Raw genomic sequence first — 163799 nt, 5'->3', positions numbered from 1 at the left:
ATTCTATCAAGCCACTTATTCAACGTCGATGGATGTGGGAGATCGTCGGGCTCAAGTCCAATAATCTCCAGAATTGGTCGCATCACCTCCAGCCGGTCGATGGTCATCTTGTAGGTCTCATCGAGGAAAATCCGTAGCCCGTGGAGGGAAATCATCGCGTACTCTGCGAAGCTGCCGCCGCCTTCCGGGGCGGCAGCTTCATCGGGATTGTCGCAATAACTTTTTGCCAGCGACACCATCTCCTCGGTGAAGCGGGTGGTGATGTTCATCCAAACTACCACTCACCCGCTTCAACTCCTTTGATTTACCGACCTACACCGACGCTGTCTAGTGATTCAATAGAGCCGACGATTCACAAAACCCCCGCCAGAACTGATACCAGCACGTCATGGACTGGCGAATTCTCGGTGCTGGCTCGGTTGTGTGCGTCGGATTCGGTCTCGGGTGGCTGAGGACCGACACTCTCGGCGGTGCGGTCGTCGGTGCCGGCCTCGTTCTCGGATGTCTCGCTGTCAGTCTCCTGATCGACAGCTACGCCGACGACCTGTGACTTCCTACCACAGTCGTCGCCCACGGGTTGTTCGAAACCGTGCTCACGACTCGCATAACTCACCGTTCGCTACCCGAGGCGCTCACGGTTGTTCGCGCCTCACAATGCGGCGACCGGGATTTGAACCCGATGGCGAACGCTCGCTATCGCTCGCGTTCGCGTGATTCAACTCCCTTTGGGATTCCTGTGACTCACGAGTCGTTCGTCACAGGAATGCGGCGACCGGGATTTGAACCGGAGGAAGACATTCCTGCTCGCCTCGCTACGCTCGGCTGTGCGGGCTGTGACTTCCAGGGTTTAAATCGCCTTCTGCCCCAGATGTCTCTCACGGATTGTTCGAGACATCATGCGGCGACCGGGATTTGAACCCGGGCCATGAGCTTGGAAGGCTCAGGTCCTACCACTAGACCATCGCCGCATATACCATCAACCGCTCGAACGTCGCCCCGACCGGGCGCGCCAGTGATCCAGGCTGGACCGCCGCGGCGCGAGGTGACACCTGAGTGTTCCGCGTGCCAATTTATGTGGCTTTCCCTTCGCCGTCGGCGACCACCGCGTAACAGTTCCCGCTGGAGACGAACACCTCGACCGCTTCCAGCCCGCTGTCGTCCAGATCAGTCCGGAACTCCGCGGGGCTGTAGATGTGATAGAACCGCGGGACGCGCTCGCCGCCGGGGAGCGTCCAGTCCACATTTGTATCGAACCCCTCCTCTGCGTCGAACCGGTCGTGGGCCGTACTCCAGGCGCTGACCAGCGCCCGTCCCCCGGGCGCGAGCACGCGAGCCACCTCGTCCAGACTCGCCACACGTAACTCCCGACTGGGGAGGTGGTGCAACGTGGCGACGTAGACAGCCAGATCGACGAGCCCAGTCGAGACTGGGAGGCAAGAAGCGTCGCCCTGCACCGGCCGGACCGCCGTCTTCGCCTCGGTGCCGGCGACGCGCTCGCGGGCTTCGTCGAGCAGGCCACGACTCACGTCGAGGGCACAGACGCGATCCGTCGCGTCGGCCAGGAGTTGGGCGTGGCGGCCGTTGCCACAGCCGACGTCGAGGCCAACACTGCCGGCGCGGTCGGCGAGGAAGGATTCGACTTCCGGCCAGGCGTACTCGCGGGTGGCCGAGAAGTGATCGGCGATCCGGTCGTAGGTGTCCCGGACACCCGCACGGGCCGGCTCGTCGTCCATAGCGGACGTTCCTGCCCGTGGTCCAAGACGGTTGCGTTAGTCGAAGGTGTACTCGACCTGATTGGCGTCGACGCCGGGCGGATAGACGGTGTCGGTTTCGTTACCCTCGTCGTACGTCCGGTCCTCGTCGGTGTCCCTGTGTGGTATCAGGACGATCGTCTCGTCGCCGTCGACTTCTCGACTGAGTTGGATCGTGATGTCTTCGGAGGTCCCAGCGGGGAGATACTCGCTCACGCCCAGGACTTTGCCGTCGGCGGTGGTCTGGTGGACGACGATGAACCCGCCATCCGAGAGGGACGCGGAGTCGACGTTCACTTCGGCTTTCCCGCCGAATTGACTCTCCATGTTCATCGACGCGACGGGTGAGGACAGCAACACGAAGACGACGTAGGCCACGGTCAGCAGGATGGCGGCGTGTTTCACGCCGTCACGGATCGATCCCTCACCGAGCTGGCCGCCGACGAGCCCCGAGAAGAAGGCCTGGACCATGCCGACGTGGAAGAAGACGAGCGTGTAGGCGGCCTTGTTGACGCTGCCAAAGCGGGTGAACTGGCTCGGGTCGACGCCCAGCCGGTTGTTCGATGACGGCGTCGGCACGTTGTTGGGCAGGCTCGGGACCAGTACCTCCTCGACGGCGACGATGATGACCAGGAAGACGAGGAAGGCGACGTAGATGACGACGAGATAGGTGAGCATCTGCCGGCGGCGCTGGCGTTTCATCCGCAGGTCCGCGCGGGCCTGTGTGGCCGCGATCCGCAGGACAGCGCCGATGTTCCCGCTGGCCCGCATCGCGTTGGTCAACAGTGTCACGGCGCGGGTGACGGGGACGGTGCGGACGCGGGTCCCGAACCGGACGAGCGCTTCCTCGACGTTCGCGCCCAGCCTGATGTCCGCCCAGATGCGTTCGATCTCGTCGGTCAGTGCGCCGAGATCGCTCCCGCGGACGCGATTGAAACTCTCGACGACGGACATCCCGGCCTCGTTGAGGCTGGCCAGTCGTTCGAGCATCTCCGGGGACGCGCCCTCGACCCGCTTGAGGCGGCGCTGTTGGACGTAGCGCACGACGGCGTAGGTTCCGAGCACGAACAGGAGCCCCTGAATCACCAGATCGTCGAGGACGCGGACGTTGACGCCGACACCGGTGAGCGCGGCGGGCAGACGCAACGCGGTGACGAGGATCGCGAGCGGGATCGTCACGTACAGCAGTGCCGTCGGATTTCGCAGGACCGTCTCGACTGGGGCGTTGAAGACACGTTTGTACCGCTGGAGGCGGTCGTAGATGGCCAGTCGCTCGAAGTTGTGTGCCAGCGCGTTCGTGTGCCCCCCGTCGGCGGCGGGGACGTTGCCCTCGAACGAGGTCCCGCCGCTACCGACGAGCGAGGACTCGTCGGGGACCGCCGTCCCGCTGGTCCCGATCCCCAGAAGTTCGAGCCGCTGGTTCAGAAACACCATGAACCCGACGTTGGCGAGCGGGATCGCCAGGTAGCCCAACAACCGGAGGATGCCAAGCGTGTCGGTCGTCGTGAGGCCAAACACGAGCAGGATGGTGATCAGAAAGAGGGTCCCCGCGACGAGGACGGTGACGTACGCCTCGGCGATGGTGGCCAGCAGTTCGAGCAGTTCCTCCTGCCGTTCTTCGGCTTCCTCCTGGTACCGTTCGTACTGGTCGTGGAGGAACTGCGGGAGACTCTGTCCGCTCTGGAGGACCGAGGAGAGGTTCTCGCTGAATGTCTTGTACTCCTCGCTGGGGGTCCGTTTGGACATCCGGCGGATGGCGTTTATCATGTCGGTGCCGAACAGCTCCATCTGCCGGACGGCGACGGACATCTCGCGGGCGCTCTCCCCGTAGATCCCCTTGTTGTCCGAAAGCGTTCGCATGATGACCGGGAACGGCATCCCGCCGCGGGAAAGCGCATAGAGGAAGGCGACGGTCCGGGCGAGACTCTCGTTGATCCGGCGGCGGCGTGCCTCGGCGCGACTGGCCAGCAGTTGCCAGCGCATCGTGTACGCCAGCGCGCCCGAGACCAGCGCCGAGACGACACCGCCGACAACGGCGACCGCGAGGAACACGTCCGGCGGGAGTTCGAGCGACCACGTCGACGGGCGTCCCAGCACCGCCGTCATGGTGTTGGGGAGCCCCGAGAGCAGGCCGCCGATCAGCGGAACGGCGAGGACGAATCCAGCGACGACGTAGCCCCCGACGATTCCGCCCAGCACGGCGAACACGACCGAGTAAAAGTACGTCTTGGCCGCGTAGGCGCGGTAGGTCTCGGGGACGTAGGCGGACTGCAACAGCTCCTTTCGCTCGATGCGGTCGTCGTCGACGAACCGGCCGAACACGCCGCGTGAGATGCGGACCACTCGCTTGCCGATGCCGTCGCTGGACGCGGCCGCGATCAGGAAGGCACCCAGGCCCAGCGCGATCAGGGCCGGGACGAGCGAGAGTAGCGAGACCATGTCAGGACTCCACTTCGACGCCGGCGTCCGCGATCCGGTCGAGGACTTCGGCGCTGTCGGCGTAGTACTTGTTCACCATCGCCGTGAACCGCCGGTAGTCGTTGACACCCTCCTCGTGGAGGTACTTCAGGAACCGCTTGCGGTTCTGGATCTCGCGGAGCAACTCGGACTGGCTCCACCCTCGCTCCTCGCGAATGTCGTCGAGCAGGTCGCTCCCGCTGTCGGTGAAGGTGTCCTCGGTCGCCCGCCAGGAGTAGGTGTTCGAGTAGTCAAGTTCACCGGTCCGCTGGTCGATCCCCTCGATCTCGGCGAGGGTCCGCATCCGGCGGACACGCTCGCCCTGACTCCGCGTCAGGACCTGCACGGCGAGTACGTCCAGACTCTGGACCATCGGCCGCGGCACGTTGATCGGCTCGTTCTCCAGCCGGTTGATGACGGTCTGGACGGAGTCGGCGTGCATCGTCGAAAACGTGGTGTGTCCGGTGTTCATCGCCTGGAAGAGTGTGATCGCCTCCTCACCCCGGACCTCGCCGACGATGATGTACTCGGGTCGGTGCCTGAGCGCGGAGCGTAACAGGTCGTACATCGTGATATCGTCGTCGTCCAGCCGTTCGCGAGTCACCGACGAGAGCCAGTTGTCGTGGTACAGCGAGAGTTCGCGGGTGTCCTCGATGGTCAGCACTTTCGCCCGCGGCGGGATGAACATGGAGACGGCGTTCATCGAGGTGGTCTTGCCCGCCGCCGTCCCGCCCGCAAAGAGGAGTGAACGGTTGTTCTCGATGCACAGCCAGAGGAAGGCGAGCATATCGAGGTCGGCGGTGCCGTACTCCAGCAGGTCGATGGGCGTGAACGGTTCGTCGGCGTACTTCCGGATGGTGAACGCCGACCCGCGGGGCGTCACTTCCTCACCGAGGGCCAACTCGATCCGCGAGCCGTCGGGCAGGGTCGCCGAGACGACGGGATCGGAGACGCTGACGTGCCGGCCCGACCGCTGGGCCAACTGGATGACGAAGTTCGAGAGTTCCTGACTCGCGAACGTGACGTTGGTCTCCACGTCGGTGTAGTCGTCGTGGTAGACGAAGATGGGGAGATTTGGCCCGTCACAGGAGATGTCCTCGACGTGGGGGTCGTGCATGATCGGGTCGATCTGGCCGTACCCGTGGAACCGCCGGTGCAGGTAGTAGAACAGCCGGTAGTACGATTCGAGGCCGATGTCGACGCCGTACTCTTCGAGGCGTTCTTGTAGTTCCTCGCGTAGTGCCGCCTCGGGGTCGTCGGCCACGTTCTCGCGGTACAACAGCGGTTCGCGGATGTCCTCGGCCAGTCGGTCGAGCAGGTCGGCCTCCAGTTCGTCCAGTTGTGGTTCGACGACGTGATAGAGGTGTTTGTCCTCCTCGTGATCGTAGTTGATCGAGACGAACGAGAAGGGGACGTTCAGCCAGTAGCGGTCGGTCTCCTCGTAGCCTGGGAGGCCGGGAAAGGAGATGAGCTGGTCGTGTTTGTCCGGGTCGTAGTTCTGCACCGGGAGCGTGGTCCCCCGAAGCAGATCTGCGGTGTAGGAGAGCCAGCGGCGTACCTCCTCGACTCTCGACTCACCGACCTCATCACCGACGCTCGCGTCCTGTCCTGCCATAGATCGACCTCGCCGTCCGGCGAATGCGTTACTGGCGCTTACGGACCCACTTACTTAAATTCGCATCTCGTTTCCGTTCGTTTCATCGCGGAAACTGACAGGTTCGGGCGAAAGCGTGCGGTCACTCCTCGCCGGTCCCGTCGGTCTCGGTTGATTCCGGTTCCGCGTCGGGACCGGACGCCTCGACGTCGGGGTCGTCGACGCGTTCGACCCGGAGCAGAGTGTACGCGAAGGCGAACTGGAAGACGACGCCGATAGGCAACAGGATGCCCGGGAACGCGTCGGTCGCGACGCCGGCGATGGGGAGCGCGCCGAACTGAAGGAGACCGCTGGCGACGGTGTGGAGGACGGCCGCGACCAGCAGGAGGCCACCCATGATGCGAACAGGGTCCCGTCGGGCCGTCCGGAAGCGGTCCTCGAAGACGTACATCGCCAGACTCAACAAGACGGCGAGGCCGACGACGACCGCACCGACGGTCCAGACGGCGAACGGGAGCGGACCGGGCGCTTTGTCGTAGAACTCGATGGCCTCCCAGGGGAAGAGGATGAGGGGGTTCGGGGCGTCGACGTCGATGCCCAGCAGTACGCGTATCAACAGGAACGGGAAGTGAAACTCTATCAGCGATCCCCCCTGAATCTCGCCGATCGAGACAGAGATCGACCACGGGATGAGCGCGCTCAGCCAGGCCGACACGACGGCGAGTTCCTCGGCGTACTCCGACTTCACCCAGACCATACCTCCCCTGGCGAACGCGGCCGTCAAAAATCCCCACGCCGTCGCCGTCCGGCCGCGACCGCCGTCACCGCCTCGGAATCCTGTGGACCAGCCGCCGTCGCTCAGAGCAGGAGCGACCCACCCAGTCCGATCGGGACGACGTGCCAGACGACTGCGGCCGCGGCGACCTCGGGGTCCGAAGCCGGGGTGGGCGGGTTCCGGAACAGGGCCAGATAGAGGATGCCCGTGGCCAGGAGACTCCCGGCGAAGATACCGGTCGTGACCGCCACTGGTGACAGCAGGCCAGCGATTCCGCCGCCGAGAAGACTCAGCGCGATGCCGGCGAGTACCTCGTCGTAGTACTCGAGAGCGGTGATTCGGCCCATATTCGGACTACACTCGTGAGGCGGAAAAGCGCTGGCGGCGTGTTCAGTTCGTGGGAAGTGTCGGATCGTCCGGCCGAATACGCGGTAGTGTCCGGGGTCGGCCGTCGATGTCGAACCGAGACAGGCGTTACGTTCATTGGTTCGGACGACGTACATGGTGACACTGAATGAGGCGCGATTACTTCACGCTCGAGTTGCGCGACGTCGGGGACGATCCGGTCGAGCAGCCGACGGTACACATCGAGTACGACGGCCCGTCGGACGAACTCGAGACGCGCCTGACACCCGGGACCGATCTCGACCTGGCCTTCCGCTTCCAGACGCCGGTCGACGACTCCGACGCCGACGGCGTGCTCGCCATCACCGAACGCCTGACCGGCGACTTCGTGCTCGAAGTCAACGCCGACGCCGACGACATCCTCGCCCTCGTCGACACCGCGAAAGCGTACGGGCAAGAAGAGAGCGACGCGCCCGGCTGTTACAGCCTCGAGATCGACGTGACCGACGGCGACCGCTACACGACGGACAAGCAGACGTTGCTGGTCTACGACGACGAGGGCGACCTCATGCGGAACCACTCGCTGATCCCCTCGGGCGTCGAGCTCTGACCGGTCCGAGCACACCCGGACCGCCTGCCTCTAAGTGTCTGTCGTCGCTCTCGGTAGCTATGGAACTGTTCGGAACGGCCGGCATCCGCGGCCCGGTCGACGGGCGAGTGACGCCCGAACTGGCGCTGTCGGTCGGTCGTGCGGCGGCGGCCGACGGCGACGAGTTCGTCCTCGGACGCGACGGGCGAGAGACGAGTCAAGCGCTCGCGGCGGCGATCGCGGCCGGCATCGAGAGCGGCGGCGCGACCGTCCGCCAGGTCGGCGAAGTGCCGACGCCGGCGCTGGCCTACGCTTCACAGGGCCGACGCGGCGTGATGATCACCGCCAGCCACAACCCGCCGACCGACAACGGACTCAAACTGTTCGTCGACGGGCGGGAGTACGGCGACGAGGCCGAGGCCCGGATCGAAGAGCGGGTCGCCGCCGACCTCGATCCGGTAGCCTGGGACGCGTGGGGCGGGGCGACGGACCTCGACGTGCTGGAGCGGTACCGCGAGGCCGTCGTCACCTATGCCGGGGGGTTCGGAGCCGCCCCAGACGACCTGACCGTCGCCGTCGACTGTGGCAACGGGATGGCCAGCGTGGCGACGCCGCAGGTCCTCCGGGCACTCGGGGCGGACGTGCGTGCGCTGAACGCGACCGTCGACGGCCACTTCCCTGGTCGTGAGAGCAAGCCGACGCCGGCGAGCCTGGCCGACCTCCGGGCATTCGTGGCCGACGGGAACGCCGACATCGGCATCGGGCACGACGGCGACGCCGACCGGATCGTCCTCGTCGACGAAGCTGGCGAGGTCGTCCACGAGGACACGGTGCTGGCGATTCTCGCAGAGCGCTACGTCCGCGAGAGCGCCGCGGGTGATCCGGTGGTGGTGACGACGCCGAACGCCTCGGGTCGGATCGACGAACGGGTCGAGGCCGCGGGTGGTCGCGTCGAGCGGACGGCGCTGGGCGTCCTCCACGAAGGACTGGCCACGGCCCGTGACGACGGCGGCGCGGAGACCGAGGTCGTGTTCGCGGCGGAACCGTGGAAACATATGCACACCGGCATGGGCGACTGGATCGACGGCGTCGTCAGCGCGGCCGTGCTGACACGACTCGTGGCGGCGTCGGGGCTCGACAGCCTGACCGAACCGGTGACCGAACGCCCCTACCGGAAGGAAAACGTCGACTGCCCCGACGAGGCGAAGGCCGAGGCCATGGCGACCCTGGAGACGCAGCTTCCGGCGCAGTTCCCGGAAGCCAGTGTCGAGACCGAGTACGGCGTGCGACTCTCCTTTCCCGACGCGTCGTGGGTACTCGTCCGACCCAGCGGGACCGAACCCTATATCAGAATCTACGCGGAGAGCGACGAAGTCGACGCGCTGATCGAACAGGCGGTCGCGACCGTCGAACGCGCCGTGGCCTAGCGGCCGGCGTGGGCCTCGAACGTCGACTGCAACTGGTCGGGATCGGGGCCCGAGGAGAGGTCCAGTCGATACACGTCGGTGAACCAGCCGCGCGGCCGGACGACCAGCGAGTCCTCGCCGACGGTGAACGAGTCCACGTCGTCCCAGCCGGTGAACTCCCCGTCGACAGCCACCCCGGCGTCGGTGACGACGACGGTCCGGTCGTCCGACCGGAGTACGGCCAGTGCGAGCGGGACGACGACGAGCATCCCGAGGACGACCGCGATGGACACCTGTCCCGACAGCACCAGCACGCCGAGCAAGCCGGCGACAGCGCCCAGTCCGACGGCCAGCGCGCCGTAGGTGATCCGGCGTTCCCGCCGGTCGGGACGCGTCTGAAAACTGTACAAGACCGTCGCGGCCTCGATCCGTGAGACCGCCACCGAGCGCGTCCCGAGTTCGACCAGCGCGACGGCCGGTCCGACGGCTAGCACGCCGAGGGTCGCCGGTCGCCCGAGGAGGGTCAGTGGGCTGATCCCGGGATTGTGTGCGAGCAAAGCGATGAGCCACACGAGGTAGCCGAGCGGCAGGACGACGGGCGGCACAGCCAGGCCCAACGACGTGGCCAGGCGCTCCACGTCGAGGCGATCCCCCACCAGGTACCCGAGGCCGCCGGCGACGAGCCCGGCGACCGCCAGGCTGATCCAGGGGTCGACGAGGCCGGACACCCCCGCCAGCGTGGCGGCGAACGGCCCCACGACCAGTGCGAAATAGGTCCCCACCAGTGACCGATAGAGCGAGCGCGTGTACCGCATACCCGTTCCATTGTCAATAGTCCCTGATAAATCGCCCGTCAGTTCTTCACGTGGAGTCGGGCTAGGTATTTGTCCGGTCGCCCCGTCGGCATCGGCCATGGAAGAGCTGGTCGAGCGTGCGCGGTCATCCCAGGACGACGCACACGTCCCCTACTCGGAGTACCGGGTCGGAGCCGCACTCAGGACCGCGGACGGCACCGTCTTCACCGGGTGTAACATCGAGAACGCCAACTACAGCAACAGCCTCCACGCCGAGGAACTGGCCGTCGGGAAAGCGGTCGAAGCCGGCCACCGTGAGTTCGACCGGCTCGCAGTCTCGTCGAGCGAACGCGACGGCGTGACCCCCTGCGGGATGTGCCGGCAGACCCTCGTGGAGTTCTGCGACGACGACCTCGTCGTGGTCTGTGACGAGGGCGAGGCGACGCCCGAGTACCGGCTTGGCGACCTGTTGCCCGACGCGATCAGCGCCGAGACGCTGGGAAAATGAGCGGCGATAGCGAGGAGCACGAGCGCATGGACAGCGAAGACCCCAACGACGGCGAGCAGTACCACCTCGAAGTCGGTCCCGCGGACGTGGCCGACACCGTCTTGCTCCCGGGAAATCCCGAACGCGTCCCGAAGGTCACCGACGCGTGGGACGACAGCGAGGAGATAGCCGAACATCGCGAATACCGCACGGCGACCGGTTCCTACGACGGCACGCCGATCTCGGTCACCTCGACGGGTATCGGGAGTCCCTCGGCGGCTATCGCGGTCGAGGAACTCGCCCGCGTCGGCGCGGACACGCTGATCCGCGTCGGCTCCTGCGGTGCGATCCGGGCGGAAGCGTCCGTCGGCGACCTCGTCATCACTCGCGGCGCGGTCCGGCAGGAGGGGACCAGCGACGAGTACGTCCGCGAGGACTACCCCGCCGTGGCGGATCACGCCGTCGTCGCCGCCCTCGTCGCCGCCGCCGAGCGGCTCGACTACGACTATCACGTCGGCCTGACCTGCTCGACGGATTCGTTCTACGCCGGGCAGGGCCGCCCCGGCTTCGAGGACTTCGAGGCCCGCGGGAGCGAGGAGTTGGTCAAGGAGTTGCGCGCGGCGAACGTCATCAACTTCGAGATGGAGGCCAGCGCCATCCTGACGCTCGCGAACGTCTACGGCCTGCGGGCGGGTGCGGTCTGTTCGGTCTACGCCAACCGCGTCACCGGCGAGTTCCGGACCGAAGGCGAGCGGCGGGCCGCCGAGACCGCGAGTCTCGCGACCCACCTGCTGGCGAAGATGGACGAGCGGGTCGCCGAATCGGACGCGAGCGCGTGGCACGCGGGACTTGGGCTGGAGTGAATCACCACGACAGCACGAGCCGGTCGTCGCTCGCGTGGCCGACGATCACGAACGCGGCCTCACACATTCCGCCGAAACAGAACGCCAGCAAATGCCCGAAATGGGCGACCCAGGCCCCGTGAAGCGCGACGGCCACGACGAACAGCACCAGGAAGAATGGCAGAAACAGGCCGATCATGATGGCCAATAGCCACTCCATCGACGCGTTCTGCATGGCGTCGCCGACGGTCCTGACGAGCAACACGCCGACAATGGCGAACGCGATTCCGCTGGACCCGACCACGGGACCGGACCCGATGTGGTAGACGAAACTCGCCAGCGCGTCGGCACCGACGACGACAGCGAGAACGTGCTTGTCGCTGGTCAACAGCGTCAGGACGATTCCGAAGGGGACGAGGACGAGCATATTCCCCCGGTAGTGGTCGAGGCTCGCGTGGAAGAACTGGTTCGAGAGGTGAACGAGCGGGTTGAACGGACTCGGCGACGGCCCGAACACGTCCTCGATCCGGACCCCGTTGGTGACGAGGACCCACCCGACGCCCGCGATCACGAGGATCGTGAACGGGAACTTGCGTTTGAAGAGGCGCAGGAACGGAATATCCGGCAACGTCCCGGACAGATTCGGTCGGCGAGGCACGAACGAGGTAGACTTCACGGACGGATGACAAAAAGGTAGCGTCACCGGCGGCGGCTCAGGCCGCCTTCCGTTCGTAGTGCCAGCGGGCGAGGTGGACGAAGGCGAATCCGACGGCGAGTCCGGTTGCGGTCGGGAGGCCCCGGCGGACCGCTTCGAGGACGGTCGTCGTCGAATCGAAGACCAGGAGCTCCAGCGGGACGATGGTGGCCAGTGAGAGAAAGAAAACGAGCGGTGCGTTCCGGGTAGCCTCGCGAGGGGTCCACGATTCCATGGGAGCGCGTCGTCTCCCGATCCGCTTAGTGATTCTGGGTCAACAGAAGTTTACATATCGGGCCAGGCCTTCATGGCGCGGCCCGGGCCGGTGATCGAGGAGATCCAGCGTGCGGCGATGGCTTTCTTCAGGTTGCGCGCGAGGAACCCGCCGAAGGTCTCCATCGGCATGAACATCACGTCGTGAGCGACGGCGTCCTCGCCCACCGAGATGGCGGTCCCCTTGCTCTTGAACGTCCAGTCCTCCAGTGGCTGGCCCCGCATCGCGCGGGCCATGTTCTCGCCCACGTGGTCGGCGGCCTCCCAGGCGGCCTCGGCCGTCGGCGGCGCGGGGTTCTCACCGGGCTGGTCGATGAGGGCGCAGTCGCCGATGGCGAAGACGCGCTCGTCCTCGGTCTGGAAGTTCATGCCCGTGTTGATGCGGTGGTTGCGCTCGTCCTGTTCGAGGTCCACGTCTCCGACGGCGTCCTGGCCCGTGATCCCGCCGGTCCAGAGCAGTACGTCGTAGTCGAGTTCGGTCTCGTCGCCGATGTAGACGGTCTCCTCGTCGACTTCGCCGATGAACTCGCCGGTCATGATGTTCACGTCCAGCGCTTCCAGGCGCTTGCGCAGGGCTCCCTGCACTTCGGGGTCGTTGCCCGGGAAGATCTCGTCCAGCCCTTCGACGAGGTGGATGTCGATGGGCGCACGGTGATCGTCACGGAACTCGGCGATCTCGCCGGCGCTCTGGATGCCCGACAGGCCGGCACCGCCGACGACGACCTGTGCAGGATCGGACTGGGACGCCTCGCGGGCGGCCTCCTTGATGTCCTCGTGGATGCCGAGCGCGTCGTCGAGGCCCTTGAGCGTGTGGGCGTGCTCTTCGAGGCCGTCGATGCCGAAGAAGGCGGTCTGAGAGCCCAGCGCGACGAGGAGATAGTCGTAGTCGACCTCGGAGTCGTCGGCCAGCTCGACGGTACGCTCGTCCGTGTGGATGTCGACGACTTCGCTCTGGACGAAGCGCGTGCTCGGGGACTTGATGTCCTCGATGGGGATCGAGATCTTGTCCTGAATACTCGGGTCCCGGATACAGCGGTGGGATTCGTGGAGCACGAGGTGATAGTCGACGTCGGAGATCCAGGTAATGTCCGCGTCGTTGCCAACTTCCGATTCGAGACTCTTGATCGCGCCCGCACCGGCGTAACCGGAGCCGAGCACGACGACGTCGTCGGTCATACCCGGACCTCGGGAGTCACCCGATACAAAGGCTTTGAAATCGCCGTCTCCATGTCGTCAGTTTTTATACGAGTGCCCGTTTGAGTGACTGGGGTTTGGACGAATAGCGGCGACGACTGCCGGGATTTCGACGGGTGACCGACCGGTCCCGACGGGCGAGATCGAAGAAATCGCAGCGATTACTGGACGAACGAGACGTTACTTCTCCACGTCGCCGACGGGAGCCTTCATGTCGTCGATGGTGAGGATGAGGATGTTGCTGGTGTCGTCTTTCCCTTCGATGGTACCGATGATGCGGAGCTTCGACAGCGGTGTCGGGCCGACCGTGATGGTGTCGCCCTCGTGGAACTCCGAGATCGACCCCTGGAGTTTGATCTCGGCGCGACACTCCTCGGGGTGGTGGACGCTCGTGAGGTCGATCTCCTCGACGTTGGCGCTCGGCACCGCTTCGCCGTTGTGTTTCAGCGGCACGTCCGCCGCCTCGTCCATGTTCTGGACCTGGAGTGCCTCGTAGGCGTTCGAAGTCGGCTTGTAGCCACCTTTCGGCCCGGGTACACCCTCGACCAGCTGGAGGGCTTTGAGACTCTGCATCTGGTTCCGTATGGTGCCGGGATTACGGTCGACCTGTTCGGCGATATCTTCCCCTTTGACCGCGCTCTCGGACTGCCGGTGGAGATTGACCAGCTCCTGAAGGATATTTTTCTGGCTCGGCGTGAGTTCGATTGATGACATGAGAAGACGTTCGTCGTAGCTTTCCATAAACCCGGCGGATAAACGAGTGCTTGCGGACGTGTCCGGGAACCGAGGGACGACGGGTCCGTCGCGGGCAGTCCACGTCAGATGTTCCGGGAAACGACACGCATTTGATGGACGACTAAGATGTCGATATATGAACGGTAAACGCGTACTCGTAACGGGGGGCGCGGGGTTTATCGGTTCGAATCTCGCGAACTACCTGGCCGCCGACAACGAAGTCATCGCGCTCGACGACGGCTATCTCGGAACGCCCGATAACCTCGACGATTCCGTCGAGTTCGTCGAGGCCAGCGTCCTCGACGACGACCTGCCCGTCGACGTCGACGTGGTCTTTCACCTGGCCGCGCTCTCGTCGCTCCAGATGCACGAGGACGACCCACAGCGGGGCGCTCGCGTCAACGTCGAAGGGTTCGTCAACACCGTCGAACAGGCCCGCCAGGAGGGGTGTGAGACCGTCGTCTACGCGACGACCTCCTCGATCTACGGCAGTCGGACCGAGCCCTCGCCCGAAGATATGCCCGTGGCAGTGAACACCGGCTACGAGGCCTCGAAACTCGCCCGCGAGCGCTACGGCGAGTACTTCGCCAACTACCACGATATGAACGTGGCGGGCCTGCGCTTTTTCTCGGTCTATCAGGGCTACGGGGGCGCGGAGGAACACAAAGGCGAGTACGCCAACGTGATCGCCCAGTTCGCCGACGACATGGCAAACGGCGAACCGCCGGTGCTGTACGGCGACGGCGAACAGACCCGTGACTTCACGCACGTCGACGACATCGTGCGCGGCATCGAACTGGCCGCCGACCACGAACTCACCGGCATCTACAACCTCGGCACCGGCGACGCCTACTCGTTCAACACCGTCGTCGAGATGCTCAACGACGAACTGGGGACCGACATCGACCCCGAGTACGTCGAGAACCCTATCCCCGAGGACGTGTACGTCCACGACACCTGCGCGGACTACTCGAAGATCAACGACGCGACGGGCTGGGAACCCCAGATCACCTTCGAGGAGGGTATCGAGCAGGTCTGTGCGCAGTACAAGTAGTTTTGTAGATCCGCGAGAGTGGTCGAGGTGATGGATCGGAACGTGCGGCTCGTCGGCGTCCCGATGGACCTCGGGGCGGACCGACGTGGCGTCGACATGGGACCCTCGGCCATCCGCTACGCGGGTCTCGCCGGAGAGATCGAGGGGCTGGACGTTGCCTGTACCGACGGGGGTGACGTACACGTCCCGCGACCCGAGGGAACCGACCCCGACGCCGGCGCTCCTGTGTCGGGCGACGCCAAGTTCCTCGCCGAGTCCGAAACCGTCTGTACCCGTCTCGCCCACGAGGTCGCCGACGCCGTCGCTGACGGGGACTTTCCCCTCGTCCTCGGCGGCGACCACTCCATCGCCATCGGGACCGTCAACGGCCTGTCCCGCGAGGCCGAGACCGGCATCGTCTGGTTCGACGCCCACGGCGACTGCAACACGCCCGCGACGACGCCCAGCGGGAACGTCCACGGGATGAGCCTCGCCGCCATCCTCGGCAAGGGATCCTTCGCCGACACCGACTGGGCCCCGGCACCGAACGTCGCCGAGGAGAACGTGGCGCTGGTGGGCCTCCGAAGCATCGACGAGGAAGAGCGCTCGAACATCCGTGACAGCGACGTGACCGCCTACACCATGACCGACATCGACGCCCGCGGCGTCACCGAGGTCGTCGCCGAGGCGCTCGATATCGCCACCGACGGCACCGACGGCGTCCACGTCAGTCTCGACCTGGACTGGCTCGACCCCACCGAAGCCCCGGGCGTCGGGACTCCCGAACGCGGCGGCGTCTCGTACCGCGAGGCCCACGCCGCGATGGAGATTATCGCCGAACGCGCCGCCGAACCCGGCCGGCTGGCGAGCATGGAACTGGTCGAGGTCAACCCGATCCTCGACCAGCACAACACGACCGCCGAACTGGCCGTCGAACTGGCCACGAGCGCGCTCGGGAAGAGCATCCTCTAGACGGGGAGAATCCGACCGACCACCCCTTGCAACTGCAAGCCGTCCCGGTATCCGGACCGATATCGTAGACCGAACACATGGTCGACGTGATGGGGCACGTGGCGATGGGGTTGCTGTGGGCGGCCCCGGCGTGGTTCTGCTGGCATCGGCGTGTGACCCTCGTGTTCCTCGGGATCGCGGCCGGCGCGGCACTGCTGCCCGACGTGGATCTCTGGATCGAGAAACTGGCACCGGCGGTGATCCACCACCACGGCGTAACCCACACCGTCGTCTTCGTCGCCGCACTGAGCCTCGCGGTCGGCGCGGTCGTCGCGACCCAACGGCGACCGCTGGACCGCTGGCTGTGGCGCGAGTCGGTCACGGCCCGGGCGTCGTTCGGATTCGTCGCCGTGGCGGTCCTGGTCGGTGGCCTCAGCCACCTGTTCGCCGACGTACTCTCCTCGCCGGACATCTCCCAGCCGCTCGAACCCTTCTGGCCGGTCTATCCCGAACCCGTGATCGTGGACCTGATCTGGTACAACGCCCCGCTCTGGAACGTCGGCCTGTTGGTCGCCACCCTTTTGGGTCACCTGCTACTGGCTCTGCTCGTGCAACCGTTCGATCACCCCTACCGGATCACCGATGGATAACCACCTCTCGCGTCTCGGCGAGGACGGCGTCGCCGCGTCACGCATAGTGTGAACGTATTCGCACTCGCACGCGGGATCGGCGTCACGGACCTCCTGCACGGCCAGGCCGGAACCGTCGGCGTCGCGCTGTTCGCCCTGCTCACGCAACTGGGTGACGTGTGGTTCCTCTTCGTCCTCGGCGGCGGGCTCTACGTCGCCGGGAGTGCGGTCCCGCGTCTGGCGGTCGACCGCCGCCAGGGACTGTTCGTCTTCGCGCTCGTGGTGACCTACGTGACACTGGTCAGCACGCTCAAACCGCTGTTCGGGCTCCCGCGACCGCCAGGGGCCAGCGAGGCCCCAGCAGTGGGCTGGCTCCCGCCGATCCTGACTGCGGTGTTCGAGAACATCACCACCGCGTCCAGTTCCGGGTTCCCGAGCGGGCACGCACTCGGGACGACGATGGTCTGGGGCGGGGTCGCGCTCGTCCTCGACGGTGTGCGCGAGCGCGTGCGGTTCGGCCTCGCCGGGGTCGTCGTCGCGGTCGTCGCGACCTCACGACTCGTCCTCGGCGTCCACTACCTGGTGGACGTGATCGCCGGCGTCGGACTCGGGCTGGTGATCCTCGGCGCGTGCTACTGGCTCGCCGACGGCGGGACCGATCCCGGCCGCGTCCTCGGCGTCGCGGTCGCCGTCGGCGTCGTCGCGCTGTTCGTCGACGGATCGGCCATCAGTGGCGCTGCAGCCGGTGCGGCCTTCGGGTCGTGGCTCGTGTGGCGTCGCGTCGCCGACATCGTCCCGATCCGCGCGACGAGCCGCGGGGACGTGGTCGCCGGGGTCGCCGTGCTGGCGGTCGTCGGGACGCTCGCGGGAGTCCTGTACGTCCTCGCACCGTCCGCACCGGTCGCGTTCGCCGGCGGCGCGGTCGTGGGCGGGAGTGCCGTCGGCGCGCCGCTGGCCGGCACTCGGCTGGCCTGACGCCGGGAAAACTCCTTGTCGCCGGTGGCCGACGTGGGTCGCATGGACTTCGAAAGCAAGCGGCTGATCGACCTGAGCGTCGGCCTCGAACCCGGCGTCGAAAGCGAACCGTTCCCGCCCGAGATCGAGTACATGGACCACGAGGCGGGCGCGGCCCAGCTGGCCGGCAACCTGCAGGCGCTGGGCCACGACGTGGCGGGCGCGGAGTTCCCCGACGGCCAGGGGCTCGCGTGGGAGGAGATCACGGCGATCCCCCACGCCGGCACCCACCTCGACGCGCCGTGGCACTACGGGCCCGAGTGTGACGGGGAACCAGCGAAGACCGTCGACGAGATTCCGCTGGAGTGGTGCTGTGGCAACGCCGTGATCCTCGATTTCAGGGAGCTGGAGGCGGGAGCCGAAATCACACCCGAGATGATCGACGAGCGACTGGCCGACCTCGATCACGAACTCTCGGCGGGCGAACTCGTCTTCGTCGAGACCGGCGCTGACGAGCTGTGGGGTGAGCCGGAATACCTCACGGAGTTCCCCGGGATGGGTGCGGCCGCGACGAGACACCTCGTCGAGCAGGGCGTGAAGGTGATCGGCACGGACGCCTACGGCTTCGACAAGCCCTTCGACGAGATGGGGCGGCGCTACGTCGAGACCGGCGACGAGTCGGAACTCTGGCCCGCCCACTTCGCCGGCCGCGAGGTCGAGTACTGCCAGATCGAGAAGATGGCCAACCTCGACGAACTCCCCCGCCGGACCGACGTGCCCGTCGTCACCTTCCCCGTGAAGATCGAGGACGCGAGCGCCGGGTGGGTCCGTCCCGTGGCGATGGTCGAGGCGTGAGGCGACGGCGGGTCAGGCGTCCTCGACTTCTTCGCCGGCGGCCCCGTCGCCGTCGTCGCTCGGTTCGGTCCAGTACGCGAGGACGGTCATCGTGCCGATTTGCGGGACGCCGACCAGCACCGTCGCGAGGCCGCCACCGAAGAAGCCGAACTGCCGCGACAGGCCGAACACGCCCAGCAAGAGGAGGAAAAAGGCCAGCGAGATGCCGTAGCCGCCCATGCGTCGCCAGCTCTGCCGGACCGCGCCCGTGACCGACGCGCCGCGTACGGCCAGCGGGAACGCGACGAACAGGCGGACAGCGACGAACAGGAACAGGACGAACGCCGGGGCGACGAGGATGGGGACCACCAGAACGAGCGCCACGACGGAAAAGAGCGCCAGCCCGAACCCGACCACGTAGCCGACCGCGCGTGCAGCGGCCGCCCTATCGAGCGCCCGGAGGCCCGGACGGAGGCCGCCCTCGTACATCCCGGCGACGGCGACCGCGCCGGCCAGCGCGGTGGTCCCGGTCGTGAGGGCGGCCAACAGCGCCCGTTCGGCGAGCCAGCGGAGCTTGAGTCCCCAGAGGGCGGGAAGCGGCGTCGTCACGCGGCGCTGTTCGACCGGCAGGAACGGAAGTTGGAGATCGACGCCGGTCCCGGTGAGTGATTCCGTCGTCGTGACCGGGACCGGGTCGACGAGCATCGCCTGTTCGACGCCGACGATCACGAAGCCGGCGAGGAGGAAGGGGACGAACAGCGCTGGATGGCTCAGAAAGACACTCGTCGCGTGGCTGAAGGCTCTCGTGACGCCACCTCCACCGGCTTCGTCACGCGAGGCGAGGCCGGGAACGCGATAGGGCACGGTCAGGCACCTCCGAAGGCGGTGAGACCGTCTCCATCGGCGAGGTAGAATCGGCCATCACCGGGAGCGGGCTGGGAGATGATCGCGTCGCGTTCGATCCACCACAGCCGTTCGCCGGTCGTGGCGTCGAATGCGGCGAGTACGTCGTTGTCCGGCTGGAGAACGACACCACCGGCGACGATTGGGCCGTCCGTGTCCTGACTCACTGTCGAGAGCGGGGCGTCCCAGAGTCGCTCGCCGGTCTCGGGGTCCAGCGCGACGAGGGCGTCGCCGTCGTCGTCGAGGACGCCGGTTCCGGCGGCGTAGACGGCAGCCGGCGTGACGGCAGGTGGTGTGAAGAACTGGCCGTGTTCGCCCGACGGTGGTCCGCTCGTCCAGAGTCTGTCACCGCCGTCGGCGTCCATCGCGACCAGCCCGGTCTCGTGACCGACGTACACCCGCCCGTCGGCGACGACAGGACGAACGTCTGGCCTAATGTCGGGGACGGACTCGCTCCAGCGCTGGGTCCCGTCCGCGACCGCCAGTTCCAGAACCCCGTCGAAAGTGACGGCGTAGACGCCGTCGCCGGCGACCGACGGCCCGCTCGCGTACTGTCGGTGCTCCGACCAGCGGATCGATCCGGAACTGGCGTCGATGGCGACGATACCGTCGTCGGCGACCAATACCGTCTCGTCGGCGACGACCGGCGGCTCTCGCCAATCGCCGCCGAGGTTCAGCGACGCGACGGCTGGGTTGTCGGGCTGTTGCCCCGTGGACCAGCGCCGTGCCAGCCCACGCCCGTCGACAACCGGCAGGTCGGGGCTCCCGTCGACTCCGACCGCTCGGAGTCCGTATTCGGACGCCGCGACGAGACTCGGCGTCACGTAGGCCCGCGCGGATGCGACCGCCGGGGTCGAGAGAAACGGTTTCGCTCCGTCGTCGGCCGCGATCCGAAACAGTCTGTCGCCGGACCCGGCGTCGAACGCGGTCAGTGACCGGCGGGCCACGAAGACGCGTCCATCGTAGAGGATCGGTCCCGGCGTCCTGAGACCCACGTCGTCGAACTCGTAGCGCCACCGCTCGGTCGGTTTCGACCGTGGCACGCTCGCGTCCGGGGCGTGTGCGGTTCCGGCGGGATCGTGGCGGTGCATCGGCCAGTCGGGACCGTCGGTGCCGTCGTCGCCGGTGGCGGCGAGGGTTCCAGCACCGAGTCCGAGGGCACCGATACCCGACAGCAGGGCGCGTCTGGTGAGGGGAGGGCGGCGTGTCACGCGGGCCCCTTCCCACGCCACCGAGTACTACCTTGTGGTTCAGTGACCAGTCAGTCGTCAGCCGGCGCCACCGGCTCCCCGTGTTCGATCTCGGTGCCGAGTATGTCGAGGAACTCAGAGAGCCACTCGACGTGGTCGCTCCAGTCCTGTCCCGTCACGAGGTTGCGGTCGCGGGTCACCTCGTCGACCCACGAACAGCCCGCCGCCTCGACCTCGGCCCGCACGGCGGGATAGGTCGTCATCTCGTAGCCGTCCAGCACGTCCGCGGCCGCGAGGATCTGTGGCCCGTGACAGAGCGACGCCACCGGTTTGCCGGCCTCGAAGAAGTGCTGGACCGTCTCGATCACCTCGTCGTGTGTCCGCAGGTACTCCGGCGCACGTCCGCCGGGGACGACCAGCGCGTCGTAGTCGGCCGGGTCGATGGCGGCCATCGTCTCGGTCACCGCGAAGTTGTGCCCCCGGGCTTCCATGTAGGTCTGGTCGCCACGGAAGTCGTGGATCGCCGTCTTGCAGGTGTCGCCCGCCTCCTTGTCCGGACAGACCGCGTCGACCTCGTGGCCGACGGCCTGGAGGGTCTGAAACGGCACCATCGTCTCGTAGTCCTCCCCGAAGTCGCCGACGATCATCAGGATCTGCTTGCCAGTCATGGTGAATCCGTGTTCGGCTGGAACACGGTGTGAGATAACGGGTGGCACAAGCATAAAGCTAGCCGGGGCGGGAACGGGGGCGGGCCGGGGCCTCACAGTTCGAATCGCATCGCCAGGAACCCACCGAGTCCGACCGCCGTGCCGGTGAGCAGACCGACGGCAGGGTAGCGGGAACCGGGCAGGAGGCCGGCGGCGGCCGCCAGCGGCACGAGGAGACAGAGGGCGAGGACGACACCGATCACGGCGTCGGTGTCGACACGGATGCTGAACCGATCCGTGTCTCCCCAGAAGTACAGGAGCGAGCCGCACGTCCCGAGCGCCAGGGCGATAGCCGCGGAGCCGACGACGCCGCGGGCCGACCCCGCCTGCTCGGCGAAGGTGATCTGTGCGAGCAGCGGGACGTAGGCCGCCCCCAGGACGAACACGGCCGTGTGTCTCGATCCAGCGTACCGTTCGAGTCCGCCGCCGAAGACGGCGACGACCGGTACCGTCAGGACGAGTTTGAACAGGCCCGTCGTAGTGAACGGGGCGACGACCCAGCCCGGGGACGACGGGCGAATCGACTCCATGACGAACCAGTGTATCGGGTCGGCGACGATCGCCAGCGAGACCGTCCAGCACAGGAACGCCACTGGAAGCGACACAGACAGGGCGGTCGTCACCGGAACGGCTCCGTATCGTGCCCCCACGAATCGTCCCACCGTCTGTCGATTCCGGCCGTCGGCGATATACGTGTTACGGATCCGAACGTTCCGGCGCGCCGATCACCCGAGCAGGCCGGGCACGTCGCCGATGCTATCGAGGACGTGATCGGGCGTCACGTCGGCGTCGGCCACGTCGTCGCGGTCGGCGGCTCCGGTCAGGACGAGGGCGGTCGTCATCCCGGCGCGTTCGCCCATCGCGATGTCGGTGTCGAGGCGGTCACCGACGAGCAGGCACTCGCCTGGCGGGACGGCGAGTGCGTCCCCGACGGCGTCGATGGCTTCCGGCGAGGGTTTGCCCATCACGCGATCCGGTTCGCGGTCGGCGACGGCCGCGACGGCACCGATGATCGCCCCCGAACCCGGGACCGACCGGCCGCCCGAGGCCGGAACCGTCCGGTCGGGGTCCGAGCCGACGAACGCGGTTGTGGGGTCCTCGAGCGCGCGGAGCGCGTCGGTCATGTCGTCGTAGTCGAACTCCCGGTCCCAGGATGCGACGACCACGTCCGCGGCGGCCGGGTCGTCGATCAAGGAGACACCGGCGGCGGCCAGCTGGTCGTGTAGGCCCGGCGATCCGATCAGGAAGCAGTCGTCGCCGGCGTGTTCCGCGACGAGGTAGTCGGTGGTGACGGTCCCGGCCGAGAGGACCTCGTGTTCGTCGATCGCCAGACCCATGCCGGCGAGCCGGTCGACGTACTCGGCGCGCGTCTTGGTGGGGTTGTTCGAGCAACAGCACAGCGAGAGATCGCGATCCCGGATCGCGTCGACCGCCTCGGCCGCGCCGGGCAGGAGTTCGTTGCCACGGTAGACCGTCCCGTCGAGATCGAGCACCACGCCGCGGTATGTCATCGTCCCGAATCACGGACGGAATCGGCATAACGACCGCGGTCCCCGCGCGAGCGTCGAACCCGAGGCGAGTGGTGACGGTCAGGCCGGATCGACGCCCGTCACGTCGAACCGTGCCCCGCCAGCCGCGCTCTCGCCCACGTCGACCGTCCACCCGTGGGCGTCGCCGATCTGCTCGACGATAGCCAGGCCGAAGCCGGTCCCGTCCCCGGCCGTCGAGAAGCCCGTCTCGAACACCGTGTCGTAATCCTCCTCGGGGATGCCCGACCCGTCGTCGGCGACGTAGAAGGCGAGGGTGTCCTCGTCGTCGCCGGACCCGTCCGCGAACGTGCCGACCCGCACCGTGTCGGCACCACCGTGCGTGATCGCGTTCCGGAAGAGGTTGCTCAACAGTTCCTGTAGACGGCCCTCGTCGGCCAGGATCTCGGCGTCGCTCTCCACCACGAGGTCGGTGTCGTCGGCGTCGACGTAGGGCCAGACCTTCCTGGCGGCCTCGCCGACGCTCGTCGGCACGGGGTCGTCGACGGTGTCACCCTGCCGGGCCAGCGTCAGCACGTCCTCGATGAGCCGTTCCATCCGGTCGTGCGAGCGCTGGATCGCATCGAGTTCGTCCGGCGTCTCCTCGAACTCCTCGGCCAGCAGTTTCGCGTTCATCGTCGCGATGTCCAGCGGGCTCTGCAGGTCGTGTGAGACCATGCTCGCGAAGCGGTCGAGTCGTTCGTTCTTCCGTTTGAGTTCCCGGGCGCGTTCGGTCCGCTCGGTCACGTCGCGAGCGATCAACTGGAAGGTGTCGCGTTCGGTCCGGATGTCGACGGGGACGACGATGTTGTGGAAGTGCCGACCGTCGAGTTCGCTCTCGAAGGTGCGGGACTCGCCGGTTTCGAGTACCGCCTGCCCGGCCGTGAGCCACGACTCCCCCGTCTCGGGGAACTGCTCGGTGAGCGATGCGCCCCGCAACTGCTCGCGGTCTTCCCCGGCGAGGTCGGCCATCGCGGGGTTGGCCGCGACGATGGTTCCGTCGCGTTCGACCTGTGCCACCACGTCGGGCGTGTTGTCGACGAGCAGTTCGTAGCGTTGCTGGGTCCGCTGTTGATCGACCGCACTCGTGATCCGGTTGGCCAGTTGCTGGTACTGCTGGTCCTCGACGACTTCGAGTTTGAGGATGTAGTCGTCGACGCCGGCGGAGATTGCCTCGCTGGCGATTTCCTCGGTCCCGCGGCCGGTCAGCAGGATGAAAGGCACGTCGCCGTGTTCGGCCCGAACCATCTCCATCAGTTCCAGCCCGTCCGGCCCCGGCATCTCGTAGTCGCTGACGATACAGTCGATCTCGGCGTCGGCCAGCACGTCCATCGCCTCGTCGGCACCGGTCGCCCAGTGGGACTCCATCCCGTGATCCTCCGAGAGCGTCCCGGCAGTCATCTCGGCGAAGAACTCGCTGTCGTCGACCACCAGCACGCGAATGTCGTCAGTCATGGCTCGGCTCCTCCGTGAGAGAACGACACACACAGCGTGGGACGACTGACGGGCTGGCCATACGTACTACTCACATCGAATCGGGCCACTGTGAAATATCCTCGGGCGATTTTAGCGGTAGTGTTCAGATTAGCTGATTCCATGCGAAGGCGAACGATTGGAGCCAGTCGTCGGCTGTTTCTCGCTCGGCGTTGCTGAAACAGTTTGAGAACGAAGAGGTGCGGCGTTTTACCTCACGAAAGACACGTTCGACACTGTTCCGATTTCCATGGGGCTCGTATCTGAAATCGAGGCCGTGTCGTTGGCAGGCGTCTTTCAGTGGTGCTGCACCATCGACGAGAAACACAGCGTCGTCCACGTCGTGTTTCTCGCGGAGTTCGGCAAAGAATGCGTGAGCGAGAGCGTTCGTTCTCACCGGTTCAAGCTTTGTATGGAGTAATTCGTTCGTGTCGGGATCGACGGCGGCGTACAGCCAGTAGCGCTCGTTGTCGAGTTGGATCACGGTCTCGTCAACTGCAACGTGATCCGGCTGGCGTCCGTCTTGGGGCTGTAGATCGGCCTTGTGAACCCAGTTGTGAACGGTGGATCGTGCGCGTTGGACACCGAATACCTCAAGAAACGATACAGTATTCGAAAGCGAGAGTCCAGCCAGGTGTAGCTGAATACTGAGCTTCATCAGCAGTCGCGGTGTCGCTTCTCGCTCCACAAACTCTAACTCGATCTGGTCTAAACAGCCGTTGAGGCGGTCGGTTTTTGGCATAGAGCACTAAAAACCGCTCCCGCCTCACTTTTCAATCTTATCTGAACACCGCCATTTTAGCCCCGAAGCCGTCGCTCCCACCGCGGCCCGGCCCGTCGCTGGAGGAGGAGGCCGACGACAGCGGCGACCGCCGCGAGCGCGACCGCGGCGACGGTCGTCCCCGGGCCGAACGCGGGTTCGACCAGCGCGGCCACCAGCAAGGGCATGGCGACCACTGACAGCGCCGCCCCGAAGGCGAGAAAGCGCGGCGTGTCGAACAGGAGTTCCGTCGGTGAGAGTCCGGCGACGAACGCCGTCACGCCGAAGACGTACACCGAGAGCAGGGGGAGGACGGCGAGTCCGGACGCCAGCGCTACCGGGTCGTACCAGACCGCCGCGATGGCGAGATAGACCAGTCCCGCCGGCACCGAGAGCAGGAGGTACGCCCGGCGTTTCGCCGCGAGGACGGTCGCGACCGACACCGGATACCGGAGGTACTCGTCGGCGCTGTCGAACTGCGTCACCCAGCTGTAGGTGGTGAACGACCCCAGCCCGAGCAAGGTCCCGAAGGCCACGCCGGGTGATGGCTGGAGTCCCGTGGCGGCCGTGATCTGTCCCAGGAGGAGGGCCGTCACCGCGAACAGGACGCCCATCGAGAACAGGACTTTCCAGACGGAGCCACTGGACCGGCTCACTTCCAGAATGGCCCGCGTCGTCAGGCCGTCGTCGTCGCGGAGCCAGGATCCGAGCGTCGTGAACCGCTCGCTTGCCGTCCGGTAGGCCCCGCTGTCGGCCGGCCGGAAGAGGACGGGACCGAGGACGCCGAAGACCGCCACAGGGGCGAACCCGCGAACCCCGGCGAGGATCGACGGGTCCCGGTAGGGCGCGTACGGCGTGTACGCCAGCGCGTCGAACCCTGGCCAGACCACGGCGGCGACGACCAGCGCGACCGGGACCACCACCAGCCACCGGCTCCGGGTCGCCGCGCCCGCCAGCGTCAGCGAGAGCGTCACACCGAGTGCGAACGCACCGATCAGCGTCAGCCACAGCAGGGCGATCCGACCGGGCGCGAGGCCCGACTCCAGCGCCGTCGGGACCGCGGCGATGCCGATGGGTGCGATGAAGAAGCCGGTGTAGTAGAGCAGGTCCTTCCAGAGGAAGACGGCGAGCAGGCGGTTCCACGACACCGGGAGCGTCCGGGCCGAGAACACCAGCAGGGTCACGTCACCGAGCGCGTCGCGCAGTGCGTCCCGGCCGACGAGGCCGATGGTGCCGACCTGGAGTCCGAAGAAGAAAAGCAGGCCGTGCAGGCCGGCGACGATTGCGCCGAAGTCCGTGCCAGTATAGGAGAGGAGCGCGAACCCACCCGCCGAGAGGAGGGCGACGGCGACGGGGAAGGCGGCGAACCGCCGGCCGCCAAAGAGGTGTTCGTGGAGTCGCCACTCCTCGCGGAGCATCCGCCGGAACAGGTCGGTGGTGAGCGACATCGTCAGTGCTGGGCCGGACTGGCCGGCGTGTCGGCTTCAGCAGCGTTCACTTCCGTCCGGAACACGTCGAGCAGGCGCTCGCCCGCGGCCAGTTCGCGGGGGTCGCGCTCGGCGACGAGCCGGCCGTCGCTGACGATGGCGACCTGCGTGCAGAGTTCTTCGGCCACCTCGATGAAGTGCGTCGAGAGAAAGACCGTGTTTCCGCGCTCGACGTACTCGCGGAAGTGGCCCTTGATCTGTTCCTGCATGAGGGGGTCGAGGTTCACGAGCGGTTCGTCGATGAACACGAGGTCGGGTTCGTGGACGAACGCGGCCGCGAGCATCACGCGCTGGCGTTCCCCCTCCGAGAGGTCCGTCGACAGCGTGTCGAGCAGGCCGGCGAACTCGAAGCGCTCGGCCCACTCGTCGATGCGAGCGGTCACGTCGTCCAGGTCGCGGACGCTCCCGACGAACTGGAGGTACTCCCGCGGGGTCAGAAAGCTCGGCGGGTCCTCACGCTCCGGGAGGATGCCGACCGACTGCCGGACGGCGAGCGGATCGGCGACGGGATCGTGACCCAGCACGGCGGCCGTGCCCGAGGTGGGTTCGAGCTGGCCGGTCAGGATCTCGATGGTAGTGGTCTTGCCGGAGCCGTTCGGGCCGAGCAGGGCGAACAGTTCGCCGTCGGGGACGGTCAGTGAGAGGTCGACCAGCGCGTCCACGTCGCCGTAGCGCTTGGTCAGGCCGTCCGTCTCGATGGCGGTCATCCCTCGATGTATGTCGGGCCAGTGAGAAAAGCGTTGCCGGGGTTTCGTCCGGCGATGTGTTCCCCGGTCACACCTCGCGGCTCGCGGTTCCCGCTGGTCACCGCTCGCCCGTTCCGAGGCCCTCACTTCGTTCGGGCCGCGTGGTTTGAACGGCCCCACATCCGACGCCGAAGGGTTAGGCCAGTCCTGGGCGCATCACTGCCCAGAGTGGACCACGCGGTCCACGGGGGATCACCAATGACTGCCATCGACACCGACTTCGAGACGATTCGCATCGAGACACCCGGGAACTACGTCGGCCACCTCGTGCTGGACCGTCCCGAGGACATGAACACCGTCAGCGCACAGATGCTCGAAGAACTCGACGAGGCCGTCGACGTACTCGAGGACCACGAGGAAGTCCGGGCCATCTACATCACCGGTGAGGGCGAGAAGGCCTTCTCCGCCGGCGCGGACGTGTCCTCCAACGGCGCGATGGACAACCGCGAGGGCGTCGAACACTCCCGGTACGGCCAGCAGGTCTTCGGCAAATTCCGCGAGAGCGACCTGCCCGTGATCGCCGGCATCGACGGCTACGCGCTGGGCGGCGGCCTCGAACTCTCGATGTGTGCCGACCTCCGGGTCGCCAGCGAGTCCTCGGAGATGGGTCTGCCCGAACACAACCTCGGCCTCCTGCCCGGCTGGGGCGGCACCCAGCGCCTCCAGCGGCTCATCGGCGAGAGCGCCGCCAAGTACGTCGTCTTCACCGCCGAACGCATCCCCGCCGACCGAATGCACGAGCTCGGGTTCGTCCACGAGGTCTACGACGACGACGAGTTCGAGGAGCGAGCCCTCGAATTCGCCGAGAACGTCGCCGGCGGTCCGCCCATCGCCCAGAAGTACACCAAACGCGCGATGCGTGAGGGCTGGGACAACATGGAAGCGGGCCTCGAACTGGAGGCCAGCGCCTTCGGCCACCTGCTGGACACCGAGGACCTGAGCGAGGGCATCACCGCCTTCGTCACCGATCAGGAACCCGAGTTCGAGGGGAAATAATCGGCCACTCGGACTATTCCGAGTCGGTAAACACCATCTCCGCGATCTCGTGGCGCGTGTTCTCGTCGTCGTCGCCCTCGTACTTGTACAGTCTCCCGTCGTCCTCGTCGGCGGTCGCCTGGTGAGAGCCGTCACAGAACGGGTAGTCACCCGACAGCCCACACATACAGATCGCGATGTTCCCTTTCTCCTCGATGTCGCCCTCGTCGACGATCTTCGGCCCGGTCGCCTCGTGGGTAATCTCTCGTGTCACACGTTGACATAGCTCCAAGAGTCCAAAAAGCCGTGGGGTGATTCGGGACGGTACAGGGTCAGAAAGCGTAAGGGATGGCTGTTCGTTTGGGCCGGTAGCGATGGACACGTGGCAGCGCCGGACGGGATACTACGTTCTCGGACTCATCGGAGTCATGTTGGTGTATACCTTGCTCTATCGCTGGGCGAGCGCAACCTTCGAAGGGGATTTCTATACACTCTTCGAGTCGCTTCAGTTCGTCGTCGAGACGTTCACCTCGACCGGATACGGGTCCCACTCGCCGTGGACGTCCTGGCAGACCAACCTGCTCGTCATCGTGATGGATCTGAGTGGGGTCACCATGATCTTTCTCGCCCTGCCGGTCCTGCTCTTACCGCTGTTCGAGGAGATGATTTCGACGACGCCGCCGACGAGCGTCGAGGACATCGAGGACCACGTGGTCATCTGTTCGTACTCCCCGCGGATCGATATGCTCATCGACGAACTGGACGTGTTCGACGTGCCCTACGTCGTCCTCGAACCGGATCGTGACCGGGCGGCGGAGTTGATCGAGGATGGCGTCGACGCTGTCCACGGCGACCCCGAATCGACGGAGACGCTCGAATCCGTACAGCTAGAATCCGCCCGGGCGCTGGTCGCCGACGTGGACGACTCGACCAACGCCAGTATCGTCCTGACGGCCAAGGCTACCGACCCCGACGTGCGGTGTATCACCTTCGTCGAAGACCCAGAAATCGCCAGCTACCACCGTTACGCCGGGGCCGATCACGTGTTCTCGCCCCGGCGGCTCATCGGAGAGAGTCTGGCGAGCAAAGTGACGACCGGCATCACCGCCGAGGTGGGCGACGCCGTCGAGATCGGCGAGGACTTCGAGATCGTCGAATTGCCGATCCTGGCCGGCAGCGAACTGGTCGGCGAAACGATCGCCGAGAGCGGCATCCGCGAGCGAACGGGCGCGAACGTCGTCGGCGCGTGGTTCCGCGGCGAGTTCGTCAGTCCACCGTCAACGGACGCCCGGATCGACGAGCAGACAATCCTGCTGGTCGCCGGTCACGAGCGGCAACTCGAGCCGCTCAAAGAGATGACCCTCTCGGACGAGCGACGCCACCGCCGGGACCACGTCGTCATCTGTGGCCACGGGGAAGTCGGATCGACGGTCAGGGAACGCGTCACCGCCGACGGTGTGTCCTGTACCACGGTCGACAAGGAAGCCAACGGCGGCGTCGACATCGTCGGGGACGTGACCGAAAAGGAGGTCCTCCGCGAGGCCGGCGTCGACGAGGCGAGTACGGTGATTCTGGCACTGGCTTCGGACAGAGTGACCATCTTCGCGACGCTCGTGGTGCGGGAACTCAACCCCGAAGTCGAGATTATCGCCCGCGCCGACCAGACAGAGAGCGTCCGCAAACTCTACCAGGCCGGTGCGGACTACGTCCTCGCGCTGGCGACCGTCAGCGGCCGGATGCTCGCCTCGACGATCTTCGAGGAAGACATCATCTCCTACGACAAGCAAGTCGAAGTCGTGCGGTTCAAACCGGGAACACTCGTCGGCGAGACGCTCGCCGGAGCCGATATCCGCGCCGAGACCGGCTGTACCGTGATCGCGATCGAGCGCAACGGCAAGGTGATCACCGATCTCGCACCGGACTTCGAGATCCGGGACGGGGACGACGTGATCGTCGCCGGCCCCGACCAGAACATCACCGAGTTCGCCGCCCGCTACGAATAGACCTCGCCGAGCCAGTCCGGTTCCTCGACCGTCGTCGAACCGATCTCGGAGAAAGTCGCGCTGGCCTCGTACCCGAACGAGAAGCCCTCGTCCGAGCCGGAGGTCGCGCTGAAGGTGGCCTCGTGGATGACGCCGTCCGAGTCGACGAACACCGTGCCCTCGACCTCCGTGTCACTCCCGATGTTCAGTTTCGCGTCGGGCGTCGAGACGACGGTTTCGAGGTCGTAGCGGACGAGTTCGGTTCCGTTGCGGTCGACCACGTCGGTGGCGTTGTACTCGCCCGACCCGAGGATGGTCCGCAACAGCGCTCGGCCGGTGAAGCTGTCCGGCGCGGTGTCTGCGTAGGGCGCGTCGACCGCGGTCGAGGCGGCCCCGTACTCGACGCCGGCGGACCCGTTGACGCGATAGGCCGCCGTTCCGTCCGTGAGGTAGGACGTGAACGTGTCACCGGAGTCGCCGCCGACGATCCGCGTCAGCGTCTCGTTACTGTCCGCCTCGTGTTCGATCGTGTACTCGATGCCCGCGCTGGCGGAGTTCTGGCTCCCGCCCGCGGAGAATCCCTTCGTGCCCGAGAGCGTCACGCTCGATCCCGAGAGCGCGGCCTCGTGTGCGTCGAGCAGGGTGGTGACGTTCTCGATCCCGGAGGGCGTCGCCCCGGCCGGGTAGGCGAAGGAAGTCACCGTCGCCGTATTCGAGTCGAGTGCCGCCTCACCCGAGTCGGTTCCTGCGTCCGTGGTCGTTCCCTCCCCACCGGAGAGCCCCCCCGTACAGCCCGCGAGAGCGACGAGGAGCGTCACCGCCAGCGTCGCGAGAACTCGCTTTCGCATATCATCCTATCGGCAATCGCCTTTTGTAAACGTATCGCTCACGTTATCTTTGCTGAGAGACGAGCGAAAGGAGGTTACGACCGATGTCCGAGCCGGCGCCGGACCCACAGCGCCGTCGCGACGGTCCAGCCGGCCAGCGCCGCCGCCCCGACGACCTCCGGCAGGGCCAGCCCCGGTCGGCTAAACTCACCGGTGGCCGCCCAGACGGCCCACGCCCCAGAGTTCAGGACGCCGAGTCCGACCGTCGCGACGCCGCGAGTCCGATCACCGGCCAGGAGATTGCCGGCCCCGTACACCCACAGCGCCAGCGAGAGGAGAACGTAGAAGGAGATGGCGACGAGAAAGTGCGTGTCCTGTGGAAGCGGGAACACGCCGATCAGGGCCATCGAGAGCGACGTGAGCCCGAACAGGCCGATGCCGGCGAGTTCGACGAGGTTGCGCGCGGCCAGAAACAGGGCGTACCCGAGCCCGAGCGCGACGAGGCCACCCGCGATCAGGCCACCGTTGAACAGGAGTCGCGTCAGGTCCGTCGCGACGGGGCCAGTCGGTCCGCCCAGATCGGAGAGTGCGTTCCCGGTCCAGGCGAACGACGGCGAGACCAGTGTCGCGAGCAGGACACCCACGAACGAGAGGACCGGGGCGATCAGCCCGGCCCAGACGCTCGCCCGCTCGACAGTGTCGGTCATGGGCCTGCTGTCCGGACGGCGCGTAATCAACGGTTCGGTCTCCAGAGCGCCCGTTCGGTCGCGCTGACGGTCGTGCATCCACCGCTCACGATGACGCGCCTTTTTTCTACGCCCGGCCCCGAGGCCGGAGTATGCGCGGGTACGATCGTCGGACGTTTCTGGCCGCGACTGGAGCCGCCGTGACGGCGCTGAGCGGGTGCACACAGTTGCCCGGGACGCGCGACGCGCCGGGCGCGAGCGAGGGTGACGGCACTGGAACCCAGAACGGCCCGCAAACACTCGACACGCTCGACGTGGGCGGCTCCCCGGGTGAGACGATGCCCGTCGTGCCCGACGGGACCGTGACGCTACTGGATTTCTTCGCCACGTACTGTGCGCCCTGCAAGCCACAGATGGCGGAGTTGCGCGAAGTCCGGTCGGCGTTCCCGGACGTGCATATGCTGTCGGTCACCTGGGAGCGCGACGCGGCCACCGTGCGTTCGTTCTGGCAGGAGTACGACGGGACCTGGCCCGTCGCGATGGATCCCGAGGTCGAGACGGGACCAACCTACGACGTGCAGGCACTGCCGACGATGCTGATCGTCGACGCCGAGGGGACCGAGACCTGGCGGCACAAGGGGCTCGCCGAGGCGGCGACCATCGAGTCGGAACTGGAGGCGGCCCGGCAGTGACGGAACTCGGGGTGGCCCGGCTGACCTACGCGTTCACCCTCGGGACCGCCACCTTCTTCGCCCCCTGTGCGTTCCCGCTCCTGCCCGGCTACGTGGCGTACTATCTCGGGACGTCGGAGGGGGGGACACCCGAACGCTCGCGGACGGCCCGCATCGGTCGCGCGGTGGGCGTGGGTCTGCTGGTGAGTCTCGGGTTCGCGCTGGTGTACGGCGTGCTCGGCCTCTTGCTGGCCGCGGTCGGGCCGCGGATCCGCGAGCAAATCGCCGCGCTGGAGCTCGTCGTGGGACTGACGCTGATCGTCGTCGGGGGCGTGATGGCGACGGGACGGTTCCAGGCGACGACGTTCCACGTCCCCCTGCCCGAGCGCCGGCGTTCGGCGGCGGGGTACGTCCTGTTCGGCGTGGTCTACGCCGCGGCGGCCGCGGGGTGTACCGCCCCGCTCTTTTTCGGCGTGGCCTTCGCCGCGGTGACGACCGGCCCCGCCGCCACCGTCGGAACACTGGGCGCGTACGCCGCCGGGATGAGCGTCCTGATGATCGGCGTCACGACCGCGACCGCACTGGGACGAGACACCGTGGTACGACGGCTGTCGGCGGCGACCGGCCGCATCTCACAGGTCGCCGGCCTCGTCGTCGTGCTGGCCGGGCTGGTTCAGTTGTACTACTTCCTGGTCGTCTTCGACGGGCTGTCCACGCTCGGATTGGCCTGAGCCGTCACTCGCCGGTGGGATAGATATCGAGCGAAAAATCGGCCGACGACAGCGGATCAGTGCTGGTCGCTCTCGGCGTCGAACAGCCCCGTGATCGGCACCTCGTTGTCCGTCGCGAAGGTCAGCGGTGCGCCGCCGGTCTGGTCGTCGGTTGTCGTGGTCGTGGGTCGAGCCGTCGGGGTTGGTGTGCGTGTACTCATTGTGGATGTCTGCGAGCCGCGTGATTTCGGGACCGATACGGATACGGATCAGGGAAGAAGCGTACAGCGCCCGCGTACTATCGGTCTCATCGTGACACGTAGGTGTAGCTCGTAGTCTGTAATAAATGTTCCTGCTAGATCCACAGTCCGGGAAGCGGAGCGTAGAGGGCGGGACGCCGACGGTGTCAGTCGTGTCGGTCCAGTTCGGCGAGCGCGGCCTCGAAGTGGTCGGTCCCGATCAGCACTTCGTCGGCGCGCGCGGTGGCCTCGTCGGGCCCGTGTTCGCGGGCGAACGCGCGGATGGCCCGCATCGAGGCGTCCCGAACCAGGGCGTCGAGTTCCGCCCCAGAGAACCCCTCGGTCTCGGCGGCCAGATCGACCAGCGACACGTCGTCGGCGATGGGTTTCTCGCGTGTGTGGACGGCAAGAATCTCCCGGCGGGCGTCGGCGTCGGGGTCCGGCACCTCGATGTGTTCCTCCAGCCGTCCCGGACGGAGGAGGGCTGGATCGAGCGCGTCCCGGCGGTTCGTCGCCGCCAGCACCACGAGATTCGGGTTCTCCGCCAGCCCGTCCAGTTCCGTCAACAGCTGTGAGACGACCCGTTCGGTCGCTTCGCCCGTCTCGCCGCGCCGGCCGGCGATGGCGTCGATCTCGTCGAAGAAGACGATCGAGGGGGCGGCCTGTCGGGCGCGCTCGAACACCTCGCGGACGGCCTTCTCGGACTCGCCGACGTACTTGTCGAGCAGTTCCGGGCCGGCGACGTGGATGAAGTTCACGTCACTCTCGCCGGCCAGCGCCCGCGCGAGCAGGGTCTTCCCCGTGCCCGGCGGGCCGTACAGCAGGACGCCCGAGGGCGGGTCGGTCTTCGTGGCCTCGAACAGTTCCGTGTAGGCGAGCGGCCACTCGACGGCTTCCGTGAGTCGGTCCTTGGCCTCCGCCAGCCCGCCCACGTCGTCGAAGGCGACGCCCGGCGACTCGGCGACGTACTCCCGCATCGCGGAGGGATCGACCGCCGCCAGCGCCGCCTCGAAGTCTTCGCGGGCGACGACCGGTTCCTCGCGAGTGCGCCGCAGCGCCGACATCGCCGCCTCGGTGACGAGTGACTGAAGGTCGGCACCGACGAACCCGTGGGTCCGGGCGGCCAGTCGGTCGAGGCCGACGTCGTCCCCGAGCGGCATCCCGCGGGTGTGGACTTCCAGGATCTCGTGGCGGCCCGTCTCGTCGGGGACGCCGATCTCGATCTCGCGGTCGAACCGGCCACCACGCCGGAGCGCGGGGTCGATGCTGTCGACCCGGTTGGTCGCGCCGATGACGACCACGCGGCCCCGGTCTTCCAGCCCGTCGAGCAGAGTCAGCAACTGGGCGACCACGCGGTTCTCCATGTCGGCGTCCTCGTCGCGCTGGCCGGCGATGGAGTCGATCTCGTCGAGAAAGAGGATCGCCGGGGCGTTTTCCTCGGCCGCCTCGAAGGCCTCGCGGAGGCGTTCCTCGCTCTCGCCTTTGTACTTCGAGACGACTTCCGGACCCGAGATGGTCCGAAAGTGGGCGTCGACCTCGTTGGCCACGGCGCGGGCGATCAGCGTCTTCCCGGTGCCGGGCGGGCCGTACAGCAGGACTCCCTTCGGTGGGTCGATCCCGAGCCGGCGGAACAGGTCCGGTTCCGAGAGCGGGAGTTCGATCATCTCCCGTACCATGTCGAGTTCGCCGTCGAGGCCGCCGATGTCCTCGTAGGTCGCACCGAGGTCTTCGGCCTGCTCGCCTGCCTCGGCGTCGGGTGCGTCGTCCGGGATCGCGTCCTCCGGGGCGGAGCCGTCGCCCAGGTCGAGGTCGATGCCCGGCAGGACGGTGACTTCGGTGTCTTCGACGACCCGGACGGGGCCGTCGGGGTCGGTCAGGGAGACGACCACGACCCCGAGGCCGTCGACGTGGACGCGCTCGCCTTCCCGAATCGGGCGGTCGAGGAGGGCGTCCGCGACGAGCGCGTCGGTGTCGCTATCGTCCGGCGGCGACTCGGTGGGTCGGACCGAGACGATGCCGGCTTCCTCGACGGAGGTGGTCGCGACGGTGACGGTGTCGCCGACGTTGACGCCGGCGTTTGCTCGCGTGTCGGCGTCGATGCGGACCACGTCGTCGCCGTCGTCGGTGGGCCAGACTTTCGCGACGGTCTCGCGCTCGCCGCGGACGACGACGGGGTCGCCACTGAGGACGCCCAGTCGACGGCGTGCGGGTTCGGGGAGGCGTGCCACGCCGCGACCGGCGTCGCGCTTGTCAGCGCCGGCGACGGTCAGCTCGACGCCGTGCTCGTCGCTCATGCGCGGTCGTAGTCGCCCCACCGTCAAGAGGTTTCCCCGGAGAAACGCATATACCGCCGGGCGTACCACTTTCCCGCATGGTCGTGCAAACGCAGCGCGACGACGTGACCTGGTACAAATGCGAGGAGTGCGGACTCATGTTCGACGACAAAGAAGACGCCCGCGCCCACGAGAGCGACTGCGACGGGGAGGAACCCTCCTACATCCAGTGAGTCCCCGCTCAGCACCGCGTGTTTTCTCAGCGTTCGCGGGACGTAAGCCGTTTGTCCGTCCGTAGCCAACCGGCCAACAGTGACCGACAGCGACGACACCGGCGGCACGGATGCCGAACGCGAGAGTGACCAGCACGGCGACTCGTCAGCGGTCGACGAGAACGGCGACGAGGCGGCTCTCCTCGACGCCGAGACCTTCGCCGACGTAATCCAGGATATCGGGCGGCCCGTCGTCACCGCCAGCCACGTCGCGCAGGCCCTGGACTGGACCCAGGAGGAGGCCAGCACCGAACTGGATCGGCTGGCCGACGAGCGCGCGGTCGACCGCCTCGACGTATCAGCCGATCCCGTCGTCTGGTATCCCACGGACTGGGCGGACCTCGTCGACCGCGAACGGGTGATCCTCTTTCCGGGCCGCCGCGAGATCGTCATCGACCACCCGACGCAGTTCACGCGGGCACAGCTCTCGCAGTTCGCCCACCTCGTCGACACGACCCACCGCGGCGGGTACCTCTACGAACTCCGTCGGGAGGACATCTGGGGCGCGCCCTACGACGACTTCGAGGATTTGCTCGGCACCGTCAGGGACGTACTGCCCGAACGGTCGCCCGAACTGGAGGCGTGGATCGAAGACCAGTGGAAACGCGCTCATCGGTTCACACTCCGCACGCACGAGGACGGCTACGTCGTCCTCGAGGCGGCGACGGACTCGCTGATGGGCAACGTCGCCCGCGAGAAACTCGACGAGGGACAGCTCCGGGCGGCCATCTCCGACACGGAGAGCTGGGTCGCCGAGGAGGCCGTCGCCGAGGTCAAGCGCACCCTCTACGAGGCCGGCTACCCGGTGCAGGACGAGCGCGACCTCGACACCGGCGACGATCTGGCCCTCGACCTGACCCTCGATCTCCGGGACTACCAGCACGAGTGGGTGAGCGAGTTCCTGGAGACAAAATCCGGTGTGCTGGTGGGTCCGCCCGGCGCGGGCAAGACCGTCGCGGCACTTGCCATTTTGGCCCGCGTCGGCGGGGAGTCGTTGATCCTCGTCCCCAGCCGCGAACTCGCCGGCCAGTGGCGCGAGGAGATCCTCGCGCGGACGACGCTGACCGAAGAGCAGGTCGGCGAGTACCACGGCGGCGAGAAGACCGTCGCACCGGTGACCATCGCCACGTACCAGACCGCCGGGATGGACCGGCACCGGCAACTGTTCGACAGCCGCGAGTGGGGGCTGGTCATATACGACGAGGTGCACCACATTCCCGCCGCGGTAGCGCGACGGAGTGCGGACCTCCAGACAAAACACCGCCTCGGGCTGTCCTCCTCGCCCGTCCGTGAGGACGACAGGGAAGAAGAGATCTACACGCTGATCGGACCGCCCATCGGGACCGACTGGGACGCCCTGTTCGAGGCCGGCTTCGTCGCCGAACCGGAGGTCGAGATCCGGTACGTCCCCTGGGACGACGAGGACGCGCGCAACCAGTACGTCAGCTCCGACGGCCACGAGCGCCGGCAGCTAGCGGCGTCGAACCCGGCCAAGATGGCGGAAGCCCGCTACATCCTCTCCCGGCATCCCGACAAGAAGGCGATCGTCTTCTGTGACTACCTCGATCAGGGCCGGGCGCTGTCGGCCGCCCTCGACGTGCCGTTCGTCAGCGGCGAGATGCCACACAGCCGGCGCGAGCGACTGCTGGGCGAGTTCCGGCGTGGCGATCGCGACACGCTCATCGTCTCACGGGTCGGCGACGAGGGGATCGACCTGCCAGACGCGGAGTTGGCCGTCGTCGCCTCCGGACTGGGCGGGTCGCGCCGACAGGGTGCCCAGCGAGCCGGCCGGACCATGCGCCCGGAAGGTAGATCCCTGGTCTACGTGCTGGCGACGCGGGGAAGCCGCGAGGAAGATTTCGCACAGCGTCGGATGCGCCACCTCTCCTCGAAAGGCGTCCGCGTCTCCGAGGCCGAAGCGGAGGCGGTCACCGACGCGGATGCGGATGCCGACGGCGTGAGTAAAGGAGACGCTGCCGACGGAACCGAAGGCACCGGCGACAGCGATACCGACAGCGACAGCTAACGGCTTCGGGAGAGCGCGAAGGACAGGATAGTCACTGCGTCGGGCGGATCGGCGGGTTGACGAACAGCGCATCCAGCAGTGCGATCGCACCGACCGCCGACGCGCCGACGAGCGTCGTCCGGAACGGGACCGATAGCAGGTGGCCGAGGACGACGCTCAGGACGAACACCACCGGAATGAACGCGAGTACGAGATCGTACCGCGACAGTGAGTTCAGTGTCGGGAATCCGATACGATCCGAGCGATCGTTGTCACTCCGGGGCATAGCTGTCACCTCCTCCATCAGTAACTACCACACTATTCCACTAAAATCTTACTCCAATACAGTTCAGTGAACACACTTCGAATACTGCTGGTGGTTCAGAAAATAATCGGAAAATAATATCGATAAGCGATGCAGCTCGTCGAGTCGATTCCGTCGCCGGCGGACGGACCGACAGCGAGATGTGTTCGAGTCGTCCCAGTCCACAAGACACAGGATGGTTCGCTCGTAACCCCGGATATGGACCAACCCGGGAGTCGACCGGCGGAGGGCCAACGGGTGCGCACCACGCTCGGCGGGGAGGCCGTGCAGGGCACCGTCGACTCGGTCACGTACACGCCGAAGAAGGGGAACCTGATCGCGAAAGTTGCACTCGACGAGCCGGGGCCGGACGGGCAGTCGGCGCTGGCCGTCGCCGTCGAGGACCTCGACGAAATCGACTAGTTCTGTGACCACTTGGCGTCGGCCAGCGTCCGCTGGACCGCCTCCTGGCCGACCGCAGTGGCCAGGGTCTCGAACCCGGCGCGCTCCTTGCGGTCGTCGGCGTTGGCCACGAGTCGCGAGACGATGAACTCCGGCGTGGACTTCCCCACAGTGCCAAAGCGGGGCTGGTAGTCCACCGAGAGGTCCAGTTCGGTGGTCAGCCCCTCGGCGAAGATGCCGTCGGTCCGGGCCGCGTCGGGGAGCGGTTCGAGGTCGTCTGCGAGGTGGGTGACGAACACGCCCAGCGCGTCCTCGTCGACGGTCAGCGTGACCAGCCCGTGCAACAGGTCGGCGGCGCTGCCCGGTTCCGTGATGGCCTCGAACTCGTCGACCAGCATCAGCGTCCGACCCGCGTCGGTCAGCGGCGGCACGACCGTCTGGAGCGTCGACTCCAGCACGCCCGCGTTGAAACTGGCGTGCCGGCGGTGGAACACGATCACGTCCACGATGCCGACCTCGGCGGCGTCGGCCGGAACCGGCAACCCCATCTGAGCGAGCAGTTGTACCTGACAGAGCGTCTCCAGCAGCGTCGTCTTCCCCCCGCTGTTGGCCCCGGTGAGGACGGTCACCCGGTCTCCGGCCGGCGGCGCGGACTCGCTCGGGAAGTCGATCTCGTGGTCGCCGACGGCGTAGTCGACGGGCTGGACAGTCACGTCGGCCGCCTGCAGGTCGAGATTCCGCGCGCCACGGACGGCGACGGTCTCGCGGTCGTCGACGAACGTCGGTCGGGTCAGATCGTAGGCGTCGGCAAAGCGGGCCAGTGAGACGTACAGCGCCGCGTCGTCGACGGCCGCGACGGCGGTGTCGATCTCCTCGCGGGCGTCCTCGATGGCCCCCTCCAGATCGGCGACGATCTCGGCTTCGCGCTCATCGACGGCGGTCCGGCGGTCGTCGGCCAGGGTCCTGAGACTCTCGCCGACGAAGCCGGCCGCGTCGGTGGCGTCGCCGGGCATCGCCTCCCTGATCGCGGCCGCGGGGACGCCGGTCTCGTCGGTGACGTGGCGGCGGAAGGCCTCGCGGAACTCCTCGGCACCGCGGGCGCTCTCCTGGACGGCCTCCACGACCTCGCTCTGGTTCGCGGCGAGTTCGTCGACGGCGGCGTACTGGTCGCGCAACTCGTCGAGGCGGTCGTCGACGCCGCGGTCGACGCCACCCTCACCCAGCGCCGCGAGCGCGTCGGCGGCGTCGGCCAGCACGTCGCGGTCCAACTCGGACACGCGGTCGAAGACGCCGCCACTGACGCCGAGATCCAGCAGTTCGACCGCCGTCTCGACCGCGGAGCGCTCGCCGCCGCTGACGCTGTCGTGGCTCTCGAAGGCCTCGACGACGGCCTCGCGGTCGGACTCGGTGAGTGCCGTCCAGGCGTCGACGGCCGCGAGGACGGAATCGAGGCGATCCGTCATTGCCCCGCGGTCGCGCAACGGTGTCAGCACGCGGATGCGGTCCTCGGCGTGGCGCGTGACCGCGAACTGGCTCGTCAGATCGAGGATCGACTTGTACACGTCCCGCGTGTCCCGGGTCGCGAGGACAGCCATCCCCTCGCCGCCGTTGGCGCGCCGGAGAATCCGGGTGGCTCGCCCTCGACTCAGTCCGGCCTCCATCAGCGCACGGCTGTCGGCGTCCTCGATGGCCTGGATCGCCGCCGCCTCGCCGATACTGTCGGCCAGCAACGCCTTCGTCTTGGGCCCGACGCCCCAGTACTCCTCCAGTCGCATACCCCCGGCCAGACACGGCGCGGTCTTAGTGGTTCGGAAACCCGGCTACTCGAGCAGTTTCCTCGTCTGCCGGTGGCGGTACCGAAACATCGGCTCCATGCCGACGACCGCCAGCGGCGACACTGCACGGCCGAGCCCCCCGAGGGGGAGTTCGTACTCCACGCGGTCGTGGATGATAGTCCCGTCGCCGTCGGCGAAGAAAGAGTGCGTGTGTTCCCACTCGGCGAAGGGACCGCCGTCCATCGTGTCGCGGAACATCGCCGAGCCGTCGCTCTCTTCGCGTTCGACGATGACGGAGATCCACTCCTGGCGCGGGCCGACGCCGAACGGCCGGACCGACGACTCGATCCGTGCGCCCGTCTCGAGGATTCCGGGATCGGGGTCGCCGTCCGGCCCCGTGACCGACTCGATCTCCAGATTCATCCAGCCCGGCGTCAACGCTTCGAGACCCGTCACCCGCGAGTGAAAGTCCCACACCTCGTCGAACTGCGCATCGATCCGGACTGTTCGCTGGTACTGAGACACAGTATCGCTATGGCCAGCGCGGGTAAAACCCCAGCGTTCGAGGTGATTTCGTGGGTGCCGATCCAGCATCGCCAGCGACCGATCAAATACCCAACCACTCGGGGCGAGCCCTGAGAACAGCCACTGCCGGACGCTCGTCGGCTGTCCCGAGTGCCGAAATTTTAACTGTAAGACATATTTTGTGTCCGGCATGGATCGACGACAATTCGTCAGAGCGACTGGCACGGCAGGGGCACTGGCGACCACGTCGCTGGCGGGGTGTCTCGGCGGCGTCTTGAACGGTGTCACCGGCGGCGGCAGTAGCGTCAGTGAGGGCGAATCCGCGGCGTACAACGCGTGGATCGGAACCAGCACGACGGACGGGGGCGGTGGCATAGACGTCTCCTCGGCCGCCGGTGCGACACTGCGAAACGACGCCGGGGATGGTCAGGAGAACCAGCGCATCCAGGACGACGCGCTCGCGATGTCCGTCACGGAATGGGCCGTCCCCATCGGGTGGCTCTCCCAGGCCCTGAATCCCAAAGGGATCGCCAAACCGACCGCCGACGGGTCGAACACGGACCGGTTCACCCTCGTCAACGGGACGCGCGTATTCGAGGGTGACTACGACACGGACGCTATCCGCCAGACACAGGAGCGCAACGCGAGTCGGAGCGAGGAGTACGAGGGATACACACTCTACATCGACGGCAACGCGACGACCGCGGTCTCACAGGACGCCGTGCTGTACGTGAGCGACGAAGCGGCCGGTGTCGAGGACGCGACGGCACGAATCGAGGCGACCATCGACGCGGCCACGAACGAGCGTACCCGGTTCGCGGGCGAATACGAAGCGTACGACGAACTCCAGTCCGCGCTCCCAGTCCGTGGGTACAGTGGTGTCGAATTCGATCCGGATGGCGGCGTCCTCGAGGGCGACTCCGAGCGCGACTTCACGACGTTGCAGGACACCGACATCGATCCGGACGTGCTCGGGTTCGCCGGCAGTGCGAGCATCGAAGAAGACGACTTGACGGTCGCCGTGGCTCTGCGCTACCCCAGCGCCGACGCGGTCGACGACCGCGGGACCATCGAGTCCGAGTTAGGACAGGAGGCCGACGAGCGCGCCATCGAGATCGACGGACCGCTCGTGATCGTCGAAGGCGAGTACAACGCTCTCTCGGAAGACTAGGGGAACACGCCCGCCTCGTCGGCGGCGTTGGCGACCCGTTCGATAGCGGTGACGTAGGCCGCGGTCTGGTAGTTGGGAACGTCGTTTTCGTCGTATGTATCGGTGAGCGTATCGAAGGCGTTGGTGACGACCCGTTCGAGTTCCTCGTTGACGCGCTCTTCGGTCCAGTAGAACCGCTGGCGGTTCTGCACCCACTCGAAATACGAGACCGTGACACCGCCCGCGTTGGCGAGGATGTCGGGGAAAACCGTCACGTCGCGGTCGGTCAACACGTCGTCGGCGTCGGGCGTCAACGGCCCGTTCGCGGCCTCGACGATGATGTCTGCGCTGACCCGATCGGCGATTTCCTGATCGATGGCGTTCTCCAGCGCCGCGGGGATCAGCAGGTCCACGTCCATCGTCAGCAGTTCCTCGTTGGTCAGTTCCTCGCTGGCGTCTTGGTAGCCCGAGAGCTGTCCAGTCTCCGTCTTGTGGGTTTTGACTGCGGCCACGTCGAGGCCCTCCGGATCGTGGATCGCACCGCTGGAGTCGGAGACGGCGACGACGTTCGCGTCGAGTTCCTCGTCGATCAGCCCGGCGGCCACCGAACCGGCGTTGCCGAAGCCCTGGACAGCGACGGTCGCCTCGGCGACGTTCTGTCCGAGGTATTCGAACGCTTCGCGGGCGGTGAGCATCACCGAGCGGCCGGTCGCTTCGACGCGGCCCGCACTCCCGCCGCTGGTCGGTGCCTTGCCCGTTACCGTCCCCGGGGCCGTGGTATTTTCGAGCGTCTCGTAGGTGTCTTTGATCCAGTTCATCTCCCGCTGGCCGGTGTTGACGTCCGGAGCGGGAATGTCACGGTCGGGGCCGATCAGCGGCCGGAGCTCTTTCGCGTAGGACCGTGTGACGCGTTCGAGTTCCGACAGCGAGTACTCACGCGGGTCGATCACGATGCCGCCTTTCCCGCCGCCGTAGGGGATGTCGACGGTCGCGCACTTGTACACCATCCACCCCGAAAGCGCCTTGACCTCGTCCCGACTCACGTTGGGGTGGTACCGGATACCCCCCTTGTAGGGGCCACGGTCGCCGTTGAACTGCGACCGGAACGCGGTGAACACCTCGATCGACCCGTCGTCCATCTCGACCGAGAGTGTGGTCTCGAGAACTCGTTCGGGCCGTTTCAACCGTTCGAGCACGTCGGAGTCCACGTCGACGTACGTGGCCGCGTCGTCGATCTGCTCTTGCAGACTCTCGAACGGGTTTACGTCACCGGACATGGCACAGTCGTCGACCGTTTCGATAGTAAGCGTTGTGGTGTTATTATCATATCAAAGAGTTAATATTATATAAGGCCTGCTACCGTTTCCCAGCGGCGCGTGCGCGGTCGAGTACCTGTTGGGCCTGGGCGATCAGTGGGGCGTCGATCATCTCGTCGTCGACGCGGAACACGCCCCGCCCCTCGGCGTCGGCCTCGGCTTTGGCCGCCAGCACGCGTTCGGCCCAGTCGATGCGGTCCTCGCTCGGTGTGAACGCGTCGTTGATGACCGGCACCTGAGCCGGGTGGATCGCCATCTTCCCGTCGAAGCCGAGCTGGACCGTGGTCTCGGCGGCCGACGCAAGCCCCTCGGTGTCGTCCACGTCGACGTGGATCGTGTCGAGCGCGTCGATGCCGGCGGCCGCGGCGGCGAGGACGACCTGTTCGCGGGCGTGGAGGACCTCGAACCCCTCTTCGGTCCGGGTCGCGCCGATGTCGGCTGCCAGGTCCTCGGCCCCGATAGCGACGGCGTCGACGCGGTCTGCCGTCGCGATTTCCTCGGCGTGGAGGACACCCGCCGCCGACTCGATCAGGGCGATCACGGGCGCGTCGACGCCGTGCTCGTCGAGGAGATCGACGATCCGTTCGAGACCCGTCGCGTCCCCGACCTTCGGCACCATCACGGCGTCGACTGCCGACGAGTCCGCAAGCGCGGTCGCCACGTCGGCCTCGGCAACCGTCCCCGGCGGATTGACGCGCACCCAGACCGAGCAGTCGGGATCGAATGCGGGGTCAGTGAGAACCTCGTGGATGGCCTCCCGGGCGGCGGGTTTGCGATCGGGGACCACCGCGTCCTCCAGATCGAACACGACGGCGTCGGCTCCGGAGTCGGGTGCCTTCCGCACGAGTTCCGGCTGGTCGCCGGGGGAAAACAGGACGCTTCTGCGAGCCATACGCGGCCGTGTGCGCCCAGCCACAAGTCCGTTCCCCTCCGGTGGACGCCAGCGTTTATCACCCGGGCGGGCGAGGAAGCGGGCATGACTGGCCTGTACTACGAGGAGTTCGAGGTGGGGGAGACGATCCGACACGAGAAACGCCGAACCATCTCCGAGAGCGACAACCAGCGGTTCTGTGACATGACGATGAACCAGCAACCGCTCCACCTCGATTCGGCGTTCGCCGCCGACACGGACTTCGGCGAACGGATCGTCAACGGGCTCTTGACGATGAGTCTCGCCGTCGGGTTGACCATACCCGACACGACCGACGGGACCATCGTCGCGAACCTGTCCTACGACAACGTGGAACATCCGGCACCAGTCTACCACGGCGACACGATCCGGGCCCAGTCGACGGTCACGGACAAACGCGAGACCAGCGACGGCGACCGCGGCGTCGTCACCATGCACGTCGAGGCGTTCGTCGTCGGCGAGGACGAACGGCTGGTCTGTGAGTTCGACCGGACGGCACTGTCGCTGAAGCGACCGACGTGACCGGCGGCAAAGCGCGGGAGCGGACAGGGAATTCGGAGTCGAACCGGCGGAAATCAGCCGGTGTAACGATCGGTTACGAGAGTTACGACGCCACCAAAAGTTGATTTACTAGGTCGGTAATTGGACACATAGTATGGTAAACAAGGCGGCGTTGTCGGTGCTTGGCGTCATCGTTCTCGTTTCGATGGGGGTGGGTGTCCTCATCGGGATGCAGATCGGTGGTGGCGGTGCCGGCACGACGAGTATGTCGACTCCGACACCGGGCCCGAGCACGGCAACGGGACCGAGCGATGGTGAATCGAACCCGGCCGCGCGAACGACGATCCCCGGCGGCGAGGTGGAGACCGTCCAGCCTCCAGAGGAGGAACAGACGATCCCGGCTCGACGGTTCGAGGCCAAAGAGATCCGCAGGAGCGTCAAGCGTCAGATCAACCAGCGTCGGACGGACCGGGGTCTCTCCGAGTTGCTCACGAACGGACAGGTCGCGAAGAAGCTCGATACGATGGCACACAACCACAGCGTGGCGATGGCCGACGAGGGACGCGTCAGTCACGCTATCGACGGCGTGTTCAGTAAGGAGCGGTACAGGAGGGCTGGCCTCTACTCGTCCTGTCAGTTCAATTCTAATCCCGGGACCTACGTCGTCAACGCGGAAGGCAACCGGCTCGAAGTGATCGGGCACGCCGTCGCCGGCCGAACCCACGATGGCGAGTTCCTGTCGACTGAGAAGGAGGTCGCGCGAGCGATCGTCGACGACTGGTTCTCGGGGATCAATCGGAACCGCCTGCTCTACGAGAACGCGAACCAGATCGGCATCGGTATCGAGGTCACGCAGGACGGCGACGTCTACGCGACCGGGAACGTCTGCTGACCGGCTTTTCGCCGGGTCTTCTGTCCGGTCTGTCTCTCACGCCATGCCCCCGGCAAGACTTGCGATAGTGTTATGTGGGACCAACCCACATACTACGAGCGAGAACGATGTCCGGACCCAACTGGATGCGATCGGCAGACGAGCGGATTCTCCGACAGCTTCACGAAGAACGACCGGATTACCTCGCGCTGGTCGCGAACCGGCTCGGGATGCATCTGCGATACGTCGAACGGCGGTGTGCCGTCCTCGTCGAACACGGCCTGGTAGAGCCGGTCAGTGGTGAAGTCGTCTACCGGACGACGGAACGCGGGGAACGGTTCCTGGCAGACGACACGGAGGTCGAGACCGAGACGGCGGACGCGGCGACGAGCGACTAGTCGGTCAGGTGGGTCCGATACCGAGCGGAATCGAAAAGAAACGGACGGTGCGTCTATCCCTGGGCGCTGAACCAGGACTGGGCCAGCCAGGAGTCGTAGTCCGACTGTGACTGGACGTCGACGCTCCCGAGCATACCCGAGTGACCGACGCCGCAGTACTCGGCGCAGTAGAGCTGGTACTCACCAGTCTGGGTGGCCTTGGTGACGATGTAGTTGGACTGTCCCGGCAGCGCGTCCTGCTTCAGCCCCAGCGCGGGGACGTGGAACGCGTGCAGCCAGTCGTTTGCGGTGATGTTCAGCCGAATGTTCCGATCCACTGGCATGACCATCGTGTTCGTACTCTCGACGGTGGCACCCGAGATGCTCGCGCCTTCGACGGCCGCCCCACTGAGACTCACGTCGTCGACGGAGACCTGCTCGCCGGTCTCGTACTGGGAGGCGTTGCCGGCACCGGCGGTCACCGTTCCGTTGACGAGGGCGGCGCTCTCGAGCGCGCCGTCATCGGCGCTGGAGACGGATCCGCCCGATATCACGACTCCCTCGTCGGTGACGTTCTCGACTGTCGTCCCCTCGATCGAGACGTTCGTCATCGATACGCCGGTGGCGCTGGCGTCGTCGACGCTGACGTTCCGGTAGACGAAGTTCCAGTTGTACTTCTGTCCGTACACTTCGATCTCGTCGGCGGGATCGCCCTGGAGCGTGTTCTCCGACGACGCGGCGACGTAGGGGTTCCCGAGTACCTGATAGGAGGCGACGCCGACGAAAAGGAGGATGACGGCCGTCGCGACGGTCCAGGTGATCTCCAGCCGGCGGTTCTCCTGGGTCGGCTTGGCCTCGTCGGTCTTCTGGTACTTCCAGACGGTGTAGATCAGGATCCCTTCGACGAGGATCGTGATCGGGACCGCCACGTAGATCAGGTTACTGTTCAGTCCCCAGATCGCTCCTTCGGTGGTCGACGCGTACCCTGACTGGGCGGCCGCGGGTTCGACCGCCATCAGCAGCAACGCAGCACCGAAAAGCGCCAATGCCCCGACGCGCTTGCGGTTCATCATTACGCGGGGCTTAGGAATTGGGCCATAAATAGCTGCTGTCTTCCGGCGAGTGCGGCCCCCCTGCGACGGTTTCCCGCGGCCTCGGGATGGAGCGACTGACCGAAAGCGCGGGTCATAAGTACGGCCACACCAAGGACCAGATAGTGAGAGGTACAGCCGTGATCGAACGCTATTCTCGTCCCCGTTTCGCGACGCTACTGGCCGGATCGGCAGTCGGTGTATACCTGCTCGTCGTCGCCGGTGCGACGGCAGCCATCGCGGACGCCGCGAGCGCCTGCTCGTCCTGGCCGGTCTGTTCCCGCCCACCGTCGCTGTCCGAACCCACCCTGCTCGTGGCCTGGGGACACCGGGTAGCCGCCGTCATCGTGGGCCTGCTGGTTCTCGCCACAGCGGTGATCGGCTTGCGCCGAGAGACCGTCTCACGGCGCGTGAAGGCCGCGCTCGCGTTCGCTCTCGTCCTCTTTCCCGTACAGGTTGCACTGGGCGCACAGGTCGCGACGACCGGCGCTGCGACCCCCTTCCCGGCCGCCCACCTGCTCACCGGGATGGGCATCTTCGCCGGGCTGACACTCGCGCTCGCGTGGGATCTCGAACCCCGTGACGCCGACACGTCGACCACCGACCCCGAGCCGGATCCGACCCCGGCCCCGGCGTCGGCGACCGAACCCAGCGAACAACCACCCCTGCCAGACGGTTCGTTCGCGCGTGCAATCCACGTCGTCGAGGCGTATTTCAGGCTGATGAAGCCACGTCTGATGTGGCTGCTCTGTCTCGTGGCGTCGGCCGGGATGGCGCTGGCCGCCGGGGCCGCTGGAACGGAGTTGACCGTCCGGACCATCGTGTTGACACTCGGTGGCGGTGTCCTCGCCATCGGCGCGAGCGGGACCTTCAATCACGTCCTCGAACGCGACCGGGACAAGAAGATGGACCGGACGAGCGATCGGCCGGTCGCGACCCACCAGCTCCCCGTCCGCAACGCCGTCGCGTTCGGGCTGGCGCTCGCGGCCGCCTCCGTGGCGGTCTTCCTGCAGGTGAATCCCCTCGCCGCCGCGCTCGGCCTGTCGGCGATCCTGTTCTACAGCGTCGTCTACACGCTCGTCCTCAAGCCACACACCGTCCAGAACACGGTCATCGGCGGTGCGGCCGGTGCCCTGCCCGCGCTGATCGGCTCGGCCGCCGTGACGGGGACTATCGGCCTGCCGGGGCTCATGCTCGCGGGCGTCATCTTCGTCTGGACGCCGGCACACTTCTACAACCTCGCGCTCGCGTACAAGGACGACTACGAACGCGGCGGGTTCCCGATGATGCCGGTCGTCCACGGTGAAGCGACGACCCGCAAACACATCCTGCTGTGGCTGGCCACGACGTTGCTGGCCGCGGCTGGGCTGGCAGCCCTGACGAACCTCGGCTGGGTGTACGCCGTCACGACCACCGCGCTCGGCGCAGTGTTCCTGTGGGCCGTCGTTCGGCTCCATCGCGAACGGGACGAGTCCGCGGCGTTCCGGGCCTTCCACGCCTCGAACGCCTACCTCGGCGCACTGCTCCTGGCCATCGTCGTCGACGCACTCGTGGTATGACGACGGACGCGACGATCACCGACCGATTCGGGGAGTTCGTCCCGGACAGGGAGACGCTACTGATCGGGCTGTTGATCGTCAATTCAGAGTTGCTCCTGCTGGGCGTCTACTGGCTCGTCAGTTCGAGCGAGCTGACCGGCCTGCTCTCGATCCGGTACTGGCTCTACCCGTTCGTCTGGATCAACGTCGGGCTGTTGGCCATCTTCAAGACGACGCCAGCGCCGGCCCCCAGTCGGGACCGCTGGGTCGCCGGGAGTATCGCGGTCGGCTACTTCCTGGTACTGGCGTACGTCGGTGGTCTCGTCGGCCCCGCGATCGGCATGGCCGAGCGAAACCTCAGCCTCACGGTGCTGGGACTGCCGCCGGGCTGGGCTCCGACGGTCCTGTACAACGGGACCTATCTCGCGATGTCGCTGTTCCCGTTCAAGCTGGTGGGCTACGCCGCGCTGGCGTACCTGGTCTACGCGACGGTACTCGACGCCGCGGGCTCGGCGGTGACGGGCCTGCTCGGCCTGCTCTCCTGTGTCAGCTGTACCTGGCCCGTGCTGGCCTCGCTGGCGACGGGGATTCTGGGGAGCGGGAGCGCGATCGCCGGTGCGGTGTACAGCCAATCGTACGGCCTCTCGACGGTCGTGTTCGTCGTGACTATCGGCCTGCTGTACTGGCGACCGTTCGGGCGGTGAGGGACGGCCTTTTGCCGAGCAGGCCCGAACGACGGCTATGCCAGAAGTCGAGATCGAATACTGCGTCCCCTGTGGCTTCCTCGACCGCGCCGAAGACCTCCAGCACGTCCTGTTGACCACCTTCGGCGAGCGACTGGACGCGGTGACGCTCCGAACCGGCGCGAACGGCGTGTTTCGCGTCACCGTGGACGGTGAACGGGTGTACGACAAACAGGACGACGCCTTCGACGTGGACGAGATCGTCCGCCGGGTGCGCGAGTACGTCTGATCGGTATCGACGGGCTTAGGGCGATACCGGACCGCGATCCGACAATGACAGCAGCCGTCGTCGCCGAGGACGTTCGTCGGGTCTACGGCGACACGACCGCACTCGACGGCGTCTCACTCGCCGTCGAGGAGGGGGACGTGTTCGCGCTGATCGGACCCAACGGCGCGGGAAAGACCACGCTCGTCCGGGCGTTGCTCGGCACGACCGACGCCGAGGGTGACGTGACAGTGTTCGGGACGGCCCCCCAGCAGGTCGAACGGGCGCGACTGGGGTCGCTCCCCCAGTCGTTCGATCCGCCCGCGCGGTTGACCGCCCGAGAACTGCTCGATTACTACGGTGGACTCTACGACGAGGCCCGGTCGGTCGAGGCCGTCCTCGACGATGTCGGACTGACCGACGATGCGGACACCTGGTACGAGAAGCTCTCTGGCGGCCAACAACGCCGGGTCTGTGTCGGGACGGCGCTGGTCAACGGCCCCGACCTGCTCGTGCTGGACGAACCCACCACTGGAATCGACCCCGCGGGCCGGCGGGCGCTCTGGCGGCTGATCGAGGACCTCGCGGCCGGCGGAACGACCGTCTTCCTGACGACCCACTACATGGCCGAGGCCGAACGTCTGGCCGACGAGGTGGGTCTGCTGGCCGACGGGAAACTCGTCGCCCGGGACTCGCCCGACGCGTTGATCGCCGACCACGGCGGAGAGAGTCGGCTGGTGATCGACACCGACGCCGAGCCCGCCATTACCGGCGACCTCGACTACCCCGCCGAACTCGCGGACGGTCAGTTGACCGTCTACGACGTGCCCCCCGAGGAGATCGGCGAGATCGTCGCCGCGCTCGACGTTGCGGGGGCGACCTACGAGTCTATCAACTGGACTGAACCCGACCTCGAAGACGTGTACCTCGACCTGACCGGGCAGGCCGTGACCGCGAGCGGGGAGACGGTCAGCCGGGGCGAGACGCCGCTGGCCGACGGCGGACAGCGAACCGACTGGGACGGGAGCAAGACTGGAGGTGCAGACCGATGACTACGGTGGGTCGGATCGGTGCGGCCACCGTCGCCGCCGGGAAATCCTTCCTGCGCCGGCGGACGGCGGTCTTCTTTACGTTCTTCTTCCCGGTCATCATCATCCTGATCTTCGGGGTGCTGGTCCAGACCGGCGGCAGTGGGACAGGGCTGTTCACCGAGCCCACCGCGTACTACGTGCCGGGCTATCTCGCGGTCGTCGTCCTGTTCACCCCGCTGTCCCGAGTCGGGAGCGAGGTCGCCCGCCACCGCGAGGGGAGCCAGTTCGAGAAACTGGCGACGACGCCGCTCTCGCGGTCGGAGTGGCTGCTGGCCCAGACGCTGGTCAACGTCGTCATCATCGGCCTCGCGGGACTACTCTTGCTCGGGTTGATCGTTGTCGTCACCGGTGCCGAGATCGCGGTCTCGCCGCTGTTGATCCCCTTCGTCTTCCTCGGCGTCGCGCTGTTCTGTGGCGGGGGCGCACTGATCGGCAGTTTCGCCGGATCACAGGACGGCGTCATCGCCGCGAGTAACGGGATCGCCCTGCCGCTGCTCTTCCTCTCGGAGACGTTCGTGCCGCCGTCGATGCTGCCGGAGTGGTTCCGACCAGCCATCTTGCTCTCGCCGCTGACCTACTTCTCGCGCGGCGTGCGGGCGGCGACGTACGCCCCCGGAATCGAACCGCTTGCCGGGTTGCCGACGGACTGGCCGTTCTACCTCGGGGTGCTGGCGGTGCTGACGGTGGTCTTCTTCGTGGGCGGTGCGGCCGCGCTACCTCGGACGGACTGACCCTGTCGGCGCTCCCGCCGGTCGAGCGAGTGGCCTCGTCACCGGGTAGCGTTCGCCACCCCGTCACGATGGGGGCGACGCCGTCGTGATCTCGAATCGTGCGCCGCCAGCGTCGCCTTCAGTGACCGTGATCTCCCAGCCGTGGCCCTCGACGATGTCGGTCACGATGGACAAGCCGAGTCCGGTGCCGTCGTCGCCAGTCGTGTACCCACGGTCGAACACGTCGTCGCGCTCGTCTTCGGGGATCCCACTGCCGTCGTCTTCGACGTAGAACCCGTTCGGATGCGTGCCGACCTGGACGGTCAGCGGGGTGGTGTTGTGATCGACGGCGTTGCGAAACAGGTTCTCGAAGACGTTCCGGAGCCGTGACGGGTCGGCCTCGACGCTCGCTGTCTCGGACAACTGACACTCCAGGGTCGCTCCGTCGGCCTCTACGGTGTCCCACGCGTCGGCGACGAGGGTCGGCAGATCGACCGGTTCGGTCTCCTCGACCTCGCTCCCGGATCTGGCCACGGTCAGCATATCGTCGATCATCCGCTCCATCCGGTCGAGATTTCGCTCGACGGCCGCGGCGTGTTCCTCGGTGGCCTCCTCGCGGACGAGACCGAGCCGGAGCTGGGCGGCGTTCAGCGGGTTCCGCAGGTCGTGTGAGATCATCGACGCGAACTGGTCGAGGCGCTCGTTCTGTCGCCTGAGCTGTTGCTCGCGTTCTTTGAGCTGTGTGACCTCCCGGAGAACCACGAGCCGTCCCCGCTCTGTCCCACTGGCGTCGGTGAGCTGTGACACGGTCGGAACGAAATGGCGGTCCTGTTCGTCCCGGGTGATCGTAACGTCCGACTCGCCGGACTCAGTTGCGTCGACCACGCGCTGCCAGGCCCGGTCCGGGAAGAACTCCGCGGCCGGCACACCGGTGTAATCTGGCCCGACCGTCGAGAGCTCCAGGGCGGCCGCGTTGCCGTCGATAACCTGATCGTGCTCGTCCAGGGTGACCACTGGATCCTCGATGTTGTCGACGAGTTCCTGCCGGGCGATCGGGACGATATCCAGAAAGTCCCCACGAAAGAGCGCCCAGGTGACGACGAACACCATCCCGACGAAGCTGAACGGGGAGAGGCTGACGTCCGGAACCAGAAAGACGCTGATCGATCCGATCAGGATGACCGGGGTCGTACTCAGCAGTAACGCGAAACTCTGCTGCCGACGAACGCCCCGCGAGGTCAGAACCTCGCTGAGGAAGATGAGAAAGCCGACGAAAAAGAACGTGTAGCCGACGACGATGAACACCCAGAACGCGGGGCCGACCGCCGCGGACGCACTGGTCAGCGACGCCGATGGCGATAGCGACCGATAGTAGAGGTGGTGGGACGGGTTCGTCCAGGCGACGACCTGCTGTGGGATCATTCCGACGCCGAGCAACGCGCCGACCGTCCCGCGCGACGGAACGACGAAGCCGGCGTACTCGGCCGCGACGAGCACCCACCCCGTCGCGAGGATGCCCGCGCCCAGCGACGTGAGGTTCTCCCCGGCGAACGCGAGCCCCATCGTCGTCGCGAGGGTGACGACCGCGGTGCCGAGACTCCAGACGCTGGCACCGAGGAGCAACAGGACCAGCCCGACTGCGCCGGGTTTGTCGCGGTTGTCGAGAACCCGCGGAAAGAGAACGAGCGGGAGGAGTCCGGCGACGACGTAGAGCCCGGTCAGCAGGACCCGATCCGAGACCATGTTCTCGAAAGGTCCCGTTCTCGTATGTTTATATTTTCATATGTTCGGCCGTGGGCCACCGAACCGCCGTCACGAGTCCGACGTAGTGCGGTCGATTCCTGGCAGCCCGTTTACTACTCCGATTAACTGATCAGAAAGAATACGTTTCGTCCACCTCAGTCACTGTCGAACGGCGGCCGCGTCGAGAGCAGTAACAGGAGCAACCCGGCGCTGTGCCCGCGCGGTGTCCAGCCGTAGACGTGATTCAGGAGGACGTAGGTCACGATCCCGAGCGCGAGCGAGAGCCCCCACGCGGCGACCGCGACCCGCCCGACCCTGGCGTGAATGGTGTCCCGCAGTTCCTCGGGCGAGTGGGTCAGTCCGAGGACGACGGCGTGGAGGACGACCGGCACCGCCAGCGCCGACAGCAGGATGTGGATCGCGAGCATGATGAGGTAGGCAACCCGGACCGCACCCTCGGCCAGGATGGCCTTCTCGAACCCGCCACCGACTTTCAGGAGATAGAGGACGAGAAAGACCATGATGAGGGTGAAGGCAGTTAGCATGGCCGCGCGGTGTTTGCGGATCTGGCCGTTCCGGATGAAGTAGACGCCGGCGACGATGGCGGTGAGCGCGAGCGTGTTGACGACGGCGATGGCGTCACCCAGGAAGATGACCGTCTCACGGCTGAGGTCGGGCAGCGGGAGGAACCCGCCGAACGCACCGATCACGAGGGCGTACCCGATGATCGAGAGGACGGTCGTGACGGCGCGGGGGTGAGCCTTCGGCCAGCTTTGGTCGTCGGCGACTGCCATAGGCGGTCGTGAGGTCGCCTCGGGCATCAGTCCGTCGCATCCGGGCGAGCAGTGGCGGTCACGGTGGCCGGACCGGCGGTCGGGGCCGTCTCCAACGGCAAGAGTGAAAGTCACCAACGTGTTACGAGATGGCATGAGCGAAGCGCAGGAACAGCGGACGATCCGGTGTCTGGTCGGAAAGGTCGGGCTGGACGGTCACGACCGCGGCGCACACGTCATCGCGCGGGCGTTCCGCGACGCCGGCTTCGAGGTCATCTACTCGGGACTGCACAAGGCCCCCGACGAGATCGTTCAGGCGACGGTTCAGGAGGACGTGGACGTGCTGGGCATCTCCATCCTCTCGGGCGCACACAGCACGCTCGTCCCGAAGATCATGGACGGCCTCGAAGAGTACGGCGCGAAAGAGGACACGCTGATCCTCGTCGGCGGGATCATCCCAGAGGAAGACCGGGACGAACTGCTCGATCTCGGCGTCGCGCACATCTTCGGTCCCGGGGCCTCGATGGACGAGATCGTCGATTTCGTCCGCGAGAACGCGCCCGAGCGACGATGAGTCGACTCATCGACGATCTGCTCGACGGCGACCACCGCGCACTGGCCCGCACGATCACCAAGATCGAGGACCGTGCGCCGGGCTACCGCGATCTGGTCTCGCAACTCCACGACCACACCGGCGACGCCGACGTGATCGGCATCACGGGCAGTCCCGGCGCGGGCAAGTCCACGCTCGTGGACAAGATGGCCGAGGAGTACCGCAACCGCGGGCTCACCGTCGGCGTCATCGCCATCGATCCGTCCTCGCCGTTCACCGGCGGCGCGGTGCTGGGCGACCGCATCCGGATGGCCTCGAACACGGGCGACATGGACGTGTTCTTCCGTTCGATGTCGGCTCGTGGCACGCTCGGCGGCCTCTCGACGGCGACGACGGACGCCGTGAAAGCGCTGGACGCCTTCGGCAAGGACAAGATCATCATCGAGACCGTCGGGGCGGGACAGAACGAGGTCGACATCGTCAGGACCGCCGACACCGTGGCCGTGCTGGTCCCGCCGGCCAGCGGCGACGACGTGCAGATGCTCAAGGCCGGCATCCTCGAGATCGCCGACCTGTTCGTCGTGAACAAGGCCGATCTCGACGGGGCCAACCGCACGGTGCAGGAACTCCGCGAGATGATCGAGATGCGCCGGGACGAACTCGCCGTCGCCACGGGCCACCACGGCACGGTCGAGAAGACCGGCGACGAGAGCGGGACGAACGACGCGACCGACGACGACACACTCTCCTGGTCGCCCCCCATCGTCGAGACGGTGGCCAAGCGCGGCGACGGACTGGACGAACTACTCTCGGTGCTCGCCGACCACCGCGAGTATCTGGTCGAATCGGGGCGACTGGAGACCAAGGCCCGCGACCGCTACGCCGCCGAGATCAGGACGCTGCTACGGGAAGACACGGCCGATCTACTGGCCGCGGAGATCGAGGAACGCGGTGGGCTCGATCAGTTCGTCGATCGCGTGCTCGACCGCGAGACCGACCCCTACGCGGTCGCCGACGAACTGCTCGGCCCCATCGAGGAGTGCATCGAGGAGCACAGTGGATGACCGCGTTCCCACGTTCCGAGAACCGGCGGCGAACTTTAGGCCAAGTCGCTTGTAGACGCATTACAAGACCATCCCGACCATCGGACGGCGAAATCGGCAACGAGATCGCCCTCCGTCGGGAGCAGGTGATACCATATGTGTGACAATCACGCACACTCCAGGCGATCGAACCGGCAGAATCGCTACCGCCGACGGACGGTCCTCGGCGGACTGGGTGCGGTCGGTGTGGCGGCGCTCGCGGGCTGTTCGCAGAACGGGGGCACCGGTACCGACGGGACGGGTGACGTGCCCGCTGCGATAACGCTGACCGAGGGTGACACCTGCGAGGTGTGTGGAATGAACATCGTGAACCATCCGGGACCCTCCACGGAGATCTTCTACCCAGGCCACCAGCCGTCGGGCCACGAGAACCCGGCGCGGTTCGACAGTACCTGGGAGGCGTTCCAGTACGATTTCGAGCGGGATGAGCGCGGCTGGGAGCGGTCGGTGATGTACGTCACCGACTACTCGGCGGTGGAGTACGAACTGTTCGAGTTCAGAGACACCACGGGCATCTCGACACACCCCGAGGCGTCGGCGTTCGCGCCGGCCAGCGACGTGACCTTCGTCGCCAACTCCGAGGTCGTCGGTGCGATGGGCAGGGACCTGATCGGGTTCGGTGACGAGGGCGATGCCTCGTCGTTCCGGGACGAGTACGGGGGCGAGCTCGTCACGGTCGACGAGGTGACGCCACAGCTCATCTCCCAGCTCGGCCGATAATGGACGTCAAGTACGTCCTCGCCGGTCTCGTGTTCGTCGTCCTCCTGACGGCGACGGGGTTCACCGTCGATCCCCACGGGGAGCGCGACGTGGAGTCCGTGTCGTTCGACTCCACGCTCACTATGGGGATGACCGGCGTCGACGTCGAGGAAGCCGAGGAGCGCAATCTCTCGATCCCGAAGGCCGAAGTGTTTTTCTCCCAGTACGAGTACGTCGTCGGCTACTACGGGATCGAGGCCGTCGCGACCCACCTCCGTGGACCGCGCACGACCGAACAGTTCGGCGAACCCGTCGGCGTCCTCGTCACCGACTACGCCGGGACCGACCCGGCGCTGAACGAGAACGGCTTTCTGATCGAACGCAACACCCTCGGCGGCGGGTGGGTGTCGGCGCGAAACGCGGCCTTCGTCGTCGACAGCCGCGCCCGGACGCCGGGCGGACCCGCGATCGTCCCGTTCGGCGAGCGAACGGCCGCACAGTCGTTCGCGGACAGGTACGGCGGACGGGTCGTCGACTGGGCGACGGTCCAGTCACGGTCCGCCGAGCGGACCCCGCCCGAGACCCAGGTGACCCGGATCACGGCGAACCGGAGCGAGTGGGCCGACCGACAGGTCGACACGACATCCCGGCTCCGGGACCGGCCCGTGTCGGTCGTCGTGGGCGAGGACGCGCCGACGCTGGCCGCAGCCATCGAGCGCGCGCCGGCCAACACCACGGTCCGACTCCCGACGGGTAGCTACGAGGGCAACGTCACGGTCGACAAGCCACTGACGCTGTCCGGTGGGGGAGCGGACACGCACGTCCGGGGTGACCGCGAGGGGACCGTGATCTCGGTCACGGCCGAGCGAGTGGCCGTCACCGACCTGCGGATCAGCGGCGTCGGGTCGACCGGCGCGCGGTCGTTCAGCGACGCCGAGGGCGGCGACTGGGACCAGTTCGTCCGCCTCGCGTACGGCCGCGGCGACTCCGCCATCCGCTTCATCAACGGCACCGGGTCGCTCGTGGCGGGCGTCGACATCGATACCCGGGCCAACGGCGTCCTCGTGCGCGGCGGACGGGGACTGGTCGTCCGGGACTCCCGGATCGAGGGGCCGCCCGAGTGGCAAGACGGCTTCATGGGCGTGCTGGCGATGTTCGATCCCGTCGTCGTCCAGAACGTCACGTTCGAGGGGGGCCGCGACGGCGTGTACACCCACCGGGCCAACGGGATCGTCGTCCGTGACTCCCGGATGTCCGGCCTCCGGTTCGGGGTCCACGAGATGTACACTTCGGGGGCGCTGATCCGGAACAACACGGTCCGCCGAGCTTCGACGGGCGTGATCGTGATGACCCGACCCCGGGGGAACGTCCTCCGAGGCAACGACGTGCGCGACAGTGAGGCGGGGCTGATCGTCGCCGGGAGCGCCTCCTTCGTCGCCGAGAACGTCGTCGCGGACAACGAGGTCGGGCTCGGCATGGCGGCCGCGCGGTCCTACGTTGCCCACAACGTCGTCGTCGACAACGGGATCGGGATCAGGGCGGACCTCCTCCTGCCCTCGCTGACGGTCACCGAAAACGACATCGTGGCCAACGACGAGCAGGCCGAGGCCGAGATGGGCCCGGTCCGCATCTGGACGGCCGACGGTCGCGGGAACTACTGGGGGCGGCTCCCGGGCGTCGATGCGGACGGTGACGGAAGCATCGACGACTCCTACCGGCCCACTGGTGCCGTCGACGCCGCGCTCCTCACGTCCGAGGGGAGCCTCACACTCCGGGAGTCGCCCGCGGTGACGCTGCTGCGGTCCGTCCGGGACCGCCTGCCGGGTCTCCGGTCCAGTGGCGTCGTCGACACCGCACCGCTGACCGAACCGACGCGACCGGACGTGCTCGCGCGAGTGAACGGAAGTCGACCATGACCGACGAATCAGCCGACACCACGACCGACGGTACAGCCGAGACGGGGACAGCCGATGCCGAAACGACCGAGACAGCCGACGAGCCGGCGACGGGCGGGACAGGGGCCGCCGATCCGGCGCTCGTCGTCGAGGACCTGACGGTCGCGTTCGGTGATCTGGTCGCGGTCGACGAGGTGTCCTTCGCCGTCGAGCCGGGAACCGTGACCTGCCTCGTCGGCCCGAACGGGAGCGGCAAGACCACGCTGATCCGCGCCATCGCTGACCTCGTCGGGGCCGACCACGGCAGCGTCGAGCGTCCCGAGAGCGCCACCCGTCCCGTCGGCTACCTCCCGCAGGCACCGGCGTTCCGACCGCAGTTCACGGTCGCCGAGACACTGCAGTTCTACGCCGACCTGACCGGCGAGGATGTCGACGTGGACGCGACCGTCGAACGGGTTGGGCTAGGTGGCGTCCCGGACCGCCGAGCCCACGCGCTGTCGGGCGGGATGACGCGACTGCTGGGCATCGCACAGGCGACGGTCGGGGACCCGCCACTGGTCCTGCTCGACGAACCCTCGAGCGGGCTCGACCCGATGATGACGCGTCACGTGTCGGACGTGATCACCGACCTCGCCGCGGACGCGGCGGTGCTGGTGACGAGTCACGACCTAACCGCCGTCCAGCGGATCGCGGACCAGGTCCTCGTGCTGGATCGAGGGCGAATCGTCGCGGCCGACAGCCCGGCAGCGCTGATGGCGTCGACCGACACCGACGATCTGGAGTCGGCGATGAGCGAACTCGTCGCGAGCGAGTCCGGACAGGTCGCCACCCGCGGCGGGGAGGTGGACGAATGAGCCGTGCACGGACCGCGCTGATCGTCGCCCAGCGGGAGTTCACCACGTTGCTCCGGACGCCGACGATCCTCGTCCTCGCGCTGGGGTTCGTGGTCGTCGTCGCCGGGTTCGTCGTCGCCGCGGGGACCGGTGGCTACCTCCCGTTGATCCTCGATCTCGTCGCGCCGATGGAGATCCTGGTGCCACTGCTCGCCTTCGCCTTCGGCTATCGGGCGATCCAGTCGGACGCCGATCGGGGCGAACTGGAGACGATCCAGACCTATCCGGTGAGCCGTCTCTCGTTCGTCGGCGGTGTCTTCCTCGGCCGGCTGGCCGGGCTGTTACCCGTCGTGCTGGTCTCGCTGGGGCTATCGGCCGCCGCGGTCGTGTTCGCGCCCGGTGACGCCGTCTCGGTCGTCGTCAGGCACGGCACGGTCGACGCGCCCGTCCTCTTCCTGCGGTTCGTGGCGCTCACCGTTCTGTTCACGGCGGTCGCACTGGCCGTGGCAGTGGCCGTCTCGGCAGCGGCCCGGTCGGCCCGCGAAGCGCTGGCCATCGCTGTCGTCCTCGTGATCGCGCTCGTGCTCGGCTTCGACGCCACCATCGTCGCGGCGCTGTCGGGCGGGCTGATCGGCCCCGACGCGCTCGGGACGCTGACGGCGCTCAGCCCGAACAGCGCCTACCGCGGGCTCGTCTACACCCTCGCGGTCGGCGACGTGTACACCCGGAGCGCCCCGACGCCCTCGCTGGTCGCGGGCGTGGCCGGATTGACCCTCTGGTTCGTCGGCGCGCTGGGCGTGGCCGTCGCCCGCGTCTGGCGCGGGTAACTCGCGGCGGTCGCCGCCTGCCCCATCACGTATAAACGCCTGACGCCCCTTGATTCTCGCATGAAGCTCCGCAACGTCGCACTGGGGGCGCTGGGTACCGCCGGAGTGATCGGCGCGGCCAACCGACTGCTGGGCCGACGCGCGGACGGCCTCGACTCGCCGCTCGACGGCGAAACCGGGACGTACCGCTGGCGCGGGTTCGACGTGGCCTACGTCGAGGCCGGCGACCCGGACGCTCCCGATCTGTGCCTGTTCCACGGGATCAACGCCTCCGGTTCCAGCCACGAGTTCCGCGGCATCTTCGACGCCCTCGCCGAGGACTACCACGTGATCGCGCCCGACCTGCCCGGCTTCGGGCGCTCGGACCGGCCGCCACTGCTGTACTCCGGGTCGCTGTACACCACGTTCGTCGGGGACTTCCTCGACGACATGACCGAGGACGCGACCGTGATCGCCACCTCGCTGGCCGGGGCCTACACCGCCGTCGCGGCCGCAGACACGGACGTCGAGGAACTGATCCTGGTCTGTCCGGACGCGACCACCTTCGAGGGGCAGCGGCCGCTGGTCCGGTCGCTCGTCCGCACGCCACTGCTGGGGACTGCCCTCTACAACCTCGCGACGTGCAAGCCCGCGATCCGCTATTTCAACACGGATCACGGCTACTACGACGAGGCAAACGTCACGGACGACCTGGTCGACTACCAGTGGGCGACGGCCCACCAGCCAGGCGCGCGCTTCGCCCCCGCCTCCTTCTTCGGCGGCTTCCTCGACCTCGACGCCGACCTCGGGGAGGTGCTGGCGGACCGCGACGTGCCCGTGACGCTGGTATGGGGCCGGCAGGCCACCGTCTCACCGCTCGACGACGGCGAGGCACTCGCGAAGCGTGCGAATGCCCGACTGCTCGTGTTCGGCGAGTCCGACGTACAGCCCCACGTCGAACACGCCGACCAGTTCGTCCGCCGGGTCGTCCGCGGCGAGGAACCCGGCGACGCGACCAGCATCGAGATCGAACGACCCGGTGACACCGCCGAGACCGAGGAATAGGGCGGGGGTCGGTCCCCGTGCCATTCCGACCGCCGTCGGCCCCCTCGCCGGCAGTGGTGGCTCCTGGCTCGCGGGTGAAACCCTCGTTGCCGTCCAGTTTCCGGCCGTTTACGCGATCGCCCGAACCGGACTACCGTCGGACGAGTGCCCCGGCGAGGACGAGTGCGCCCAGAAACCAGCCACAGAGCGCGAGTGAACTGATCACCGTTGGCGGGCCGCCGGGGACGGTCACGCCACCGGGGGCGAAGACGAACGCGAACGCCAGCCCCCTGTAGGCGCTGGTGGGACTGAACGCGAGGAGCGAGGCGGTCAGGTCGGGTGCGGGAAGGGTCGCAGTGATCGCGCCGACGAGCGCCCCGTCGATGCCGACGACCAGGGCCAGCACCGCGCCGGTGGCGAGCGCGAGCCCGTTCCACGTCGAGCGGACCGCGGCCGAGACCAACAGGGCCAGCGCCAGCGCCACCAGCGCGAAGGCGGCCGTCAGGACGACGAACCGGAGGAAAAGCGTCGGCGAATCGGCGGTCCCGAAGGTCGCCACGGCCGTCAGGGACTCCGTCCCGGTGAGCGGGACGACCAGCGCCGCCACCGCCAGGCCGACCAGAACGACGCCGAGGAGCGCGACCGCGCGGCCCACGTAGACCCCGAGGACGTACAGCCGGTAATCGACCGGATACGTCCGCAGACGCGCCAGTTCACCCCGCTCCCGATCGCCCAGCAACGACCGGTAGCCGAAGGCGAAGGCCAGGACGGGCACCAGCGTTTCGAGGGGCGTCAGGAGATCGAACGAGAGGGCCAGATACGCCGGGGGCGGGTCGAGCCAGGCGACGCCCGCGACCAGCCCGACGAAGCCCACGCTCAACAGGACCAGGAGGCGGGTCCGGAAGACGGTCTCGAACTCCCGCTGGGCGATCGCCAGCACGTGCTCGCGGATCACCGGGAGACACCTCCGTCGAGGCCGGCGGAGACCGCGACGCCGTCACTGTTCCCGTCACGCGTCAGGGCGGCGATCGCACCGTCCAGCGTGTCGGCACCGGCCGTGGCGCGCAGGTCGGCCGGCGATCCGGTCGCGCGGAGTTCCCCACGGTCGAGGACGAGCACCCGGTCGGCGAACCGATCGACGAGGTGCAGGTCGTGAGTCGACACCAGGATCGTCTGCCCCGACGCGGCGAGGTCGGTGACGACGGCGGCGACGTGGCGCGTCATCTCCGGGTCCAGCCCGCTGGATGGCTCGTCGAGTACCAGCACCGGCGGATCGCCGACGACTGCCTGCGCGATGCCCAGCAGTCGCACCATCCCGCCCGACAGCGCGCCGACCCGCCGGTCCGCGACCGGGGTCAGGCCCACCCGGTCGAGGACCGCGTCCACGTCGTGACTCCCCGCGACCAGCGAGCAGTAGAACGCGACGGTTCGACGGACGGTGAACTGGGGGCGAAACTCGGGGCGCTGGGCGAGATAGCCGACCGTACGGTCGCCGGCCCCGGCGACCGTAACCGTCCCCGCGTCGGGTTCGAGGACGTTCGCGACGAGCGCCAGCAGGGTACTCTTCCCCGAGCCGTTCGGGCCGACGACGCAGGTGACGGAGCCAGCGTCGACGCCGACGGAGAGGTCGGCGAACACGGACACGTCGCCGTGGGCGTAGTCGAGCCCCTCGACGGTGACGGCTGTGGATCGCGCCGGTTGCTCGGTCGATGCGTCGGTTGGGTCGGTGGTGGATCGTTCGGACATCATTCCTCCGTGGAGACGTTCAGTCGGTCGAGTCGGCCGGGGTGGGTCGGGTCCGACAGTGGCGCGGGATCGACGACGGCCGCTGGACGCAGTCCGGGGACGGCCTGCTGGAACGCCCGGCGGAGGTCGACGGCGGTCGAGTGGGCGAGGACGAACTCGCCGCGCCGTTCGCGTGCGCGGCCGTCGAGGGTGTCCGTCGGGCGGAACGCGCGGTCGACGACCCCGTCGCCGTCGCGGTCGGTCCCCGGGATCGACCCCCAGTAGTTGCCGCGGCCGTCGACGGCCCAGACGGTCAGCCGGCCGAGGTCGACCGCGACGGGCCGGTCGTTGCCGACGACGTCGTTGCCGGTCACGTCGTTGGTCGGGAACAGCGTCGTCGACCGGAGTCCGACGCCGTTCGCGGCGACGGTGTTGTTCGCGACGATGGACCGGCTCGTGCCGATGGAGATCCCGACCTCGTTGTCGACCGCGACGTTGTCGACGGCGTAGGAGGCCGTCCCCGCGGTCTCGACGCCGACGCCGTTGTCCCGGAGCCGGTTCCCGACGATGGCGTTGCCCGTCGGCCGGGTCATGACGTAGATCCCGATGTCGGTGTCCACGATCGTGTTGTTCGCCAGCAACGTGTCGCTGGTGTACATCTCGTGGACCCCGAACCGCATCCCACTCATCCGGGAGTCCCGGACGACCAGCCCGTCGGCGTAGTGGGTGTAAACGCCGTCGGCACCGCCGTCGACCGTCGTGTCCTCGATCACCATCCGGGAGTACATCGCCAGTACGCCCATCCCGCCAGTGTCGGTGTCCTCGCGCCCGTCGACCCGGACGCGACGAACGACCGCCCTCGAACTGTCGAAGGCGACGACGCCGTTCGCGTCCGTCTCGATCGTGACGTTCTCGACCAGCGAGCCGGGAGCCGTCGAGAGCCGGATACCCGCGTCACCGCGCCCGTAGACGAGCCTGATGCGGCTATCCCAGGCGGGATCGGCCGCCACTTCGCTCTCGTCGACGCTCACCAGTTCCCGATCCCCGACCCCGGTCACCCGGAGGTCGGTGACGCCGACGCGGGCGCTCGCGGCGGTCAGCACCGTCCCGTTCCCGCCGCCGTCGAGGACCGTCGCCCCGCCCGCGCCGTCGATCGTGATCGGCTTCCCGACGGTGAGGTTCACGTCGTATCGCCCCGGTGGAATGCGGACTGTCGTGTTCGGTGGGGCGTGCTCGACGGCCGCCGCGACCGTCGGCGCATCCTCGCCGACCGTGACCGAGACCGGTCGCTCGCCGAGCACGCTTGCGTTCCGGACCTGTCGGTCGGCCCATCGCAGTCGCTCGTCCGTCGGCGGCGCGGGCGGGCCGGTCGCCGCTCCCGACCCGTGTCGGTCGGTCAGCGTCTCCCAGTCGAGCACCTCGCCGTCGTACTCGTTCGCGAAGGCCGACGCCGCGTCGCGGTCGCCGAACGGGACGGGCGTGGGACCGGCGGGCGTCCGGGCCCCCGTCCCGACGACGTACCACGCGTCCGTGGCGCGCGTCCAGCCCGTCGGCCTGTCCCGCGATCGGTTCAGGTATCCGTCCGTGGTGAGCGTCGGATCGGTCCCGGCGAAGTCGGTGACGTGGGCCGCGAGCGGCCGGCCGAACTGTTCGGTGTACCGCCCCGTCGTCCCCGCGAGGAGCGCGTCGATCCCGTGGAAGCCGACGACGTACTCGTACTGGGAGTAGAACACCTGCCCGCGTGGGATCGCGTGCCCGTCGGCCTCGGCCTGCTGGACGTCGACGCCAGTCAGCCCCGTCTGGAGCGTCCGGTCGAACGGAACCGGCGAGAGGTCGGCCTCGGTCGCTGGGTTCGCGACGAACCCCGTCGTCGCGACCAGCAGCGCCAGTCCGACGACCGCGCCCGCGACGACGACTCCCCTCATGGCTCGCTCGGTCCGGTCGCGGTGGTGTTCCGTCTCCGGTCGTGTGTCGTACTGGTCCCTACCACGGCTGGAAGTGTGGCAGCGGGACGGCCGGGAGCGCGATACCGAGGGCCGCGAGCCCGTGCTGGAGCGGGATGTACCCCAGCGCGAGGAAGGCGACACCCAGTCCCCGGTGGAGGACCCGGCTGCCGCCGACGTCGAGCGAGGCGAACACCGTCCCCGTCAGGAAGACGGCGGGGACGGTGCCGAGCCCGAGCGCGGCCAGGGCCGTCGCGCCGCCCAGCGCCGAGCCCTGCGCGAACGCGTACAGGTAGGCAGGGTACAACAGTGGACAGGGGAGCAACCCGTGGACGGCACCGAGGCCGACGATCCGTGGGCCGTTCACCAGATCCTCGACTCTGGGGAGGACGCGTGACTGGACCGCTGCGCCGAGTCGGGCCAGGCCCGGTAAGCGCACGTCGCCACCGACTCCTCCCGTCACGTACCCGATGCCGGCGACGCCGACGGCGAGGCCGACCGCGATCCCCGAGACGGCGTGGATATCCGTCGCCAGCCGCGTCAGATCCCAGAGGCCGACGAAGAGGAGTTCGCCAGCGAGCCCGAACAGCCCGCCGAGGAGCGTGTAGCTCGCCGTCCGGCCGACGTTGAACAGCGCGTGCTGGCGAACCTCGCCGAGCGTGAGCGTCCCCGCTCGCCCGCCGTCCATCCGGTCGGCGTAGGTGACGACGAGCGGGCCGCACATCCCGATACAGTGGGCGCCACCGAGCAGGCCGACGAGCGCCAACAGGCTCAGGCTGAGCGTCTGCGTTCCGAACAGTGGATTCGCTGGTGTGCATGTCGTGAACATCAGTACGCGTCGACGACCGCGGACACGTCCGAGCGGAGGCGCTCGGGGTCGGGAGTGTCCGTCCGATACGCGCGTTCGACGACCCCGTCCGGGTTCCGGAGGAAGGTCACCGAGAGGTGGATGAAGTCGTACTCGGTCAGCCGACTGGACTCGCCAGCACCGACGCGGTCGAAGGTGATCCCGAGTTTCTCGTCGACGACCGCCTCGGCGCGGTCGACCGACTCGGGACGCAGGAAGTGCCAGTTGCCCGCCTCGAAGTCGACGTTCAGCCGCTCGCCGTAGGCCCGGAGCGCCTCGGCGTCGTCGCGCTCGGGATCGAACGTGATCGCGAGGAACCGAGTGGCGTCGGTGAGGCCATCCTCGACGATCCCCGCCTGGACGTTGGTGAGTCGGGAGATCAGGCTGATACACTCGGCGGGACACGTCGCGAAGAACCCCGTCACCAGCAGCGTCTCGTCGAGGTCGGCCGTGTCGACGGTCCGCCCTCTGAGAGGGTCCGGCAACGTGAAGTCGGGCAGTCGCTCCCCGTAGGCCGGATACGGGATGTCCTCGCTGTCGAACTGCTGATCCTTCGGTGGGTCGAGGACCGGCTCCGGAGCCGCCGAGTCGCCGCTCACCAGCGTCTCGAGACACCCGGCCGTCGCCACGCCAGCACCGCAACAGATCGACTGGAGGTAACGCCGCCTGTTCATCGTATGCCGGTCCGGACCGCCCGACGGTAAGGCGTCTGGTGCGTTCCTCGAAACCTTTCGAGCAACGCACCACACGCGTTTTCTTCCTCGGTCCGGTACCGTCGACCATGACGAACGACACGGGCCCAATGGTAGATCGACGCACCGCGATCACGCTGCTGGCGGCCGGCGCGACGGTCTCGCTGGCGGGCTGTAGCGGCGGCGACGGGAACGGCACCGACGACACGCCGACCGAGGCGAGTCCCAGCGACGGGACGACGACCGACGACGGGACGGCCGAGCCCAGCGGGGAGTCACTGGAGCCCGTCGACGTCCCGGCGGACGCGTCGTGTGCGGTCTGTGGGATGCCAGCCGGGAAATCGAAGTTCTCGGACTGGAACGCACAGGCCGTCCACGAGGACGAGACCCGGGCGTACTTCTGCACCTCGGGCTGTGCGACCACCTACTACGCCGTCCCCGAGGCGTTCGCCGAGACGGATGCGGCCGTCGCCGGGCTCTGGGTGACGGACTTCGAGACCCACGAGTTCGTCGACGGAACCGAGGCGTTCTTCGCGCTCGAAACCGACTCCGACCGACTCGAGGACCCGATGGGACTGAACCCCGCCCCGTTCGCCGACCGCGCGGACGCGGTCGCGTACGTCGACGCGGTGGCGTACCTCACCGAGGACGACATCGTCGACCTGTCCGCGTTCGACCGCGACCTGGCAGAACAGTACCGCGGCACCCATCTGGAGTAGGCGGTCGCGACCTGCGTTTTTGCCCCGAGCTAGCCGTGGAAACTCGCGTCGACCAGCCGCGTGAACCGGTCGACGAGCCGATCCGACAGCGACGGCGTGACCGCTTCGAGGAGACTTCTGGTCTCCGCGGGCCGGGTCAGGCGCAGGTGGGCCCGGCCCTTCGAGTCGAAGTATTTCTCCGCGACACCGGCCTCGACCAGCGTCGAGACGTGAAAGGAAACGGTACTCCGCGCGAGGTCGAGTTCGTCCGCGAGTTCCATCGCCGACACGCCGTCCGAGTCGAGTGCGTACACGATGACGTGTCGGGTCGTCTCCCGGCGCAAGAGCGCGATCGTCCGCCGCTCCCACCCGTCGTACCCGTCGGTGAAGTAGTGTGTCCGCCCCTGGATCTTCTCGACGTCGAGTTCCCGCGCGTCGAGCAGTCGGCGGAGGTGGTACTGCGCCTGGCCCGCCGCGATGTCGAGCTCCCGGACGAGCCCCTTGTAGTGGACGCCGGGATGGGCGTCGACGTGTTCGAGGACCTGCTGTCGCACCTCGGTCATGTGCAACGAGGTTGGGCACTGACGGGTAAAGCCGGGACGTGCGTTCTCGGTTCCTGGGAACGGGCAAATTCGAGGTGCCGAACCGCGATCACTCCAGGGACGGCGGCCCCAACTGCAAGAGCGCGTAGAGCACGAGCGCGGCGACCGCCAGGTCGGAACTGTGTTCGATCAGGTGATGCACGGGCATCGGGACCGCGCCGAGAACGGTCCCGATACCGACGACCGACCGGACGACGAGCAGGCCCAGCACGACGGTCATCAGCAGGTACGTCCGCGTCCGTCGCCGCCGGTATCCCGCGAGGCCGATCAGAAACAGCGTCGCGGTCCCCAGTGTCGCCAGTACGAGGATCACGAGCAGGACAGCAGCTTCGGTTCCCGTCAGCCACTCTCCGACAGCCCCGACCATCTCTCTTCCCGGTTCACACTGCACCGGTGTGTGTATTACGACTCGGCGGCGCGGTGTCGACGGCCCAGCCGTTGCTGATCCGATCGGCGGTCACGGCAGCAGATCCGTCCGCCGCGGGACCCGGCGAACCCAGTTACCGCGGCTCGAAGACGATCAGTCGCTCGTCACGCGTGACGGTCTCGCCCACGTCGATGCCGACGACCTGGCCGGTCTCGACGTCCTCGGGGTCGACGCCCTGGACCTGGCCAGTGATCGACACCGGACCGAAGTCGACGACGGCGGTGACGTACGGAGCGTCCTCCTCGAACTGCGGCGTCGGCACGGTGACGACCGTGTACGTGCGAATCTCGCCGGAGTCGGGGAGAAGTTCCTCCGAGAGGTCCTGTGACCCACACTGCGGACAGGCGAGTCGCGGCGGGAGCGACCCGTGGCCGTTCGCACACTCGACGTAGTACCCGTCGCCGTCGGCGATGGCGTCGAGCAGGTCGTCGAAGCCGTCGTCGCGAACTTGCTCGCTCATTGCTCCACCTCCAGAGCTTCGCTCTGGCGTACTCGAATGAACGTGTCGTTCATTCGACCACCTCCTGGAGCACGTGGACGGTGGCACTCGCGACGGTTCCACCCGCGTTGTGAGCGAGGGCGGTCGTCGCACCCTCGACGTCCTCGGCACGGGGGTGGCGACCCTCCAGCAGTTTCGTAAGGGAGATCAGCTGGGCGACGCCCGTCGCCCCGACGGGGTGGCCCTTGGCTTTCAGCCCACCCGAGAGATTGACGGGGAGCTCGCCCTCGCGGGTGGTCTCGCCCCGGGTCGCGGCCCCGATGGCCTCGCCGGGTTCGTACAGCCCCAGCCCTTCCAGGGCGAGGACTTCGGCGATAGTGAAACAGTCGTGGACTTCCAGGAAGTCGACCGCGTCGGGACCGATGCCGGCGTCGTCGTAGGCCTCGTCGGCGGCGTCCTCGGTCGCTGGCGTGCGTGCGAAGTACTGCCGGTCGTGCAGGGCCATCTTGTCGCCGCCCTGGCCAGTGCCGGTGACCGCGACGCTAGTATCGAGGTCGTTCTCGGCGGCGTACTCCTCGCTCACGAGGACGGCGGCGGTCGCACCGTCGGTGATCGGACAGGAGTCGTACAGCCCGAGCGGGTCGGCGATGGTCGGCGCGTCCAGCGCGTCCTCGGCAGTGATCGCCTGTTGCATCTGGGCGTACTCGTTGGGGAGGGCGTGTTCGTGGTTCTTGACCGCGATCTCGGCGAGGTCTTCCTTCGACCCACCGTACTTCTCGAAGTAGGCCCGGGCCATCAGGGCGTACGCGCCGGGGAAGGTCATGCCGGCGCGGACCTCGTAGAGGTCGTCGGCGGCGATAGAGAGCGCGTCGGTGGCGGCGGCCGTCCCGATGTTGGTCATTCGCTCGGAGCCACCGACCAGCACCACGTCGGCCTCGCCCGACCGGAGGCGGAACACGGCGTCCCGGATCGCCGCCCCGCTCGACGCGCAGGCGGATTCGTACCGCGTCGCCGGCGCGTCGAGTCCGACGGCTTCGGCCATCAGCGGTGCCTGGTGGCCCTGGTGTTCGGCCAGTTCGCCCATGAAGTTGCCGTAGAAGAGCGCCTCGACGTCGTCCGGGTCGATCCCGGCGTCGTCGAGCGCGGCCAGCCCCGCCTCGGCGAACATCGCACGCCCGGTTCGCTCGGGGTGCTTGCCGAAGTGGGTGAGGCCGACGCCGGCTACGCGTGGGTCAGTCATCACAACGGCTTACGAGTCGTTCGGCATTTATGCCTGCCGGTGTGGCCAGTTTTCGCACAGGACCGTCGACAGGAATCGGCCCAAAACGGCCGCGAGACGGGACGGAACTGGTCCGAAACCTGTCAGTCGAACAGGCCACCGAACAGCCCGTCGTCCGGGTCGGTGACGTCCTCGCCGGTCCCGAGAGCGGCCTCGGGCACGTCGGCGACCTGTGTGACCATCGGGAAGTCACCGGTCGGGATCGTCGCGACCTCCTCGGCGGTCTCGTACTCGATCACCGAGATCTTCGCCTCGTTTTTGACCGAGACGAAGGCGTGCTCCCCGTCCGGCGCGTTCGAGACCCAGTAGGGGTACTTCCCCACGTCGGTGATGCCGACGGTCTCGAAGGTCTCGCGGTCGACGACGGCCACGTAGTTGCCCGTGGTACCCGCGGCACAGACGTACTGCTCGTCGGGCGAGACCTCGATCCCGTGGTGGGCCGACTGGAGCGGGTAGTCCTCCTTCGACTCGGGGACGTTCTCGTTGACCGGCAGGTCCTTCGTCCGCTGGATCTCGCCGGCGGATACGTCGACCTCGTGGAAGCCGTGCAGGTAGGAGATCTGTACGTACACCGTCTCGTCGTCGTCGGCGAACGCGAACGGGCGGACGCCCTCGTCGAACTCGATGGTCTTGGTCACCTCCAGGGTGTCGCGGTCGGCGAAGGTCAGCCGGTGGTTGCCGTCGATCTCGTCGGGCAGGAGAATACTGCCCAGCGAGCCGTTGATGATCCGATCCTCGTGGACGTGGGTCCCGTGGGGCCAGTCCTCGGCCTCGAAGCAGTCGACTTTCTCGCCCGTGTCCGTGTCGATCTGCCAGACCTTGTCGGCCAGGATGTCGGCCTGGTAGAGGTAGTCCCCGTCGGGCGTGAGCTTGGCGTGATCGGAGCGAAAGCCCAGCATCTCCGTCCGCCACTCGATCTCGCGCGTCGCCATGTCGATAGCCACAGTGTCGCCGAGGTTCGCGCGGGAGACGTACAGCGTCTCGCCGTCCGGGCTCACGTTGACGTGTTCACAGACGTTCGCCCGGCCGGCCACGCTGTCGATGATCGGCTTGGCGATTTTCTTGATCGGATCCGTCAGCGGTGGACTGTCCTCGCCGGGACTGGAATCGAAGTCCTCGATGTGCTCGTACGTCTTGGCGTCGGCCAGAGTGATCGTCCCCGTGCCCTGACAGCCGACGACGAGCACCTGGCGGGTATCGCCCGACTGGGCGGCCGCCGTCGGAACGCCGCCGAGTGCCGCCGTGGCCAGCGCCGCGCCGGAACCCGCCATCACGCGCCGGCGCGACGTGTGGCCTGCCGGTGACGCCTCGCGTTCGGTTCGTTCCCGGTCCGTCCGGTTGGCTGTGCCCCCTCGTTCTGTCGTCTCGTCGGTCTCGTCCATGGTGTTCCCCCTCGTGCACCCACCGACCCCACGTCAGTGCGTGCGGAGTGCTGGCGACTCGCCAGCACCTATCCGTACCGGAAGCTACCGATTGGTATTTTCCACGAACATAGAGCGGTATTTTTAACAAATTATAATTCGGAAGGGAGGTCCACGGGTAGAGCCCCCCGATTTTTGTCGCTGGCCGGTAGAGGGTCGCACGATGACGCGAACCGGCGTGCGAACGGGGGTACAGGAACCGGCGATGGGACGGAGGGAGCACGGCGAAGTATGAAAGTCACGGAGGTCACGCTCGATCCACCTGGCGGCGCGTTCCCAGGCGTCGACAGCACGCTCGCGGAGACCGAGGGCGTCACCCGCGACGCGGTGTTGAACCTGGAGTGGATGGACGACGGGAGTCTCTCGGCGCTGTATCGTATCGTGGCCGACGACGCGGCGACCGTGGAGACGGCCCTCTCCGGCGACGAGACGGTCCGGAAGTACGAACTCGTCGAGATGGACGGGGAGTGGCTCTACGTGTTCGTCCACGCCGATCGCAGCGATCTCATGGGGACCCTGCTCGACATCGCCGACGAGTACACGCTACTCGTCGACGGGCCCTACGAGTGGACCGGATCAGGCGTCACCATCACCATCGCGGGCCGGACCGAGGATATCCAGCAGGCTCACGCCCGCATCAGCGACCAGTTCGACCTGACCATCGACTGGCTGGGCGAGTACGAACCCGGCCACAGCGGACCGCTGGCACAGCTCACCGACCGCCAGCGCGAGGCGCTACGGACCGCCTTCGAACTCGGCTTCTACCAGTCGCCACGGGCGACCAGCTACGAGGAGATCGCGGCGGAACTCGACTGCGTGCCAAGCGCCGCCAACGACCTCCTCCGACGGGCCGAAGCGGCACTGGTCGCCGCCGTCCTCGATACCTGAGTCACATCCCCATGTCCGCCGCGGCGTCGGGGATGGGGAGCGTCGAGGGGGCGACACCCAGCAACTCCGCGGCGTGATCCAGCGCCATGTCGAACCCGTAGTAGCGTTCCAGTTCGTCGCCGTCGGCCGTCGGCCGCACCTTCAGCATGGCGTACCCCTCGACGTTCTGTGCGACCGCAGCGCTCGCGCCGTCGCGCTCGAAGGCGAGCACGCGCTCGGTCTCGGTCTCGTAGTAGCGCGCGGTGATTCCCTCCGCCGTCACCTCACTCTCTGCGTCTGGCATTACCTCGGATTGGGCCGTGGGACAGTCGAACCTGTCGGTCGCGGAGAGACGAGCGGTCGGCGACGCCAGCCCGAACCACTCGCCAAAATCAGCATTTAAAAACCGCCGCCGCCCATCCTGCGAGTATGCGCTGGCTCCAGAGCGGCACCCGCCGTGATCTCTGTGTCCTCCTCGGCGGGGCCGAGGACGGCGAGTTGCCCGCCCAGACACTCAAGACGCGACTCGAAGACCACTACGACGACCGGATCGAGCCCCGGCAGTTCTACGGCTCGCTCGAAGACCTCGAACGCAAGGGGTTCGTCGAGTCCCGCACCGAGGGACTGAGCGACGTGTACGCCCTGACCGACGCTGGCGAGAAGCGACTCCAGAATCACTACGAGTGGCTGTCCGACCAGTTAGAGTAGTTCACTGCTCGCGAGCCATACTGTCCGGGTCCCGAGGCAACCGGGTCCGCTCGACGGTCCCGGCAGTCATCACCCAGCGGTACACGTGGGTCTCGGAGTAGACGACGAGTTCCGTTCGCACTGGCGTGGTGTCGAACGCCTCGTCGGGGAGCCGATCGATCGCGTCGAACCGCTCCCGGTTGACCGCCGGATTCGACGGCGATCCTTCCGTTCGGCGGCGGAAGGCGGCGACGAACCGCTCGTCGGACAGCGCCGACGCCACTCGCTCGCGGATCGTCGACCCCGACGTTGTGCCGGGGCGTGTCGACTCCTGGGGCTCCCCCTCGGTCGTCGCGGTGGCTGGTTCCTGCATCGTTGTCAGGGGTTGGCACTGCACGGCCCCAAACTGTCGGCTTCGATATGCCACGTTTTAAATACCGGTGGCTGGTCACCCCGGTCTCAGGCTCGGCGCCCCACCTGTTCGTCGACGGAGAGCGCCCTCTCGATCAGCGCGGCGACGGCGCGGCGAACACGCTGGGAGACCGCCGAGTCGGAGACGCCCAGTTCCGCGGCGAGTTCGGCCTGGCTGATCGATCGGGGCACGTCGAAGTAGCCCTCCCGAGCGGCCGTCAGCAGCGTCCGCCGCTGCTGGTCGGTCAGGCCGTGGTCGTCACTCCGGGTGGGTTCGGTGCGGTAGAGGCGTTCGAGCCGGTACTCGATGCCGCTGTCGACGCAGAACTCGCGGAAGGCGGCCAGCGCGTCCCGGTCGGGGACCTGGAGTTTGACGAACCAGACGCCGCCGGTGCTGTGCATCTCCAACACCATCCCGCCGAGTTCGGTGACCGTCGGCGTCACCGCGATGACGTCCTCCGACAGCCCGAGGCGGTACATCCGGACGCCGTCCTGTTCGGCCACGACGGTCGGTTCGGCGACGGTGTAGTCGTCGCCCAGCGCGTCGTCGAACGCGTCGAAGTCCTCGGCCTCGACCAGGACGAAAAACCGCCGGCGCTCCGGGTCCATCGCGGGCTGGAACTGGATGCGGACCCGCGCCGACGGGTTGGCCTCGATCGTCGGCGTCAGCACCAGTGTCGGCGAGGAGAGCGCGAGTTCGGCGATGACGAACACTACACGCTCTAGCAGGTTCGGACGTTTGACCGTTCCGGCTCACGTATCGGTTCGGTCCCCTGGCCCTTCCCGTCCGATGCCGAACGCCTGGTTACGCTCCGTCCGGCAGCGACTCGGGGTCGCGGGGCATCCGTTCGGGCCCCTGCGCGAATCCGCCGGCGACCCAGTGATAGACGTGGGTCTCCGTGTACACGTACAGTTCGTCCCATCCGTCGAAAGCCCGGTCGGGCAGTTCCGCCACCGTCTCGTAGCGGTGCCACTGCTCTTCGGGCGCGTCGAGCGTCCCGACGTTCTCGCGGTAGGCGATCTGTACCGGCGCTGTGTCCACTGCCTCCCCAACCACTTCGCGCACTGTCGGTTCACCGTCGGACTCGGCTAGCTCCCGTCCGTCGGCGACGTTGTCAGCTGCTGCCGTCATGTGTACTCATCACAAGTGACTCGATAGCACAAAGCCTGTGCCTTCGATTATCCGCGATTTAAATGGGGGAGCGGAAGATTCGACTGGTGCCGGGCCTGGCTGGTCACGTCCGAGTTCCGGGGTCTGAGAGAACGGTTGTCACACCAGCGTTCCAGCATTCAGTCGCTCAGATAATTCCTACATGGCCGAAGACCGCTGATACCGCAGATAGGCTCCGCTAACGATACAGATCGTGGCGATGAGCAACAGTCCACCGCCGATAACATCCTCGAGTGTGCCTGTAACGCCGGGATTTTCGACGATATCGAACGCTCGCTGAAACACGATCAGTTGAAATACCAATAGCAGGCTACCCCCGGATACCAACAGCCGACCCTTCGAGATTTCGCTCATGCGTCGGCTAACGCCCGTCGGTTATAATAGGATTCACCCAGGTTCTCTGGTTCGGAAACGGGTGGAACGTATGTTCTGTATGCACCGGAACGAGAGAGTCATAGAATCGTTCTATGACACCCTATCGAGTCCGGCAAAAAAGAGTCCGGTCGGTTACTCCAGAATCTGCTGGCCGATGGTATTGCGCAGGACTTCGCTGGTGCCCTCGTAGATCTCGTTGAGCTTGGCGTCGCGGTAGAACCGCTCCATCGGGAAGTCCTTGGTGTAGCCGTAGCCACCGTGGATCTGGATGCCCTCGTTTGCGACCTCACGGGAGACCTCGGAGGCGTAGAGCTTGGCCTGGGCGGCCTCCTTGATGAAGTTCTCGCCGCGGATCTTCTTGTCGGCGGCGTCGTGCATCAGCAGGCGCGCCGCGCGGGTCTTGGTGTCCATGTCCGCGAGTTTGTGCTGGATGGCCTGGAAGTCGCCGATGGCCTGGCCGAACTGCTCGCGGTCGCCGGCGTACTCGGCGGCCTCGTCGAGGGCGGCCTGTGCGATCCCGACCGAGCGCGCGGCGATGGTGATGCGCCCGCCGTTGAGCGTCTTCAGTGCGTGGACGAAGCCCGCGCCCTCCTCCTGCAAGAGGCGGTCCTCCGGAATGTGCATCTCGTCGAAGCGCAGTTCGGCGGTCGGACAGCCCTTGTCGCCGAGTTTGTCCTCCGTCCCCTCGACGATGAAGCCGCCGTCTTCCTCGGGACGGACGATGAACGAGGAGATGCCCTTGTTGCCGGCGTCGGGGTCGGTCTTGGCGAACACCGTCACGGTGTCGGCGACGGAGCCGTTGGAGATCCAGAGCTTGTTGCCGTTGATCACGTACTCGTCGCCGTCTTTCTCGGCGGTCGTCTCCATGGCGGGCACGTCCGAGCCAGCGCCGGGTTCCGAGAGGGCGAACGCGCCGATGTCACGCCCCTCGGCCAGCGGCGTCAGGTACTCCTCCTTTTGCTCGTCCGACCCGAACTCGTAGATCATGTTGCCCGCCAGCGAGATGTGGGCCGCGACGATGGTGCCCAGACCGCCCGAGCCCCGTGAGATTTCCTCGAGGGCCATCGGGTAGGCGTGGTAGTCGAGGCCGGCTCCGCCGTACTCCTCGGGGAACGGCATCCCCATCAGCCCGAGTTCGGCGAGTTCGTCGACCAGATCCCAGGGGAACTCGTCTTCCTTGTCGATCTCGGCGGCTCGCGGCACGACCTCCTCGTCCACGAACTCCGAGACCATCTCCTTGATCTGGCGCTGTTCCTGCGTGAGACTCAGATCCATACCGAAACCCTAGGCCAGTCAATCCTTTACTTTTCCCATCTCCCCTTCAGTCTCGAAGGGTCCGGTCGAAGAAGGCCCGTTCACGCGCGACGATCCGCTCGAAGTCCGCGCCCGTGTACGCGTCGAAGTGGCCGATATCGTAGCGCACCCGCTCCACGTCGTCCAGTTCGTCGACCAGCGCGTCGACGGAACTGGACGGGATGATCGAGTCCGCGGTCGCCTCGGCCACGAAGGCCGGGCAGTCCACGTCGGGGGCCGCCGTCACGGGACGGTAGAAACCCACGGTCCCGAGGATCCGGGCAGCACACTCGTTGTCCCAGTCCTCGTCGTCCGGGATCAGCGACTCGTATCCCGGCTTCGCGTCGGGCGTGTTCAACACCCCGAACTCGTCGGGATCCGCGGCGATGGGCACGTAGTAGGGGTCCCGGAACGTGGCCATCCGGCCGAGGTCGCGCGCGATTGCTTTCGCCGTCTCGGTGAGGTAGCCCAGCCCACCCTGCCGGACGAGGTGGACCGCGTTCCGCAGGCCGTCGGTGAACGGCACCTGTGAGACGATGGCCCCGACGTCGCCGTCCCGGGCGGCGGTCTCGACGACGTGCCCGCCGCTGAAGGAGGTGCCCCACAGCCCCACGCGATCACCGTCCACCGCGTCGAGCGCCCGGGTATGCTCCAACGCCGCCAGCCAGTCCTCGACGTGGGCCGGGCCGTCGATGACGTGCCCTGGCTCGCCGTCGCTGTCGCCGAACCCCCGGTAGTCGAACAGGAAGACGGCGTACCCGGCTTCCGCGAACCGCTCCGCGAAGGCCGGCAGGCGAGCCACCCGCTCGCCGCCGAAGCCGTGGGCCATGACGATCGCGGGCGATTCCTCGTCGGTGTCTTCGGGTTCGTACAGCCACCCTGCACAGCGTACCCCCTGACTCTCGAAGTCCGAATCGGTCCGTTCGACCATACACGAAACTGCCGTCTCTGGTATATAATTCCAGTCGCGCCATTGGTAGGCTGTTTATGTACGGCCGGTCACGCTCGGCAGGTCGCCACGCGCTCGGGGGGGAAGCCGAGCGAGACGGTGGTTCCCGGGGCGGGCGGGTCGACGCTGAAGACGGTGATCGGCTCCGGAACGCCCTCGACCGCAACGGTCACGCGGCTGGTCGCGTCCTCGCGGGTCACGCGCTCGACGGTCCCAGTGAGGTCCGGGTCGTGCGCGCCCAGTTCCACGGCCTCCGGTCTGACGGTGAGATGGGTCGCGTCACGGTCGCCGTCAAGTAGACTCGCCCGGTCGCTCAGCGCCGAGATCGGGACGACGTTGCTCCCCGTGAACCGCGCGACGAGCGGGGACGCGGGTCGCTCGAACACGTCCTCGGGCGTCCCGGTCTGGACCACCTGCCCGTCGTTCATCACGACGATCCGGTCGGCCAGCGCCCGCGCCGTCGTCCGATCGTGGGTGACGTAGATCGACGTGACGCCGGCCAGCACGTCCTGCAGGTCCGCACGGAGCGACTGGCGAGTGGGCACGTCGAGCGACGAGAGCGGTTCGTCCAGCAACAGTACTGTGGGCTCGACGGCCAGTGCCCGCGCAAGCGCCACGCGCTGGGCCTCACCGCCCGAGAGCGTCGGCGGGTATCGGTCGGTGAGGTCCGCGACGCCGAGGTCCGCGAGCAACGCCTCGGGGTTCGCGTCGGCCTCGCGATACCGCTGGCCGAATTCTACGTTCTCGGTGACGGTCATATGTGGGAAGAGCGCGTAGTCCTGAAACACGAACGCGAAGTCCCGGCCCTCGGGCGGACGATCCGAGAGGACGAGCCCGTCGTGTTCCACCGTGCCCTCGTGGTCGTGGAAGCCGGCGACGGTCTCCAGCAGGAGTGTCTTCCCGCTGCCGCTCGGGCCGAGGATCACGACCGTCTCGCCGGGGTCGACCTCGAAGTCCGCGGCGACGTGGAAGGCGTCGGCTCCGTCGGCAGTGAACGTCGCTTCGATATCGACCGCGAGTGTCATGCCACACCCTGCGTGGTCGTCGCGTCGGTCGTGAGCCAGCGCACCAGCAGGAAGATGGCGGCGGAGACACCCAACAGGAGAGCCGCGACCGCGCCGCTCTCGTCTAGCCCGCCCTGCAGGTAGGTGTTGTAGACGAAGACGGGGGCGTGCTGGGCGACCACCCGCTCGCCAGCCGGGGGATAGAAGAACTCGACGCTGTAGGCGACGACGGCGACGGCTCCGAACTCCGAGACCGCACGCGCCCACGCGAGCACGCCGCCAGTGACCATGCCCCGCATCGCGAGCGGGCCAGTCACCCGCCGGAAGGCCTGCCAGGGACTCGCGCCGTGAACCCGCGCGGCGTACTCCAGCCGGTCCTCGACCGACTCGAAGGCCTCGCGGGCCGCGTTGACCGCGTAGGGCGCGCTGACGAACGTGAGCGCCAGCACCATCCCGGGGAGCGTCCCCAGCACCGAGAGCCCGGGGAAGGCCCCGCCCTGGCCGAACCCGAAGAGGATGATGATACCGGCGACGCTGTGAGGCACGACGAGCGGGAGGTCCACCAGACTCTCGACCAGAGGCTGGCCCGCAAAGCCCCGCGAGAGGTGGTAGGCCAGCGGGACGCCGAAGGCGAGACTCGCGACAGCGGCCAAAAGCGGCGCGTAGACACCCAGATACAGCACGCGGTGAACGCCCGGATCCGTGGCTTTCTCGGCGATCAGCGAGGGGGACTGGCGGGCGGCGAAAAGCAGGAGGGGGAGCCCGAGCGCGACGAGCAGGACGCTCCCGAGGGCCGCCATCGCGACGCCGAACAGGCCGCGACGGGAGGCGAAGCCCAGGGCCGCGGCGCTCAGGACGACGAAGCCGGCGTAGAGGGTGGGCCGGCCCAGCGAGTAGGCGGCGGCGAAGGCGACCGCCTGGACGGCCACGACGGCCAGAGCGACGGAGCCGCGGCCGAGCGCGTCCAGCGGGAGCGGTGTCGTGCGTGTAGCCATCTGGATGGGGGTCCTGGTGGGAGACTACTGAGCCTTCCGCTCGGTCGTCACGCGTCCAGCTGGAGCGGGCCGAGCGTCTCCTTCGCCTCGGCGTGTTGCATCACTCGGTCGGGGACGCTGCCTTCCCCACTGGCGTTGACGGCGGGCGTCTCGACCGGCTGAAGGCCCTTGTCCCGCAGGACCTGCTTGCCGGGTTCGGTGATCATGTACTCCACCCAGCGCGCGCCGTTCTCGGGGTTCCGGGCGACGCTGGGCACCGTCATGCCGTAGGCGATGGGCGCGCCGACGTAGGTCGTGTCCTCGGTCTCGACTTCGGCTTTCGCGTAGTGTTCGGCGTACTTCGCGGTGGCCTTCGAGAGGTCGACCTGTGGCTGGAGGTCGACGTAGGGCAGGTCAGAGGACGTACTGATCGACTGGTAGTAGAACACGTAGTCGAGTTCGCCGCTCTTGAGCTGGCCTTCCAGGTTGGTCTCGGTCCCCGTCGGCACCGTCGAGTTGTCTCGCATCGCCTGGTAGGTCGACTCACCGTAGAGTCGGTTCCCCTCGAACTCCTCTGTCCCGAGTTGCTGGGCCATCACTGCCCGATAGCCACCGGGGTCGACGGCGGGGTCGCTGTGGCCGATGGTCACGTCGTCACGCGAGAGGACTTCCCACCAGTTGTCCGTCCCGATCTCGTCGGCCCCGGGCGAGTCCTCCCGGTACTGGATCGACATGGCGTTGGTCGTGAACACGATGAGCCACTCGCCGTACTCGCCCAGCACCATGTCCCGGATGAGCCGGAAGTCCGAAACCCCAAGCACGTCCGGACGCCGGCCCTGTTCGGTGATCTTCTTCGTCGAGCCGACCGAGCCCTTCGCCTCCCGGGTCACGTCGATCCCGGTCTCCTCTTCGAACTGTGGTTCGGCCGAACTGAACGGCGGCGCGAGGCTCCCGGCGTGGAACGCCAGCATCGACCCCGGGGAACTACCGTTGCCGTCGCCACCGCCGATACATCCGGCCAGCGCCGCCGCACCCGTCGCGCCCGCCGCCGCGAGGAATCCCCGTCGTGTCCGATCCGTCGCTCCCGTCTCACCCTGCGATCCGTTGCGTTGTGCCATAGACGATACAACGCCGTTGTGCGGCCCCTGACATAACAGTTTTGTCAATGCTTGGCAACCATCGGCTATGGACGTGTCCCCGGATTTCGACGTGCAACTCGGTCGCGACGGCGTCGCGCTGACGGTCAGAGACCGGGAGTTACTGGCGGCCATCGACGAGGACGGATCGTTGAACGCGGCGGCGGAATCGCTGGGCCGGTCGTACGCACACGCCCAGCGTCGCGTGGTCGAACTCGAAGACGCGTTCGGCTCGCTGGTCGACCGGAGTCGCGGCGGCGGGGGCGGCGGCGGGAGCGAACTCACCGACCGCGCCCGCGAGTTGCTGGCGACGTTCGACCGGGTTCGCGCGGAGTTCGCGGGCGTCGCCGAGACCGACGAGACCGTCCTCTCCGGCCGCGTGATCGACCGCGACGGCGAACTCGCCACCGTCGAGACCGCGGCCGGCAGAATCCGAGCCGTGACGCCGCCGGACTGTACCGAGGTCGGCGTCACTATCAGAGCGGACGCGGTGACGCTGAACCGACCGGCCGAGGCCCCCGAACCCGGTGGAACGAGCGCGCGCAACCGCTTCGAGGGCGAAGTGGTCGGCGTCGACCACGGGGAGACGCTGGCCCGCGTGACGGTCGCAGTCGAGCCGGGTTTGCACCTGACCGCGCTCGTGACCGTCGAGAGCATCGAGCGACTAGGGTTGACTCCCGGCACAGCGGTCGTCGCGACGTTCAAGGCGACGGCGACACGGGCCGTCGCGCGAGCGGAGTCTTAAGGCTTACCCGGGCGGCCTCCGTCGGCCCGTGTATGCCGACGATTTCTGAACTCTCGGACGTCCTCGACTGGGAGGCGGTCACGGTGTTGCACGCCATCGACGACCACGAGGGTGCCGGCGTCGACACGCTTGTCGAGACGACCGGCCTCGAACGAGCGCAGGTCGAGACCCGCTGTCAGCAACTCTCGACGCTCGGACTGGCCACCGAGACCGAGACCGACGACGGCGTGATCCACGAGTTGACTGGTTCCGGGCACGGCGCTGTCGGCTCCGGGCTCTACGACGAGTACGATATGATCGTCGAGGCCGATCTCGACGAACTCGCCGAGAAAGTCGCCGAGCTACTGGATCGGCGGGACGAACTGCAGGCGAAGGTCCAGGAGCTCGGTGACGACGCGACGGAACTCAGAACACGGGCGGAGCGCCAGTTCGGCGACCGCGAGGACGTGAGCGAAGAGTTCGAGTCGCTGCTGGCGGACGTGGAGGCACTCGAAGAGTCGCTGGACGGGGAGCCCTAGAACCCGACTTGCGTCTCTTTTCCGGCCCGATGGGTGCGGATCATGTACGCGGCGTGCAGGATGGCGGACGCACCCAGCAGGCCGACGATGGCACCGACGACAGGGCGCTCGATGTACAGCACGGCACTGAGACAGACGGCACCGACCAGCGCGACGTGGCCCGCGCCCCAGTAGGTTAGATCCATATCGACGCGTTCGAATCAACCAGTCAAGAGTTTTGGGTCGACGTGGGGGCGAACGGATCCGTGCTACTCCTCGTATTCGTAGAACCCTCGCCCGGACTTCTTCCCGAGGTCGCCGGCTTCGACCTTCCGCTTGAGCAGGTACGGCGGCTTGTAGCGGTCACCCAGTTCCTCGTGGAGCGTCTGCATCGCGTCGAGACAGATGTCGAGCCCGATGTGATCGGCCAGTTCTAGCGGCCCCATCGGGACGTTCGTGCCGAGTTTCATCCCGCGGTCCATGTCGGCCTTGGTGGCCACGCCCTCGTCGAACGCCCGGATGCCCTCGGCGATCCAGGGCATCAGCACGCGGTTGGTGACGAACCCGGGCTTGTCGTCGGACTCCCAGGTGGTCTTGCCCACGTCCTCGGCGAGGTCGTGGGCGAGCTGGGCGACCGCGTCGCTCGTCCGTTCGCCGACGACCACTTCGACACCTTCCATCAGCGGGACGGGGTTCATGAAGTGCAGGCCGACCACCTGTTCGGCGCGGTCGGTCGCGCTCGCGATGGCGGTGATCGAGAGCGTGCTGGTGTTCGTGGCGAGTACCACGTCCTCCTCGACCGTCTCGTCCAACTCCGCGAACACGTCCTGTTTGATCTCCATGTTCTCGACGATTGCCTCGACGACGAAATCACAGTCCGCGAGGTCGGCGAGGTCGGTGGTGCCGGTGACCCGCTCGCGGGCCGCGGTAGCTTCCTCGCTGGTGAGTTCGTCTTTCTCTTCGAACCGGGAGAGACTCGACTCGATGCCCTGCAGTCCCTCTTCGACCAGTTCTTCCTCGACATCGCGCAACACCACGTCGTAGCCGCTGGTTGCCGCGGCCTGTGCGATACCGTGGCCTATCGTGCCCGCGCCGACGACGCCCCAGGTCTCGATTTCGTCGAGTTCGCGCATACCGGAGGCCACCACGGCGACCCGCCTAAGTGTATCGACGGTTCCTGTTCCGAGAGAACTGGCCACCGCTCCGAAAATTCACTCGTACACAGAGAAGTATTTCGCTGCCCGTCTCCAACAAGTTAATTAGCGAACGTGGGGCAGAGAAAAGTGAGATGATCCCTATCGACGACAGCCCCCTGACCCGGGACGGGAAGGTGCTGATCCTCGCGTACGACCACGGTCTGGAACACGGCCCGGTCGACTTCGAGGACGTACCGGAGAGTGCTGACCCCGCCCACGTCTTCGACGTGGCGACCCACGACGCCGTGACCTCGCTGGCGGTCCAGAAGGGCGTCGCCGAAGCGTACTATCCCTCCTACGAGGACGACGTGGACCTGCTGGCCAAGCTCAACGGCACGTCGAACCTGTGGCGGGGCGAACCCAACTCGGCGGTCAACTGGACGGTCGACTACGCCCACGAGATCGGCGCGTCTTCGATCGGGTTTACCGTGTACGGCGGCTCCAACCACGAGATCGAGATGGTCGAGGAGTTCCGCGACGCACAGGAGCGCGCCCACCGTGAGTACGATATGCCGACTGTCATGTGGTCGTACCCGCGCGGTCAGGGCCTGCGCAACGCCAAGACCCCCGAGAGCATCGCCTACTCGGCCCGGCTGGGTCTGGAACTCGGCGCGGACGTGGCCAAGGTGAAATACCCCGGCAGTCAGGACGCCATGGAGGAGACCGTCCGGATGGCCGGCAAGACGAAGGTCGTCATGTCCGGCGGCTCGAAGCGCTCAGACGAGGAGTTCCTCAGCAACGTCAAGTCCGTGATCGACGCGGGCGGTGCCGGCCTCGCGGTCGGCCGGAACGTCTTCCAGCGCGAGAACCCCGAACGCATCCTCGACGCCCTGGAGAAGGTGATCTTCGAGGAGTCCTCCGTCGAAGAGGCACTCGCCGCCGCCGAGGGCGCGGCCCCCGAAGCCGAATAGATGAGCGAGGTCGTATCGGAGATCGTCGACGTGGTCACCGAGACCGCGCCCGACGTGCGAGCCGGCCTGACCGGCCGTCGCGAGTACGAGACCAGCGAGAACCCCTCTGGCGAGCAGATGCTGGCGGCCGACCGCCACGCCGACGAGTTGCTCGAAGACCGCCTGCTCGCCATCGACGGGGTGGCCAGCTACGCCAGCGAGGAACGCGAAGAGGTCGTCGAGTCCGGCGACGGCGATCTCCACGTCGCCTGTGACCCGCTGGACGGCTCGTCGAACCTCAAGTCCAACAACGTCATGGGGACGATCCTGGCGGTGTACGACGAGCCGCTTCCGGCCCCCGGCCGAGCGCTCGTCGCCGCGGGCTACGTCCTCTACGGCCCGATCACGACGCTCGTGCTCGCCCGGGACGACTCGGTGACCGAGTACGTGATCGACGACACCGACGACGGCGTCGAGCGCCGCGTGGTCGAGGACGACGTGACGATTCCCGCCGACCCCGTGGTCTACGGCTTCGGCGGCCGCGTCCCGGACTGGCACGACGACTTCGAGGCGTTCGTCCGCGAGATCGAGGACGAACTGAAGCTCCGTTACGGCGGCGCGATGATCGGCGACGTAAGCCAGGTCATGGAGTACGGCGGCATCTTCGCCTATCCTGCCCTCCAGTCGGCCGAGAACGGCAAACTCCGCCTCCAGTTCGAGGGCAACCCCATCGGCTACATCGTCGAGTCGGCCGGCGGTCGCTCCTCCGACGGTGTGCAGTCGCTGCTGGCGGTCGAACCGGACGAACTCCACCAGCGCGTCCCGGTCCACGTCGGCAACGCCGAGTTGATCGAACGGCTGGAAGGCGCACTGAATTGACCGACGACTGATTTTAGAACCGTCCGCTGGGCACCGAGCGCTCGCTCGTCGAGGCACCCATATGTCGCCGGACGGCACCGCCCATGCCGAGCGAGACGATCAGGAACAGCGGGACGACGCCGAACGGGACGATCTGAAACGCCACCACCAGGACGGCCCCGACGAGGAGGCCGAGCCAGGGACCACCACTGGCGACCCGGTTCACGACGAACCGGCCGACCGAGATCACACCGAGGATGCCCCAGGCGACGTAGAACACGAGCAACGCGATCCAGACCGGGAGCGTGACCAGCCCCATCAGCGGGAGCACCGACACGAACCCGACGCCGAACGCGATAATCAGGAAGACGAGTTGCACGCCGATCCCGATGGCCAGCGAGACGGGTGCGTTCGCCCGAATCGCGTCCAGCGACTCGTGCGTGTAGGTCTGAAACAGCGCCAGCATACAGATGCCGACGAAGACCGTGAGGGCGAGACCCACAGCCACCCTGATCTCCAGCGGGACCACCGGAGCCGTTCCTCCCACCGGTACCGGCTGTGCCGCCCCGACGCTGCTGGTGCCGAGCGACACGCCCAGCGCGACCAGCACCGATCTGATTCCCGCCCGCTGCATCGACCGCCCACCGTCCCGCACCCGTGTCACCATCGTGTATTCACGCCTCTATTCGGGCCCCCTTGATTAATTGTTGGGGTTCGAACATTACTGGGAGCGTCGGGGACCAGTCCCGAGATCCGAGGCTCACTCGTGCCAGGAGAGGGCCGCATCGAGGTCGTGCGGTTCGTGACCGTCGCTATCGAACGCGCGGTCGAGATACTCTTGCAATTGCTCGCGGTAGTCGGGGTGGGCACAGCGGTCGACGAGCAGGCGAGCGCGCTCCCGGGGGGCGGTGCCGCGCAGGTCGGCGACACCGTGTTCGGTGACGACGGCGTCCACGTCGTGTTCGGTGTGGTCGACGTGTGGCACCATCGGGACGATCCGGGAGCGGTCACTGCCGACCGTCGAGGGGAGCGCGAGTATCGACAGCGCGGCGTTGCGCGTGAAGTCGGCGCTCCCACCGATACCGTTCAGCATTCTGGACCCGTCGACGTGCGTGGAGTTGGCGTGACCGTAGAGGTCGACTTCGAGGGCGCTGTTGACCGCGACGACGCCGAATCGGTCGATCAGTGCAGGGCGGTTGGACACGTCGGCGGGACGCAACACCACGTCCTCGGCGTAGCGCTCGGCGTCGGCGAACAGGCGATCCTGTCCCGCCGCCGAGAGGGCCAGCGAGGTCGCACTGGCCGAGTCCAGCTGTCCGGCATCGAGCAGGTCGAGCAGGCCGTCCTGGATGACTTCGCCGAAGTAGATCAGCTCCCGGTCGCCGAAGTCGGCGTCGGCGAGCGCGCCCATCAGGGCGTTGCCGAGGCTCCCGACCCCGAACTGGAGGCGCACGGAATCGGCAAAGAGCGGCGAGCGCTCGACCTCGTCGGTCAGGAACGAGCGCAGGTTCGCGGCGATGGCCCGATCCGTCTCGGTCGGGTCGCGGAACTCGTAGGGCTCGTCGCGGCAGTCGGTCTCGACCACGGCAGTAAGTTTGGCGGGATCGAACTCGATCCGCGGGCCGCCGATGCGCTCGCCCGGCGCGGACAGCGGCACGGGATCGCGCTCGGGGGGCAGGTCAGGACGGTAGATGTCGTGGAATCCGGCAAGCGATCGGGGCTGTGCGCGGTTCACCTCGACGACCAGGCTGTCGACGCTGTCGACGTAGGCCGGGGTGTGGCCGACCGACCCCGAGGGAACCAGCCAGTCCTCGCCGACGGCGACGGCTTCGACGACGGCCACGTCCGGGTCGACCAGGCCGCCGAACTGCACGTCGTCGCCGAGCGCCGAGATGTGGCGGTCGGCGAAGGCCATCCGGCCGTCGTTGGCCGCCTCGCGGGCCGGCGCGCGGGCCTGGTAGGGGTAGCGGCGCGCGATTGCGTCGGCCTCGACGAGTTCCACGTCGATCTCCGCGCCGACGCTCCCGCCGCTGACGACCGTGAGCGAGAGGTCCCGGTCCGACTCGGCCAGCGCGAGCGGGACGGCCTTCGGGTAGCCGACGCTCCCGAACCCGCTGACCAGTAGCGTCGCGTCCGCGGGAACGTCGGCGGCCGCGCTGGCGGCGTCTGTGACCGGAAGGTCGCCTTCGATCCGCTGGTCGGTCACGACAGGTCCTCCGGCTGAGTGCCCACGCCCTCCGGCCAGCCGGTGGGGGCTGCGGCCGAGGGTTCCGCGACCTCGCGTTTCAGCACCATCGGCGTCCGTTCGAGCGTGAGGACGAGTTCGTCGTCCTGGTTGTACGTCCGGAGTTCGGTGGTGACGATGCCGACGTGGTCCCGGGAGTCCGATTCGCGCTTGTCCAGCACTTCGCTCTCGGCGAACAGCGTGTCGCCGTGGAACACGGGTGCGTGGTGACGGATATCGTCGTAGCCGAGATTCGCCGTGGCGTTGGCCGAGACGTCGACGACGCTCATCCCGACTGCGAGGGCGATGACGAAGGTGCCGTCGACCAGACGCTCGCCGAACTCGGTCTCGGCGGCGTAGGCCTCGTTGAAATGCATCGGATTGGCGTTCATCGTCAGGTTGGTGAACCAGACGTTGTCGGTCTCCGTGACGGTCCGACCGTAGGGATGCTTGTACACGTCGCCGACGGTGAAGTCCTCGAAGAAGCGGCCCTGCCAGCCCTCGACGAGGCGGCGGTCCCGATCGTCCACGTCCTCTGTTGTCATGGCCACTGGCTCGCACGCCGGGATTGTGTCACTGTCGGTCCTGCTCGTCCGCCCCACAATCTTCTTGACCGAGAGCCGTGTATTCGAATACACGGATGAAGACCGTCAGGGTCGACGAGTGGTTTCACGACTATCTCAAGACGGAGAAACGAGACGACGAGACGATGGGCGAGGCACTGGTCCGGCTCACGGGCGCGCCAGCGCCAGACCCCGACCTCGTCGCAGGCATCATCTCCGAATCACAGGGCGAGCGGATGAAAGAACGCATCGCCGAGATGGATCGGTCGAGCGCGGCGGCAGTCCGGGACCGCATGGCAGATGATTCTTGATACGAATTATCTCGTCGACCTGTTCAGCGGGGATCGAAACGCCCACCGGAAGGCGAGGAAACTGAAGCGGAACCACGAAATCCAGCGAATCCCGACGCCAGTGCTGGCGGAACTCGAATACGGTGCCGAGTTCACGCTCAGCGACGCCGAGAGGCAGCGCATAGAGAACCTAAGCCGGATGTATTCGATTGCCAAACTCGATGCGGAGATGGCAAAACGCGCGGGCCGCTTATTCGCGCAGGCCGACAGAGCCAGCGACGGTGACTCCGGGGCTGATATGGTCGACGCGATGGTCGCCGCACTCGCCGACGTTACCGGTGAGGCCGTCGTGACGGACAATCGGAGCGATTTCGAGGAACTCGGTGTCTCGGTCGAGACGTTCTGAGAGGGTTGCCCCCACCCGAACCGGTGTCGACCACGCAGATCGAGACAGGGGAAAACGGTTTCACGCTCGTGGGCACAGACGAGTGCGATGAAAGTCCGCGTTCCCGAGGGGGCAGACGAGGAGGAACTGGCCGCCATCGCCGAGGCGATGGCCCAGCACGTCGCAGATACCGTCGAGGTGTACGTCGGCGACGCCACCGAACCCGCCGCCACGCATACCGCACCGTCGAACACCGCATCGGAACCGGACGACGACCTCGGCCCGACCGAGCGCGAACAGCGCCTGCGCGAGGAGATCGAAGACATCGAGGCGGGCGGCCCCGAAAAGTACCGCGACCGCCTCGAAGAGCAGGGGAAACTGTTCGTCCGCGACCGACTCGACCTCTGGTTCGGGGAAGATGGAGTCGCGTTCGAGGACGGGAAGTTCGCCAATTTCGATGCCTGGCACGAGAACGCTGTCGATGACGAAGGGGAAGAGAACGACGGCGACCGCCTCCCCGCCGACGGCCTGCTGACCGGCGCGGCCGAGTTCGAGGGCCGAGACGTACACTTCATGGCCAACGACTTCACCGTGAAAGCGGGAAGCATGGCCGAGAAGGGCGTCGAGAAGTTCCTCCGGATGCAACAGCGGGCGCTCAAGACCGGCAAGCCCGTCCTCTACCTGATGGACTCCTCGGGCGGCCGGATCGACCAGCAGACCGGGTTTTTCGCCAACCGCGAGGGGATCGGGAAGTACTACTACAACCACTCGCGGCTCTCGGGGCGGGTGCCACAGATCTGCGTCCTCTATGGCCCCTGCATCGCCGGGGCGGCCTACACGCCCATCTTCGCGGACTTCACCGTCATGGTCCGGGACGTGAGCGCGATGGCCATCGCCAGCCCCCGGATGGTCGAGATGGTCACCGGCGAGGAGATCGACCTGCAGGATCTCGGGGGTGCTGAGGTTCACGCCCGCCACACCGGGAGCGCGGACCTGATCGCGGAAGACGAGGACCACGCCCGCGCGCTGGTGGCCCAACTGCTCTCCTATCTCCCGGACAACAGCGACGAGAAGCCGCCAAAGACCGCGGGGACCGCACCCGCGAGGTCGCCCGACGGGATCGACTCGATCGTCCCTGCGGAACCGAACAAGGGGTACGACATGACCGACGTGATCGAGCGCGTCGTCGACGCCGAGTCCTTTTTCGAGTTGCGCCCGCAGTACGGCTCGGAGATCCTGACCGGGTTCGCCCGGATCGACGGTCGGCCGGTCGGGATCGTGGCCAACCAGCCGGCCCAGCGCGCCGGGGCGATCTTCCCGGACGCCGCCGAGAAGGCCGCCCAGTTCGTCTGGACCTGCGACGCCTACGACGTGCCCCTCCTCTATCTCTGTGACACGCCGGGCTTCATGGCCGGGTCGGGCGTCGAGAAGGAGGGCATCCTCGAACAGGGCAAGAAGATGATCTACGCGACCTCGGCGGCCACGGTTCCCAAGCAGTGCGTCGTGGTCAGGAAGGCCTACGGCGCGGGGATCTACGCGATGTCGGGGCCGGCCTACGATCCCGAATCGACCATCGCGCTCCCATCGGGAGAGATCGCGATCATGGGCCCGGAGGCGGCGATCAACGCCGTCTACGCCCGGAAGCTCGCGGAGATCGAGGACGACGACGAGCGACAGCGCAGAGAGCGGGAACTCCGCGAGGAGTATCGGGAGGACATCGACGTCCACCGGATGGCAAGCGAGGTCGTCATCGACGAGATCATCCCGCCCAGCGACCTCCGGACGGAACTTGCCGCCCGCTTTGCCTTCTACGAGGACGTGGAGAAAGACCGCCCGAGCAAGAAACACGGAACCGTCATCTGAGCGCGGTCAGTGGCGACCCGGGTCGGGGCGACTCAGAGATTCCTGATCGAGTAGAGCCCGCCCAGCGCCAGCAGGATGCCGATCCCGATCACGAAGAACGGTTTGTTGCTCCGCTCGCGGACGAGGAAGGCGTTCTCGGGCGCGTCCGGCGGCACGTAGGCGGTCACCGTGTCGCCGGTCTCGTATCCGTCCAACTGTTCCCTGGCGGCCTCTCGGGTCCCGAAATCCCGGGTGAGCGGGCCGGGATACACGTTCGAGGCCGTGTAGGACTGCCCCTCGTACGTGTAGTTGAACGTCGCCCGCGGCGCGTAGGCGACGCCGCGACGCTGGTCGACCTCCTCGACGCCGGTCGACGTGACGGTCGCGTTCACGTCGACCGCGGAGTCGATCGCCGAAGACTGTGTGACGTAACTGTACCCGCCGTACCCGACCAGCGCGAGGCCGCCGAGCAACAACAGGACGACCCCAATCGTACTCGACGGACCGTTGATCTCGAATCCCATACCCCAACTATCGCCACGGTGGAGGTATAGGACGAGGCAGTGTTTCTCGCTCTGCAACCGCCGTCGCGACGCGAGACCGAAAGGCGTGTGTACACCGCGGGGTGACGTTCACGTATGTACGACGACATTCTGGTCCCGACCGACGGCGGCGAGGGATTCGACGCCGTCCTCGACCGCACGACCGAGATCGCGCCCGACGACGGCGCGACCGTCCACGTCCTCTACGTCGTCGACGACCGGGCGTTTCTGACCCTCGACAACGAGATGAAATCGGAGGTCCTCGAAGACTTACAGGCAGAGGGAACCGACGCCGTGAGGACCGTCGCGGCGGAACTCGAAGCCGCCGGACTAGAGGCCGTCACGGCGATCCGGCGGGGGACGCCGGCCGACGAGATCGTCGCCTACGCCGAAGCGGAAGACATCGACGTGGTGACCATGGGGACACAGGGTGACGACTACACGCAGAACATCCTCGGAAGCACGGCGGAGAAGGTCGTCGCCGACGCGTCGGTTCCGGTGTTGACCGTCGATCTGTCCTGATCAGGTCGACCGCTCTGAGAACTCGACGCCGAGGTACCCACCGAGCGCAGAGAGTCCGACGACGGTCAGCACGGTCACCGCGAGCGCGACCAGGAGTATCAGGGCGACGGCGGCGGCCCCGAGACCGACGCCGATCTCGACACCGACGACCGCGGCCCCGCCGATCAGGAACGCGAAGAGCACGATCACGGGGATCGACGTGACCAGTCCCGAGTACGCCCCGACGCGGACGCCGTTGCGCCCGTCACCGCGGCCGAGGTAGCCCGCGACCGCCCCGCCCAGCACGGGCGAGATCGGAACGAACGAGGTGACGACGGTGACGACCGCACCGATCACGGCGTTGGTGGTCGTGTCCGGGCCGGTCTCGCCGGTCTCGGCCCGGCGGCGGTGCCAGCGGGTGCGGTAGGCCATGAACGCGACGCCGGCAATCACGAACAGCAGGCCGGTGACCGCGAGGCCGATACCGCCCCACCACGCGAGTCCGTGGAGCGCGTCGACGAGTTGCGCGTCGGTCAGGCCGTCCGAGTGAACGGTGCCCTCCGCGACCGCCGCGGCGATCCAACTGCGGTCGGCCGAACTGTAAAGTACGGCTCCGCCCGCCGCGAACAGCAGACCCGCGAGGATCGTCACGAGCGTAACCGCCCAGTCGACGGTGCGGCTGACCGTCCCCGAGCCGATGCCCTGTGAGTTGGATACTGAAGACATACCCGAACGTACGCTCGGTGTGGACATAAGCTCCCAGTGACGATTGCTGACACAGAAACGGCGACGAGCGGTGCTATCGGGTCAGTCGTCTGCGGGGAGTTCCCGCTCTGGCGCGACGGTGACGACGGCCTCCAGTACGTGCGCCGGCGACGCGACCCGCGTCGTCGTCTCGGGTCGAGCTGACGCAGTCTGTCTCTGCGCTCCGGCGTCCGGTCCCCCCGCGCCGTCGACCGTGACGACCGGGATGTGCGCGTCGAGGAGGCCTGCGATCCCGTCGGCCCGTGGCGGATCGGCCGCGACGAGGACAGCCGCTTCCTCCCGGAGTCGGGCCACGCGGTCCCGGACCCCACGGTCGAGCGAGCCGAACGCCGGGGCCGTCACGGTCTCCAGACCGCGAGCGCGTGCCGTCTCGGCGGCGAGGTCGCCCTCCGGGAGCGGGCCCGCGGTGACGGTCGCGCCGGCGTCGTGGAGGCGGGCGATCACGCGCGCGGCGGTTCGACCGGTCCCGACGACGTGGACCGTCAGGTCGCGGTCGCGACGCTCACCGAGGGCCGTCACCGACGGCGTCCCCGTGGTCGGATGGGTCGTCACGGCGGCGTCGGCGTCGAAGGCCGCGCCGAGCGACGTGGCGTCCAGCACCGCCGCCGGCGAGCCGTTCGCCAGCACTCGGCCGTCCGCGAGCAGGACGATGCGATCGCAGAATCGCGCGGCCAGATCGAGGTCGTGGATCGCCGCGAGCGCGGCTTTTCCGGAAGCCGCCAGGTCCGACACGAGCGACAGCGTCTCGACCTGATGGTTCACGTCGAGGCTCGCAGTGGGTTCGTCGAGCAGGAGTGCGGGGGTGTCCTGTGCGAGTGCTCGGGCCAGCAGGACGCGCTGGCGCTCGCCGCCGCTCACTTCGTCGACCGGGCGGTCGGCGAATCGGGCGGTATCGGTGCGTTCGAGGGCGCGCCGAACCGCCCGATTGTCGGCCTCGCGGTCGGTCCGCCCGAATCGGGTGTGGTAGGGCGTCCGACCCATCGCCACGATGTCCTCGACGGAGAAGTCGAAGCCGACGTGAGTGTCCTGGGGTACGGTCGCGACCAGCCGCCCCCGATCCCGGGCCGAACAGTCGCCAATGGGGCGGCCGTCGACCCTGACGATTCCGGATCCGGGCGTCAGGACGCCGTTGATCGCCTGCAGGAGCGTCGTCTTGCCCGCGCCGTTGGGGCCGACGAGGGCGACGAACTCACCTTCTTCGACCGTGAGGGACACGTCCTCGAAGACGGTGACGCCACCGCGGGCGACCGTGAGGCCGTCCACGTCGATCACAGCGCGTGCACCTCCCGGTTCCGGAGCAGGTAGAGGAAGAAGGGCGCGCCAAGTGCAGCGGTGACGATACCGACGGGGACCTCCGCAGGGCCGGCACGAGCGAACGTATCGGCCGCCACGAGGAAGGCCGCGCCGGCGAGCGCGCTCGTCGGGAGCAGGATGCGGTGGTCCGGGCCGACCAGCAGTCGCATGACGTGCGGGACGATCAGGCCGACGAAGCCGATGACGCCCGCGACCGACACCGCCGCGGCCGTGATGATGCTCGCGACCGCGAGCAGGATTCGCTTGGTCCGTTCGACCTCGATGCCGAGCGTGTGGGCGTCGGCCTCGCCGAGCAGGAGGACGTTCAGGTCGCGGGCGTAGGCGTAGAGGACCGCGAACGCGAGCACGGCGAGGGGCAGGGTCACCTCCACCTCGGCCCACGACGAGCCCGAGAGCTGTCCCATCAGCCAGTAGACGGCCTCCCGGAGACTTTGCCCGGACTGCAACAGCATATAGGAGACGGCCGCGCCGAGCAACGTCTGGACGGCGACGCCCGCCAGCAGCAGGGTGGCGACCGGCGTTCGATTGCCCTCGCTGGCGATGGCGTAGACGCCGAAGGCGGCCGCCAGGGCCCCGGCGAAAGCCGCGGCCTGGAGGCCGAAGGGGATCGCGAGCGGGAAGGCGATGGTCGCGACCGCGCCGACGGCCGCCCCCGAGGAGACGCCGATGATCGAGGGATCGGCCATCGGATTGCGGAAGAAGCCCTGCATGACCGCACCGGCCGAGGAGAGCGAGAAGCCGACGACAGCTGCCAGCGCGATCCGGGGGAGCCGCACCCGCCGGACGATGACCTCGGCGGTCGTCGGGACCGACAGCGAGAACGGGTAGTAGTAGGACACGTCGGGCACCGGGACGGGAACAGACGCGCCGAACACGCCGGCGGACTCGACGGCCACCGAGACGCCGACGGGGACAGCCACCGCGTTGAGCGTGGCCCTCGCGACGGTGAGGGCGTCGATGGCGACCGGGCCGATGGTCGCGCTCGCGAGGACGACCGCCACGAGGATGACGGACAGCCCGACCGACCACCAGAGGGTCCGGACGCCCGTGTGCATACTCTTCAAGCTGGATTGGAGTAGGCAAATACTTATTGGATACCGACTGAGGCTGACCCAGATGAACACACGAACACTCGTTCTCGCGGTGGTGGTGCTGGTCGTCGGCGGATTCGCGGTGACCGGCGTGGTGGCTGGCGGATCAGCGTCGGCCGGCAATCCGGTAGGCGCCGAGTCGGCCGTCGACGGGACCTCCGTTTCGGCGGCGGTGACACAGCAAAGTTGCACCGGTGAGGTGACGATGACGGACGTGACCGGAACCGAGGTCACCGTCGAACGATCCGAAGACATGGATGTCGTCGCGCTCCAGCCCAGCGACGCCCAGATCCTCTGGGAGATCGGCGCGCAGGATCGGGTCGTCGGGCTGCCGGTGAACCAGTACACGTCGTATCTTGACGACCGAGGCGACAAGACGGACGTGAGCGGCGAGGGCGTCGTCGAGAAGGTCGTCGGGGCCCAGCCCGATCTCGTGCTGGCGGCGAACGTCTCCGACCCCGAGACCGTCGAATCGCTCCGCGACGCCGGGCTGACGGTGTATCACTTCGCCGGCGTGGAGTCGCTGGACGGAATCGCGCGGAACGTCGAGACTACCGGCCGGCTGGTCGGGTCCTGTGAATCGGCACGCGAGGCGGCCAACGAGTTCCGGCTCACGGTCGAACGCACACGGGCGGCCCACGCCAACGCGACCGACCGACCGTCCGTGCTCTACACCTTCTTCGGCTTCACGACCGGCACGGGAACACACATTCACGACGCCATCGAGACCGCCGGCGGGGAAAACGTCGCCGCCGAGGCCGGACTGGAGGGGTACAAGGAACTCAACGACGAGATCGTGATCGACCGGAACCCCGAGTGGATCGTCTACCCGGACGACTACAGCCTTCCCGAGGGCACGCCGTACAACGACACGACCGCGGTCCAGCAAAATCAGACCATCGCGCTCGATTACAGCTACATCAACCAGCCCGGGCCCCGCGTGGCGATTCCGCTGACACAACTCGCCAAGACCTGGTACCCCGAGGAACTGGCCGAGGCCAACCGCACGGTGAACGCGTCTGACGTGTCGACCCCGAACCAAACGACAGTCGGAACGACCTCCGCGAACGGACCGGGCTTCGGCGCGGCGGTCGCCGTTCTCGCAGTGATCGCGGCGGCGCTGGTCGCCGTGTGTCGGTCGTGAAAGCTGGACGGAAAAGTCCTTACCGACGGCCCGGCCAGAGGCGAGTATGGTCGAAAACGTCATCTGGCCCGCGTACCTCGACGCGGAGCTGACGCGCGCCGAGGGTCGACGGGTCAATCTGGAGCAGGCGGTCCCCGAGCCGACCGTCGACGAGATTGCACAGGCGGTCCAACAGGTGGGTTACGACGCCGTCATCGAGCGGGACAAACAGTACTCCCGGGAGTTCGAACCGCGCGGTCGCGTCCTCGTCAAGGACGCCGACGACGCGACCAAGAGCGACCTGCTGGGCGCGGTCGCGGCCTACCTCGACGTGATCCGCTCGTGAGTATGCAACGCATCGGCGAGGTCGTCCGCACAGCCCAGGGACTCGCGGTCGTTCGCTCGCCCGACGACGGCCACCCGGACTTCGGGACGACCGTCGTCGACGAGAACTTAGACGAAATCGGCCGGGTCGTGGACGTGTTCGGCCCCGTCGACCAGCCGTACGTGGCCGTCTCGACCGACGAAGCGGTTCGCCTGCCGACGCTACTGGGGACGGCGCTGTACGCACGGTGAATTGCGTCGTTGCGCTATTGGTGCGGTAACGCACGTCACACTCGATCACTGCGGATCAGCAACCGCGTTCTAGATACAGGAGGAGGATCCAGAATGTATAACCCGATATAGTATAATTTGAACTAGCATATTGCTTGCGCACGGATCACACCCATCGACGGTCGTGGTCGGAGAAAAATCAGTCGTCTCGTCGAACCAGTCGAAATTTGCTGGTCGAGGGATGCGAGATTCGGGTTTATGACCAATCAGTTGTCAGTATGGCAGTTATCAAAGGTTGAAAAACGAGAGAAGGGATATGAGTAACCAAAACCTGACTCACCATGTGATGTCAGATGATATCCATAGTCAGGAACGGATTTCGACGGGGGTTCCGGGTATGGATGATGTTCTCGGTGGCGGTTACCTACCTGAAACTGCCACCCTCGTGCGCGGTCCACCCGGGTCAGGCAAGTCGATCTTTTCGTTGCACTTCCTTGCCGCTGGCCTCGATGCTGGTGAGACTGGGCTGTACATCAATCTCGGTGAGCCTGAAGCCTACATTCGAGACACCGGCCGACGTTTCGGCTTCGATATCGACGGGCTCAGCTTCCTCAATCTCTCGGCCTCCGGCGACCAGTTTCAGGGCGAGGAGACGTACACCCTGTTCGAGTCCGGTGACGTAGAGACACCGTCGCTCGTCGAAAACATCCGTACAGAGATCGAGGAGATCGGCCCGGATCGTGTGGTCGTCGATCCCGTCACCGAGTTCCGGTATCTCGCGCCCGACCAGCACCAGTTCCGCTCGCAGATCCTCGGTCTCGTGAATTTCCTCAAAGCCGAGGGTGCGACGGTCATACTCACATCGCAGGCCGCTGAATCGATGCCCGACGACGACCTCCAGTTTTTGGTCGATGCCGTCGTCAGCATGGAGGACGATTCGGGTCGCCGGACGATCCACGTCTCGAAGTTCCGTGGTTCATCCGTCAGGTCTGGCCACCACACGCTCCGGATCACCGACGATGGGATGCGAGTGTGGACACGTCTCGATCCAAACCGCCACGAACGCGAAGACACGTCGGCGAAACTGTCTTCCGGCGTCCCCGAACTGGACTCGCTTCTGTCGGGTGGTCTCACCACTGGGACGATTACATTTCTGAGCGGCCCGACGGGCGTCGGAAAGACCACGACTGGACTCCAGTTCATGAAAGAGGCCGCTGGACGGGGGCAACGGTCGGTCCTGTACAGCTTCGAGGAGGATACACAGACCCTCTTCGAGCGTGCAGAAGCCGTCAACATCCCCATCACCGACATGATCGATCAGGGAACGCTCAAAGTGGAGGTGATCGGGCCGGAGGAACTCACGATCGACGAGTTTACCCACCACATCCGAACGGAAGTCGAGGACAACGACGCGGAGATCGTGATGATCGACGGGACCAGCGGCTTCGAACAGTCGCTTCGCGGCGTCGGTGCCGAGCCCATGCGACACCTCGTCAAGATCGGACGGTATCTCCGAAACATGGGTGTGACCGGTCTCGTCACGAACGAGGTCCATGAGATCACCGGTGAGTTCCGCGCGACGGATCAGGGGATGAGCTATCTTGCCGATAGTATCGTCGTCCTGCGTCACGTCGAATACAAGGGCACACTCCGGAAGGTGATCGGGGTCCTCAAGATGCGCACCAGCGACTACGAGAACCAGCTCCGAGAGCTAGAGATTACTGGGCATGGACTGCGCGTCGGTGAATCGCTCCCGGAACTCCGAGGAATTCTCACCGGCACACCGGGGTGGGACGACGATGAGACGTGAGTCGCGGGACTCCCCTCCCGCCAACAGACCCGAAATAGAGTTGTCACCAGTCCGGATTTTGTCGACACTCTCGCATACCGGCAATCAGCGTGTGCTCGCCGACTGGCTACGAAAACAGGAGCGGTACGAAGTGATATCGGGGGACAACGCTGGACTCGCAGATACTGATTTCGATGTTGGCATCCTCGACGAGCGCTCGCTTCGTGAGTACGAAACGGTGATTCGAGAACGAAAGAATGACGCGAGCGCCTTCCTGCCGGTCCTTCTCGTGAGTACTGGCACCGACGACGCACCACTCGATACTCTGGGCCGGCCCGAGATGGGGTCGAAGGTCTGGCAATTCGTCGATGAAGTACTGCCAACACCGATCGACACTGCGGAGTTACGGAGGCGACTCGAAACGCTCACCCGCATTAGAGCCCAGTCGGTGGCACTAGAACGCAAGACAGAGCAGCTCCTGTTGTTGAACCGAATCACTCGACACGATATCCGTAACGAGATGAACGTCGTCAGCGGCTGGACCGAACACCTCGCAGAGAACACTGACGAGGAGGGTAACCAGATACGCCAACGGATTCGAGACAGCAGTCAACACGTCGTGGATCTCACGAAGGCCGTACGGGAGTTCGTCGAGACACTCCAGACGGCTGGTGATCCGGACTTACAGGCGGTGGATCTCGAGAGTGTCGTGACCAACGAACTCACCAAACGCCGCACGACCTTCGAGGATGCCGATTTCGTGATCACTCGTGAGATCCCACGAGTATACGTCCGTGCAAACGACCTGCTCGCGTCGGTGTTCAGAAACCTACTGAACAACGCAGTGCAACACAACGACAGCGACACACCCCGAGTAGAAGTTACTGTCCTGGAGTACGCTGAGACGGTTACGGTTACGGTCGCCGACAATGGGCCAGGCATCCCACAGCGTCATCGGGACGCCGTCTTGGGCCGAACGGAGCAGGGGCTCGACCATCCGGGTGCGGGACTCGGTCTGTACCTCGTCGATACACTGCTCACGCAGTATGGCGGCGCAGTCAGGATCGGTGATGCTGAGTTGGGCGGGGCTAGCATCGAAGTCGAACTCCCGAAAGAGTCAGTAACCGAGGTGAATATCGCCGACGATGGCTCCTAGAGACGTCCCCGACTCACAGAGCCGTGTTCTCCCGCTCGTTTCGGAGACAGGGAATCGCCAGTTGCTCGTCGAGTGGCTCGAGGAACACCCCGCCTACGAGATCGCGGCGTTAGCGGAGAGTATCGACGAAACCGAGTTCGACGTGTGCATCATGGACAACGGGGCTTTTCGGGAGAATCTCGACGCGTTGCGGGTGAAGAAAACGGCGGCAGCCCCGGTCTTGCTCCCGTATCTCCTGTTGGTTCCGGAGTCAGGGGCCGACGTCATCGACACGGACGCCGGCAAGCTAGCGGACAGCGTCGTTACGGAAGCGATCGACGAAATCGTCTCCTTGCCGATTCAGCAGGCAGAACTCCACTGGCGGCTGTCGGCGTTACTTCGCCTCCGAGAGCAATCACTCACGTTGTGGGAGCGAGAGCAAGAACTCGAACGGCAGGTCGATCTGTTCGAGAAGGCTCAAGACATCGCAAACGTGGGTGCCTGGGAGTACGATGTCGACGCTGGAGAGCTGTTGTGGACCGACGAAGTGTATCGCATCCACGCGCTCCCGGACGACGTGACGCTATCTCCGGAACTGAGCTTCGAGTATTACCACCCCGAGGACCGACCGATCATCGAAGAAGCATTCGAGAGGGCCATCGAGGCGGAGGAGCCTTACGATGTCGAAGTTCGGCTCATCGATGCGGAAGACAACTACCGGTGGGTTCGGACACGTGGAGAGCCACAGTACGAGGAGGGGGAGCTGACTCGCGTTCGAGGGACGATCCAGGAGATCACCGAGCGCAAAGAACGCGAACGCGAGCTCCAGCGAATCGAGCAGGCGGTCGAATCCGCCGGTCACGCGATCTTCATTACCGATCCGGACGGAACGATCGAATACGTCAACCCGGCGTTCGAGGAGCTAACCGGATACACCCAGGCGGAGGTCGTCGGTGAGACGCCACACGTGTTGAACTCCGGCGAAATGCCGGACGCGTACTTCGAGGAGCTCTGGGAGACCCTCAAGTCGGGCGACGTGTGGGAAGCGGAGATCGTCGACCGCCGACAGAACGGCGAGAAGTACACGGCGATGCAGACGATCGCACCGGTGTCCGACGGTGACGACATCCACGCCTACGTGGCGATCCAGGACGACATTACGGAGCGCAAAGAGCGAGAGGAGACACTCAAACGGCGACGGTATGCGATCGACGAAGCGCCAGTCGGTATCAGTATCTCCGATCCCGAGCGAGCGGACAACCCGCTGATCTACGTGAACGAGGCGTTCGTGGCGATGACGGGCTACACACGGGAGGAGGTCCTCGGGGAGAACTGTCGGTTCCTCCAGGGCGAGAACACTGACCCGGAGAAGATTGCCAGCATCCGGACGGCGGTCGACGCCGAAGAGCCGATCTCGATGGATCTGCGGTACTATCGGAAGGACGGCACGGAGTTTTGGAACCATCTCGAAATCGCGCCGGTGAAAAACGATGCTGGTGACGTCGTGAACTTCATTCAATTCCATCAGGACGTAACCGACCGAAAGCACCGTCAAGAGCAGTTAGCGGTCCTCGATCGGGTGTTACGGCACAATCTGCGGAACGATATGAACGTAATACGAGGGCAGGCCGAGGCGATTCAGTACGAGGCGTCGGATGAGGTTGGCGCCTCCGCCGGCAAGATCATCGATACGAGCGACCAACTGGTCGAACTGGCTGAAAAGGAACGGAAGATAACGGAGCTGTTGCGTGAGGAACCAACGCTGGAGGAGATTCAGATCCGTGATCATCTCCAGTCCGTCGTTTCGACTGTTACATCGGGCTATCCGGACGCGGAGATCGCTGTCGACTGTTCCGAAACGGTGACCGTGCAGGCAACGAAACAGTTCGACCAGGCGATCGGAGAACTCGTTACGAACGCAATCGTCCACAACGACTCGCCGTCACCCGAGGTCACGGTCACTGTGACCCACACCGACGAGACTGTTCACATCGACATCGCCGACAACGGGCCACCGATCCCGGAGGTAGAGCGGAACGTACTGGTAGATGAGACGGAGCAAACGCCGCTGTATCATGGGAGCGGGCTCGGGTTGTGGCTCGTCAACTTGATCGTCACTCGGTCGGGTGGGGCCATCACCGTCGAGGAAGGTTCGCCAGCCGGTAACGTCGTCAGAATAGAACTATCACGGTGACTGCTCGACCGTGGACACCGCTTTTCCTGTGGAGCCTCTGGACACCGCCTTCGCAATCCTGAAACGGGAGACGGGCGTGGGGCCGGTATGGAGCAGCGAACGCGGGCGCTCGTCGCGAGCGCATTCATCGGACTGATCTTTCTGCTCGTGCAGTTGGGGGCGCTGGCGCTGGTCCAGCCGTTCGAGGCGGCCGGCTACCAGGCCGTCGAGGACCCGAGCGACCCGACGAACACCGTCGTCTACGTGGCGGCGATCCTGATCGCCACCGGCCTCATGTTGCTGGCGATCAAACTGAACGTGGACCAGCTCATCCGGGCGTTCGTCGTCTTCGCCGGGGTCTATCTCTCGTGGTACGTGTTCAGCGTCGTCGTCCCGAACGTCCGCTCCGTCGCGGGATTCAATGTCCTGGCCGTGGCGGCCGCCCTCGCGCTCGGGGCTGCCCTCCTGCTGTATCCCGAGTGGTACGTCATCGACGCGTCCGGCGTCGTCATGGGGGCCGGTGCGGCCGGCCTGTTCGGGATCAGTTTCGGGCTGCTGCCCGCCATACTCTTGCTGGCCGTACTGGCCATCTACGACGCCATCAGCGTCTACGGCACCGAACATATGCTGACGCTGGCCTCCGGCGTGATGGACCTCAAGGTCCCGGTCGTGCTGGTCGTTCCCCTCACGCTCTCGTACTCGTTCCTGAACGCAGAGACGCCCGATCCCACGGGCGAGGTCGAGGGCGAGGCAGCGGCCAACGGAGGAACCGAATCGGGTGCGGCCGACGCAGACGGGCCGGACGACGACGAGACCGACGACGCCGTCGACGCGGACCCCATGGACCGAGACGCGCTGTTCATCGGGCTCGGCGACGCGGTGATTCCAACGGTGCTGGTCGCCAGCGCAGCCTTCTTCGCGCCGGCGTCGGTTCCGACCGTCGGCGCGCTGGGACTGGTGATTCCGGTCACGGCGCTGGGTGCGATGGTCGGGACCTTCCTCGGCCTGGCGGTGCTGTTGCGAATGGTGCTGCAGGGGCGCGCTCACGCAGGACTGCCACTGCTCAACGGGGGCGTGATCGGGGGATATCTCGTCGGCGCGCTCGCGAGCGGCCTCCCGCTGGTGGAGGCGCTCGGAGTCGCCGGCTTCCTCTAGTGGCCGCCAGCGTCGTCGAAACACCGACCGCACTTGCTGACCGTCGCCGGACCGAGCTCGGACTCGATAGTTCCGAGAACCGGGAGGTCGTCCTCGGAGAGATTGTACGTGACGCCATACTCCGACTGGAACGCCGACTTACCCGTCTCGTGTTTGTGCACCGTGTTCGTGACTTCGTTCAACACCTCACTCGTGAGGTGAGGTATATCACACCACGGTATCGGCCTGTTGCATAGCATACCATGTCAGACGACGATCCGTCAGTCGCCTGGGGACGCTACGGTCCGGCGAGAGTAAGGGGTCGGACCTCGGGCGGCGCGTCCGGGCTCGGCCGTGCCCTGACGGTATCTTTTTTGACGCGGCGAGGGCACCGGCTGCTATGTCCGATGGGTTCCCGAGTTCGTGGACCGACCCGACATACGTCTCCACGGTCGTGATGGTGCTGGCGGCCGGCGCGCTCTTTTTCTACGCGGCGCTGACGCCCGGTGAGCCCGCTCCCGAGACGGTCGGGTTCGTCCTGCTCTGGGTGTCGCTCCCGGCGACAGTCGCGTACGAACTGGCCCGGCGGTTCGGGTAGTTACTTCCCGGTGAGTGCCTGACTGGCCGGGGCGAACTCCAGTGGCGTCCCGAGGTCGCGCTCGACGGCGCGCTCGTAGAGCATATGGGCGGCGGCGACGGTCTCGATGGCCGTCCCGCCGCTGTCGAACACCGTGATCTCGTCGTCACTCGTGCGGCCGGGTTCGACGCCCGCGACGACTTCGCCCAGTTCCGCGTGGACGTGGCCCTCGGCGATCACGCCCTCTTCGACGGCCTGGATGAACGCGCCCGCGTCGGTCTCGGTGCGGGCGCGCAGGTCGGGGACGTAGGTGGCACGCTCGACGGTCTCGGCGTCGATCTCGCGCACGTCGGCGTCGTACTGCCCCATTGCGGTGACGTGGGTCCCCTCCTCCAGCAGGTCGCCGTCGAAGACGGGTTCGGAAGCGTTGGTCGCGGTGATCACCACGTCGGCGCCTTCGACGGCGGCCGCGCTGGAGGCGACCGCGGCGACGGTCGCGTCGAGCGCGTCGTTCATCTCCGCCGCGAAGCTCTCGCGGTGTTCTTTGGTCGGGGAGTACACGTCGATCCGGTCGAAGTCGCGCACGGTCGTCGCGGCGCGGAGCTGGCCACGGGCCTGTGCGCCACTCCCGATGATCGAGAGCGTGGCGGCATCTTCGCGGGCTAGCGCGTCGATGCCGACCGCGCCCGCCGCCCCGGTCTTGAACGGGTTCATGTTCGCGCCGTCCATGAGCGCCAGCGGCTCGCCGCTCTCGGCATCGAACAAAGAGAGCATGAAGTGAGCGTCCTGGGCCCCGAAGCCAGCACCGTAGGTGTAGGTCCCCATCGCGCCCGTATCGGGCAAGATGGCGAGATAGCCAGTGAAGAACCCCGGTGGGTCGGCGTTGGGCAATTTGGTCCGGGGTTCGGCCGGTGCGCCCTCGCCGCGCTGACGGTAGCCCTCCCGCACAGCGTCGACGTACTCCGCCGGGTCGGCGAGCCCGGCGAGTTCGTCGCTCCGCAGGAACAGCGCTTCCTTGTGTGTCGTCATGCCCGCCCGTTCGGGCGACCCACTCATAGGTGTGCTGGAAGGGGCGGTGGCGGAATCGAGGGGACGGCGAGACAGAACGCAGAATCGGGAACGGAAAGCGAGCGGATTCAGTCGGCGGAGTACTGTGGGGTATCCTGTGAGGCCGTGGGTGAGGTCGGCGTCCCGTCCTCGACCGGGGCGTTGACGAACATCGCGTAGCCGATCAGACCGACAGCGAAGACCAGAGCGAGCGGAACGGCGACCGTGCGTGACACTCCCGCACCGAGAAGCGCAGCGCTGATTCCTGCAGCGGACACCGGAACGAGGCAGAGAACGTCGTCGTAGTATCACGTAATACCGTGTACTAGTATGGGTTGCTGTAGTGGGTGTTCCCTTCCAGACGGCTGTACGTCGAACCCGACAATCGCGGAGTAACCCAGATCGTTTCACAGTGTCACCGGCGGAACACGTGGCTCGGCGGGAGCGACTGTTACACCGACGAGTCGAGGTCTGATTTTTATTGCTGAGAATATTTGCATTTATCGATGGGAGTCTGGTATATAGCATTATATTGTGTGATAATCTGGAGCAAGCCCTTATGGGGACGTGCGGGAAATTTCGGTCACGAGGCGGACGGAAGCGGAACAGCCGCCGAGGTCACACATGAGCATCCACAACACGGACACCGACGACGAAGCAGGCGACTCCCAGCAGCCACAGTACGCCGAACTCGACATCGGCGAAGACGAGTTCGTCATCTACGACCGGGAGAACCACCAGGCCTGGATCCAGTCCAGCGTGTCGATTCCGGTCGACGAGGAGTGCTGAGGCCGACCGCAGGGGGGAAGGCCCAGACACACGTTTCTCTCGATACCACCAGTGGTAGTCGCGCGTTACCAGTTGCCAAACTGCGCGTAACCGACGCGTTGAAGCGGGTCAACGTCGAAGCCGTGTGGCGTGAACAGTAACGACCGCTCGATCGTCGGTCTCGTGACGGTCGCACACGCGATGGTCCACACCTACGAGCTGTCGATCCCTGTTTTGATCCCCATCTGGCTCACCGAATTCTCCGTCATCGACGTTGGACTGGCGCAGGTCCCGGTCAACGAGGCGACGATCGGCGCGCTTGTGACCGTCGGGTTCGCGCTGTTCGGGCTCGGCGCGCTCCCGAGCGGCGTTCTCGTCGACCGGATCGACGCCCGCGTGCTCATCACGGCCTGTCTGGTCGGCATGGGTGCGTCGTTCCTCCTGCTGGCCGTCTCGCCGACCCCTGCGGTGATCGGCCTCGCGATGGCCGTCTGGGGCGTCGCCGCAAGTGTCTATCACCCCTCCGGGCTCTCGCTGATCAGTCGCGGCGTCGAACAGCGCGGGAGCGCCTTCGCCTACCACGGGATGGCCGGCAACGTCGGTATCGCCGTCGGCCCCCTCCTGACGATCCTCCTCCTGCTGGCGTTCGACTGGCGGGTCGTGGTGGCAATCCTCGCTCTGCCGGCCGCCCTCGCCGCCCTCTACGCCTTCAGGGCCGACATCGACGAGCGCGCGGCCGTGGCGGCCACGGACGGGAGTGGCGAGAGCGGCGACGACGGGGACAGCCGCGCCGGCGGCGGTGTCGACTCGCTCGGCGACTTCCTCAGCCAGTCGCGACACCTGTTTGCCGGCGCGTTCGTCGTCGTCTTCGCGGTGACGCTCTGTTCGGGTCTGTACTACCGGGGCGTCCTCACTTTCCTGCCCGAACTGCTCGACAACCTGGCGATCGCCGCGCTGGCTCCGGTCGAGTTCGGCGGGCGCACCCTCCAGCCGAGCCGGTACATCTACGTCGGTCTGCTGATGGTCGGCGTCGGCGGGCAGTTCGTCGCCGGCAAACTCACGGATCGGGGCCGCCCGGAGGTCGGGATCCTCGCCGGCTTCGGTGCGCTGGCCGTCATCGCACTGCTGTTCCTGCCGGCGGCCGCACTCGGACTGTCGGCCCTGCTGGTCGTCTCGGCACTGCTCGGCTTCTTCCTGTTTTTCGTCCAGCCGTTCTACCAGGCCAGCGTCGCCGAGTACACGCCGGCCGGCACCCGGGGGTTGTCCTACGGATTCACCTACCTCGGCGTGTTCGGCGTCGGCGCGCTTGGCGCGACGCTTGCGGGCACGATGTTGACCTTCTTCGCCCCCCAGCAGTTGTTCGTCGTCCTCGCGGGACTGGCGGCGGTGGCCGCCGGGCTCGGGATCTATCTCGTCACGCGGGCACCGTCGACTGCCGTCGGGACGTGACGACGGCGAACGTCAGCCGCCACGCGACCAGCAGGACGCCACCGACGAGGAAGGCGACGATTCCAAACGTCAGCGCCGCGTTACCCGGGAAAACCGCCGTCGAGCGCAACCCCTGGGCCACCACGTCGGCACCGAGCCACGCGCCCAGTACCAGTACCGTCGAGCGCGTCAGGTCACGTCGGTAGTCCGCCGCGTACACGCCCGCGGGAATCGCCACGACCAGCCAGCCGAGCAAGAACTGGGCGTACGTTCCGAGGACCCGCATGGAGAGTAGCGGGTAGTCGTGGCTGATCTCACCCATCACGACGAACACCGCGATGGCCAGCAGATCACCGACGAGAAAGAGCCCCGTCGCGGTGGACGGATCGACGCGACTCCGAACCCAGTCGAGCGCAGTCATAGCCGGGCGTTCGGACCGCGTGGACTTGGGTGTCCCGACTCCCCGCTCAGAACCGCTTGACGCCCGCGACGGTGTACTCGAAGCCAGTCCGGGGAATCGACGCCGAGAGGCCCGCCGCCCGAACCACCGCGGCCAGATCGCCCGCGGTGAAAAACCGGGAGTCGAACCCGAACAGGTGTTCGCCAGCGACGAGTGCCCGGCCCAGAACCGTCGTCGGGTCGAACTCCAGACAGACCAGTACGCCCCCGGGTCTGAGGACGCGCGCGGCCTCCTCGACGACCGCTTCGGGCCGGGCCATGTGGTGCAAGGCGTCGAGGATCAACACGGCGTCGACGGACTCGTCCGCGACGGGGAGCCGCGTCGCGTCCCCGCGAACCCCGGCGACGCCGTGGTCCCGTGCCTTCGCGAGCATCCCCAGTGCGGCGTCGACGACGACGCCCTCGGGCACGTCCAGCGCCCGGACGCCCTGTCCGGTCCCGCCCCCAACGTCGAGGACGCGCTGAACATCGCGATCGGCCAGTTCGAGCGCGGGCGCGAGTTTCGCCCGGCGCGTAGCCGGTTTCAGATCGTACAGTCGGGCGAAACGATCGAAGATCCCCACGTCGCCGGTCCGGGTGTCGGATGCCATACCACGCTCATCGGGCCCGACCCCCTCAGTCGTTCCCCCGAAGTAAAGCGGGTCCCGCCCGTTGGATCGACCATGGAGTACGCGTTGCTGGGGTGGCCCCCGGACGGACCGACCTTCCGGCTGGACTACCGGCGGTTCAGTTACGCCGGGAAGTTCGTCATGTCGGCGACCGGCAAGGCAGTCGTCCGCGGGAGCGAAGCCGACGAGATCCTCGCCGCCGTCGCGTTCAACGAGGACCGCACCGACGCCGACACCCTCTGGCTGCGCTACGTCACCGTCCGGGAGGACCACCGCGGCGACGGGATCGGCCCGCGCCTCTGCCGGTTCGCCGCCGAACACGCTCGCGAGCGCGGCTACGGGCAAGTTCGGATCGCCGTCAACAACCCCTTCGCCTTCGAGGCCCTCTCGAAGGCCGGCTTCGCCTTCACCGGCGAGGAGACCGGCATCGCCGAACTGGTGATGATCTGGCCCGGCGAGCGGACCCGGGAGTCTTACCAGGCCGGTCTCGACGTGTACCGCCAGCGGGACCTCTCGGAGGCCGAACGCGAGTTCCTGCGCGAGCGCCGGGATAGCGATCCACCGACGACGATTCGGTCGGTTCCCGCCGACGACGCCTGACCGGGGTCGGGTCGGGAGATTCAAGCGGCGGCCGCCGCTAGCAGGAGGTAATGGGAAACGCAGATCTGCGCGATCTCGCGGTCATCGAGGAGGTGGCCTACGACGATCTCGCGGGATCGGTCGTGGCCGTCGACGCCCACAACTGGCTGTACCGGTATCTGACGACGACGGTCAAGTTCACCCGCGACGCGGCGTACACGACCGCGGACGGCGAGGAGGTCGCCAACCTGATCGGCGTCGTGCAGGGCCTTCCGAAGTTCCTCGAACACGACGTGACGCCGGTGTTCGTCTTCGACGGCGGCGTGACGGATCTCAAAGAAGCGGAAGTCGAGCAACGCCGCGAACAGCGCGAGAAGTACGAGGAGCAGTTGGAGCAAGCCCGCGAGGCGGGTGATTCCGTCGAGGTCGCCAAACTCGACTCACGGACCCAGCGGCTCACCGACACCATCGTCGACACCACGCGCGAACTGCTCGCCCTGCTCGACGTGCCAGTCGTCGACGCCCCCGCCGAGGGGGAGGCTCAGGCCGCACGGATGGCCCGCGCCGGAACCGTGGACTACGCCGGCACCGAGGACTACGACGCCCTGCTCTTTGGCTCGCCGCTGACGCTGCGACAGCTCACCTCGAAGGGCGACCCCGAGTGCATGGATCTGGACGCGACGCTTTCCGAACACGACCTCACGTGGGAGCAACTGGTCGACGTGGGGATCCTCTGTGGGACCGACTTCAACGAGGGCGTCACCGGGATCGGCCCCAAGACGGCGGTAAAGACGGTCCGCGAGCACGGCGACATCTGGGGCGTCTTCGAGGCCCGCGACGTGTCCGTCGAGAACGTCGACCGCATCCGGAACCTCTTCCTCGATCCGCCGGTCGCCGACGACGTGGCCTTCGACACGGAGCTCGAACCGGACGTGGACGCGGCGAAAGCGTTCGTCGTCGACGAGTGGGGCGTCGCGGCCGACGAGGTCGAACGCGGGTTCGAGCGGATCGCGGACGCGACGGTCCAGACCGGGCTGGATCGGTGGACGTGACGGGATCACGGCCGGGACACGGGCCACGAACTCGTGTCAGCGACGGGCATCTATTTACGGGTCGGGGACGCCGTCACAGTAGATGCCGATCGACTCGAACCTGCTCGACGACGGGCGGTCGAGCCGGCACGCCGCCCTCGTCGTCGTCGGTGCGCTCCTCGTCCTGTTTCTGGTACTCGGCTTCGCCGTGGCCGTCTCCGACTTCTCCGCCGGTGAAGGGGAAGGGTCCGTGGCGAACGTAACGAACATCGAAACGAGCGACGCGGCCTGCGGGACCCACCAGCGCCAGTCCGGGTCGGAGGCCCAGCGGACGGCAGGGGGGACCACGTACCTCAGTCTGAACGGGACGATCCCGGTCGCGGCCGCCGACAGCGAGGTGACCGCGCAGGTCGACGAGATCGGGGAGAACCGCTATCGGCTGAACCTCCAGCGCTCGCCGGGCAACCGGACCGCGGACTGTTATCTGGAGGTCCGGTACAACGTTACTGTCGCCATTCCCCGGGCTCAGGAGTACACCGTCCTGGTGACCCACGACGGCTTCCTCAAGGAGATGACCTACAGGACCCGCCGGGGCGGTGGCGGGTGGATGACCGGCGAGGTAACCAGACCGCCGTCGATGAACGAGAGCACGTGGGAGCACGCACTGAACGCCAGTGAAGCCTACAACCGGAACCTGTCCAGTTGAACGTGATCGGCCGTGGCGAGAATGGCCCCGACCGAGGACCTTCCGGAACGCTTTCGGATCCGCCGCCGAACTGACGGGTATGAACGCCCTCCAGTCGCGCGTTCGGGTTCGGTGGGTACTCGTCGCCCTGGTCGTCGCAGCGATTCTCGGGGCAATCGTCTACGCCATCGACCGGTTCGTCCTCGGCTTCTCGCCGTTGCTCGGGCCGGGCTTCGCCGCGGTCCTGTTCGTACTCGCTATCGTCTACGTCCAGTTGCTCTACCGGAGCTGGGGCTATCGGCTCGACGACGATGCGCTGGAACTGCAACGCGGCGTCATCACGAACGTCGAGACCGCGGTCCCCTACGTCCGGGTCCAGCACGTCGACACCCAACGGGGGCCGCTGGATCGCCTGCTCGGCCTCGGGCAGGTCGTCGTCTACACCGCCGGCTCGCGGGGTGCCGACGTGACGATTCCCGGTCTGAAACCAGATCAGGCCCGCGAGCTTCGCAACCGGCTCCGTGACCTGGCCATCGAGAGCGAACCGGAGGACGCGGTATGAAACTCCACCCGCTGAGTGCCGTCACGCGGAGCCTCCAGCGGGGACTGGTCGCGGCGTCGTTCGCGTTCTTCCTGACCGCGATCGGGCAGTTTGCCGCTCCGGAACTGCTCGGGTCGTTCGCCCTCATCGCTGGACTGTTCGTCCTCCTGTTCGTCGTGGGCGTCGCGTACGGCGTCGCCTACTACTACCGCTTCGAGTACGCGCTCACGCCGGACACGTTCGACGTGTACTCGGGCGTGATCGGCCGGCAGGAACGGGAGATCCCCTATCGGCGCATCCAGAACGTCGACGTGACCGAGAGTATCTTCCACCGGATCGTCGGCGTCGCCATCGTCCAGATCGAGACCGCCGGCGGCTCGGAGACCGAGGCGACGCTGAACTTCGTCGCCGCCGACGAGGCCCGTCGCCTCCAGCGCGAGATCCGCGACCGCAGAGCCCGTGCTCGCGACGAGGGCACGGCCGACGGAGAGGCCGCGGCCGCCGAGACAGCGGACGAGGCGACGGCCGAGGGGGTCACCGGCCCGTCCGAGACCCGCCACGCCGACCCCGAAGCGGTCGCCGACCGGCTCTCCCGGGAGGGGGACCTCCAGCCCGAGACGACCCTGTTCGAGCTCGGGTCGACCGAGCTGCTCGTGCTCGCGCTCACCTCCTTCCAGCTCGCCTCCGTCGCCTTCCTCCTCTTTGGCTTTCCGATCGTCGGGGATCTGATCGTCGGCGTGTTCGCGAGCCTCACCGGGATCGAGGCCCCGGTCGACGCGCTGACCAGCACGCCGGACCTGGCGATCCTGGTCGGTCTGCTCGCCGTGGCCTTCGCCGCCGTGACGATGTGGGCGGTCAGCAGCGTCGTCACGTTCCTGCAGTACTACGGGTTCACGCTCGGCCGGCAGGGCGAGGATCTCGTCTACGAACGTGGCCTGCTCCAGCGCTACAGCGGGTCGATCCCGACCGACAAGATCCAGACGCTGACGATTCAGGAGAACGTCCTGATGCGCGCGCTGGGCTACGCCGGCTTCACGGTCGAGACGGCCGGCTACAGTCCCGGGCAGAGCGACCAGGGGCCCCAGTCGGCGATTCCGCTGGCCGGCCGGGAACACACGCTGGCGCTGGCACGGGAACTCGAACCGTTCGACGAGTTGTCCTTCACCCGCTCGCCCAAGCGGGCCCGCCGCCGCTACGGGGTCCGGTACGGACTGGTCGTCCTCGGCCTGTCGGCACTGACGGTCGGCCTCTCGGTCGCCGTCCCCGCGTTCGACCTCTGGTATCTGCCGCTGCTCTTGTTGGTCGGCGTGCCACCGGCCGCCCACCTGAAGTGGAAACACCGCGGCTACTGCGTGGGCGAGGATCACTTCGTCGTGCGGGACGGGTTCTGGAACCGAAAGACCCGGATCGTCCCCTACTACCGACTCCAGACGGTGATCCGACAGCGGACCGTCTTCCAGCGCCGGCTCGAATTGGCCCACCTGACCGCCGACACCGCAACTGCCTCACTGCTGGGCCGTCAGGACGCCACCGCCTACGACATCGAGGCCGACGTGGCCGGAGACCTCTACGAGTTGAACCGCGACCGATTACAGGCGAGTCTGCGCGGCGGGAACTGACGGGCCGTTCCCGGTCCGGATCGTATGCTTTTAGGACCGTTCCGGACGGAGATTCGGACGATCATGACTGACGAGGACTACCGTACGGAGCAGGACAGTCTCGGCGAGATGCAGGTGCCGGCGGACGCCTACTGGGGCGCACAGACCCAGCGCGCCGTGGAGAACTTCCCGATCTCGGACGTGACCTTCGGTCGCCGGTTCGTCCGCGCACTCGGAATCGTCAAGAAGGCCGCGGCACAGGCGAACAGGGACCTCGGGACCGTCCCCGAGGACAAGGCCGACTGTATCATCGAGGCCGCCGACGAGGTCATCGCCGGCGAGCACGATGACCAGTTCCCCGTCGACGTGTTCCAGACCGGTTCGGGCACGTCCTCGAACATGAACGCGAACGAGGTCATCTCGAATCGCGCGACCGAGATCTACGGCGGCGAGATCGGCACCCGCGAGATCCACCCCAACGACCACGTCAACTTCGGCCAGTCCAGCAACGACGTGATCCCCACCGCGATGCACGTCGCGTCGATGGAAGCCGTCCAGAAAGATCTCATCCCCGCACTGGAGATTCTGCGTGACGAACTCGAAGCCAAAGAGGAGGCGTTCGCCGACGTGGTCAAGACCGGCCGGACCCACCTGCAGGACGCCACGCCCGTCACGCTGGGTCAGGAGTTCGGCGGCTACCGCGCCCAGGTCGAGAAGGGCATCACCCGCGCCGAGGACACCCGACACCACCTGGGCGAACTCGCGCTCGGCGGGACCGCCACCGGGACGGGACTGAACACCCACCCCGAGTTCCCCGAACTCGCCGCCGAGTACATGAGCGAGGAGACCGGACTGGAGTTCCGCGAGGCCGACAACCACTTCGAGGCCCAGGCCGCCCACGACGCGATGAACGAGGCCCACGGCGCGCTCCGGACTATCGCGGGCTCGCTCAACAAGATCGCCAACGACCTGCGCCTGCTCGCGTCGGGTCCCCGGAACGGCCTCGGCGAGATCGACCAGCCCGAGAACCAGCCCGGCTCCTCGATCATGCCCGGGAAGATCAACCCGGTCGTCGCCGAGGCGGTCAATCAGGTCCACAAGCAGGTCGTCGGCAACGACGCCGCCGTGTCTGCGGGGGCGGCCGAGGGGCAGATCGACCTCAACCTCTACAAGCCAGTGCTGGCGCACAACTTCCTGCAGTCGGCGAAACTGCTCGCGAACGCCAGCGAGACCTTCGGCGAGAAGTTCGTCCACAAACTGGAGGCCGACGCCGAGCACTGCGAGGAGCGCGTCCAGCAGAGCATGGCGCTGGCGACGGCCCTGAACCCCGCCATCGGCTACGACAAGGCCAGCAAGGTCGCGAAGAAGGCGTTGGCCGACGGCAAAACCATTCGGGAGGTCGTCCTCGAAGAGGGCTATCTCGACGAGGACGAGGTCGACGACGTGCTCGACCCGATGAAGATGACCGAGACCGGCATCCTGTCGGCGGACGACTGACGGGCGGACAGGCGTAGCGAGAAGCGCCGAACGTTCGAACGGGGTGACCCGTGAGTCGCGCGACGCGACCGTCAGGGAGCGTCCCCGCTTTAGCCCAGCACCGTCGCGCCGATGCCGAGTGCGTAGAGCAGTGACGACAGCGAGAGCGCTACCGATGCGACCCGGTCGACCGTCGCGAGGGGTCCCGCGGGGTCGCTCCGGTTCAGGAATCGCCGGGCGGTCAGATACCCGCTCGCGGCCAGACTCACGAGGGCGAAGAGGAACCCCTCGTAGAAGACGAAGACACCGGCGGCGTGCAGTGGGCCGGCGGCCAGTGACGTACCGTCCGGGGCAAAAACCAGTGCGCTCACGCCCGAGGCGCGGAGCAACACGATCCCCAGATAGCCGAAAAACGCCGAGGTCGCCAGCTCCCCTGCCGACCCCGCAGTCGGCGGTTCGCCGTCGGAATCGTGCGGTTCGGATTCGACCGCATCGGCGTCCGGTGTGGGGTCGGCGCGCGGGTCCGGGTCCGTTCCGCTCGTCGCCGCGTCCTCGTCCCCAGTTCCGGCGTTGGCCTCCGAATCCGTCGGTCGGGCGCTCGCCCCGTCGTGAAGCTTCGCACCGCACGCCGTACAGTAGGACTGGTACGCCTCGGCTTCGGTGCCACACTCCTGACAGTACATCGGAATCAGCCTCCGTATTTCGTGGCTGCGAGCCAGATCAGCCCGTAGGACGCCAGCAGACTGACGACGCCGCCGATCGGGCTGTAGCCGGTGATCGTATAGCTCGTCGAACTGCCGAGGACCGTCGTTCCAGTGACTTCCCAGATCGAAACCAGTCCGACCAGCACGCTCCCGAGATCGGGGGCGACGAACCACAGCACCCAGTTGTAAAACAGAAAGACGAGCAGTGTGAGCGATATCCGCGGGAGATCGAAACTGACGAGGTCGTCGTTGGCGGCCCGGAGCGGGTTCCGCGGCACCCACGACTTGCCGGTCCGGTTCGAGCGACGGCTTGCATACACCGCGACGACGACGTAGTTCACTGCCCCGACGAACGCGCCGATGGTCCAGAACCAGCGTCTCGGCGACCAGTCGCTGTGTCGGGCGACGTGTGTCGTATCCTTGTAGACCGACACCAGGAGGACGCCGATTCCGGTGTAGGTGACCACCACCGCGACTGCACCGCCCCGACTCGTCTCCGTCGGCGCGGCCGCCGCTGTGGCTGTGTAGAAAAACAGCCCGACGGTCAGCGTGACGATGCCGACGAAGATATACGGATACCAATCCGAGTCCGGCATCGACGTTGCGGTCCCGTTCCGCTCCGGCGGCCCGGCGCGATCGTCGTCGGACGGCCCAGACAGGTCCGCGCCACAGTTCGGACAGAACGCCGCTTCGCGGCCGATCGGTTCCCCGCAATCCCAGCAGTACGACGTCCCCGCATCGCCACCGGATACCGCATCCGGATCGGACATACTGGAACGTGTCCGTCAGATCCTAAAATATCGAGGTCTGTTTCACGCACCAAAACCGACGCTGGAATTCACACCATCACAGCAGGGCGGAGAAGTTCGTGCCCACCGCTGGCGACTGTTCGACCGTGCTACGTTTCCGGTTCCGTGAGGTGACGAAACTCTCCCGAGTCGAATTTGCGCCGTGGAATCATACACACGACGACTCCGCTGCCCGAACCCCACCCGCATGGGACAATAAATGAATAAATTAGAGTGACAAGTATCATCCGGGTAATACTTTTCTGGCCGGGCGTTAAAGAGTCTCACAGACCGACATGGTCTGGTGGTTCAGTCCGCACGCGGTGTTGACGGCGCTGTCGACGGTCCTGGGCATCGGCGTGGCGGTGTTCTCGCTCCGAAACCGGCGCGTCGCCGGTGCGGTGCCGCTGGCGGCGCTGATGGGGACCGCGAGCCTGTGGTCGGCGCTCGACTTGGCCGCGGTCGCGGTCGCCGGGATCGAGGGCAAGTTACTGTTGAGCCGCCTGCAGATGTCGCTCGCACCGCTGGCAGTCCTGTGCTGGCTCTGGTTCGCGGTGGTCTATACGGGCCACGAGGAGTGGGTCAATCGGTGGAGTGTCCCGGCGTTGTTGGCCGAGCCGGTCGCGTTCACAGCCGTAATCTGGGCCGTCGATCCGGACCCGTTGCTCCGGTCGGGGGTCACGCTCGAACCAGCCGGTGGGATGCAGGTCCTCCGGTACGACCCGGGTCCGCTCTTCGAGGCCCACATCGCGTACACCTATCTGCTCTTTCTCGCAGGGGCGGTCCTGCTTACCCGACTGGTCGTCAACACGGACCAACTCTACCGGGATCAGAGCGTCGCGCTCCTGCTCGCAGTGTGTGGCCCGCTCGCGGCGAACGCGCTCTGGTTGCTCGGCCTCCTGCCCCCGGGCGTCGAGACGAACGTCGGGTTCGTGTTCACCGGCGTCGTCCTGGCAATCGCGATCTTCCGCCAGCGGTTGCTGGAGATCGTCCCCGTGGCCAAGGAGATCGCCCGGGAAGAACTCATCACGGAGATGGAAGACCGGGTGTTCGTCCTCGACGACGACGACCGGATCGTCGACGCCAACCCCTCGGCGCGACGGCTCGTCGGCCGGGACTCCATCGTGGGTGAACCCCTGTCGTCGGTCCTCCCGGAGCTCCACGCCGAGTTGCGCGAGGGAGCCACCGACGCACCGGGGTCGGTCCGGATCGCCGTCGACGGCATCGACCGGGATTTCGACGTCCGCGTCGCCAGACTCCACCGGGCGCACGGCCTGGTCGCCGGCCGTCTGGTGAGTCTCCGGGACGTGACCACCCAGCGGCGGCGCGAGCAGCGACTGAACGTCCTCATGCGTGTCCTCCGGCACAACCTCCGCAACGGGACGGCCAGCGTCATCGGGTACGCGCAGGTCATCAGCCAGCGAGCCGACGACACGGAAATCGAGACGGCCGCCGACCGGATCCTCGCCAAGTCCTGGGAGTTGGCCGACCTGAGTGACCAGGCACGGGAGATCGCGACCGTCCTCGAAACGGGCGACGAAACTCGAACCGTCCACGACTTATCAACGGTCGTTACCGAGACCGTCGACGAGGTGACCGAGGAGTTCCCGGCCGTCGACGTCGAGACCGCCGTCCCGGACGAAGCGAACGTACTGGCCGTCGAGTCACTCCCGACGGCGGTCACTCAACTGGTCGAGAACGCCTGCAAGCACAACGACGACGAGAGTCCCTGGATCAGAGTCACCGTCGACACGCACGAACGCGACGGCCAGACGTGGGCCCGACTGCTCGTCGTCGACAACGGCCCGGGGATTCCGGACGCCGACGTGGCCGCGCTGGAACAGGGCTACGAAACGTCGCTGGAACACGGCAGCGGGCTGGGGCTGTGGATCGTCAAGTGGATCACCGATTTGTCGGGCGGCACCGTCTCCTTCCCGGAGACGAACCACGGCGGTGCCGTCGCCGTGTCACTCCCCCACACCGAACGGACCCAGGCGGACGACGTGGCCGCCAGTGTCGGCCCGGGAACGAACCACTAGTTGCCGGGGAAAAATTAAGTCGCCTGGACTTGGTGAAGGAATCGTACGTAGGTGGGCACGAGTGACGGATCAAACGCAGACCTCGACGCACGGGCCGGCTGTCGAACAGATCGTCGAACTCAGCGACGCGGAACTCCTGAAGGGGATGTGGACCGCCGACGACCTCCGTCGGCAGGTCGACCTCGCCGACCGACACCTCTGGGTCGCTATCGCCGACGGAGACGACGTGGTGTACCGAGAACTCGAAACACAAGACGACGCGGAGATCGGGCGGGAGGTTCTGGGCTTCACGTTGACCTGCGTTCACACCTACGAGGAACTCGACGCCGAGTTGCAGGTCCCGGTCGGGGAGTTGTTCGACCGCGAGGACTGCCCCGTCGGGATGTTCAAATCGCTGGTCGTGAAACCGAGTGCGCGCGACCGGCGGATCGGGACGGAACTGGGCCTGCGCGCCATCGGCGAGACGTTCGTCGAGGACGACCGCGTCGACGAGGCCATCGCCGTCGCGTGGGTCCGGGAGCACAACTCGGCGAACCTCGCGCTGGTCGAGACCTACGGCGAGCTGGTCGCCGAGTACGACGAGTACTACGGCGAGGGCCGTGACTGCCCGGAGTGTCCCGGCGAGAACTACTGTGGCTGTACGTTCCGGATCTACCGCGCGCCGTTCTAGTTGTCGGGCAGTTTCTCCGCGAGTTTCCCCATCGTCGTCGCCAGCTGGTCGCCGGTGGCTTCGGAGCCGTCCATCTCGAACTGGCCGTCCTCGTAGCCCGAAACCGGATCGAGCTGGCCGGTCGTCAGCGCCGTCAGCGTGTTGGCCGGCCCGCGGATCTCCAGATCGGGCTCGTCGGCCAGACCCGCGCCGCCCGAGACCGACCCCGCGCCGGCGTCGAGTTCGAGGTGGCTTGCCATCGGGGCGTCGGTCGCCTCGAAGTTCACCGTGGTATCTTCCTCGATGGACTGTTGCACGTCGGGGCTGAACTGGGCCAGCAGTTCGACGCCCTGCCACTGGAGTTCCTGGAACTGGTCGACCGTCTCGGGGTTGTCGGCGGCAAACTCGGCAACGTCGACGTCGCCGACGCGGTCGATCACGTCGGACAGCAACAGCGGGTTCTCCAGGGCCAGCAGTTCGACCTCGCCTTCGAGGTCGTCCAGAACGGCGGGCAGTTCCTCTGTGAGTTCGTCGGTCGGCAGTTCGAGCACGCGCTCGACCTCCGCGGCGAGTTCCTCGGTGTCGGTCATGGTTCCCGTTCACGACCGACCCGAAAGTGGTTGTCTCGTCGGTTCCGAGGCGATTTATGCGTGTGCCCTCCACGCGGTCGACGGTCGGGTACGGACTGACCGGAAGGGTGCGTTTTTTGACCGCCGGCCTCGCAGGTTCGGGCAATGACTGACGCGGACGCCTTCGACTACGAGGAACTGGGGCTGGTGGCCGGCCTGGAGATCCACCAGCAACTCGACACCGAGACGAAGCTGTTCTGTGCCTGTCCGACAGAGCTCCGCGAGCCCGAGGAGTCCACCCGTCGGTTCACCCGCTATCTCCACCCCACCAAGTCCGAACTCGGCGAGATCGACGAGGCCGCCCTCGAAGAGAGCCAGGTCGAACGCGAGTTCGAGTATCTGGCCTACGACACGACCTGTCTGGTCGAGGAAGACGACGAACCGCCCCACCGCGTCGACGAGGAAGCGCTGGCGACGAGTCTGGAGATCGCTCAGCTCCTGGATATGCACGTCGTCGATCAGGTCAACGTCATGCGCAAGATCGTCGTCGACGGTTCGAACACGACGGGCTTCCAGCGGTCGATGATGGTGGCAAACGACGGGCAGATCGAGACCTCCGAGGGGCCGGTCGGGATCGAGGATATGCTGCTGGAGGAGGAGTCCTGCCAGCGCGTCGCAGAGACCGATTCGGGGGTGCGGTTCAGCCTCGACCGGCTCGGGATTCCGCTCGTCGAGATCGGCACGAAACCCGACATCCGCTCGCCCGAACAGGCCAAGGAGGCGGCCAAACGGATCGGGATGCTCCTGCGCTCGACGGGCCAGGTCAAGCGCGGCCTGGGCACCATCCGCCAGGACGTGAACGTCTCCATCGCCGAGGGCGCACGCATCGAGATGAAGGGCGTCCAGAGCCTCGACGACATCGACGACCTGGTGCGCAACGAGGTCCGCCGGCAGGTCGAACTCGTCGAGATCGCCGACGAACTCGCGGAGCGGGACGCCGCGGTCGGCGACCCGCAGGACGTGACCGAGGTGTTCGAGGGGACGGACTCGGGCGTCATCGGCGGCGCGCTCGACTCCGGCGGCGTCGTGCAGGCCGTTCGACTGGACGGCTTCGACGGCCTCGTCGGCCGGGAGATCCAGCCCGACCGCCGACTCGGGACGGAGTTCTCGGACCACGCCAAGCGCCACGGCGCGGGCGGCATCTTCCACACCGACGAACTCCCGGCCTACGGCGTCACCGAGAAAGAGGTCGAAGCCCTCCGAGAAGCCGTCGACGCCGGCCCGGAGGACGCGGTGGCCATCGTCGCGGACGATCCCGAGACCGCCGAGCTGGCCATCGAGGCCGTCGCCGAGCGGGCCGAAACGGCGATGGCGGGCGTGCCCGAGGAGACTCGCGACGCGAACGAGGACGGGACCTCTCGCTACCTCCGTCCGCTCCCGGGTGCGGCGCGGATGTACCCCGAGACGGACGTGCCGCCGGTCGAACCCGACCCGACCGAGGTCGAGACGCCCGAGTTGCTTACCGAGAAGGTCGAGCGCTATACCGAGGCGTTCGACCTCGGCGAGGGCGTCGCCGAGCAGGTGGCCTACGGCCGGCGCTGGGCGCTGTTCGAGGCGGCCGTCGAGACCGGCGTCGACCCGAACCTCGCGGCCCGCACGGTCGAATCCGACGTGACCGAACTCCGGCGGGACGACGTGCCCGTCGAGCACCTGACCGACGACCACTTCCGGGGCGTGTTCGACCTGCTCGCCGAGGGCGAACTCGCCAAGGAGGGTGTCCCCGACCTGCTGACCGCGCTGGCGGAGAGCCCCGAGTTGACCGCGGCCGAGGCCGCCGAGCAGGAAGACCTGGGTAGCGCCGACGAGGACGAAGTGCGGGAGGCCGTCGTCGAGGTCGTGGAGCGCAACGCAGATCAGGTCGAACAGGAGGGGATGGGCGCGTTCTCCGGCCTAATGGGCGAGTGTATGGGCGCGCTCCGCGGACAGGCAGACGGCGACCTCGTGAGTGAGGTTCTGCGGGAGGAGATCCAGAAACGGGCCTAAGCTACTCGGTATCGTCGTTTTCCGCCCGCTCGATCCGCTGTCCCGCTCGCCGGAAGATTCCCCGCAGGGTGCGAGCTTCCCGGCCCGTGGGATGTGCGCGGCCGACGAACCGCCGCCAGAGCCGCTTTGCCTTCGGCCGTTTCTCTTCCGGATGGCCGATGTCCTCCAGAAACTCCCCGAACTGCTCGTTGAGTCCCTCGACGGCCTGCTGGTCGGCGCGCTCGTGGCGCTCGTCGGGATGCTGGGTTTCCTCGACGGTCAGGTCACGGAGTTCGTAGCAGACGATGTTCGCGGCCTGTCCCAGATTCAGCACGGGGTAGTCGGCGCTGGCAGGGATCGAACACACCTGATCCATTCGGGCCAGTTCGTCGTTGGTGAGGCCGACGCGCTCGCGGCCGAAGACGACGGCCGTCTCGGCCTCGATTCCGGCGAGGTCCTCGGCCAGTTCGGCGGGCGTCTGGAACGGATAGCGAACGTGTTTGGTCGCGTCCTCGTTGGTCACCGCGGTCGTGCCAACAGTGTGGTACTCGGCGACGAGTTCGTCGAACGTGAGTTCGCGAGCCTCGGGAAGCACGTCCTCGCGTGCCTGGCCGGCGAAGCCGTAGGCCTCGCCCTCGGGGTCGAGTTCGGGCGGATTCACGAGGAGGAGGTCCGAGAGCCCGAAGTTCTTCATCGAACGGGCGATGGTGCCGACGTTCCCGGGTTCGGTCGCGTCGACGACGGCGACGGCAACCATCAGAGATCGAGGTCGCTGAGGTCGACACCCAGATCGTCGAGTTTCTCGTCGTCCAGTTTCTCCAGTTCCTCTTCGAGCGTGGGGAGTTCCTCGGTCGGGTCCGGAGCCGGGATGTCGTCGGCGTCGGTGTCGACGTGGTCGATGCCGCCGTAGCCCTCGGGGGCGCGCCCGCCGTCGTCGAACCAGGCGTGGAACGCGTCCTCCAGCTCGGTGTCGCCAGCGTAGCGTTTGCCCCCTTCCTCGCGGAACCAGTAGAGGAAGTCCGCCTCGTGTTCGGGACAGAGCAACACTTCCCCGAGTGGTTCGCCGTAGACGATGCGGGCGACGTTGCACTGCTGGATGTTCTCGTCGCCGTGGATCAGATAGCAGGCGTCACACGGCTCGCCCATCATCGTCGAGAGGCGAACGATCCGGTCGCGCGTCTCGGGTTCGAGGGTGCCAAGCGGCATGAGATCGCCGTCCTCGTCGAAGACTTCCTCCTCGTCGAACCGCCAGCCGCGCAGCCCGATGTTGACCTTGCCCATGGACGTGCCTACTCGTTTGCCGACCAAAAAGCGCGCGACTCGGGCCGGCTGGGGGCCAGTCCAGTTCTCGAATCTGAGAGAGAGACCGAGTGGTATTTGAAAGGATGGACCAAACGTGAGACAACTGACTTGAGATTTATGCCCGGAGCATCGAGTTTCAGCGTCCTCTACGTCGGGAGCGACGAGCGGCTCGTACCGGAACTCGTCGGGCATCTCAGTTCTGAAGCTCTCGACATCGCCGGGGAACGGACGAGAGAGGACGCCCTCGACAGACTGTCGGCTGAGCCGTTCGACTGTGTCGTCTGTGACGCTGAGTTACCGGACGGCGACGCACGGAGCCTCCGCGACGCCACTCGTGAGCGGGCACCGACGCTCCCGTTCGTGGCGCTGGTCAGCGACGACGAGACAGCGGTGATGGCGGAGTTGCGCGACGACAGCGCGACCGAGTACGTGCTCGTGGATGCCGACCCGGAACCGTACGCGACGGCGGCAAAGCGCGTCCGCGAGAGTATCACGAGGAACGGGGAACGGGCGGCGGCCGAGCGGGACGAGTTGGCAGCGGCCCTCCTCTCCGAGACGACGGACGCGATCTGGGTCGTCGGCGAGTCGCGGACGATCACCTACGCCAACGAGTCCACGAGGCGGGTATTCGGCTGTGAACCGTCGGACGTCGTCGGTGACGACGCGTTGCGAGCGGTCGCTCCCGCCGATACCGACCCGGTTCGTGACCTGTTCGAGGCCGCGCTCGCCAACCCGGACCGGACGGTGACCGGCGAGTTCCGGGTTCGGCCGGACGACAGCGACCAACGGTGGGTCGAGTGCCGGTGTCGCAATCGGGTGGCCGACTCCGTGATCCAGGGCCTCGTCGTGACCCTGACCGACGTGACCGAGCGAAAGCGGAAAGAACGGCAACTCCGGCGGTTCCGGCAGGCCGTGGAGCAGGCCGGCCACTCGATCTACATCACCGACACGGACGGGGCCATCGAGTACGTCAACCCCGCGTTCGAGGAATCGACGGGCTACGATCGGGCTGACGCAGTCGGTCAGAATCCCAACATCCTCAGCTCCGGCGAACACAGACCGGAGTTCTACGCCGGGCTCTGGAACACGATCCTCTCGGGGAACGTCTGGAAGGGGGAGGTCATAAACGAGCGCCGCGACGGCGAGCGGTACGTGGTCGAGCAGACCGTCGCACCAGTCGAAGACGAGACGGGAACCATCGATCGGTTCGTCGCGATCAACACGGACGTGACCCAGCGGAAGGCGTACGAGCGGCGGCTCCAGCGCTACGAGAACATCATCGAGAACCTGCCGGTCGGCGTCTACCGGACCACGGCCGATTCGGGCGGCGAGTTCGTCGAAGTGAACTCGACGCTCGTGTCGCTCTACGACGCCTACTCGAAGTCGGAACTGCTGGAGAAAAGCGTCGCCAGCTTCTACGCCGACACCGACGACCGCGTCGAGTTCAGAGAACGGCTCCAGGAGGAGAGACGGGTCACCGGGTTCGAGGTCGAACAGCGGACGCTCTCGGGCGAGCGCATCGACGTAACGCTCACGGCGATACTGACCGAAGAGGACGACGACGTCTATATCGACGGGATCCTCCAGGACGTGACGGACCGCCGCCAGCGCGAACGCGAACTGGAGCGAAAGAACGAGCAACTCGAACAGTTCGCGAGCATCGTCACGCACGATCTACGCAACCCGCTCAACGCGGCCCAGTCCCGGCTGGAACTCGCCCGCCAGGCCGACGACTGTGACCACCTCGCCGTCATCGACGAGCAACTCGTCCGCATGGAGGAACTGATCGAGGACGTCCTCGCCATCGCTCGACACGGCAAGCAGGTCGAGGACAGGGAGCCGGTCGATTTGGCACCGCTCGCCGAGAGCTGTTGGGGGAGCGTCGAGACGGGTAACGCCGAACTGATCGTCGACACCGACCGGACCATCTCGGTCGATACCAGCCGCATCCAGCAGCTGTTCGAGAACCTCTTCCGGAACGCCGTGGAACACGGTTCCACGAGCAATCGGACTTCGTCCGATGACGCGATCGAACACGGCGGCCGCGACGTGACGGTCCGGGTCGGCACGCTCTCTGACGGGTTCTACGTCGAAGACGACGGCCCGGGCATCCCGGCCGAGGAACGCGAGGACGTCTTCGAACACGGCTACACGACCGACGACCAGGGGACCGGGTTCGGGCTCAACATCGTCCAGGAGATCGTCAACGCTCACGGATGGGAGATCAGGGCCACGGCGGGCACAGAGGGGGGTGCGCGGTTCGAGATCACGGACGTCGAACGATGGGAGCAGGACTGACGGCGGGGTCACCCGACGCGAATCACGTCGTTTTACCGGCTGGATTCCCTGGGAGCGGTATGCGCAACGTCGACGCGGCCGGGCTGGGCATCGGTGACGACCATCCGCCCCGCATCATGGGCGTGCTGAACGTCTCCAGCGAGTCGCCGTACGACCCGAGCGTCTACGACGACCCCGGAGACGCCGCCGAGTACGTCGACGAGGAACTCATCGACGAAGGGGCAGACATCGTCGACGTGGGCCTCGAATCGGCCAACAAGAAGTTCGACGTGCTCTCCGCCGAGCAGGAACTCGACCGGCTCGATACGGCCGTCGAGACCATCGAGAGCGTCTCCGGCGACGCCGTCTTCTCTATCGAGACCCGCTACCACGAGGTCGCCGAGGCCGCCCTGGATCGGGGTTTCGACATGGTCAACGACATCTGCGGGTTCGCCGACCCGGAGCTACCCGAGGTCTGTGCCGACTACGACGTGGCCGTCGCGAAGATGGCCAGCCCGCCGGATCTGGAACGGCCGGGCGCTATCGAAGCGGTCGACGACATCTACGACGCCCTCGAACTCAACGGGTTCACCGACAAGACGATCCTCGACCCCGCCTTCGGCGGCTGGAGCGAGGACAAGACCACCGACGACGACCGAGAGACCTTCGACCGGCTCCGTGAGTTCCGGGGCTACGGCTACCCGCTGCTGGTCTCGATCAACCGGAAGAACTTCCTCCGGGAGATCGCCGGCCGGACGACCGAGGAGGCCCTCCCCGTGAGCCTCGCGGCCACGGCGATGGCCGTCGAGCGCGGCGCGCACGTGATCCGGACCCACGACGTGAAAGAGACCCGCGACGCCGCGCTGGTGGGTGACGCCTTCACTCGCGAACGGGTCCGAACGCCCGAGGTCGAGGAACTGGACGTGACCACGACCGGCGAGGCCCGCCGGCATCTCGACCGGCTCGGCGTCGATGGTACCTACGCAGACGACGCCGTCGTTCGGGTGTTCGAGGTATCGGGGCTCGACCGGACGGCCGCAACACTGCTCCGCAACGAGGCCGGTACCTACGGCGTCACGGCCGTCGAGAACGGTGGGGACTGTGACGGCAACGGGCCGCTCCTGCTGTTCGGGACGGTCAGCGCCCTCCGGCGGTTGGCCGCGGGTGTCGACAGAGATTCGCTCGCACCCGTTCTGTCGGCGATTACGAACGGACTACCGGCGGCGTAAGCCCTGCTTACTCGTCAGACGCCAGCCGCCGGACGACGGCCGACCGGGGTGTCTGACGAAGAGAAAACTTATGCCAGATGCGCCAAAACAGGGGGGTGAAGGCCGAAAGGGCACCCGGGTAGGGGTACCAGGTTGTGCCACTTCGGCTCACCTCGATTTATATAGGACCAAGTCGGTGAGCGCTTAGCATGGAATTTTGCACCTGGGAACCCGTCTACGAGGCCATCCTCGCGGATTTCGGCTACGACCGTCGCGGCGACGAGCGTGCTCGGGACGTACTCGCCGACCTCGTCGGGTCCTTCGACATGGCAGAGCTGGATTTCACCGACCAGCGCGTCGCGATCGCGGGTGCGGGACCGTCACTGGCGGCCGAGGCCGACCGCGCAGCCGCGGCCGACGCCGTGATCGCCGCGTCGACGGCCGTGGATACCCTGCGTGAGGAGGGGGTCGCTGTCGACTGCATGGTCACCGACCTCGACAAGAATCCCGGGACGGCCCTGGACCTCACCGATCAGGGCATCCCGGTCGCGACACACGCCCACGGCGACAACGTCGCGGCCGTCAGAGAGTGGGTACCCCGGTTTACGGACGAACAGGTGCTCCCGACGACACAGGCCGAGCCGGGGGGACCGGTGGAGAACTTCGGCGGGTTCACCGACGGCGACCGGGCGGCCTTTCTGGCCGGCCACGTCGGTGCGGCCGAACTGACCTTCGTGGGCTGGGACTTCGACGATCCCGGCGTGAGCGAGGCGAAAGGGCGGAAGCTGACGTGGGCCGAACGATTGCTCTACTGGCTCGAACAGCGCCGAGATGAACGGTTCGACGTACTGGACGGCCGACGGGACGGTATCGACGTGTCGATGCTGCCGATATAGCGAGCGAACTGTTTTTCACCTGATCGGTTCCAGGGGTCGATGTGCCCTCCAGATACGTTCGAGGAGTGTTACTGGTGGTCGGGGTCGTGCTGGTCGCCAATCCGATTCTGGTCTTCCCGCACGCCACGGATCCGGCGTTCGAGTATCGCGCGGTCGAGTTGCCGAGCGACGGGGATCGCCTCCCGCGAGCAGCCAGGGGAACGGACATCGCGGGGATCGGATGCGAATACAGTCAGCAGGACTGGGGATGCGTCTTCGACGAGGCGATCGAAGCCAACGGTTCCGTGCGGTTCGTGCAGAACTACCCCACGGGCGTCGGACGCGCCGCGAGTGCGGGAGAACGGTTCGTCGGTATCGAGGGTCAGCTTCACAGACGGGTCGTCGAAACGGACGACGAGACGGTCACCGCGCTCCTCGTTCCGGTCTCCTGGGGAGACGTGCTCGAGAACGTCTCCGTCGAGCGTGACGACCTCTCGCCGCGGGAACGGCGACTCCTGGACGAGCGGAACCTGACCACTCATCGACCCATCGACTGGACAGACCACCGGAACCCCCGGGGTGGGATCGTCGTGCGGTCCGGCGGTGAGTATCACTTGCTCTGGGAGGTGTCGGGTGATCGTTCGCCGCCGGATGCGGAGGCCGAAGCGGCGGCCATGGTGATCCTCACTGCCCGTGCACTCGGCGTCGTACTCGGACTCACCGTCTTCGGCGTCGCTATCATGCTGGGAGACCCTCGGGAGTGAGTGGGGGTTCGGATTCGGGATTTTCAGGCGTCGAACCGCCGGTCCAGTTCGGAGAGCGCCCGCTCGACCACGGTGGCCTCGGCCCGTTCGAGCACCCGGATCACCTCGTCGGTGTACTCGACGGTCACCGAGGGGAGCCGACCGGCCAGCGGGCCACCGACCACGTCACCCGGGTCGATCTCGGTCTCGAAGAGAAAGGCGTCGGGGTACTCCCGGAGCGGATCGGTGAACGTGAAGTGTGTCTGGACGAGGTCGCGGGCGTGGTCCCGGTCGAGCGCGTCGACGGCGGCGGCCCAGAAGTCGGATTCGGGTGACTCGACCAGCGGCCGGGCGGCCTCGGCCAGCCGGCGCTGTCTGTCGAGTTGGGCCTGTTCGATGGCCTGCCGGCGGTCGCCACGGACGGACGGCCGGAGATGGGCGAGGTACACGTCAGCCTCGCGGACCCGATTCCGGTAGTCCTCGAAATCACCGTCACCATCGGCGGCGTAGGCCAGGACCGGCTCGAACTGGTCGAGGACCCGACGGCGGTACTCGCGCAACTCCGGGCGAACGACGCGCTGGTCGAGGCGGCGACTGTTCTTGAGGAGTTTGTTGAGCAGGCGGCCGCTGGTTCCCGACCCACCACGCAACACGGCGACCACGTCGAACTCGTCGTACGCTGTGTCGACGATGTCACCGACGAACTCTGCGAACCCGGCTTGGACGGCCTCACGGGTCATCACCCCGGCTAGGGACTGCCGGTTCCTAATGGTACTGGTCGCTTCGAACTCGACAGTGGCGGCTCAGGGTTTCAGGACGACCTTGCCGCTGGACTTGCGGTCCTCGATGTACTGGTGGGCCTCGGCAGCGTCGTCGAGGTCGAAACTCGTCCCGACGATCACTTCGAGATCGCCAGACCCCAGCTGTTCGGTCAGCTTCGGGACGGCCTGGAACACACGACCGGGGTCGCGGTACATGGCCTGCCCAAGGTGGTAGCCGATGATCGTGTGGTTGTTGAACAGGAGGTCGGCGGTGTTGGGCTGGCCCGGTTCGCCCGAGGCCGCGCCGAAGGAAACCATCCGGCCGAAGTGGGTCAGCGCCTTCAGGCTCTCGGTGGTCGTCTCGCCGCCGATGCCGTCGAGCACGAGGTCGACACCGTCGCCGTCAGTGAGGTCGTTCACCTGTTCGACGAAGTCCTCCTCGGTGTACTGAATCGGGTGGTCACAGCCGAGTTCTTCGGCCAGCGAGAGCTTCTCGTCGGTGCTCGCCGTGCCAAACACGTCCGCGCCGGCGTTGCTGGCCAGCTGGACGGCGGCAGTCCCGACCCCGCCCGCGGCGGCGTGGATCAACACCGACTCGTCCTCGGTCATGTCGCCCCACTCGAACAGGCAGTTGTGGGCGGTGAGGAACTGGACAGAGAAGCCCGCGCCCTCCTCGTAGGACATATTCTCGGGGAGGTCGAACAGCCCCGCCGCGTTGGCGATGGCGTACTCCGCGTAGCCGCCCTCCTCGACGAAGCCCATCACTTCGTCACCGACCTCGCGGCCGACGCCATCGCCGACGGCGTCCACGACGCCCGCGACTTCCATCCCGGGGACGTACGGCGGTTCGGGACCGCCCTGGTAGTGCCCGCGGCGCTGCATGATGTCCGCAAAGTTGATCCCCGCGGCCTTCACCTCGATCCGGACCTCGCCCGACCCGGGCTCCGGTTTCTCCCGCTCGTTGACCTCGATGTTCTCTTTTCCGCCGAACTCTGTTACCTCAGCTACCTTCATGACCTAACAATGGAAACCCTCCTATGTAAAGTCTCCCGGTATGAGGGAACTTTGCCGTTGTGGAGAGTTGTCTGAGTGGGGACTACCGGTCACGATTTCGGGCTATCAGGATCGGGACCGGTGACGATCTGACGAGTTTCGCCGTGACACCGCCCCAGAGGAAATGGCCGAAATCGGACTCCTCGCCGGTGCCCAGAACGACCTGATCGATGTCCTCGTCCTCGATGTACGAACGGATCTCCCGGTACGGTTGTCCCTGCTGGACGGCGGTTACGAGCGATTCGACCCCGGCCGCTTCGGCACGAGTACGGGCGTCATCAAGCGTTTCTTCGGCCGCCTCGGAGAGTCGCTCCGTCGTGCTAGTCGATCGCACGTCGGGACCGAGCGACGCCGTCTCGGCGACGGTGAGTAGGTGCAGCGTCGCGCCGGTCGCGGCGGCGGCGTCGATCCCCGCCGACAGCGCCCGGTCGGCCGCGTCGCTCCTGTCGGTCGGGACCAGTACGCGCTCGGGTGGGTACGCGAACGCGAACTCCGAGCCAGGGTTACAGACGAGAACCGGAACCGGCGCAGACGAGATCACCCGTTCGGTGACGCTTCCAAGGAGGACCCGTTCCAGCCCGCGTCGCCCCTGGGTCGGCATGACGACGAGGTCGATATCGGACTCCGACGCGTAATCGACGATCGTCGGTGACGGGTCACCCTGCAAGACCTCCGTCCACACGGTTACGCCCCGGTCTCGGCCCCGTTCCTCGACGTCGTCGACGATCCGTTCACCCTCCTCCACGAGGGCGTCGACGACCTGACCGCGAATGTTCGTCACGCTGTCCCGGGTCGTGTCCGCGACGTTGAGGACGTGGACCGCCGCGTCGTGAGCCGCCGCGATATCGAAGGCTACGTCGGCGACCGCCGTCGCCTCCTCGCTCCCGTCCGTCGGCAGCAGGATCCGGTCGTACATACCGACGGATCTCACGGACGAGTAATAAAAGAGCAGGTCGCCATCGCCGATCGGGCCCCCAGCGTACCCCCGTGGCGTCGAGGGCGGATCGACCGGGACGGTCCTCTCGATCGCGGAACCGGCCGCGTACGGCATGGATTTAAGCCGGCCCGGGCGTGGGTGTAATACAATGCCACACGACTGTTCGTTTCTGACGGACGTGCTGCCCGACGAGCAGGTGTCGTTCGGGGACTCCGACCGGGACAACCACGCGGGCGACTGGGCCTCCGACGGTGCCGGGACGGGCGTCAAGCCCGACGCCGTCGTCTGGCCCGAATCGACGGCGGACGTGTCCGCTGTCCTGGCCGCGGCCAACGAACGTGGCGTCCCGGTGACACCCTACGCTGCGGGCACCAGCCTGGAAGGCAACCCGGTTCCCGAGTACGAGGGCGTCAGCATGGACATGACACGGATGAACGACGTGCTGGCGGTCCGCCCCGACGACTTCCAGATCGACGTGCAACCGGGTGTGATGGGCGACGTGATCGACGAGGAAGTCGCCAAGCACGGCCTCTTTTTCCCGCCGCTGCCGTCTTCGGGTGACATCTCCACCATCGGCGGCATGATCGCCAACGACGCCAGCGGGATGCAGACCGTCAAGTACGGCGAGATCGCCGACTGGGTGCTGGAACTGGAAGCCGTCCTCGCCGACGGCTCCGTGATCAAGACCGGTTCGAAGGCAGTCAAGACCTCCAGCGGGTACAACCTGAAGGAGCTCCTGATCGGGAGCGAGGGGACCCTCGGCGTCGTGACGCGAGCGACGCTTGAGCTGGAGGGACGACCCCAGCAGATCAGGGGCGGACGGGCCATCTTCCCGACGCTCGACGACGCCGCCGAGGCCGTCATGGACGCGATCCAGTCCGGTGTGGACGTGGCCAAGATCGAACTCGTCGACGACGTGAGCGCCGAGATCGCTGCCGACTACGCCGACGACGACACCGACCTGCCGGCCGACCCGATGGTCTTCCTCGAATTCCACGCCAACCACGGGATCGACGAGGAGATCGACTTCTGCCGGTCGATCTTCGAGGGCCACGATGTCGAGCGGTTCGAGATGGCCGAGGAGGAGGCGATGGACCAGCTCTGGAAGGCCCGCGCGGAACTCGCCTTCGCGATCCAGATGTGGAAGCCCGACCTCCAGCCGCTCCACCCCGGCGACATCACCGTCCCGATCAGCAAGCTCCCCGAGATCATCCGCTACGCCAAGGATCGGGGCGCGGAAGACGACATCGTCGTCCCCTGCTTCGGCCACGCCGGCGACGGCAACGTCCACTACTCCGTGCTGGTGAACCTGGACGACCCCGAGACAATCGCGACGGGGGAAGAAGTCTACACCGACATCGTCGAGCGCGCCATCGAGATGGGCGGGACCTGTACCGGCGAGCACGGCGTCGGCCGCGGGAAACGGAAGTACCTCGTGTCCGAACACGGCGAGGAGAGCGTCGAGGCGATGCGGGCGCTCAAACGCGCCCTGGACCCAAAGGACACGCTGAATCCGGGGAAGATCTTCCCCGAAACGGCACAGGGTGAACGGGTGCGGGCCGAGAGCGACGACTGAGCGACCGGTTTTTTCGCCCACGTTTTTGCACGAGGGGTTCGCGACCGGAGGGGAGCGAACCCGAGGAGAAAAAGGTGGGACTGCACAGGGCGAGCGGGGGCGGGCGGAGCGCGACGACTGAGATTAGATGCCGAATTCGAGGACCAGCGCGAGCCCGACGACGGCGAGCGCGAGCAGTCCCGCGACGGTGTGACTGCCGACGGTCTTGTAGCTCCGGTAGTTCGAGATCATCAGCGGAGCGGTCAGCAGGACCGTCGCGGCCGCCAGCCACCCGTTCCACTGGTCGACGAAGGTGGCGAGGAAGTAGTTGCCGACCATCAGGACGTTGAGGTGGACGACGGTGAGCCCCCGGTAGTAGCTCGTCCCGTCGTCGTCTTCGAGCCCCTCACTGGCGAACCGAACCAGTCGGAGGAGGCCGAACGCGAGGACGGTGAAGCCGACGAGGACGCTGAGGACCGTGGCGGGAGAGAGAACGACGTGATAGAGCGCGACCGCCGGAACCAGGTACGTGAACACGTCGATGAACGCGTCGATGTGTCGCCCCATCGTCGTCGGTTCGCCGAACTCGCGGGCGTAGAACCCGTCGAGTTTGTCGAAGCCGAACGCGACCAGCATGGAGACCAGCGCCCAGTTGGGCTCGCCGGTCAACACCAGCAGCGTCGCCGTCCAGCCGAAAAACAGCGCCACGAGACTGATGTAGTCGGCGACCCCGAGACTGAACAGCAGATACTCCTCGTCTGCCGGTGGTTTTCGGCGGTCGACCCGTCGTCTGACGTTCCGCACCGCTGTCCGAACGTGTGTTTTGACGTCGGTCATGGGCCCCTTCCCTACTTTTATCGATATCTAACACTCTGTATAAAGGTGACTAAAAGTGCTATATAGGACCGCATTCCGCCCCGTTAGGGTCCCTTCGGCACTACAGTGGTTTCGTACTGCGATGCTCGAACCCCAGCAGGTGGTAGTAGCTGACGCGTTTTTCCGGTTCGAACCCGTTGGCGGCAAAGAGGCGTTTGGAGGGGACGTTGTCGACGGCGACGAGGGCAGTAGCACGGTCGGCCCCCCGACTCGCCGCTTCACGGAGCGCCCGGCGGACCAGGGCCGTGGCGATGCCCCGGTTTCGGTGGGCGGGATCGACGAACACTCGCCAGAGGTACGCGCCGTCGAACAGGCGCTCCGAATCCAGTGCCTCGACGTAGACCGGCCGATTGTGGCTCAGAAACAGGTACCCCACGAGGTCACCGCCGATCCGGGCGGTGACGACCCGGTCGATGGGGGCCGGTTCGACGAACGCGTCGGCTTCCGAGCGGTCGAGTTCGCCGGCGCGGTGACAGTCGATGGTGACACCGCCAGGCGCTGTGGCGTCGGGCACGGTCGTCAGATCGGACACGTACTGGTCGAGTTTGGCGACTTTGATCCCGAGGTCGGCGAGCGTCTCGTAGATCTGCCGCCCGTACGCGTTGCGGCTCAGCCGCCACAGCGGGTTCTGCACGTTCGCCGGGTAGCCACCGCGGCGAAAAAATACCTGTCGACCGGACAGCGAATCGTGCTTGCCGCCGCTCAGTCGTGGACCAGCACGTCCAGCACGTCCGTCCCCTCCCGGTCCAGCGCGTCGGCGAAGGTCTCGGCGATCTCGTCTGCGGTCTCGACGCGGTGGCCCCGCGCCCCGTGGCTCTCGGCGTTTTTGACCAGGTCGACCGGTGGTTCGAAGTCCATGCCGACGTAGTCGTGGTCCTCGTCGTCGCCGCCGAAGATCTCGATGGTGTTGTCCTTCAGGATGCGGTAGTTGCGGTTGTCCGGGATCACGACGGTGAGATCGAGGTCGTGCCGGGCCGCAGTGTAGATCGAGTGCGGGTAGTAGAGGTACGAGCCGTCACCGATGTAGCCCACCACGTCGCGGGGGTCGTCCTGCATCGACTCGGCCACGGCCGCCCCGACGGAGGCGGGGAGGCCGTAGCCGAGGCCACCGCCCTTGTTCGAGATCATCTGCTCGGCTTCCATCTCCCAGCGGATCAGGAGGGGGTATTTGGACGTGACGCCCTCGTCGACGATGTAGGCGTCCGGCGCGGTCTCTTTGAGCGCGTCGACGAGGTCGGCCTTCGAAGCGCGGGTCTCGCCCTCGGGCGTCTCGTCCTCGCTCATCGACTGGATGGTGCTGGAAAGGGCCTGCTTGGTCGTCTCGACGCTGTCGATCCGGCGCTTTCGTTCCGCGTCGTCGATCCGGTCGTCGAGGCGCTCGGCCAGCTGTTCCATCACGAGGCCCGGGTCGCCGACGACAGCGGCCTGTGCGGGCTGGTTCTTCCCGACCTCCCAGGCGTCGTCGGAGATGTGGATGCAAGTGGTGTCGCTGTCGACGAGCGCGTTCTCGTGGTTCAGCAGGGTCGTGTGGGTGGAGGTGCCGACGAACACGAGCGTATCGGTGTCCATGAGCATACTCGCGACGCCCTCGTTGGGTGGGACGTGGGAGATCCACTGGGGATGCTCGCCGGGGAAGTTCACCTCACAGGAGAGGATCTCGGCGTGGACTCGTGCGCCCGACGCCTCAGCGAAGTCGACGGCCGCGTCGACGGCGTCGGCCCCAGAGCGAGCGACGTGGTCGCCCAGGATCAACACGGGATCGTCGGCCTCTGCGAGCAGGTCGGCGGCGCGTTCGATCTGGCCGGTATCGCCCGGCCCGGCGTTCGGGATCGGACCCAACGGCTCGATGGCCTCGGGGTCGGTCTCGGACAGCATCACGTCCTGTGGGAGACCGAGGAAGACCGGGCCCGTCGGCGGTGTCAGCGCGACGCGGAACGCCCGCCGGAGCATCGTCGGTAGGGCCGTCACGTCGAGTACCTCGTCGGACCACTTCGTGAACTGGTCGACCATCGCTTCGAGGTCGCCGTGGAGCAGGGGTTCCTCGTGGCGGAAGTCCCGTTCGTGATTGCCGGCGGTGATGACCAGCGGCGTGCCCGCGAACTGGGCGGCGTAGGTGTTGCCGACGCCGTGGGCCAGGCCGGGCGTGATGTGCAGGTTGACGACGCCGGCCGGCATCACGCTCTCGTCGTGGTGGGCGTGGTAGCGGCGGGTACTGGCGTAGCCCGAGGCCATCCCGACCGCGATGTCCTCGTGCAGTCCGAGGACGTATTCGAGGTCGCTCCGACTGATCGCGTCGAGGACTGGCAACTCCGTCGTGCCGGGGTTGCCGAAGACGTGTTCGACGCCATACTGCTCCAGCGCGTCGACGAACAGATCCGAACCCGTATAGCCTGTCATGGAGTTACTGTCTCTCCGGCGGGCACCCCTAAAATAGTTAACCTCCGGGTGTCAGGGATTGCCAACGGCTTCCAGCGACGACTCCTGGGAAAAAACTGTTAAGCCAACTCGTCTGGGTCCTCGCCGCCCCGTACCGAATCACGCGATGTGTTTCGGGAGTCGCACCCTGAACACGGCTCCGCTGTCGTCCGCTGTGGACTCGGGTGGAACGTCCGTGTCCACGCGGTCGTCGACCCAGACGCGGCCGCCGTAGGCCTCCGCGAGGCGGTTGACGAGGTAGAGTCCGATTCCGGTGCCCGGACTCTCTGTGCCCATCTCGCCTTTCCCGAAGATCTCGTCTTTCTGGTCGTCCGGAATGCCGGGGCCGTCGTCGGCGACGCTGACGATCACGTCCTCGTCTTCCTCCTCGACTGTAACCCAGACGGTCGGGTCGTCGCTGTCGTTGTGACGCACGGCGTTGCTCAGGAGGTTCCCGACGACCGATCGAAGTAACTCGTTGGCACAGACCTCGACCGACGGCACGTCGCCGACGATGGAGATAGTCGCGTCGTCGGCGGTCCGCCGCTTCTCGATCTCGGTGGTGACGACTGGCTCCAGCGGGATGGCTTCCAGATCGAACGACTCGCCGTGGGCGATCGAGTCGACGACGTCGCCGACGACGGAGGTTAGTTCGGCGATGTGTTCCGAGGCGTTCTCGATGCGGTCGAGGTACTCCCGGGGCTCGCCCTCGGCCTGCTGTTTGGCGATCTCGGCCCAGCTGAGCAGGAGCTGGAGGTCGTTGTTGATGTCGTGTCGCACGAGACGGTTGATGACGGCGAGTTCCTCGTTGGTGGTGGCCAGTTCCCGCTCACGGCGTTTCTGCTGGGTGATGTCCCGCGAGATGAGCTGGAAGGACTCGTCGCCGCTGCCCTCCGTGATCGGCACGGCGATGTTGTGGAAGTGCCGGACGCCGATGCTGTCCTGGAACGTGACCGCGCTCCCAGCGGTGATAGCCCGCTTGCCCTCCTCGATACGGCCCTGGGCCACGTCGCCCGGCACCACGTGTCCGAGTTGCTGGCCGATCAGGTCTTGCTCGTCGGTCCCGAAGGAGGTAGCCATCGCGCTATTTGCCGCCACGATGGTGCCGTCGGTGTCGACGTGGACGATCTCGTCGGGCGCGTTGTCGACGAGCAACTCGTATCGGTTGCGGGCCCGCTGTTGTGCCACGACGTTTTTGATCCGGTTGGCGAGCAGTTCCAGTCGGTCCTGGGCCGCGATCTCGTCTTTCTTGAAGTACTCGTCGACGCCCGCGCTCATCGCGTGGCTTGCCACCATCTCGTCGCCCTCGCCGGTCACCATGACGAAGGGGATGCCGTACTGGTCATCGATCCGACGATACAGTTCGAGCCCGTTCATCTCGGGCATCTGGTAGTCACTGACCACGCAGTCGACGGCTTCGTCTTCGAGGATTGACAGCGCCTCTGCACCGCTGTTGGCGGTTCGCGTCGCGATCCCGTGTTCGTCGCTGAGTTTGTCGGCAGTGATGCTCACGAAAAAATCACTGTCGTCGACGACCAGCACATCGAGGGTATCCGACGCGAGCATAGCCACTGTAGCAGGGGAGGGTGCAAAGAATCCATCGTCTCCGTATTCAGGACTGATACTGTACGCCGTCGCCGCTGGACAGTTCGGTGATGGGGCCGACACGGAGTGCCGACCAAACGAACGGCGCGGTCAGCGGTCCCGGGCGCGGGGTGCGGGCGTGACGGCCGGCGGCAGCCGATCGAGTTGCACCAGTGCGAGGCCGACCAGCGCGACGGCGGCCGCGGTGACCTGCAACAGCACTGTCACACTACCGCCGACGAACCCGCCCAGTGCCGGCGCGTACATCGCGAGCATGGCCAGGGCGAGATAGGCCGCCCGGTGGGGGATACCGAGGACGTGGCGGCCGTCGAAGCCGATCGTGACCGCCGTCAGCGCGACGACGCCGACGAACACGCAGAACACGGCCACGGGCGTCCCGGTCAGCGTCCAGTTCACGAGGCTGTCGTTGACGACCAGGGCGTACGGGATCAGAAAGCCCGCCGCACCGATCTTCATCGCCTGTTTCGCGGCGGTCATGAACCCGCTGTTGGCGATCCGGGAGCCGACGGCCACGCCGACCGCGACCGGCGGCGTGATCGCCGACAGCATCGCGAAGTAGAAGACGAACAGGTGGGCCGTGATCTCGGTCACGCCCAGATCCGTCAGTGGACTCACGAGCAGGGTCGCCACGAGAATGTAGGCGGCCGGCGTCGGCATCCCGAGGCCGAAGAGGATGCTGGTGATCATCGCCAGGATCAGGACGACCAGCAGGACACCACCGCCGAGCGCGACCATCCGAACACTGATCTCGGAGGTCAGTCCCGTCTGGGTCAGCATACTGATGATGACGCCCATCGCGGCGAGGACGCCCACCAGCGGGGCCATGTCGATCGCACCGCGCCGGAAGCCCTTCAGCGTCCGGTACCCCGTTCCGACGAACGTGTACAGCGCTTGTTCGATCGCCGCCACGAGAGAAACGTTCGAGGGCGAGCCGCTGGCGTCACTCTCGTCGGCGAGACCGCCGAGTTCGCGGGCCAGCGTCGCGATGGGGTTGCCCAGAACCATCGTCCCGATCAGCGTCAGCGTCGTGTACAGCCCCGCCGCCATCGGCGAGAGCTGCATGACGACGAGCGTGTAGATCAACACCGACATCGGGATCGCGAAGTGCGTGCCGTCGAAAAAGCGCGCGACACCACTGGCGAAATCCGCGGCCGTACTGCGCTGGTTCTGGACCACGGCCCGGAGCAGGCGGGCGACCACCAGCGACGCCAGAGCGGCCGCGGCCGCCGCGAAGAGACTGAAGCCAAGAATGACTCGGGCCTGGTAGAACGCGCCCACGACGACCAGCGCGTACAGCGATTTCAGCAGCGCGCTCCGGCTAAAGAGCGAGGCCAGAATGCCGGGGCCGTCCGTGTTCTCGGTGGTCCAGCCGTACCGGAGGACCGCGAACTGGACGGCGACGCCGACCGAGAAGTAAAACAGCAGTGCCGGGATGATCGCCGCCTGGATGACCCGGACGTAGGCCACACCCAGGATGTCGGCCATCAGGAACGCGGCCACACCCATGACCGGGGGCATGATCTGCCCGCCGGAGGAAGCGACGCTCTCGATGGCGGCCGCGAAGTCCTTCCGGACGCCCTGCTCTTTCATCATCGGGATCGTGAACGAACCGGTGGTGGCGGCGTTGGCCGCCGCACTCCCGGTGATCGACCCCATGGCCATGCTGGAGATGACGGCGACGTGGACGACGCCGCTCCGCAGGTTCTCGCCGAGTTTCTGGCCCAGGCCCAAGATTACGTCGAGCGCGCCGAACTCGCGAGCGAGCCCGGCGAACATGATGAAGATGGCGACCCAGGTCGCACCGATCTCCATGATAAAGCCGAAGGCTCCAGTGAGCCGGACCGCGCCGTACGTCGCGACACCCTCGAGCGAGAAGCCGGGATGCTGGAGGAAGCCCGGCATCAGGTCGCCGAAGTAGGCGTACAGCACAGAGCCCACCGCGACGAGCGCGATGGACCAACCGTAGGCTCGCCGGGTGGCGTCGATAGCCAGGAAGACGATGACCAGCCCGACGTACAGGTCGACGTTCTGGAACCCGCTGATGAGGGCCGGGCCGTCGAGGCGGGCGTAGCTGGTGAAGACGTGGTAGCTGGCGACGGCGGCAGCCCCTGCGATCGCGACACAGACGACGCCATCGACGATCCTGACGAGCCGATAGGCGCGGTCGGGAAGCCAGTCGGTCACCAGCGTCGCGTCGCTCCGGTCGGTCGGGTCCTCCGCGACCGCCAGTGCCTGTGTGAGGTAGTACAGGGCAGTGCCGGCACCGAAAAAGCCGACGGCAAACTTGGCCCGGACGATCGGTCTGCCCCAGGCGAAGTACAGCGTCACCGCAGTCAGGCCGACGCCGATGAAAGTGATCAACACGAGCAGTACTTGTTCGACGATCCCCCGCTCGCGGAAGGCATCGAGGTCCTCGCGCGGCGACCAGATCTCGGTTTCGGATGTAGTATCGGTCATCGTAGTATCGAAGGAATGAGGTGTGGCGGCAACCAGTCCCGGTCGCTACTGTTCGGCGACGTCGTAGTCGTCGTTCCAGACGCCCTGTTCCTTGTAGAAGTCAGCAGCAGCAGGGTGGAACGGGAGGGTGTCGTAACCGTTCTCGACCCAGAATTCGCCCTCTTCCATCCGGGCGAGCAGGGCGTTCTCATCGCCGAGGCCGTCGCGGTTGGCCCACAGCGTCTCGAGGAACGTATAGAGCGTGTCGTAGTCGAAGTCGTCCCGGGTGACGAAGTTGTACGCGAGCGCCGGCGTGTTGAGCGTGTCAGGCGCGTAGGCGTAGCCGTCGAACTCTGTCGTGTCGACCTCGCTCATGATGATGGCCGGGTCCTCCTCCAGTTCCGAGGTCACGCTATCGGGGAACTGGAGCAGGCGCAGGTCGACCGTACTCTTCATCTGCTGGACCCAGCTCGGTTCGACCGAGAGGTTGATGAACGTCCCCGCTCCGGCGTCGAGGCGGCCTTCGCTCATCGCACTCCCCTGTGAGCCGTACCCGATACTGATGCGCTCGTACTCGTCCGTGGCGAACCCGAGCGCGTATTCGAGCATCTCCGCAGTCCCCGAGCCGCTCGGGGTCGGCGAGACCCGGTCGCCCGAGCCGATGTCGGAGATGGTGGTCCAGTCGTCGTTGGCCGAACAGAGGAACCACGCCAGATCGTACAGGTGGAACGTCTGAACCGGGGTGTAATCGAGGTTTCCGAAGGGCTCTTCCTCGTTTGCGATCTTGCTCGCCGTCCAGTTCTGGATGTAGACGATGTCGGAATTGTCCTGGCTGAGCCGACCGATGTTGGCGTTGGTCCCCTCGCTGGGCTGGGCCTGGACGCTCACCTCGTCGCTGTTCTGGCTCACGACGTTCGCGATGACCGTACTCATGGTATACGCCGACGTGTCCTGCGTCGAGGTCGTCATGACCATCTCGCCGTCGGCACCAGGGGCCTCGCCGCTACCGGTCCCCTCGTCACCGAAACAACCCGCGAGGCCAGCGGCCCCGACGAGTCCTGCTGTCCCGACCGAACGCTTCATGAACGCCCGTCTATCGACGGCATCTAATGTGGATTTCCCACGCATAAGAACCGAATTAACGTTTACTGCATATATACCCTTTCATAATAGAAGTGTAAAACTGAATAGGTTCTGTGTTAACAGTTGGGTGTGTTAAACAGCCCCTAGCATATAATAGTTTCCCGCAACTCGCTCTGGAATGTGAAAGCGATGACTCGGGTGGCCGATTCGACTCCGGACGAGTCTGTTCATCGAGCCGAGACGTTCGTGTCAGTTTTCCGGTGCGAGCGTCTCGATGGTTCGCTGGATGTCGGCCTGTTCGGCCGCCCGGGGGAAAGAGACAGAGGCGGAAGTCACGCCGTCGATGGCCTCGAACTCGTCGATGCGGTCGCGGCACTCTTCGGGCGTTCCAGCCACGGCGAGTTCGTCGAGTAGGTCCTCCGGGAACTCCGCGACGATTTCTTCGCGGTCGCCGTCGTCCCAGTTGTCCGCGATGTCGTGGGCCAGATCTTCGTAGCCCTGCCTGGCCAGCGCATCCCGGTAGAATGTGCCCATGCCCCCGATGTAGAAGCAGATATGTTGCTTGACGAGTTGGCGGGCACGCTCCCGATCCTCGTCGACACAGCAGGTCAGCGAGACCGTGACTTCCTGGTCGCTCCGGTCGCGGTCGCCCAGATCGGCACCGTGGTCGAAGTCGTCCAGTCGGTCACGGAGGCCGTCTTTCGTGAGCATCAGGGCGTGCCAGCCGTCGGCGAAGCGGCCGGCGAGTTCGACGGACTTTGGTCCCATCCCGGCGGCGTCGATCCCCGGTGGCTGTTCGGGCGGCTCACAGCGCAGGCGGAACCCGTCGAGGTCGTAGTACTCGCCGTCGTAACTGACCCGTTCGCCCGAGAGGACCTGCTTGACCACGTCGACGGTCTCGCGGGTGTACTTCAGCGGGTTGGCGAAATCCTTGCCGTGCCAGTTCTCGATGACGATGGGGCCCGACGGGCCGAGGCCGAGGCGGAACCGGCCGTCCGAGACCTCCTGCAGGGTGGCGGCGGTCTGGCCGATGAGGGCAGCCGACCTGGAGTAGATCGGCATGATGGAGGTGCCGATACCGATCTCCTCGGTCCCGTGGGCGATGCTCGTGAGTGTCGTCACCGCGTCCCGACCCCAGGTTTCCGGGAGCCACGCGCGGTCGTATCCCAGTTCCTCCGCAGTCTGTGCCTGTTCGACGAGGGTGTCAACGCTGGGCTGTGCCGCGACCGGCAGGAATACGTCACGTGCCATACCCCCTCACCGACCGGGACCGGGAAATAAGTTACCGCCTCGGTGAGGTCGTTCGACCGCCACGCGGGGCTCCGGGTGGGACGCCGCGGCCACGCCAAAAGATCGAATGGGATTTCGCGGACCTAGATGTCCGGGTCTTCCATGATGTCCGGAACGCCCTTCGCCGTGATGGTCTCGCCCGTGATGTACGAGGACGCGTCGCTGGCGAGGAACTGGGCCAGGTCGGCGATCTCTTCCTCGACGCCGATCTGGCGGTCGACCTCCGAGCGTTCGATGTCGTCGGCGCTGACGCCCATCTGGCTCTCGACGCCGGGCGTGGCGACGAACCCAGGCGCGATGCAGTTCACCCGGACGTCGTCCTCGGCCCACTCGAAGGCCAGCGTCGACGTGAGGTTCGAGACGGCGGCTTTCGCGGCGGCGTAGTGGCTCATGAACGGCGCGCCGCGGTTGCCCGCCACGCTGGAGAAGTTGACGATCACGCCGCCGTCACCCTCGCGCATGACTTCGCCCGCGGCCTGCGTGCAGTGATACGTACCGTGGAGGTTGATGTCCACGATCGTCTTCCAGCCGTTCTCGCTGATGCCCTCGAAGTTGGCCATGAACGAGGCCCCGGCGTTGTTGACGAGGATGTCGACGCCGCCGAACTCCTCGACGGTCGCCTCGACCAGCGCGTCGACCGCGTCGCGGTCGGTCACGTCACACTCGATGGCGAGACACTCGCCACCGTCCTCGGCGTTGATGCCCTCGGCGACTTCGTCGACTTTCTCCTGCTCGCGCGAGCAGATGACCACGTCGGCCCCGTCGTCGGCGAACCGCTCGGCGATGGAGCGACCGATACCCTGTGACGCGCCCGTGATAAGCGCCGTCTGACCCTCGACTGCGAACTGTTCTCTCATCGTGCTGCCTCCGTTTTAGTTACCATTGTTAATCAACAATGGCGCGTTCTACCTCACTGTTAATAAATCTGCACATGCCGGGAGCGTTCCGGATCGAGAATTCGCGTGTCGAATCTCTCGCTAACGATGTCAAGTAAAAAAATTCTAATGGGTAGAAGTGGGAGACCAACGCATAGGACGATGGTCCCCAACTTCCCTTCCCCTCCGAGGTTGCAGCCATGAGTCCCGCCCTCCATCGATCGCTGTCGGCGGTGACGACGGCGGCGCTCGCGGTGTTGTTGGTCGCGTCCGCGGCCGGCGCACCGCTCGCGGCTGCGAACACGGTGAACAGTGCGAACAACACCCAGTCATCGGGCCCGCAGATCTCGCTCGGGAGCGTAAACGTCACGCCCTCACAGCCTGCTCCCGGAGATCTAGTCGAGATCAGCGCCGAGATCTCGAACGCGGCGGCCAGTGCCGAGGCTGCCGAGGTCCGGACGGTCCGGCTGGAGAGCCGCAGCGGGTACGAGCGGTACGGACAGGTCCGGAACATCGGGACGGTGACTCCGGGTGGATCGGTGACCGCACCGCTGACGGTGACGTTCGAGGAGGCCGGCGTCAAGAACCTCCGGCTAACCGTCTCGGTGGTGACGAACGACGACGAACTGATCAAGTTCAACTATCCGGTGACGGTCGTCGTCACCGAGAGCGGGCCGAAGATGCGCATCGACGTGGCGGGCTCGGTCGGCACCAACCGCGAGATCGCGGTCAACGTCTCGAACGGCCAGTCGGATCCGATCCGGAACCTCAACCTTTCCGTCGACGGCCGGAACATCCGGTTCGACGATCCGGAGCGGCTCGACGCCAAACTCGAATCCGGCACCAAGCGGACGTTCACGTACTCTGGGTCGGTCACGAGCGGCGACACGGGCTCGATCACGGCGACGCTGGAATACACGAACTCGATGGGACAGACCCAGACGCTCAAGCGGACGAAGCGGCTCGGTGCAGCGACCGGCACGGAGGCCGTCGACGGGCCGCAACTGGCGCTCTCGGTGGCCGACGGACTGCCCGGCACGACCCAGCCGGTCAACGTCACCGTCGCGAACGGCCTCGAAGGCGACCTGAGTCAGGTGGAAGTGTCCGTCGACTCGCCGGTGGCGACGTTCACCGCGAGCGAGCGGGTCACCTCCCGACTGCAGGCCGGCGAGACGACCGACTTCCGGTTCCCGGGCCAGGTCGAGGAGAGCGGCACCTACCCGGTGACGGTGACGCTGAACTACACCGACGACGGCACCCGCAAGCAGGTGACCGATCGGTTCCAGGCCGCGTTCGACACGCCACCCAACCCCGGAGCGGTCGAACTCACCGGCGTCGAAGCGGTCGCGCGCGGCGGAACGGTCGAGATCACCGCCACCGCGAGCAACGTCGGGTCCGACGAGGTGAAGTCGGTGATCGTCTCGACGGGCGAGGCCGAGAACGTCGGGCGCAAGAAGTACTTCGTGGGCTCGGTCGACGCGAGCGACTTCTCGTCGTTCACGCTCACGCCGTCGATCCGAGGCAACGTCTCGACGGTCCCCGTGGAAGTGAGCTACGTCGTCGACGGCGTCCGGCGCAACTACACGACCGACCTGCCAGTCACGCAGGCCGCGACGCCGGATCGGTCGACACAGCAGGGTGGCCTCCCTATCGTCCCGATCCTCGTGCTCGTGGCCCTGATCGCGGCGGTCGTGATCTACCGACGTCGGGGGTGACCGCTGTGGGACCCGACCCGGACGAGGACGGATTCGGTACCGGCACGACGGGTGAGACGATCCCGACGGACGCGATCATCCGCGGGACCGACGTGGTCAAAGAGTACGAGACGGGCGGGCAGGTCGTCCGGGCGCTGAAAGGCGTCGACTTCGAGATCGCACCCTCGGACTTCGTGGCGGTCGTCGGTCCCTCCGGGAGCGGGAAGTCCACGCTCCTGAACCTGCTCGGCCTGCTGGACGTGGCCACGAGCGGGGACGTGCGCCTGCGCGGCGAGGACGTGTCGACGTTCACCGATCGGGAGCAGACGCGGAAACGCAAGGAGACGATCGGGTTCGTCTTCCAGAGTTTCTACCTCATCCCGACGCTCACGGCACTCGAGAACGTCGAGATGCCCCGAATGCTCGATCGGACACCCACGAAGACCCGCGAGCGGGCCACGCAGTTACTCGAACGCGTCGGACTGGGCGACCGGCTCGACCACTACCCCGACGAACTGTCGGGCGGGCAGAAACAGCGCGTCGCCATCGCGCGGTCGCTGATCAACGATCCCGACATCCTGCTGGCCGACGAGCCGACTGGGAACCTGGACCGGGACACCGGCGACCAGATCCTCGATCTGTTCGACGAACTCCGCCGCGACGAGAACGTCGCCGTCGTCACGGTGACCCACGACGACTACGTGGCCGAGGCCGCCGACCGCGTCGTGACGCTCATCGACGGCCGGATCCGGGAGACGGAGAGCCGACGAGCGAACTTCGAGGAGGACGCCGAGCCGTGAACCCGACCCGCTGGCTCGTCGGCCGGTTTCCGACGCTGGCGCTGGCCCGGCGGAACCTCTCGCGGGCGACGCTGCGCTCGGCGCTCGCGATCACGGCCGTGGTCATCGGCGTCGTGGCCATCGGTGCCATCGGCACGGGTGGCGAGGCGTTCAAGCAGGACCAACTGGAGGCCTACGAGGGCTTCGGCGGGACGGCGACGGTCGAACCCGACCCGGTGTTCGAGGACGGCAACCTCTCCAACACGGAACTCTCCGACGGAGACATCGACCGCATCGGGCAAGCCGCGAGCGGCGCGACGGTGTTGCCGGTCCACGAGCCGATCGGGGCCACCGTCCAGACCCAGACCGGCTCGCTCCTGTTCATGGCCCAGGTGAAGGGGCTAGAGAACCCGGGGGAATTCTACGAGGCGCGAAACGGGACGATCCCGGACAACTGGCGACGGACGATCGTGATCGGGTCCCGCGTCGCGGATCAGAACGACCTCGAACCCGGTGATCGACTGCGGATCAACGTGACCGACGAGTTCGACCGGAGTTTCGAGATCGCGGCGGTCCTGGAGCCGCAGGGCTTCACCGCGCCCCTCGGGGCGGACCAGACGGTGTTCGTCCCGGCCTCGCAGTTCGAGAGCGACGGCTACGAACAGGCCATCGTCCGTGTCGACACGACGACCGGCTCCGTCGACGCCGCGACCCAGGCCATCGAACGGGAGTTCAACGCTCGCGAGGAGGTCGTCCGGGTCGAACAGGTCCAGGAGCAACGCGAGCAGTTCACGGCGTTTTTCGGCACGATCAACCAGTTTCTGATCGGCGTCGGCGCGATCTCGCTTTTGGTCGCGGCGGTCACCATCGCCAACACGATGCTGATGGCGGCCATCGAGCGCGAGAGCGAGATCGGCGTCCTCCGGGCCTACGGCTACCCAAAACGTGCCGTGATCAGCCTGCTGGTCGCCGAATCGACGATCCTCGGCGTCGTCGGGGCGGCCATCGGCGTTCCCCTCACGCTCGGCATCGGGATGGTGATCAACCAGTTACTGCTCGGGGACCCGCTGGCGTTCACCGCTGCGGGGCTCCGGTACGTCGGAGTCGGCGTCGCGTTCGGTATCGTGACCGCGCTGGTCGCGGGGCTGTATCCGGCGTGGAAGGCGGCCAACAAACGACCCGTGGAGGCGCTTGACTGATGGCGGGGAACACGGAGGTCCTGCGATGAGCTGGCTGCGTCGGATCACGGGGCGGTTCCCGTCCATCGTCATCGCCCGGCGGAACATCTCTCGGGCACGCACGCGGTCGCTGCTGGCGGCCGCGGCGATCACGATCGGCGTCGTGGCGATCGCGGCCATCGGCGGGGGCGGCGCGGCGTTCAAGGAGAGCCAGCTCGACCGAATCCAGGAGCAGGGCGCGACGAACGTCTACGTCTCGCCGGGGTTCGACAAGGAAGAGCGGCACTTCGACCGGACCGACCTGATGCGGATCGAGGAGACGGTCGGCGGTGCCGGAATCGTCGCCACGGAGTCCCGATCGATGGAGTATCGGCTTCGAGCCGACCACAGGCGCACCATCTCGGCGACGTATCTGGAGGACCCACGACTGCTCTACGAGGTGGCGGCCGGGGAGATTCCGAAAAGCTGGCGACGGAGCGCCGTCGTCTCACACGAGTTCGCGGCGGACCAGGGCCTCGAACCCGGTGACCGCATCGTGCTGGCTCCCGAGGCCGACGAAGGGGAACAGACGGAGGGTCGAGCCTACCGCGTGACCGCCGTGTTGGCCGAGAGCGCGGCGTTCGGCGTCGACGATGTGTTCCTCCCCATCGAGGAAACGGGCGATCGTACCTACAGTCAGGTCCGGATCACGACCCAGTCGGTCGACGAGGCCGAGGCGGCCGCCACGTCGCTACGGGCGGAGTTCAACGGCCGCAAAGACAAACTGCTCGTCTTCGAGCTCACGTCGCTCGTGCGGTTGTTCCGCTCGATCGTCAACGGGATCAACCTGTTCCTGGCGGGGCTGGGGTCGCTGTCGCTTTTGGTCGCCGGCGTCTCCATCGCCAACACGATGTTGATGTCGGTGACCAAACGACGCGAGGAGATCGGTGTGCTTCGGGCAGTCGGCTACTCGAAGAGCGACATCCTGCGGATCCTGCTGGTCGAGGCCGCGATGCTCGGGGCCATCGGCGCGGGCATCGGCATCGCACTGGCACTGCTGGTCGTGTTGGCGGCCAACGCCATCTTCCTCGGGAGCCCCTTCGCGTTCACGACCGAGACACTGCTCTATCTGGGCGGCGCGGTCGTGTTCGGGATCGCCACGAGCCTGATCGCGGGCGCGTACCCGGCCTGGCGGGCCGCCAGCGAACGCCCCGTGGAAGCCCTCCGGGGCTGACCCGCGACCGACCACGTTCCTACCAGCTCACGTACCTGAACGACGGTAGTTATTAATAATGCTAAATGGTATCGGGTGGCATGGACTTTCAGGACCTCGGCGACGATCCCCTGGCGGGCAACGCCGCCGCACTGCACGATCGGACGGCGGAGGCGAACGGCGACCTGACTGCCGTCGAGATGGACGGCGAGTCGCTGACACACGCGGAGTTGCGAAATCGGTCGGCGGCGTTCGCCGGCGGGCTCCACGATCTGGGGCTGGACCCGGACGACCGCATCGTCCTCTATCTGCCCAACGGGCCGACCTACGTGATCGCCGCCCTGGGCGGACTGAAGGCCGGAACGCCGGTCTCGTTCATGAATCCTCAGTACAAGCCCCGAGAGATGGTCCACCAGCTCGAAGACACGGAGGCAGAAGCCATCGTCACCCACTGGTGGCTCCGGAGTACGGTGGACGACGCGCTCGAAGAGACCGACGTGGATCCGGTGGTCATCACGGCGGGCGACCGCGAGCAGGTCCCCGACGATGACCACCACGTCGACGACGTTGCGGGCGAGCCGACTCACGTCGAACGCGACAGCGACGACGTGGCTCTCCAGCCATACACCAGCGGGACGACGGGCCAGCCCAAGGGCGTGCAGTTGACCCACCGGAACGTCCGCGCGCAGGGCATCGATATGCTGGTCGACGACGACGAGAACGCGCCGCTGACCCCCGCCGAACTGAAGAGCCTGATCTGGCTGCCGATGTACCACATCACGGGCTTTATCCACTGTGGGTGGCAGCCGCTGCTGTACGGCGGGTCGCTCCACCTCCGGAGCGCGATGGAGTGGGACGCCGCGGAGGCGATGGCGACCATCGAGGACCTGGGGATCACCCACTTCGTCGGCGTCACGACGATGTACGTCGACATGGTCAACGACGAGGCCTTCGGCGACCACGACCTGTCGAGTCTCGAAGTCGCGGCGGAGGGGGGTGCGAAGATGGCCGTCGCCGTCCAGCGCGAGTTCGAAGAGACCGCCGGGGTCGACATCACGGAGGGGTACGGCCTCACCGAGACCTGCGGTGCGACCCACACGGAGAACCAGACCGCGTTCGGCCACCGCGAGGGGACCGTCGGCCAGCCCCTCCAGATGACCGACTCGAAGATCGTCGACGCCGAGGGCGAAGAAGTCATGCCCGGCGAGGAGGGGGAACTGCTGGTCCGGGGCCCACAGGTGATGAACGGCTACCACGAGATGCCCGAGGCCACCGAGGAGGCGTTCACCGAGCGGGGCTATCTCCGGACCGGCGACGTAGCCCGTCGCGACCGCGACAACTACTACGAGATCGTCGACCGGAAGAAACACGTCATCGTCACCGCCGGATACAACGTCTATCCGAGCGAGGTCGAGGAACTGCTCACCGAACACGACGCGGTAGCCGAGGCCGCCGTCGTCGGGGTCGACGACGAGCGCCGCAACGAGATTCCCGTCGCCTACATCGTCACACGGCCCGAAATCAAACCCGGCGAGGACGTGACTACCGAAGCCATCAAACAGTTCGCCCTCGACGAACTGGCCGAGTACAAACACCCCCGCGAGGTCGAGTTCGTCGACAGCCTCCCCCGGACGACCAGCGGGAAGATCCAAAAGTACAAACTGCGGGACGACGAGTAATCCAGTACCCGGGTTCGGGACCGCACACCCGACGGAAAGGGCACAACGTTAAATAAACTGCCCCAAATAACTGGTTCTGTTGCTGTTTCATCAGAGATTAGTTTCCATTGTTGTATTCTAGGGGAACGTTTATCTGTCGGAAGACTCTCCTATTCTGAAAATGAACGAGCGAGCAGAGCAAATGCAGGAGTCGACGACGGTCCATCGGTTAGAATGCAGCGTGGACTGGCCGCCGGAGAACGTCGCCGCGTACTTCGTGGACTGTGCCGAACCGATCCTGTTCGACGCCGGGATGGCAGGCGAGACGGCCCGCGAGGAACTGACCGACGACATCGCCGCTCACGGCTACGAACTCGCGGACATCGAACACCTGGTCGTTACGCACCCACACACCGACCACATCGGGCAGGTGCAGGCGGTCATCGACGCCGCCGACCCCGAGGTGTACGCGCCCGCAACGGTTCAGGAGCGATTCCAGCGCGATCCCGAGGACCTGGAAGCGACAGTCCGGGCGAACGCACAGGCCGCGGGCGTGCAGGGCGAATACCTCGACGACGCGGTCGAGATGTCCGTCGAGTCGCTGAAACGCGACAGCAGTCTCCTCCCCAGCGAGGCCGTCGATCACTGGCTCGGCCGGGGCGAGACCGTCGACATCGGTCCGCTCACCGTCGAGACGGTGCACACGCCGGGCCACCAGGCCGACCATCTCTGCTATCTGGCCGATCTGGACGGCGAACGCGTCCTCTTCTCCGGCGACATGGCGCTCGGCACGTTCCGCCCCGTCGCGATGCACACCGGCTTCGACGACGGCTACGAGGACGCGATCGGCGAGTTCTACGCCGCGCTCGACACGCTAGCGGAACTCGACGTGGACCGCGTGTTCACCGGGCACGACGACCCACACACCGACTTCGACGCGCGGGTCCAGCACGACCGCGAGAGTCTGGACCGCCTGCTCGACCGGACACGGGAGGCACTGGCGAACGGCAGTGGCTCGACAGCCGTCGAGATCGCCTTCCAGCGTTCGGGTGACCGCAACATGGAGTACCTCGTCATCGAGACCGCCAGCGCGCTGGCCCACCTCGAGGGCGAGGGCGTCCTGACCAGCGAGACGGACGAGCACGGCGTCCGTCGCTACGAGGTCGCATGACCGAGTACGAGGCCGTCTTCTTCGACATCGGTGGCGTCATCGTCTCGCTCCCCTCGATCCGACAGGGCTACGTCGATTTCCTGCAGGAGTTCGCGGCGGAGCGCAACCTCGATCCAGAGCCGGCACTGGAGACCTGGCGGGAGCGACTGGGCGAACACTTCAAATCGGCCGAGGGGACCGAGTATATGTCCGCGGCAGAGGGGTACCACAAGGCCTTCCAGGCCATCGTGGACGGCGACGTGGACCGCGATGACTGGGAACCGGGCTTCGAGGCGGCGACGAAAGCCGCCATGGAGACCGAACCGAACGTCGTCGAGACGATCCGGGCGCTGGACGACGCCGGCGTCTACCTGGGTATCGTCTCGGACATCGACACGCGCGAGGCCCACCGGATGCTCGACCAGTTCGGCATCGACGACGCCGTCGACGGCGTGACCACATCCGAGGCCGTCGGCTACAAGAAACCCGACCAGCGGATGTTCGAGGACGCCCTCGGGAAGGCCGGTATCGACCCCACGAGGGGTCTGATGGTCGGCGATCGCTACGACCACGATATGCAGGGCGGCACCGAGGCCGGCCTCGACACAGTTGCCTACAACGGGACCGCCTTCGAGCGCGCCGAGGAGATCGGCCGTGAGGGCCACCGCGTCGTCGGTGACGACGCCATCGATTACGCCATCGAAAACCACCGATCGCTGCTTTCGATCGTCGACGTGGCGTAAATTCGGGCGCACACGAGCGGCCCGCTACGGCTGTTTTTCGACGGACTGAGAAGCGAATTGATAAACCCCCCTCCCTTCTGAGGAGGAACTGTTAACAAAGTGTGTTCGGTACAGGACAGGTGCAATGGATTTCGGACTCGACGACAAGACGGCCCTCGTGACGGGGGGTGCGGGCCGCATCGGTGAAGAAGACTGCAAGACACTCGCTCAGGAAGGGGCGGAAGTCGTCGTTCTCGACGTGGACGAGGACGGCGCTCAGGACGTGGCAGACGACATCAACGACGCGGACCACGACGGCGAGGCCATCGCCATCGAGTGTGACCTGACCGACCGCGAGGAGGTCAGCGAGGTCGTCGACGACCTGCAGGACGCGACCGGCGGCGTCGACATCCTCGTGAACAACGCTGGCCTCGTGGACGCCGTGGGGACCGTCGGCGGGCTCGACCCCGACATCTGGGACCGTGACCTGTCGGTCAACCTGACGGGCACCTACAACATCACGAAGGAGATCTTCCCCAATATGTGTGACCGCGGTTGGGGTCGCATCATCACGATGTCTTCCCTCGCCGGCTGGGAAGGCGGCTACGGCCAGATCTCCTACTCCACCACGAAGGCCGGCCTCATCGGCTTCGGCAAGACGCTGGCGCTGGAGGGCGCACCCGAGGGCGTCACCTCCAACATCCTCGCGCCGACCATCGTCGTCGGCGACCTCGCCGAACTGCCCCACGACCAGCTGGAGAACGTCAACGAACACTGGGCCGACATCGCCCGCGCCACGCCGATGGACAAGCTCGGCAGCGAAGAGGACGTCTCCAACCTCGTCGCCTATCTGTCCTCGGAACAGGCCGAGTACATCACCGGCCAGGTCATGGGCGTCACCGGCGGCGTCGACCTGTTCACCTACTAAATTTTTACTTCGGAGGGTGCCCTGCGGGCACCCCCGCTCGCAAAAATTTAGTATAAAAACCATCCGGACGCTCGGCTTCGCCTCGCGTCCGGTGTCTTCGTGAGTGACCGCTGGGAACGAACGAAGGCTCGTCAGAGTTTTGCTCTGACGGTGAACCGCCTCGCGCGCACGGCGCGCTCGGCGGATGCTGGACCGCACGCGACCGTTTTTCGTTTCCAGTGATCGAGAACTGGATCACCGGTTAAGTGGTCGGCCGATCATCCTCCTCGTATGACCGATACCAGTTCGGACGGCGTGGACGCGCTGGCACTCGGCAAGGCGATGGGATCGCTCTGGGCGGGAGCCGTCGTCGTTCTGGGCGTGGCCGCACGCCTCGGCTGGGGCGACGAGTGGCGCGATCTGCTCGCCGACGTGTATCTCGGCTACGACTCGACGGCGAAAGGGCTGACAGTCGGTGCGGCCTGGGCCTTCGCGGACGGCTTCGTCGGCGCGTACCTGCTCGCCCGTCTGTACGACCTGTTCCGGCAGTCCAGCGACTGACACGGGTCCGTAGATATGGGCTTTCTCAGGTCTCTGTTTCGGCGGTCACGCCAGGGAACACTCGGCCTGCCGGAAGTCGTCGCGATGGGTATCGGCGGGATGGTGTCGGGTGGGATCTACGCAGTGCTCGGTGTGGCGATGTCCCAGGCCGGCAACGCGGTGCCGATATCGTACCTCGTCGCGGGCCTCATCACGCTGGTGACCGCGTACTCGTATCTGCAGCTCACCCTGCACTTCGGCGAGCGCGGCGGCGTGTTCTCGTTCGTCGAACACGTGACCGACAGCCCCAGCGTCGCGGCGTACGTCGGGTGGGTCCTCGTCGTCGGCTACGTCGGCGTCATGGCGATGTACGCGTTCGCGTTCGGTGCGTACACGCTCACCGCCGCACGCGCCATCGCCGGCGTCGCCCTCCCACAGCTGTTACGGCCCGTAATCTCGGTGTTGATCGTCGCTGCCTTCGTCGGACTCAACCTCCAGGGTGTCGAGGAGACGGGACTGTTCGAGGACATCGCCGTCTACATCAAGATCGTCATTCTACTCTCGCTGGCGACGCTGGGAATCGTCTTCTACGACGGGAATCCCGTCGCGATCGACTTCTTCGACGCGGGCATCGTGAGTCCGATCACCGGGTTCGCGATCATTTTCGTCTCCTACGAGGGGTTCCAGTTGCTGGTCTACGACTACGAAGAGATCGAGGACGTGGAGCGAGTCCTGCCGCTCGGGATGTACGTCTCCATCTGCATCGCGATCTTGATCTACGTCTCGGTGTCGTTCATGGCGACGCTCCACCTGACGCCGGAACAGCTCGTCGCCCACGAGGAGGTCGCGCTCGCCGAAGCTGTCGCCGGGATTCCGGTACTCGGTGCCGCCGGATTCGTCCTGGTCGTCCTGTCCGCGATGAAGAGCACGTCGTCGGGCATCAACGCCACGCTGTTCGGAACGTCACGGCTGGTCCACGAGATCGCGACCGAGGGCGCACTGCCCCGCCTGTTCTCGTTTCGCAACCGCGAGGGCATACCGGTCTACTCGCTCGTGATCATGGGCGGGTTGACCGCGGCGTTCGCGGCTCTGGGTTCGCTCAAGCAGATCACCGAGTTCGGCTCGGTCGCGTTCCTCGCGTCGTTCGCCATCACCAACTACACCAACCTCCGGCTGGCCGACGAGACGGGCTCGAACCGCGTCTTCCCCGCGCTCGGTCTCCTCGGGACGACAGTCGCGATCCCCATCGTCCTCTATCACCTCTATCGCACCGACGTGGAGATCCTCCTGTGGATCGTCGGGATCTTCGTCGCGCTGTTCCTGCTCGAATTCCTCTATTTGGAACGCAGTTCCTTCGAACCGGAGGTCGGCGGATGAGTCTCGTCGTCCGCTCTTCCGGACGAGGGAGGACTATCCATCCGGCGCGAGCGCCTGAATCGTCGACATCGCCATCTCGCCCGCGGCCTGCCGCGGGACCGTGACGATGGGCAGATCGACGAATCCATCCTGTAGCTCGGCCAGACGCTCCCGGGCCTGCTCGGTCGTTCCGGCGACGCCCAGCGCGTGGACCATCTCGTCGGTCACCGCGGCCTTCGCCGCGTCGCGGTCGCCCGCCTGCCACCGGTCCGCGACCGTCCCGGCCTCCTCGGGGAACCGCTGGGCGACGGCCTTCCGGTAGCCCTCGCCGTTTCCGACGTAGTAGGCGACGTGGCCCCGGATCGCGTCGCGGGCGGCGTCCGGGTCGTCGTCGCTGACGGCCGAGGGAACGTAGGGCGCGACCGTGATCTCGCTGGCGTCCCGCCCCGCCTCTGCTGCCGTCTCCTCGATATCCTCGAAGGCCGCGGGCAGATCCGGGAACGGCACGTTGTGCGGAATCCAGCCGTCGGCCAGCCGTGCGACGACCCGTCGGTTCGCCGGCCCGAGGGCGGCGTGGTAGACCGGCACGTCCCGCCCCAGCGGCTCGAAGTCCTCGACCTGGAATATCTTGCCGTCGTAGGAAACGGTTCCGTCCTCGGTCGAGAGGTAGCGCTGGGCGATGGCGATCGTCTCGTGGGCGCGCCGGACCGGGTTCTCGTAGTCGATCCCGTGGAGGTCCTCGATGGCCTTGGCGGTGCTGACGCCCGTTCCCAGCACCATCCGGCCGGCGGCGTAGCGGTCGACGGTCGCGGCGGCCATCGCGAGGACGGCCGGCGAGCGGGAGAACACGTTGGCGATGGCGGTCCCCAATCGCACGTCTTCGGTGGCGTCGGCGACCGCAGAGAGCTGGACGAACGCGTCGCTCCCCCAGAGTTCGGGCATCCAGACGGAGCCGTAGCCCAGTTGCTCGGCGGTGGTCGCGACGCCGGTCGGATCCATCACGTCGGCAGGCGGCAAGAGCAGGCCCGGTTGCATGGTCTTCGCAATCGCCGCCCCGGCACAAAAAGCTCCCTCCGGTGACGGCGGCCCGCCGACGCGACCGCCCGATCACTCGATCACGCCGTCCTCGCGGAGCGTGGCGATCCGGTCGGCGTCGTATCCCGCGGCTTCGAGTACGTCGTCCGTGTGTTCGCCGTGGCCGGGTGGAGAGCCGGCGGCACCGTCCGGTTCCGCGGTCGACTGGGCGGGGAAGGCAACCCGCGGTACCGTTCCAGAGTGGTCGATCAGGTCGCGAGCGTCCGCGGCCTCGCTGTCGAGTGCTTCGGCGGGCGTCCGGACGGGTGCGACCATCGCCTCGGTCTCCCCCAGTTCTTGCTCCCACTCCTCGCGGGTGCGTTCGGCGAACAGGGATTCGAGTTCCTCGCGCACGGCCTCGCGCTCGGCGGGATCACCGGTCATGTGCGCGTCGGTGAGATCCTCGCGGCCGACTGCCGCACAGAAGGTCTCCCAGAACTTGGGTTCGAGCGCCGCGAGCGTGACGTAGTTGCCGTCCGCGGTCTCGTAGGTGTCGTACCACGGCAGGGAGCCGGAGAGTTCCGTCTCGCCAGGGCGCGGGTTCTCGCCGGTGAGTGCGTCGTGGGCGACGGCCTGGGAGAAGGAGGCCACCACGTCGGTCATGGCCACGTCGACGTACTCGCCGCCGGTGTTACCCAGCTCGCGGGAGAGCAGGGCACCGACGACGGAGAAGGCGGCGAAGAGGCCACCGGCCATGTCGCCGACGGGATAGCCAGCCATCTGTGGCTTGCTGTCTTCGTCCTCGCGGGTCATATCCAGCAAGCCGGCCATACCGACGTAATTGAGGTCGTGGCCCACCCGGTCGGCGTGGGGGCCGTCCTGGCCGAACCCGGAGAGCGAGCAGTAGATCACGTCGTCGTTGACCGCGCGAACGGCCTCGTAGTCGACGCCCAGGCGCTCGACGACGCCGGGCCGGAACTGCTCGAACACGACGTCGGCTTCGGCGGCCAGATCGAGGAAGGCCTCGCGACCGCGGTCCGTCTTGAGATCGATGGCGACGCTTCGTTTCCCGCGGTTGACCGCGTCGAAGATCGCTCCGACGCCCGCGTCGGTGTACGGCGGGAGGATTCGCGCGTAGTCGCCAGCGTCCGTGTCTTCGATCTTGACCACGTCCGCGCCGGCGTCGGCGAGCAACTGCGTCGCGTAGGGGCCGGGCAACAGTCGCGAGAGGTCCAGCACGCGTACTCCGTCGAGTCGCATACCCCTCCTCCCGAGGCCACGACCATAAGCCCCCGTCCCGAACTCGCGACCGCCACGCCACCAGCTCGACCCCGCTTTCTGGCACGGCGTCCCGTACGAACCGCCGGGAACAATCCGTTCACCCGGCTTACGAGTCTCGCCCGGCCACCCCTGTGCTCGAGCGGTGGTTTCATAGCAATAGCGCGCGTTCACTCTTGCCATGGCAACAGAAAACAAGAAACAGTCGGTCAGTTTCGACACGGGCGAGGAGACGAGGCTGATCCTCGACAGCCTCGACGAGTTCATCGAACAGGAGGTGAAACCGATCAGGGACGAACTGGGCGAGACGTGGGAGAATCCGCGACTGCGCCACGAGGACGACGGGCGACTGGTCCCGGAAGTCGTCGACGCCATCGAGACCATCCGGAAAAAGAGCGCGGACGCGGGCTACTACGCGATGAACCTGCCCGAGGAGGTCGGCGGCGAGGGGGTCTCGAACGTCACCTGGTACCGGGCGAAAAAACACGTCGCGAGCCACGGCGTCGGCCTGACCGAGTACGTCCTCGCGGGTCCCGAGGGCCCCAAGCCGCTCCTGATGCAGGCCGAGGGCGAACAGGTCGAGACGTACCTGAAACCGGCCGTCGCCGGCGAGGTGTCGACGGCGTTCGCCCAGACCGAGCCGGGTCAGGGATCGGACTCGCCGAACATGGACACCCACGCCGAGAAGGACGGCGACGAGTGGGTCCTCAACGGCCAGAAACAGTGGATCACGAACGCCCCCTACGCCGACTTCGTGCAGGTATTCGCGCGGACGACGCCCCAGGAGGAGGCCGGCCGCTACGGTGGGATCACCTGTTTCATCGTCGAGCCCGACGAGTTCGAACTCGGGTCGATGAACAACGCCGTCGGGCTGGAGGGGATGCAGGCCGAGTTGCTGTTCGACGACGTACGCCTCGGCGAGGACCGCGTCCTCGGACAGCCAGACACGGCCTTCTACAACGCCATGGACTTCCTCTCGCTGGGCCGGCTGGAACTCGGTGCGGAGGCGGTCGGCTACGCCGAACACCTGATCGAGAAGGGCGTCGAGTACGCCAACGACCGGGAGGCCTTCGGGCGTCCCATCGGGAAGTTCCAGGGCATCTCCCACAAGCTCGCGGAAGGACGGGCGCGCAACTACGCCGCCGACGCCGCCGGCCTCAAACTCGCCTGGGAGATGGACCGGGGCGAGCAGGCCATCGAGGAGTCGTCGATCTTCAAGTACCTCGCGACGAACGTCTACTTCGACATCGCCGACGACGTGGTGCAGGTCCACGGCGGCAACGGACTCTCCGAGGACAACCCGTTCATGGATCACCTCCACGTCGCCCGCATCCTGCGGGTGGTCGAAGGCACCGACGAGATTCAACTCAACACCATCGCGAAGCAACTGGGCGTGTCGTAGGTCGACGGCCGGAGGTTACTCCGACGCCCAGTCGACTGCGTCGTCGAGGTCACTGAAACTGCGGACCGCGGCACCGGGCACCTCGACGTTCGATTTCACTGCCATCGCGGTCGTTCCCTCGGAGACGAATCCGATCCTGTCGACGCCCGTGTATTCCCCGTTCTCCGACCAGGCCTCACCCATGTACTCCTGGGTCTCTTTCGGGAGGTTCGTGCCGTCGCCGAAGACGGCGAGCGTCGCTTCGATGTCGTCGCGTTTGCCGCGCTCTCGGTAGTGATCACTCGCGGCGTCGAGGTCGTCGTCGGCGAACCCCTGCCAGCCCTGCATGAACCAGATACCGACCGGGCCGCGCTTCTCGAACCGCCACTCGTACTCGTCCGGGTCCGGCAACGTGCCTGTCGATTCTGACATCAACTTTACCAGGGTTTGGAGTGGGATAACTCCGTCCCGCATATCGAGGAATGATTCGCCCGTTTCAATGCCTGAACATCAGGATCCGGTTGGGTTCGTGCCGGATGCAAAAGGGCGTCACCGACGACGGCGTGAACGTGTTGTCGGTCTTCTCGGAGACGAACAGTTGTTCGAAGGGCTTCCCGCAGGCGGGACAGGCGTATCCCTTCTTGTTCGCCCAGTGGCTGGTGTCGCGCGTCTCTTTCAGAAGTTTGAGCCCGTGCCGGTAGTCGTGGACGTCGATGGGGCCGTCGTCGTCGCCCAGCGTTTCCATGCGGGAGGGCAGGTCACGGAGCGGTATCAATGTCCGGAGCGGTTCGGGAGGCGTTGCCGCCTCCCCCGGCGTTAAGACGCGGGCTGGAGAACGGAACCGCATGACGCTTCTGGTCCCGTTCGACGGATCGGCGCTGTCCCGGACGGCGCTCGAACGCGCGAGCGAGTTCGCCGAGTACCGCGACGAGGAGGTCGTGGCGCTGACGATCATCCCCGACGACGAGGAGTTCGCCCGCGAGCGCGGCTGGATCGACGAGGACGGCACCTACGATCAGGCCGCCGTCTGTGAGGAGTTCGAACGCACCGTACAGGAGGTCGCGTCGAACGCCACCTATCGGTGTGAACACCCCGAGACCAGCGACTCGATGACCGCGACCGTCATCGACGACATCACGCGGACGATCAGACACGTCGCCGACGACGTAGACGCATCCATCGTGTTCATCGGCAGCGAGAACGCCGGCCGCGTCTCGACCCCTGTCACCAGCGTCGGCAGCCCCGTGTCGGAAGACCCCCGCTACGACGTGCACATCGTCCGCCACGCTAACTGATCACGCTCGGGTCACGAACCCGCACACACCGGCCCGTAATCTCGGACACTTATAACTGACCGATGATGTCGTGAAGAAAACTAAACCACAACCGGTTCGTTGAATCAGGTGCGGTTCGCTCCCAATCCCGAACCGGTTTTCCCCTCCCTCTTTCCGCTCCCCCCTCTTCGAACGCTCCCGAGTGAGGACACCTTCCGGCAGACCTGTCCGTGACCGAAACCACTAGCCCGTGGCTACCCTACGACGGAGCATGACTGCTGTCCTCGACCGATTGGCCGAGCAGGACGGGTGGCGCGTCGAGAACGCCGCAGCCCGGGTTCACTACGACGGGGGAAGCGACCGCTACAGCATCGAGTACTACGAACCGAGCGAGTGCGTGGTCTACTGGAAGGTCTCACCGGACGGCGACATCGCCGTCCCGGTCGGCCGTGACACTGTCCCGACACCGCTGCGCGAGCGGATTCGCCAGGATCTGGCCACGGCCGACATCGACCCCGACGTCGAACGGCGCTCCCTGTAACTCAGATGGACAGGTGGTCGTCCTCGTCGATGTCGCGGTCCCCGGCAGTGCCGTCCGTTTCGGCGTCCGCGACCGCCGCCTCGACAGCCGACTGGCTCGCACCGGTCGGCGGTTCGGCCACCGCGTCGATCACCGCCGTCGGCGTCTCGGTCTCGGCGGCCTCTTGCTCGGTGTCGCTCTCCGTCCCGGTCTCGTCGACCATATCGTCCCAGAGCCGGTCGATTTCGGCCGCCAGCCCAGCCGCCAGTGGTTTGGAATCCGAATCCTCCCGGTCGCGGTCGTCGGCCGGTTCGGCTGGCATGGGTGTGTTACTTCCACCCACACGCAGATAAAATCAGTGCCAAATTACCGAATCGGTCGGACACGGTGGCAGAATCGAGCGAACCGGCGAGCAGAGATTTTAATTCCGCAGGCGGCCAGCTAGTGGTATGAGCGTCGACGAGTCGGACGTACGGGCGGTAGCCGGGGCGATCCGAGACGCGGAGTCGGTCGTCGCGTTGACCGGGGCCGGCGTCAGCACCGCGTCGGGCATCCCGGATTTCCGCGGCGAGGGCGGCATCTGGGAGCGGCACGACCCGATGGACTTCCACATCGACCGGTTCCGGGCCGATCCCGGCGGGTTCTGGGCTGACCGCGTGAAACTCCAGGCGGCGGCGTTCGACGACGGCAACGTCGCGCCAAACGCCGCCCACGAGTCGCTGGCGGACCTCGAATCGGCGGGCCACCTCGACACCGTCGTCACCCAGAACATCGACGGCCTCCACCAGGACGCCGGCTCCGACGACGTGATCGAGATTCACGGCTCGGCCGCGCGAGTCGTCTGTCGGGACTGTCGCCGGCGATTCGACGCCGAACCGGCCATGGATCGGGCCCGGGAGGGTGACCTCCCGCCGACCTGTGACGACTGCGACGGGACGCTCAAGCCCGATACCGTCCTGTTCGGGGAGCAGTTGCCCGAACACGCGCTGATGCAGTCCCAGGCGAAAGCCGAGACCGCGGACGTGTTCCTCGCAGTGGGCTCGTCGCTGACCGTCGAGCCAGCCGCTTCGCTCCCCCGAGTCGCCGCCGAGCGCGGGGCGACGCTGGTACTCGTCAACCTCGAATCCACGCCGCTCTCGGAGCGAGCGGCCTACGACTTCCGGGCTGACGTGACCGAAGCGCTCCCGCGACTGCGGCGGGCGGTGGTGGAGTGAGGGCGACCCGTGGCCGGCACCGACCGGCGGACACGCCCCCTACGCTTTTGGTGTGACGGGGCGTGGGTTCCGCCGCTATGGAGTACGAGGTACTCGACACCGAGGACGTACCGGTCACCGACCTGTCGGAGGTCGAAGGTGTACCGCCGGACCTGGACATCCGCCCCGTCGGGCAGACGATGGGCCTGGAGAACCTCCACCTGACGCTGTGGTACTTCGAGCCCGGCGAGGAGATCCAGTATCACGCCCACAGCGAACAGGAAGAACTCTACTACGTGATCGAAGGCGAGTTCTCGCTGAAACTCGGCCGCTCGGGCGAGGCGGAGACGATGGAGGTCGGCCCAGGCGCGTTCTGGGCCGCCGGCCCGGAGATCGGTCACGGCCACCGCTACGTCGGCGACGACGAGGGCGTCGTCCTCGCGGTCGGCGCACCGGCGGTCGAGGACCCCGGCCTCGACCCGCACAGTCTGGACTGAGGCCGGTCAGGCGTAGCTTTGATCCAGATATTCGAGGATGCGGTCGGACTCGGCCATCGTGATGCCGCGGTCCTCGTCGACGACGACGGGAACCTGGCGCTGGCCAGAGATCCGCTTGACCTCGTTGCGCCGGGAGTGCAGCCCCTCGACCCAGACCGACTCGTAGTCGATGTCCAGTTCGTCGAGGCGGTCGACGACGAGTTCGCAGTACGGACAGCCCTCCAGCCGATAGAGTGTCATCGTCATACCTCCGGGTAGGGAGGGAGGCGGCAAAAAACTGCGGCTCAGCGGAGTCTGTGCGGGCCCCGGCCCCACGCGTACGCCGGGGTTTTTGAGGGAGGCACTCCATGCCCGGGTATGCCACCCACCGACGGCGACGAACTCCCGGATTTCGAGGCACTGTGCTGTGACGGCGAGACGTTCCGCTCGACCCACCTCTCGGGAGCCGTGGGCGACCGCGGCGCGGTCCTCGTCTCGACCGGCTTCGTCTACAGCGCCATCGCACAGAACTGGTGGAAACGCTTCCAGAAGTACGGCTGGGACGACTTCGAGGACGTGCCCGTCCTGGGAATCAGCCGCGACGGCCCCTACGCACAGAACGACTTCCTCCGCTGGCTGGGCCGTCCGCCGTTCCGGATGTTCGCCGACGTGAACGGCGAGGTCTCCGAGACACTGGACCTGCTCACCGACCGCGACCACATGGCCAACGTCGCGACGCCGTGGCGTTCGGTGTTCGTCGTCGACCCCGATCTCGAAGTGCAGTTCGCCTACGTCGCCGACGAGTGGATCGGCCCGCTCCCCCACGAGGACGTGGAAGCGGCCGTGGCGGAGCTCTGAGTCCACCACAGTCGAACGGGAACGGTGCGAGACGCCGCCAGCGCGACCGGCCCAGGACGGAGGCCCGTTCGGCCGGGCGTGTCGAGGCAGGGGTTTAGGTCTTCGACCCCTGTTTTCGATCACATGGATTCCGGAAGCGAGATCGTGATCCACGTCACGAGCGGCGAGAGCAGCGACTGGCGGATGGCACTGCGCAACCTCGTGAATCTCGTGCAGGACGAGACTGTGTCGACGCCACCGGGGCTAATCAAGGTCGTCGTCAACGGCCCGGCGGTCCGGTTCCTGCTGGCGACGGCCGCCGAAGCGGACAAGATAGACCGGATGGCGGCGGCCGGCGTTGAGATTGCCGCCTGCACGAACTCCCTCGAGCGGTTCGACCACACGGTCGACGAACTCGCCGATGGCGTCACGACCGTTCCCTCCGGCGTCGCGGAAGTCACCCGTGCACAGAAACGCGGCGCGACGTATCTGAAACTGCCGTAGCGAACCGATTCTGGCCCCGTCTCCCCACGATGGCTGGATCGACGGCCAGTTGGCCGACCGCTAGTTGGCGCTTGCGTCCTCGCCGTAGATCGCTTCGACCTTGTGGAAGAAGTGGTCGCGAATGTTCCGGCGTTTGAGCTTCATCGAGGAGGTGAGCATATCGTTTTCGGGCGTCCACTCGACGTGGACCAGTTCGAACTGCTTGATCGTCTCGTGTTTCTCGAACTGCTCGTTGACCTCGTCGACGGCCTCCTGGACCCACTCGTGGACGCGCTCGTCGTCACACACGTCGTCGCGGTCCTCGGGCAAGTCGATGCCTTCCTCCTCGGCCCACCGCTCGACGGCCTCGAAGTTCGGGACGATCAGCGCGCTGATGAACTTCTGGTTGTCGCCCATCACCATCACCTGATCGACGCGCTCGCTGGTCGCGAAGGCGTCCTCGATGGGACCGGGCGCGACGTTCTTCCCGGTCGAGAGGACCAGGAGTTGCTTGAGCCGGTCGTGGTAGACCAGATAGCCGTCCTCGGTTTGCTCGATGATGTCGCCGGTCCGGAACCAGGGCTCGTCGTCCTCGTCGTCGCCGGGTAGCGTGGTGAACGCATCTTCGGTCTCCTCGGGCCGGTTCCAGTAGCCCTGGGTGACGTTTGGTCCCCGCACGAGGAGTTCGCCGACCTCGCCGTCGGCCTTCTCCTTCCGGTCCGGGCCGATCACGGCGTCGTCGAGATGAATCTCCATCCCGGCCATCGGCGGGCCGAGCGTTCCGGGACGTGGGTCCTCTGCGGGGTTGGTCGAGACGACCGGCGAGGTCTCGGTGAGGCCGTACCCCTCGAAGATCTCCAGCCCCATCCCGCGGAACAGTTCCGCGAGATCCTTGTTGAGGCTACCGCCACCGCTGACGAAGTATTCGATGTTGCCGCCCAGTTGATCCTTGACCTGCTGAAAGACGAGTTTGTTCGCGACGTAGTACTCCAGCTTGAGCCGCCGACCCGGGTTCTCGGTCCGGCCGTACTCCTTGCCGATCTCCAGTGCGCGCTCGAAGATCTTCTCTTTGAGGTCCGAGGTGGCGGCCTGTTCGCGCATGGCGTCGAAGACACGCTCGTAGACCCGCGGGACGCTCGTGGCCGTCGACGGCTCGACTGCCTGCATATCCTCCTGAACCGTATCGGGACTCTCGGCGTACGCGACGGTCGCACCGGCACCGAACATCGAGAAGTGACCCGCGGTCCGCTCGAAGACGTGCGCCAGCGGGAGAAAGGAGAGCGTCTTCACGTCCGAGTCCAGCACCGGCGTGTCCTCGTCTTTGTCCGGGCGCGGCCCGTAGCGCTTGCGGATCTGGGTGACGTTGGCCCGGAAGTTGGCGTGGGTCAACTGGACGCCCTTCGGTTTGCCCGTCGTCCCGGAGGTGTAGATCAGGCTGGCGAGGTCGTCGGGCGACTGCTCGTCGATCCAGGACCGGTACGCCGACTCGTCGAACGCCTCACGCCCGAGTTCGTAGACCTCCGCGAGCGTGTAGATGTCGTCGTTCTCGTCGTAGATGTCGACGCCGTCGACGAGGACCACGAACTCCACGTCGGTGTCGTCTTTCACGTCGAGTACCCGGGCGAGCAGTTCCTCGTTCTCGACGACGACACCCGTGGCACCCGGATCGTTCAGGAGATAGCGGACCTGGCGGGGCGAGGATTCGGTGTAGATGGTCGTGACGACGCCACCGGCGGCCAGCAGGGCGAAGTCGGCCTGGGCCCACTCCATCCGCGTGTTCGAGAACAGCCCCACCCGTTCGCCGTGATCCACGCCGAGTTCCCGGAAGCCGGCCGCCAGATACCGGACGATTTCGGCCATCCGGTCGTAGGTCAACAGCCCCCACTCACCTTCGGCGGGTTCGGGGATCACGTCGTCGGTCAGCGACCGGTCGTAGACGCCACCCTTGTACTGCTGTGCGGGCAGTTCGGCGTGTCGTTCGGCACTGGCCTCGAACAACTCGGGCACCGTCCCCGAACCTGTCACTTCGTCGGTGTACTCACGCTCCAGTTGCAACAACTCCTCCGTTGTGGTCATTGGCGTGACTCACGAAGTCCCACACAATAATACGTTCGGGAATAACTCGCCCACCTCTCATAAAAGGTTACTCATGCGAACATTACGGTGAGGGGTCGATCGCCCCCTCGGTGAACGCACGGCCGCAGTCGCCACAGCGGTAGGTTCCGATGGCGACTTTCCGAAGCGTCCGTGTCCGACCGCAGGTCGGACACGCGATGTCGACGACCAGTGTCACGGTGGACGGTCGTTCCGGGGGTCCTTCAGTGTGGTGTGGGAACCGGGGTCTCCGACGGCGGACGGACCCCGGACCGCGACCGCTGGATGGTCTCTCGTTCGGGCGCGTCGGGCGTCTGTGCCGTCTTCCAGTTCCGCGCCGCCCGGTCTAGCCGTGCTGGCGCGGCGTGGCTACCGACGCCGGCTCACTCCCTGGTCGCCGCCTCCAGACCGCCGGGGACCCACGCCAGCGAGTCGAAATCGACGGCACCGGGTTCACAGTGTTCGACGGCCAGTCCCCCGTCGTCGCTGGCGACGACCAGCACGTCTGCCTCGTCGTCCACCCCCGCAGGGGCGGGGCCGACCGTGGGGCCGGCCGGCCCCGGACCGTTCGCCGGTCGTGCGAGGACGACCTGGTCGTCGTCCCGGAAGACGACGGCGTCGTCCAGTGACCAGGGGAGGACGGCGGCCAGACGCCCGAGCCGCGTCGCCAGCGCGTCGAAGCCGTCCTCGACAGCCGACCGCTCGGCGGTCGCGTCGCGCTCGCCGTCGTCTCCGGGTGTCAGTACCATACCCGCTCTAGGCAGTCCCGGGTTGTAAGCACCGTGCCGAATTCGAGCGCCGAACCGCGGACGCCAGACCGGACCCGCGGACGCGTCGGGACCCGAACAGGTTGCGGCCGGGTTTTACGGATATAGAGCGCGTCCGTGTTCCCGTATGCCAGACGTTGGCGATCAGGCACCGGACTTCACCGTCCCGCTCGCCCACGACGGCGACCCCGAACCGTTCACGCTCTCGGACCACCTCGACGAGGCCCCAATCGTGCTGGCGTTCTTCCCCGGCGCGTTCACCCCGCCCTGCAAGGAAGAGATGAGCCAGTTCCAGAGCGACATCGACAACTACCGCAGCATGGGCGCGACGCTGTACGGCGTCAGCGTCGACTCACCGTTCGCCCAGAAGGCCTTCCGCGAAGAGAACGGCTTCGAGTTCCACATGCTCAGCGACTCGAACAAGGAGGTCATCGAGGACTACGGCGTCGAAATCGACTTCGCGGACATGGGCTACTACGGCCTCGCCCAGCGCGCCGTCTTCGTCGTGAACGCCGACGGCGAAATCACGTACAAGTGGGTCGCCGACGATCCCCACACCCAGCCGGACTTCGACGCAGTCCAGGAGGCCGTCGAGGCCGCTGGGTAAGTCGGAATCCGGATCTAATTTTTGCGGTGTGTCTACAGTGTCGGTGATTGACGCAGATGATTCGCTGAATAGAGAGTTTATGTTTAGCAACTCTGAACCCGACCCGTCAGAGTAGTTTTATGTCTATTCTGTTTGCACTATCTATATGCCTAATCCTGAGTATAACGAAGTTTACTTTCTACTCAAGGAGTCGCTCCCTCCGGATGAAAAAACCAACGCTCTTGTGAAGCACGTTGTTGATTTTTAGAGGACGGCGTCGAGAGCATATTTGAGTGCTTCGTCACCTGGTTTTCTGTAGAGTTCGCGGCGGAGCTGAAAGGCTTTGAGATACGGCGTTAGCTTGTCTTTTGACACTCCTCGGTGGGGCGAGAGCCACCGTCGCGTCAGCGACGCGTGGCTCTCGCAGGTGTTGACGTGGATGTCGCCGTCAGCGTATTCTCCGTCACTGTGGACGACGTATTTGCGGGTGAAAGCGTCGTCTTCTTCGAGCGGATCGTAGGCCCGAAATCCGTCCGTATAGACGGTCAGCGACTCCTTGTTGTGGTCCGCAAGCAGGAGTCG

General features: G+C 66.6%; 178 protein-coding genes, 1 tRNA gene and 1 pseudogene. 85 read left to right on the top strand and 95 right to left on the bottom strand.

What is annotated here, in order from left to right:
- The 8 genes and pseudogenes from BMX17_RS10995 to BMX17_RS10965 all read right to left on the bottom strand — a co-directional run.
- Positions 1 to 269: pseudogene (locus tag BMX17_RS10995) on the bottom strand (IS5 family transposase); the annotation flags it as partial.
- 83 nt (positions 270 to 352) lie between these two features.
- Positions 353 to 574, bottom strand: a complete 222-nt coding sequence (locus tag BMX17_RS25070; protein WP_139203472.1) for a hypothetical protein — start codon at positions 572 to 574, stop codon at positions 353 to 355.
- Between the two features lie 323 nt (positions 575 to 897).
- Positions 898 to 968, bottom strand: a tRNA-Gly gene (locus BMX17_RS10990).
- A gap of 102 nt (positions 969 to 1070) precedes the next feature.
- A complete protein-coding gene (locus BMX17_RS10985) occupies positions 1071 to 1733 on the bottom strand; it encodes a class I SAM-dependent methyltransferase (RefSeq protein ID WP_092659930.1) in 663 nt (220 codons plus the stop codon).
- 36 nt (positions 1734 to 1769) lie between these two features.
- Positions 1770 to 4190 carry a type II secretion system F family protein gene (locus BMX17_RS10980; protein ID WP_092659928.1) on the bottom strand — a complete coding sequence of 807 codons (2421 nt, stop codon included), beginning with the start codon at positions 4188 to 4190 and terminating at the stop codon, positions 1770 to 1772.
- Position 4191: 1 nt separating this feature from the next.
- A complete protein-coding gene (locus BMX17_RS10975) occupies positions 4192 to 5823 on the bottom strand; it encodes a type II/IV secretion system ATPase subunit (RefSeq protein WP_092659926.1) in 1632 nt (543 codons plus the stop codon).
- Between the two features lie 121 nt (positions 5824 to 5944).
- A complete protein-coding gene (locus BMX17_RS10970) occupies positions 5945 to 6559 on the bottom strand; it encodes a DUF7549 family protein (protein ID WP_092659924.1) in 615 nt (204 codons plus the stop codon).
- 101 nt (positions 6560 to 6660) lie between these two features.
- Complete coding sequence (locus tag BMX17_RS10965; RefSeq protein WP_092659922.1) at positions 6661 to 6924, bottom strand: DUF8015 family protein; 264 nt, start codon at positions 6922 to 6924, stop codon at positions 6661 to 6663.
- A 167-nt stretch (positions 6925 to 7091) separates the two neighbouring features.
- On the opposite strand from BMX17_RS10965, the gene BMX17_RS10960 reads away from it, so the two are divergent.
- Together BMX17_RS10960 and BMX17_RS10955 are read left to right on the top strand one after the other, a co-directional pair.
- Complete coding sequence (locus BMX17_RS10960; protein ID WP_092659920.1) at positions 7092 to 7532, top strand: DUF5793 family protein; 441 nt, start codon at positions 7092 to 7094, stop codon at positions 7530 to 7532.
- Between the two features lie 59 nt (positions 7533 to 7591).
- Positions 7592 to 8938 (top strand): phosphohexomutase domain-containing protein, encoded by a 1347-nt coding sequence (locus BMX17_RS10955; RefSeq protein ID WP_092659918.1) that lies wholly within the window; start codon positions 7592 to 7594, stop codon positions 8936 to 8938.
- Here the strand turns inward: BMX17_RS10955 and BMX17_RS10950 are convergent.
- Positions 8935 to 9732 carry a hypothetical protein gene (locus BMX17_RS10950; RefSeq protein WP_092659916.1) on the bottom strand — a complete coding sequence of 266 codons (798 nt, stop codon included), beginning with the start codon at positions 9730 to 9732 and terminating at the stop codon, positions 8935 to 8937. The genes BMX17_RS10955 and BMX17_RS10950 overlap by 4 nt on opposite strands.
- A 97-nt stretch (positions 9733 to 9829) precedes the next feature.
- On the opposite strand from BMX17_RS10950, the gene cdd reads away from it, so the two are divergent.
- Positions 9830 to 10219, top strand: coding sequence for a cytidine deaminase (gene cdd, locus BMX17_RS10945; RefSeq protein WP_092659914.1), 390 nt, complete (start codon positions 9830 to 9832; stop codon positions 10217 to 10219).
- A complete protein-coding gene (locus tag BMX17_RS10940) occupies positions 10216 to 11061 on the top strand; it encodes a nucleoside phosphorylase (protein WP_244514983.1) in 846 nt (281 codons plus the stop codon). Before cdd ends, BMX17_RS10940 begins: the two co-directional genes overlap by 4 nt.
- A gap of 1 nt (position 11062) precedes the next feature.
- Here the strand turns inward: BMX17_RS10940 and BMX17_RS10935 are convergent, their stop codons facing one another.
- From BMX17_RS10935 to BMX17_RS10920, 4 genes are all read right to left on the bottom strand, one after another.
- A complete protein-coding gene (locus tag BMX17_RS10935; RefSeq protein ID WP_092659912.1) occupies positions 11063 to 11698 on the bottom strand; it encodes a rhomboid family intramembrane serine protease in 636 nt (211 codons plus the stop codon).
- 55 nt (positions 11699 to 11753) lie between these two features.
- Positions 11754 to 11969: a hypothetical protein gene (locus BMX17_RS10930; RefSeq protein ID WP_092659910.1), complete on the bottom strand. Its 216-nt coding sequence runs from the start codon at positions 11967 to 11969 to the stop codon at positions 11754 to 11756.
- Between the two features lie 50 nt (positions 11970 to 12019).
- Complete coding sequence (locus BMX17_RS10925) at positions 12020 to 13183, bottom strand: NAD(P)/FAD-dependent oxidoreductase (RefSeq protein ID WP_092659908.1); 1164 nt, start codon at positions 13181 to 13183, stop codon at positions 12020 to 12022.
- 198 nt (positions 13184 to 13381) lie between these two features.
- The gene (locus BMX17_RS10920) at positions 13382 to 13915 is read right to left on the bottom strand and encodes an Rrf2 family transcriptional regulator (protein WP_092659947.1); all 534 of its coding nucleotides are present in this window, start codon (positions 13913 to 13915) and stop codon (positions 13382 to 13384) included.
- A gap of 157 nt (positions 13916 to 14072) precedes the next feature.
- Between BMX17_RS10920 and BMX17_RS10915 the strand changes: the two genes are divergently transcribed.
- The 5 genes from BMX17_RS10915 to BMX17_RS10895 all read left to right on the top strand — a co-directional run bounded on the left by BMX17_RS10915 (position 14073) and on the right by BMX17_RS10895 (position 18358).
- On the top strand, positions 14073 to 14990 hold the full coding sequence (locus tag BMX17_RS10915) for an NAD-dependent epimerase/dehydratase family protein (RefSeq protein ID WP_092659906.1): 918 nt from the start codon (positions 14073 to 14075) through the stop codon (positions 14988 to 14990).
- A 30-nt stretch (positions 14991 to 15020) separates the two neighbouring features.
- Positions 15021 to 15941 carry an arginase gene (gene rocF, locus BMX17_RS10910; RefSeq protein ID WP_092659904.1) on the top strand — a complete coding sequence of 307 codons (921 nt, stop codon included), beginning with the start codon at positions 15021 to 15023 and terminating at the stop codon, positions 15939 to 15941.
- A 77-nt stretch (positions 15942 to 16018) separates the two neighbouring features.
- Positions 16019 to 16570, top strand: a complete 552-nt coding sequence (locus BMX17_RS10905) for a metal-dependent hydrolase (RefSeq protein ID WP_092659902.1) — start codon at positions 16019 to 16021, stop codon at positions 16568 to 16570.
- 48 nt (positions 16571 to 16618) lie between these two features.
- A complete protein-coding gene (locus BMX17_RS10900; protein ID WP_092659900.1) occupies positions 16619 to 17524 on the top strand; it encodes a phosphatase PAP2 family protein in 906 nt (301 codons plus the stop codon).
- A gap of 42 nt (positions 17525 to 17566) precedes the next feature.
- On the top strand, positions 17567 to 18358 hold the full coding sequence (locus BMX17_RS10895) for a cyclase family protein (RefSeq protein WP_092659898.1): 792 nt from the start codon (positions 17567 to 17569) through the stop codon (positions 18356 to 18358).
- 12 nt (positions 18359 to 18370) lie between these two features.
- Here BMX17_RS10895 and BMX17_RS10890 read toward each other — a convergent pair whose 3' ends face one another.
- The 9 genes from BMX17_RS10890 to BMX17_RS10850 form a co-directional block, all read right to left on the bottom strand.
- Positions 18371 to 19201 carry a hypothetical protein gene (locus BMX17_RS10890; protein WP_092659896.1) on the bottom strand — a complete coding sequence of 277 codons (831 nt, stop codon included), beginning with the start codon at positions 19199 to 19201 and terminating at the stop codon, positions 18371 to 18373.
- 2 nt (positions 19202 to 19203) lie between these two features.
- Complete coding sequence (locus BMX17_RS10885) at positions 19204 to 20451, bottom strand: outer membrane protein assembly factor BamB family protein (RefSeq protein WP_139203471.1); 1248 nt, start codon at positions 20449 to 20451, stop codon at positions 19204 to 19206.
- Positions 20452 to 20501: 50 nt separating this feature from the next.
- Positions 20502 to 21098, bottom strand: a complete 597-nt coding sequence (locus tag BMX17_RS10880; RefSeq protein ID WP_092659892.1) for a DJ-1/PfpI family protein — start codon at positions 21096 to 21098, stop codon at positions 20502 to 20504.
- Between the two features lie 92 nt (positions 21099 to 21190).
- Positions 21191 to 21799 carry a hypothetical protein gene (locus BMX17_RS10875; RefSeq protein ID WP_139203470.1) on the bottom strand — a complete coding sequence of 203 codons (609 nt, stop codon included), beginning with the start codon at positions 21797 to 21799 and terminating at the stop codon, positions 21191 to 21193.
- Between the two features lie 63 nt (positions 21800 to 21862).
- On the bottom strand, positions 21863 to 22648 hold the full coding sequence (locus BMX17_RS10870; RefSeq protein ID WP_092659888.1) for an HAD-IIA family hydrolase: 786 nt from the start codon (positions 22646 to 22648) through the stop codon (positions 21863 to 21865).
- A gap of 78 nt (positions 22649 to 22726) precedes the next feature.
- Positions 22727 to 24118, bottom strand: a complete 1392-nt coding sequence (locus tag BMX17_RS10865) for a response regulator (RefSeq protein ID WP_092659886.1) — start codon at positions 24116 to 24118, stop codon at positions 22727 to 22729.
- Between the two features lie 124 nt (positions 24119 to 24242).
- Entirely contained in the window at positions 24243 to 24878 is a 636-nt protein-coding gene (locus BMX17_RS10860; RefSeq protein WP_092659884.1) for an IS6 family transposase, read from the bottom strand.
- A gap of 56 nt (positions 24879 to 24934) precedes the next feature.
- Positions 24935 to 26344: a hypothetical protein gene (locus BMX17_RS10855; protein WP_092659882.1), complete on the bottom strand. Its 1410-nt coding sequence runs from the start codon at positions 26342 to 26344 to the stop codon at positions 24935 to 24937.
- A 2-nt stretch (positions 26345 to 26346) separates the two neighbouring features.
- Positions 26347 to 27090, bottom strand: coding sequence for an ABC transporter ATP-binding protein (locus tag BMX17_RS10850; RefSeq protein ID WP_092659880.1), 744 nt, complete (start codon positions 27088 to 27090; stop codon positions 26347 to 26349).
- 237 nt (positions 27091 to 27327) lie between these two features.
- Between BMX17_RS10850 and BMX17_RS10845 the strand changes: the two genes are divergently transcribed.
- Positions 27328 to 28125 (top strand): enoyl-CoA hydratase/isomerase family protein, encoded by a 798-nt coding sequence (locus BMX17_RS10845; RefSeq protein ID WP_244514982.1) that lies wholly within the window; start codon positions 27328 to 27330, stop codon positions 28123 to 28125.
- Between the two features lie 13 nt (positions 28126 to 28138).
- Here the strand turns inward: BMX17_RS10845 and BMX17_RS10840 are convergent, their stop codons facing one another.
- Positions 28139 to 28378: a CDGSH iron-sulfur domain-containing protein gene (locus tag BMX17_RS10840; RefSeq protein WP_092659876.1), complete on the bottom strand. Its 240-nt coding sequence runs from the start codon at positions 28376 to 28378 to the stop codon at positions 28139 to 28141.
- Positions 28379 to 28478: 100 nt separating this feature from the next.
- Here BMX17_RS10840 and BMX17_RS10835 point away from each other — a divergent pair, with 100 nt between their 5' ends.
- Positions 28479 to 30107 (top strand): potassium channel family protein, encoded by a 1629-nt coding sequence (locus BMX17_RS10835; protein WP_092659874.1) that lies wholly within the window; start codon positions 28479 to 28481, stop codon positions 30105 to 30107.
- Here the strand turns inward: BMX17_RS10835 and BMX17_RS10830 are convergent.
- Positions 30098 to 30934, bottom strand: a complete 837-nt coding sequence (locus BMX17_RS10830; RefSeq protein ID WP_092659872.1) for a DUF7537 family lipoprotein — start codon at positions 30932 to 30934, stop codon at positions 30098 to 30100. The genes BMX17_RS10835 and BMX17_RS10830 overlap by 10 nt on opposite strands.
- Positions 30935 to 31008: 74 nt before the next feature.
- Positions 31009 to 31620 (bottom strand): DUF998 domain-containing protein, encoded by a 612-nt coding sequence (locus tag BMX17_RS10825; protein ID WP_170845388.1) that lies wholly within the window; start codon positions 31618 to 31620, stop codon positions 31009 to 31011.
- Positions 31621 to 31751: 131 nt separating this feature from the next.
- Between BMX17_RS10825 and BMX17_RS10820 the strand changes: the two genes are divergently transcribed.
- Both BMX17_RS10820 and BMX17_RS10815 read left to right on the top strand, forming a co-directional pair.
- Positions 31752 to 32291, top strand: a complete 540-nt coding sequence (locus BMX17_RS10820; protein WP_092659868.1) for a TlpA family protein disulfide reductase — start codon at positions 31752 to 31754, stop codon at positions 32289 to 32291.
- Complete coding sequence (locus BMX17_RS10815) at positions 32288 to 33001, top strand: cytochrome c biogenesis CcdA family protein (protein ID WP_092659866.1); 714 nt, start codon at positions 32288 to 32290, stop codon at positions 32999 to 33001. The genes BMX17_RS10820 and BMX17_RS10815 overlap by 4 nt, the downstream gene beginning before the upstream one ends.
- A 56-nt stretch (positions 33002 to 33057) precedes the next feature.
- Here the strand turns inward: BMX17_RS10815 and BMX17_RS26065 are convergent, their stop codons facing one another.
- Together BMX17_RS26065 and BMX17_RS10810 are read right to left on the bottom strand one after the other, a co-directional pair.
- Complete coding sequence (locus BMX17_RS26065; protein WP_170845387.1) at positions 33058 to 33201, bottom strand: hypothetical protein; 144 nt, start codon at positions 33199 to 33201, stop codon at positions 33058 to 33060.
- A gap of 185 nt (positions 33202 to 33386) precedes the next feature.
- Entirely contained in the window at positions 33387 to 35513 is a 2127-nt protein-coding gene (locus tag BMX17_RS10810; RefSeq protein ID WP_092659864.1) for an AAA family ATPase, read from the bottom strand.
- Between the two features lie 77 nt (positions 35514 to 35590).
- Here BMX17_RS10810 and BMX17_RS27285 point away from each other — a divergent pair, with 77 nt between their 5' ends.
- Together BMX17_RS27285 and BMX17_RS10805 are read left to right on the top strand one after the other, a co-directional pair.
- Positions 35591 to 35725, top strand: a complete 135-nt coding sequence (locus BMX17_RS27285; protein ID WP_280141379.1) for a DUF7128 family protein — start codon at positions 35591 to 35593, stop codon at positions 35723 to 35725.
- Between the two features lie 79 nt (positions 35726 to 35804).
- Positions 35805 to 37790 (top strand): DEAD/DEAH box helicase, encoded by a 1986-nt coding sequence (locus BMX17_RS10805; RefSeq protein ID WP_092659862.1) that lies wholly within the window; start codon positions 35805 to 35807, stop codon positions 37788 to 37790.
- 31 nt (positions 37791 to 37821) lie between these two features.
- Here the strand turns inward: BMX17_RS10805 and BMX17_RS10800 are convergent, their stop codons facing one another.
- Positions 37822 to 38055, bottom strand: a complete 234-nt coding sequence (locus BMX17_RS10800; RefSeq protein ID WP_092659945.1) for a DUF8015 family protein — start codon at positions 38053 to 38055, stop codon at positions 37822 to 37824.
- 276 nt (positions 38056 to 38331) lie between these two features.
- On the opposite strand from BMX17_RS10800, the gene BMX17_RS26060 reads away from it, so the two are divergent.
- Positions 38332 to 38496, top strand: a complete 165-nt coding sequence (locus BMX17_RS26060) for a hypothetical protein (RefSeq protein ID WP_170845386.1) — start codon at positions 38332 to 38334, stop codon at positions 38494 to 38496.
- Here BMX17_RS26060 and BMX17_RS10790 read toward each other — a convergent pair.
- Positions 38493 to 40250, bottom strand: a complete 1758-nt coding sequence (locus BMX17_RS10790) for a MutS-related protein (RefSeq protein ID WP_092659858.1) — start codon at positions 40248 to 40250, stop codon at positions 38493 to 38495. The two genes, BMX17_RS26060 and BMX17_RS10790, sit on opposite strands and share 4 nt — an antisense overlap.
- Before the next feature lie 45 nt (positions 40251 to 40295).
- Positions 40296 to 40775, bottom strand: coding sequence for an SRPBCC family protein (locus BMX17_RS10785; RefSeq protein ID WP_092659856.1), 480 nt, complete (start codon positions 40773 to 40775; stop codon positions 40296 to 40298).
- A 190-nt stretch (positions 40776 to 40965) separates the two neighbouring features.
- Here BMX17_RS10785 and BMX17_RS10780 point away from each other — a divergent pair, with 190 nt between their 5' ends.
- Positions 40966 to 41946 (top strand): hypothetical protein, encoded by a 981-nt coding sequence (locus BMX17_RS10780; RefSeq protein WP_092659854.1) that lies wholly within the window; start codon positions 40966 to 40968, stop codon positions 41944 to 41946.
- Here BMX17_RS10780 and BMX17_RS10775 read toward each other — a convergent pair.
- Together BMX17_RS10775 and BMX17_RS10770 are read right to left on the bottom strand one after the other, a co-directional pair.
- Positions 41943 to 43202, bottom strand: a complete 1260-nt coding sequence (locus BMX17_RS10775; RefSeq protein WP_092659852.1) for a Glu/Leu/Phe/Val family dehydrogenase — start codon at positions 43200 to 43202, stop codon at positions 41943 to 41945. The genes BMX17_RS10780 and BMX17_RS10775 overlap by 4 nt on opposite strands.
- Before the next feature lie 79 nt (positions 43203 to 43281).
- Entirely contained in the window at positions 43282 to 44133 is an 852-nt protein-coding gene (locus BMX17_RS10770; protein WP_092659850.1) for an HpcH/HpaI aldolase/citrate lyase family protein, read from the bottom strand.
- 84 nt (positions 44134 to 44217) lie between these two features.
- On the opposite strand from BMX17_RS10770, the gene BMX17_RS10765 reads away from it, so the two are divergent.
- The 3 genes from BMX17_RS10765 to BMX17_RS10755 all read left to right on the top strand — a co-directional run bounded on the left by BMX17_RS10765 (position 44218) and on the right by BMX17_RS10755 (position 45921).
- Positions 44218 to 44673, top strand: coding sequence for a MaoC family dehydratase (locus tag BMX17_RS10765; protein WP_092659848.1), 456 nt, complete (start codon positions 44218 to 44220; stop codon positions 44671 to 44673).
- Between the two features lie 133 nt (positions 44674 to 44806).
- A complete protein-coding gene (locus BMX17_RS10760) occupies positions 44807 to 45544 on the top strand; it encodes a CAP domain-containing protein (RefSeq protein ID WP_092659846.1) in 738 nt (245 codons plus the stop codon).
- Between the two features lie 107 nt (positions 45545 to 45651).
- A complete protein-coding gene (locus BMX17_RS10755) occupies positions 45652 to 45921 on the top strand; it encodes a dimerization domain-containing protein (RefSeq protein WP_139203469.1) in 270 nt (89 codons plus the stop codon).
- Between the two features lie 53 nt (positions 45922 to 45974).
- Here BMX17_RS10755 and coxB read toward each other — a convergent pair whose 3' ends face one another.
- Complete coding sequence (gene coxB, locus BMX17_RS10750; protein ID WP_092659842.1) at positions 45975 to 46973, bottom strand: cytochrome c oxidase subunit II; 999 nt, start codon at positions 46971 to 46973, stop codon at positions 45975 to 45977.
- 143 nt (positions 46974 to 47116) lie between these two features.
- Between coxB and cyoE the strand changes: the two genes are divergently transcribed.
- The 5 genes from cyoE to BMX17_RS10725 are packed head-to-tail and all read left to right on the top strand — an operon-like array spanning position 47117 to position 51299.
- Positions 47117 to 48550 (top strand): heme o synthase, encoded by a 1434-nt coding sequence (gene cyoE / locus BMX17_RS10745; RefSeq protein ID WP_244514981.1) that lies wholly within the window; start codon positions 47117 to 47119, stop codon positions 48548 to 48550.
- Positions 48547 to 49233 (top strand): DUF7546 family protein, encoded by a 687-nt coding sequence (locus BMX17_RS10740; RefSeq protein ID WP_092659838.1) that lies wholly within the window; start codon positions 48547 to 48549, stop codon positions 49231 to 49233. Before cyoE ends, BMX17_RS10740 begins: the two co-directional genes overlap by 4 nt.
- A 37-nt stretch (positions 49234 to 49270) precedes the next feature.
- On the top strand, positions 49271 to 49501 hold the full coding sequence (locus BMX17_RS10735) for an Rdx family protein (protein WP_092659836.1): 231 nt from the start codon (positions 49271 to 49273) through the stop codon (positions 49499 to 49501).
- 44 nt (positions 49502 to 49545) lie between these two features.
- Positions 49546 to 50529, top strand: coding sequence for an ABC transporter ATP-binding protein (locus tag BMX17_RS10730; protein WP_092659834.1), 984 nt, complete (start codon positions 49546 to 49548; stop codon positions 50527 to 50529).
- On the top strand, positions 50526 to 51299 hold the full coding sequence (locus BMX17_RS10725) for an ABC transporter permease (RefSeq protein WP_092659832.1): 774 nt from the start codon (positions 50526 to 50528) through the stop codon (positions 51297 to 51299). Before BMX17_RS10730 ends, BMX17_RS10725 begins: the two co-directional genes overlap by 4 nt.
- Before the next feature lie 63 nt (positions 51300 to 51362).
- Here BMX17_RS10725 and BMX17_RS10720 read toward each other — a convergent pair whose 3' ends face one another.
- Entirely contained in the window at positions 51363 to 53021 is a 1659-nt protein-coding gene (locus tag BMX17_RS10720) for a sensor histidine kinase (protein WP_092659830.1), read from the bottom strand.
- Positions 53022 to 53176: 155 nt separating this feature from the next.
- Entirely contained in the window at positions 53177 to 53815 is a 639-nt protein-coding gene (locus tag BMX17_RS10715) for a DUF420 domain-containing protein (RefSeq protein WP_092659828.1), read from the bottom strand.
- A gap of 133 nt (positions 53816 to 53948) precedes the next feature.
- On the opposite strand from BMX17_RS10715, the gene BMX17_RS10710 reads away from it, so the two are divergent.
- The 7 genes from BMX17_RS10710 to BMX17_RS10680 all read left to right on the top strand — a co-directional run bounded on the left by BMX17_RS10710 (position 53949) and on the right by BMX17_RS10680 (position 60748).
- The gene (locus BMX17_RS10710; RefSeq protein WP_092659826.1) at positions 53949 to 54368 is read left to right on the top strand and encodes a cobalamin B12-binding domain-containing protein; all 420 of its coding nucleotides are present in this window, start codon (positions 53949 to 53951) and stop codon (positions 54366 to 54368) included.
- A complete protein-coding gene (gene meaB / locus BMX17_RS10705) occupies positions 54365 to 55411 on the top strand; it encodes a methylmalonyl Co-A mutase-associated GTPase MeaB (protein WP_092659824.1) in 1047 nt (348 codons plus the stop codon). The genes BMX17_RS10710 and meaB overlap by 4 nt, the downstream gene beginning before the upstream one ends.
- Positions 55412 to 55546: 135 nt before the next feature.
- The gene (locus BMX17_RS10700; protein WP_092659822.1) at positions 55547 to 56170 is read left to right on the top strand and encodes a nitrous oxide reductase accessory protein NosL; all 624 of its coding nucleotides are present in this window, start codon (positions 55547 to 55549) and stop codon (positions 56168 to 56170) included.
- Positions 56170 to 58065 carry a NosD domain-containing protein gene (locus BMX17_RS10695; protein ID WP_092659820.1) on the top strand — a complete coding sequence of 632 codons (1896 nt, stop codon included), beginning with the start codon at positions 56170 to 56172 and terminating at the stop codon, positions 58063 to 58065. The genes BMX17_RS10700 and BMX17_RS10695 overlap by 1 nt, the downstream gene beginning before the upstream one ends.
- On the top strand, positions 58062 to 58898 hold the full coding sequence (locus BMX17_RS10690) for an ABC transporter ATP-binding protein (RefSeq protein ID WP_092659818.1): 837 nt from the start codon (positions 58062 to 58064) through the stop codon (positions 58896 to 58898). Before BMX17_RS10695 ends, BMX17_RS10690 begins: the two co-directional genes overlap by 4 nt.
- The gene (locus tag BMX17_RS10685) at positions 58895 to 59704 is read left to right on the top strand and encodes an ABC transporter permease subunit (protein ID WP_092659816.1); all 810 of its coding nucleotides are present in this window, start codon (positions 58895 to 58897) and stop codon (positions 59702 to 59704) included. Before BMX17_RS10690 ends, BMX17_RS10685 begins: the two co-directional genes overlap by 4 nt.
- Positions 59705 to 59764: 60 nt before the next feature.
- Positions 59765 to 60748 (top strand): alpha/beta fold hydrolase, encoded by a 984-nt coding sequence (locus BMX17_RS10680; protein WP_092659814.1) that lies wholly within the window; start codon positions 59765 to 59767, stop codon positions 60746 to 60748.
- Positions 60749 to 60878: 130 nt separating this feature from the next.
- Here BMX17_RS10680 and BMX17_RS10675 read toward each other — a convergent pair whose 3' ends face one another.
- From BMX17_RS10675 to BMX17_RS10655, 5 genes are read right to left on the bottom strand one after another with little or no spacing between them, the layout of a single operon-like run.
- The gene (locus BMX17_RS10675) at positions 60879 to 61682 is read right to left on the bottom strand and encodes an ABC transporter permease subunit (RefSeq protein WP_092659812.1); all 804 of its coding nucleotides are present in this window, start codon (positions 61680 to 61682) and stop codon (positions 60879 to 60881) included.
- Positions 61679 to 62473, bottom strand: coding sequence for an ABC transporter ATP-binding protein (locus BMX17_RS10670; protein ID WP_092659809.1), 795 nt, complete (start codon positions 62471 to 62473; stop codon positions 61679 to 61681). Before BMX17_RS10670 ends, BMX17_RS10675 begins: the two co-directional genes overlap by 4 nt.
- Complete coding sequence (locus BMX17_RS10665) at positions 62473 to 64377, bottom strand: NosD domain-containing protein (protein WP_092659807.1); 1905 nt, start codon at positions 64375 to 64377, stop codon at positions 62473 to 62475. Before BMX17_RS10665 ends, BMX17_RS10670 begins: the two co-directional genes overlap by 1 nt.
- A gap of 58 nt (positions 64378 to 64435) precedes the next feature.
- Positions 64436 to 65224 (bottom strand): sulfite exporter TauE/SafE family protein, encoded by a 789-nt coding sequence (locus BMX17_RS10660; RefSeq protein WP_092659805.1) that lies wholly within the window; start codon positions 65222 to 65224, stop codon positions 64436 to 64438.
- The gene (locus tag BMX17_RS10655) at positions 65224 to 65916 is read right to left on the bottom strand and encodes an SCO family protein (RefSeq protein ID WP_092659803.1); all 693 of its coding nucleotides are present in this window, start codon (positions 65914 to 65916) and stop codon (positions 65224 to 65226) included. The genes BMX17_RS10660 and BMX17_RS10655 overlap by 1 nt, the downstream gene beginning before the upstream one ends.
- Positions 65917 to 66023: 107 nt before the next feature.
- Here BMX17_RS10655 and BMX17_RS10650 point away from each other — a divergent pair, with 107 nt between their 5' ends.
- The gene (locus BMX17_RS10650) at positions 66024 to 66653 is read left to right on the top strand and encodes a nitrous oxide reductase accessory protein NosL (protein WP_211611322.1); all 630 of its coding nucleotides are present in this window, start codon (positions 66024 to 66026) and stop codon (positions 66651 to 66653) included.
- Positions 66654 to 66682: 29 nt separating this feature from the next.
- Here BMX17_RS10650 and BMX17_RS10645 read toward each other — a convergent pair whose 3' ends face one another.
- The 5 genes from BMX17_RS10645 to BMX17_RS10625 all read right to left on the bottom strand — a co-directional run bounded on the left by BMX17_RS10645 (position 66683) and on the right by BMX17_RS10625 (position 70761).
- The gene (locus BMX17_RS10645; RefSeq protein ID WP_092659801.1) at positions 66683 to 67195 is read right to left on the bottom strand and encodes a winged helix-turn-helix transcriptional regulator; all 513 of its coding nucleotides are present in this window, start codon (positions 67193 to 67195) and stop codon (positions 66683 to 66685) included.
- Positions 67196 to 67283: 88 nt separating this feature from the next.
- Positions 67284 to 67601 carry a DUF7471 family protein gene (locus BMX17_RS10640; RefSeq protein WP_092659799.1) on the bottom strand — a complete coding sequence of 106 codons (318 nt, stop codon included), beginning with the start codon at positions 67599 to 67601 and terminating at the stop codon, positions 67284 to 67286.
- Positions 67602 to 67734: 133 nt separating this feature from the next.
- Positions 67735 to 68121, bottom strand: a complete 387-nt coding sequence (locus tag BMX17_RS10635; RefSeq protein ID WP_092659797.1) for a Zn-ribbon domain-containing OB-fold protein — start codon at positions 68119 to 68121, stop codon at positions 67735 to 67737.
- A 49-nt stretch (positions 68122 to 68170) separates the two neighbouring features.
- Positions 68171 to 69340 (bottom strand): thiolase C-terminal domain-containing protein, encoded by a 1170-nt coding sequence (locus BMX17_RS10630; RefSeq protein WP_092659795.1) that lies wholly within the window; start codon positions 69338 to 69340, stop codon positions 68171 to 68173.
- Between the two features lie 122 nt (positions 69341 to 69462).
- Positions 69463 to 70761 carry a YncE family protein gene (locus BMX17_RS10625; RefSeq protein ID WP_092659793.1) on the bottom strand — a complete coding sequence of 433 codons (1299 nt, stop codon included), beginning with the start codon at positions 70759 to 70761 and terminating at the stop codon, positions 69463 to 69465.
- Positions 70762 to 71031: 270 nt separating this feature from the next.
- On the opposite strand from BMX17_RS10625, the gene BMX17_RS10620 reads away from it, so the two are divergent.
- The gene (locus BMX17_RS10620) at positions 71032 to 71688 is read left to right on the top strand and encodes a helix-turn-helix domain-containing protein (protein WP_092659791.1); all 657 of its coding nucleotides are present in this window, start codon (positions 71032 to 71034) and stop codon (positions 71686 to 71688) included.
- A gap of 1 nt (position 71689) precedes the next feature.
- Here BMX17_RS10620 and BMX17_RS10615 read toward each other — a convergent pair whose 3' ends face one another.
- Complete coding sequence (locus tag BMX17_RS10615; RefSeq protein ID WP_092659789.1) at positions 71690 to 71971, bottom strand: DUF7111 family protein; 282 nt, start codon at positions 71969 to 71971, stop codon at positions 71690 to 71692.
- 125 nt (positions 71972 to 72096) lie between these two features.
- On the opposite strand from BMX17_RS10615, the gene BMX17_RS10610 reads away from it, so the two are divergent.
- The gene (locus BMX17_RS10610) at positions 72097 to 72375 is read left to right on the top strand and encodes a PadR family transcriptional regulator (protein ID WP_092659787.1); all 279 of its coding nucleotides are present in this window, start codon (positions 72097 to 72099) and stop codon (positions 72373 to 72375) included.
- Between the two features lies 1 nt (position 72376).
- On the opposite strand, the gene BMX17_RS10605 is transcribed toward BMX17_RS10610, so the two are convergent.
- From BMX17_RS10605 to BMX17_RS10565, 9 genes are all read right to left on the bottom strand, one after another.
- The gene (locus BMX17_RS10605; RefSeq protein ID WP_092659785.1) at positions 72377 to 72727 is read right to left on the bottom strand and encodes a hypothetical protein; all 351 of its coding nucleotides are present in this window, start codon (positions 72725 to 72727) and stop codon (positions 72377 to 72379) included.
- Positions 72728 to 72813: 86 nt separating this feature from the next.
- On the bottom strand, positions 72814 to 73479 hold the full coding sequence (locus BMX17_RS10600) for a helix-turn-helix domain-containing protein (RefSeq protein WP_092659783.1): 666 nt from the start codon (positions 73477 to 73479) through the stop codon (positions 72814 to 72816).
- Positions 73480 to 73570: 91 nt separating this feature from the next.
- On the bottom strand, positions 73571 to 73897 hold the full coding sequence (locus tag BMX17_RS10595; RefSeq protein ID WP_092659781.1) for a hypothetical protein: 327 nt from the start codon (positions 73895 to 73897) through the stop codon (positions 73571 to 73573).
- 177 nt (positions 73898 to 74074) lie between these two features.
- A complete protein-coding gene (locus tag BMX17_RS10590) occupies positions 74075 to 74290 on the bottom strand; it encodes a hypothetical protein (protein ID WP_092659779.1) in 216 nt (71 codons plus the stop codon).
- Between the two features lie 153 nt (positions 74291 to 74443).
- Entirely contained in the window at positions 74444 to 75586 is a 1143-nt protein-coding gene (locus tag BMX17_RS10585; RefSeq protein ID WP_092659777.1) for an acyl-CoA dehydrogenase, read from the bottom strand.
- A gap of 46 nt (positions 75587 to 75632) precedes the next feature.
- Positions 75633 to 76535: an alpha/beta hydrolase gene (locus BMX17_RS10580; protein WP_092659775.1), complete on the bottom strand. Its 903-nt coding sequence runs from the start codon at positions 76533 to 76535 to the stop codon at positions 75633 to 75635.
- Between the two features lie 68 nt (positions 76536 to 76603).
- Positions 76604 to 77578, bottom strand: a complete 975-nt coding sequence (locus tag BMX17_RS10575; protein ID WP_092659773.1) for an ABC transporter ATP-binding protein — start codon at positions 77576 to 77578, stop codon at positions 76604 to 76606.
- Positions 77575 to 78552 (bottom strand): ABC transporter permease, encoded by a 978-nt coding sequence (locus BMX17_RS10570; protein ID WP_092659771.1) that lies wholly within the window; start codon positions 78550 to 78552, stop codon positions 77575 to 77577. The genes BMX17_RS10575 and BMX17_RS10570 overlap by 4 nt, the downstream gene beginning before the upstream one ends.
- A gap of 47 nt (positions 78553 to 78599) precedes the next feature.
- Positions 78600 to 79649, bottom strand: a complete 1050-nt coding sequence (locus BMX17_RS10565; protein ID WP_092659769.1) for an extracellular solute-binding protein — start codon at positions 79647 to 79649, stop codon at positions 78600 to 78602.
- Positions 79650 to 79716: 67 nt separating this feature from the next.
- Between BMX17_RS10565 and BMX17_RS10560 the strand changes: the two genes are divergently transcribed.
- Positions 79717 to 80412, top strand: coding sequence for a TOBE domain-containing protein (locus BMX17_RS10560; protein WP_092659767.1), 696 nt, complete (start codon positions 79717 to 79719; stop codon positions 80410 to 80412).
- 32 nt (positions 80413 to 80444) lie between these two features.
- Positions 80445 to 80930: a hypothetical protein gene (locus BMX17_RS10555; protein ID WP_092659765.1), complete on the top strand. Its 486-nt coding sequence runs from the start codon at positions 80445 to 80447 to the stop codon at positions 80928 to 80930.
- Here BMX17_RS10555 and BMX17_RS10550 read toward each other — a convergent pair.
- A complete protein-coding gene (locus BMX17_RS10550; RefSeq protein WP_092659763.1) occupies positions 80927 to 81115 on the bottom strand; it encodes a hypothetical protein in 189 nt (62 codons plus the stop codon). The genes BMX17_RS10555 and BMX17_RS10550 overlap by 4 nt on opposite strands.
- A 63-nt stretch (positions 81116 to 81178) precedes the next feature.
- The gene (locus tag BMX17_RS10545; RefSeq protein ID WP_092659761.1) at positions 81179 to 82042 is read right to left on the bottom strand and encodes a 3-hydroxyacyl-CoA dehydrogenase family protein; all 864 of its coding nucleotides are present in this window, start codon (positions 82040 to 82042) and stop codon (positions 81179 to 81181) included.
- Positions 82043 to 82197: 155 nt separating this feature from the next.
- Here BMX17_RS10545 and BMX17_RS10540 point away from each other — a divergent pair, with 155 nt between their 5' ends.
- Together BMX17_RS10540 and BMX17_RS10535 are read left to right on the top strand one after the other, a co-directional pair.
- The gene (locus BMX17_RS10540; RefSeq protein WP_092659758.1) at positions 82198 to 83016 is read left to right on the top strand and encodes a class I fructose-bisphosphate aldolase; all 819 of its coding nucleotides are present in this window, start codon (positions 82198 to 82200) and stop codon (positions 83014 to 83016) included.
- A complete protein-coding gene (locus BMX17_RS10535; RefSeq protein WP_092659756.1) occupies positions 83017 to 83874 on the top strand; it encodes a class 1 fructose-bisphosphatase in 858 nt (285 codons plus the stop codon).
- A gap of 13 nt (positions 83875 to 83887) precedes the next feature.
- Here BMX17_RS10535 and BMX17_RS10530 read toward each other — a convergent pair whose 3' ends face one another.
- The 3 genes from BMX17_RS10530 to BMX17_RS10520 all read right to left on the bottom strand — a co-directional run bounded on the left by BMX17_RS10530 (position 83888) and on the right by BMX17_RS10520 (position 86622).
- Positions 83888 to 84520: a hypothetical protein gene (locus BMX17_RS10530; protein ID WP_139203468.1), complete on the bottom strand. Its 633-nt coding sequence runs from the start codon at positions 84518 to 84520 to the stop codon at positions 83888 to 83890.
- Positions 84521 to 84613: 93 nt separating this feature from the next.
- Positions 84614 to 86059 carry an acetyl-CoA hydrolase/transferase C-terminal domain-containing protein gene (locus BMX17_RS10525; RefSeq protein ID WP_211611320.1) on the bottom strand — a complete coding sequence of 482 codons (1446 nt, stop codon included), beginning with the start codon at positions 86057 to 86059 and terminating at the stop codon, positions 84614 to 84616.
- On the bottom strand, positions 86056 to 86622 hold the full coding sequence (locus tag BMX17_RS10520) for a MaoC family dehydratase (protein ID WP_092659752.1): 567 nt from the start codon (positions 86620 to 86622) through the stop codon (positions 86056 to 86058). Before BMX17_RS10520 ends, BMX17_RS10525 begins: the two co-directional genes overlap by 4 nt.
- Positions 86623 to 86717: 95 nt before the next feature.
- Between BMX17_RS10520 and BMX17_RS10515 the strand changes: the two genes are divergently transcribed.
- The 3 genes from BMX17_RS10515 (at position 86718) to BMX17_RS10505 (ending at position 89178) form a co-directional block, all read left to right on the top strand.
- Positions 86718 to 86951, top strand: a complete 234-nt coding sequence (locus BMX17_RS10515; RefSeq protein WP_092659750.1) for a hypothetical protein — start codon at positions 86718 to 86720, stop codon at positions 86949 to 86951.
- A complete protein-coding gene (locus BMX17_RS10510; RefSeq protein WP_092659748.1) occupies positions 86941 to 87336 on the top strand; it encodes a PIN domain-containing protein in 396 nt (131 codons plus the stop codon). Before BMX17_RS10515 ends, BMX17_RS10510 begins: the two co-directional genes overlap by 11 nt.
- A gap of 87 nt (positions 87337 to 87423) precedes the next feature.
- On the top strand, positions 87424 to 89178 hold the full coding sequence (locus BMX17_RS10505; protein WP_092659746.1) for an acyl-CoA carboxylase subunit beta: 1755 nt from the start codon (positions 87424 to 87426) through the stop codon (positions 89176 to 89178).
- A 32-nt stretch (positions 89179 to 89210) separates the two neighbouring features.
- Here BMX17_RS10505 and BMX17_RS10500 read toward each other — a convergent pair whose 3' ends face one another.
- A complete protein-coding gene (locus BMX17_RS10500) occupies positions 89211 to 89681 on the bottom strand; it encodes a DUF3592 domain-containing protein (RefSeq protein ID WP_092659744.1) in 471 nt (156 codons plus the stop codon).
- A gap of 114 nt (positions 89682 to 89795) precedes the next feature.
- On the opposite strand from BMX17_RS10500, the gene BMX17_RS10495 reads away from it, so the two are divergent.
- Positions 89796 to 90221 carry a universal stress protein gene (locus BMX17_RS10495; RefSeq protein WP_092659742.1) on the top strand — a complete coding sequence of 142 codons (426 nt, stop codon included), beginning with the start codon at positions 89796 to 89798 and terminating at the stop codon, positions 90219 to 90221.
- Here the strand turns inward: BMX17_RS10495 and BMX17_RS26940 are convergent, their stop codons facing one another.
- From BMX17_RS26940 to btuC, 3 genes are all read right to left on the bottom strand, one after another.
- A complete protein-coding gene (locus BMX17_RS26940) occupies positions 90222 to 90926 on the bottom strand; it encodes a DUF5518 domain-containing protein (protein ID WP_244514980.1) in 705 nt (234 codons plus the stop codon). It abuts the gene before it with no gap.
- An 81-nt stretch (positions 90927 to 91007) separates the two neighbouring features.
- Positions 91008 to 92237: a heme ABC transporter ATP-binding protein gene (locus tag BMX17_RS10485; RefSeq protein WP_092659740.1), complete on the bottom strand. Its 1230-nt coding sequence runs from the start codon at positions 92235 to 92237 to the stop codon at positions 91008 to 91010.
- Entirely contained in the window at positions 92234 to 93334 is a 1101-nt protein-coding gene (btuC, locus tag BMX17_RS10480; RefSeq protein WP_092659738.1) for a vitamin B12 ABC transporter permease BtuC, read from the bottom strand. The genes BMX17_RS10485 and btuC overlap by 4 nt, the downstream gene beginning before the upstream one ends.
- 61 nt (positions 93335 to 93395) lie before the next feature.
- Between btuC and BMX17_RS10475 the strand changes: the two genes are divergently transcribed.
- The 7 genes from BMX17_RS10475 (at position 93396) to BMX17_RS10445 (ending at position 101300) form a co-directional block, all read left to right on the top strand.
- Positions 93396 to 94514, top strand: a complete 1119-nt coding sequence (locus BMX17_RS10475; RefSeq protein WP_170845385.1) for a PGF-CTERM-anchored ABC transporter substrate-binding protein — start codon at positions 93396 to 93398, stop codon at positions 94512 to 94514.
- Between the two features lie 46 nt (positions 94515 to 94560).
- On the top strand, positions 94561 to 94839 hold the full coding sequence (srp19, locus tag BMX17_RS10470) for a signal recognition particle subunit SRP19 (RefSeq protein ID WP_092659734.1): 279 nt from the start codon (positions 94561 to 94563) through the stop codon (positions 94837 to 94839).
- Between the two features lie 2 nt (positions 94840 to 94841).
- Positions 94842 to 95069 (top strand): H/ACA ribonucleoprotein complex subunit GAR1, encoded by a 228-nt coding sequence (locus BMX17_RS10465; protein WP_092659732.1) that lies wholly within the window; start codon positions 94842 to 94844, stop codon positions 95067 to 95069.
- 295 nt (positions 95070 to 95364) lie between these two features.
- Positions 95365 to 96858, top strand: coding sequence for an ATPase domain-containing protein (locus BMX17_RS10460; RefSeq protein ID WP_342027696.1), 1494 nt, complete (start codon positions 95365 to 95367; stop codon positions 96856 to 96858).
- Positions 96859 to 96949: 91 nt separating this feature from the next.
- Positions 96950 to 97993, top strand: coding sequence for a sensor histidine kinase (locus BMX17_RS10455; RefSeq protein WP_170845384.1), 1044 nt, complete (start codon positions 96950 to 96952; stop codon positions 97991 to 97993).
- Positions 97983 to 100166 carry a PAS domain S-box protein gene (locus tag BMX17_RS10450; protein WP_092659725.1) on the top strand — a complete coding sequence of 728 codons (2184 nt, stop codon included), beginning with the start codon at positions 97983 to 97985 and terminating at the stop codon, positions 100164 to 100166. Before BMX17_RS10455 ends, BMX17_RS10450 begins: the two co-directional genes overlap by 11 nt.
- Before the next feature lie 87 nt (positions 100167 to 100253).
- Entirely contained in the window at positions 100254 to 101300 is a 1047-nt protein-coding gene (locus tag BMX17_RS10445; protein WP_092659723.1) for a presenilin family intramembrane aspartyl protease PSH, read from the top strand.
- Here the strand turns inward: BMX17_RS10445 and BMX17_RS10440 are convergent.
- Positions 101297 to 101482 (bottom strand): hypothetical protein, encoded by a 186-nt coding sequence (locus BMX17_RS10440; RefSeq protein WP_211611319.1) that lies wholly within the window; start codon positions 101480 to 101482, stop codon positions 101297 to 101299. The genes BMX17_RS10445 and BMX17_RS10440 overlap by 4 nt on opposite strands.
- A 197-nt stretch (positions 101483 to 101679) precedes the next feature.
- Here BMX17_RS10440 and BMX17_RS10435 point away from each other — a divergent pair, with 197 nt between their 5' ends.
- Entirely contained in the window at positions 101680 to 101877 is a 198-nt protein-coding gene (locus BMX17_RS10435) for a hypothetical protein (protein ID WP_092659719.1), read from the top strand.
- On the opposite strand, the gene BMX17_RS10430 is transcribed toward BMX17_RS10435, so the two are convergent.
- Together BMX17_RS10430 and BMX17_RS26935 are read right to left on the bottom strand one after the other, a co-directional pair.
- Complete coding sequence (locus BMX17_RS10430; RefSeq protein ID WP_092659717.1) at positions 101878 to 102885, bottom strand: ornithine cyclodeaminase family protein; 1008 nt, start codon at positions 102883 to 102885, stop codon at positions 101878 to 101880.
- A 107-nt stretch (positions 102886 to 102992) separates the two neighbouring features.
- Positions 102993 to 103139 carry a hypothetical protein gene (locus BMX17_RS26935; RefSeq protein WP_244514978.1) on the bottom strand — a complete coding sequence of 49 codons (147 nt, stop codon included), beginning with the start codon at positions 103137 to 103139 and terminating at the stop codon, positions 102993 to 102995.
- A gap of 388 nt (positions 103140 to 103527) precedes the next feature.
- Here BMX17_RS26935 and BMX17_RS26055 point away from each other — a divergent pair, with 388 nt between their 5' ends.
- Together BMX17_RS26055 and BMX17_RS10420 are read left to right on the top strand one after the other, a co-directional pair.
- Positions 103528 to 103692 carry a DUF7331 family protein gene (locus BMX17_RS26055; protein ID WP_170845383.1) on the top strand — a complete coding sequence of 55 codons (165 nt, stop codon included), beginning with the start codon at positions 103528 to 103530 and terminating at the stop codon, positions 103690 to 103692.
- Between the two features lie 180 nt (positions 103693 to 103872).
- Positions 103873 to 105120 carry an MFS transporter gene (locus BMX17_RS10420; protein ID WP_092659936.1) on the top strand — a complete coding sequence of 416 codons (1248 nt, stop codon included), beginning with the start codon at positions 103873 to 103875 and terminating at the stop codon, positions 105118 to 105120.
- Here the strand turns inward: BMX17_RS10420 and BMX17_RS10415 are convergent.
- Positions 105086 to 105520 (bottom strand): DUF3054 domain-containing protein, encoded by a 435-nt coding sequence (locus tag BMX17_RS10415; protein WP_092659714.1) that lies wholly within the window; start codon positions 105518 to 105520, stop codon positions 105086 to 105088. The two genes, BMX17_RS10420 and BMX17_RS10415, sit on opposite strands and share 35 nt — an antisense overlap.
- 46 nt (positions 105521 to 105566) lie before the next feature.
- Positions 105567 to 106148, bottom strand: a complete 582-nt coding sequence (locus BMX17_RS10410) for a class I SAM-dependent methyltransferase (protein ID WP_092659712.1) — start codon at positions 106146 to 106148, stop codon at positions 105567 to 105569.
- Between the two features lie 72 nt (positions 106149 to 106220).
- Here BMX17_RS10410 and BMX17_RS10405 point away from each other — a divergent pair, with 72 nt between their 5' ends.
- From BMX17_RS10405 to BMX17_RS10380, 6 genes are all read left to right on the top strand, one after another.
- Complete coding sequence (locus BMX17_RS10405) at positions 106221 to 106766, top strand: GNAT family N-acetyltransferase (RefSeq protein WP_092659710.1); 546 nt, start codon at positions 106221 to 106223, stop codon at positions 106764 to 106766.
- Between the two features lie 50 nt (positions 106767 to 106816).
- On the top strand, positions 106817 to 107797 hold the full coding sequence (gene fen / locus BMX17_RS10400; protein WP_092659708.1) for a flap endonuclease-1: 981 nt from the start codon (positions 106817 to 106819) through the stop codon (positions 107795 to 107797).
- Positions 107798 to 107879: 82 nt separating this feature from the next.
- Positions 107880 to 108482, top strand: a complete 603-nt coding sequence (locus tag BMX17_RS10395) for a hypothetical protein (protein ID WP_092659706.1) — start codon at positions 107880 to 107882, stop codon at positions 108480 to 108482.
- Between the two features lie 79 nt (positions 108483 to 108561).
- Entirely contained in the window at positions 108562 to 109023 is a 462-nt protein-coding gene (locus BMX17_RS10390; protein WP_092659704.1) for a PH domain-containing protein, read from the top strand.
- Entirely contained in the window at positions 109020 to 110621 is a 1602-nt protein-coding gene (locus BMX17_RS10385) for a PH domain-containing protein (RefSeq protein WP_092659702.1), read from the top strand. The genes BMX17_RS10390 and BMX17_RS10385 overlap by 4 nt, the downstream gene beginning before the upstream one ends.
- A gap of 63 nt (positions 110622 to 110684) precedes the next feature.
- A complete protein-coding gene (locus BMX17_RS10380) occupies positions 110685 to 112097 on the top strand; it encodes a class II fumarate hydratase (protein WP_092659700.1) in 1413 nt (470 codons plus the stop codon).
- Between the two features lie 89 nt (positions 112098 to 112186).
- On the opposite strand, the gene BMX17_RS10375 is transcribed toward BMX17_RS10380, so the two are convergent.
- Both BMX17_RS10375 and BMX17_RS10370 read right to left on the bottom strand, forming a co-directional pair.
- Positions 112187 to 112759: a zinc ribbon domain-containing protein gene (locus BMX17_RS10375; protein ID WP_092659697.1), complete on the bottom strand. Its 573-nt coding sequence runs from the start codon at positions 112757 to 112759 to the stop codon at positions 112187 to 112189.
- Positions 112760 to 112764: 5 nt separating this feature from the next.
- The gene (locus tag BMX17_RS10370) at positions 112765 to 113550 is read right to left on the bottom strand and encodes a zinc-ribbon domain-containing protein (RefSeq protein ID WP_092659695.1); all 786 of its coding nucleotides are present in this window, start codon (positions 113548 to 113550) and stop codon (positions 112765 to 112767) included.
- Positions 113551 to 113864: 314 nt separating this feature from the next.
- On the opposite strand from BMX17_RS10370, the gene BMX17_RS10365 reads away from it, so the two are divergent.
- Positions 113865 to 115607: a sensor histidine kinase gene (locus tag BMX17_RS10365; protein WP_092659692.1), complete on the top strand. Its 1743-nt coding sequence runs from the start codon at positions 113865 to 113867 to the stop codon at positions 115605 to 115607.
- Between the two features lie 61 nt (positions 115608 to 115668).
- Complete coding sequence (locus tag BMX17_RS10360) at positions 115669 to 116277, top strand: hypothetical protein (protein WP_092659690.1); 609 nt, start codon at positions 115669 to 115671, stop codon at positions 116275 to 116277.
- Here the strand turns inward: BMX17_RS10360 and BMX17_RS10355 are convergent.
- Positions 116274 to 116846: an SCP2 sterol-binding domain-containing protein gene (locus BMX17_RS10355; RefSeq protein WP_092659688.1), complete on the bottom strand. Its 573-nt coding sequence runs from the start codon at positions 116844 to 116846 to the stop codon at positions 116274 to 116276. The two genes, BMX17_RS10360 and BMX17_RS10355, sit on opposite strands and share 4 nt — an antisense overlap.
- A gap of 144 nt (positions 116847 to 116990) precedes the next feature.
- On the opposite strand from BMX17_RS10355, the gene gatE reads away from it, so the two are divergent.
- Positions 116991 to 118868: a Glu-tRNA(Gln) amidotransferase subunit GatE gene (gatE, locus tag BMX17_RS10350; RefSeq protein ID WP_092659686.1), complete on the top strand. Its 1878-nt coding sequence runs from the start codon at positions 116991 to 116993 to the stop codon at positions 118866 to 118868.
- A gap of 1 nt (position 118869) precedes the next feature.
- On the opposite strand, the gene BMX17_RS10345 is transcribed toward gatE, so the two are convergent.
- Complete coding sequence (locus BMX17_RS10345; RefSeq protein WP_092659684.1) at positions 118870 to 119604, bottom strand: RNA methyltransferase; 735 nt, start codon at positions 119602 to 119604, stop codon at positions 118870 to 118872.
- Positions 119604 to 120128, bottom strand: a complete 525-nt coding sequence (locus BMX17_RS10340; RefSeq protein ID WP_092659681.1) for a DUF8114 family protein — start codon at positions 120126 to 120128, stop codon at positions 119604 to 119606. The genes BMX17_RS10345 and BMX17_RS10340 overlap by 1 nt, the downstream gene beginning before the upstream one ends.
- A gap of 138 nt (positions 120129 to 120266) precedes the next feature.
- On the opposite strand from BMX17_RS10340, the gene BMX17_RS10335 reads away from it, so the two are divergent.
- The 4 genes from BMX17_RS10335 (at position 120267) to BMX17_RS10320 (ending at position 125273) form a co-directional block, all read left to right on the top strand.
- A complete protein-coding gene (locus BMX17_RS10335) occupies positions 120267 to 122447 on the top strand; it encodes a PAS domain S-box protein (protein ID WP_092659679.1) in 2181 nt (726 codons plus the stop codon).
- Between the two features lie 59 nt (positions 122448 to 122506).
- Positions 122507 to 123655, top strand: a complete 1149-nt coding sequence (gene folP, locus BMX17_RS10330) for a dihydropteroate synthase (protein ID WP_092659677.1) — start codon at positions 122507 to 122509, stop codon at positions 123653 to 123655.
- A gap of 188 nt (positions 123656 to 123843) precedes the next feature.
- Entirely contained in the window at positions 123844 to 124530 is a 687-nt protein-coding gene (locus tag BMX17_RS10325; protein ID WP_092659675.1) for a 6-hydroxymethylpterin diphosphokinase MptE-like protein, read from the top strand.
- A gap of 41 nt (positions 124531 to 124571) precedes the next feature.
- Positions 124572 to 125273: a hypothetical protein gene (locus tag BMX17_RS10320; RefSeq protein WP_139203465.1), complete on the top strand. Its 702-nt coding sequence runs from the start codon at positions 124572 to 124574 to the stop codon at positions 125271 to 125273.
- Between the two features lie 23 nt (positions 125274 to 125296).
- On the opposite strand, the gene BMX17_RS10315 is transcribed toward BMX17_RS10320, so the two are convergent.
- The 3 genes from BMX17_RS10315 to BMX17_RS10305 all read right to left on the bottom strand — a co-directional run bounded on the left by BMX17_RS10315 (position 125297) and on the right by BMX17_RS10305 (position 127982).
- The gene (locus tag BMX17_RS10315) at positions 125297 to 125992 is read right to left on the bottom strand and encodes a hypothetical protein (RefSeq protein WP_092659671.1); all 696 of its coding nucleotides are present in this window, start codon (positions 125990 to 125992) and stop codon (positions 125297 to 125299) included.
- Positions 125993 to 126055: 63 nt separating this feature from the next.
- Positions 126056 to 127027: a quinone oxidoreductase family protein gene (locus BMX17_RS10310; protein WP_092659668.1), complete on the bottom strand. Its 972-nt coding sequence runs from the start codon at positions 127025 to 127027 to the stop codon at positions 126056 to 126058.
- A gap of 82 nt (positions 127028 to 127109) precedes the next feature.
- A complete protein-coding gene (locus BMX17_RS10305) occupies positions 127110 to 127982 on the bottom strand; it encodes a universal stress protein (protein ID WP_092659934.1) in 873 nt (290 codons plus the stop codon).
- A gap of 169 nt (positions 127983 to 128151) precedes the next feature.
- Between BMX17_RS10305 and BMX17_RS10300 the strand changes: the two genes are divergently transcribed.
- Positions 128152 to 129579 carry an FAD-binding oxidoreductase gene (locus BMX17_RS10300; RefSeq protein WP_092659666.1) on the top strand — a complete coding sequence of 476 codons (1428 nt, stop codon included), beginning with the start codon at positions 128152 to 128154 and terminating at the stop codon, positions 129577 to 129579.
- A 123-nt stretch (positions 129580 to 129702) separates the two neighbouring features.
- Here BMX17_RS10300 and BMX17_RS10295 read toward each other — a convergent pair whose 3' ends face one another.
- From BMX17_RS10295 to BMX17_RS10260, 8 genes are all read right to left on the bottom strand, one after another.
- Entirely contained in the window at positions 129703 to 130395 is a 693-nt protein-coding gene (locus tag BMX17_RS10295) for a CDP-alcohol phosphatidyltransferase family protein (RefSeq protein ID WP_092659664.1), read from the bottom strand.
- Between the two features lie 100 nt (positions 130396 to 130495).
- The gene (locus BMX17_RS10290; RefSeq protein WP_170845382.1) at positions 130496 to 131068 is read right to left on the bottom strand and encodes a GNAT family N-acetyltransferase; all 573 of its coding nucleotides are present in this window, start codon (positions 131066 to 131068) and stop codon (positions 130496 to 130498) included.
- A 68-nt stretch (positions 131069 to 131136) separates the two neighbouring features.
- On the bottom strand, positions 131137 to 132831 hold the full coding sequence (locus BMX17_RS10285; protein ID WP_092659660.1) for a thiamine pyrophosphate-binding protein: 1695 nt from the start codon (positions 132829 to 132831) through the stop codon (positions 131137 to 131139).
- A gap of 138 nt (positions 132832 to 132969) precedes the next feature.
- Entirely contained in the window at positions 132970 to 134415 is a 1446-nt protein-coding gene (locus tag BMX17_RS10280; protein WP_092659658.1) for a sensor histidine kinase, read from the bottom strand.
- 129 nt (positions 134416 to 134544) lie between these two features.
- On the bottom strand, positions 134545 to 136911 hold the full coding sequence (locus BMX17_RS10275) for a TRAP transporter permease (RefSeq protein ID WP_092659656.1): 2367 nt from the start codon (positions 136909 to 136911) through the stop codon (positions 134545 to 134547).
- A gap of 45 nt (positions 136912 to 136956) precedes the next feature.
- Positions 136957 to 137973: a TAXI family TRAP transporter solute-binding subunit gene (locus BMX17_RS10270; protein WP_092659654.1), complete on the bottom strand. Its 1017-nt coding sequence runs from the start codon at positions 137971 to 137973 to the stop codon at positions 136957 to 136959.
- A gap of 249 nt (positions 137974 to 138222) precedes the next feature.
- Positions 138223 to 139224: a TIGR04024 family LLM class F420-dependent oxidoreductase gene (locus BMX17_RS10265; RefSeq protein ID WP_092659652.1), complete on the bottom strand. Its 1002-nt coding sequence runs from the start codon at positions 139222 to 139224 to the stop codon at positions 138223 to 138225.
- Positions 139225 to 139346: 122 nt separating this feature from the next.
- Positions 139347 to 140120: an SDR family NAD(P)-dependent oxidoreductase gene (locus tag BMX17_RS10260; RefSeq protein ID WP_092659650.1), complete on the bottom strand. Its 774-nt coding sequence runs from the start codon at positions 140118 to 140120 to the stop codon at positions 139347 to 139349.
- Positions 140121 to 140338: 218 nt separating this feature from the next.
- Here BMX17_RS10260 and BMX17_RS10255 point away from each other — a divergent pair, with 218 nt between their 5' ends.
- The 10 genes from BMX17_RS10255 to BMX17_RS10210 all read left to right on the top strand — a co-directional run bounded on the left by BMX17_RS10255 (position 140339) and on the right by BMX17_RS10210 (position 151335).
- On the top strand, positions 140339 to 141853 hold the full coding sequence (locus BMX17_RS10255) for a COG1361 family protein (protein WP_092659648.1): 1515 nt from the start codon (positions 140339 to 140341) through the stop codon (positions 141851 to 141853).
- Positions 141854 to 141912: 59 nt separating this feature from the next.
- Positions 141913 to 142632, top strand: coding sequence for an ABC transporter ATP-binding protein (locus tag BMX17_RS10250; RefSeq protein WP_394327902.1), 720 nt, complete (start codon positions 141913 to 141915; stop codon positions 142630 to 142632).
- Positions 142629 to 143810, top strand: coding sequence for an ABC transporter permease (locus BMX17_RS10245; protein WP_211611318.1), 1182 nt, complete (start codon positions 142629 to 142631; stop codon positions 143808 to 143810). The genes BMX17_RS10250 and BMX17_RS10245 overlap by 4 nt, the downstream gene beginning before the upstream one ends.
- A gap of 25 nt (positions 143811 to 143835) precedes the next feature.
- A complete protein-coding gene (locus tag BMX17_RS10240; RefSeq protein ID WP_092659644.1) occupies positions 143836 to 145002 on the top strand; it encodes an ABC transporter permease in 1167 nt (388 codons plus the stop codon).
- Positions 145003 to 145082: 80 nt separating this feature from the next.
- Positions 145083 to 146660, top strand: coding sequence for a class I adenylate-forming enzyme family protein (locus BMX17_RS10235; RefSeq protein ID WP_092659642.1), 1578 nt, complete (start codon positions 145083 to 145085; stop codon positions 146658 to 146660).
- A gap of 160 nt (positions 146661 to 146820) precedes the next feature.
- A complete protein-coding gene (locus BMX17_RS10230) occupies positions 146821 to 147810 on the top strand; it encodes an MBL fold metallo-hydrolase (RefSeq protein ID WP_092659640.1) in 990 nt (329 codons plus the stop codon).
- The gene (locus tag BMX17_RS10225) at positions 147807 to 148532 is read left to right on the top strand and encodes an HAD family hydrolase (RefSeq protein WP_092659637.1); all 726 of its coding nucleotides are present in this window, start codon (positions 147807 to 147809) and stop codon (positions 148530 to 148532) included. Before BMX17_RS10230 ends, BMX17_RS10225 begins: the two co-directional genes overlap by 4 nt.
- A gap of 124 nt (positions 148533 to 148656) precedes the next feature.
- Complete coding sequence (locus BMX17_RS10220) at positions 148657 to 149439, top strand: SDR family NAD(P)-dependent oxidoreductase (RefSeq protein ID WP_092659635.1); 783 nt, start codon at positions 148657 to 148659, stop codon at positions 149437 to 149439.
- A gap of 270 nt (positions 149440 to 149709) precedes the next feature.
- Entirely contained in the window at positions 149710 to 149979 is a 270-nt protein-coding gene (locus tag BMX17_RS10215) for a bacteriophage holin (protein WP_092659633.1), read from the top strand.
- A 15-nt stretch (positions 149980 to 149994) separates the two neighbouring features.
- Positions 149995 to 151335 carry an APC family permease gene (locus BMX17_RS10210; protein WP_092659630.1) on the top strand — a complete coding sequence of 447 codons (1341 nt, stop codon included), beginning with the start codon at positions 149995 to 149997 and terminating at the stop codon, positions 151333 to 151335.
- 33 nt (positions 151336 to 151368) lie between these two features.
- Here BMX17_RS10210 and BMX17_RS10205 read toward each other — a convergent pair whose 3' ends face one another.
- Both BMX17_RS10205 and BMX17_RS10200 read right to left on the bottom strand, forming a co-directional pair.
- The gene (locus BMX17_RS10205; protein ID WP_092659628.1) at positions 151369 to 152349 is read right to left on the bottom strand and encodes an LLM class flavin-dependent oxidoreductase; all 981 of its coding nucleotides are present in this window, start codon (positions 152347 to 152349) and stop codon (positions 151369 to 151371) included.
- 72 nt (positions 152350 to 152421) lie between these two features.
- Positions 152422 to 153588: a CaiB/BaiF CoA transferase family protein gene (locus tag BMX17_RS10200; RefSeq protein WP_092659626.1), complete on the bottom strand. Its 1167-nt coding sequence runs from the start codon at positions 153586 to 153588 to the stop codon at positions 152422 to 152424.
- A 199-nt stretch (positions 153589 to 153787) separates the two neighbouring features.
- Here BMX17_RS10200 and BMX17_RS10195 point away from each other — a divergent pair, with 199 nt between their 5' ends.
- On the top strand, positions 153788 to 155008 hold the full coding sequence (locus tag BMX17_RS10195) for an acyl-CoA dehydrogenase family protein (protein ID WP_092659624.1): 1221 nt from the start codon (positions 153788 to 153790) through the stop codon (positions 155006 to 155008).
- 15 nt (positions 155009 to 155023) lie between these two features.
- Here the strand turns inward: BMX17_RS10195 and BMX17_RS10190 are convergent, their stop codons facing one another.
- Positions 155024 to 155419, bottom strand: coding sequence for a hypothetical protein (locus tag BMX17_RS10190; protein WP_092659622.1), 396 nt, complete (start codon positions 155417 to 155419; stop codon positions 155024 to 155026).
- A gap of 64 nt (positions 155420 to 155483) precedes the next feature.
- Entirely contained in the window at positions 155484 to 155732 is a 249-nt protein-coding gene (locus tag BMX17_RS10185) for a DUF7385 family protein (protein ID WP_092659620.1), read from the bottom strand.
- Between the two features lie 100 nt (positions 155733 to 155832).
- Here BMX17_RS10185 and BMX17_RS10180 point away from each other — a divergent pair, with 100 nt between their 5' ends.
- Positions 155833 to 156282: a universal stress protein gene (locus BMX17_RS10180; RefSeq protein WP_092659618.1), complete on the top strand. Its 450-nt coding sequence runs from the start codon at positions 155833 to 155835 to the stop codon at positions 156280 to 156282.
- A 250-nt stretch (positions 156283 to 156532) separates the two neighbouring features.
- Positions 156533 to 156802 carry a DUF7538 family protein gene (locus tag BMX17_RS10175; RefSeq protein WP_092659616.1) on the top strand — a complete coding sequence of 90 codons (270 nt, stop codon included), beginning with the start codon at positions 156533 to 156535 and terminating at the stop codon, positions 156800 to 156802.
- Position 156803: 1 nt separating this feature from the next.
- Here BMX17_RS10175 and BMX17_RS10170 read toward each other — a convergent pair whose 3' ends face one another.
- Positions 156804 to 157103 (bottom strand): hypothetical protein, encoded by a 300-nt coding sequence (locus BMX17_RS10170; RefSeq protein WP_092659614.1) that lies wholly within the window; start codon positions 157101 to 157103, stop codon positions 156804 to 156806.
- Positions 157104 to 157230: 127 nt separating this feature from the next.
- Here BMX17_RS10170 and BMX17_RS10165 point away from each other — a divergent pair, with 127 nt between their 5' ends.
- Entirely contained in the window at positions 157231 to 157995 is a 765-nt protein-coding gene (locus BMX17_RS10165) for an SIR2 family NAD-dependent protein deacylase (RefSeq protein ID WP_092659612.1), read from the top strand.
- 77 nt (positions 157996 to 158072) lie between these two features.
- Entirely contained in the window at positions 158073 to 158471 is a 399-nt protein-coding gene (locus BMX17_RS10160) for a cupin domain-containing protein (protein WP_092659611.1), read from the top strand.
- 6 nt (positions 158472 to 158477) lie between these two features.
- On the opposite strand, the gene BMX17_RS10155 is transcribed toward BMX17_RS10160, so the two are convergent.
- Positions 158478 to 158717: a glutaredoxin family protein gene (locus tag BMX17_RS10155; RefSeq protein ID WP_092659610.1), complete on the bottom strand. Its 240-nt coding sequence runs from the start codon at positions 158715 to 158717 to the stop codon at positions 158478 to 158480.
- A 111-nt stretch (positions 158718 to 158828) separates the two neighbouring features.
- Here BMX17_RS10155 and BMX17_RS10150 point away from each other — a divergent pair, with 111 nt between their 5' ends.
- Together BMX17_RS10150 and BMX17_RS10145 are read left to right on the top strand one after the other, a co-directional pair.
- The gene (locus BMX17_RS10150) at positions 158829 to 159308 is read left to right on the top strand and encodes a redoxin domain-containing protein (RefSeq protein ID WP_092659609.1); all 480 of its coding nucleotides are present in this window, start codon (positions 158829 to 158831) and stop codon (positions 159306 to 159308) included.
- 123 nt (positions 159309 to 159431) lie between these two features.
- Complete coding sequence (locus tag BMX17_RS10145; RefSeq protein WP_092659608.1) at positions 159432 to 159791, top strand: DsrE family protein; 360 nt, start codon at positions 159432 to 159434, stop codon at positions 159789 to 159791.
- A gap of 60 nt (positions 159792 to 159851) precedes the next feature.
- On the opposite strand, the gene BMX17_RS10140 is transcribed toward BMX17_RS10145, so the two are convergent.
- The 3 genes from BMX17_RS10140 to BMX17_RS10135 form a co-directional block, all read right to left on the bottom strand.
- Positions 159852 to 161846 (bottom strand): AMP-dependent synthetase/ligase, encoded by a 1995-nt coding sequence (locus BMX17_RS10140; protein ID WP_092659607.1) that lies wholly within the window; start codon positions 161844 to 161846, stop codon positions 159852 to 159854.
- An 82-nt stretch (positions 161847 to 161928) separates the two neighbouring features.
- Positions 161929 to 162063 carry an eL43 family ribosomal protein gene (locus BMX17_RS27280; RefSeq protein ID WP_139203464.1) on the bottom strand — a complete coding sequence of 45 codons (135 nt, stop codon included), beginning with the start codon at positions 162061 to 162063 and terminating at the stop codon, positions 161929 to 161931.
- Positions 162064 to 162247: 184 nt separating this feature from the next.
- Complete coding sequence (locus tag BMX17_RS10135; protein ID WP_092659606.1) at positions 162248 to 162613, bottom strand: hypothetical protein; 366 nt, start codon at positions 162611 to 162613, stop codon at positions 162248 to 162250.
- 145 nt (positions 162614 to 162758) lie between these two features.
- Between BMX17_RS10135 and BMX17_RS10130 the strand changes: the two genes are divergently transcribed.
- Positions 162759 to 163238: a redoxin domain-containing protein gene (locus BMX17_RS10130; RefSeq protein ID WP_092659605.1), complete on the top strand. Its 480-nt coding sequence runs from the start codon at positions 162759 to 162761 to the stop codon at positions 163236 to 163238.
- A 243-nt stretch (positions 163239 to 163481) separates the two neighbouring features.
- Here the strand turns inward: BMX17_RS10130 and BMX17_RS10125 are convergent.
- A partial coding sequence (locus tag BMX17_RS10125) for a transposase (RefSeq protein ID WP_139203463.1) occupies positions 163482 to 163799 on the bottom strand: 318 nt, incomplete at its 5' end.

The organism is Halorientalis persicus (assembly GCF_900110215.1).
Taxonomy (GTDB): domain Archaea; phylum Halobacteriota; class Halobacteria; order Halobacteriales; family Haloarculaceae; genus Halorientalis; species Halorientalis persica.
The sequence above is the reverse complement of the archived record's forward strand: the minus strand, read 5'-3'. Positions and strand labels throughout refer to the sequence as shown.

Excerpts from the sequence above, each read along its gene's own strand:
- BMX17_RS10175 (WP_092659616.1), top strand. The coding sequence starts at position 156,533 with ATGACTGCTGTCCTCGACCGATTGGCCGAGCAGGACGGGTGGCGCGTC.
- BMX17_RS10690 (WP_092659818.1), top strand. The coding sequence starts at position 58,062 with ATGACCGACGAATCAGCCGACACCACGACCGACGGTACAGCCGAGACG.
- BMX17_RS10680 (WP_092659814.1), top strand. The coding sequence starts at position 59,765 with ATGAAGCTCCGCAACGTCGCACTGGGGGCGCTGGGTACCGCCGGAGTG.
- BMX17_RS10555 (WP_092659765.1), top strand. The coding sequence starts at position 80,445 with ATGCCGACGATTTCTGAACTCTCGGACGTCCTCGACTGGGAGGCGGTC.
- BMX17_RS10585 (WP_092659777.1), bottom strand. The coding sequence starts at position 75,586 with ATGGATCTGAGTCTCACGCAGGAACAGCGCCAGATCAAGGAGATGGTC.
- BMX17_RS10625 (WP_092659793.1), bottom strand. The coding sequence starts at position 70,761 with ATGGACGAGACCGACGAGACGACAGAACGAGGGGGCACAGCCAACCGG.
- BMX17_RS10905 (WP_092659902.1), top strand. The coding sequence starts at position 16,019 with ATGGTCGACGTGATGGGGCACGTGGCGATGGGGTTGCTGTGGGCGGCC.
- BMX17_RS10285 (WP_092659660.1), bottom strand. The coding sequence starts at position 132,831 with ATGACAGGCTATACGGGTTCGGATCTGTTCGTCGACGCGCTGGAGCAG.
- BMX17_RS10205 (WP_092659628.1), bottom strand. The coding sequence starts at position 152,349 with ATGCAACCGGGCCTGCTCTTGCCGCCTGCCGACGTGATGGATCCGACC.
- BMX17_RS10880 (WP_092659892.1), bottom strand. The coding sequence starts at position 21,098 with ATGACTGGCAAGCAGATCCTGATGATCGTCGGCGACTTCGGGGAGGAC.
- BMX17_RS10310 (WP_092659668.1), bottom strand. The coding sequence starts at position 127,027 with ATGAAGGTAGCTGAGGTAACAGAGTTCGGCGGAAAAGAGAACATCGAG.
- BMX17_RS10985 (WP_092659930.1), bottom strand. The coding sequence starts at position 1,733 with ATGGACGACGAGCCGGCCCGTGCGGGTGTCCGGGACACCTACGACCGG.
- BMX17_RS10405 (WP_092659710.1), top strand. The coding sequence starts at position 106,221 with ATGGAGTACGCGTTGCTGGGGTGGCCCCCGGACGGACCGACCTTCCGG.
- BMX17_RS10630 (WP_092659795.1), bottom strand. The coding sequence starts at position 69,340 with ATGACTGACCCACGCGTAGCCGGCGTCGGCCTCACCCACTTCGGCAAG.
- BMX17_RS10150 (WP_092659609.1), top strand. The coding sequence starts at position 158,829 with ATGCCACCCACCGACGGCGACGAACTCCCGGATTTCGAGGCACTGTGC.
- BMX17_RS10800 (WP_092659945.1), bottom strand. The coding sequence starts at position 38,055 with ATGCCCCGGAGTGACAACGATCGCTCGGATCGTATCGGATTCCCGACA.
- BMX17_RS10720 (WP_092659830.1), bottom strand. The coding sequence starts at position 53,021 with ATGGTCTCGGATCGGGTCCTGCTGACCGGGCTCTACGTCGTCGCCGGA.
- BMX17_RS10775 (WP_092659852.1), bottom strand. The coding sequence starts at position 43,202 with ATGTCCGGTGACGTAAACCCGTTCGAGAGTCTGCAAGAGCAGATCGAC.
- BMX17_RS10540 (WP_092659758.1), top strand. The coding sequence starts at position 82,198 with ATGATCCCTATCGACGACAGCCCCCTGACCCGGGACGGGAAGGTGCTG.
- BMX17_RS10920 (WP_092659947.1), bottom strand. The coding sequence starts at position 13,915 with ATGTCATCAATCGAACTCACGCCGAGCCAGAAAAATATCCTTCAGGAG.
- BMX17_RS10605 (WP_092659785.1), bottom strand. The coding sequence starts at position 72,727 with ATGCAGGAACCAGCCACCGCGACGACCGAGGGGGAGCCCCAGGAGTCG.
- folP (WP_092659677.1), top strand. The coding sequence starts at position 122,507 with ATGCGCAACGTCGACGCGGCCGGGCTGGGCATCGGTGACGACCATCCG.
- BMX17_RS10445 (WP_092659723.1), top strand. The coding sequence starts at position 100,254 with ATGGAGCAGCGAACGCGGGCGCTCGTCGCGAGCGCATTCATCGGACTG.
- BMX17_RS10260 (WP_092659650.1), bottom strand. The coding sequence starts at position 140,120 with ATGAGAGAACAGTTCGCAGTCGAGGGTCAGACGGCGCTTATCACGGGC.
- BMX17_RS10520 (WP_092659752.1), bottom strand. The coding sequence starts at position 86,622 with ATGACAACAGAGGACGTGGACGATCGGGACCGCCGCCTCGTCGAGGGC.
- BMX17_RS10255 (WP_092659648.1), top strand. The coding sequence starts at position 140,339 with ATGAGTCCCGCCCTCCATCGATCGCTGTCGGCGGTGACGACGGCGGCG.
- BMX17_RS10505 (WP_092659746.1), top strand. The coding sequence starts at position 87,424 with ATGAAAGTCCGCGTTCCCGAGGGGGCAGACGAGGAGGAACTGGCCGCC.
- BMX17_RS10300 (WP_092659666.1), top strand. The coding sequence starts at position 128,152 with ATGCCACACGACTGTTCGTTTCTGACGGACGTGCTGCCCGACGAGCAG.
- BMX17_RS27285 (WP_280141379.1), top strand. The coding sequence starts at position 35,591 with ATGGTCGTGCAAACGCAGCGCGACGACGTGACCTGGTACAAATGCGAG.
- BMX17_RS10190 (WP_092659622.1), bottom strand. The coding sequence starts at position 155,419 with ATGTCAGAATCGACAGGCACGTTGCCGGACCCGGACGAGTACGAGTGG.
- BMX17_RS10940 (WP_244514983.1), top strand. The coding sequence starts at position 10,216 with ATGAGCGGCGATAGCGAGGAGCACGAGCGCATGGACAGCGAAGACCCC.
- BMX17_RS10950 (WP_092659916.1), bottom strand. The coding sequence starts at position 9,732 with ATGCGGTACACGCGCTCGCTCTATCGGTCACTGGTGGGGACCTATTTC.
- BMX17_RS10515 (WP_092659750.1), top strand. The coding sequence starts at position 86,718 with ATGAAGACCGTCAGGGTCGACGAGTGGTTTCACGACTATCTCAAGACG.
- BMX17_RS26940 (WP_244514980.1), bottom strand. The coding sequence starts at position 90,926 with ATGTCTTCAGTATCCAACTCACAGGGCATCGGCTCGGGGACGGTCAGC.
- BMX17_RS10870 (WP_092659888.1), bottom strand. The coding sequence starts at position 22,648 with ATGACATACCGCGGCGTGGTGCTCGATCTCGACGGGACGGTCTACCGT.
- BMX17_RS10460 (WP_342027696.1), top strand. The coding sequence starts at position 95,365 with ATGAGTAACCAAAACCTGACTCACCATGTGATGTCAGATGATATCCAT.
- BMX17_RS10955 (WP_092659918.1), top strand. The coding sequence starts at position 7,592 with ATGGAACTGTTCGGAACGGCCGGCATCCGCGGCCCGGTCGACGGGCGA.
- BMX17_RS10820 (WP_092659868.1), top strand. The coding sequence starts at position 31,752 with ATGCGCGGGTACGATCGTCGGACGTTTCTGGCCGCGACTGGAGCCGCC.
- BMX17_RS10530 (WP_139203468.1), bottom strand. The coding sequence starts at position 84,520 with ATGGTGACACGGGTGCGGGACGGTGGGCGGTCGATGCAGCGGGCGGGA.
- BMX17_RS10760 (WP_092659846.1), top strand. The coding sequence starts at position 44,807 with ATGGTAAACAAGGCGGCGTTGTCGGTGCTTGGCGTCATCGTTCTCGTT.
- BMX17_RS10735 (WP_092659836.1), top strand. The coding sequence starts at position 49,271 with ATGCCAGAAGTCGAGATCGAATACTGCGTCCCCTGTGGCTTCCTCGAC.
- BMX17_RS10170 (WP_092659614.1), bottom strand. The coding sequence starts at position 157,103 with ATGCCAGCCGAACCGGCCGACGACCGCGACCGGGAGGATTCGGATTCC.
- BMX17_RS10715 (WP_092659828.1), bottom strand. The coding sequence starts at position 53,815 with ATGGCAGTCGCCGACGACCAAAGCTGGCCGAAGGCTCACCCCCGCGCC.
- BMX17_RS10740 (WP_092659838.1), top strand. The coding sequence starts at position 48,547 with ATGACGACGGACGCGACGATCACCGACCGATTCGGGGAGTTCGTCCCG.
- BMX17_RS10810 (WP_092659864.1), bottom strand. The coding sequence starts at position 35,513 with ATGAGCGACGAGCACGGCGTCGAGCTGACCGTCGCCGGCGCTGACAAG.
- BMX17_RS10930 (WP_092659910.1), bottom strand. The coding sequence starts at position 11,969 with ATGGAATCGTGGACCCCTCGCGAGGCTACCCGGAACGCACCGCTCGTT.
- BMX17_RS10435 (WP_092659719.1), top strand. The coding sequence starts at position 101,680 with ATGTCCGATGGGTTCCCGAGTTCGTGGACCGACCCGACATACGTCTCC.
- BMX17_RS10865 (WP_092659886.1), bottom strand. The coding sequence starts at position 24,118 with ATGACTGACGACATTCGCGTGCTGGTGGTCGACGACAGCGAGTTCTTC.
- BMX17_RS10275 (WP_092659656.1), bottom strand. The coding sequence starts at position 136,911 with ATGACCGATACTACATCCGAAACCGAGATCTGGTCGCCGCGCGAGGAC.
- BMX17_RS10660 (WP_092659805.1), bottom strand. The coding sequence starts at position 65,224 with ATGTTCACGACATGCACACCAGCGAATCCACTGTTCGGAACGCAGACG.
- BMX17_RS10355 (WP_092659688.1), bottom strand. The coding sequence starts at position 116,846 with ATGACCGACACCGAGGAACTCGCCGCGGAGGTCGAGCGCGTGCTCGAA.
- BMX17_RS26055 (WP_170845383.1), top strand. The coding sequence starts at position 103,528 with ATGAGCATCCACAACACGGACACCGACGACGAAGCAGGCGACTCCCAG.
- BMX17_RS10895 (WP_092659898.1), top strand. The coding sequence starts at position 17,567 with ATGGACTTCGAAAGCAAGCGGCTGATCGACCTGAGCGTCGGCCTCGAA.
- BMX17_RS10265 (WP_092659652.1), bottom strand. The coding sequence starts at position 139,224 with ATGGCACGTGACGTATTCCTGCCGGTCGCGGCACAGCCCAGCGTTGAC.
- BMX17_RS10670 (WP_092659809.1), bottom strand. The coding sequence starts at position 62,473 with ATGTCCGAACGATCCACCACCGACCCAACCGACGCATCGACCGAGCAA.
- BMX17_RS10215 (WP_092659633.1), top strand. The coding sequence starts at position 149,710 with ATGACCGATACCAGTTCGGACGGCGTGGACGCGCTGGCACTCGGCAAG.
- BMX17_RS10975 (WP_092659926.1), bottom strand. The coding sequence starts at position 5,823 with ATGGCAGGACAGGACGCGAGCGTCGGTGATGAGGTCGGTGAGTCGAGA.
- gatE (WP_092659686.1), top strand. The coding sequence starts at position 116,991 with ATGACTGACGCGGACGCCTTCGACTACGAGGAACTGGGGCTGGTGGCC.
- BMX17_RS10590 (WP_092659779.1), bottom strand. The coding sequence starts at position 74,290 with ATGAGCGAAATCTCGAAGGGTCGGCTGTTGGTATCCGGGGGTAGCCTG.
- BMX17_RS10160 (WP_092659611.1), top strand. The coding sequence starts at position 158,073 with ATGGAGTACGAGGTACTCGACACCGAGGACGTACCGGTCACCGACCTG.
- BMX17_RS10965 (WP_092659922.1), bottom strand. The coding sequence starts at position 6,924 with ATGGGCCGAATCACCGCTCTCGAGTACTACGACGAGGTACTCGCCGGC.
- BMX17_RS10305 (WP_092659934.1), bottom strand. The coding sequence starts at position 127,982 with ATGTACGACCGGATCCTGCTGCCGACGGACGGGAGCGAGGAGGCGACG.
- BMX17_RS10240 (WP_092659644.1), top strand. The coding sequence starts at position 143,836 with ATGAGCTGGCTGCGTCGGATCACGGGGCGGTTCCCGTCCATCGTCATC.
- BMX17_RS10860 (WP_092659884.1), bottom strand. The coding sequence starts at position 24,878 with ATGCCAAAAACCGACCGCCTCAACGGCTGTTTAGACCAGATCGAGTTA.
- BMX17_RS10765 (WP_092659848.1), top strand. The coding sequence starts at position 44,218 with ATGACTGGCCTGTACTACGAGGAGTTCGAGGTGGGGGAGACGATCCGA.
- BMX17_RS10640 (WP_092659799.1), bottom strand. The coding sequence starts at position 67,601 with ATGGTCGGGGCTGTCGGAGAGTGGCTGACGGGAACCGAAGCTGCTGTC.
- BMX17_RS10420 (WP_092659936.1), top strand. The coding sequence starts at position 103,873 with ATGGTCCACACCTACGAGCTGTCGATCCCTGTTTTGATCCCCATCTGG.
- BMX17_RS10755 (WP_139203469.1), top strand. The coding sequence starts at position 45,652 with ATGTCCGGACCCAACTGGATGCGATCGGCAGACGAGCGGATTCTCCGA.
- BMX17_RS10220 (WP_092659635.1), top strand. The coding sequence starts at position 148,657 with ATGGATTTCGGACTCGACGACAAGACGGCCCTCGTGACGGGGGGTGCG.
- BMX17_RS10970 (WP_092659924.1), bottom strand. The coding sequence starts at position 6,559 with ATGGTCTGGGTGAAGTCGGAGTACGCCGAGGAACTCGCCGTCGTGTCG.
- BMX17_RS10850 (WP_092659880.1), bottom strand. The coding sequence starts at position 27,090 with ATGACCGCCATCGAGACGGACGGCCTGACCAAGCGCTACGGCGACGTG.
- BMX17_RS10315 (WP_092659671.1), bottom strand. The coding sequence starts at position 125,992 with ATGACCCGTGAGGCCGTCCAAGCCGGGTTCGCAGAGTTCGTCGGTGAC.
- BMX17_RS10210 (WP_092659630.1), top strand. The coding sequence starts at position 149,995 with ATGGGCTTTCTCAGGTCTCTGTTTCGGCGGTCACGCCAGGGAACACTC.
- BMX17_RS10140 (WP_092659607.1), bottom strand. The coding sequence starts at position 161,846 with ATGACCACAACGGAGGAGTTGTTGCAACTGGAGCGTGAGTACACCGAC.
- BMX17_RS10650 (WP_211611322.1), top strand. The coding sequence starts at position 66,024 with ATGACGAACGACACGGGCCCAATGGTAGATCGACGCACCGCGATCACG.
- coxB (WP_092659842.1), bottom strand. The coding sequence starts at position 46,973 with ATGATGAACCGCAAGCGCGTCGGGGCATTGGCGCTTTTCGGTGCTGCG.
- BMX17_RS10325 (WP_092659675.1), top strand. The coding sequence starts at position 123,844 with ATGGAATTTTGCACCTGGGAACCCGTCTACGAGGCCATCCTCGCGGAT.
- BMX17_RS10145 (WP_092659608.1), top strand. The coding sequence starts at position 159,432 with ATGGATTCCGGAAGCGAGATCGTGATCCACGTCACGAGCGGCGAGAGC.
- BMX17_RS10725 (WP_092659832.1), top strand. The coding sequence starts at position 50,526 with ATGACTACGGTGGGTCGGATCGGTGCGGCCACCGTCGCCGCCGGGAAA.
- BMX17_RS10380 (WP_092659700.1), top strand. The coding sequence starts at position 110,685 with ATGACTGACGAGGACTACCGTACGGAGCAGGACAGTCTCGGCGAGATG.
- BMX17_RS10960 (WP_092659920.1), top strand. The coding sequence starts at position 7,092 with ATGAGGCGCGATTACTTCACGCTCGAGTTGCGCGACGTCGGGGACGAT.
- BMX17_RS10195 (WP_092659624.1), top strand. The coding sequence starts at position 153,788 with ATGGCAACAGAAAACAAGAAACAGTCGGTCAGTTTCGACACGGGCGAG.
- rocF (WP_092659904.1), top strand. The coding sequence starts at position 15,021 with ATGGATCGGAACGTGCGGCTCGTCGGCGTCCCGATGGACCTCGGGGCG.
- BMX17_RS10580 (WP_092659775.1), bottom strand. The coding sequence starts at position 76,535 with ATGGTCGAACGGACCGATTCGGACTTCGAGAGTCAGGGGGTACGCTGT.
- BMX17_RS10685 (WP_092659816.1), top strand. The coding sequence starts at position 58,895 with ATGAGCCGTGCACGGACCGCGCTGATCGTCGCCCAGCGGGAGTTCACC.
- BMX17_RS10165 (WP_092659612.1), top strand. The coding sequence starts at position 157,231 with ATGAGCGTCGACGAGTCGGACGTACGGGCGGTAGCCGGGGCGATCCGA.
- BMX17_RS10770 (WP_092659850.1), bottom strand. The coding sequence starts at position 44,133 with ATGGCTCGCAGAAGCGTCCTGTTTTCCCCCGGCGACCAGCCGGAACTC.
- BMX17_RS10180 (WP_092659618.1), top strand. The coding sequence starts at position 155,833 with ATGACGCTTCTGGTCCCGTTCGACGGATCGGCGCTGTCCCGGACGGCG.
- BMX17_RS10835 (WP_092659874.1), top strand. The coding sequence starts at position 28,479 with ATGGACACGTGGCAGCGCCGGACGGGATACTACGTTCTCGGACTCATC.
- BMX17_RS10570 (WP_092659771.1), bottom strand. The coding sequence starts at position 78,552 with ATGGCTACACGCACGACACCGCTCCCGCTGGACGCGCTCGGCCGCGGC.
- BMX17_RS10610 (WP_092659787.1), top strand. The coding sequence starts at position 72,097 with ATGCGCTGGCTCCAGAGCGGCACCCGCCGTGATCTCTGTGTCCTCCTC.
- BMX17_RS10620 (WP_092659791.1), top strand. The coding sequence starts at position 71,032 with ATGAAAGTCACGGAGGTCACGCTCGATCCACCTGGCGGCGCGTTCCCA.
- BMX17_RS10395 (WP_092659706.1), top strand. The coding sequence starts at position 107,880 with ATGCCGATCGACTCGAACCTGCTCGACGACGGGCGGTCGAGCCGGCAC.
- BMX17_RS10790 (WP_092659858.1), bottom strand. The coding sequence starts at position 40,250 with ATGCGACTGGAGGAGTACTGGGGCGTCGGGCCCAAGACGAAGGCGTTG.
- BMX17_RS10155 (WP_092659610.1), bottom strand. The coding sequence starts at position 158,717 with ATGACGATGACACTCTATCGGCTGGAGGGCTGTCCGTACTGCGAACTC.
- BMX17_RS10130 (WP_092659605.1), top strand. The coding sequence starts at position 162,759 with ATGCCAGACGTTGGCGATCAGGCACCGGACTTCACCGTCCCGCTCGCC.
- srp19 (WP_092659734.1), top strand. The coding sequence starts at position 94,561 with ATGGTCGAAAACGTCATCTGGCCCGCGTACCTCGACGCGGAGCTGACG.
- BMX17_RS10335 (WP_092659679.1), top strand. The coding sequence starts at position 120,267 with ATGCCCGGAGCATCGAGTTTCAGCGTCCTCTACGTCGGGAGCGACGAG.
- BMX17_RS10655 (WP_092659803.1), bottom strand. The coding sequence starts at position 65,916 with ATGAACAGGCGGCGTTACCTCCAGTCGATCTGTTGCGGTGCTGGCGTG.
- BMX17_RS10595 (WP_092659781.1), bottom strand. The coding sequence starts at position 73,897 with ATGACGGCAGCAGCTGACAACGTCGCCGACGGACGGGAGCTAGCCGAG.
- BMX17_RS10270 (WP_092659654.1), bottom strand. The coding sequence starts at position 137,973 with ATGAAGCGTTCGGTCGGGACAGCAGGACTCGTCGGGGCCGCTGGCCTC.
- BMX17_RS10135 (WP_092659606.1), bottom strand. The coding sequence starts at position 162,613 with ATGGTACTGACACCCGGAGACGACGGCGAGCGCGACGCGACCGCCGAG.
- BMX17_RS10295 (WP_092659664.1), bottom strand. The coding sequence starts at position 130,395 with ATGACCGACGTCAAAACACACGTTCGGACAGCGGTGCGGAACGTCAGA.
- BMX17_RS10280 (WP_092659658.1), bottom strand. The coding sequence starts at position 134,415 with ATGCTCGCGTCGGATACCCTCGATGTGCTGGTCGTCGACGACAGTGAT.
- BMX17_RS10560 (WP_092659767.1), top strand. The coding sequence starts at position 79,717 with ATGGACGTGTCCCCGGATTTCGACGTGCAACTCGGTCGCGACGGCGTC.
- BMX17_RS10415 (WP_092659714.1), bottom strand. The coding sequence starts at position 105,520 with ATGACTGCGCTCGACTGGGTTCGGAGTCGCGTCGATCCGTCCACCGCG.
- BMX17_RS10665 (WP_092659807.1), bottom strand. The coding sequence starts at position 64,377 with ATGAGGGGAGTCGTCGTCGCGGGCGCGGTCGTCGGACTGGCGCTGCTG.
- BMX17_RS10495 (WP_092659742.1), top strand. The coding sequence starts at position 89,796 with ATGTACGACGACATTCTGGTCCCGACCGACGGCGGCGAGGGATTCGAC.
- BMX17_RS10645 (WP_092659801.1), bottom strand. The coding sequence starts at position 67,195 with ATGACCGAGGTGCGACAGCAGGTCCTCGAACACGTCGACGCCCATCCC.
- BMX17_RS10830 (WP_092659872.1), bottom strand. The coding sequence starts at position 30,934 with ATGCGAAAGCGAGTTCTCGCGACGCTGGCGGTGACGCTCCTCGTCGCT.
- BMX17_RS26065 (WP_170845387.1), bottom strand. The coding sequence starts at position 33,201 with ATGAGTACACGCACACCAACCCCGACGGCTCGACCCACGACCACGACA.
- BMX17_RS10500 (WP_092659744.1), bottom strand. The coding sequence starts at position 89,681 with ATGGGATTCGAGATCAACGGTCCGTCGAGTACGATTGGGGTCGTCCTG.
- meaB (WP_092659824.1), top strand. The coding sequence starts at position 54,365 with ATGAGTCGACTCATCGACGATCTGCTCGACGGCGACCACCGCGCACTG.
- BMX17_RS10235 (WP_092659642.1), top strand. The coding sequence starts at position 145,083 with ATGGACTTTCAGGACCTCGGCGACGATCCCCTGGCGGGCAACGCCGCC.
- BMX17_RS10450 (WP_092659725.1), top strand. The coding sequence starts at position 97,983 with ATGGCTCCTAGAGACGTCCCCGACTCACAGAGCCGTGTTCTCCCGCTC.
- cdd (WP_092659914.1), top strand. The coding sequence starts at position 9,830 with ATGGAAGAGCTGGTCGAGCGTGCGCGGTCATCCCAGGACGACGCACAC.
- BMX17_RS10825 (WP_170845388.1), bottom strand. The coding sequence starts at position 31,620 with ATGACCGACACTGTCGAGCGGGCGAGCGTCTGGGCCGGGCTGATCGCC.
- BMX17_RS10925 (WP_092659908.1), bottom strand. The coding sequence starts at position 13,183 with ATGACCGACGACGTCGTCGTGCTCGGCTCCGGTTACGCCGGTGCGGGC.
- BMX17_RS10980 (WP_092659928.1), bottom strand. The coding sequence starts at position 4,190 with ATGGTCTCGCTACTCTCGCTCGTCCCGGCCCTGATCGCGCTGGGCCTG.
- BMX17_RS10700 (WP_092659822.1), top strand. The coding sequence starts at position 55,547 with ATGTGTGACAATCACGCACACTCCAGGCGATCGAACCGGCAGAATCGC.
- BMX17_RS10370 (WP_092659695.1), bottom strand. The coding sequence starts at position 113,550 with ATGTCCGATCCGGATGCGGTATCCGGTGGCGATGCGGGGACGTCGTAC.
- BMX17_RS10535 (WP_092659756.1), top strand. The coding sequence starts at position 83,017 with ATGAGCGAGGTCGTATCGGAGATCGTCGACGTGGTCACCGAGACCGCG.
- BMX17_RS10615 (WP_092659789.1), bottom strand. The coding sequence starts at position 71,971 with ATGCCAGACGCAGAGAGTGAGGTGACGGCGGAGGGAATCACCGCGCGC.
- btuC (WP_092659738.1), bottom strand. The coding sequence starts at position 93,334 with ATGCACACGGGCGTCCGGACCCTCTGGTGGTCGGTCGGGCTGTCCGTC.
- BMX17_RS10545 (WP_092659761.1), bottom strand. The coding sequence starts at position 82,042 with ATGCGCGAACTCGACGAAATCGAGACCTGGGGCGTCGTCGGCGCGGGC.
- BMX17_RS10780 (WP_092659854.1), top strand. The coding sequence starts at position 40,966 with ATGGATCGACGACAATTCGTCAGAGCGACTGGCACGGCAGGGGCACTG.
- BMX17_RS10365 (WP_092659692.1), top strand. The coding sequence starts at position 113,865 with ATGGTCTGGTGGTTCAGTCCGCACGCGGTGTTGACGGCGCTGTCGACG.
- BMX17_RS10710 (WP_092659826.1), top strand. The coding sequence starts at position 53,949 with ATGAGCGAAGCGCAGGAACAGCGGACGATCCGGTGTCTGGTCGGAAAG.
- BMX17_RS10855 (WP_092659882.1), bottom strand. The coding sequence starts at position 26,344 with ATGTCGCTCACCACCGACCTGTTCCGGCGGATGCTCCGCGAGGAGTGG.
- BMX17_RS10695 (WP_092659820.1), top strand. The coding sequence starts at position 56,170 with ATGGACGTCAAGTACGTCCTCGCCGGTCTCGTGTTCGTCGTCCTCCTG.
- BMX17_RS10430 (WP_092659717.1), bottom strand. The coding sequence starts at position 102,885 with ATGACGACACACAAGGAAGCGCTGTTCCTGCGGAGCGACGAACTCGCC.
- BMX17_RS10550 (WP_092659763.1), bottom strand. The coding sequence starts at position 81,115 with ATGGATCTAACCTACTGGGGCGCGGGCCACGTCGCGCTGGTCGGTGCC.
- BMX17_RS10510 (WP_092659748.1), top strand. The coding sequence starts at position 86,941 with ATGATTCTTGATACGAATTATCTCGTCGACCTGTTCAGCGGGGATCGA.
- BMX17_RS10375 (WP_092659697.1), bottom strand. The coding sequence starts at position 112,759 with ATGTACTGTCAGGAGTGTGGCACCGAAGCCGAGGCGTACCAGTCCTAC.
- BMX17_RS10345 (WP_092659684.1), bottom strand. The coding sequence starts at position 119,604 with ATGGTTGCCGTCGCCGTCGTCGACGCGACCGAACCCGGGAACGTCGGC.
- BMX17_RS10915 (WP_092659906.1), top strand. The coding sequence starts at position 14,073 with ATGAACGGTAAACGCGTACTCGTAACGGGGGGCGCGGGGTTTATCGGT.
- BMX17_RS10230 (WP_092659640.1), top strand. The coding sequence starts at position 146,821 with ATGAACGAGCGAGCAGAGCAAATGCAGGAGTCGACGACGGTCCATCGG.
- BMX17_RS10185 (WP_092659620.1), bottom strand. The coding sequence starts at position 155,732 with ATGGAAACGCTGGGCGACGACGACGGCCCCATCGACGTCCACGACTAC.
- BMX17_RS10730 (WP_092659834.1), top strand. The coding sequence starts at position 49,546 with ATGACAGCAGCCGTCGTCGCCGAGGACGTTCGTCGGGTCTACGGCGAC.
- BMX17_RS10565 (WP_092659769.1), bottom strand. The coding sequence starts at position 79,649 with ATGGCACAACGCAACGGATCGCAGGGTGAGACGGGAGCGACGGATCGG.
- BMX17_RS10465 (WP_092659732.1), top strand. The coding sequence starts at position 94,842 with ATGCAACGCATCGGCGAGGTCGTCCGCACAGCCCAGGGACTCGCGGTC.
- BMX17_RS10390 (WP_092659704.1), top strand. The coding sequence starts at position 108,562 with ATGAACGCCCTCCAGTCGCGCGTTCGGGTTCGGTGGGTACTCGTCGCC.
- BMX17_RS10575 (WP_092659773.1), bottom strand. The coding sequence starts at position 77,578 with ATGACACTCGCGGTCGATATCGAAGCGACGTTCACTGCCGACGGAGCC.
- BMX17_RS10475 (WP_170845385.1), top strand. The coding sequence starts at position 93,396 with ATGAACACACGAACACTCGTTCTCGCGGTGGTGGTGCTGGTCGTCGGC.
- BMX17_RS10225 (WP_092659637.1), top strand. The coding sequence starts at position 147,807 with ATGACCGAGTACGAGGCCGTCTTCTTCGACATCGGTGGCGTCATCGTC.
- BMX17_RS10410 (WP_092659712.1), bottom strand. The coding sequence starts at position 106,148 with ATGGCATCCGACACCCGGACCGGCGACGTGGGGATCTTCGATCGTTTC.
- BMX17_RS10385 (WP_092659702.1), top strand. The coding sequence starts at position 109,020 with ATGAAACTCCACCCGCTGAGTGCCGTCACGCGGAGCCTCCAGCGGGGA.
- BMX17_RS10200 (WP_092659626.1), bottom strand. The coding sequence starts at position 153,588 with ATGCGACTCGACGGAGTACGCGTGCTGGACCTCTCGCGACTGTTGCCC.
- BMX17_RS10635 (WP_092659797.1), bottom strand. The coding sequence starts at position 68,121 with ATGAGCGAGCAAGTTCGCGACGACGGCTTCGACGACCTGCTCGACGCC.
- fen (WP_092659708.1), top strand. The coding sequence starts at position 106,817 with ATGGGAAACGCAGATCTGCGCGATCTCGCGGTCATCGAGGAGGTGGCC.
- BMX17_RS10845 (WP_244514982.1), top strand. The coding sequence starts at position 27,328 with ATGACTGCCATCGACACCGACTTCGAGACGATTCGCATCGAGACACCC.
- BMX17_RS10340 (WP_092659681.1), bottom strand. The coding sequence starts at position 120,128 with ATGGGCAAGGTCAACATCGGGCTGCGCGGCTGGCGGTTCGACGAGGAG.